The organism is Dictyoglomus thermophilum H-6-12, from assembly GCF_000020965.1.
GTDB classification, from domain to species: domain Bacteria; phylum Dictyoglomota; class Dictyoglomia; order Dictyoglomales; family Dictyoglomaceae; genus Dictyoglomus; species Dictyoglomus thermophilum.
In genome coordinates this window covers 1498730-1729415 of record NC_011297.1, presented here as the reverse complement: position 1 = coordinate 1729415, position 230686 = coordinate 1498730, and the positions used below count along the sequence as shown (strand labels likewise).

Sequence of the window (230686 nt, the reverse complement as noted above, 5' to 3'; positions counted from 1 at the left end):
AGCAAGGACTCTGGGAAAGGAATTTAAAGAAATTGAGGATAAAATTTTTAATATCATAATGAGGGAAGACAATCCTTCGGAAGAGATAATAGAAAATATACTTGATTATGTGAGAAAAGTTATTTCTTAGTTTTAAAGTGAGGGGGAAGATTTTTTTCTCTTCCCCCTTTAATTTTCTTCTAACATTCTTTTATTATGTTTTCAAAGATCTCTTGATATTCTTTTAATCTTTCCTCGGTGTTTGCCTCAAATCTTAATACAATTACGGGTTCAGTATTGCTTGCTCTTGCAAGAGCCCATCCATCATCAAACTCTAATCTTACACCGTCTATGGTTATGACTTTTTGAACTCTATTGGCAATTTCTGGATATTTTTCCTTTAGTTTATCAAAGAAGTTTTTTATAATCTCAAATTTCTTTTCTTCGCTACAATGTACCCTAATCTCAGGAGATGCATATACTTTTGGAAATTCTTTCAGGAAATCTGAAAATACAAAATTAGGATTTTGGAGTTTTTCTATAGCATAAAGTTCTACAAGCCTCATGGTAGCATAGATAGCATCATCATATCCAAAGAATCTATCATTGAAAAATATATGACCACTCATCTCTCCTGCAAAAAGGGCATTTTCTTCTCTTAATTTCTTTTTTATCAGGGAGTGTCCTACTGGTGAGAGTACGGGAATTCCTCCTAATTTTTCTATACCTTCAAAGAGGAATTTTGAGCATTTTACTTCTCCTATAATTTTAGCTCCAGGGTTTTCTTTTAATATTCCCTTGGCAAAGATATAGGCAAGTCTATCTCCATACACGATTTCTGCTTTTTCATCCACAACTCCAATTCTGTCTGCGTCTCCGTCATAGGCAACTCCAAAATCTGCTTTTTCTTTTATCACTGTCTCTCTTAGGGTTTTTAGAGTCTCAATCACTGTTGGGTCTGGATGGTGATTGGGAAAATTTCCATCGGGTTCTGAGAAAAGATCTATCACATTAACTCCAAGCTTTCTCAAAACATCGGGAACTACAAGTCCTCCACAACCGTTTCCAGAATCTATTACAAGCTTTATTGTACCTTGAGGGAGTCTTGTTATAGCAGAGTTTTGGAACTCTTTTATAAGAAATTCTTTGTAAGCTGAGATGATATCATAAGTTTCATAACTTCCTTCTTTTGTTGAAGTTTCATCTTTAATATTTACTGCAATCTCGTATAACTCTTGAATTAAGGGACCATATATGGTTTCTTTACCCACACAGATTTTCATGCCATTAAATTGTGGTGGGTTGTGGCTTCCAGTGATCATTATTCCTCCATCCACAGGAAGGGTAAAGAGAGAGAAGTAGAGTAGAGGAGTAGGACATAAACCTATGTCAATTACGTTTATCCCTGAGCTTCTTAATCCTTCAATTAGGCCTTCGGAAAGTTCTTTTGAAGAAATTCTAGCATCTCTTCCTACAGAGATTGTAAGGTTTTCTTTATTGATTCTTTTTCTTATAAATACTGCATAAGCCTTTCCAATTATTCTTGCCACATCTTTATTTAGATTCTTTGGAACTTCTCCTCGGATATCATACATTCTGAATATGGTTTTATCTAAGATTATCATATATTTTGCTCCCTCCTTTTCTTCAGTTTTGGTAAGAAAAATTATAACAGATTTTCTAATACTATTCTAACAAACATTTCTATACCTATGGCCATGGCATTCTCATCAAAATCAAAATAAGGAGAATGATGGGGATGATTTAAGCCCTTCTCTTCATTGCCTGATCCAAGCCAAAACATGGCTCCTGGTCTTTCCTCTAAAAAATAAGAGAAATCTTCTCCTCCCATAGATGGTTTTTCTTCTATTACATTGTCTTTCCCTACTATTTCTTCTGCTATCTTCTTTACAAATTCTGCTTCCTCTTCGTTATTTTTTCCTGGCGGATATCCAAATTGATATTCAAGCTCTACTTTGCCCCTAAAGGCTTCGGCAATGTTTTGGGATATTTTTTCTATCCTTTTTGCCACTGACTCTGCAAGATTTTTATCAAAACTTCTTACAGTTCCTTGTATCTCTGCTTCTTCAGGAATGATATTAAAAGCATTTCCGCTTTGTATCTTACATACACTTAATACAAAAGGTGTGTAAGGATCAATTTCTCTTGCTGGAATTTCCTGTAATGCCTGTACAATATAGGTGGATATAATTAGAGGATCAATGCATTTATCAGGTGCAGATCCATGTCCTCCCTTTCCCTTTACTTTAATAGTGAAGGCATCGGCTTGGGCACAGAAAAGTCCTTTTCTAACGCCAATCTTTCCAATAGGGATATGATTAGCAAGATGGAGGGCATATACTTTGTCCACATAAGGATTTTCTAATATGCCTTCTTTTATCATTGGTTCAGCACCACCTGGAGGTAATTCTTCCGCAGGTTGAAAGGCAAATTTAACGGTTCCTTTTAATTGTTCCTTATACTTTGCCAAAATTTTGGCAGTTCCAAGCAATATGGCAGTGTGGCCATCGTGTCCACAGGCATGCATTATTCCTTTATTTTTTGATTTATAGGGCACATTGTTTAGCTCTTCTAAAGGTAGGGCATCAATGTCCGCTCTAAGGAGTATAGTTTTTCCCTCTTCCTTTCCTCTTAATATACCTAATACACCTGTTTTAGCAATGTTTCTTCTTACCTCAAGCCCTAACTTTTCAAGATAATTTGATATTACTTCTGAGGTTCTATATTCCTGAAATCCCAGTTCTGGATACATATGAAGATCTCTTCTAATATTTATAACTTCAGGCATAATTTCTTTGATATCTTCTTTTATATTCATAGATTAATCCTCCCTTCTTTTATAACTTTTAAGAGTGCATCTACTATATTGGGATCATAAAGAGTGCCTTTATTTTCCTCAAGCTCTTTTATTGCTAAATCCATAGAGAGGGCAGGGCGATAGGGTCTGTGAGAGGTCATAGCTTCAAATACATCTGCCACTCCTATTATTCTTGCTTCTAAAACTATCTCTTCTCCTTTTAAGCCTTTAGGGTATCCAGAGCCATTTATTCTCTCATGATGTTGATATACGATGGGCGCAATATCTTTAACGATTTCAATTTTCTTTAAAAGGTTATAACCTATTTCGGGATGCATGTTGACAAATTTTCTTTCTAATGGAGTTAAAACAGAAGGTTTATTTAATATTTCTGAGGGAATAGCAATTTTACCAATGTCGTGAAGTAAAGAGCTAATAGCTAAAATTCTTATCTTATCTTGAGAGAATCCTAAGGTTTTTCCAATTAGCACCGATATTTTTGCCACTCTTTTTTGATGCCCTGCAGTATAAGAATCTTTCATTTCTACAATATCTGATGCAAGTTTTACAATTTGGTAAAAAGATCTTTTGTATTTTTCTTCGGTAGCTATTCTTTCCTCAAGTTCTCTTTTTAGCTCGTCATAGAGTTTTGCATTTTCTAAAGCTACTCCAAGAAGAGGAAGCATGGAAGATACTTTTTTGATGGTGTCTTCACTAAAACCGTATGGCTTATCAGAATCAAAACTTATTAAGCCTAAGAGTTGATTATTGTATATAATTGGAATCATAAGATGGGATTTTATCCATTGAGTTTCGGGGATAAATACCCAATATGGATATTCATCAGTATTTTCTATTAGTAGAGGTTTTCTGGTATCTATGACAGTTTTTAATGTATAAAGAAAGTTTTTATCTGGCTTAAAATTTTTCATAAAATTTTCTACGTGATATTTTTCGTATCCTCGGAAGGAGAGGTAGTTAAGGGTATCATTTTCTAATAGAGCAATGTTGGCAGAAGTATAAGGAATTATCTTCTCTAATTCTATCAAGATATGGTCTAATAAATCTTTTAGGCTTTTTTGCTCAATCAGAGAGATGGCTAATTCGTTAAATAAATTTAGAGAATTTTTATTCTCTAAAAATTGGTTTATATCTTCAGCTATTATATTAATGAGAAGTTGATCTTCTTTTGAAGTTTCGTGTGTTTCTGGTGATATACTTATCTTATTTTGAGCAAATGATATTTTTAGAGAGAGTTCTTTTAAGATAGATTGAATATGGGCTGTAAAATCTTCTATATTTATGAAGTTTTTCTCTTCTTCTTTTATTTTTCTAATTATCTCTAAATATTTAAAAATTTTTTCTTCCTTCATAAAAAATTTTATATTTTAAACTCTATTTATTAAATGATATCATTTTTATTTAGTTAATACAAAAAGCTTAGAAAGGATGACGGAATAATGAGGTGTGAAATATTATCTGTAGGTACAGAACTTCTTCTTGGAGATATCTTAAATACGAATTCTCAATATTTATCAAGGAGGCTTGCAGAGCTTGGTATTCCTGTTTATTTCCATACTACGGTAGGAGATAATCCTGAAAGATTAAAAAAAGCGTTAGAAATTGCCTTTTCAAGAAGCGATATGGTTATTGCTACAGGGGGGCTTGGCCCCACTCAGGATGATTTAACAAAAGAAGTTTCTGCCGAGTTTTTTAATAAGAAGCTTGTGCTTCACGAAGAATCTCTAAAGAGGATAAAAGAATTTTTTGAAAAAAGAGGACTTGCTTTGACGGAAGGGAATATTAAGCAGGCATATATAGTAGAGGGAAGCAGAGTAATCCCAAATGATTGGGGAACTGCGCCTGGAATTATATTGGAGGAAGGGAATAAGATTTTGATACTTCTTCCTGGTCCTCCTAAGGAAATGATTCCTATGTTTGAAACCTATGTTGTTCCTTATCTTTTGTCCTTTTCTTCTGGAATTATACATTCTCGTGTTCTTAGGGTATGTGGTATTGGAGAAAGTTTTATGGAGGAAAAGGTAAAAGACTTAATAAAGACTCAGACTAATCCTACCATTGCTCCTTATGCAAAAGAGGGAGAGGCAATTTTGAGAGTAACAGCACGTGCTGATACCAAAGAGGAAGCAGAAAAAATGATTGAAAGGGTAGTTGAAGAAATTAGAAAAAGACTTGGGGATTATATCTACGGTGAGGGTGAAACTTCTCTTGAAGAGGTGGTAGTTGATTTGCTCTCCAAAAAGAGCCTTACAATTTCTATTGCAGAGTCTTGCACTGGAGGTCTTATTTCAGCAAGGCTTGTAAATGTCCCAGGGGTTTCGAAATTTTTTAAGGGAAGTTTAGTGGCCTATGATAATGAGATTAAAATCAGAGAATTAAATGTTCCAAGAGAAATTATTGAGAAATATGGTGCTGTAAGTTCCCAATGTGCAATGAAGATGGCAGAGGGTGTGGCCCAAAAAATGGGGACAGATATTGGGCTTTCGGCTACAGGTATTGCAGGCCCTGAAGGTGGTACACCAGAAAAGCCGGTTGGCCTTGTTTATATAGGGCTTTACATAAGGGGAGAATTATCATATAAAGAATTAAGACTAAGTGGAGACAGAAATAGAATTAGATTATACACTACCATAAATGCCTTAGACTTTCTGAGAAGGGGGCTTTTAAACCTATGAGTAAAACTATGAGCAGTAACAGAAAGCTTGCCTTTAGAAAGATGTTTCCAAGGATATATAGGATTTTCTCTTTGATTAAAGATAATAAATATATTAGCTTAGAAGAGATAACAAGAATTATAAGTAGGGAATTTGGAAACACCAGTGTTAGGACTATAAAAAGGGATATAAGAACTTTGAGAGATGACTTTAGGATGCCTATTGCCTATAGTAAAGCTAAAGGGGGTTATTATCTTTATTCAAAGGCTGAATTCCCCTTTCCTAAGCTTACGGAAGGAGAGGTTTTATCTCTTTTAATTACCGCAACTATTTTACATCAGTTTAAAGGTACAGATCTGGAAAAGGATTTTGAAGGTTTAAAGGATAAGTTGGAACTATTTCTTAGAGATGCTAATGTTATTCCGGCAGAAGCAATAGAGAATGCCTTATCTATTCCCTTTGCTTTTATAAAGCCAAAGGTGGATGTAAGGGATAAATTTGTGAAAATATTAAAAGCAATAAGGGATAAAAAAAGCATTATAATAGAGTATCATTCTTTTTCTTCTGATCAGGTTGCAGAAAGGAGAGTTGATCCTTATCATCTCTATAACTTTGAAGGAGTCTGGTATTTTTGTGGGTATTGCCATTTGAGAAAGGAGATAAGAGATTTTGCTCTTGATAGGATAAAGAGTATAAGGGAGACAAGTTATGAGTTTAAAAAACCAAGAGATTTTGATGTTTATGAGTATATAAAGTCTGCTTTTAGGATAAACAAGGGAGATGTAGAGAAAATAAGGATAAAGTTTGATCCATATCAGGCTCGCTGGATAAAGGAAAGGATTTGGCATGAGACTCAAAGCATAGAAGAGCTTCCCGATGGAAGTATAATTTATGAAATTGTTGCTAACAGAGATGAGATTAAAAGATGGGTTATGGGATATGGAAAGCATGCCGAAGTTTTAGAGCCAGAATCCTTGAGGAATGAGATTAGAGAGGAAATAAAGAAGTTAGGAGAAATATATAAGGTTTTATAAAAAAGGAGGGGAAAATTCCCCTCCTTATGCAATACTTCTTTTGAATTCGTGCCTTGCGATAAAGAGCATTAACATTGCAAGGAAAAGTATATATAAAAATCCTTTTATGAGATCTCCTGTTTCCCATCCACTTATTACAAGGGTTCTTAATGGATTTACCACATAGGTTATAGGATTCCATCTTGCGATGGTAGCTAACCAATCGGGCATGACGTTTATTGGGAACATAGCACTGCTGGAAAACATTAGAGGCATTGTAAGAAAGTTTATTACAGCAGTCAAAACTTCCATAGTTTTAATTCTTGAAGCTATAGCTATGGAGAATCCTGCCATAGTGAAATTAAAACATGCTGCTAAGAGGATTATTATAATTATGCCTGGAATCCCTGTGGCAAATTCTACTCCAAAAAGGGATGCAATTATGATTATGATAAGAGCCTGAAATGCTCCTTGTATTGCTGTAGCAAGCATCTTCCCAAGGGGTATTGCTGTTCTTGAAATAGGGGCTGCAAGCATCTTGTTTAAATATCCCCATCTTCTATCCCATACTACTGAGATTCCCCCAAAAATGCCACCAAAAAGGGAGGTCATAACGATTATTCCAGGGGTCATAAAGGAAAGATAACTTGCTCCACCAAAGGCTTGTCTTCCAAAGGGATTGTCAGTAAGTTTTGACATCACATTTCCCATAAGGGCAAGCCAAACTAAAGGTTGGAATATGGATACTAAGATCCTTACTTTTTGATCCATCCAATGTTTTAGCTCTCTCCACATTACAGAATAAGTATCATACATTAGTGTCCTCATTATCTCGTCCTCCTTACTAATCTTCTTATTCTCATGGCATCTTCTTTTGATCCTTCTTCATCTCTAAATTCTCTACCTGTATAGGCAAGATAAACATCATAAAGAGATGGTTTTTTCATAGTTATGGATGAAATATTAATATTAGATTCGTAAGCAATAGAAAATATTACTGGTATAAGTTTTTCTGCATTAGAGGCAACAATAGTATACCTTCCATCTTGGGAGGTTATATTTTTAACTTGCTCAAGATTTTTGACTTTTTCAAGAAATTGAGAGATTTGTTCTGGACTATCATTAGAGATTCTTAGGGAGATGAGATCTCCCCCTATGGAATCTTTTAATCTTCTTGGAGTATCAAGAGCTTTTATCTCTCCCTTGTCTATTATGGCAATACGATCACACAATGAGTCTGCCTCTTCCATATAATGGGTTGTTAAAAATATAGTCATACCATTTTCTTTTCTTATTTTTTGTACATACTCCCATATATCTTGTCTTGTTTGGACATCAAGTCCAAGGGTAGGCTCATCAAGGAAGAGAATTTTTGGTCTGTGAATAAGCCCCATAGCTATATCAAGCCTTTTTCTCATTCCCCCTGAATATGTTTCTGCTTTGTCCTTTGCTCTTTCATAGAGCCTTAATAGTTTTAATAGTTCTTCAGATCTTTGTTTGATCACATCCTTAGGCAGGTGATAGAACCTTCCTTGAAGATACATATTTTCCCATCCTGTGAGGGTATCATCTACTGTAAGATCTTGGGATACATAACCTATAACTCTTCTAACTTCATTGGGTTGATGAACTATATCATATCCTAAGATCTTTGCTGTACCTCTTGTAGGCCCTAATAGAGTTGTTAACATCATTATAGTGGTACTTTTTCCTGCACCGTTGGGACCAAGAAATCCAAAAATTTCTCCCTCTTCTACCTCGAAGGATATCCCTTTTACTGCTTCTATGCTTCCAAAGGGTGTATAATAAGTTTTTGCCAGATCCTTTACTTCAATTACCTTCATCTTTTTCTACCTCCTTAATACTGGATATAAATTTTTCTAATTCTGAAAGTTCTTTGGTAAGTTCTGAGAACATTTCTAATAGAGAGTCAGATTTTACAAGCATTAAAGTATTTTTAGGGCCAAAACTCATAACAATTAATTTATCTCCTGGCTTTAAACCCAAATCCTCTCTTGCCTCCTGAGGAATAACAATCTGTCCTCTTTCACTTAAGGTAGCTATTCCATAGATTTTCCTTTTCATTTACTTAAATTACCTCCTTAATCATACTTTTCATATTAGTATTATTAATCAAAAATTTATGAAAGTAAAGATTTTTATGTGAAGTTTTATTTAAAAAATGTGGTTTAAGACAAAAATTTTTGTTATAATATTTCCATACCGACTGGTTGGTATGTAAGGAGGTTAGATAGTGGAACTTGATACAAAAAGTAGGTTATTGCTTAGTGGAGAAAAACTTTTTTCTCAGAAAGGATATGATGCCACAAGTATATCGGATATATGTGAGATGGCTGGGGTAAGCAAAGGTGCATTTTTTCATTATTTTCCTAATAAAGAGGTCTTTTTTCTTGAGATCTTAGATCGTTGGCTTTCTGATCTTTCTGTAAAGATTGACCAATATCTAATAGATACTGAAAATATTTCTTCAGGAATAATGAAGATGTCTGAGCTATTTGGGGATATATTTAAGGAGTCGAAGGAGAAATTTTTCTTGTTTTTAGAATTCTTAAGGCAAGGCATAAAGGATGAGGAGATACTTAAAAAACTTAGAGATTATTTTAGAAAATATAAAGAATATTTCACTCTTTTAATTGAAAAAGGTATAAAGGAAGGAAATTTTAAAGATATGGATCCTAATATAGTCTCTCGTATTCTGATTTCTTTCTCTATTGGAACTATTCTTCAGCAGATCTTTGATGAAGATGAGAATTGGGAGAAGGTTGGAAGAGAAGGTATTAAGTTAATTATTTCAGGTGTAGAAAAAGGAGGTTTTTAATATGAGAGTTTTAGTTACAGGTGCCTTTGGAAATATAGGACAGAGTGCTATTTATGAGTTAATTAATCAGGGGGATAAAGTAAGATGTTTTGATATAAAGACTAAGAAAAATGTAAAGATTTTTAAAAGATTGAAGAAGTTATATGGGGATAGTATTGAGGTGTTTTGGGGAAATATTACTAATATAGAAGATATTAAAAAAGCCCTTGAAGATCAAGATGTGGTTGTTCATCTTGCCTTTATTATTCCTAAACTTTCTGCAACAGGCCTTGAATCTGAAAATGTCCCAGATATAGCATACAAAGTTAATGTAATAGGTACAAAAAATTTGATAAAAGCCATGGAAGAATTACCTTCACCTAAGAAGCTTATCTTTACATCTTCAGTACATGTTTTTGGATTAACTCAGCATTTGGAGCCTCCAAGAAAAGTGAGTGATCCTGTAAATCCTCCAGAGCACTATTCTCGACATAAGGTAGAATGTGAGAATTTAATAAAAAACTCAAATTTAACTTGGTGTATATACAGACTTGCAGCATCGCTTCCTGTGAATTTAAAGCTTGATAAGGGAATGTTTGATGTACCATTAAGTAATAGAATGGAATATGTACATACTAAGGATGTAGGCTATGCCATTGCAAAGGGAGTAAGAAGCGAGGATATATGGGGTAGGATTCTTCTTATAGGTGGTGGCCCAAGATGTTGGTATTACTATAGGGATATATTAGAGAAGGTCCTTGAAGGAATTGGAGTTGGAATGCTTCCTGAAGAGGCTTTTTCAAATGTACCTTTTGCCACTGATTGGATGGATACTACAGAAAGCGAAGAATTGCTTCATTATCAAAGAAGAACTATTGAGGATTATGTGGAAGATGTAAAAAGGGCTTTAGGATATAAGATATTTTTTATAAAGCTCTTCAGGCCTACTGTTAGATATATTCTCTTGAAAAGATCTCCCTATTACAATCGAAAGTATGTACCTCTTAAAGTGTTGTGGGAAGGTTATAGATTGTAAAGGTTAAAAGAATATTAAATTAGATTAAAAATAGATTAAAAATAAAGGAAGGTGATTTATTAATGGTATAATAGCTTTGGTACTAAATCTAATAAAGGGAGACTGAGATATGAGTGGTTTTCCTTTAACTTACAAAGAAGTAGGCCTCCTTTTGGGTGGATTGAGCCTTTTCCTCTACGGTATCCTCCAGATGAGCTCAGGTCTTGAAAAGGCAGTTGGGTCAAAACTCCGTTCTATCTTTGAGAGATTAAACTCTTCTCCTTTTAGGGGACTTGTTATTGGTACTCTTGTAACGGCTATAGTACAAAGTAGTAGTGCAGTTACGGTTTTGACTGTAGCCTTTGTAAATGCAGGACTTTTAAGCTTGGAAGGTGCTCTTGGTATCATATTTGGAGCGAATATAGGAACAACCATAACTGCTCAATTGGTTGCTTTTAAACTAACTGATGTTGCTCCATACTTTTTATTTTTAGGTTTTATTTTACTTTTTGCAGGGAAGAGAAAGTATATAAAAAGTGTGGGAGAAGCTATAATTGGTTTTGGTATGATCTTTATGGGTATTTCTTTAATGGACTCTTCTTTACATGCTTTAAGGAGCTGGGAGCCTTTTCATAATGCAATAATCTCTATGGGCAAATATCCTATCTTAGGGATACTTACGGGAGCAGGTATTACTGCAATTATTCAAAGTAGTAGTGTTACTACAAGTATTGTTGTGGCTCTTGCGTCAAAGGGAGCTATTGATTTGGCATCTGCTGTGCCTGTAATATTAGGTGCAAATATTGGCACCTGTGTTACTGCGCTTCTTGCCTCTATTGGGACTAGTCTTTCTGCAAAGAGGGCTGCTCTTGCTCATTTGTTTTTTAACGTTATAGGAGTAATTCTGATCTTTCCATTTTTGAGGGGTTTTGAAAGAATTGTTTCTCTTACCTCTTCCGATGTGGCAAGGCAGGTTGCTAATGCTCATACCCTTTTTAATGTAACCTGGGCATTCATATGGATCTTCTTTACAAAGCAATATGCAAGTATTATAAGGAGAATCCTGCCTGGAGAAGAGAAAATTTATAGAAGAGAGGCTTCTTTTCTTAAGCCTCAACTTTTAAATACTCCTTCTGCAGCTCTTGAGGCTGCTAAGAATGAGCTGATTAGAATGTGTGATCTTGTGGATGAGATGTATAAACTCACTATGGACTCTTTATTTCAAAATAGTGCTCAGCATTACAAGGATATATTAACCATTGAGGATATAACTGATGGATTGAAGGCTTCTTTAATAAATTATCTCACTCAACTTTCCACCGATTCTTTGTCTGAGGGAGAAGCAAAAGAGCTCAATGCTATATTGAGGGCAGTTGATGATGTGGAGAGAATTGCTGATCATCTTACCAATGTTATGGAGAAAGTTGAGGCTAAGAATTCTGAGAGAATTGAGTTTACTGAGTATGCTTGGAAGGATTTAGATGAATTAAGAAAACTTATCCATGATAATATTAGAGATTCCTTTGAAATGATAAAAAATAGTACTGCTGATCATCTTGATGCAGTTCTCCAAAGGGAGGAAAGGATTGATTATAAAGTGAGGGCTTCAAAAGAGGGGCATATAGAGAGAATGAAAAAAGGTATTTGTAATCCTATAGCAGGCTTAATTTTTAGTGATCTTCTTATAGATCTTGAAAGAATAGGCGATCATTGTGTAAATATTGCTCAAGAGTTTTATGAAGTGAATACAAAAAGAGAAAAGGCTTTGTTAAGGTAGGGAGTTCTTTCTCCCTACCTTAATTTTTCTTCTAACTCTTCCTCATCTTTTGTAAAGATTTCGATATCATCTTCACTTAAGATTTCACCACTTTGAATTTCAATGATCTCTAAGGGTGTGTCTCCAGCATTCTTTAACTGATGGGGTTTTCCTTTTGGTACAAATATACTTTCTCCTTCATATACGTAATATTTGCGATTTTCAATTTCTGCTTCAGCAACACCCTTTAGTACTATCCAGTGTTCTGTTCTATTTCTATGAAGATGGCAAGTGAGAGAAGCACCCTCTTTTATGGTAAGCTTTCTTATTATGTAATCTCCATTTTTTTCTAGGAGTTTATACATACCCCATGGTCTATAAACTTCTGTGTGGTAAATTATCTCGTTTCTTCTTTCACTTTCAAGAATTTCAAGAAGTTTCTTCACTTCCTGCCCACTTCCCCTTTTACTTATGAGTATAGCATCGTCCGTTTCTACCACAATAGCATCTTCAATTCCTATGGTTCCAATGAGTCTTTTATTACTGAATATAAGAGAGTTTTTTGTATTTATTGCGTACACATCTCCCAATAAAACATTGCCGTTGGGGTCTTTTTCTTTAACTTCATAGAAAGAATCCCAAGAGCCAAGATCACTCCAAGTAAGTTCCATAGGAACCACAGCAACCTTATCAGATTTTTCAGCAATAGCATAATCTATAGATATGGATGGTATTTTGTGGAAGTTTTCTAAGACCTCTTTATAACTTCTTTTCGTAATTAGTGTGTATATTTCTTCTTGGTATTTTTCAAATTCTTCTAACATTACCGAAATTTTAAACCCAAAAATTCCTGCATTCCAAAAATAATTTCCTTCCTGAAGGAATTTTTCTGCAAGCTCTAAAGAGGGTTTTTCTATAAATTTTTCAACTTTATAGAAATCTCCCATATTTTCTCCTGCTTTAATATATCCGTATCCCGTCTCAGGTTTTGTAGGTTTTATTCCAAAGGTAGTAATAAAGTCTGACCTAATAGCAGAAAGTCCCTTATTGAGATATTCAATAAATTTTTCTTGAGGTTCTATAAGATGATCTGAGGGAAAAATGAAAACTTCCTCATCACTTGTTCCTTTAATCCTTTCTAAGATATATTTTAGGGAGAGGGCTACTGCAGGTGCTGTATTTTTTCCTACTGGCTCCAGAAGAATATTATTGCTCATACTCTTTGAAAATTTATCAGTAATACTTTTTACAAAATAGAAGTATTCTTTGTTGGTTATTGTTAAAATATCCTCTGGTTTAAAAAATCCTATAAGTCTTTCATAAGTCCCTTCTAATAAAGATTTGTCTGGCAATAATTTTATAAATTGTTTTGAAAATTTTTCTCTGGAAAGAGGCCAAAGTCTTGTTCCTTTTCCTCCAGCAAGTACTATTGCTTTCATTGTTTCACCCCCTTCTATGAGTTTTGTTTTGAAACGCTATATATATTATAACATAATATATATTAATCTTAATTGTTTGTTGCCTACTCAATTAGGGATATAATATGGAATTTTTATCCTGTATTTGCCTCTAAACTTATCTTCTTTTATCATTAAAGCACTGTCTAAGTCATGAAATTCGAAAACTCCAAGACCTGCTGAAAAGTGTATGCTTTGGTTTATTCCAAGGCTCGATTCTCCCATACATCCTATCATAAGTTTTATATTGGCAGTATTTGCCAGCTCTACCATAGATAGAGCATCAGAGATACCACATTTCATAAGTTTTATGTTTATATAATCTACAGCTTCCATTTTTATGGCTCTTAATGCATCATATCTATTTTTTATGCTCTCATCACCAGCTATGGGAAAGGCAGAATTGAATCTTACATATTTTAACCCTTCTAAGTCATGGGCTGAGACTGGTTGTTCTAATAAAGCAATATCTATGCCTCTTTTGTATAGTTCCTTAGTAAAGATTAAAGCTTGTTTGGGAGTATAAGCAGTGTTTGCATCTACAATATAAGTTGCGCCTTTTGTTCTTTTGGCTATTTCCTCCATAGCTTCTATATCTTCATATAGGTTCAACCCAACTTTTATCTTTATCACTCGGAAACCTTCTTTAAAGATTTCTTCTGCTTCTTTGACCCTTTCCTCTATACTTCCAACACTTACAGTTTTGTCTGTTTCTATCTCTTCCTTTCCTCCGCCTAATATTTGATACACTGGTAACTTTATCTCTTCACTTAAGGCATCAAGAATTGCATACTGTAAGGCTGTCTTTAAGCTTGGAAAGGCAAAAAATTTGTCTATTAATTCAAAAAGTCGCCTAAAATTTTTTGTATCTTTTCCTTTTAACAGTTCATTAATAGGGCTTTCTAAGGGTATAAGAGCTTCTATTCTTTCCCCTGTTACTCTAAAGGATGGAGTTGCTTCTCCAAACCCTACGTATCCCTCCTCAGTTTCTAATATTACTTCTAAATTATTAGTGGACAAAGATGTTCCAGGAGCTATACGAAAAGGCTTTATATATTCATAGGAATTTACTTTAAAGGAGATCTTTTTTATCTTACTCATCTATATATCTCCATTCTCTTCCATCTCTTCTGATTAATTCTTCTGCCTCTTTAGGCCCCCAAGATCCCTGAGGATATATGGGTATATTAGGATCTTCTTTCCAGAAATCTAATATTGGTTGGACAATTTCCCATGATTTTTCTATCTCATCTTCTCTTATGAAGAGGCTTTGATCTCCTTCAATGATATCTATAAATAATGTTTCATAAGCCTCTATATTAGGGCCTGTCCATTCCATTTTTGTAGATACTGGGCAAGATAACATGTTTCCTCCTAAGGGACGTAATTGAAAGTTTAATATAATTTTGTTTTCGGGAGCAATTTTAAACCCTATTGTATCTTCTTGAGGCATGCAGTCGAGAATTTTAGAAAATAATCCTGGTATTTTTTTGAAAACAATTATTACTGAGGTTTCTTTTCTTTTTAATTTTTTCCCTGTTCTGAGATAGAAAGGCACACCATCCCACCTTAGGTTTTCTATGAAGAATTTTACTGCTGCGTAAGTCTCTGTATTTGATTGGGATATCCCCTCATCTTTTAAATAGCCTTCGTATTGTCCTCTTACGGCATAGAGGGGTACCTCTTCTGCTTTTATTTCTCTTATACTTTTTAGAACTTTTACTTTTTCATCTCTTATCTCTTTTTCTTTAATACAACAAGGGGGCTCCATGGCTACGATTGATAATATTTGAATTAGGTGATTTTGAATCATATCTCTCAAGGCTCCTACTTTATCATAATATCCAAGCCTTCCTTCTACTCCTATATCTTCCAGAGCTGAAATTTGAATATGATCAATAAAATTCCTGTTCCATATACCTTCAAAAATAATATTTGAGAATCTAAGTCCAAAAATATTTTGTACAGTTTCTTTTCCTAAAAAGTGATCAATACGATAGATTTCTTCTTCTTTAAAATAATCTTTTATTAATCTGTTAAGTTTTTGAGCTGAGTAGAGATCATATCCAAAGGGTTTTTCTATAACAATTTTTCTCTTGTTGGGGAAGGCTTTTAAAAAGTCTCCCAAATTTTTTATTATAGTTTCAAAGGTAGTAGGAGGTGTGGCTAAGTAAAATATAAATTCCTCCTCTTTAAAATTGGATAGTATGTTTTTGAGATTGTTATATTCCTCCTCTTTTTCTAAATCAAATCTTACAAAATCAAATAAGGAAAAGAAATTTTCATCGTGAGTTTTTATAGAGTTCTCTAATATCTTAAGAAATTCTTCTTTCCCTATATTAGGTCTTCTTCCTGTAGAGATTATTTTTGTACAGTTTAGTAACCTGTATTTCTTAAATAAGCTATATAGTACTGGATATATCTTATTTTTAGCTAAGTCACCTAATCCTCCAAAAAGTATAATTATAAATTTGTTGTTCATAGATATTTCCTAATCTCTTCTCCTTTTTTTGGATCTACTTTATGGGGTAAAAGTATCCACTCTTCATCATGTATATAAGAAATTCCTGGATTGAAGGTATAAATTGGACTTAGAGTCTCTAATTCACAGAAATTCTCTGAAGTGTAGACTTGTATAGCACAATTATCATCGGGATATAAAGCTCCTTCTATGAAGTTGAATTTCTTGATAAAGGTGTAGTTTTCGGTAGTAACTCCTACAAAACCTTCATATCCTGTAGTTCCGACCTTTCCTGTTTCTCCAGAGGGATAAATTAAGAATAAGTCATCTTCAGGCACAAACTGAGAACTTTTTACGTCGGTAGTGGCTTCTCCTGCCCACCTTTGCCAATAGACTATCTTTTTGAGTTTCCAATCCCCTGTAGTTCCCCAAGGTAAAAAGATGATTCCTTTTTTAGGAGGAATACATGTTAATGCCCATATGGCACCTTGATAGAGTAGGTTTCCTTTATTTACAAGGACATGCCTTACTACAAATCTACCATTTCTTTGTAAAATTGTTAAAGTCTTCTCTATTTCTGTTACAGGATCGTAGGATGTAAAACTGATTTTGTCTTTTTCTTCAACTACCTTGCAGGGGCTGTTGTCAACAGAATAAGTAAACTTAGTTTCAGGAGATACCCAGAATCTGTGTCCACCATAAAGTTTCATTTCTCCTATAGCTAATTTTTCTTCTGCATCATGAAATAGTACATTTTCACCCTTTTCAAAGCCAAAGAAGATTATCCTTGGCCCTACATCTGCTGTAACTATCATTTTCATCCCATTTAAAGTAATCTCATAGCAAAGTTCTCTCTTACCAAAACTCACTTTTTTCCATTCCATTTTATTTTTCCTCCTTTTTACAAAAATCTATATTAAGCCTACTCGCTGTTGGTCCCTTTTGATTATGGTATTTACTTCCAGCCTTTTTATAGTATGGAGTTTCTGCAGGGGAGCTTAACTTGTAAAAAGATATTTGACATATTCTCATTCCAGGGTAGAGAGCTACGGGTACTCTATTGATATTTGAAAGTTCTAAAGTGATTTGTCCACAAAAACCAGGATCTACGTATCCAGCAGTAGCATGTACTATTATTCCAAGTCTTCCCAAACTTGATCTTCCATCGACCCTTGCTACAAGGTCATCGGGGAGTTTTACTGTTTCGATGGTAGTGCCTAGTACAAATTCTCCAGGTCTTAAAAAAAAAGGTTTTCCTTCTTCTATTTCTATAATCTCCATGAGTTCTTGGGGACTATCTTGAGTTGGGTCAATATATGCTCTTCCTTCAACCTTGAAATGGAGAAAACTATTTCCAAGTCTTAAATCTACCGAAGAGGGTTGAATTTGTTTTTGGGGATCATCTATGGGATGGATTACTAATTTTCCTTCTTCAAGGTATTTTTTTATATCTCTGTCACTTAATATCAATTTTTATCCTCCCTTCTAATTCTTTTCAATAAATTATATCACTTTATGTATTATTTTGATTTTTGGGGGTAATTTTACTAAAATAAAAATTTATGCTTGAAAATTTTACTATAAGTAAATATAATATATAAAAAACATCGGAGGAAGGGGACAATGGAAGAGGAAGTTTTATTTTTAGCTTACAGACCTATTCTTTTTAAATATTTAAGAATGCTTTATATCCCTGAAATTGATTTTGGGGATTTTAAGCAAGAGGGTGAGTTAGCTCTTTTGGAAATCTTGCGAAGGTATGATCCTCAAAAGGGTAATCTTTCAGGGTATGTTAAGAAATCTCTTTATTATGCTCTTTTAAGGATAAGGGAAAAACTAAGGGGAGTAGAGTTTAATTTGGAATTAGAAGAAGAGGATGTAGCTTATGGTATTTCTGAGGAAGAAAATACAAAGTTTATAGACTTTTCTAAGCTATCAAAAAGGGAGAAACAGATAATTATTTTAATTTTCTATTCAAGGTATAGTGAAAGGGAGATTGCGAAATACTTAGGAATATCAAGAAGTAGTGTTAAAGTCTATAAGAGGAGGGCGTTAAAGAAGTTAAAAAATTGATGTAAAATATCCTTAGAAATGTAATGGAGGTTTAAGAAAATGGATTTTTACAGAGGAGTACTAGTAATTTTATTTATGGGGTTGATCCTTGAGATAATTGTTTTTATTCATTACTTTTCTAAATGGTTTTTCCCCTTTGAATTTTATCTGAATGTATTTAATTTTGTTTTGACCGTTGGTGGAATTTTTGCTGTTATTAGACATATGATAAAAACCATAAGAAGAGGTTAAGAAGATAAGATGAAAACTTTTATAAGTGAAATAACGGAGAAACTTCAAGTTTTGAGGGAAAACATTAAAAAAGTCATTGTGGGAAAAGATGAGGTAATTGATTATGTAATTGTGGCTTTGTTAAGTAGAGGTAATGTTTTGCTGGAGGATGTACCTGGTGTTGGTAAGACGGTGCTTGCAAAATCTTTGGCAGAAAGTATAGAGCTTGATTTTAGGAGAATCCAATTTACTCCCGACACTATGCCTTCTGATGTTCTTGGGGTAAATGTATTTAATCCTAAGACCTTAGAATTTGAATTTAAGCCAGGACCTATTTTTACAAATATTCTCCTTGCCGATGAGATAAATAGAACATCTCCAAGAACTCAGGCTGGACTTCTTGAGGCCATGGATGAAGGAAAAGTAACTATAGATGGTACTACCTACGAACTTCCTAAGCCTTTTATGGTAATAGCAACACAAAACCCGAGGGAACATTTTGGAACTTATCCCCTTCCAGAATCACAATTGGATAGATTTTTTATCTCTCTGTCTATGGGTTACCTTCCTTTAGAAGAAGAGGTAAAGATGCTTGAAGAACAAAAAATAGTGCATCCTTTAGAGAGAATCGAGCCTGTGTGGAAGAAAGAAGATCTGATTAAAGCCCAAGATTTGGTAAAAGAGATTTATATTGATAGGGATATTTTGAGGTATATTGTGAATATTGTTAATGTGACCCGAGATGACTCACTATTTTCTCTCGGAGCAGGTCCGAGGGCATCCATCTCAATTATGAGAGGTGCTCAGGCTTATGCTTTACTTTCTGGGAGAGATTACGTTATCCCTGAAGATGTTATAAAAATGGTGATACCTGTGGTGGTTCATAGAGTTATTCCTAAAGAAGGAAGTAATATGGGAAGAGCTTTTAAAGAAGAGTTAATAAGGGGTGTTTTAAAAAGAGTGAAGATTCCAAAGGTAAGATTATAGTGAGCTATATTAATTTCACTCCCTTAGGATATTTATTAATCTTTTTTGATATTGTTCTTTATCTTATAGGCTTAAATGTCTCCTCTACGCCTATACTTTTGTTTTCAACTTTTGTTATGGGGCTTTACTTGATAAATTTACTTGAAATAATATTTCAGCCCTTGAATCTTAGAGTAAAGGTTCAAATGCCTCTTCTTGTAAGGGAAAATGAATACGATTTTATAGGTATTTACCTTGAAAATGATTCTAAGATTCCTAAGGGACAAATCCTTATAAATCTTCAGAATAAAACCCCTATTGGAGGATTGAGAGGAAAAGAGAAAAAGGAGATTGCTTTGTATTTTCATTTTAAGAAGAGGGGAGTATTTTCACTAAAAAATCTAAATTTGAGATTTACTGGCTCATTAGGTCTACTTTATCTGAGTAAAAACTATAGAGTGAATGGGGTAAGTTATGTATATCCTTTATTTTATCCTTTACCTCAGGAAATTTACCTTGTGGATGGGGAAGGAAATAAAACTTCTTTCTCCTTTCCCTCGGTAGTGGGAGAGGAATTTCATTCTCTAAGAGATTATCAACCGCAAGATCCCTTAAAGATTGTAGCTTGGAAAGCTTCTGCTAAAAAAGGAAAGCTTTTATCTAAAAATTTTGAAAAATTGAAAAAAGGATCTTTAAGAGTTCTGATCGACAATATGGTGGAAAAAAAAGATTCTATTTCTGAAGATGAGTTTGATCAGCTTTTGAGATTTGTTCATTCCCTTCTTATTCCTGCTTTTTCTCTGAATATTCCAATCTCTATAAAGAACTTAAAAGATGAGGAGTTTATTCCTAACTCTTTAGATGATTTGAGAAGGTATTTAGCTGAGATTCAACTTATAGAGAGAAAAGATTTTGTTATTGAAGATTATGACTATGACCTAATCTTTTCTTTAAATTATAACTTTTGGTATGAAAGAACTAAGCTTAATAAAGTTATTATTGTGGAATATCATAAAAGAGAAGGTAAAAGAATTAGAGGTTTTGTTTTTGATCCAGAATTTGATCCTCAAGAGTTTCTTTCCCTATTTCTTGTTTCAAATCAAGGTTGAAAATGGAAATTCTTTTGCAGTAAAATCTTTAAGGTTATGGAAAGGAAAAGAATTAAACTTATAAAAAGAGAAGTAGTCGAGGATTCTATACTTTTTAGAGGCATAACCCTTTATCTTATTTTGGTTTCTCTCTTTTCGGTTTGGTATTTTTTGAATCTTTCTTCAATTTATATTGCAGGAGTGTTTCTTTTAACCATAGTTGGATTTGTATTTAGCTATTACAGGAGGAAGGAAAGGAATATCTTTTTAAAGATTTTAATGACTTTTGGCATGATATATCTTCTAAGACAATTTTTTGTTGAATTAATTAAAAATCCTTTTGATCCCCGTATTCCTCTTGCTACTTTTTTGGTCAATCTCAATACTATTCATAGTTTTGACCTCCCTACGAGGCTTGATCTTGGTTTTTCTTTCTTCATAAGTATTATTCTTATGGTTATTTCGGGTATATTTGCTCGAGAGGCCATATATCTTGTATTTCTTATCTTCTTTCTTTTTGGTGTAATTATGTTTCTCATTTTGGTGAATGATTACAAGCTGATACCTAGTTATGTATTTTCCATAACCCTATTTGTATTACTTATGGGCTTTTTAGTTTTTCCATTCATTCCTAAAAATATAAGAGTGGGATTTAGACAGGATATAATGTCTCAATTAATAACTAGGCTTACCAATTTTCAGGGTGATCTGAGATCAGCTTATGCTGAGGCTAGCAATCTTTATAAGCTTCCCGAAGGAAGGAAGATACCACCCTTAAAATTTAATCCTGAAGAATATTATGGTTTTGCTCCTTTTCTTGACTTAAGACAGAGAGGAGAACTTTCCTCTTCACTTGTTTTCAGAGTTCTAACTCCGTGGGGTATATATCATAGAGGAATTGCTTTTGATACTTACAATGGTTTTGGATGGTATCAAAGTAGAGAGGAAGTAAAGACTTTAGATACCGTAAGCCAACCCTTTGTTTTAAAGGAAAACGCAAGGGGTGAAGAGTATCTGCAAAGAGCTACCTATTTTATTGAAAGAGATTTTCAGAGTAATATAATCTTTATTCCAAAAGATACAGAAAGGCTTTACTATCCTTCCCCAGTTATTTTTAAAGATGGAGAAGATGGATACAGATCTCCCTTTGAACTTCCTAAGGGTCTTATATATACAGGTTTTTATCAGGAAAGTTATTACTCTACGAGAGAATTATTAGAGGCAAAAGTCCCACCTAAGGATAGATTTTTAAACTATTTGAGATTGCCTAATATTCCCCAAAGGGTAGTGAATCTTGCTTTTGAGATAACAAAAAACTATGAAACTCCTTGGGAGAAATTAATGGCAATTAAAAATTATCTTGATAATAACTATGAATACTCTCTTGACATACCTCCTCTTCCTGAGAACGAGGATGCTGTGGATAATTTTCTGTTTGAAGTAAAGAAAGGATATTGTGAACAATTTGCCACTGCCTTTGCAGTTATGGCAAGGATTATAGGGGTTCCTAGTAGGCTTGTTACAGGATATGGACCTGGAGATTTAAATCCTTGGACTGGAATGTATGAGGTAAGGGTAAAAAATGCTCATGCCTGGGTTGAGGTTTATCTTGACCCTTTAGGCTGGATTACTGTTGATCCTACACCTACTGCTTTGGCAGAGATAGAAAGAGGAGAAAGAAAGGAACCAGTAAACTTTTTAGGATTGTTATTTAACTCTGTAGGGATAATTTTGGAAGGAATTTTTATTGAAGTTTACAAAATTTTGAATAAATATCAGTACATAGTTATTCCTATTTTTATTGTTCTTTTATTCTTATTGGTTAAAAATATCGTAAATTTCCTCAAGCTTACAGAAGAGGACAGGATATTTAAGAGAGTAATGAAGAGACTTAAAAAGAGCGGACTTATTAAGGAGGATGTTAGCCTTTATGGTATGCTTGAGCCTCTTGGAGATTTGGGAAGAGATTTTGCAGGTTTATATTATGCTTTGAAATTTGCTCCTCTAAGTGAGGAGGAAAGAAAAAGATATAAGGATAATTTTAAGGAATATGCTAAGAAGTTACTTTCTTATAATTCTCCCACATCCCGTAAGAAGATCAAAGATTAACTCTACCTTATCGTCAGGATCTTTTAGGTAGTTTTTATATTCTTCCCACTTTTTGGCTATTTCTTTATAGTCTTCTTCTTTTATTCTATACCTTAACATTCTTAAGTGATATAGGCAAAGATCCTTTACTTCTCCCTGAAAATTTTGAGTAATCTCTTCTTCCAGGATGCAAAGAGGGCAATCTTTGTTATTTTCAAAGTCTAAAATTTCTATAATTTGAGAATTAATGGTGATAGCTTCTTTTAGGTGATTTTTGCAGATATAAGTTTTTGAAGATAGATTTTTTATTTTCTTTTCTTTTTCCTCTTTTATTTTTTCGCATATGGGGCATTTTTTAATATTCATTTTCCTTTTTTACTCTCTAATATTCTTAGTTTTTTCAAAAATATCTCCGAATAATCTTTGTCCCAGGGAAAGGATTTGTAAAAATACTCAGGATATTTTCTTCTCTTTTCAGAAAGATACGGCTCTATTTTCCTATAAGTTTCTGGTGAAAGGATCTTGATTTTTTCCTTATGAGGATTACAAAAATCATATGCTATTTCTTTCCATAAGTTAAGACTTTCTTGATTTTTTAATACCTCAGAAAGTCCTTGAATATATAATTTTTCATATTCTTCTTCCTTTTCACAAAATATACAGCTTTTTATTTTTGGAACCTCTCCTTTTTTCAATGATGGTATAATATAGTTTTTTATTATATCTTCATAAACTATACTTACTCCCAATAAATCTCTGAAGGTTAGAAGTTGCAGATGATGATTTTCACAAAATCCACCTTTTTCTCTTATTTCTTTTCTTAAAGAGACATCATTAACATTTTCATACAAAAAATTTTCCATATAATTTCTTAAAGCCTTCTGGGTTAAATAGCAAAGAGGACAACCTTCCCAATAAAAGGCTTCTTCCCAGTCTTTATTAATCAAGCTTTTTCTATTCATTTTTTTAATATGTTTTTTATTCCATTAATGAATTCGGGAACTTTTTCTTTTGGAAATCGAGGCCAGGTTATCAAAATAAGAAATAGAAGATAGGCTATTATTAAATATCCATAGGTGGGCTCATATTTAAAGGAAGTATAGATCATTAATGCATATGGAACAGCTTGAATTCCATCTGCCACTGCTTTTTCTTTAAAATACCATATGAGAAAAATGGCAGTAATTACAAAAACTATAGTAAATTTCCAGGGTATGAAGTTTGACACTGTAAGGAAATAGAGGACACCAGCAGATACTGTCATATCTGCGTAAATATCATGTTTACCAATAAAATCCTCTGGCATTTTTGAAGTTCTTGCGAGGTATCCATCAAGGACATCAGTAATCCAAGCAAGGATAAGCCATAATATGGCGTTTTTTAGCCCTAATTTTTTTTGGATATTTCCAATTGAGGCTATAATGAAGCCTATCACGAGTCTAAAAATTGTAAGGACATTTGCTATACTTTTTAATATTGGCATAAATTATCACCTCACTTTTCTTTATTATACTCAAATTCGTATAATCCTGTTAGATTGTTTAGAAACATTTGGAGTTTTTGTAAGCAAGTAAATTCCTTGTTTCTTGACACATTGGCTTTTCTTTGTTATAATTTTTACAAAATTTTAAAGTATGATTTCTTAATTAAATGAATTAATTTTATTTTTTGAGGTAGATAAATATGGCTAAAAAGCGTAAGTGGTGGAAGAGAAAGTTTTTTACTATAATGATTATTCCCCACGATGCTTCAAGTGCAAAATCTCGTAGAGTTCATATAAGTTTAATTTTAATTGTAATTTTTGCAATTATAGGAATTGTAAGTACTTCCTTAACCCTTTATAGGATCGCTAGTAGTAAGTTTAATAGAGTAAAACATTTAGAGGTATTAGAAGAGGTCACGGAAAAACAAAAGGCTCAATTGAAGGAGATTGAAGTTTTAAGACAAAAGTTAAAAGAGTTGGAAGAAACAGAGAAAAAGCTTAAAAATATTTTGGGAATAAAAGGGATGATTCCTCCTCCCAAAAATGTAAAGATGGTGAGTCTTGGAGATACTTCGATTCCCGATACTGAAACCTATGATATTCAAAGAAAAATTGTAGAAGTAAAAACCCTTATTGAAGAAAAACAAAAGATATTGCTTGAAATAGAAAAAGAAATAGACAGACGCAAAACTCTTCTTGCTGTAACCCCTTCTCGATGGCCTACTTTTGGGTTCATATCTTCAGGTTTCGGTTGGAGATTTCACCCCATATTTAGAAGAAGAGCCTTTCATACAGGAATTGATATAGTTACTTTTTGGGGAGCTCCCGTTTATGCCACTGCGGATGGCATAGTCTCCTATGTAGGGTGGGAAAGTGGTTACGGAAAGGTTATAAAAATTAATCATGGTAGGGGTATTGTTACATACTATGCTCATTTATCCTCTTATGCTGTAAGTGTAGGACAGTTTGTAAAAAAAGGACAGTTTATTGGTAGGGTTGGCAGTACAGGAACAAGTATAGGTCCTCATCTTCACTATGAAGTAAGAAGAGGTGGAAATCCTGTTAATCCTGCCACATATTTGTCGGTAGATCTTATAAAGGTTGGTAAATTATATTAATAGGGAGGAGGAGATATGTTGGGTAGAAAAGAGAAACCTGAAGTAATGGAGACAGTTATTGGACCTCAGAGTGAAGTGGAGGGAAAAATTATTTCTAAGGCCTCATTAAGAATCGATGGGAGATTTAAGGGGGATATTGAAGCTAAGGATACAGTGATGGTGGGAAAAACAGGTTATGTGGAAGGTAATATAAAAGCTAATAAGGTAATAGTAATAGGCGAAATTGTAGGTAATGTTATTTGTAAGGGGTCTATAGAGATACTTTCTACGGGAAAACTTAAGGGTGATTTGAAACTTGGTGGAAAGATATCTGTTGAAGAGGGAGGAATACTTTTAGGAACCACAGAAATTCTTGAGGAAGAAAAAATAAATGACATCTTTAAAATAGATTTGTCCTCCTAAACTCTTTTAAATAAACTTTAATCTCTCCTATCTTGATATAATTTTACTCCTTTAATAGAATAAAAGAAAATTAACTTTCAATGGTGAAAGGGGAATTTCTTTATTAAAGAAATTCCCCTTTTTGCTAAGGAGTGTAAAAATGTTAAGACCTTTTGAGGAAAACTTGCCCCAAATAGAGGGTGAAGTTTATATCTCTGGAAGTGCCGTTGTTATAGGCAAGGTTACACTCAAGAAGGGGGTAAATATTTGGGATTTTGCAGTAATAAGGGGAGATTTAGATTCCATCTTTATTGATGAATATACTAATATTCAGGAAAATGTGGTTATCCATGTAGACGAAGGAAAACCAGTATATATAGGTAAATACGTTACTGTTGGACATTCCGCAGTACTTCATGGTTGTAAAATAGAGGATAATACTCTTGTTGGGATGGGGGCAATCATTCTTGATGATGCAGTTATTGGGAAGAACTCTATTATTGGAGCAGGTACTCTTATTCCTCAAGGTAAAGAGATTCCAGAAGGCTCTGTGGTCATTGGGGTTCCTGGGAAGATAGTAAGGAGTGTGACTGAAGAAGAGATTTTACATATTAAGAAAAATGCGGAGTTATATTATTATTTGAGTAAAAAGTATTGGAGGTGAGTTCTTATGCCCAAAAATTATCTATTGATCCCAGGACCAACTCCTGTGCCTCAGGATGTACTCTTAGAAATGGCAAGGGAAATGGTAAATCATCGTGGGTCGGAGTTTGCTAATGTACTTAAAACCTCTACTGAACTTCTGAAAAAGGTATTTAAGACTCAAAATGATGTGCTTATTCTTACCGCATCTGGAACAGGTGGAATGGAGGCTGCAGTAGTAAACTTCTTTTCTCAAGGAGATCCAGTTTTAGTAGGTGTTTGTGGAGTTTTTGGTGAAAGATTTGCAAAAATATGTAAAGCATACGGATTAAATGTGAAAACTATTGATTGTGAACCTGGTAAGGGGGTTGAACCAGAAATTCTTGAGAAGGCTCTAAAAGAAAATCCTGATGTTAAAGGTGTTTTTTTGACTCATAATGAAACCTCTACAGGCGTAACTAATGATTTGAAGACACTTGCTCCTATTGTTAAGCAGAATCCTGAAAGACTCCTTGTAGTTGATGCTGTAAGTTCTCTTGGGGCTATAGACCTTCCCACGGATGATTTAAAAGTTGACGTGGTAGTTACAGCTTCTCAAAAAGCTCTTGAAACTCCTCCTGGGCTTGCTATGGTTTCGGTAAGTGAGCTTGCATGGAAGTACAATGAGAAAGCCAACCTTCCTCGTTTTTATTTTGATCTAAAGCAGGCCAAAAAATTCTTAGAAGAGGGAGCCACACCTTTTACTCCTGCTGTATCGGTGGTTTTTGCTCTGAGAAAAGCTCTTGAGAATATTTTGAATAGAGGTTTGGAACAGAATTTCAAGAGACATCAAGTTTTAGGTAGAGCAGTACGTGAGGCAGTGAAAGCTCTTGGTGTTACAAAACTCCTTGCCGATGAAAGATGGGCATCGGATACAGTGACCCCTATTATTCCTCCTGAGAATGTTAACCCTGACGAATTAAGAAAATATATAAGGACTAAGTTTGGAGTGGTATTGGCTGGAGGACAAGGAGTACTTAAAGGTAAAATTTTCCGAGTTGGACATGTGGGATATGTAGAGCCAACAGATATATTGGTGGCGATTTCAGCCATTGAGATTGCTTTGGAAAATATGGGATACAAGGGATTGAAAGGTAAAGGTACACAGGTAGCAGAAGAGATTTTTGCTGAGTATTATAAGAATTAGAAGAGATTGGAGGGGGTATCAGGTGGAAAGATATAAACTTCTTGTTTCGGATCCTATAGCAGAGAGTGGATTAAACAAATTAAAGGAATTTTTTGAAGTAGATTATAGGCCAGGATTACCTAAGGAAGAGCTTTTAAATATAATAGGGGATTATTCTGCTCTGGTGGTAAGATCAGAGACAAAGGTGACTAAAGAAGTTATCGAAAAGGCTAAAAATCTAAAGGTTATTGGAAGAGCTGGTGTTGGTGTTGATAATATAGATGTAGAAGAGGCTACAAGAAAAGGAATACTCGTAATAAATGCTCCTGAAGGTAATACTATAGCAGCATGTGAGCATACTATTGGTTTGATGCTGGCTATCTCAAGAAAAATTCCCCAAGCTTTTTCTTTATTGAAACAAGGTAAGTGGGAGAGGAAGAGTTTTATTGGTAATGAGCTTTATGGGAAGACATTAGGGCTTGTGGGACTTGGAAGGATCGGCTCAGAGGTTGCTAAAAGAGCTAAATCCTTTAAGATGAGAGTTATTGCTTATGATCCGTTTATTTCTCCTGAAAAGGCAAAAGAATTAGATGTAGAATTATACAGTGATTTGCATTCTCTAATTAAAGAGGCAGATTATATCTCGTTGCATCTTCCTTTAACTCAGGAGACAAAGAATCTTATAGGCAAAAAAGAGTTAGAAATGATGAAGCCTACGGCGTATCTAATCAACTGTGCTCGTGGTGGATTGGTAGATGAAGATGCTCTATATGAAGTGCTAAAGGAGAAAAAAATTGCTGGAGCTGCTCTTGATGTTTTCAAGAACGAGCCTATAAATCCTGATAATCCTCTATTAACTTTGGATAATGTGGTGTTAACTCCTCATCTTGGAGCCTCAACCCAAGAAGCCCAAGAGAAGGTAGCTCTTATAGTTGCAGAGGATATAATTAGGTTCTTCAAGGGAGAGATGGTAAGTCATGCTGTAAACTTACCAATACAGATATCTCCTGATATATTACCTTTTGTTAAACTTGGAGAAAAACTTGGTAAACTTTTAGCTCAGATAACTAATGCTAATCCTGAGGAATTAGAGATAAAGATATGCGGAGATTTAGCTCAAAAAATTGAGACGTCTCTTGCTTCTGCAGTGGTTAAAGGATTTTTGGAGCCTATTTTAGGAGAAGATGTGAATTTAATTAATGCAATGGCTATGGCAAAGGATAGGAGACTAAAGATAGTAGAGGTAAGGACTGAAGAAATGGACACTTATAGATCTTCAATAAGGTTGAGATTAAAGACAGAAAAAGGAATTATAGATGTTTCAGGTACTGTAAGTAGAGGACAAGAGAGGGTTTTAGCAATACAAGATTATTATCTTGATCTTGCTCTTTCTCAATATTTGCTTATTGCCTTCCATATAGATAGGCCAGGTATAATAGGAAAAGTAGGCACTGTACTTGGTAAGAATAACATAAATATTGCTGCAATGCAGGTTGGAAGAAAAGAAATTGGTAAAGATGCGGTAATGGTGCTTGTTATTGATAATCCTGTTGATGAAAAGGTTCTTAAAGAGTTAAGAGAGATAGAAAATATTAAAGAAGTATATTATGTATGTCTGTAAGTAAAGAGCTTTCAAAGGGTTTGGTGCAGGTTTATACAGGGGAAGGAAAAGGTAAAACTACTGCCGCCCTTGGGCAAAGCATAAGGGCGGCAGGTCATGGACTTAAGGTGCTTTTTGTGCAATTTGTAAAGGGTAATAGCTTTACAGGTGAGTTTCTTTTTTTCAGAAATTCTCATAATGTGACTTTTTGGCAATTTGGCAGGGATTGTATCTACTCTTCAGGTATAAGGGAAAAAGTGGTGGAATGTAATAATTGTCGTGAGTGTTTTATAGGAAAAGAAGGACCAAGCGATATGGATATTAAAGTGATAAGAGGAGGATGGGAAAGAGTTAAGAGTGTAGTTAGGAATTACGACTTGATAGTGCTTGACGAGATAAGTCTTGCTATTTTTTATAAAATAATATCCACAGAGGAGGTTTTAGAATTTTTAAAAAATAAACCAGAAAAAGTAGAAATAATACTTACAGGTAGGTATATGCCTGAGGAAATTATAGAGTTAGCAGATCTTGTTACTGAGATGAAAGAAGTTAAGCATCCTTATAGTCGGGGAATATTAGCAAGGTGGGGAATTGATTATTAAAACCTTAAAGTTCCTGTTAATTTGTACTTTATTTTTAGGCTTTCATTAGAGTTATTACTATCTTCTGTATTCTCAGAGAAAAGGCTAAAGCTTAAACTGAGCCTGTTTAAATTTAACCCAATTCCTAAGGTATAATTAGATAAGTTTGTAATATCTCCCCTAGAGCCTATTCTTATTACCAATATGTTTCCTAATTTCTGTTCAATTCCAAATCTCAAAAGGCTCCAATCCTTATTGTTACTAAAATTTTCTACATCTACGAGATCTAAATAAATATTTGTAGTGTTATTGAAGAGGGAAAGATTCAAACCTATGTCATATCTTAAGGCTAAAGTAATTTTATAGACTTGATCAGAAATTTTTTCAATGGTAAAACCTTCTCCTACAATTCCTGTACGTAGGAAGTCGCCAATTTTTAATATTAACCCAATATTTCCTTTTACTAAATTTTCCTCTTCTGAATATACGGCACTGGTTCCCAAATATATATAGGAAGTGAGAGGAAAGGCAATGGCGCCTCTTATGTTCTTTAAGGAATACTCTTTGGTATCTTTGTCTATAATCAAATCTGCTGTTATAGCGTAAATTGTAGTGGAAGGATAAAAATAAGACAGTTTTAAATTAGGACTATTAGAAGTATTATCAAAAGTAAGAGCGAAATATGAGAATTTCTTTAAAGATAGTGTGGCAGGATTAAAAAAGTAAGTTTCTCCCTCACTATCAAGGGTAACGAAAGTAAAGCCTAAGGAGGAAGATTTTGCATCAAAATAAGAGTTTTGCTCAACCTCCGTAGCAAAGGTTAAGTTTATTAACAATATTATTGATGCAATAAAAACTACAAAGATTTTCTTCATAATCTAATATAGTATAATATAATACCTTTAACATGAAAATAGGTTTTTCATTTTTATCACTAAAGACCTTTTCTGTAAATAGAGCCATAAGTATTACTAAAAAACTTGGGGGTAATACTCTTGAACTTTTTGGAGATTTGATTCTTTTCTATAACGGTAGATTTTGTGAAAAGCCTGAATCTATAAAAGATTTTGCAATTAAAAACAATGTTTTCCTTACCATGCATCTTCCTTATATTGATATAAATTTGGCATCTTTTAATGATGAAATTTGGAGAAAAAGTGTAGAGTCTATATTAAAAGCCATTGAATATGGGGGTAAGGCAGGAGTTAAAAGGGCGGTACTTCATGCAGGAAGTGTTCCTTTAAAACATTTTGTGTTAACATTTCTTGCTCAAAGGAGATTAAAAAAGTCTTTAAATATTATTCTTGAGAAGGCTGAGGAGTACCATATGGAGATATGTATTGAGAATACATATTTTGATGATAATGATGTTTTTAGTAGCGTGGATCATTTTTATAAGTTTGTTAGAGGCTTTGATGGAAAGTTAAAAGTTTGTTTTGATTTTGGACATGCTAATATTTATCAAAAGGGTATCGATTATAGTTTGAATTTGTTGAAACCTTTCATAACCCATATTCATATTCATGATAATCACGGAGAAAAAGATGAACATCTCTCTATAGGAAAGGGTAATATTAGTTTTGGAAAGTATATGGACTTTTTAAGAACTTTTGATGGGACAATAATTTTGGAGATTAACTCATTAAAGGATAGTAAAGAAGATTTGAAGAAGAGCATTGAAATTATAAAGGGGGAAGCTTAAACTTCCCCCTTTATAAGCTGGAATTAAATGGTTCCACTAGATCCAAGAACGTTTCTTAACTTATGTTTTACTAATTTTTTAACCTCTTCTCTTGCTGGACCAAGGTATTTTCTTGGGTCAAATTCCTCGGGATGAAGGGCAAAGATTTCTCTTATAGTGGCTGTTACGGCTAATCTTAAATCAGTATCAATGTTTACTTTACATATTCCCATCTTGGTAGCCTCTCTTATCATCTCTTCTGGTACTCCTTTTGCTCCACCAAGTTTTGCTCCATATTGGTTTGCCTTTTCCACATATTCTGGAAGAACTGAGGAGGCTCCATGTAGTACTAATGGGAAACCAGGTAGTCTTTTTGCTATCTCTCTTAGTCTATCAAAATCAAGTTTTGGCTCTCCTTTAAACTTATATGCACCGTGGCTAGTACCAATAGCGATAGCAAGAGAGTCTACTCCTGTTCTTTCTACAAATTCCACAGCTTTATCTGGATCAGTATAGGTTGCTTCTCTTTCAGATACTACTACATGTTCTTCTACTCCTACAAGTCTTCCCAATTCTCCTTCCACTGCAACCCCACGGGGATGAGCATAATCTACAACTTCCTTGGTTATTCTTACATTTTCTTCAAAGGGAAGGTGAGATCCATCAATCATTACAGAGGTAAAGCCAGCATCTATAACTTCTTTACAAAGTTCTACACTGTCTCCATGATCTAAGTGGACTACAATAGGAATATCGGGAGCATCTTGAACGGCTGCCTCAATAAGTTTCATGAGATAAACAAGTTTTGCATAATTTCTTGCTCCTTTTGAAATTTGAAGAATAAGAGGTGATCTTTCTTCTTTAGCCGCCTCAATTACTCCTTGGAGTATTTCCATGTTGTTTACGTTGAATGCGCCTATAGCATATTTACCATAACATTTCTGAAATAGTTCTTTTGGGTTTACTAAAGGCATCTTTCTAACCTCCTTAAAAGGAATTTATTGTTTTTAGTATAACATAAGTTTTATTTGGAAATTTTTAAAATATTTTTAAATTGACTTTTTTACTATATTTTTGTAATATACCCTGTAGGGTATATTAAGAAGGAGGTGAAAGGGCATGAATAGTAATTTAAGAGTAATAGTATACTCTACACCAAGTTGTCCCTGGTGCAATGCTGCAAAAAGATATTTTAGGGAGAGGGGTATAAGGTTTTATGATGTGGATGTTTCTAAGGATAGAAAAGCAGCTGAAGAGATGGTAAGAAAATCAGGGCAAATGGGTGTTCCTGTTATAGATATAAATGGCCATATTGTGGTGGGCTTTGATAGGGCTAAGATCGATAGATTATTAGGTTTGAAATAATTTTATAGGAGGTGTTAACTATGAAAAGAGTTTTACCGTTAGAGGATAGGGTTCTTGTAAAAATTGTAAAGGAAGAAGAAAAAACACCCTCAGGTATAATTCTTCCCGATGTGGCAAAGGAGAAACCCCAGATTGCAGAAGTTATAGAAGTAGGAGATGATGAGACTATTAAGGTGAAAAAGGGTGATAAGATAATCTTTGCAAAGTATTCTGGTACAGAAATAAAAATAGATGGTGAAGATTATCTTATTTTGAGTAAGGCAGATATTTTAGCAAAAATAGAAGAGTAAGAGGCAATTTTGCCTCTTACTCTTCTACTCTTTTGTTATTCTTCTTGCACCACTACTTTTATCACATGAGATAATACTTCTTGGTTATTAAGATAAACTTTTACTATATAATCTCCTCCTTCTTCAAACTTTATTTTCTCCACCTTGTCTGCAACTGTTACTACAGATCCTATATTGGTTTCAAATTCTTGAGGCTCTGATGAATAGATAACCTTTCCGCTTGGAGAAAGTATTTCAAATTTTTGAGTAAAAGTTCCTTCTCCTGAGAGATATCCATTGGCAATTATAAAAGTATCCTCAAAGGGAAGCTCATAGGTGGTGTAGTATTCAAATACTCCAGCAAGAGAGGTTAAACCATTGTCATTTTCGTAGACTTCTATACAAGGTAAAGAAAAAATAGCGATAGGATTTGTATCGGTGCCTTCTGAATCTATATCCTCATCGCCTTGTAAGATAAAGATTGGTATCTCTTTTAAAACCTTTCCATCTGCTTTTGCCTGGATCCAATATATACCAGAATTTTCAAAGGCCACATCTTTTAAGTATCCTACCGAGTATATTACTTCATTTTCTCTTTCCAGATCAAAACTATCATCGGTAGAGGCTAAAACCTTGTCTTTTTCAGGAGTTAAGATGCTTATTTCAATGTCGTGTTTACCATAGCCCATCCATCTGGAGTATACAGGAAAAGTGTCAGTATCAGGGAGTTTTTCAAAATGTATAATGCTAAACAATCCATCAATAGAAGTTAGACCATAATCATCTTCGCCTACATTTTCTGCAATTGCTATTCCTATTAGCTTTAATTCTGAACTTTGGGCATAAGAAAAGGTTAGTATCATCAATAGGGAAATTAGGAAAGTTAAGATTTTTTTCAAGTTTTTCAACCCCTTTCTTTAAATTGAGAATACTTTATTATAGAATTAAAATAAAACATATACAATTATATTTTGGAGGATTTCGAGAAATGATAAATATTGAATTTAGGGGAGCTATAAGAACGGAGATAGAAGAACCAAAACCTGTTATAGAAGTTTTGAACTCTTATCCTGAAATATTAGAAAAACTTTTAAATCCTGGCGAGATTCCTGTAGCGGTAAAAGTGAATGGAGATATTGAGACTTTAAACTATATGGTGGAGGATGATGTAAGACTTGATATTATTGGTAGTAGATCAAATATTGGGAGAAGAATATTAGAGAGGAGTTATATCTTTCTTCTTAACTTTGCGGTTTCTTTGATAATGCCAGAACAAAAGGTTTTAGTAGAGCATTCCTATCATAGAAGCCTATATGGTAGGTTTAAAAATTATGTACCTAAAGGAGAAGATATTGATAGAATAAGGGAAAAAATGAGGGAACTCGTAGAGAAGAACCTACCTATTCAAAAGAAACTGGTAACAAAGGAAGAAGCCCTAAAGATATTTAAGGAAAAGAATGAAGAAGATAAAGTTAGACTGATGAAGTATATACCCTTTAAAGAAATTCCTCTTTACTATATTGATGACCATTATGAATATTCCTTTTTGCCTCTTGTTCCATCAACTTCTTTTTTAAAGACCTTTGATCTAAAACTTTATCAACCGGGCTTTATTTTAATTCTTCCCGATGAGAAAGACATTCAGAAAATTAGTGAATTTAGAGAGATAGTAAAGCTTTTTCAGGCCTTTTATGAATATAAAAATTGGCTTGAGATTCTTGGCCTTGTAGATGTCTCTTCTTTAAATGAGGCTATTGAGAGGGGAGAGATCTCTGAGGTAATAAAAGTGGCAGAGGCTCTTCACGAGAAGAAAATAGCCCAGATAGCCGATGAAATTTGTTCAAAACTTCCCGATTTAAAGTTGGTATTAATTGCTGGTCCTTCTTCTGCAGGTAAAACTACTTTTAGTAAAAGGCTTCAGATTCAGCTTAAAGTTAATGGTTTAAAACCTATTGTTATTGAAATGGATGATTATTTCTTGCCTCCTGAGTATATTTCAAGGGATGAATTTGGAAATTATGACTTTGACAATCCTAACGCAGTAGATATTGCCCTTTTAAATGAGCACTTGAATATTATAATGAATGGAGGAGAAGTGGAGCTTCCTAAATATAACTTCCAAAAGAAGAGAAGAGAAAAATCAGGAAGGGTTGTAAAGCTTGAGGATAGAAGTATTGTTGTTATGGAAGGAATTCATGCCTTAAATCCTGATATGACCAATCTTGTGCCCGGATATATGAAATATCATATTTTTGTTAGTGCTTTAACTCATTTGAATATAGACAATCAGAATAGAGTACCTACGACTGATTCCAGACTAATAAGAAGAATGGTAAGGGATAGCATTTTTAGAGGATATGGAGTAATAGACTCCATAAGGCAATGGCCTTCAGTAAGAAGGGCTGAGGATCTTTATATATTTCCAACCCAAGAGAGAGCAGATGTTATGTTTAATTCAGCCTTAGTTTATGAGTTTCCAATTCTCAAAACTTTTGCAGAACCAATGTTGAAAGCAATTCCTCCTTATTATCCAGAATATCCAGAGGCAAAAAGAATTCTTGATATTCTTTCTCATTTTCTTCCTTTGTCCCCTACGGAAGTTCCTATGACTTCTATACTAAGGGAGTTTATAGGAGGAAGCTCTTTTACTTACTAATATCTATATTCATCAAAAAGTTCTGTAGAAATATATCTTTCTCCAGTATCAGGTAGAATTACTACTATTCTTTTGCCTTTATTTTCCTCCCTTTTTGCTACTTTAAGGGCTGCAAAACAGGCTGCTCCTGAGGATATGCCACAGAGTATACCCTCTTCTTTTATAAGTCTTTTGGCAGTCTCAATAGCATCCTCGTCGCTAACAGTAATTATCTCATCAATGATATTTATATTTAATACTTTGGGGATAAATCCAGCTCCAATCCCTTGAATTTTATGAGGTGAAGGGGTACCTCCTGAGAGTACTGGAGACTTTTCAGGTTCTACTGCTATGATTTTTATGTCTTTATTTTTATTTTTTAAGACTTCGCCTATCCCTGTTATAGTGCCTCCAGTTCCTACTCCACATACTACTATGTCTACCTTTCCTTCGGTATCTCTCCATATCTCCTCTGCTGTAGTTTTTCTGTGAATCTCGGGATTTGCAGGATTTTCAAACTGCATAGGCACAAAATATTTTTCTGGATCTGAACTAATTATCTCTTCCATCTTTTTAATTGCTCCCCTCATTCCCTCCTCTTTAGGAGTTAAAATTAGTTCTGCACCAAAAGCTCTAAGTAGAGCTCTTCTTTCCATACTCATACTCTCTGGCATTACCAAGATTACCTTATATCCTTTTATAGCTCCTATCATTGCAAGCCCTATACCTGTATTTCCTGAGGTGGGCTCTATTATTATCTTGTCTTTATTTAATTTTCCTGATTTTTCTGCCTCCTCTATCATGGAAAGGGCAATTCTGTCCTTTACGCTTCCTCCTGGATTGAAGGATTCAAGCTTTGCCAATATTTCTGCGAAGCAATCTTTTGTGATTTTGTTCAGTTTTACAAGAGGAGTGTTTCCTATAAGCTCTATTACACTATTTGCGATTTTCATTTTTCACACCCCATTTCATACTTTTTAGGTAAAAATAATATTAAAAAGCCAATTCTTTGTCAATAATTTTTATACGAAATCCCTTGGGTAAGATTAACTTTGGCTCAATCTTAGTTTATTGTTATGATATAATCTTTTCAAAATTAAGTAGAGGAGGTTTACTTTTGAAAAGATCTGGCAAGAATAGATTTATAGCCTTTATTGATCCTGCTCTTTTTATAAATGGAATGATCTTTTTGAATATAAATACTGTGGTGCCTTATTTTCTTATCTCCCTTTCTGCATCAAATTTTCATATAAGTTTTGCTAACTTTCTTGTCACCTTGGGTAGTTTTTTACCTTCTTTGTTGGTAGCAAGATTTGTCCAAAGATTAAAATTAAAGGCTAAAATTTTTGCAAAGCTTCTTTTTGTGCAAAGAATTTCCTTCTTAATTTTCTCCTTAATTTTGCCCTTTTTGATCAAGAATTTTGATAACTCTTTTACTATATATGCTTTCTTATTCTTTTATGGGATCTTTAATATGTTCGTAGGGACTTATGGACCTTTTTATTTTAGTATTATAAATAAGATTATCCCTTACTCGGAAAGAGGAAAAATCATAGGAAGAGGCAGTGCCTTAGGAAATTTGGTAGCTATTTTAACTACTTATGTATTAAATTTATATCTAACCAGGTTTTCTTTTCCCTATAACTTTGTTCTCATCTTTTCTACAGGGATGATAATTTTACTTGTTGATGCTTTACTTTTCTATATTATCGATGAGCCTGAGGACGAAACCATTGAAGATTCTATCTCTTTAAAGACATTTCTTTTAAATGCCTTCTCTTCTCTCAAAAAAGATTCAAATTTTAAGAATCTTGTCTTTTCTCTTATTTTTCTTGGTCTTTCTTTGACTTCAATTTCTTATTTTATTGTGTATGCTACAAAAAGTTTCAAGGGTTATAATTTTGTCACCATTTTTAACCTAGTTGCTATAACAGTAAGCATTATAGGTAATTATATCCTGGGTGAGCTGACAAGAATATTGGGATATAAAGAAACTCTTTCCTTAGGAATGGTTTTAGGTATTTTAGGATTGTTCTTAACTTTGATATTTAAAAATATATATTTTCTACTTTCTGGTTTTGCTCTGCTAAACCTAACCTTTGTTTCTAATATTTTGACTTCTGGTTTTCTAATAACTTCCATCTCTCCTAAGGAGGAACTTCCAGTGTACCTTGCTGTGAGCAATACATTGACTATGTTTTTATCTTCCATAATGCATATTCTTAATGGCTTTATAATAAATTATATAGGGTTTGATGCTTTATTCTGGTTATCTTTAGGGTTTTTGGTAGTTTCTCTTTTCTCCATAGGTCGGGTTGTGATTACATCTACATCCTGATATATCTTTTCTAATACCTTAAAGCCTTGCGGTACAGGGGCTTCTATTTCTATTTTTGCAAGTCTTTTAAGAACTTCAAAGATATAATCCCTGGGGATAGGTCCTGTGGTTTTTACAGGAATTACATTATATTTCCCATTTTTAACTCTTACTGTAGTGGTAAGAACCCTCTTGGGATTTTTAATCTCTTCCTCTGCATATTTTCTTCCCTTATCACATTTATTTCCCTTTACCTTTATCTCATTATTAATAATTTCTACCTCTAAATTACAACCTAAAGGACATACGATACAGGTAAGTTCTTTTTTCATAGTATCACCCCTCCATGGAGAATTCTAAGTATTCTATTTCTTTAAGATCCTCTGTTTTTAGCTTTACTAATATCATTTCTGCTGGTTTTACCATAGGATATCTCCACTCTTTCAATTTCTTCTTCTCATCCTGTAATATGAGTTTTGCACTTTTTTGGGGTTCTTTTACTCTCATATAAAAGGTTATTTCCTCAGAATTTATAGGATAGGATACATATTGAGGGACAATTATCCTCAAATTTCCTGAGATTTCTACTTTAACTCTCTTTTCTATTTTTAATTTGCCCTCTATAAACCTTACAGCAGAGTCTCCTGCTAAAATCCCCTGCATAGTAACATAATCTACTAAGTCATTTACAAGAAGAGAATTTCCACAGGAGAAAAAGCCATCCTTTAATGTAGATAGGTTTTGGTCTACCAAAGGACCACCTGTTTTAGGATCAATAGGTATATTTAAACTCTCTAAAAGTTCATTCTCAGGTATTAATCCTACAGAAAGAAGTAGAGTGTCGCACTCAATAAATTTTTTGGCTTCTAATATGGGATTCCCCTGTTCATCTACCGGGGCTATGTATACTCCCTCAACTCTATCTTTGCCTTTTATTTCTACCACAGTATGCTTTAAATAGAGTGGTATATTATAGTCTTCTAAACATTGAACTAAATTTCTTGTAAGACCACCAGGATAGGGAAGTTTCTCCACAACTCCAATAACTTCTGCTCCTTCCCATAGAAGTCTTCTTGCCATAATAAGTCCTATGTCTCCTGATCCTAAGATAAGAATCTTTTCTCCAGGAAGGTATCCCTCTATGTTAACTAATCTTTGGGCAGTTCCAGCGGTATATATGCCTGAAGGTCTATCTCCTGGAATTTGTAAGTTTCCTCGAGTTCTCTCTCTGCATCCAGTAGAAAATATTATTGCCTTTGCTTTTACCCTCCAAAGTCCATCACTATTTACTGCTATAACCTCTTTATCTTCTTTTATCTGGAGTACCATAGTATTGAGAAAGTATTCTACATTCTCTAAGTTTTTAATTTCTTGAATTAGTTTTTGGGCATATTCAGGCCCTGTTAGTTCCTCCTTGTAATATACAAGTCCAAATCCAGGGTGAATACACTGATTAAGTACTCCACCAAGTTCATCATTCCTTTCAAGGATTAATACCTTTTTTCCACTTTTTCCTGAGGATATCCCTGCAGAAAGCCCTGCAGGTCCCCCTCCAATGATCGCTATATCAACTTCTTTTAACATATTTCCACCTCGCCTTATTTTCCATTTTCACCATATAGGACTTATTTCCTTTAAAGGTAATCTTGGTTAGGGGTAAATTTAACTCTTCTGAGAGGATCTTCATAATATGATATCCGCAGAAGGCTCCTTGACATCTTCCCATTCCAGCCCTGGTTCTTTTTCTTATGGCCTCGAGGGTGGTGGCTGGAAGATTAGAATGAATGGCAGAGATAATCTCCATTTCACTTACATGTTCACACCTACAGATTATATGTCCCCATCTTGGATCTTCTTTAATTAATCTTTCCTTCTCTTCATCGCTAAGATCTTTAAAAGATATTTTATTAATGGTCTTTTTTATATTCTTCTTAGGTGTAATTTTTTCCTTTTCCATAAGCCAATTTAACGCCATTTTTGCAAGGGAAGGAGCAGAGGTTATGCCTGGCGAATCTATTCCTGCTATATGAAGGATATTTTTAAATTCAGGAATTTCTTCTACAAAAAAGTCTTTATGAGTGCTTGAAGCTCTTATTCCAGCAAAGGTATTTATTACCAAGTGAAAAGGTATATTTTCACAATATTTTCTGGCTTTTTCCTTAACTTCATAAAGTCCTTCCAAAGTAGTACTTTTATCTTCTTTTTCTTGAATCTCTTCCGCATTAGGACCAATTAAGATATTACCTTCTACCGTTGGGGTTATGAGTACTCCTTTGCCTTTTTTCGTAGGTACGTGAAAAATCGTGCTTTTTACAAAATCTTTTGCTTTTTTGTCTAATACTAAATATTCTCCTTTTCTTGGGGTAATCTCAAAGGGATAATCGGGGTCAAGCATTTTTATTATTTTGTCTGAATTTATTCCAGCGCAGTTTATAATGTATTTTGTTAAATATATATTTTTATCGGTTATTACTTGGTAAACGCTTTCTTCTTTTTTAATATCTATTACTTCTTCATTTAGCTTTATACTTAGGCCGTTTTCTATGGCATTTTCTATGGCATTGATGGTTAATAGAAAAGGATTAGTGATTCCTGAGGTAGGTGCAAAGAGGGCATATTTTACATCTTTATTTATATTAGGTTCTCTACTTAAGATCTCTTCTCTTTTTAGTATATATAGTTCTGGAACACCATTTTTGATTCCTCTCTCTTTAAGTTCCATCAAAATTTTTAGCTCTTCTTCATTGAAGGCAAGGACAAAGGCTCCTATTCTTTTAAAAGGTACTCCTAATTCTTCACATAGGTTTTTATATAATTTGTTTCCCTCTACATTGGTTTTTGCTTTTAGAGTATCAGGAATTGGATCGTAGCCTGCATGTACTATAGCGCTATTTGCCTTTGTTGCTCCCATGGCAACATCGGACTCTTTTTCTAAAAGAAGGAGGGAAAGATTGTAAAAGGAAAGCTCTCTTGCAATTAGTGCTCCTACAATGCCTCCACCTATTATTATTACGTCATACATGGGACACTCCTCCTTTTCCATACAAATAAAAAACCGCCCCAACTCAAAAGAGTCAGGGCGGTTCTCCCTTTCTCCTCGCCCAAAATCTTCTGTTTAAATTATAGCATTTAACTTATTATTTGAAAAGCCTTATTACTCCAACTACTTTTCCAATTATTTTAAAAGGAGGATATATCTCTGAATATCTGGGATTTGCAGGTTTTAAACAGGGTATTCCATAGTTTTCGGAAAGAAATTTTACGGTAGATTCTCCATCCTTTAGAGCTACTACAATTTCTCCTTTTTGGGCTGTATCTTGTTTTTGTACGATAATAAGATCTCCATCTAATATATGAGCTCCTTCCATACTATCTCCTCTGACCTTTAATAAAAAGGATTTTTCAGGAATCTTTACAAAATTTTTAGGAACAGGAATGTATTCTTCTATATATTCAGGAGACTCTACTGGTATTCCTGCTCTTATGGTACCTATTAAGGGAAGATAGATTACCTCTTCGTTTATTAGGTTTTTTAAATAAAATCTACCATTTTTATCCTGAGATAGATATCCCTTTTCTACAAGGGCTTTCATGTGGAAGTATCCAGATCCTGAAGAATTTAGGCCAAGAGCTTTGGTAACCTCTCTTACAGTGGGAATTCTTCCCTCTTTTTTCCAAAAAGAGGTTATGAATTCTAAGACTTCTTTTTGTTTTTTGCTCAATAATCTATTTGACATTTTATTTTAATTATATCACTGCATTTTTAATAAAAGTAGCTAATTATTGACTACTTGACATAAAAGAGATTTTTAGTAAAATAACAATCAGTTAAAGCTTTTCTGGGTGGCAAGAAAGGAGGTGAAGAGGAGACCTTTAGGTGCCACTCAAGAAAGGCAGACTGGTAAGGGAAGATTTCGGAACTTACCAGTGAGTTATAAAAATTTATAAAAAATTAAAAAATCCTAAGGGGGTCAAGGAAAGATGAAGAAATTGGTTTGGTTGTTAGTTTTAGCTCTTTTAGTAGTTCCTGCATTTGCTGCTAATGTTAGCACATCAAGTTGGATAGGAGTAGGTTTCCATACAAGATTTTTACCATTCTCTGATGGCTATGGTCTTGCATGGGGAACTTGGGGCTCTGGTAATTTAACATTCTCTCTCTCTGGAAGCTCCAACCTTGGTAGCGTAAATGCTACATTCAAAGTGAATTTACCAAATGATTTGAGTGGTAGTGCAGCTCCAACTGGAACCATCACCTTCTCCAAAGTAGCAGGGCTTCTTGATATATCCTTCTGCAAGGGAACCCTTCCAGATATTAGCACAATATTAGTACCAGATATTTTACCAGATACAGGAATTAACGTAGTATTATCTCAAGCACCCGTTAAAGTTACTGTAGGTTATGCTCCAAAAAATAATTGGGGGAAGTCCAATTTCTGGACCGAGGCAGCTCTTGCCGTAAAAGGTGAAGTATCCGTAGCTCAACCAGTTTCTGTTTCTGCCTATGGTTTAATTCAAAAGAATACTGCGACAGGAACAATTACTGCTTGGGCAGTTGGTGGTTCTGTAACACCAGTAACCACTCCTGTATCCTTAACTGTTTATGGTGAGGCAGCAAGCAATCCTGAGCAACTTGTTGGTGCAACAGTAAAAGCTCTCGGTGGAAAAGTTACAGTAGATGGTAACTATAAACTTCAAGCTCAAACAGTAAAATTATCAGTTACTGCTGATGGCGTAGTGCCCAACGTAAAAGCATATGCAGAGTATGATACTTCTAACACTTACACCATATTTGCTTATGTTTCTGGATCTGCACCAGTCCCAGTAGGAAGCTTATCCTATGGTGCTGCAGTAGCTAATGGTCCAGATACTCTCTTTGGTGGATTTGCAAAATGGTCTGTCAGCCTTGGTGGTAATGTATCCCATGACTTGACTCTTGGTTATGGCTTTGACATGGATGACTATGGTAACAATGGATGGCAGAGAGGAGTACTAACTGGTGCAGATGATCTCTGGGGTGTAGATGTAAGAGGCAAATTCTTCGCAGAAAGCAAGTTAATGATTGGATTCTAAGCATAAAAACTATAAGCCCTCCCCATTTTGGGGAGGGCTTTTTATTTTGTACTTCATATTCTATGGAGAGAGACTGTTTTAGGAATCGAAAGAGAAGATAGTGATGTTGAGAAGGCCATTAGAGGCAGTTTTTGATATAGGAAATCATATTTTATCGAGAGTGCCTGAAGCTGTTCCAGAGACTTTTGCGAGAGAAAATCTTATTAAAATGGCAGAGTATAGAAACAGATTGATTCACTTTTATGAGAAATATTAATTATCACCCTTAAAGGCTTTTTTTATCTGTTCAAATATGTTTTTATCCTTCTCTATATTTATTCCTCTGAGTTTGGCTATCTCAAGGAGAAGCTCTTTTTCCTTTGGGGATAGGTTTTGGGGTACAGTTATCTTTACAACAATCTTTTGGTCTCCTCTTTGATTTTTATTTCTCAAGTAGGGTATTCCCTTCCCTTTTAGGGTAATTACTTCTCCTGTTTGGGTTCCAGGTTTTATATATATTTTTTCCTTACCTTCTAAGGTAGGTACCTCTACCTCCCCTCCTAATAAGGCTATAAGGTAGTCTATAGGAAGCTCCATCCATATGTCTTCGTTGTCCCTTTTGAATATTTTATGGGGAATTATATGAATATGTATGTAGATATCCCCATTAGGTCCACCATTTTCACCTGGTTCTCCTTCACCTGCGAGTCTTATTACGTATCCCTCATCAACCCCTGCAGGTATCTTAAATTCAACTCTTCTTTTTCTCCTTACTTTTCCTGTACCATGACATTCGTGGCACGGATTGATTATTATCTGTCCCGTACCATGACATTTGGGACATGTGGTTATCTGAACAAATTGGCCAAAGGGAGTTTGTCTCATATTTCTTATTTGTCCTGTTCCATTACACATATCACATTTTACAGGATTTGTTCCAGGCTCTGTCCCTTTTCCTTTGCAAGTAGGGCATGTTTCAAGCCTTGTTACATATATTTCTTTCTCGCTTCCAAAGGCTGCTTCTTCTAAGGTGATATTTATGTCGTATCTTAGATCTGCTCCTTTTCTTGGGGCTTTTTCCCTTTCTCTTCTTCTGCCGAAAAGATCTCCAAAGATGCTGTCTCCAAAAAAGTTTTCAAAAATGTCCTCAAAATTTCTTCCTAAATCTCCAAAGTCAAAGCCTCCGGGTTGCCATCCTCCTTGAAAGTCTCCATATCCTGAGAAATCTCCTACATGTCCAAATTGGTCATATTGGGCTCTTTTTTGAGGATCAGAGAGTACTTCGTAAGCTTCATTTATTTCTTTAAACTTTTCGTGGGCAGAAGGATCCTTGTTTAAGTCAGGATGATACTGTCTTACCAATCTTCTATATGCTTGTTTTATTTCATCCTGGGTGGCGTTTCTCGGCACACCCAGGATTTCATAATAATCTTTTTTGGTTGGCATACTAATTCACCTTGTAGTCTCCGTCTATGGTTTTACCTCCAGGATTTTCATTGGTTTGTCCTTGTCCTGGATTACCCGCAGCACTTGCTGATTGATACATAAATTGTCCTATCTCTCCCAGAGCTTGAGTAAGTTCTTCCATACCTTTCTTAACTTGTTCTACATTTATTCTTTCAGGTTTTATCAGCTCTTCTAAGTTCTTTATTTTATCTTCAACTCTTTGTACCAGATCTTTACTTACTTTGTCTCCATAATCTTTAAGAGTTTTTCTTGCTGTATATATTAGATGTTCTGCTTGGTTTTTGGTTTCAATCTCTTCTCTTCTTTTTCTATCTTCTTCTTCAAACCTTTTTGCTTCTTCGGTCATTCTCTTAATCTCTTCTTCTGAGAGTCTAATAGCATTGGATATAGTTATTCTTTGCTCTCTGCCAGTAGCCTTATCTCTTGCTGAAACATGTACAATTCCATTTACATCTATATCAAAGGTTACCTCTATTTGAGGAACACCACGAGGAGCTGGTGGAATTCCATCTAAGATAAATCTTCCAAGGCTGATATTATCCTTGGCAAGAGCTCTTTCTCCTTGTAATACATGAATCTCTACGCTGGTCTGGTAGTCTGCTGCAGTAGTGAATATCTGGCTCTTAGATACAGGAATAGGGGTATTTCTCTCAATAATCTTTGTGAATACGCCACCAAGGGTTTCAATTCCAAGGGAAAGAGGAGTTACGTCTACCAATACTATATCTCTAATCTCTCCTCCGATTACTCCTGCTTGAATAGCTGCACCAAGAGCTACTGCCTCATCGGGATTGACATTTCTTTGTGGTTCTTTCCCAAAATGTTTCTTAATCCATTCTTGTATACATGGCATTCTTGTAGCTCCACCTACAAGAATTATCTTGTCAATTTGAGATGGAGAAAGACCTGCATCCTTTAATGCCCTTTCGGTAGGCTCTTTAGTCTTTTCTACCAAATCATAGGTTAACTCTTCAAATTTTGCTCTGGTTAAAGTTACAGAGATATGTAAAGGAGTGTTTCCTTTCATTGCAATAAAGGGGAGATTTATTTCTGTTTGGAGTTTAGATGAGAGTTCTATCTTTGCCTTTTCAGCTGCTTCAAAGAGTCTTTGTAGAGCAGTTCTATCTTCTTTGAGATTGATTCCATGCTCTTCCATGAACATCTCTACGAGCCAATTGACAATTCTTTCATCAAAGTCATCGCCACCAAGTCTGTTGTTACCTGCAGTAGCTATTACTTCAAATACGCCCTCTCCAATTTCAAGGATAGAGACATCAAAGGTTCCTCCTCCTAAGTCAAAGACAAGGATCTTTTGATGTCCTTCTTTATCAAGACCATAAGCAAGGGCAGCTGCAGTAGGCTCATTTATTATTCTTACTACTTCAAGCCCTGCAATAGCTCCTGCATCTTTTGTGGCTTGTCTCTGGGCATCGGAGAAGTATGCTGGTACAGTTATTACTGCCTTCTCTATAGGTTCCCCTAAGTATGCCTCTGCATCCTTTTTGAGTTTTCTCAGAATCATTGCAGATATTTCTTGAGGTGTGTACTCTTTATCATCAATTTTTACCTTGTAGTTTGTTCCCATGTGTCTTTTTATGGATTTAATAGTTCTTTCTGCATTAACTATTGCCTGTCTTTTGGCAGGTTCTCCTACAAGGAGTTGCCCATCTTTTGTAAAGGCAACTACCGATGGTGTTAATCTGCTTCCCTCGGCGTTTGGTATTATGGTAGGTCTTCCACCCTCAAGATAAGCTATTAAAGAGTTTGTAGTTCCTAAATCAATTCCTACTATTTTCGCCATGGTTATCTACCTCCTTGTTTTGTATCTTTTTTGAGACTATAACCCTTGCAGGTCTTAATAATTTATTTTTAAATAGATATCCAGGAGAAATTTCCTTGAGGATAATATTATCTTCTCCATTAGAGACTTCTTCTACTCCTACAGCCTCATGTATATTAGGATCAAAAATTTTTCCTACTGTTTCAATTTTTATTACACCCTCTTTTTCAAGAAGGTTTTCAAATTGTTTATATATCATCTCTACACCTTCTATTATGGCATCTTTTTTTCGTGTATGTTTTATAGACTCTAAAGCAAGTTTAAAGTTATCCATTATCTCCACAATTTCCTTTAAGAGTTTTGCGTTAGCAATCTCTTGCCATTCTTCCTTTTCTTTTCTTAGTCTTTGACGAAAATTTTCAAATTCTGCCTGGAGTCTTGCATATTTTATCTCCCATTCATTGGGTACATACTCTTCGGGCTTTTCTTTTTCTTGTTCATTTTCTTCTATTAGATCTTTTTCTTCCATCTTTTATTTCACCTCTTTAATTGTGTTTTAGCAGTCTAATAGTGAGAGTGCTAAACCATATATAAGTTTATAATTTATATTTAAAATGTCAAGGTTGACCACATTACTATAGCTTATAGGTCAAGTTTTGATATTGACTTTTTTATTTATTTTTCTAAAATATATATAGAAAAAATTAATATATCTTAAGATTTTCTACTGAGAGGGGGTGAAAGAATGGACAAGAAGAGAATGTTAATTGAGAGTATTTCTTTGAAAAATTTTAGGAATTTCTCCGATTTTAGTACAAGCTTTAAAGATGGTATTAATGTAATCTATGGGCCTAATGGATCTGGTAAAACCTCTATCTTAGAGGCAATTGCCTACTTATCAAACCCAAGATCTTTCAGAAGTGCCAGAGATTATCAACTTATTAAAATTGGTGAAAAGTTTTTTGAAATAACGGGTAAAGTTTTAACTGGAAAGGAGCACCATGAAATTACTATTAACTATTATTATGATGAATTAAAGAAGGAAAAAACTGCATATCTTAATGGTTTTAAAGTAAAAAGATTTAGAGATATTCAAGAGATATTCATAGCAATACCTTTTAGTTTTAAGGACTATGCAATGATAGACGGTTATGCAACTCAGAGAAGAGATTTCTTTGATGATATTTTCTCTCTCTTAGATCTTGAGTATTATGAGATATTGAGAAATTATGAGAAGCTTCTTGACGAGAGAAATGAAATTTTAAAATCTGAAAACATAGATAGGGATTATGTGATATACTTAGCAAAAGAAATGCAACCATTGGCAGAAAAAATAGTGGAGAAGAGGGAAGCTATGATAAAAGAATTATCAAAGTATCTTGATCCTATGTTCAAAGTAGAATATGTCTCTGAATTTAAAGGTAAAAATATAGCAGATTATATTGAGGAGGACATAGCAAGAGGATCAACTACCGTTGGTCCTCATGTACATGATGACTATATATTCTACTATAAAGGCAATCCTGCTAAGTATTTTGCTTCTGAGGGACAAAAGAGATTATTATATCTTTCTTTAGTACTTGCCTTTAGAAAACTTATTGAGGAGACAAAATTATATGAGCCTGTATTCCTCTTTGATGATCCTATAAATGTATTGGATCCACACTTACTGGAGAAATTTATCTCTAATTTGTCTGGTCAAGTTATAATTGCAAGTTTGTCGCCACTCCTTGGTGCTTACAATATAGGCTTGACGGTGGAGGGATAGCTTGATAGAAGCGATATTTAAGGGCCTTTGTCCTAACTGTGGTGGAGATATAACTGCAGAAAGGCTTCTTGCGGGACTTCTCTGTGAGAAATGTCTTCCTGAGAAGGTTCCGCAAGAAGCCTTATGTAATCATATTAAAGAACAAGATTATGATTTATGCACTCTAAGGAAAAGATATAGTGAGTGGGAAAAAATCTTTCGAAATTTTGTTGGATTTGAACCTTGGGAACTTCAAAAATTTTGGGCTAAAAAGCTTCTCCTTGGAAGATCCTTTGCTCTTTTGGCTCCTACTGGTATAGGTAAAACATCGTGGGGACTTGCCACATCTTTATATTTTGCTGAAAAAGGTAAGAAGTCTTATATTATACTTCCTACAAGACTTCTTATTCTTCAAAGTTATGAAAAATTAAAAGGTAAGATAAGAGAGAAGGATCTTCTGGTATTTGGTCTTGATGAGAATAAGAAGGAAAAAGAAGAGAAGAGGGAAAGATTACAAGAGGGGGATTTTAAGATATTGATCACCTCCTCCATGTTCCTTTATAAGAATGTGGATGCTATTCCGAGAGATTTTGCTTTTATTTTTGTAGATGATGTGGATTCATTTTTGAAGACTGCTAAGAATATTGACAAGGCGCTTTATCTTTTAGGTTTTAGCGAGGAAGATATAAACTTTACTATGAGCTATATACGAATGAGGAGGAATGGTGGAGATCAAGAAAATATTAAAGAAGTACAGGAGAAGGTAAGGGAAATAGCTAAAAAGGCAAGAGGAGTTATGGTGGTCTCTTCTGCCACCAGTAATCCTAAATCAGAAAGGATAAGATTATTTAAAGAACTTCTTTCTTTTGATGTAGGCAGACCTATATTTTATTTGAGAAATGTGGAAGATGTTTATGAGGAAACCAATGATCTTAACAAAACTCTTGTGGAGAGAGTTAAAAGGTTTGGAAAGGGAGGGCTTGTTTTTCTATCATCGGATTTTGGAAAAGAGTATGTAGATGATATTAAAAATTTACTTATAAGTGAGGGAATCACTGCGGAAAGTTATGATAATTTAACCCCTGAGGTCCTTGAAAAATATCAAAAGGGTGAAATCTCCGTTCTTATAGGTATATCTTCTTATAGAAATCCTCTTGCACGGGGATTAGATTTACCAGAGGTTATTAGATATGCCATTTTTTATGGTGTTCCTAAGATTGTTGTAAATCTTGATATTGAGGGAAATGTAAGGCATCTTCTTGTAGCTCTTGCCTCTATAAGGCCTCTTATTGCAAGGGATAAGAATTTGGAAAAACATATAGCTAACGTTGATAGGTGGATGAAAAATCTAAAAAAATACTCTGCCGTGTTGAATCCTCCCAAGGACAAAGTAGACGAATTAAGAAACACTATAAAAGCTTTCATTCTCTCGCCAGAGATCTATGAGAAGATTAAAAGTGCCGATGATATTGCTATTAGAGAGGAGAATGGAAAGTGGATTCTTGTAGTCTCTGATATCACAGGATATCTACAGGCGTCGGGTAGGACATCAAGACTTTACGTGGGTGGAATCTCAAAGGGTTTGAGCTATATTCTTGTGGATGATAGAAAGGTCTTTAATAACTTGGTAAGAAAAAGTAGATGGTGGTTTAGTACTGATATTGTTTTCAAAGAGGCAAGTACTGTAGATATTGATGATATCTTTAGACAGATTGATGAGGATAGGGAGAGAATAAGGAGAAAAGAAGGAAGAAGAGATGATTTCCTTAAACCTGTTCTTGTTATTGTAGAGTCTCCTCATAAGGCTTGGACTATTGCAAATTTCTTTGGAAGACCTATTTCAAGGAATGTAAATGGTCAAGAACTTTTTGAGGTAATTACAGAGGATAAATATTTAGTTATAACTGCATCCTTTGGACATATCTTGGATTTGAATAAAGAGATAGGTTATTTTGGTGTTATTGAAAATGGAAAATTTGTACCCGTGTATGAACCTATAGAAGAGAAAGAAAGGATCATATCGGGTATAAGGGATGCTAGTAAGGAATTTGATATGATACTTGTGGCAACTGATCCTGATACTGAAGGAGAGAAGATCTCTTGGGATCTTAAAAATTTATGTGCTCCATTTACTAAAGAGATAAGGAGAATGGAGTTTCATGAGGTTACAAAAAAGGCAATACTTAACTCTTTGAAGGAATCAAGAGATGTGGACGAAAATCTTGTTAAAGCTCAGGTAGTAAGAAGGATATCTGATAGGTGGGTAGGTTTTGAATTATCACAGCTTATTCAAAGAATATTCTCTAAAAATTATCTTTCTGCTGGAAGAGTTCAAACCCCTGTTTTAGGATGGGTTATTGAAAGAGCAAAAGAGAATAAGAAAAGGATATATATTGTAGTAATAAGAAAAGATGGTCTCGATTTGAGATTTGATTTTGAGAATAAGGACGAGGCGCAAGATTTTTATAACAATCTTAAATATATTCAAATAATTAAGGATGCTGAGAAGATTGAAGAGAAAGGTCCTCTTCCTCCTTACACTACCGATGCTATATTGAAGGATGCTTCTGATAGATTTAAACTTTCGGTCTCAAGGACAATGGAAGTTTTACAGGAACTTTTTGAGAGAGGATTTATTACCTATCATCGTACTGATTCTACAAGGGTCTCAGATACAGGAATAAATTTAGCAAGGGAGTATATAAGTGAACAATTTGGAGAGGAGTATTTCAGAGGAAGAACATGGGGTGAAGGTGGAGCTCACGAGTGTATTAGACCTACAAGGGTCTTAGATGTGGAAGACATAAAGGCTATGATATATTCAGGAGAGTTGGAAGGTTTTACTCCTGATCATTTGAAGATTTATGACCTTATCTTTAAGAGATTTATTGCCTCTCAAATGAGAAATGTAGTTTTGAAAGGTTATGAAGTGGTTGTTAAAGCTCTTGATAAGGAACAAAGATTGGAATTATACGAAGAGATTCTTCAAGATGGTTTCGATAAGATCTTTCCTGTAAAACTTACAAGGCTTCCTGATGGGGAAATAGATGTGATTAATAATAAATTCTTTTACAGTATTCCTAAAGTACCTTTGTTTACTCAAGGTTCTCTTGTGGAAGAGATGAAGAAACGTGGTCTTGGAAGACCATCTACTTATGCTACTATTGTGAGTAGACTCCTTGAGAGAGGATATGTTATAGAGAAGAATGGATATCTTATACCTACTCCTTTAGGAGAAAAGGTTTATCAATATCTTAATTCTGATCAAGAAAGATTTCGTTTTGTGAGAGAGGATTTTACTAGAGAACTTGAAGAGCTAATGGATAAAGTTGAAACTGGAGAAAAGGATTATCAGGCGATACTTAGAAGTTTGAGAAATGAACTTAAGAAGGTTTAGGTTTTATACTGCTTTATACGCAGGGAAATTAGTATATTATTTGATGAAAATTCTAAATCTTGATGCTACAACCTTCCCTGGTAAAGTTGCCTTAAATATATACCCTGACTTTTTGAAGGAAATTTCTTCAAAAATAAAAACGAGAATTTTAGTTACAGGCACAAACGGTAAAACTACCACTAACAATCTAATAAATTATGTGATCAAAAGAAAAGGATATAGGGTAATAGGAAATTTGGAAGGAGCAAATTTAAAAAGCGGAATTGCAACTTCCTATGTTAAGAATTCTGGAATTTTTGATTTTGCAACTTTTGAGGTGGACGAAGGAATTTTTCCCTATGTTTATGAAGATTTGTCTCCTCATTATGTGGTAATTACCAATTTTTTTAGAGATCAGCTTGATCGTTATGGAGAGATTGATATTACTGTAAATAAGATACTAAATTGCTTAAAAGAAAATACTATACTTGTTTTAAATGCTGATGATCCTTTTGTGGCAAGATTTTCAAAACTCCCTAATAAAAAATTCTTCTTTGGAATTGGCACAAAAATAAGAGAAGGAGTAGAAGAAATAAAAGAGAGTATATATTGCCCTATTTGTGGTAGAAAGTTAAACTATGATTTTTTTAATTATTCCCAGTTAGGAAAATATAGTTGTAAATGTGGTTTTAAAAATCCTGATTATGATTTTTATATTTCCTCCGCAATCTTTAACAAGGAATGGAATACAGAGATCTTTGAGAAAGGTGAAAAATATAATCTTACCTTTAAATATCCTGGAGTATACAATCTTTATAATGTCCTTTCTGCCTATTCTCTTCTGAGAGTTCTTAATTTTGATCCTTTAGAGATTTCTAAATTTATTTCAGAATTTGAATTTAGATTAGGTAGGCTTGAGAAATTCATTTATAAAGGATTTGAAAGAATATTAGTGCTTGTTAAGAATCCTGCTGGATATAATCAGGTTTTGGACACTATTAAAGATGATAAAGAAAATAAGGTTCTTCTTCTCATATTAAATGATAATATAGCTGATGGAAGGGATGTGTCATGGATTTGGGATGTGGATTTTGAGAAGATAAAAGATTTGGGTGAAATACAAAAGATTGTAGTTTCTGGAACAAGAGGAGAGGATCTTCTTGTAAGATTGAAATATGCAGAAGTACCATTAGAAAAAGTCCATCTTGAAAGAGATTTAAAGAAAGCCATTGATTATTCTATTTCTTTTCCTTATAAAACCTATATTCTTCCTACTTATACTGCCCTTTTTAGAAGTAGAAAAATTTTAATGAGGAAGGTTAAAAATGGAGCTTAAGATATATCATATGTATCCTGACCTTCTGAATTTATATGGGGATAGGGGAAATATCATTGTTCTTGAGAGAAGATCAAGATGGAGAGGTATAAGGGTAGAAGTTGTAAACTTTACAAGAGAAGAGGAGAGAAGTTTAGAGGATGCAGATATAATATTCCTTGGGGGTGGATCTGATAGGGAACAAGAACTGCTTTATTCTCATCTTTCTAAGTTCAAGAATCTTTTAAAAGAGCTAGTTGAGGCTGGAGTTTTTGTGCTTGCTGTTTGTGGAGGATATCAGCTTTTAGGTAAATACTATATTGATGCTTATGGTAATAAGATTGAGGGACTGTCTATATTAGACTTTTATACAAAGGCAGAAAAGGGAAGATTGATAGGTAATATCTTGGTAGAGACTAACTTACCTATTGGATTGAAAACTATTGTGGGATTTGAAAATCATGGAGGAAGAACTTACCATGACTATACCCCTCTGGGAAAGGTTATAAGAGGATTTGGAAATAATGGTAAGGATAATAAAGAGGGTTTAATTTATAAAAATGTTATTGGTACCTATTTACATGGACCTCTTCTTTCTAAAAATCCTCATCTTGCAGACTACATTATTAATAAGGCCCTTGAAAGAAAGTATAAAAAAGAAATTAGCTTAGCTCCTTTAAAGGATTATGAAGAAATTCTCGCCCATGAAAGGGTAAAAGATAAGATTTTAAAAGAGGGAAAGCCTAAGATAGGGCTTTCCCTCTAATTGAGATTTACTTTTCTAACAAACTTGTAAAGGTATCGTGATGTTCTTCCTCATCCTTTAATATGTCTTCAAAGATCTTTGCGGTAGTAATATCTCCTTCTTCTCTTGCTTTTTGTATAATCTTCTTATAAAGCTCAATTGCATTTTGTTCGTCTTTTACATCTTGTTCTAACATCTCTTTTAGGTTTTCTCCTACGAATATAGGGGATGGTTTTGTGGTAGGAATACCACCAAGATAGAATAGTCTTTCAGCAATGATTTCTGCATGTTTCATTTCCTGAATTGCAATTTGCTTAAGCTCATCTTTTACTGCAAAGTGTTCAGTTCCTTTCCATTGAACATGTTGCCACATATATTGAATGGAAACCTGCATCTCTCTCGCAATAGCATCATTTAATAGATCCAAAAGTTCTTTTGAGGCCATGTTAAATCACCCCTTTCACTTTAATTTATTACTATTATAACTTTTTAAGCTCTAAATTACAAATTTATGGGGTATAATATCTAAGAAAATTTTCGACAAAAAAGGAAAAAACTTGTGGAAGCCTTGAAAGATGTTAATTTACAAATCACAAAAGGGCAAATATTTGGTATTTGGGGAAAAATGGAGCAGGTAAAACTACCCTAATAAGAATTCTAACCATCCTTTTACTGTCTACTAGAGGTAAAGCTTTTGTTCTTGGCTTGATGTAGAGAAGGAATTTAATAAGATAAGACCTAAAATAAACTTGTTTTAGGGGAAAATCCAGGCTATGGAATACTTTACTGCTCGTGAAAATCTCTTCTTTTTCTCTCAGCTTTATGGCATTAGTCTTAAAGAGGCAAGAAAAAAGATTGAGTTTTATATAAAGGAGTTTAGTCTTTCTGGCAGGGCCGAAAGTCTTCTTAATACTCTTTCTACAGGTGAGAAGCAAAGATTACAACTAATAGGAGGATTAATAAATGATCCCAAAGTACTTTTCCTCGAGGAGCCCATAGTAGGTCTAGATGTAGGATCTGCAAGACTTATAAGAAATTATATGAAAGAATGGATAAAGGATGGTAATCGAACCGTAATACTTACTACTCATTATCTTTCATAGGCAGAAGAACTTTGCAAATATATTGCAATTATTGATAAAGGGAGAATTCTTGCCCTGGATACTCCCATGGTATTAAAGTCTAAGGTTCAGGATGAAATAGTTTATGAGATTGAAGTTTCCTATACTTCTGAATTAGATTTTCATAATATAGATGGTGTTAAACTCTTAGAAAAAAGGGTTTTAGATGGAAAAGTTTATTTGAAGTTCTCTTTAATAGAGGAAAATTTAATAAGTAAAGTTCTCAATTATATCACTGAAAGGGGAAAAAAGATTCTATTTTTGAGAAGGAAAGAGCCCTCTTTAGAAGATGCTTTTACAAAGATCGTAGGGGAGGGGAATAGAGGATGAGGATTAATTTAATCTTAAATTGGAGGGCAATGCTTGCAAGAGCTCAAGTCAGAATAATAGGTATTAAGAGGGATCTTTTTTGGATTCCTTTTGGTGTTATTCTTCCTCTCCTTGGAGTGAGTACTTTCATATTTATTTATAAATCCCTTAATGTACCTGAGTTTGCGTATGGTTTTGTTATTCTTGGTGGAGCAATGATTGCCTATTGGCTTAATATTTTGTGGGCTATGGCCTCTCAACTTTGTTGGGAGAGGATGACAGGAAATCTTCCCCATATTTTTCATCGCACCTTGTTCTATAAGCAGTATTCTTGTAGGTATGGCTCTTGGAGGTATGGTGGCTACATCAGTGAGGGCTGTCTCTATTATTATTGGTGTATTAGTTTTAAAATACCAATAAATTTCAATAATATTTGGATCTCTCTTTGTCTTCTTAATAACATTGGTAGCCCTTTATGGTCTTGGCATGATGCTCTCAAGTGTTTTTCTACTTTCAGAGAGAGGCTTGGCATCTTGCAAGTCTTCTTCAAGAACCTATCTATCTTTTCTCTGGTTTTTTCCCGTAAGGGTTTTTCCATTTATTGTAGCCCTTTTTGTCTTCTTTACTTCTCACTACTTTGGGGCTTGATGCTTTGAGACAAACTTTGATTTTAGAGAATAAGCTTTTTGCTTTTTTAACCTTATAGTTAGAGGTAAGTATACTTATTTTATTATCTGTAGTTTATATAATTGCTTCCTTCTATCTTGTTAAGAGGTTAGAGACTATAGCAAGGAAATAGGGAAGATTAATTATAAGATGGCAGTAGTAAGAAGGTTTTGAGCTCTTGGGGTTTTGGGATGGAAGATATGGACTAATTAGACTGAGTGGTACTGGTTTTTGCTTTATAGTTTTGTTAGGCCTCTTTTTATATTGGGAATTTTGTTTTTAGTAGTTTATTTCGTAAAGGATAACGAGGCTATAGGTTATTTTTATTTTATACTTGCTGGGAATCTTCTCTTTTATATTTTGAGGGGCACAAGTTCTGGAATAGTTTGGAGAATCTTTGATGATAGGAATTTTTATGAGATGTTAATTCCTATATATGTTGCTCTAGGGAATTTTTTTGTTTAAGATAATGGCTAGATCCTTCGAAGTAGGATTTTCAGAGATTTTTAGTATTATTTTCTTCTGTATATCTTTTTATTTCTTCTTGCTGGAATTGGTTTTGGACTCTTCTTGGCATTTTTTTCTATTTATGGGAGAAGGAGCTAACTACTTGATTGAGGGGACAGTTTCTGCCCTTCAACTTATTTCAGGTGTATCTTTTTATCCTTATCTTTTTCCTGATTTTTTAAAATTTCTTGCTTTTATCTTTTCTCTACCTTATAGAGGGTGGAAGAAGATCAATGGGCTTAAAATCTCTCTTTTCAAGTGAAATTTCTTCGGGAGGACTTTTGATTATAGTATTTTTACTACTTTTTTGAGTTTAATTTTAGGTATAACCATCTTTAGCCTGGCAGAAAAATCTCAAAAATGAAGGGAACCTTTATGAGAAAAGCAAACTATTAGCAAGACATCCTTATTTATTTTTTTGTTTGTTAAGGTAATCTTCAATAGCTGCTTTAATTGCTTCTTCAGCTAATACTGAACAATGTAGCTTATTAGGGGGAAGGCCATCTAAAGCCTCTGTAACAGCTTTATTTGTAATTTTTAAAGCCTCTTCTATGGTTTTACCCTTTATCATTTCTGTTGCTATCGAACTTGTAGCAATGGCTGCGCCACACCCTAATGTTTTAAATTTTACATCAACTATTACTCCATTTTCTATTTTAAGATACATCTTCATTACATCTCCACACTTAGGGTTACCAACCTGGGCTACCCCATCTGCATTTTCAATCTCACCAACATTTCGTGGATTCATAAAATGCTCTAATACTTTTTCACTATACATCTTTATTACCCTCCTTTTTTACGCTTTCATAAAGTGGACTCATTTCCCTCAATTTTGAGACAATTTCAGGTAAAACTTCTAATAGATAGTCTATATCTTCTTCAGTATTATCCTCCCCTAAGGTGATTCTTAAGGATCCATGAGCCACCTCAGGCTCAAGCCCAATGGCTAATAGAACGTGAGAAGGCTCTAACGATCCTGATGTACATGCGGATCCGCTTGAGGCTGCAATCCCTTTTGTATCAAGTAGTAAAAGTAAACTTTCTCCCTCAACAAATTCAAATGAAAAATTAGCATTGTTAGGTAATCTTTGATATCTATCTCCATTGAGTCGAACATAATCAATTTTACTTAAGACTCCATCTATAAGTTTGTCTCTCAATTTTTGAAGTTTTGAAGCATACTCATTAAGATTTTTATTTGCAATTTCTATGGCTTTGCCAAGGCCAACAATTCCTGCTACATTCTCTGTTCCAGCTCTCTTGTTTCTCTCTTGAGCTCCTCCTTGTAAGAAGGGATGAATTCTTGTACCCTTTCTAATATAAAGTGCACCTACGCCCTTGGGGCCGTAGAACTTGTGCGCAGAAAGGGATAGAAGATCGATACCTAAATCTTTTACATTAATAGGAATTTGTCCGACTGCTTGAACAGCATCTGTATGGATAATTATTTCTCTTTCTTTTGCTATTTTAGCTATCTCCTTTATAGGTTGAATTGTCCCGATTTCGTTATTTGCAAGCATAACAGAAATTAAAATAGTATCTTCTCTTATAGCTTCCTTTATCTTGTTAGGGTCAACAATGCCATTTGGTTCTACAGGTACATAAGTTACTTCAAATCCTATCTTCTCAAGATACTTAAGAGGATTTAAAACTGCATGGTGCTCAATAGTAGTTGTTATGATGTGCCTGCCTTTATCTCTATTGGCAAGAGCAGTTCCCTTTAGCGCCCAATTGTCTGATTCTGTGCCTCCAGAGGTAAAGTAAATCTCTTCAATGTCCGCATTTAAAGCTTTTGCCACTCTTTCTCTTGCGAGTTCTATAGCTTTTTTTGCCTCTCTTCCCAGTTTATAAATTGTTGAAGGATTACCATATTGTTCCGTTAAATATGGAATCATCTCTTCAAGAACTTCTTTTTTTATAGGAGTTGTTGCTGCATGGTCAAAATAAATAATCTTTTCTTTCATATATATCACCTCAATTTATTTTTTAAATTCCTACTCTTTTAGTCGAATTTTTGTTTATGATAACACTTTAAACTCTCTTTTGTCAAGGAAGAATAAGAGGGTTGGTATAGAGTACAAAAACCAACCCTCTTTTTTATTCTATTTACTTTTATTTAGCCTTTTGCTATCTTTACAAGGAGAGGCATAAGCTCTGTTCCTTTGATTTTTCCTATACTACCTTTACTGCATGCACTCTCCCCAAAGTAATCCAGACCATCAGGAGTGATTCCATCGGTTATTATCATTAATGGAACAGGATCCTCAGAGTGAGATTTAAGCATACAAGGAGTAGCATGATCTGCAGTAACAGCCATTACTACTTTTGAAAAGTCAAGTTTTGGAAGGAGAGTTTCAAAGAAGATTGAGTCAATATCTTCTATACTTTTAATTTTTTTCTCATAATTGCCATCATGTCCAGGCACATCAGGCCCTTTTAAGTGGGCATATACTCCATCATAATGTTCTAAAGCATATAGGACTTTTTCTGCCCAAAGTTTATAATCGGTTGAGTCTTCAATAGGTACTTCCTTCATTCCAGTAAGAAGAGCTATACCTCTTTCTACAGGCATTTCTACAATGCTTCCAAAGTTAAGACCATATAGTTCTTGTAAAGTTGGAACTTTGGGTAGAGAATCACCAGCATCTCTTAATAGGATAATATTTGCAGGTTTTTTACCTTCTGCCTTTCTTTTCTTATTAATTTCAGAATTTTTAAGCACTTCAAAGGCTTTCATTACAAATTCATTAGTAAGTCTTGCAGCCTCTTTTGCTTCTTCAGAATCATCAAGAGGTACGCATTTTTGTACCTCTGAGGGTGGATTTGGTATGGCTATACTATAAGGTCCATGTCTCTTATATCCAGGATCTATATTTTCCACATTGGCAGAAAGTTTACCTTTTTTGCTTCTAATGACCAGGACTCCTCTGTGTCCTACAGTGGCCTTGAATATAAATTCTGCATCATCAAGTTTTACTTTTTGATTAACTTCTTCTGCTAAGGCCTTTGCTTCTTCAGTAGATAAGTTTCTTCCTGCTCTACGATCAAGGATTTTTAAGGTTTCCTCATCTACAGTTGCAAAGTTTGCTCTCCATGCAAGATCTCCATCCCTTACTTCAATATCTGCTCCATGAGCTTCTAAGGGGCCTCTACCAGTGTAGTATTTATCTACATCGTAGCCAAGAATACTTAGTACTGCTGCGTCAGATTCTGGAGCAATATTGGGACCTATAGGATACATAAGACCAAGTTTTGCCTTTTTAGCTAAACGATCCATATTAGGAGTGTTGGCTACTTCTAATTCTGTTTTTCCATTGAGTTTAGGGTCAGGAGTTCCACCTAAACCATCAAGAACTACATATAGAATTTTTTTCATCAGAATCCTCCTTTCTTTTTAGAAGCTTCAATTCATTATAAGTAAATTTTATCATGGAAACATATTAAAAATAGATTAAAAAGTGCTTGAAATTTGTTTTATATTTATGGTAAATTAAACTTAATGTTTTAGTATAGATATCAGGGGGAAAGGAAGGAATGGATTTCTTTCAGTGGGTAAAGTCGAAGGATTTATTTTTATCTTGGATTTCTAACGAATTAGATTATCCTGTATTTTTTACGGACGATAAACTTAGGTTGATTTTTTATAATAAAAGCTTTGAGAGTTTCTTTAATCTTAGAAATCAAAAGGTTACCAATAGGTTGTTATTTGAGATTCTACCCCAATTAAATGAGAAGGCTATTTACTACTCAAAAGCTTTAAAAGGTGAGAAGATTGTTCTTGATGAGGATTTTGAGGAGATAAAAATTACACCTGTAAGTTCAGAAGGCAGGGTTATAGGAACAGTAACGGAAATTCTTAATAAGACAGAAGATATTATTTTCCAAAATATTTTTAGTCTAATAAAGAGTTTCAATAAGAAGGATACTAAGGAGTTAGAAAAGGAGATATTCAAGTCTATTTTGAAGACTTTTAAGGCAAAATTTGGCTGTGTCGCTCTTATTGACAATGGTAATCTGAATATTAGACATTGTTCTGAACCTATAGAGGTGGAGTTAAGGAAAGAAGACGATAGGTATCCTTTTTATCACGTTATAAACAAAGAGAAGATTTTGTATTACCCAGACATGCGAAAAACCAATGTAAGAAGTGTTACTCTTAAAACTCTTTCCGCCATTGCTATTCCTTTAAAAAAGAGTAATTCTTTATTTGGAGTACTTCTCTTAGAGTTTAAGGAAAGAGATCCTCTTGATGATAAACTTATCTCCTATCTTGAGGGTTTTTCAAGCTATCTATCTGGGATAATTTTTGAGAATATTTTGTGGGAAAATTACAAAGAATTAGAAGATCGCTATAGACTGCTGGCTGAGCAATCCCTTATAGGAGTTTTCATTTCTCAAGAGGATAAGATGGTGTATGTAAATCCTCAGCTTGTAGAGATTCTTGGTTATCCTTTTCAATTAGATAGTATTATGGATTTCTTAAAGATTATCTCAGAAGAGGATAAAGGAAAATTCTTGCATAGGATTCGTGTTCTTAAGGAGAGAAAATTAGACTATATCATTGATGAGTTTAAGGGCATAAGAAAGATAGATGGTAAGGAAGTATATTTTGAGCTTTGTGCAGTAAACACATTGTACAAGGGAAAGCCTGCTATTCTTGGAACCATATTAGATATTACCTATAGAAAGCAATTGGAGGAAGAACTTAAGAAAATCTCTAACACTGATTCTCTTACTGGACTTTATAATAGAAGGGGCTTTATTACCCTTGCTGAACATACCATGAGTCTTGCTAAGAGATTGAGAAAGAATTTAATTCTTATTTTTATTGACCTTGATAATATGAAATGGATAAATGATAATTTAGGACATAATGTGGGAGATCTGGCTCTAAAAGAAACTGCAGATATATTGAAAAAGACTTTTAGAGAAAATGATTTGATTGCAAGGATCGGAGGTGACGAATTTGTAGTTCTTGGAGTTGTCGAAAAAGAAGAGGATAAAAATGAAGTTTTAAATAGATTAAGAGCTAAGGTAGAAGCTTCAAATGAGAGAAAGGATAGGAATTTTAAGTTGTCTTTGAGTATTGGCACAGTTTTCCATACTCCTGACTCTAATTATAGTATAGAAGAGCTTTTAGAGATAGCAGATAAGCTAATGTATGAGGAAAAAAAGAAGAAAAAACAGGCAGGGATAAATAATTTTTAGTTTTTTAATTTTTGTGACTTAGATCACTTTTTCCTCTTATTTTTACTGGTATAATCTGTTAGCAGAAATACATTAAGGGAGGGATAGGGAATATGAAGAGACTTTTTTCTTTAATTCTTCTCATTTTTATTTTAATGATGTTGAGTGTTAATTTTGCTCAGGAGAAGATACAGATTCAACCTGAGAAAGATTGGGAGAAAATTATTATAGTTCCTAATCCTGAGCCTATTTTAAAATTGGATCTTTGGTTAAATAAACCCCAAGGAAGTGTGTATAAGGTTGGAGAAGACTTGATAATTTATGCAAGAGCAAATGATGATGTTTACTTATATATATTTGATATTACTCCTGATGGTCAATTTAAATTGATATTCCCTAATTCTTATTCTAAAGATAACTTTATTAAAAAGGATAAAGTTTATACTTTTCCTGATAAGCCCACCTACAAATTTAAGGTAACTCCGCCTTTTGGCAAAGAGTACATAGTGGGAATAATAACTAAGAAGCCAATTGAGATATTTCCTGGCAAAAGATTTGAAAACTTGGCTCCTGGAAGTGTCATAGAGAAAAAAGTAGAAGTAGCTCTTGATAATATACAAAAAACTTTGAAGAGAGAAGAAGGTAAAACATGGGCACAGAGTGTGACCTTTTTCTATGTACAGGAGGCTCAAGTCAGATCGAGTATTAAAATTTCTTCCAATCCCCCTGGTGCAAGTGTTTATTTAGATAATGATTATCAGGGTACCACTCCAATTACTTTAATGCTTCTTCCTGGAAATTATAGGATTACCTTAAAGAAGGAAGGATACTTAGATTATTCTACCAATATAGTAGTGCAAGAAGGAAGAGATAGAGAGTATAATTTTACTCTACAACCTGCCTACGGAAATTTGAGGATAGAGACAGATCCAAGAGGAGCTTCTGTATATCTTGATGGAAGTTATAAGGGATTGACTCCTTTGATTTTGTATAACATTCCTGCAAAAACTTATCAATTAAGGATTGTATATCCAGGTTATCAAGAGAGGGTAGAAACAATAAGGGTAGAGCCCAATAAAACTACATACCTTTCTTACTCTTTAATACCTCTTTATGGTTCTTTAAGTATAAACTCAATTCCACAAGGTGCTGAAGTTTATTTGAATGGAGTCTATAGAGGAAAGACTCCTCTTGTAATTAATAATATTAATCCAGGAAGATATCAAATTCAATTAAGACTAAAGGGTTATAAAGATTATGTGGGTTTTGTTGATGTTTATTCAGGACAAATTTCAACTTACAATTTCACGTTGGTACCTCTTTTAGCTACTTTAAATGTTTTCTCAACACCTTCAGGTGCAGATGTTTACATAAATGGAGTATATAAAGGAAAAACTCCATTGTCCGTAAGTGATCTTTCCGCAGGGTCTTACAATGTAAGGGTTACTCTTTCGGGTTATGAAGATTATTATGAAACAGTTTACCTTGAATCTGGTGATGTAAAACAACTAAATGTTACTCTCAAGCCTATATCTTCTGAGATTAATATAGATTCTCAACCAAGAGGTGCAAGGGTTTATATTGATGGTAAATATCAAGGTACAACGCCAATTACTTTGTATTTAAGGGAAGGAAGGTATACATTGACTCTCTCTTTGGAAGGCTATAACGATCTTACTACTGAAATTGTGGTGAAACCAAGGGATAAAGCAAGTTATATGTTTACTCTTGTGCCTATAGTAGTGACAAAGACTTATTACCTTAACTTTACAAAAGGTGGTTATGATGGGAATTTAATAGTAGTAAGGGCTGAAAATGTTTTTATGGATAAAGAAGGTAAAGAATATGCTCTTGTAATAAGATCTTCTGGAGTTTTTGAAGTTAAGGTTCCTTCTCCTTTTAATTTCAAAGATGTAATCCTAAAAATAAACCTATTCTTTGAAAGAGATGAAAAGAAAAAGTCTGAAATATATCCTAGTCTTGTAATTCTTGTAAATGGTAAAAATATTACACTGCCTATCAGTTTTGAAGATAAAGATTACGTTATTGCAAAATGGAATATAGGAGATTTCTTTGATCCAAATAAAGAGAATGTTATCACTATAAGGGTCTTGTCTGAAGCTCAGAATAATGTTAGAGTAAAGGAAATAGTTGTGGAAGGAAGGTAAGAAAATGGGGAGGGAGAGAACAACTCTCCCTCCCCTTTGACGAAGATGAAGGTTTGTCCTTGTTGTGGCAATTTGTTAATTCCTAAAAAAGTTCTTGCCCACTATGGGAGATATATAGAAGTAGATCAGTGTGAAAACTGCGGTGGGATATGGTTTGATAAATATGAACTTTATTCTCTCAATCCTGACGAGGTTGAAAAATTCTCAATTGAAAAGGGTGTAAATTCCTCTTGTCAGCCCTCTTATTGTCCTAATGATAAAAATCTACTGAGACTATTAAAGGATCCTATTATACCTAAGGATGTGATTATTTATTATTGTGATCAGTGTTTTGGAATGTGGCTTCCTTTCGATTCATTGAAGAGATATAAGGAGTATCAAAAGACTAGAATACAAAAATTTAAGGAGGAAAATAGAGGCGAACTTCCTAAGGATCTTGAAAAAAAGATTGAAATTCTTTTGAAAAAGGGAGAGGAAGATTTAAAGGAACAGAATGATTTGGAGTTTGAATATAAAATGTCTCAGTTTGTATCTATAGTACTTTTAATTTTAAGAATCTTGTCTTATTTTATTAAAAAGTAAGAGGTGAATCTTATGCAGAATTTTCCTGATTTTCAATTTCCAAAAAATAATTTATCTGTAAAGACAATTCTTTCTATAATTGCTGTGATCTTTCTAATAGTTGTTTTATTTTCAAGCTTTTATTTTGTAGGACCTGCGGAGATAGGGGTAGTAAAGAGATTTGGAAAGATTGTGGGTACTTACGATCCTGGGATTCATTGGAAGATTCCTTTTGTAGACCAGGTTGTTAAAGTAGATGTTTCAGCTATAAGGAGGCTTGAAATTGGTTTTCGTACTATAACTTTAGGTCCACCTCCAAGATACCAAGATGTGGAGGAAGAATCTCTTCTTCTAACAAAGGATGGAAAAATTGTGGATTTAGATTTTGTGGTTCAGTACCAGATAGCTAATCCTATATTTTATTTGAGTAATGTTAAAGGAGAGGATAGGCTTCTTCGTGATCTTGCTCAAGCCTCTATGAGACAGGTTGTAGGTGGTTATGAATTTGATGAGATCTTGACAGTTTCTAAGGAAGAGATTCAAAATAATGTAAAAACACTTTTGCAGAATTTGTTAAATAATAACAATTTTGGTATAAAAATAGTAAACGTACAGCTTCAGGATGTGATTCCTCCAGAAGCTGTTCAGCCAGCCTTCCAAGATGTTATAAATGCAAAATCAGAAAAGGATAAACTTATTCTTGAGGCTCAAGCGTATTATAACCAGATTGTTCCAGAAGCAGAAGGTCAAGCGGCTAAGATCATTGCTGAAGCAGAAGCTTATATGAATGAACAAATAGAGAGGGCAAAAGGTGATGCTCAGAGGTTTAAAGTTTTGCTGGAAAAGTATAAAAGTTCTCCCTCTCTTATAAAGACAAAGCTTTATTTAGAAGCTATGGAAATGATACTTCCAAAGACAAAGATTATAATAATTGATGATCCTAAAGGTTCTATGAAAATATATAATCTTCCATCAGAACTTTTTACAAACACCACAACTTTTTCTGAGGGGGATAAAAAATGAAGTATATATCTTTAGGAATAGTTATTTTTATAATTGTTTTTGTGCTCCTTTTTTCTGTCTTCGTAGTTGATGTTACAAAACAAGCTGTAATTCTTGAATTTGGAAAGCCAGTTAGAGTTGTGAAAGATCCTGGCCTTTATTTTAAAAAGCCTTTTGTAGAGGAAGTAATATTTTTTGAAAAAAGAATATTAGAGTATGATTCAGAACCCACCATAGTGGTCACTAAGGATAAGAAGTCTATGATTCTTGACTCTTTTGCACTCTTTAGAATTAATGATCCAATACTGTTTCTTAAGACCGTAAGAAATGAGATAGGAGCTCAGGCAAGACTTGATGATATTATTTATAGTGAAATGAGAAGGGTAGTGGGACAATATGATTTTGATGATATAGTTTCTAAGAAGAGGGAAGAAGTTTTTGAAGAGATTACAACCTCATCAAGAGAAAAGGCTAGAGAGCTTGGTATTGAGATAAGTACTGTTAGGATGAAAAGAGTAAGTGTTCCTGCAGAGAATTTGAAAAAGATTTATGATTCTATGATTGCGGAAAGGCAAAGACAGGCTGCACTATATAGGGCAGAGGGACAAAGAGAAGCTCAGAGAATAAAATCAGAGGCAGAAAAGAAAAAAGTGATTATTCTTTCAGAGGCCTATAGAAGAGCTCAAGAAATGAAGGGAAGAGGAGAAGCAGAAGCGAGTAGAATACTTCAAACTGCGTTATCGTCAGATCCTGAGTTTTATCAATTCTTAAAAACTTTAGACCTTTACAAGAGTACTCTTCCTGGAAATGTTCTGATAATTACTCCTGATTCTGAGCTTTTCCGATATTTAAGGAAAAAATAAGTTTTATTTATGGATTGGAATTTCTTAGGCGGTTTTGGATATCTTGAATAGCCTTTTTAATAGAAAGGTCTGTCTGGTATAGTTCTTGGATCTTTTCATAGGCATGAAGCACCGTAGTATGATCTCTTCCTCCTAATTCTTCTCCAATTTTAGGGAGGGAAAGATCAGTTAAGGTTCTTGCAAGATACATTGCTATTTGTCTTGGGATAGCTATCTCTTGAGATCTTCCCTTTCCTTTTAATTGCTCAATGCTGATATTAAAGTACTCAGAAACAGCTTGAAGTATGTTTTGCATAGTTATATTCTTTATTTGTGGCTGAATGATATCTTTAAGCACTGTTTTGGCAAGTTCAAGATTTATGGGCATATTATTTAAAGAGGCAAAGGCTATGGTTCTTATTAAAGCTCCTTCTAATTCACGAATGTTTGATTGAATTTGTGAGGCTATAAACTCAATAACTTCATCGGGCACTTTAGCTTTCTCTGCTTCGGCTTTTTTCTTCAATATAGCTATCCTAGTTTCCAAATCAGGGGGTTGAATGTCGGCAATTAAACCCCATTCAAAACGTGATCTTAACCTATCCTCTAAGGTAGGAATCTCTTTTGGAACTCTATCGCTAGTAAGAACTATCTGTTTTCCAGCCTCATAAAGGGCATTGAAGGTATAGAAGAATTCTTCTTGTGTTCTCTCTTTTCCTGCTAAAAATTGAATATCATCTATCAAAAGCACATCTATATTTCTATATCTGTTTCTAAACTTAGTCATTCCGTCTTCTTTTATAGCATCAATAAGCTCTACGGTAAACTTTTCCATGGAAGCATAAACAACTCTTGCTTTTGGATATTTTTCTTGTATAGAGTGTCCAATGGCATGGATAAGGTGAGTTTTGCCTAAACCAACGCCTCCATATATGAGAAGAGGATTATAGGCCTTACCGGGATTTTGGCTTACAGCTAAGGCAGCTGCATGAGCAAACCTATTGCTATCTCCTACTACGAAGGTATCGAAAGTGTATTTAGGGTTTAGGTTATTATAAGAGGTAGAAAGGTACTCAACTTTTTTTTCCTCAGGGATATTATCTTCTTTTTCTTCAGCAAGTATTTCTACCTTAAAATCTTTTTGAGTTACCTTTCTTATTACTTCTTCAATAAGGGGAAGATAATATTCTTCCAACCAATCTTTTGAAAATTTATTTGGTGTTTGAAGTACTATTTTACCCCCCTCAAGGGTGAGGGGTTTGAGGGTTTTTATCCATGTTTCAAAACCAGGCCTACTAATTTCTAGCGAAAGATAAGAAAGAGCTTCTTCCCAAATGCTTTTTATGTCTTCCATTGTACAAATCTCCAAAAAAGTTTTTGATTTAAGACAAAAATAATTTTATCAGATAGGATATCTTATTACAATTAAAATTTTCGTTGCTGAATTTTTCAAGATCAGGTTATAATCTTGCTTAGAATCCATGACAAAAAGGAGAGAAAAAATGGAAGTGAAAAAGTTTTTAAAAAATGTTCCCCTTTTTGAAGATTTTTCTGATGATGAATTAGAAAAGCTTTTGCTTATATGTAAGGAAAAAAGTTATCCTAAGGATTCAATTATATTTCAGAAAGAGGATCCAGGGAATTTCTTTTTTCTTATATGTTCTGGTAGAGTCAAAGTGATTATTGAAACTGAGGAGGGAAAAGAAGGAATTCTTGCCATCTTATATCCTACTGAGTTTTTTGGAGAGATGTCTCTTCTTGATGGTGAGCCCAGATCTGCCACTGTGGTAGCTTTGGAAGAGACAAATGTAATTATTATCGAAAGGAATGAATTTTTGAGTCTTCTATATAAGCATCCAGAACTTGCTTTAAAAATTTTAAAAACCTTATCTTTAAGGCTCAGAAAAGCAAATAGACAAATAGAAACCCTTATGTTTTTAGATGCTTCGGGTAGAATAGCAAGATTGCTAATTGATATTGCTAGAGATAGAGGAAAAAAAGTAGATGAGGGAGTTTTAATTGATCTTGAGTTTACAAGGCAGGAATTGGGTAACTTAATTGGAGTTTCTCGAGAAACTACTATAAGAATATTAAAGAGTTTTGAAGAGGAAGGTATTCTCTCTATTGAGAGAAATCATATAATAATCAAGGATATAAAGGAGTTAGAAAGAAGGGTATAGCCTCTTTTATGGAGAAAGAAAGGTATGAAATTTTGGTTGAAGATGGTGGAGAAAGGATTGATAAATATCTTTCACAAAAAATTTCTTTATCCCGTTCCCAAATTCAAGATCTTATAGATAAGGGTCTAATCAAGGTTAACGAAAAGGAGGTAAAGAGCAGTTATAAAGTGAAAGTAGGGGACAAGATTGAAGTTATTGTTCCTCCTCCTGAGGAGACTGAGATTAAGCCTCAGGATATTCCTATAGAGATAGTATATGAAGATGATGATATAGTGATAATTAATAAACCAAAGGGTATGGTAGTCCATCCAGCTCATGGGCATTACAATGATACCCTTGTTAATGCTCTTCTTTACAGGATAAAAGATCTTTCAGGAATAGGTGGAGAAATAAGGCCAGGGATTGTGCACAGACTTGACAAAGATACTACAGGGCTTTTGATAATTGCTAAAAATGATGTTTCTCATCAGAGACTCTCGGAACAGCTAAAAAATAGGATTTTAAAAAGGACTTATTGGGCTATATGCGAAGGTGAAATTCCTTGGGAGGAAAAAAGAGTAGAGGCACCTTTGGGAAGGCATCCAATAGATCGAAAGAGGATGGCCATTGTGCCTTATGGAAAGTTAGCAATAACAAATTTTAAGGTTTTAGAGAGATTTAAAGGTTATACCTTGATTTCTGCAGATCTTGAAACAGGTAGAACTCATCAAATAAGAGTTCATATATCTCATTTGGGATTCCCCATATTGGGTGATGAAGTCTATGGTAGGATAGACAAAAGATTTGGAGTAAGAGGTCAACTTTTACATGCTAAAAAAATCTCTTTTATACACCCAACAAAAAATGTACCTATGGAGTTTGAAATTGATCTTCCTGAGGAGTTTAAAAGGGTATTAAGTTTTTTGAGAGAGAAGAGTTAGCGCATCTTCTGGTTTAGCAAACATGGTTTTTTCATTCTTATATACTACAAATCCTGGTTTTGATTCTTTTGGTTTTGTTACGTATTTTCTTTTTGTATAATCTACTGGAACATAGCTTGAGTATTTGCCCTTACTGAAGTAGGCTGCAAGAGAGCAGGCTTCGTAAAGAGTGCTTTCAGGAACCTCCTGATTATTAGTTTTTATTATTACATGGGCTCCCGGTATTCCTCTGGCATGAAGCCATAAATCCTCTGGCTTTGCTATTTGAAAAGTTATTATTTCGTTTTGTCTGTTGTTTTTTCCTACATAGATTTCAAATCCATCGGAACTTATAAATTTCAGTAGTTCTGGTTTTTTTTCTCTTTTGTATATTATCTCTTTTCTCTCTTTTATATATCCTCCTTTTTCTAATTCTTCTTCTATCTCTCTCAACTCCGGAAAACTTTTGGAATTTTCTATAGAAAATTCAAGAGAATTTAAATAGTATAATTCTTCTTCTAACTTTTGTTTTTGCTCTTTCAAAATATTTATTCCTCTTTTTAGTTTTTTATATTTTTTAAAGTATTTTTGAGCGTTTTCAAAGGCTGAAAGACTAAGATCAAGTTCTATTTCTACCATCTCTTCAGGATTATAAGGATTGGGAAGTATTATCTTTTCAGTTCCTTTTTTTATTTGATCCTTGTTAAGTAGGAGTATTTCTCCTTTTATTCTTAGTTTTTCTGCTTCTTCCCCCTCCTTTATCTGCTCTTCAAATTCTCTTATTTTTTCTGTTACTTTTTCGATGTTTTCCTTTACTATCTCTAAAAGTCTCCTTTGCTGTTGTTCAAATAACGTTTTGTCAAAGGCGTAAGAGTATACATAGTCTACAGCTTTATATACTTTGTCAAATTCTTTTCTTTCAAAATTTTCATATTCTTTTAAAGGAAATAAACTAAAGGCAACAGGTTCTCCCTCGTGGATATATACTATGGGCGTTAGATCTTTTTTTATGATTTTCTCTTTTATTTCTAAGATCCTTTTTTTGATTTTTTCTTTATCGTTTTCTAAAAGAATGTCATTAACTAATTGAGGGTTCATATAAGTTAACTCTTTTAAAAGTAAGTCTTTGAGGGAGACCTCTTTACTTAAGATCTCATCTAATTTGTTTTCATCGATATCAGGGAGTGAGATCTTCTGAGTTTTAGGAGGATATATGTAGGGAACTCCAGGTAAAATTTCTCTAAATCTACTTACTTCGCTGGTTACATGCTTTATAGAGTCAATTATAATGTTAGCCTCATTTAGAAGTATTAGGTTGCTGTATTTCCCCATTAGTTCCAATATAAGTTTTTTATCTTCTTCGGGAAATCTCTTTATTTTAAGCTCTACTATTCTTTCCTGGGGTACTAAAGAATACTGAATTATACGTCCCCCTTCTAAATGTTTTCTAAGAAGCATGAGGAAAGAAGGGGGACGCGCAGGATAAGGAAATTCCTTTTTAGTAATTTGGATTCTATAAAGCTGTGGATGTACTGATAAAACTAACTTATACCTTCCTTGATCGACGGAAAATAATTCTAAAAATATATCAGTATTTCCTATCTGATATATTTTTTCTATGATAGAATTTAAAACTATATCTTTTGTCTCTTCATAGAAGAGCTCTAAAGTTAGTAAATCAAAGCTTAGTTTTAACTTCATGCCTTATTTAGGTGCGTTGGCAAGTATTTTTTCAATTTCCTCAAGTACATCTTCGGTAAGCTTGATATCACCAGCCTTAAGAGTTTCTTTAAGTTGTTCGGGTTTTGAAGCTCCTACAATTGCGGAGGTTATTTCTGGTCTTCTTAGGATCCACGCTAAGGCAAGTTGAGACATGGTTATCCCAAGATCTTTGGCAAGGTTAGTAAGTTTTCTAACCTTTTCTATATTCTCTTCGGTAAGTTCATTTTTAAGCCAATCACTCCAAGAGGCTCTACTTCCTGCAGGAATTCCGCTGTTGTATTTTCCGGTTAATATTCCTTGGGCAAGGGGAGAAAATACAGTAATACCAATTCCATGTTTTGCACAGGTAGGAATTATTTCTGGTTCAATGTGTCTATCTAACATATTGTACCTAGGCTGTTCTACTTGAGGCGGATAGGCGTTATATTTTATTGCTGTTCCAACAGCACTTTCAATCTGAGCTGCACTCCATACACTAGTCCCCCAATAAAGAATTTTCCCTTGATGTACTAAATCATCCATGGCCCTTACTACTTCGTCTATAGGAGTTTCCGGATCATAACGATGGCAAAAATAGATATCAAGATAGTCTACTCCTAATCTTTTAAGAGATCCATCAATGGACTCCATTATATGTTTCCTTGAAAGCCCTCTATCGTTTATGTTGTCGCTCATAGGCCAGTAAACCTTACTAGATATTACTAGGTCTTGTCTCCTGATGCCAAGGTCTTTTATAACCTTTCCTACTACTCTTTCTGCTTCTCCTCTTGCATATACGTCTGCAAGGTCTATGAAATTTACACCATTTTCTATAGCAGTAGCAATACATTCCTTTGTTACATCATAGTTAACTTTTTCTCCAAAGGTGAGCCAGGCTCCAAGACCCAAAACGCTTAATTTAACTCCAGCTTTTCCAAGTTTTCTGTATTCCATTTTTCATACCTCCTTATATTTTTATTTCTTAACTTCAACAAATTCACCATTTTCAATCTCTTTTGAAATTATACTCCAAGAAGGTGAAAACTCAATGTGAATTCTAATAAGGTTAGGACATTTTACACCTAATACGTCTTTGTATAGATCATACTTTATAATCTGGTCCATGTTTCCAAATTCAGGATTTGCCTCTTCTTTGGGCCTTACTCTTACGTCAATTATTTCTCCGCATCTTTTACATTTTACTGTGACTATAAAGGAGTTTGATGTTGGTTCTGAAGAAGATGTAGAAAGTAACTTTTTTATCCATTTAAACATTTTTATCCTCCCCAAAAATCAGTTTTGTTTATAATATAATTCTATATATTGACAAAAAAAATTAAAAGTTGTTTAATAAAATATAATTTATTTTCAAATAGAAACTAATGGGAGGATGAATTAGCAATATGGTTTTTATTAGAACAGGTAGAGGAGGAAGAGCGAGTCAACAAAGAGAAGTAAACAAAACTATAATATTAAATGCCTTTCTTCGCTGTAGAAATATTTCTCGTACAGAAATTGCCAAGAGATTTAATTTAAGCAAGAGCACTGTAACAAGGCTTGTAAATACTCTTATAGATGAAGGTATGATTATAGAGATAGAACCCTCAAGTGAGAAAAAAATTGGTAGAAAAGCTATAGTTCTCGGCTTAAATCCTGAGTATAAAAACGCTCTTGCTATAAAAGTAGGAGTTACACATACTTATTTATCTAAGATTGATTTTGCTATGAATATAAAAGAGATAAAAAGCTTCCTTACCCCTAAGAATCCTCAAGACTTTCTCGATAAATTGGAAGAGTATACTAAGATGCTTTTTCCTGAGGGTCTTAATAAAACTCACGCAGTAGGTATTGGAATACCAGGAATAGTAGACAATACGTTTAAAAATGTAGTGGTGGCTCCCAATTTGAATTGGAAGAATCTTCCTTTAGGAGATATGATTGCGGATAGGATAAAGAAAGTCTTTTCTGTTGAAATTCCTGTTAAGATGGATAATGAGGCAAATATGGCTGTAGTAGCGGAAGGAATGCTTGGGACTAAAATAGAATATAATGATCTAAACATAGTTTATGTATACGTTGGAGAAGGAATAGGAACGGGATTGATTCTTGATGGAAAACTTTATAGGGGAAGATATAATACTGCTGGTGAATTTGGTCATATGACAGTTATGAAAGATGGCCTTAAGTGTAAGTGTGGAAATTTAGGATGTTGGGAAAGATATGCTTCTTTAGGAAGCGAGATTGCGCTAAAAGCAGGCTTTGATTCAGAGAAAGAGACTGTAGAAGTTTCTGATGAGAAAGTTCTTAAAAAATATATAAACGAGTTAGCAATTGGATTAATAAACATTATTAACGGTTTAAATCCAGACGTTATAATCCTTGGAGGACCGCTTATTAAAAAAGATACTAAAGAGGTATGGGAGTTTATAAGGCAGGAGATCAAAAAAATTGTGGAGGAAAAAAGTATAACCTCTGATGCGGGAAAGGTTAGGATTGAACTTACGTCCTTCTTAGATTATCCTGCAGAGCTTGTTGGAGCAGGTATATGGGCATTTTGGGATATATTTGAAGGTCCAGTACTCTCTACGGTGTAAGAATTACAATGAAGGGAGGATGTTAAATCCTCCCTTCTTAGCTTCTTTTGAAATATGCCTCTGTAATATATCTTTTCATCATTCTGTGGGTGTTGAAATAGGAAGCAATGTTAGATATGGAATTTCTCATGATTCTTATCCATTCATCCCTATGATGATAGTAGGTTGGAATAATTATATACTCTAATTTGTTGTATAGGTCATCGATCTCTTCCTGAATATGGTTTTCAATGCTCTTTTCTTCAAAAGGAGATGGACCTATGGACCAGCCTGTATATCCTTCTACATGCCCTTCGATCCACCATCCGTCGAGGACACTAAAGTTAATTACCCCATTATGGGCTGCTTTCATACCACTGGTACCTGAGGCCTCTAAAGGTCTTTGGGGAGTATTTAACCATACGTCTACTCCTGCTATAATTTTTTTTGCCATGTCCAGATTATAATCTTGTAAATAGACAATTTTTATGTCGTTCTCAAGAGCTTTTATGTACTCGTAAATTTCCTTTATAAGTTTTTTCCCTTCTATGTCCTTAGGATGGGCTTTTCCAGCATAGACAATTTGGATTGGTCCCTTTCTTTTTACTTTCTTTAATCTGTTTAGATCTGAAAATAGTAAATGTGGCCTTTTATAGGCTGTAGCTCTTCTTGCAAATCCAATAGTAAGTGTATTTTCATCGAATTGAATTCCAGTGGTTTCATAAATAAACTTTATCAGATCTCTTTTAGCTTCCATATGGGCATTCCATATTTCTTCCAGGGGTATAAACTGGGCTCTTGAGAGAAGTTCTGGCTCTGTAGCCCATCCGGGTATATACTTATCAAAGAGTTTTCTGAAGCTTGGAGAAGTCCAGGTAAAGGAGTGAACACCATTAGTAATTGCATGAATCCTGTGTCCGGGAAACATTTGAAGGGAAATCTCTTGGTGCCTTTTTGCTACTCCGTTGACATAGCCAGATAAGTTTAAAGCAAGCAGAGTCATGTTAAGAACATCGTTCCCTCCGAACTTTTTGATCAGATCTATAGAGATGTAGTTTCCAAGTATTTTGGCTACCATTTCATAAGGAAATTTATCGTGTCCTGCTTCTACAGGAGTATGGGTTGTAAATACACATTTTTCTCTTACATTTTCTGTGGCTTCTTCCAAAGTTTTTCCTGAGGATAGCTCATCTTTTAATAATTCAAGAGTTAGTAAAGAAGAATGACCTTCATTTAAATGATATTTTCTTACCCTTAAGTTTAGTTGTTTTATTACCTTTGCTCCACCAATGCCTAGAACAATTTCTTGTTTTAATCTATGAGCCAAATCCCCACCATAAAGAATATCGGTTATATTCCTATCCTCTTCAGAGTTTTCAGGTAGGTTAGTGTCTAGAAAAATAACAGGTACTGTGTGACCATGGAGAGATGTCCAGTAGTAGACCCAAGGTTGGATAAATACGTTTCTACCTTCTATTTCAACACTGGTTTTGAAAGGGAGTCGGGTAAGGAATTTTTCAGGCTCCCAGTTTACTGGATATTCAATCTGATTGCCTTCTTTATCTATTTCTTGTTTGAAATAACCCATTCTACTGAGTTGAGTTACTGCTATGAATGGTATATTTAGATCTGCTGCTGTTCTTACAGTGTCTCCTGCAAGGACTCCAAGTCCACCACTGTAGGTTGGAATATCGCTAATTAGGGCAATTTCCATAGAAAAGTAGGCTATAACTTCTTCCTTTTTTAATATTTCTAAGTAGTCTTTTCTCAAATTTTTCTACCTCCCTCGTTATTGAGCGTTTTTTAGAATGATATAACAAAAATTTAAAGTTTTCAAACAGGTAAAATTAGCATTAAGCAAGAAAATTACATAGTTTTAATTTAATTAACGTGTGTTAATTTACTTCAGAAAAATTTTTCTTTTAGTAAAATTAAGGCTCTATTCATAAAGAAATAAAATTAAAATTGATAAAATTTAAAATTAATGTTATAATTTTATCAAAATTGTTTTTATTAAAATTGAGGGGAGGAATCTTTTATGGAAGAGGAAATTAAGAAGATATTAAAACTTCTTGAGGAGGGTAAGATTACAGCTGAAGATGCGGAAAAATTAATTGAGACTATTGAAGAAAAGAGAGAGTCAAGAAGGAAAGGAATAGGATTTTTAGATATTGGGGGTATTGTGGCTGAAGCTATTACTTCTGCTCTTTCTGTGGTACCTAACTTGGTTTCAAGTGGGCTTAAAGGCAAAGTTAAAGCAGATGAAGTATTAGACTGGGATTTAGAGAGGCCTCTTTATATTGAGGTATCTGCAGGAGATGTGAGTATAAATATTTCGGAAGAGTCCAAGATATTTATAGATGGCGAAGGTGATTTTTCTATTGAGGACAATGTGATAAGAATTAATGCAGGAGATTTTAATCTAACTATACCTAAGTTAAAGGCTTTAAGAGTTAATCTTTTGGCAGGAGATTTAAAAGGAAAAGTAATTTGTGATGAGTTTGAGGTATATGTAAAAATGGGAGATGCAAGTTTGGATGTTGATGTGGAGAAAATTCAAGGAAATGTTAATATGGGAGATCTAAGTATAAAATTTTTAGATGATCCTTCCTTTGCAAAGTTAAATTGTAATATGGGGGATATTACGGTATTTCTTCCTGAAAACTTTGATGGAAAAGTTGTGGTTGATGTTTCCTTGGGAAGTTTGTCGGTTGAAAGAAAAGCAGATAATGTAAGAGGTAACACTTATATTTATGGCTCAGGTGAAAAGTCTTACATAGAGTTGAGATGTAATATGGGAGATGTAAGTGTTAGATAAGGTTCTTTTGAGAATCCTCCTTTGGTTACTTTTAAGCTTTACATTTAAAATATAGTTAAGCTATACTTAATAAATTCTCTTGAGGGAGGATTCTCATCTATGGAAATATTGAAGCTTGATGGAGAGTGGGAGTTTAAAGCAGTTAAAGATAAAAAGTGGCGTAAAGCGAAGGTTCCTGGATGTGTACATTTAGATTTGATGGAGAATGGTCTTATTCCTGATCCTTTTGTGGGAGAAAACGAATTAGAGGTACAGTGGGTAGAGAAAGAAGATTGGATATATAGAAAGAAATTTCAAGTTGGCAAAGAATTCTTAAAATACTCTTCTATTTACTTAGAATTTGAAGGTATAGATACTTTTTCAGAAATATATCTTAATGGTAAGAAGATTGGCGAAACCGATAATATGTTTATAGCTTGGGAATTTAATGTTAAAGATCTATTGGTAGAGGGAGAAAATGAATTAGAAGTAAGGCTTTTTTCACCAAGTAAAGTTCTTGAAGAAAGAGCTAAAAATTATCCTTATAAGCTTCATGGGGGAGATTATTCACCAAGAGTTTTTGGTAGAAAAGCTCAATATTCTTTTGGTTGGGATTGGGGTCCTAGGCTTGCTACTTCTGGCATATGGAAGTCGGTGAAACTAAAAGGGTGGAATAAGGCGAGACTTCTCGATGTGTGGGTTCCTGTCAGGAGTCTTGGGGAAAATGCACAAATAAATATTGAATTAGATATTGAGCTTCAGGAATCAATTCCTGTAGATGTGGCTTTTAGAATTTCTCACAAAAAGCCTGTGCTTGAACAAAGATTAAGATTTACTCTTCCTGAGGGAAGGGTCTTTTTAAAGATTCCACTTACTATTAAGAACCCGAAGCTTTGGTTTCCTCGAGGATACGGAGAGCAGAATTTATATACACTACAATTAGTACTTTTAGACGAGAAGGGAGAAGTTCTTGATAAGGTTGAAGAGCGATTTGGAATAAGAAAGGTAGAACTTTTTACTCAAGAGGATAATAAAGGTGAAAGTTTTGTGTTTAAAATAAACAATATACCTGTATTTGCAAAAGGGGCTAACTGGATTCCTGCAGATAGCTTCCTACCTCGGATAAAAGAAGAAGATTATAGACTTTTGCTTATACGTGCAAAAGAAGCTGGAGTAAATATGCTAAGGGTTTGGGGTGGAGGAATATATGAGAATGATATCTTTTATGAATTATGTGATGAACTTGGAATAATGGTTTGGCAAGATTTTATGTTTGCTTGTGCCGAGTATCCTGATGATGAGAATTTTTTGAATGATGTACAGAAAGAGGCAGAGTTTGTTATTAAAAGATTAAGAAATCATCCTTCTATAGTTCTTTGGTGTGGAAATAATGAGAACCATTGGGGATATTACGCTAAGTGGTGGGGAGAGAGAGAAAAGTTTTGGGGAGAAGAGATATACAGTAGAGTTCTTCCCGATGTTTGTGCTAGGCTTGATTTGACAAGACCTTATTGGCCTAGTAGTCCTTACGGAGGTAAGGATCCTAACTCTCAGGAAGTAGGGGATAGACATAATTGGGAAGTTTGGCATGGTTGGATCGATTTTAATGGTTATTTAAAGGATAATGGTAGATTCATAAGTGAATTTGGTATGCAAGCTCCTCCTGTGGCTGAGACTATCAGGAAGTTTATAACTTCTGAAAAAGAGTATTATCCACAAAGTAGGGAGATGGAGTTTCATAATAAGGCTCGAGAGGGCACTGAGAGGATAATAAGATATATTGCAGGACATTTCAAAATAACCGAAGATATGAATGAATATATTTATCTTTCTCAAATTATCCAAGGGCTTGCTTTAAAAACAGGAATAGAGCACTGGAGAAATAATAAGTTTCATACTTCTGGAAGTTTGATTTGGCAATGGAATGATTGTTGGCCTGTAGTAAGTTGGAGTATTATAGATTACTACAAAAAACTAAAGCCTTCTTATTATTTTGTGAAGAGGGCTTTTAGGGATATTAAAGTTAACATTGAGCCTCGAAATGGGAAACTTTTAGTTTTTGGAGTCAACGATACCCTTGAAAAATTTTACGGTAAGATAGAGTATGCCATAAGCACTTTTCGAGGAAAGAGAAGAGGAAAAAAAGAAGTGGATATTGAGATACCTGCAAATTCTTCTGTTATTTTAGGAGAATTTAACTTGGAAGATGTTGATAAATTCAAAGAATTTTTCTACGTTCAACTCTATAATGAGAAGGATGAGCTTATTGATCAAAATGAGTACTTCTTTGCTCCGTTTAGACACTTAGAACTTCCTAATGCAGTAGTGGTGTACAGTGTAAAGGAGATCGAAGAGAATTCTTATCTGCTAAATATTGAAAGTGATTTTCTGGCATTATGGGTATCTTTAAAACTTGAAAATGCAGAGTGGGAAGATAATTTTGTGAATATTTATCCTAAAACAAAGTATAGTATAAGGTTTAAAGCACCGTATACTCTAAAAGAGGTAGAATCTAAGCTAAAGTTAGAAGGCTATAACTTAAAAAAGGTTATAAAGTCTTAATTGGCATTCGGGACAAAAATTATAGTCTTTTTTATCTGTGTCAGCAAGACTATTTGAAAAATACATGACACAGGATGGGTTTTTGCAATGTTTGAGCCCAAAAGTGTGTCCTAGTTCATGCACGGCTTCTTTTAAGGCTCTTATTTTGAGGAGAGTATGGTCGGGAGGTAAACCATAAAATTTATTGTCTAACCGAGCAATACTTATTACGCATTCTTTTCCGTTAAGAATTGCCTCGCCAAAGATAAAGTTCAAGTTATCTGTATATAAGTCTACGTTTGTAATTCCAAGAATCTTAATGGCGTCATTTAATTTTAAGGAGAATAGCAAATTAATAAAGTAATAAGAATAGTATTGGTTTCTCTTAGGGTTATAGGCTTCCTTAGGTATGGGAACCTTTGTATATTCTTTTACTTTTAGCCTAAAAATTTCCTCTAGTTTTTCCCTCAGAAAATTTATTAGATCTTCTAATATATCTCCGATGGGAACGACATAAATATATTTTTCCATTTTTTATCTTGCGGGGGAGATTTTCTCCCCCGCTATTTTTAATTTTTATTCATATTTTACGCCATCTTCTTTAAGGAAATCAATTATCTCATCTACATAAGCAAAGGCAAGAGCAACTACAGTATCGGCACCGCCATAATAAATAGCGAGTCTTCCTGTTTCTGCATCACATAATGCTGCACATGGAAAGGCTACATTTGGAACATCTCCTACACACTCATAGTATTCTTGGGGAGAGAGGAGATAGGATCTTGCTCTATATTTAACTTTCCAAGGCTTTTCTAAGTCAAGGAGAGCTGCACTAAAGCTATAGACATATCCATTACAGGAGAGAAGTACTCCATGGTAGATCAAGAGCCAACCCTCACTGGTTTCTATAGGAGTTGGTCCTGCACCAATTTTAAGAGATTGCCAGCCTGTAAGTCCTGCAGACATAACAAATCTGTGGCATCCCCAATGAATCATATCAGGGCTTTCACTATAAAAGATATCTCCAAAAGGGGTATGACCTCTGTCGGATGGTCTGCTTAACATAGCATATTTACCATTGATCTTTCTTGGGAAAAGTACTCCATTTCTGTTATAGGGTAGGAAGGCATTTTCTAATTGATAAAACTCTTTAAAATCAAAAGTATAACCTACTCCAATGGTTGGACCATGATATCCATTGCACCAAGTTATGTAATAACGATCTTCAATAAAGGTAACTCTTGGATCATACTTGTATTCACTGATTAAGGGATCACGGGTCTGTTGAATAAAGTTTATGGGTTCTTCTTCTATAACCCAATTTATGCCGTCATCGCTAAATCCTGCGTGAAGATTCATGGATCTTGCTTTGTCATCAACTCTGAAAACGCCCGCAAATTTTCCATTGAAAGTTACAACTGCACTGTTGAAAATACTATTGGCTCTTTTTATTTGGTTTCTTTTGATAATTGGGTTTTTGGAGTATCTCCATACTATATCACTGCTTCCTTTTGGCCTGTCTTCCCATGGGAGGTTAGGAATTTTTTCACCAATAATTTCGTACTTCCCCATATTAAAAAAATCCTCCTTTTTTTCTTTTAATGTTACATTAGAATGCATTTTAAGTCAATAAAAATCAATGAAAATAGTAACAAAAATTTGCTTTGATGTCTTTTGGGTATAAAAATGCCTAAGGAATGCGTGAATATGAGTTGTAATTGTAGAAATTGTTTTAAGAGGGTTTCAATAAGAAAGAGGAAAATTATAAAAAACTTGGCTCCTCGGGCAGGATTCGAACCTGCAACCCGCCGGTTAACAGCCGGCCGCTCTACCGTTGAGCTACCGAGGAGCGATTAATTACTGTTGTACAAAATTATATAAAAAAGTTTTTGAAAAATCAAGGGTATAATATTCCCCCTTCTCAAAGTCTATTTAGTTTAGTAAGATAACAAAAGTTAAAAAATTAGGAATTTAGTAAAGGAGGAATAAGAGATATGGCTAAATTAGTTTTTCCTAAGGAATTTTTATGGGGAGCAGCTACAGCATCTTATCAAATAGAGGGAGCATGGAATGAAGATGGTAAAGGAGAAAGCATCTGGGATAGGTTTGCTCATACTCCTGGTACGATTTATGAAAATCAAAATGGAGATATAGCTTGTGATCATTACCATCGTTACGAAGAAGATGTGGAACTTATGGCTGAAATAGGACTTAAAGCTTACAGGTTTTCAATTTCTTGGCCCAGGATATTTCCAGAGGGAAGGGGAAAACTTAATCCAAAAGGAGTTTATTTTTATGAAAAGTTGATTGACAAGCTTTTAGAGAAAAATATTAAGCCGGCAATAACTTTATATCATTGGGATCTTCCTCAAGCTCTGGAGGATAAAGGGGGATGGTTAAATAGGGATACTGCTAAGTATTTTTCAGAATATGCTAATTTTATGTTTTATAAGTTTGGAGATGTAGTACCTATATGGATTACTTTAAATGAGCCTTTTGTTAGTGCTTTTCTTGGTTATGCATGGGGATGGCATGCTCCTGGAAAGAAAGATATGAAAGGTGCTTTTGTGGCTGGGCATAATATGCTTCTTGCTCATGGGCTTGCAGTTCAAGCTTATAGAGATGGTGGATATAAAGGAAATATTGGAATTACTATAAATGTTGCAACAGTTTATCCCGAGACTAACTCTGAAGAGGATTTGAAGGCAGCAGAGAAACAAGATGCCTTTGGAAATAGATGGTTTATTGACCCTATCTTTAAGAGAAAATATCCTGAGATAATATGGAGGATCTTAGAGGAAAATAATTGGAGTTTTGTTTTTCCAGCATCGGATTTTGATATCATCTCTTCTCCTATAGATTTTATGGGCATTAATTATTACACAAGAAATATTGTAGCTTATGACAAAAATAGTCATCTTGGAGTAAAGAGAGTGGAAGGTCCTAATGAGCATACGGATATGGGATGGGAAGTATATCCCGATGGTCTATATGATATTCTTATTCAGCTTTATAGAGATTACAAAATTCCAATTTATATAACTGAGAATGGAGCAGCATATAATGATACTGTAGAAGATGGAAGAATAAGAGATATTAATAGAATAAATTACTTAAAGGAGCATATCAAAAGAGCGTACTTTGCTATTAGAGATGGAGTAGATTTGAGAGGTTATTTTGTGTGGTCTCTTATGGATAATTTTGAATGGGCGCATGGATATAGTAAGAGATTTGGAATTATTTATGTTGATTACAATACTCAAAAAAGAATACTTAAAGATAGTGCTTACTTTTACAAGAAGATAATTGAAGAGAATGGAGTAGATGGGTAATTGAGGAGCCCTTTCTTAGAGAAGAGATAGTTGCTTCTCTGAGGAAGGGCTCTTTCCATTTATTAAAATATAATTTTTACATCTTTCAACCTGGATTCCTAACTTTTTCAAGTCCTTAATATCTCTTATTTTTTGTTCTTTTCTTGCTTTTATAATCTTCTTTGCACTTATAGGACCAATGCCTGGTATTCTTAAAAGTTGTTCATAGGTTGCTTTGTTTATTTCTATAGGGAAAAATTGAGGATGGGTCTTTGCCCAAAGAGTTTTAGGATCCTCGTTTAAAGGAAGATTTCCGTTTTCATCAAAAATAAGTTCGTTAATCGAAAAGTTATATCTCCTGATTAGAAAATCTGCTTCATATAGTCTTACTTCTCGCCAAGTAGAAGTAGGACGTAGGTCTTCAAGGGGAGTTTGAGGTATGGGTTGGAAAGCGCTGAAATAAGCTCTTGAAAGTTTATATTCCTGGTAAAGTTTATAAGTTAAGGAAAGAATTTCTACATCCTTTTCTTTAGAGGCTCCTACCACAAATTGTGTGGTTATGCCAGATTTAGGAACTATGTTCTTTTCGGATAATCTTTTTATTATCTCCAGTTTGTTTATAAGCGCTAATAAATCTTTCTCAGGAGCAATTTCTTTAAGATAGTTTTCCCTTGGTGCCTCAAGGTTTATAGATACTCTATCAGCATATCTTATAGCTGTTTCTATGTAATCTAAGGAGGATTCGGGCAAGATTTTCAGATGTATATATCCTTTGAAGTTGTGTTTTTCTCTTAGTATTTCTGCAACTTTTAGCATTTGTTCCATAGTGTGTTTGGGAGATTTGGTCACAGCAGAGCTCAGGAAGAGTCCATCAACAAGGTTTCTCCTTCTAAGCTCTAAAAAGAGTCTTACCATCTCGTCAGCTGTGAAGCTTATTCTTGGAAATGCCCTATCTCTTCTATTGGCACAGTAATAACAGTTATGGATGCAGTCATTTGAGAGGAGTATTTTAAGAAGTCTTACTGTTCTTCCATCGGGAAGGGTTGTTGGGTATATCCAGCCATTTATTGTGGATTTTCTTTGGATAGCTTCTTTGGAACACAAGAAGGACCCACATAGATCAAATTTGGCCGCCTCTGTCAATATTTCTATTTTTTCAGTAATATTCATAATGATTCTATGGGGTCCTTCCTAAATTAAAAAACTACTGATTAAGAAATTAGGCCTTTTTTAGTTCTTTAAGAAGCATCTTAAGTCTTTCTTTCTTTCTTTTCTCTCTTGCCTTTCTTCTTCTTCTCTTAAGAATTACTCTCCACTGTTTTCCCATTTTTTCACCTCTGTTAGTTTAGATTTTACTTTTACTTAAATATTATATTTTAAAATTTACTTCTTAAAAAGATTTAAGATCTCAATTTTTAACTTTTTGTTGCTTTTGTTTTCAATTATTAATATGGGTTCTTCTCCTGGCCTTGCCATAAAGAGTTTTTCCCTTGCTATCTTTTCAATTACATAAGGATCATTCATATTATATGCAATTTCTCTTAATTCTCTTACTTCTTTCTCTAATTTAGCTTTCCTTTCTGAAAGCTCTCTCAGTTTTATTGTATACTCAAAATAATCTTTAAGTCCATTGTAGATAGAAGGACTAAGGTACAGTAAAAAGATAAAAAAGAGAATCTTATAAGGGTTTATTTTGGATTTAATTTTCTTTTTAGTATACTCTTGCCACGCCACGATATATTACTCCTCTTTCGGGATCTATGGTTATTATCTCGTTATCTTTTAGCTTTTCTGATAGACCTTTAGCACCTACTATTATACTTATACCTTTACTTCTCCACGCAATTAAGGTGGAAGGTATTTTTTCATCCTCTATTATTATTCCTTGGAGCTTATCTAATATTATTTCTAATTCCTCTTCAAAGGTTGGAACTAAGAGAATTACATCTTCAGTTACTTTGCTTATTGCTTCTTTTGCATTCTTTGCAATAATTACTTTTGCGGTTTTAGCTTCTCCCCCAAGTCCATGTCCTTGTCCTATAACATCGCTTATTACATGTACTTTTATGAGGTTAGTCATGCCTGAGATTCCCATAGGTATTCCTGCAGTTATTACTATAGTATCTCCTCTTTTTACATAGTTCTTTTGGATTAGAATTTTTGTAGATTTTTCAAACATCTCGTCAGTGTTGTAGAAGACTTCTGTAAGGAGTGGGGTGACTCCCCAAGATAAGTTAAGCCTTCTTTGTACTTCAGGGAAATGGGTGATGGCAAATATGGGAGACTTTGGTCTGTATTTGGAGATATGTCTTGCAGTAAAACCACTATGGGTTGCTGTAACTATGGCTGAGGCTTCTATTTCTTTTGCAATTTGGCATGTAGAGTAAGTTATAGCTTCGGTAATGTTCTTATGACAATTAGATTCCTGGAGAAAACTATCGTATGGAAATTCTTCTTCTACCCTTCGAGCAATTTTATCCATCATTTTTACACTTTCTATAGGATACTTTCCTGTGGCGGTTTCATTCGACAGCATTAGGGCATCAGTACCGTCTAATATTGCATTGGCTACATCACTGACCTCTGCTCTTGTAGGTGTAGGATTGCTTACCATGGAAATTAGCATTTGGGTTGCTGTTATTACAGGTTTTCCAGCAAGCCTTGTCTCTCTTATTATTCTCTTTTGTATTAGAGGGACTTCTTCGTTAGACATCTCTATGGCAAGGTCTCCTCTTGCTACCATTATTCCATCAGCCACTTCAAGGATTTCTTTAAAATTATTTACAGCCTCTCTTTTCTCTATTTTGGCTATAACTGGAATTCTTGCATCGTGAAGCTCAAGGAACTCTTTTAGTTCTAAAATGTCAGATGCTCTTTGTACAAAAGAAAGAGCTATGAAATCTATTTTTCTCTCTATACCAAATAGTACATCTCTTTTATCTTTTTCAGTAAGAGGAGATACTCTAAGGGTAGAGTCTGGAAAATTTACTCCTTTTCTACTGGAAAGATATCCCCCATGAACTATGTGGCATATTAATTTATCTTCTTTTTTATCCATAACTTTAAGTTCAATGAGTCCATCATCAATAAGAATTCTATCTCCAATGTTTACATCTTCAAGAAGATAAGGATAATTTACGAAGATGAGTTTTTCGTTTCCTAAGGTTTCTTTTGGGGTTAGTGCAATTTCTTCGTTATCTTTTAATAATACCTTGTCGTTTTCTATTTCGCCCACTCTTATTTTGGGTCCTTGAAGGTCTTGAAGAATGGGTATAGGAGTTTCTAATTCTTCTGAGAGTTTTCTTATTAATCTTATTCTTTCGCCATGGACGTTGTGGTCACCATGGGAGAAGTTTAGTCTTGCCACATTCATTCCTGCCTTTATTAACTCCCTAAGAACCTCTTCTCTTTCACTGGCAGGGCCTATGGTACATACTATTTTTGTTCTTCTTAGCAATTTTATTCCCTCCTTTTTGTATATATTTTAGCATTTTCATTTAATGCACCCTCAAGTCCTATTTCAAATCCATCCTCATTTATTACTATGTATTCACCCTCCAGACATTTTTTATAAACGCCATAATCATAAGAAATCAGGGCATGCTTTACTTGCATGCCCTGATATATTTCTATCTCTTCTCCGTTGACAAAAACTTTTATTTTTTCTTTCAATCTATTTAATTATTATACTCCTTCCCTCAACTTTAGGACTTATAGGAGAGTGTTTTTTAAGGTATTCTACAAAGACGTCTCTTAACATATCGCCATAGATTACATTTTTGCCTCGAGTGAATGCTGTAAATTTATCTCCTCCTGCTGCAAGGAAATCGTTAGTTACTACTCTGTAAACCTTGTTAGGATCTAAAGGCTCATCCTTGACAAAGACTTCGATCACCCTTGATCCAACTGGCCTTCTCATATCATATTTTACTTTAATTCCTGCAACTTGTAAAATTCCTTTTTCTAAGGTGGCACTTTGTTCTAGTAGGTCCAGTATATCTTTACCAGTGAGATCCATCTCTACCAGAACGTTGTCAAAGGGTAACATGCTGTATACTTGTTCCATAGTTATTTTTCCTTTTGGAATATCCATTCTTATTCCTCCGCTGTTTTGAAAGGCTATTTGAGCTTTGCTTGCTTCAAGCATAGCATCGCATATTACATTTCCTACATTAGATTCCTCATTGTAATTTCTTACAAGATCAACCAGAGTCTCTCCTACTACTTTGGAGAATTCTTCTTTTAGCTGGCTGGCGTAAGTTTCAATTAAGCTTGCTACTTCTGGATCTTGCTTATTTTCAGGACCTGCAAATACGGTTTTTAGAATATTTTCTTTTGTGAAGTCAAGAACAATACCTGTTTCTGGTTGTATTTTAAGATCTACCACTCCAAGGTATATTCCATTGTAACCTGCTTGTACTATGATGGTTCCTCTTACGATTACAGGTTTTGTGACTACAGTATGGCTGTGGCCTCCAACAATCACATCTATTCCTTGAACATTTTCAGCTAATTTTTTGTCTGCATCATATCCTAAGTGTGAAAGAACAATTATAAGTTGAGCTCCTTGATCTTTTACTTCTTTTATTAAATTGGGTAAAACTTTTTCTGGTTCTACAAAGGTGAGATCTTTTACATAATCTGGTTTTACAATATATGCAGTTTCTTGGGTAGTTAATCCTATGATTGCAATCTTAATACCTTTTCTTTCAAGGATTATATAGGGTTTCACATTGGGTAAATAATTTTTATCTTTGAGAATATTAGCTGCTAAATAAGGAAAGTTTGAGCTTTTAATCCAGGCTTGGAGTTGTTCTTGTCCCCAATCAAATTCATGGTTTCCTATGGTCATAGCGTCAAATTTTAAGTAGTTCATCATCTTTATTACTGGTTCACCTTTAAAGATATTTGATATGGGTGTTCCTTGGAACATGTCTCCTGCGGAAAGAAGAATTGTACCATCAGGATTTTTAGATCTCTCCTCATTTATAAGATAGGCGAGATAGGCTCCGCCGCTTACAGGAATATTTTCACTTATACTCTTAACTATATAGGGTTGTAATCTACCATGAAAGTCATTGATGTGAAGGATTTTGATTTCAATGGGTTTTATTTCTTGGGCAAATATCAAAGAAGAAAAAAGAATAATTAGAATTGTTAAAAGTAGGAGTTTTTTGAAATCCCTCATTGGAGTACCCCCTTCTTTGTAAGTTTTTTATCAGGATTAATTTTAACACATAACTTCTTGAATTTTTCTTAAACTTTTCTAACTTTAGGTTAAGAAAAACTTAAGAAGTATAAATATGGCAAGTAAAATTCCACTCTTTACAACATAGTTATAAAGTTTCTTCCAATCGGGTTTGAAATATTCTTTAGTTAATACAAGACATAAATGAAGGGGAGACACCATTATACCTAAGAAAGCGCTGGCAAAGGCAAGAACAAGATATTTGGAGGGATTTTGATAAGGAAGCATTTTTAGGAGTATGGGAATTGTTATTCCGATAGTAGCAGAAGTTACTCCTGTAAAGATTCCTATGATTAGGGGAAGTAGGAAAAAGATTATATATGTGGGTATGAAGGAGTAATTGAGAGAATAAGCAATGTCTGATACTGCACCAGTTATTTCAAGCATTCTTTTAAATATCATTACTCCAATAATCAAAATTAAATTTTGTAGGTTTATGGAATGAATAAGTGTCTCTTTCATTTTGTTGAAATCAAATTTTAGTATAAAGAATAAAACAATGTTTATGCCTATAAGGGTATATAGGAGATCAAAGTGGAAGAAAATTACAAGAAACAGTAAGGAAATTATAGGGAGAAAGGAGAGTATAAAAGTAGAAAGAGGATTAGTGATTTCAATTTCTTCAATAGAGGTTTCTGTTTCATTTGTCTCCTGGGGATTTTCTAAATTTTCTTGAGAATCTTCATTTTGTCCGATATTTTGACTTTCTTGGCTAAGATTAGCTTTCTCGAGATTGGCTTTATAAAAGGCAAAAAACAAGCCAATGGCAAGGGTTGCAAGGCCATAAGGTAAAGCTTCCCTAACAAAAAAGTTCAATGGTTTTTCTGTTAATATAGACACTAATATTATTCCTGGATATATGGGTAAGAAAGGCTCCCAAATATGCCTTAACCAGTAATTTATATAACTCTTCCTCTCTGGATCTATATTGTCCTCTTTTGAGATTTCATCAAGAAGGGGGGCGGAGAATAAAGCTCCTCCTACAGATGGAAGGAGTCCCATAATTATAGGCATGGAGATTAATCTAACTCTTGTATCTTTGATGAGTTTTTTGAGCGAGAGAACCATTTTTTGTAGTAAATTTTTTTCTCTTAAAATGTTTTCAAAGAGGGCAATAAAATATAAGATAAGAACAAGCTTAATAGTTTCCCAGCTTGATAAACCTTCCCAGAAGCCTTTCATTATCATACGGAAAGGAATGCCAAAGCTAATTCCCATGATAAGGCTTCCACCAAGCAGAGCCCATGAAAGGGGAAAATTTTTGGAGAGCAAGACTACAATGATTCCAAGAATTATACTGACCTTAAGCAGAGCTATCATTTTATCACCCCTATCCATAAATTTAAGGTGATCAGTGAAAACAGAGTAGAATACGTAATTGTCTGAGATGCAAATACGTAGTCCAGATTAAATTGGATAGCGAGAACAAGGGCTGTAAGCATAGAAGGCATGGCGGACTCAAGAACAGTAACTTTTAGAGGAATACCACTAAGATTTAGGAATTTTGCAATAAATAAAGAAAAGAGAGGAAATAAAATTAATTTTAGGAGTATTCCAAGGGATACTCCTATGATAGACCTATTATCCTTGTAAGGCTTTGATAGAGATAGACCAAGAAGAAACATCATAAGTGGGGTTGTGGCTCTTCCAAGAATCGAAAAACTGTCTAATATAAAGTCAGGAATATTAATCTTCTGAAAAAGGAAGCCTGCTAATAAGGCCCACAGTGGAGGGTTTTGTAATATTTTCCAAAGCCCCATACTTCCTTTTGTACCATCTTCAGAGCTAACAAGTAAATTAATTACTAAGATTCCAACGGTGTATATGAATATAATCATTCCTAATTGATCAAAAAGGATAGCAAGGGTTAATCCTTGATTTCCAAATAGTCTTTCCATTATTGGATAGCCCATAAAGGTAACATTTCCTCCCACACTTACAAGAAACAGGCTTGCAATAGTTCTCTTATTCAGTTTAAGTATAAAACCAAGGAGAATAGAGATAGCACCTATTAAAAAGCTTGTTATCCACTCAGTGATTACAACCTTAAATGAGCTTATCTGTGGAGGGCTTGTGTAAATAGAGTAAAAGACTAAAGCAGGAAGAGAAAAATTATATACAAATTTTGATATAACTTCTTTATCTTCTTCTTTAAAAAGATATTTTTTCCCTAAGTATCCTAAAAGGCTAATTGTTATTAATGTTATTAGTACTTTGAGCATCTTTTCTTGGATCCTTAACTCCATATATAAAGAATACAAGGTTTATTATACTTATTAAAAGGCATGTGATAAATAGGAACTTAAAACCTTTTATATCTGCGATCTTACCTGCAAGAATTGGAGCTATAAAAGAGAAGGGAGAAAGAATTAAACTTAAGGCTCCAATATAAAGTTCTTTGTGTTGAGGGGGTGAAATCTCAAGAACCATAGCAGAATCACCAACCCAAAAAGCACTGTTTATAAAACCAATTAAGATGAATGCAAGATAAATATTAAATATATTTTTTGCCAAGAGGAGGGTAATAATGCTTAAGAGAATAAAAATCTTTCCTAGGGTTAGAGGAAGTTTGTGTCCATATTTATCTCCAAGGGGACCTAAAATAAAGGATGATATTGCCTGAGATATAAGAAGTATTGCAGTAAAATCTGCGCCAACTTTATCAGGTATGGAGAAATTTTTAGATGCAAATACTACCACAAAACTTATAAAAGAGGCAGAGAATGCATTTAAAATTCTTGCGATGACATAGTTTTTAAAGTTTTCATACTTAAATACGATTTTTATACTTTTAATGTACTCTATTAATGGTACATCTGAATTTTCTGTGTCATCAGGATATTCCCGAGTTAGAGCAAGAAATATAAAAGAGATAAGAAGAGCAATGCTTGCACACAAAAAAGAATATCCAAAGTTGTAGGGGAAAGAATATTTTGCAAGTATAATCCTTGCTATACCGGCCCCTCCAACTCCCATTATTGCTCCAAGCCCATTTCCCATAGCGAAGAATAATCCTCTTTTGGAGGGCTCTATTACCTTTCCTATCATACTCATCCAAGGAGGGCCAAGAAATCCCATAGAGAAGGTAGCAATTCCTAACATAAAAAGAGATAAATAAAGGGCAAGGTGAGGATTATGGGGAGCGATAAAAAAAGCTATAAGAGCCATGAAAAGATAAGGTAGTCTTTCTCCCATGGTTACTTTGAGTACTAAGTGTAGTTTTATTTTGTATTTTTCAGAATATTTTGCGCCTATTATGGCAGGTATAGCCCATCCCAAATTGGCTATAGCGGGGATCAGCCCTATCTCGAGGTTTCCTGCACCTAAGTTTTTTGCAAAAAGGGGAAGTAAGGTCTGTATAGACCCAAAGGTCATTCCTAAATTAAAGAATGCGTTATCTATACTGTTTACTATAAAATTCCATCGATAATCTCTCTCTTTAAGACTCATAACTTGTATAATACCAAATTTTAAGGTATAAGGTAAGTAATATTAGTATAATAGGTGCTAATAAAACTTATATTAGGGAGGAAAAATTAATGGGTGATCTTAAGGGAAGGGATTTACTTTCTATTCTTGATCTTTCTAGAGAAGAGATAGAACAAATATTCCATTTGGCTAAGAATTTAAAATTAGAATATTATGCTGGTAAGCGAATACATGATTATTTGAAAGGTAAAACAGTGGCTTTATTCTTTGAAAAGCCTTCTACTAGAACAAGAATTTCTTTTGAGGTTGGCGTGCATCAATTAGGAGGTTATCCTTTGTATTTGAATGCTCAAGAGATGCAACTAAAAAGAGGAGAAACTATAGCAGATACAGCAAGAGTGTTGGAAAGATATGTGGATGGTATAATGGCGAGGGTTTATTCTCATGATACTCTCGTGGAACTTGCTCAGTATTCACGTATTCCTGTGATAAATGGCCTTTCTGATTTGGAACATCCATGTCAGGTTATAGCAGATTATTTTACTATTATTGAGAAGAAGGGCTTTAAAAAGTTAAAAGTAGTATATCTTGGGGATGGTAATAATGTGGCTAACTCACTAATTCTTGCAGGAGTAATGCTTGGAATGAATGTGGTTTGTTCTTCTCCTAAGGAGTTTATGCCTCCTAAGAAGGTATTAGAAGAAGCTTTAGTTCTTGCTAAAAGGTATGGAGGAAGTATTGAGATTATAGAGGATCCTAAAGAGGCAGTAAAAGATGCTGATGTACTTTATACCGATGTATGGGTAAGCATGGGGCAGGAAGATGAGAAGGAAATAAGAAGAAGGGTTTTGCCTCCATATCAGCTTAATAAAGAATTACTTTCTTTAGCTAAAGAAGATGCTATTGTTATGCATTGTCTTCCTGCTCATAGAGGTGAAGAAATTACGGACGAGGTGATGGATGGACCTAACTCGGTAGTTTTTGATGAGGCTGAAAATAGGCTTCATGTGCAAAAGGCAATAATGGCTTTATTAATATAGGATTTTATAGTAAAATGGTTTAGGGGATATGAGAAGAATATTGATAAAGTTTGGATTACTTTTTGGCTTTTTTATATTGCTTCTTATCCTGTCTAATCTTAATTTTTTCAAGGTATGGGAGAAGCAAACAGTAGATCTCAGGTTTCATCTAAGGGGAGAAATTAATCCTTATAAGGATATAGTAATTATTGGTATAGATGACGACTCCATTTTAGAGCTCGGTAATTGGCCTTGGAGAAGAGATATCCATGCTAAGCTTATTGATGTATTGAGAAAAGAGAAGCCTAAGATTATTGTTTTTGATGTTCTTTTTGATACAGCTACTCCTTTTGATGCGATTTTGGCAGAAAAGATAAAATCTGCAGGTAATGTGGTTCTTTCAGGATATCTTCAGACTTATTTTGATAAAAGATTAAAAATTAATGTAGTTTCCTTACGAGAACCTGTTGAGATTTTGAAAAACTCTGCTCTTGGAAGTGGTTATAGTAACTTGTATATTGATGAAGATAACAAGGTAAGAAGAGTTAGAATCTATGAAAATTCTGGATCTGTAAAATATTATTCTCTTGCCCTTGTGGCTTACAAATTCATAAGTAAAAAGGATTTTTCCTCCCTTACTCTAACCCTTCCTTCGGATTTTTATATTAATTTTAGAGGAGGAGAAGGAACTTACAGGGTCTATTCTTATGTCAATGTATTGAGAGGTAATTTTCCAAAGAATACTTTTAGAGACAAGATAGTTTTGGTTGGAGCTGTAAGTCCTGCCTTGAAAGATCTTTTTTTACATCCCTTTTCTGGATTTTCTTCAAAACTTGGAATAAATTACTCTTACATGCCAGGTGTAGAAATTCATGCTAACATAATTGATAATTTATTTATGCGGGACTTTTTTACTAATATATTTCCACCGTTTGTTTTGATAATAAATTTTCTTTCAATATTTCTACCTGGAGTTTTATTTGGAAGGAGAATCATATTAAATTTATTCCTAACTTTCTTATTTATCTTTTTGTATTTTATGTTCTCATATCAAGCTTTTATAAATAGGGTTTTACTTCCTTTAGTTTCACCCTCTGTAGGATTTGTTTTTTCATTTTTAGGAAATTTAATTTACTTGAACTTTATACCCAAAGAAAGGTTGGAGGGTACGGTTATAAAGAGAAGATACAAAGTACTTAAAAGGCTTGGATCAGGGGGAATGGCTTCTGTTTATCTTGCTCTTGATAAGAAGACTAATAAAGAAGTTGCTATTAAAATACTTCATCCTCAATATGCTTCTGATAAAGAAGTACTGGAAAGATTTTATCGAGAAATAGAAACTTGCAAGAATCTTGATCATCCTTATATTGTGAAAGTTTTAGACCATGGTAAGGAAGATGATTATGTATTTATGGTTATGGAGTTTGTAAATGGAAAGGATCTTAAGAAGATTATAGAGGAGAAAAAGAGAATTCCTATTAATATGGCTGTTGAGATTGTTAAAAAGGTAGCCGAAGCTCTTTCTTATGCTAATTCTAAAAACATAGTACATAGAGACATAAAGCCTCAAAATATTATGATTACTACTGATGGTAAAGTAAAGCTTATGGACTTTGGAATAGCAAGGGTTGGAGGCCTTGCCACATTAACTCAGACAGGAATGTTTATGGGTACACCTCAATATGCTTCTCCAGAGCAATTGGAAGGTAAAAAAGTAGATATAAGATCAGATATTTTCTCTCTTGGTATTGTCTTCTATGAGATGTTAACGGGTATTCTTCCATATTCAGATGAGGATACAATCTCTCTTATGCTGAAGAGATATCAAGAAGATCTTCCCGATGTTAGAGCTATAAATCCTGAGGTTCCAGAGGGGATAGCAAAGATTATTGAAAAAATGACAGCTAGATTTCCTGAGTTTAGATATCAAACACCAGAAGAACTCTTAGAAGATTTGAAGAGAGGATATCCTCTCTATCCTTATGATAAGAAGAGCATAACATCTTCAGATACGATAATTAAGAGGGATAATAAAGATTAAGTACTTAAATTAAAGACATTTGAATACCAAAACTACATCTCCAAGTTGGACAATATCTCCATCGTGTAGAAGTTCTTTTGTTACTCTTATGCCATTTACCATGGTGCCATTGGCGCTTCCCAAATCTTCTATAAAATATTTGTCTTCGCTACGAGTTATCTTTGCGTGAAATCTTGAAACAGTGGGATTTGGAATAACAATGTCATTTTCTGGCTCTCTTCCTATGGTGGTTTCGTCTTTTATAATTTTAAAATCCTTTCCTCTGTTTTCTCCGTGTTTTATTATTAGATATGCCCAATTTATAGGAAGCAAAGATGCGTCAAGTTTCATTGTGTTAGAAGTGCTTATTAATTCTTCTCCTTTTTCTAATTTACGTAATTGAGGTTTTTTCTCTTTCTTTAGTCTTAAAGCTATATCTATAGCTACTAAAATTATTAAGAGGGCTAACATTATATAAAAAACAAGACTCATAAAAATCCTCCTTCCCTTAAGTTATGAAAAGATTTTTTAAAGTATACTACACAGGAACTTTTTTAGACAATATTTGTTAAAATTTTTTTAATTTGTGTATAAATATGCAATTTTATGGTATAATTTTTCAAAACTTCAAAGGAGGTAAAGTAAGGTGAAAAAAGAGAAAGTAGTTTTAGCCTATTCTGGTGGTTTAGATACTTCTGTGGCTATAAAATGGCTTATGCAAAAATATTCACTCGATGTAATAACTTTAACAGTAGATATAGGCCAGGGAATAAACCTTGATGAAATAAAAAATAAAGCAGAGAATTTAGGAGTTGAAAAGGCTTATGTTCTGGATTTGAAAGAAGAATTTGTAAAAGATTACATTATTCCTGCCATAAAATCTAATGCTATGTACGAGAGAGTTTACCCTCTTGCTACAGCCTTGTCTAGACCTTTGATTGCTAAATATCTTGTTAAAATAGCAAAGGAAAATGGAGCAAAGTACGTAGCTCATGGATGTACTGGAAAGGGTAACGATCAAGTAAGAATTGATTTAGGAGTTAAAGCTCTTGCTCCTGATTTGGAGATTATTGCTCCTGTAAGGGAATGGAACTTTTCAAGAGAAGAAGAGATCGAATATGCATTAGAAAATAATATTCCTATTCCAGTTTCACGTAAGAGTCCTTATAGTATTGATGAGAATTTGTGGGGCAGGAGTATCGAAGGTGGGATTTTAGAAGATCCTTGGCAAGAGCCTCCTGAGGACATATATTTGTGGACAAGGTTTGAAAATAGAGAGCCCTCCTATATTGAGATAACTTTTGAAAGGGGAGTTCCCGTGGAATTAAATGGTGTTAGAAAGGATGTTGTAGAGATTATAGAGGAGTTAAACAAAATTGCAGGAAGTTATGGAATTGGAAGAATCGATCACATAGAAAATAGGCTCGTCGGAATTAAGTCTAGAGAAATTTATGAAGCTCCAGCAGCGATAGTGATTATAAGAGCACACGAAGCCTTAGAAGATATGGTTTTACCACGAGAACTTGCCCATTATAAAAAGATGCTTGAAGATAAATATGCTGAACTTGTCTACTATGGACTTTGGTTTGATCCTTTTAGAGAGGCTCTTCAAGCATTTATGGATAAGACCCAAGATAGAGTAACGGGAAAAGTAAAAATAAAGCTTCTTCCTTGGAGTTTCTCCATAGTTGGAAGAGAGTCTCCTTATTCCCTTTATGATCATGGACTTGCTACCTATGATAAAGGGAGTACTTTCTCTACGGAATCTGCTGTTGGCTTTATTAAGCTCTTTGGTCTTCAAAATTATCTTTACGCTCTAAAAGGAGGCAATAATGATTAGGGTAGGAATAGTGGGTGCTTCGGGTTATGTTGGCCTGGAGCTCACAAGGATTCTTTTGAAACATCCCGAGGTAGAAAAACTTTATCTTTTTTCAGATCATTTTGAGGATTCTTGGATCTTTGAGTCTGAAAAAATTTTTGTGTCAGATAGGAGTTCTTACACAGAACTTTATAAGAACTTAGATGTAGTGTTTTTTGCCCTTGGAAGTGGGGAGACTTTAAAATTTTTAAATGATAATCAAATCCCTGAAAGATTCATAGATATGAGTGCTGACTTTAGATTCAAAAATCCTGGAGAATACGAAAGGGTTTATGGAATAAAACATAGCATGCCTGAGCTTTTGGAAAAAGTTGTTTACGGACTTCCAGAGGTATTTAGGGAGAAGATTAGAGATGCAAAGTATATAGCTAATCCTGGATGTTATCCTACAGCATCACTCTTAGGACTTTTCCCATTGATAAAAAATAATTTAACTTATGGAAACGCTATAATCGATGCTAAGTCTGGAATTTCAGGGGCAGGAAGGAAACCCACTGACAAAAGCATATATGGTAATATAGCAGAAAACTATCAGGCTTATTCTATTCTTAATCATCGACATCAGCCAGAGATTGAGAATATAGTCAAAGAGATGGGGTATTTAAGAGTTTTGTTTATTCCTCAACTTATTCCAGTATTTAGAGGTATTTTTGCTTCCATCTATGTTCCTCTTAGGGAGGATATAACATCTGATGAATTGTATCTGTTATTTAAAGAGGTATACAAAGATGAATATTTTATAAAGATACTACCTCCTTCTTGTTCACCAGAGATTAAGAAAGTTAGAGGTACAAATTGGGCAGTAATAAGTGCTCAGGTAGATAAGAATACGAGAAATGCAGTAATTTTTGTAGCTATAGATAATCTTATAAAGGGAGCAGCAGGCCAGGCTGTTCAGAATATGAATATCATGTTTGGTTATGACGAAAATTTAGGTCTTGACTTTTTACCACTATATCCATAGAAGAGAGAGGTTGGAGAGAAAAATGGCTTGGAAGGTAGAAAAACTATATCTCACGGATATAAAGGGAGTAAAAGCTGCTGCTGTTTCTTGTGGTTTAAAAGAGAATAACAAATTAGATCTTGCTCTCATAGTATTTGATAAACCTGCTAATGCAGCTTCTATGTTTACGAGAAATACAGTTAAAGCTGCACCTGTGATAGTTTCAAAAAGACATTTGGAAAAATATGGTCTTATTCAGGCTATAGTTATAAATAGTGGACAAGCCAATGCATGTACGGGAGAAAGAGGAATTAAGGATGCAGAATTTATGGCTGAAGAGGTAGCAAAAAGAATAGGAATCGAAAAAGAATTGGTTTTTGTGGCATCTACAGGAAAAATTGGGGCTTGTCTTGAAAGGGATAAAGTAGCTTATGGTATAGACCTTGCTTTCAAAAATCTCTCAAAGAATTCTGGTAAAGATATAGCAGAAGCTATCATGACTACGGACACATTTCCAAAACTTTCAGGAGTTAAGAATGGCAATGTAATAATAAGTGGAATTGCAAAGGGAGCAGGAATGATTCACCCTAATATGGCTACAATGTTAGTCTTTATTGGAACTAATGCCAAACTTGGTAATGAGGCTTTAAAGAGAGTCTTAAAGAGAAGTGTGGATAAGTCTTTTCATCAAATAAGTATTGATGGATGTAGTAGCACTAACGATACAGTTCTAATATTCTCTACCGAAGAAGAAGATATTTCGGAGAAAAGGTTTCAAAAAGGCTTAGATATGGTTACCCAAAATTTTGCTAAAATGATTGCTAAAGATGGAGAAGGAGCTAAAAAGCTTATTGAGGTTTCAGTGGAAAAAGCAGAGAGTTTGAAAAAGGCAAGGATTATGGCAAGGGCTGTAGTTATGTCTAATCTTGTTAAGGCTGCAATTGCTGGAGGTGATGATAATTGGGGTAGAGTCCTTGCTAGCATTGGACAAACGGAATATGTTTTTGATCTTGATAAAATAGAGCTTTATATAGGCGAACACTTAGTCTTTGCAAAAAATGAACCTTTAGGGTATAATTCACAGGAAGTGAAAAATTATTTAAAGGGTAGTGAAGTGAGAATAAGAATAATACTCAATGAAGGTAGATACAATGCAATTTCCTGGGGATGTGATCTTACAGAGGAGTATGTCAAAATAAATGCATACTATAGAACATGAGGTGAAAAGATGAAGGAAGATAGATTTTTCCCTGTATATAAAAGGTTTAAACCTGTTTTTGTGCGTGGCGAAGGTATTTGGTTGTTTGATAATCAAGGCAAAAGATATTTAGATCTTACCAGCGGAATTGGAGTAAATGCTTTAGGTCATTCTCATCCGGAAATAGTGAGAAGGGTGAAGGATCAGATAGAGAAGTTGAGTCATGTGTCAAACCTGTTTTATAACTTGCCGCAATTTGAGCTTCTTGAAAAGCTTGCCTCCCTTACAAAAAGGGAGGCATTTTTTTTATGTAATAGTGGAGCTGAAGCTGTAGAAGCAGCAATTAAATTGTCTAGAAAGTATTTTGGGGGTAAAAAATGGAAAATCATTAGTATGAACAATTCTTTTCATGGTAGGACTTATGGAGCTCTTTCTGCAACAGGGCAAAAAAAATATCATGAGGGTTTTGAACCCCTTGTTCCAGGTTTCACTTATGTTCCCTATAACGATATCTCGGCTCTTGAGAATGCCGTTGATGAAGAAACCTGTGCTGTGATTTTAGAGCCTATACAAGGAGAAGGGGGAGTTAACCCTGCTAATAAGGAATATCTAAAGCAGGTAAGGGAATTTACTAAAGAAAAGGGTATACTCTTAATTTTTGATGAGATTCAAACGGGTATAGGAAGAACAGGATATTTTCTCGCTGAAGAGTATTACGAGGTTAAAGCAGATATAGTACTTTTAGCAAAGGCTCTTGGGGGAGGATTACCTCTTGGAGCAGTATGTACTTCAAGGGATATTGCTCAAGTTATGGGGCCTGGATCTCATGGTACTACAATGGGAGGAAATCTCATAGCTTGTGCTGCAGGTACAGCAGTTCTTGACATTGTAGGTAATGAAAGATTTTTAAGAGAAGTGCGAGAAAAAGGACTTTTTATGGAAGAAAAACTAAAAGATCTTTTGAATCTTCACTCGGTTAAGGAGATAAGAGGTAGAGGTCTTATGTGGGGTATAGAGCTAAATGGTATAAAGGCAAGAGAAATTCAGGAGGAATTGATAGAAATAGGTATCCTTGTTCTTTCTGCAGGAGAGAATGTTTTAAGACTTCTTCCTCCTCTAATAATAACCAAAGAAGAGCTTGAAATGGGTATAGAAAATATAAAAGATGTTTTACAGAAGAGGTGTTAATAATGAGAGGAAAAGAAGCTATTCTTGTTTTAGAGACAGGACATAGTTTTGTGGGGGAAAGTTTTGGATATGAAGGAGAAGTGGTGGGTGAGATTGTTTTTAATACAGGAATGGTAGGATATCCTCAGACCTTGACGGATCCCTCTTATGCTAATCAAATAATTGTTTTTTCTTATCCCCTTATAGGAAATTACGGTGTAGATACAGAAAGACTTGAAAGTTCAAAGATTCATTGTAGTGGAGTTGTAGCAAGGGAGTTTAATGATTACAAGTTTCACTGGAATAGCGAGAAAAGTCTTAGAGAATTTTTGGTTGAGAACAAGATAGTTGGAATTCACAAAGTAGATACCAGAGCTATAGTAAGAGAAATAAGAAAGTTTGGTACTATGAAAGCCATTATTTCTACAAAAGAAAAGGACGCCTTTGTACTAGCCAAAAAACTTTTGAAATATGATTTTAGCTATCTTGATCTTGTAAGGAGAGTTACTACTACTGTTCCTTATGAGATAAATCCAGAAGGGGATAAAAAGCTTGCTCTTCTTGATTTTGGAGTGAAAATGGGTATAGTGAGAGAACTATTGAGATATAATTTTAGAATTAAGATTTTCCCAGCATGGACTTCCTTTGAAGATATTAAAAATTATAATCCTGATGGAATAGTACTATCCAATGGGCCTGGCGATCCTGCTAATGTACCGTATGTTCAAGAAACCATAAGAAGAATCATGTCCCTTGAAAAGCCAATTCTTGGAATTTGTTTAGGTATTCAGCTTATAGCCTTGAGTTTTGGTGCTAAGACCTATAAGTTAAAGTTTGGTCATAGAGGAGCTAATCACCCTGTATATCATGTGGATACAAGAAGAACTTATATAACTTCCCAAAATCATAGTTATGCCATAGATGAAAAAACTTTACCCCCTGGCTTTGAGGTAAATTACTATAATTTGAACGATCATACTGTGGAAGGTATAAAACATAATTCTCTACCTTTAGTGGCGGTTCAATTCCATCCAGAGGCTTCTCCAGGTCCATGGGATACTAAGTTTATATTTGATGAATACTATAGACTTTTTTGATGAGTGAGGTGAACTACATTGGAGAAATATAAGAAAGTTTTAGTAATAGGTTCAGGACCTATAGTAATAGGACAAGCAGCAGAATTTGACTATTCTGGTACTCAAGCATGTAAGGCTTTAAAGGAAGAAGGGGTAGAAGTAGTACTTATTAACTCTAATCCTGCTACCATAATGACCGATTGGGAGATGGCAGATAGGATTTATATAGAACCTATAACCGCAGAAGTAGTAGAAAGAATTATAGAAAAAGAAAAACCTGATGGTATAATTGCCACCCTTGGCGGACAAACAGGTTTGAATCTTGCTATGGAGCTTGCATCAGCAGGTATTCTTGAGAAATATGGAGTTCCACTTCTAGGAGCCTCCCTTGAATCCATTAGTATGGCTGAAGATAGAGAACTTTTTAGAAAAAGGATGGAAGAGATTGGAGAACCTGTACTTCCTAGCGTAGTGGTAAGATCTATGGAGGAAGGAAGAAAGGCTCTTGAAATTATTGGGTTACCTCTTGTTATTAGGCCTGCCTATACTCTTGGAGGAACGGGAGGAGGAATTGTTGAAACTTTTGAAGAATTTGAGAAGGCTCTTTTGAGGAGTTTAAGATTGAGTCCTGTGAGTCAAGCTCTGCTAGAGAAAAGTGTTGTAGGATGGAAAGAGATCGAATTCGAAGTAATGAGGGACAGAAAAGGTAACGTAATTACTGTTTGTAGTATGGAAAATGTAGATCCTATGGGTATACATACAGGGGATAGTATCGTGGTAGCGCCGACCCAAACTCTTACTGATATAGAGTATCAGATGCTGAGGACAGCGTCTTTAAAGATAATCACCGCATTAAAGATCGAAGGTGGATGTAATATTCAATATGCTTTAAATCCCAATAAGAGAGAATACTATGTAATTGAAGTAAACCCAAGAGTAAGTAGATCTTCTGCTTTGGCCTCTAAAGCTACAGGATTTCCTATTGCAAGGCTTACTGCTAAGATTGCTCTTGGTAAAACTCTTGACGAGATAAAGAATCCTGTGACTGGAGAAACTTATGCAGCCTTTGAACCTACTCTTGATTATGTGGTAATAAAAATACCCAGATGGGCTTTTGAAAAATTTAAAGTTAGGGACAGAAGACTGGGTACTCAAATGCAGGCAACAGGAGAAGTTATGGCCCTTGGTAGGACTTTTGAAGAGGCACTCCTAAAGGCTCTAAGATCTTTAGAAGTTGATGCAGGCCTTTTTGATAGAAGATATTCCTATTTTAGTGATGAGGAAATAAGAAAATATCTAAAAATGGCAGATGATAGAAGATTGTTTTTGCTTGCAGAGGGATTTATGAGGGGACTTACAGTAGATCAGGCCTATGAATTAACTAAGATAGACAAATTTTTCCTTACAAAAATATATAACCTTATAGAAATAGCTCAAAAATATAGAGGTAAGAGCTTAAATGAGCTTTCTCCTGAAGAAGTTAGAGAACTTAAAAAGATAGGTTTTGGCGATTATGACCTTTCATGTTTTTTGAATGCTACAAAGGATGAAATCTTTGCTTATAGAAGGCTTCATAAGATCTTTCCAGTATATAAGATCGTAGATACCTGTGCAGCAGAATTTGCTGCAAGTACTCCTTACTATTATTCAACTTATGAAGATGAAAATGAGGCTCAAAAGAATCCTCAGAGATCTGTTGTGGTTCTTGGTAGTGGGCCTATAAGGATAGGACAGGGGATAGAGTTTGATTATTGTACTGTACATGCTGTGAAGGCTATTAAAGAGGAAGGACTTGTCTCTATAATGATAAATAACAACCCAGAGACATTAAGTACAGACTTTGATATGTCCGATAGACTTTATTTTGAACCTTTAACCAGTGAGGATGTTACAAATATTATGGAACAGGAAGAACCTTTGGGTTTTCTATCTCAGTTTGGAGGTCAGACTTCTATTAACTTATCTAAAAATCTTGAAAAGAGAGGTTTTTATCTATTAGGAACATCTCAAAAGAGTATAGATTTGGCAGAGGATAGGGAAAAATTTGATAGATTTCTAAAGAGGAATAAAATTCCAAGACCTAAAGGATTTTATATAAGGAGTCTTGAAGAAGCCAAAGAAGTAATAGAGGAGATAGGTTTTCCAGTACTTTTAAGGCCCTCTTATGTACTTGGTGGAAGGGCAATGATTATTGTGCATAATATGAAAGATTTGGAAGACTATTTTGAGAGAAAGGATATAATCTTACCCTTATGGATGGATCAATTTATAGTAGGTAAAGAGGCTGAGGTAGATCTTCTTTGTGACGGGAAAGAGGTATTTATTCCTGGAGTTATGGAGCATATTGAAAAGGCTGGAATTCACTCCGGAGATAGTACTACTGTTTTTCCCCATTATACTCTTTCTCAAGAAGTAATAGATAAAATTGTGGATTATTCCACAAAAATAGCACTTGGACTTGAGGTTAAAGGTCTTTTGAATATTCAATATGTGATATCTTCTAAAGATGAAGAGGTATATGTACTTGAAGCAAACCCAAGGGCTTCTAGGACTATACCTTATCTTAGTAAAGCTTTAAAATTACCTTTGGTAAAATATGCTACCAAGGTGGCTCTTGGATATAGTCTTAGGGATCTTGGTCTAAAACCAGGACTTCATCCTAGACCTAATTATTATGCTATAAAGGCTCCTGTATTTTCTTTTACGAAGATTAAAGGCGCAGAGGTAGAGCTTGGCCCTGAGATGAGATCAACAGGTGAAGTTATGGGTATAGATTATGAATGGTCTAAAGCTCTTTATAAAGCTTTATATGCTAGTGGAGTTAAGGTTCCTATAAACGGAGGTAAGATACTTGTTACTACAATTGTCTCCTCCCCTTGGAAGGAGTTAAAGAATTTAGGTTATAAGCTTTACTCTCTTGAAGATCACGAAGATTTTATAAAAATAGATATAAAGGGAGATGAATTATCTACTCTTGCCAATTACGATTTTGATCTAGTGGTGGCAGTAGACAACAAGGACAAAGCATGGAGAAGGGCATGCTTTGACATTGGCCTCTCTTGTATTGTATCCGAAGATATGTGGAATGCGGTGGTGAAAATGATTATGGAATTTGGAGATAAAGATATAGATTATAGAGCGATTCAAGATTTCTATAAGGAGGAAGTATGGCTCTCTGGGGAAGTCGCTGGAGAAAGTCGTTAGAGGAAGTTGTAGAAGATTTTACATATTCTCTTTATTTTGATAAGAGGCTGTGGAAAGTAGATCTTTTAGGCACTCTTGCTCATGTAGTTATGCTTAATAAAATTGGTATTATATCCCAGGAAGAATTAGCAGTTCTGAAAGATGAGATTAAAAACCTATATTTGGAAATATCAAATAATCCTGATCTAATAAGGGATAGTGAAGATATACACACCTTTGTGGAGGAGAGTCTTACTAAAAGAATTGGAGATATAGGCAAGAAAATTCATACAGGAAGAAGTAGAAATGACCAAGTAATACTTGATTTAAGACTCTATTTGAGAGAAGAAACTTGTGATATAGCAGAATTGTTAATAAACTTGAGGAAGGTTCTTCTTGAGCTTTCTGAGAAATTTATAAGTACCCCTATGCCGGGATATACTCATCTCCAACAGGCTCAACCTGTAACACTGTCTCACTATTTTTTGGCATATGATGCCATGTTTAGTAGGGATTTGCAGAGGCTTGAGGATATATACAAAAGAGTTGATGTATTGCCTCTTGGTTCTGGCGCTCTTGCGGGAAGTACTATTCCTCTTGACAGAGAATATACCGCAGAACTTCTTAATTTCTCAAAAATATCTGACAACAGTATGGATGCTGTTTCTGATAGGGATTTTGTGCTTGAGTTTTTGTTCTTTTCAGCTCTTACTTATAATCATCTTTCTCGTCTTGCTGAAGAAATAATACTGTGGGCTACAAAAGAGTTTTCTTTTGTAAAGCTTCCTGAGGAATATTCTACAGGAAGTAGTATGATGCCTCAAAAAAGAAATCCTGATGTAGCTGAACTCACAAGAGGTAAATGTGGTAAGCTTATTGGAAATCTTGTGAATATGTTTACTATAATGAAAGGATTACCCTTGAGTTATAATAGAGACTTGCAAGAAGACAAACCTTCTTTGTTTTCTTCCATCGATGAATTAAAAATAGCATTAAGGGTTTGGATTGGATTTTTACCTAAGATTGAGTTTGATACTGAGAGAATGTATAAACTTTCTTCTGAAGATTTCCTTTTTGCAACAGATATAGCGGAATATCTTGTTCTGAAAGGAGTACCTTTTAGGGAAGCTCATAAAATTGTTGGTGAGGTAGTTAGATTCTGTGAGGAAAATAATAAAAAATTTAGAGAACTTTCTCTTGAGGAGTGGAGGGGCTTTTCAGAGCTCTTCGATCGAGATATATTTGATTTGTTGAATCCTGAGAGTAGTTTGAATTTGAAAAAAACTTATGGAAGTCCTAATCCAGTTATAAATAAAGATGTGATTAAAAAGAGAGAGGAAGAACTAAGAAATATTATTGATAGATGGCATAAGTTAAAGAGTAGTTTACCTGATTTAATGAGGTTATTAGACAAAGTTTAAAGATATTCTTTTATAGGTTGAAGTTGTTCGTAATTATAAAGAATACTCATGGCTTTATTTTCAGCTTCAATATTTGCTTCTATTATTCCTGCTATGGGATTAAGACCTCCTACTATTACGAGGGCAGATGTTTCTTGAGTGACTGGGATTCCAAATATTTCTTGATTGGGTTTTCCTAAGTAAATTTTACCTTTTATTCCTATATCTTTTAACATCTCAATTATATTCTGGGCATCTTCTCGTGCAGAGTTTGGTATTTCTCGAAAGGTAGCAAGAACTTTACCTTCACCTCTTTTTACTACGGAAGAGAGGGAAGTCATTCTGCTTTTTATAAATATTTCTAACGGATCAAGGGTTGAGCCATTGTATGTGATTGCTTCTAAAAATCTAATAGGTTCGTTTTCTTTTACTTCTAAAACTCCTGCAAATTTTGCACTTACTGGTATACCATTTTTGATAAGGATTCCATGAATTGTTACGCTACAAACGGTACCTATGATCACAGATTTTTCTGGAACAAAAACTCCTGGAGATATTTCCTCTTCTTCTTCGTCAAAGATAATTATTTTCTCGCTTATTCCATAACCCTTTTTAAGTATATCTTTCATAATGTTTAAAGCCTTTTTGAGATCTTTTTTAGGAATGACAGATAGATTTAAAATTACAGTTCCTTTACCAGTAGATTTGTCAAGGGTAACTTGATAAGCAAGATTTTCTATCTTACTTATGATGAACCCTAATTTGTCGGCTACTAAGGCTTTTTTTATCTCTTCTCTTCCTTTTTCAGTTATGAGTCTTCCTTTTTTTCCTACGACCTTGGTTAGTCCTCGTTCATCCATTATTTTTAAGTGGTATCTTACAGCTCTATCACTTAGTTCTATACCTTTTTCCAAAAGTTTTTCCGATATGGTATTAGCGCCGATAGGTTCGGTGTAATTACTTAATATTTCAAGTATAGCAATGACTTTTCTTTCGATATCTTTATTCATGGTTGGATTTAGTGTATATAGGGTGATGGTGGAAAGAATAAATCAAGATCATCATCCTGCTTTAGCCACCCTTCTTGTTGTAAAAATTTTTTGGTGGCTAAAGCAAGAAATTGAGCAAGAATCATTAGTTCATCACTATCTATATCTTCATCAAACTCGTCTTTTAATCTGTCAGAGAGCTCCACTTTCTCTACATAATTTTCAAGGGCAGTATAATAAAAAGCGATTAATTTTTCTTCCCAATCAAAATTAGACTTGGATCCTTTTTTCAATATGAGTTCCTCCTAATGCTATTTTTTATATTATTGTTCTTTCTTTAAATTAATTTGTACTGCAGGATCCTCAAGGACCCACCTTAATACAGAAATTATCCTTTGAGCAGTCTCTCTTCTTATGTACTCTGGCCCAAAGCTATCTAATAACTTTGAGTGTTTGTAATCACTTAATTCTTGTATTAGTTGTCTTATTTCTTCTGGTTTTCTCATTTTTGTCTATTACCTCCTTGTTTATTATATTTTTTGTATTATGCCTTGGATAGTTTAGCATAGAATATGGGCTATGACAAGAATGTGTTAGAATTAGATATATGAAGAATTAAAGGGGGATTTAAAAATATGGAGATAGTTTGGTCAGGAAGTAATTTAATAAGTCTTTCCCTAATAGAGGAGATAAATCTTATAAAAGAATACACAAATCTTATAATCTTTGATTATAAAAAACTTCTTAACTTTTTAAATGAGAATGGTAAAGACAAATTGAGAAACATTCTTACAGAAAATGGTATAAAACCATTACTAATTTCGCATGATTTCAAGTTTGATTTAGGAAATAAAAATGAGGAAATTTTAAATATCTATAACCTCTCTAAAGAATTAGATGTACCTTTTCTTCTTGTGAATCCTTGTGAAAAACCATTCAATCTAAGTTTTAATGTAGCTTTAGAAGTATTTTCTAAAGATTTTTCAAAATTCTTGTCTCAAATTGATTTGTCCTTAATATTGAGAATAAATGCCTTTTCCGTGGTGAATACATTAAGTAAAGCTTATAAGGTCTTGAGCATGGTAAAGGATAAAAAATTAAATCTGGGTTTTGATACTTTTCATTTTTACATAAGTGGTGAGGATCTTGATGTCTTTAGGGATAAGGATCTCTGTAGAATAAAGTTTGTCTTTTTAAAAGATGCTGAAAATGTTCCCAAGTACTATTTAAGAGAAAATCAACAACTTTTTCCAGGTGAAGGTGTTATTCCTCTGGAACAGATCTTGATCTATTTGAGAGAGGGAGGATTTGATGGTTACATTGTTCCTGAGGTAATAAGGCCAGAATATGCTAAGATGGATCCAAAGGAATATGTCTTTAGACTAATGGATACTACAAAAAGAGTTTTAGCTTCTTTATAAAAAGTTTTTTGTTTTCTGCAGTTTTAGATGATTATTTTTTTTGCCAAGTTTATGTAAAAAATTTTCATCAAAATAATACGTTGACATTTTTAAAGAACGTATTATTATAATAAAATATAGTTTATCACTTTATTTTTTATCTTTATGAAAAAAATTTTCTTAGAAATGGTTTAAGAGAGAGATTTTTATAATGTGTAAAAAATTTACAAGAGGGGGGATAAAATGGAAAAAAATGTCCTTGAAAAAATAAAAGAGCAGAAAGATAATTTCAGAGACTCTGAAGAAAAAGTAGCAAATTATATTTTAGCTCATTGGCAAGATGTCCTTCATCTTCCAATAACTGAGCTTGCAGAGAGGATAGGAGTAAGTGAGGCTACCATAGTAAGGATGTGTAAGAAACTTGGGCTTAGGGGATTTCAGGAATTAAAGATTGCTCTTGCTACAGAGAAGATTCAGCCTATAAAGACAATACATCAGGCAGTACAAGAAGGAGATGATTTGGAAACAATTCTTAAAAAGGTTTTCTCTGCCAACATCAGGGCTATGGAGTCTACATTGAATGTTATTTCAGTAAAGGAGATTGAAAGGGCAATCGAGGCTATTTTGAATGCAAGACAGCTTCAAATATATGGGGTTGGTGGATCAGGACCTGTAGCTCTTGATGCTCAACATAAATTTATGAAAACTGGAATTCCTACAGTAGCTTATGTGGATAGCCATATGATGGCAATGTCTGCAAGTATTTTAGAACCTCAGGATGTGGTTATAGGGATATCTGCTTCTGGAAGTAGTAAGGATATTATTGATGCTTTGGAGCTTGCTAAAAACAGAGGAGCAACTACTATTGGAATAACTCATTATGCGAGAACCCCTCTTGATAGAGTCCTTGATATAAAACTTTCAGTCTCCTCCGAAGAAACTTTTTATAGAACAGAGAGTACTTCTGCAAGGATAGCTCAGCTTTCCATCATAGACACTTTATATATAGGGGTTGCTCTAAGGAGATTGGACAAGATAATAGAAAATTTAAAACTTACAAGAGAAGCAATTGTTCCTAAAAGATTTTAAAAGAAAGGAGAGATGTTTTTGTTTAAAGTGCTTATCACTCCTAGAAGTTTTGAAAAGATAAAAGATAAATTTGAAGAAGTCTTTAAAGAAGAAGGAATAGAGGTAATGCTTAATCCTTTTGGGAGAGTTTTAACGGAAGAAGAGATGAGGGAATTAATAAGAGATGTGGATGGACTTATTGTGGGGATTGATCCTGTCACCTCTAAGGTTTTAAAGAATGCTAACAAATTAAAAGTTATATCAAAGTATGGTGTAGGAGTAGACAATATTGATATTTTAGAGGCTAAAAAGAGAAATATAGTTGTTACAAATACTCCAGGGGCAAATAGTAATGCAGTGGCTGAGCTTACTGTGGGGTTAATTATAAATGTTTTGCGAAAGATAAACCTATCTGATAAGAAAACCCGAGAGGGAAGATGGGATAGATTTATAGGGAATGAGTTGAGTGAAAAGACTTTAGGAGTTATAGGGACAGGAAGCATTGGAAGAAGAGTAATTGAACTATTAAAGGGTTTTAATTTAAGGGTTTTGTGTTTTGATAAATATCCTGATTACGAATGGGCATCTAAGGAGAAAGTCTTTTATGTGACCTTAGATGAACTGCTTAGAAGTTCTGATGTGGTTAGTATTCATGTGCCTTTAACTGAAGAAACTTATCATATGATTTCTGAAAAGGAGCTCCGTATGATGAAAAAAAATGCTGTACTAATAAACACTTCTCGTGGGGGTATCGTGGATGAAGATGCATTGTATAGATTTTTGAAAGAAGGAAGAATATCAGGAGCTGGATTAGATGTTTTTGAGAAAGAACCTCCACAAAATTCTCCTCTTCTTCAGCTAGATAATGTAGTGGTGACTTCTCATATAGGAGCCCATACAGAAGAGGCAGTTGCAAATATGGCAAAATTGGCTGTTGAAAATCTCCTTTTAGCTTTAAAGGGTAGAGAACCTTTAAGTAGAGTATGTTAAAAGGTTGGGAGGTGAGAGGATAAAAAAAGCTTTATATCTGATTTTTGCAGTCTTTTTTGTGTTTTTAGCTTTAATTAAATTATTTTTGAAAGGGGAGGTTTAGGAGAATGAAAAATTTTAAAAGATTTCTAATGTTGGGCTTATTGGTTTTGCTTCTTCTTGCAGTACCACTTTCTGCCCAAACTCGCCAATTTGTATTGAAGTTTAATCATGTGCTTTCTCCTCTTGATCCTTACCATGAAGGATTTTTGAAATGGGCAAAAGCTGTTGAGGAAAGGACAAAAGGTGGTTTGAAGATTGAGGTTTATCATAGCGCACAATTGGGAGTTGAGGAAGATATATTAGAACAGATTAGACAGGGTGCTAATGTGGGACAAAATACTGATGCTGCAAGAATGGCTATGTATGTGCCAGAGATTGGTGTCATGAATTGTCCATACTTTGTGGATAGTCCAGAGGAAGTGGCAAAATTAAAGAAGATGCCAACGGTTCATAACTGGTTAAAGACTCTTGAAGAAAAGTATGGTTTTAAGGTGCTTTCTTTTACGTGGATACAAGGATTTAGGCATTTTATGACCAACAAGCCAATTAAAAAGCCAGAGGATCTTAAAGGTCTTAGAATAAGAACTCCTGGAACACCAGTTTGGCAGGAGTCCATAAGAGCTCTTGGAGCAACTCCAGTAGCTATTGCTTTTGGTGATATTTATCCTGCTCTTCAACAAAAAGCTATTGATGGTGTAGAGTTAGTATACAACAACATACCAGGAATGAGGCTTTATGAAGTATTAAAATATGTGAACGAGACAAGACATATTCTTCTTATCAATTTTGAGGTTGTAAGTGCAAAATGGTTTAGAAGCCTACCACCTACTTACCAAAAGATCTTAGAAGAGGAATGTGATAAAGCAGGACTTGAAACTACAAAAGTTGTATTCCAAAAGGAAGAAGAAGTGAAGAAGATGATACAAGAAAAAGGTATGATAATTGTTCCTACGAAAGATATTGATCTTGAAGCCTTTAAAAAAGCTGGTGAAAAAGCTTATGAAGTACTAAAAGTAAAAGAAGTAAAAGATAGAATTTGGAAAGAGATGAGAAAGAAGTAAGAAAAAGTTTATGGGGAGCTCTTTAATGGGCTCCCCTTGAATTCTTTATTTATTAGGGGAGGAGTTTGCTAGAGATGAGGAAAATATATGAGATTTTAGGAAAAATCGAGCTATATGTAGCAGAGGTTCTTTTAATTCTAATTGTAGTATTAGTTTTTTCAGCGGGTGTCTCAAGAACTTTAAAAAATCCTATATATTGGGCTAATCCTTTAGCTAGCTTCTTTTTTGCTTGGGCTACTATGTTTGCTATGGATGCTGCCTATAGAAGGGATAAACTTATGAATGTGGATTTTTTGGTGAAAAGATTTCCTCAGAAAATTCAAAGTTATATTAAGATTTTTAATTATCTTGTTATTTTGGCTTTCTTGATTTTTCTTATTGTATTTGGTGTTAAATTAGCTTTTATCCAGAGATATAGAACTTTTGAGGGTATGTATGGCTTCAGTTATATGTGGGCTACACTAAGTATTCCTGTAGGGTCCCTTCTTTTATCAATAACAACATTAGTAAAAATTATCGACGAAATAACTAACTTAAGAAGATGGAGGAAAGAGCTATGCTCTTAGTAGTTTTATTCTTTTTTTTATTTATGCTTCTTGGAATGCCTGTGGTCTTTGCTATAGCAATTTCGGGATTTTTGTTTTTCCTACAGCATCCTGAGATTCCAATTACAACTCCTATTCAGCTTCCTTTGACCCAAAATATTAACTTTGCACTTCTTGCTATTCCTTTGTTTATTACTGCTGGAAATATGATGAACTATACTGGCATTACAAAAAGATTGATAGATCTTTCTGTAGTGCTCGTGGGACATTTGAGAGGGGGACTTGCTCAAGTTACTTGTATTCTTTCCGCTTTGATGGGAGGAGTTTCAGGTTCTGCTATTGCGGATGCAGCAATGGAGGCTAGAATGCTTGGACCTGAAATGATAAAAAGAGGTCTTCCTAAGGGGTATGCAGCAGGAGCATTAGTATATTCTTCTCTTGAGGTACCAACGATCCCACCGAGTATAGGTCTGGTTCTCTTTGGTACTATTGCTCAAGTTTCCATAGGTAGATTATTTGCAGGAGGAATTGTTCCAGGACTTTTGATAATGACATTTTTGATGATCACTGTTGCAATTACTGCTCGTATAAGAAATTTTGCTCCTTTGAGGGAGAAAAGGGCTTCTATCGGAGAAATAGGAAGTTCCTTCATAAAAAGTATATGGGCTATTATCTTTCCAGTAATACTTATTGTGGGGTTAAGGGGAGGACTTTTTACACCATCTGAGGTTGGAGCTTTATGTGTAGTATATGCATTGTTTGTAGGTATTTTTGCATATAGGGAGTTAAATTTTAAGAATTTTATTGAAGCTCTTAGGGGATCTGCGATAGATATAGGTGCTACTATGTCATTGATTGCTTTTTCAAATATATTTTCTTACGGTATTGTTTGGGAAAAAATCCCAGAAATAATTTCTTCTTGGATTTTGGGAATTACAAATAATCCTTATGTTTTTTACTTAATCTTAATTGTTCTTCTGCTTATTGCTGGATTCTTCATTGATGCTACTGTTCTTATATTAATGCTGACTGCTATATTTTTCCCAATTGCTATGAGACTTGGTATTGATCCTGTACATTTTGGGCTTATTTTTGTTATTGCTTGTGCTGTTGGTAACTTTACTCCTCCGGTGGGGGCTGCCATGTATGCGGTGTGTACTATTTTGGATGTTAGCTTAGAGGAGTATATAAGAGAGTCTTGGCCCTTCCTTTTAGCTGTAGTCCTTGCGATTATCACATTGGTTTTCTTCCCCGATCTTGTATTGTTCATACCAAACTTAATCTTTGGAAAATAGGAGGGAAAGGAAAATGAACTTTAAGGGTAAAGTAGTTCTTATTACTGGTGCGGGTTCTGGTATTGGGAGAAAAACTGCTATCATGTTTGCAGAAAGAGGAGCTAAAGTTGCTGTAAATGATATTTCAGAGGAAAAAGGCAAAGAGACTGTTGAGATTATAAAGAGTAATGGTGGTGAGGCTGTATTTATTTTGGGAGATGTTTCTTCTCCTAAAGATGCAGAGAGGATAATAAAAGAAGTGATAAACAATTTTGGTAGAATAGATATTCTTGTCAATAATGCAGGAATAGTAGTGTATGGTAAAGTTGAGGATACCTCTGAAGAAGATTTTGATAAGACTATGCTTATTAATGTGAAAGGCCCATTTTTCCTTTCAAAGTATGCTGTACTTGAGATGAAAAAGCAAGGTGGAGGAGTAATAGTAAACGTATCTTCAGAGGTGGCTTTAAGGGCAATTCCAGAAAGATGTGTATATAGTATGTCTAAGGCAGCACTTATTTCTTTGACAAAGTCTATGGCTGTTGATTATGCAAGAGAAAATATAAGAGTCAATGCTGTATGTCCAGGAACAACGTTTACTAAAGGACTTGCTGATAGATTAAAGAACTTGCCTAATGCTGATGAAGTACTAAAGCAGATGTCTGAGAGGCGTCCTATAGGAAGATTAGGAAAGGAAGAGGAAATAGCTTTTGCTATACTTTTCGCAGCTTGCGATGAGGCAGGATATATGACTGGAAGTATTATTTCTATTGATGGGGGTTTTACTGCTTAGGGGAGGAACAAGGGAGTTCCTTCCCTTTCCTCATTTATAATCTCTTTCAACTCCTCTTTTGTTATTGAAAAATTTTTGCAATCTTATATTATTAGTATTATAATTACTATTGAAAAATATACCTAAAAAGTATGAATTGGAGGGATTGAGAATGAAACCAAGGAAGATAAAAGAAAAGATTTATTATGTGGGAGCTCCTGACTGGAATAGAACCCTATTTGATGCTCTTATTCCTTTACCTGATGGAACCAGCTATAATGCTTATCTCATCTTAGGAAGTGAGAAGACTGCATTGATAGACACCGTAGATCCTAGTAAGAAAGATGTACTTTTTTCTTATCTTGCTGATATAGTACACATTGATTATGTGATATCCCATCATGCGGAGCAGGATCATTCAGGAAGTATTCCTTATGTATTAGAAAAATATCCTTCTGCTAAGGTAGTTACTAATCCAAAGGGTAAGGAGCTACTTAAATCTCATTTGCATATACCTGATGAAAGGTTTATTACAGTAAATGATGGTGAAGAGCTATCTCTTGGAGATAAAACTCTTAAATTTATATACACTCCTTGGGTACATTGGCCTGAGACTATGGTGACCTATCTTGTGGAGGATAAAATACTTTTTACTTGTGATCTTTTTGGCTCTCACTATGCGACTTCAAGTTTATATGTAGAAGATGAAAAAATTGTTTATGAGGCTGCAAAGAGGTATTATGCAGAAATAATGATGCCATTTCGTAGCATAATTCAGAAGAATCTTGAGAAAATCAAAGATTTAGATATTGAGCTAATAGCTCCAAGTCATGGACCTATTTATAATAATCCTAATTTCATTATCAATGCTTATAAGGATTGGATAAGTGATGAACCTAAAAATATAGTAGTTCTTCCTTATATTTCTATGCATGATAGTACAAAGATAATGGTAGACTATTTAGTAGACAGGTTAATTGAAAAAGGAGTAAATGTAGAAGTGTTTGATTTAGCTGTTGCAGATATTGGAAAGATAGCCATGGCTCTTGTAGATGCTGCAACTATTGTAATAGGTACTCCTACGGTACTTGCTGGTCCGCATCCTAAAGCTCTTTATGTTACCTACCTTGCAAATGTTCTTAAACCCAAAGCAAGATTTGTATCGGTTATTGGATCCTATGGATGGGGTGGAAGAACTCTTGAAATTTTAAAGAGCAATCTTACCAATCTTAGTGTAGAAATAATTAATCCTGTTCTTGTAAAGGGTCTCCCAGAAAAAGAAGATTTTAGGTTATTAGATGAGCTTGCAGAGAGTGTTTATTCGAAACACAAAGATTTAGGAATAGTTTCATAAAGATAGTTTAATAAAGGGGGAGAATAAAGTTTACTCCCCCTTTTACTTTTTTATCTCTTCATTCATGCTTCCCGTTCTATATCCTTCAAGGTCAAGAGTTATATATTTATATCCAATATCTTTGAACTTTTTAATAATTTTATCCCTTATATTCTCTTTCAAAATTAGATTAAAATCTTTCTTTTCTATTTCTATTCTTGTCATATTTTTATAGTCTCTAACTCTGACCTGTTTGAATCCTAATTTACTTAAAAAGTCTTCTCCTTCTTCTATTCTTTTTAGTCTTTCAATTTCAATTCTTTCTCCATAGGGAATTCTTGTGGCAAGGCAGGCAAGGGATGGTTTTTCTGAGGTAGGAAGATTAAGCTTTTTTGATAATTCTCTAATTTCTTCTTTTGTAAAGCCTACTTCCATTAAAGGACTTAGGATTCCAAGCTCTTTTAGGGCTTTTCTTCCAGGTCTATAATCTTTTAGATCATCAGCGTTGCTACCATCAAGTATGCATTTTATATTCTTTTCTTTTGCAATTTCTAAGATTTTTTGAAAATTATATTTTTTGCATATATAACATCTATCAGGTGGATTTTCTATGAATTCTCGCTTTCTTAAGAGCTCATCGTTGTTTATAATTATATGCTGTACTTTAAGCTTTTTTGCAAATTCTTTAGCCTCCTCAATCTCTTTTTTAGGGAAAATAGGACTAACAAGAGTGACTGCTAAAACATTTTCTCCGAGGGTATCTTTAGCAATCTTTAAAAGAAAAGTGCTGTCTACCCCTCCTGAGTAAGCTACTATAACTTTTTGGCACTCTTTTAGAAAATTTTTAAGCTTTTCTAATTTTTCATACATATAATTCACCTCAATTGTTTTTTAATATTATACCTAAAAAGTATGAATTGTAAAAACCTGTTTAAAGTTTTATGTTATAATTTATCAAAAATTCTGTTTAGGGGTACTAATATGACTAAGATTGTGCGTTTTGGGGTTTCTGTAGAGGAGGATCTTTTAGAGAATTTTGATAAGATAATAGAAAATAAAGGGTATAACAGTAGATCAGAGGCCATAAGGGATCTAATGAGAGATTATATTATTAAAGAGAAATGGAATATAAAAAGTGAGAAAGTGGCAGGGAGTATAAGTCTTATCTATGAGCACGATGTTTATGGCCTTTCAGAAAAGTTAACTGATATACAACACCATTATCACGATGTGATTATTTCCACCTTACATGTTCATCTTGATGAGAAGAACTGTATGGAAGTAATATTGGTAAGAGGTAAAGTTGAGAAAATTAAAAAACTCTATAATGAAATTTCATCCCTTAAGTGGGTAAGACATACAAATATATCCATCACTGATATTATTTAGTCTTTAAGTTTTTGCTTTACGATTTAGGTTTTGTTGATGTATAATTTTTTCTAGTTTTAAAGTAGCACTTTTTTAAAAATTTATAATACTTGGGGGTGTTAGAAATGCATATACCTGATGGATACTTAGGACCAGAAACTTACGGAAGCATGCTTGTTGTGATGGTTCCTATCTGGACTAAGGCTTATAACTCTGTAAAGAAATTTTTAAAAGAGAAAGATTTACCTCTTCTTGCTATTTTGGCAGCATTTTCTTTTGTGATTATGATGTTTAATATTCCTATTCCTGGAGGAACTACAGGTCATGCCGTAGGGAGTGTTCTTATTGCCATACTTCTTGGCCCTTGGGCAGCTGTACTTGTGACTTCTATTGTTCTTATAATTCAAGCATTGATTTTTGGGGATGGAGGACTTACTGCGATTGGAGCGAATTGTTTTAACATGGCCTTTGCAATGCCTTTAGTGGGATATTATGTTTATAAACTATTGAAAGGAAAGGCAAGTTTGGGTTCTAAAAGAGAGATTATCTCGGCAGGAGTTGGTGCATATTTGGGAATAAATGTAGCTGCTTTACTTACAGCAGTTGAACTTGGTATTCAACCTTATATAGCAAAAGATGCAAATGGCCTTCCTCTCTATTGTCCTTATCCCTTGAAAGTTACTGTTCCTGCAATGATGATAGAACATCTTTTAATTTTTGGTTTTGTAGAGGCTATTGTTACAATGGCTGCTCTTTATTATTTAAGAAAGATAGGTGCTGTGAAGGAGGGATAAGAAATGAGTAATTGGAGAAAATTAATTATAGGTATTTTTATTCTTGTTCTTTTGTCGCCTATAGGAATTCTCTTGCCAACCTTTTTAAACGCTGGGGCTGCTTGGGGAGAATGGGGGCCTGAAGAGTTAAAAGAGATGATAGGCTATATACCTAAGGGTTTAGAGAAGCTTTCTTCTCTCGCAAAACCTTTACTTCCTGATTATAATATAAAGGGTTGGGAAGACAAAGATCTCTTGTATCAGAGTATTGGATATATAATTAGTGGAGTTATAGGTGTTTTAATTGTTATGTTTATAACTTATTTGATAGGAAGGTGGGGCATAAAAAAGAAAAACAAGAATGAATAATTTTATAGATAAGACTTTATATGAGTTAAACAGATTAGTAAGAGACTTCTTATTTTTTGAGGTGGTGGAAAGTCCTGGGTTTTGGAGGGAGTTAAAGGATGAAATAAAAATAATAATTTTAGGATTATTTTTAATCTCCATAAGTTTTATTCATAACTTATATATTCTCATTTTGATATATTTTTTCTTGTTATCTTTTGTTTATCTTCTCAATATAAGATTAAGAGAGTTTTTTAAGCGGTCTTTTGGTTTTGTGCTATTTTTTACCATACTTATTGTACTACCTTATCTTTTTTTTAATCCTGAAAATCTTAGTATGGGTTACTCTCATAGAGGACTCTATGTTGCTTTGAGATTAATATTTAGAGTCTTAATATCCATTTCATTGGTAAATATTATCTTTTTTACTATACCTTGGGTAAGGATTATAAAAGGCTTACGAATCTTAGGAGTCCCCTCTTTAATTATAAGCATTATTTATATGACCTATAGGTACATATTCTTTTTTGCTAACTTAGCTGAGGATATTTTTTTGGCTAAAAAAAGTAGAACTATTGAATTTAGTTATAAAAGGGAATATTCTTTTATTGGTTCTGCCATTGGATTTTTGTTTGTAAAGGCAAAAATGCTTTCGGAAGAAATATGGCAAGGTATGGTTTCTCGAGGTTTTAGTAAAAATTTTTGTCCCGTTAAAAGGGAGAAATATAAAGCAAAAGATTTTTTACCAGTGATAATAGAGGTGTTATTAATTGGAGCTCTAATATGGATAGATCGAAGATTTTATTTAAATTGGTAGATGTTAGTTTTTATTACGTTCCAGAAAGGGTAGCTTTAAATTCAGTTTCTATTGAGGTAAAAGAAGGAGAAAGTATAGGGATATTAGGACCTAATGGGTCAGGAAAGTCTACTCTTTTAAAAATCCTTGATGGGCTTTTATTTCCCCAAAGAGGTAAAATTTTTTTTGAGGGAAAAGAACTTACCGAAAAAAATTTTGAAGATCCCTCTTTTAATCGTTATTTTAGAAGGAAAGTAGTTTTGCTTTTCCAAAATGTAGATGCCATGCTATTTTCACCTACTGTGAGAGATGAACTCGCTTTTGGGCTTTTTCAAATTGGTTATTCCGATTCAGAAATAGAAAATAAAATTATGGAGTGTAGTAGAAAATTTAGGATTGAAAAGCTTTTAAATAGATCTCCCTTTCAATTAAGTGAAGGAGAAAAAAAGAAAGTTGCTCTTGCCTCACTTCTTATAATAGATCCTGATGTCATTCTTTTGGATGAACCTACAAATGAGCTTGATCCAAGGAGTGTCAGAGAGTTACTTTCCTATATTAAGGAATTAAGAACTGCTGGTAAGACTATAGTTACTGCAACTCATGATTTGCAGATGGTAAATGGATTTTTTGATAGGATTTTTGTTATGAATGAAGAGAAAAAAATTGTAAAAGTAGGAGATTACGAAACTATTTTTTCCGATAGGGAGTTTTTAAAAGAGGTAAATTTGATATAATTTTTTGTTATGAGAGTAAGGAATCTATTTGATATAAGTTTTGTTGAAGATAGGGAATTAAGAAAAAGTTTAAGTTTGGTAATCCTTGGAGTATGTTTTGGGATTATCTTCTTTAATGTCACCCAGGGAGCACCTATAGCAGGATTTGCTAAAGAGCTTGGTTTTGGTGATCTCCTGTATGGTGTTATGTTGGCGATGCCTGTTCTTGGAGGTGCTATACAACTTTTTGCCTCCTATGTGCTTGAGAAAACAAGAAAAAGAAAGTTTCTATTCTTCCTGGGTGGTTTTCTTCAGAGGTTACCATGGCTTTTAGTAGTTATTTTGCCCTTTTTTATTCACGATAAGAATGTGCTCTTTTCAAGTATAGTTTTTTTATTAAGTATTACTGCTATTGGTGGTGCCTTTATAAATGTTAGCTTTATGTCATGGATGGGAGATTTAGTACCTATAGAAATTAGAGGAAGATTCTTTAGCCATAGGAGTATGCTTGCAACTTTTGTTTCACTAATCAGTGGTCTTTTAATTGGAGTCTTCCTTGATAAATTTTCTAATCTTTATGGTTTCGCTATAGTATTTACTTTTGCGGTGATTTTGGGAATTTTTGATATCTTATGTTTCATATGGGTATATGATCCTCCTATGAGAAAAACTGATTTTTCTAATGTTAATTTTAGTAAGCTTTTTAAAGAATCTGTAACTCATCCTAAGTTCTCTCGCTTTTTGTTATTTGCTATTTTCTGGAATTTTGCTTTAAATATTTCTGCTCCTTATTTTAACCTTTATATGATAAAGCATCTTAAAATGAGCTATTTTGATATAGCTCTTTTTGTACAAATTATTAGTAATGTTACTACAATTCTTTCGGTAAGAATTTTAGGCAGATTAATAGATAGGTTTGGGAATAAACCTATTCTTGAAATAAGTACCTTTATTGTGAGTTTTTTACCCTACATATGGTGTTTTACTACTCCAAATAACTGGCTGTTTTTTGTAATACTTGTTCAGATTTTTGCAGGAATCTTTTGGCCTGGCATTGATCTTTCCTTTAATAATTTGGCTTTAGGGCTTTCTCCCGATGAGAATCGTTCTTTTTATATTGCAGTATTAAATCTATTTGTGGGTATCACTAATGCTGTCTCTTTTATACTGGGAGGTTATATCATAGAATACGTAGCACCTCCTATAGTTAATTTTATAAATAATCTTCTCCATATTCATCTTGTAGAATACCACCTCATATTTATCCTTTCTGGTATATTGAGACTTGTCTTTTCAAGAACTTTTATTCCTAAAATTTCTGAGGAAAGGTCAAAACCTGTTGAAGAATTGACGAATCATATTGTTAAGAGAATTAAAAAGATAAAACCATAAAATTTTTTAATTTTATTGATTTTTTAAAATTATTGTTTTAATATTAAATTATCTTAAAAACCCAGGGGGAAATCATGAGAAAAATATTTTTGTTTAGTATCCTTTTTGCCTTTCTTTTCTTTGGATTGGCCGAGGGGAATCAAGAAGGATTTAACGTACCAAGTATATCTCCAAGTGTTAAGAACATAAAAATCAGATTGGATGTTCCTCTTGTATTGAGTCCTTCTAATGTTAATATAATCACTATTAAAAAAACTCCTATAACTTTTAAACCTTTTGACTACAACTTCTTTAAGATCACTAAGAGTCAGGTAATAACTTTGGAAAATGGAAACAAAATTACAGGAGAGGAGTTTTTAAGAGAGATAAACGAAATTGAAAAGAAGTTAAATTCTTACGGGTATTCTTTAAGGGATAAAGAAGAAGAGATTGTTATACAAAAGATTTTAATCAAAAGAGATGATTTAGAGATGCAAAGAAAGCTTCTAAGAAGTATTACTCCTTTTGCTGTTCTTCAACCTGTCCAAAATGAAGAACCTATGAAGGAATTTAAGGACTACAATTTTTCTAAAAAGTGGGATCTAGACTTAGGGGATAATAATTTTAATATTAATATCTCTACAAACCTTGAGATGAAAGGGAAAGAAAGTCAAATATTGACAAATGCTTATGCTTTGGCAGAAGCTGGAATCCTTGGGCGTAAAGCTCAATTAATAAAGATTGAGACTAATCTAGTTTCGGGAAATAATAATGGTGATGATGCAAAATTAAATGTATATATCTTGGAAAAAAAGGAATATTCTAAGAATTTTAAAACTAAATATGATCTAAAGGAAAATTTAAGATATGGTGTAGACTGGGGATTTCCAATAAGTGCTCCTGTAGGGCCTTTTAATATAACAGGAACTTTTGGCATAAGAGGAGGAATAGGATTAGAGTTAAGCTCCAATTTAGATAGTTTAAGTTGTTCTATTAGCGTAAAACCCTCTATAGATACAAAAGCTTTTGCAGAAATTGGTATTGATTATAAAGTGGCATCGGCTGGCGTAGGAGGAGAGCTGACTATATTAAAGGATGAGCTTTTATTGAAAGGATCGTTAGCCTTGGTTTTGCAGGACCCGTTGTATAACTCTTTCTTCAATGTGTCCGCTTTGGGAGAGAACAATTTAGATGCTTTATCAGGAGATTTATACTTTTTTGTTAAAGTAAATTATCTTGTAGGCTCTAAGAAATTCAAAGCCCAGATATATGAGTGGGATGGATTTTCTTATAATACTTCTCTTTTTAATTATTCTTTAAATGAACCTGCTTATAAGGATAAAGTCATGTGGTTAGTCGTAAAAGATATAAGGGGTATAACTCCCTATACTGCAAGAAATGAGAAAATAGACATATCTTCAAAGAGATTTTACGTGGAGGCAGTAATAGGAGGGGAGACCTTCTCTACTATGATACCTGACACCGATGGCAATGGTATTGCAGATCATGATTGGGTTTTGAAAATTCCTTTAAGTAGTAGAAGTATAGAAGTGCCAATAAAGATTAGAGTGATTCAAGAGTATTATGCGAGAAGTTTAAAATTCAAGAATGATTTGGACATTTTAAAAGGGGAAGGAAAAGATTTAGATTTTATCCTTGATTTAAATACTGAAACTTTGAAGGGAGCAGTTAATGAAAAAATAGGGAAAGATTATATATGTACAGGAGATACTAACTATTTTGGGGAGAGGTACCATACTATTACTGTAAAAGTTACTCCCAACTTAGAATTTATGCCTGCTTCTGATAAAGCAAAATAAAATTTGACAAAAAAAATAATAAGCGTATAATTAAAGAATAAATTTTTTTAGGAGGTACGTTAAATTGGTTAAGACACTGTATGTAGGCAACCTTTCATGGCAGACCACCGAAGAGGATATCAAAGGACTTTTCGGAGGAGAAGGAGAGATCCAAAGTGTTAGATTGATTACCGATCGTAATACTGGAAGATCCAAGGGATTTGCTTTTGTAGAGACTACCGAAGAAGTAGCACAGAAGCTTATTGATTCTTACAATGGTTATGAATTTAATGGAAGAAAGATCGTTGTAAGCGAAGCAAGGCCTAAGGAAGAGCGTAGGTCTTATTCTGGTAGAAATCATACCAGAAGATTTTAAATTATCTAAAAGATTGATAATTTGAAAAGTGAGAAGCCTCTGCTAAAAAATAGCAGGGGCTTTTTATTTGCTGTATAATTAAAGACATGAAAACAAGAAAGATTTATTACGAAGATCCAGAAATTTTTAGGTGGAAAAGTAGAATTGGAAAGATAAAGCAAGAAGGAGATTTCCTTCTAAGCTTAGACGAGACTATCTTCTACCCTGAAGGTGGAGGACAGCCCTCAGATAAGGGAGAGATAATAGGGGATGGCTGGAAAATCTTAGTTGATTATGTTTTTGAGGAAGATGGAATAATATGGCACAAGGGCAAAAAATCTGGGGAGAGATTTCCCAAAGTAGGAGAAGTAGTTGATATCTTTATAGACAAGGATCTACGCAGGGAGTATATGGAACAGCATACTGCCCAACATCTTCTTTCAGCTATTTTAGAGAAGGAATATTCCCTTGAAACTACAGGCTTTCAAATTTTTGAAGATCATACAAAGATTGAAATTCCTTATAAAGGTTTAAATCCAGAAAGTTTTATTAAAGAAGTAGAAGAAAAGGTTAATGATTTCATTGGTAAGAATATACCAGTCTCTATATACTGGAAAGATGAAAAAACGAGGATAGTTGAAATTCCAGGGCTTGATGTAAATCCTTGTGGAGGACTACATGTAAAGAACTTAGGAGAATTAAGGGTTTTAAAGATAGTAGATTTTTACAGAAAGAATAATATATATTGGCGAGTGGAATTTGTAGCAGGAAGAAGAGTGATTAAGAGACTTGAGGAGAGGGAAAAGGAATATAAGAAAATTAAAGAACTATTGGGAAATCCTGATATTGTTGAAGGAGTAGAGATACTTTTGGTAAAAATAGAAAATTTAGAGAGACAAGTTAAGAAGTTTAAAGAAGAATTGAATTCCTATAGAGCTGATTTACTCTTGAAAGATGCAATAGAGGTTGGGGGTTATAAATTGATTTTGAAGATTTTAGATCTTGAGATGGAGGACTTAAAACATATAGCTCAAAGACTTTTGGCAAAAGAGGGTATTTTAGGTGTTCTTTTTAATTCTCAAGGACAAGGTTTTGTGTTTGGTTCAAAAGTGGAGAATGATATTTGGGATAAGGTTCGTAATATTCTTTTGAGCAATGGATGGAGAGGGAGTAAAGAAGGGAATTTTTTACAGGGTAAGATAGAAAATCCAAGTAAACTCATAGAGGAAATCTTATTAAGAATTTCCCACGATTAAGGTTTTATTTCTTTCTTTTTTAGCTTTATAAAGGGCATTGTCTGCTAATATTAACAGTTCCCTGGCATTCTTAGAGTGGGTAGGAAGATTTGATATCCCCATACTCAAAGTCCCTATTTTTTCATCAATTTTAATAGGAATTATGTGCCTTTCTATATTCCATCTGACTCTTAATTTTTCCCCTACTTTATAAGCCGATTCTAGGTCGGTTTCAGGCAGGATACATACAAATTCTTCCCCTCCAAATCTTCCTATGGTATCGATATTTCTTGTATTACGTAGTAAAAAAAGAGCCAATTCCTTCAAAAAACTGTCTCCTATAATGTGTCCGTAAGTATCATTTATATTCTTGAAGTGATCGATATCTATGAATATCAAGCTTAAAGGTCGGTTATACCTTAAGGCTCTGTTTACCTCGTTTTCTAAGATTTCGTCGATTTTTCTCTTATTATATACCCCTGTGAGTGGATCAACGTAAGACAGCTTTTCAGTATGTTCGTAGAGAAAGGAGTTTTCAAGGGATACAGTAAGATGATATAGGATTGAAAGAGTAGTATCTTGTAGATCATTAGAAGTAGGAGTTGACGTTGCTATAAACCCATATAATTTTTCATTTCTCCTTAGTGGAATGAGGATATAATCTTCAGGAACATTGTAGGCAAAAAGTTTTATGTCTTTTGAGGTATAGAAATTATTATTGGGATTGAAGTTTAACATGTCTAAAATTTCTTTTGCTTCTTCTCTATTGATTATTTGTAAATTTTGATAAAACTCCTCTTTTTCTATAGGGTTTACGATATAAACATCATAAATTTTTATGGGAAAGTTTCCATTACAAAGTTTGGCTATTACTTTTGCTACGTCTACAGGTTTTTTAGCCATATTAAATTCTGAAATACATTGAAGAAGTATGCTTAAGTTAGTTCCTTTTTGTTGGAGAATTTTTTCATAAGAACTTATTATGTTTTTCATAGATTTTTCAAAGTCAATAATCTTTCTGGTAAGGGTTCCAATCTCATCCTTTCTATTTATCTCGTGACTTTCTATATTCATTGAGACATTTTCTAAAGTTAAGTTTTCAGCTAATTTTTCAAGGGGTTTTACATAGGTGTACTTCATGGAGTAGTAAAAAAGTATGGTAAAGAATACTTGGAGAGCAAGAAGAGGTAGAGAAAAGGAGATAGCAGAAGTTACGATTTTATTTCTTAATTCTTTTGCATTATAAATAAATATTAATTCTGTAGAGTTAGAGGAATTTTTTGTTAAAGGATAAACATAAAAATAGTTGTCTTTGTAATAAAGATCCTTTTCTGTGAGAAGATTTTCAGGAAGGGCTTCATAATCTATTGTGGGGATTATACTATATGTGTTATTACTTTGGATAATTATGCCTCCAACTTTAAGATCTTTAAGTATTTGATTTCCCTTTATTTTACTTTCTATTTTTGATATAAAATTTTGAGGGTTTTCAAAGTCTATTATTAATTTGCTTTTTTCAGAGATGGAATTCAGGCATAGGTTGACGTAATTTTGGATTTCGGCTTTAAAATTTCTAAGATATTCGTTCTTTATGACATTTACAAAAATAATTTCTAAGAAGGTGAAAAATATCAATGATATGCATATATAGTAGAGAAATATCTTGTTCTTAATTTTCATTATTGGTCTTACCCTCACCCAAAGAGGTATTTTTTGATTTTTATATCACAAAAATTTAAGTAGTTCAATAAATTACTTTAATGGTTTTTATTTCAAAAGGTCTTATATGTAGTTTAAGATTAGAATTTTCAATACTTATCTCTTTTTCCGTATCCTCTAATAAATTTGTTTCATAGATCTTTCTAACTGAGATATTGAATTTTATATTAACATCTTCTTCTTTTCCTAAGTATTCTACAAATCTTAAAATTATTCCCTCTTCATCTTCTGCTTTTTTCAGTGCTCCAAGTATTACGTTCCTTTTATCCCAACCCAAAAGGGATTTTTCTCCTTTATATTCATTAAGATTCATAATATAAAGAGGTCTATTAAGTTCCTCTGCCTCTTTTATGGTGGATTCATTTAAGGGGCCTAAATGGGGTAAAATAGAGTATGTAAAAGTGTGTATACCTACATCTGCAGTATAATCAGGGGTTAGAGGTGATCTCAATAAGGTTATTCCTATAGTGTTTTCATCAATGCTATGACCATATTTTCCATTATTAAGTATGCTTACTCCAAAATCTCCTTGGGAGAGGTCAATAAATCTATGGGCTGGAATTTCAAACTGAGCTTTTTCCCATGAGGTATTTTTATGTACTGGTTTCCAGTAAATACCATAAGGTATTTCGTACTGCACAATAGGAGCAAGTATATTCATAGGGAAATATGCTCTTAGCACGGTCCTTCTTTCGTACCACTCAATTTCACTTACAATATCCAATCTCTTTGAGTAAGAATAGAGGGTATAGTGCTGAACTATTTTTGAATCTTTGTATCTTTTTACTACTTTTATCCTTGCTCTTAAAGGACCCTTTTCTAATACCTCAATTTTCTCCACGTCTTTTATTTCTCTTCCAAATTTTTCGTAATTCAAAGGTATATCCCAAGCTTCCCAGTATCTTGGTCTATCTGGAAATACGAAGAGTTGATTTCCTCTCTCTTTAAAAATTTTTCTGTTTAAGTCTTTGTATAGAATGTCTATAGTTCCATCCTCGTTTATTTCTACTTTTAAAAAGGTATTTTCAAGGGAATTTTTCTCAACAACAAGATCGGTTTCTATTTTCTTTGCTTCCTCTTTAGAGATTTTGAGAGTTATAAAGCTAAAAGGCTCAATTAATATGTCTTTTGAATAGAAAAGCATTTTATTATCGTAGGTTTTCTGGGAAGGTAAAATTTCGTCTTTATATATGAGGGATAGATTTTGACCAGTATCAAGTTCAAATTTTAATTCTTGAGGGAAAGAGGTTGGATTGTATACCAAAAGGTAATCCTTTTTAGCCGATGAGGGGAAAATTAATCTTAAAATCTAAAATTTCTTTCATTTCTTTTTCAGTATCTTCATAGACCTCTTTTATAGAGGATCCAGGAAGGATGTCATGAAATTCATTTCTTAGAAGTTTTTTCCAATTTTTATCTATTTCTTCCTTAGGATAAGATATATTCTCTAAGATATTAAGTATGGTACTTAGACTTTCTATGGTTATTAAATGATTTTCTGCCATCCTGTGTAGTCTTTTTATTCTCCCTTGGGTTGTAAAAGTTCCTCTATGAAGTTCTAAATATAGATCTCCATAATACAATGGAAGTTTTTCTTCGTTTATTTTTTCTAAGAAGTCAATTGGATTTTCTTTTTTAATTTCAGGAATTAAAGGAAAATCTTTAAGAAGATTAAGTCTTTCAATCATCTCATAGGTGGGACCACCGCCTCCATCACCATAACCATAGGAGTAAATAAGTGAACTTATTATGTCTTTTTGTTGGAAATCATTAAAAGTCTTCCAAATCTCTTTAATCTCTGTGGTTCCATTATAACCACAGTTTTTTCCAAAAATATGAGCTATAACCTTTGTTCCGTCTATGCCCTTCCACAAGAAGAGATCATAAGGAAAAGTATTAGTTTCATTCCAAGTTAGTTTTGTGGTTGCAAAGTATTTAATTCCTGACTTTTTTAGAATTTGGGGAAGATTAGGATTGAATCCGAAGGTGTCGGGAAGCCATGCAAGTTTACATCTTATTCCAAATTCCTTTTCGAAGAACTTTTGGGCATATAAAAATTGCCTTACAAAGGATTCTCCACAAGGAAGTTGACAGTCGTTTTCTACCCATGTTCCTCCCTCAATTATCCATCTTCCTTCTTTTACCCTTTCTTTTATCTTTTCAAAAAGATAAATATTATTTTCTTTTATGTCTTGGTAAATCTGGGCACTGCTTTGAAGAAAGATAAAATCTGAATAGTTCTCCATAAGGTTGAGAATAGTAGAAAAGGTTCTTTGAGCTTTTCTTATAGTCTCCTCTCTTGGCCATAACCACGCATAATCTATATGAGCATGTCCTATGGCATATAACTCTCCTAAGTTGGGATATTTCTCTTTTAAATGAGAGAGCATTCTTAATGCTAATTGGGAGTAGTGAATAATGGACTCTCTTAAATCGTTGGGTATGGGTTTCTCAATGTTTTCAAATTCAGGCTGGCTCCAAAGTCCATTTATAAGGTCTAAGGTAAATTTTGTGTTTTGAATTCTTTGTATAAATTCCCGATGGGAACTTATTAAATCAATTTTGCCAAGGGTTTCCTCTAAGATATTTTGGACTCTCTTCTGGAGTTCTTTATTTGTCTCTTCTAAGAGGAGGCCAAATTCCCTTATGAGATAGAAGGCGAGCCATGCTCTATATAATTCCTCATCTTTTTGGTAAATGTATGCTTCTTTGAAAATTGGATTTTTCTGATTTTGTCCGAAAAGGCCTTTAGGAACTGCCTCTATAAGAAAAAGATAGTCTTCTTGATAGGGGATTTTGTGATCCTTATGATAGGGATTTATACCAGCATAAGGCTTTTTATTTAAGAATAAAAAAGCCTCTCCACCTACATCTATATGTATATAAAGGGGATAGTTTTTGAAGTTTTCTAATAATTTGAATCTTTTTACGAAATATACGGGGAGAGAAACCTTTTTCCATCTCTCCCCAAGTTTTATTTTTTCTAAGTTTGATAGGTTTTCAGCTTCTTCTTTTTTATCTGTAAAGCCCCATTCATCTAAGATATATTTCTTTATAATAGAGTAGCTATAAATTTCGTCTAACCAAAAGTTCCATTGTTCTAATAAATATTTCTCACTCATAAATCTAATTTTATGGTAATTTCAGAAGGATAGCCTTGTTTTACCAATTCCTCTCTTACTTCCATCACAGCTTTAACCATATTTTCCAATTTTGCCTTTGCCTCTTCCCATGTTCTTGTTTTTAATCCACAATCAGGATCAATAAATACTTGTTCTGGATTGAAATGTTTTAATGCTTCTTTTATTCTTGCTTTTATCTCATCTACACTTTCTATTCTATGGGAGTGTACATCGATGACTCCAACGGCAATATACTTTTCTCTTGGAAAACCCTCATTCTCTATAAGAGGATATAGTTTATCAGCGTTATTGGTGAATTCAAGATCAAATTGATGGACAGGGAAGTTCACTACTTCTTTCCATATTGGTCTAAAGTCACCATAGCAAATGTGGGTTATAAGAAAACTTCTTAAACCTCTTGTGGTAATTTTGAAAGCCTCTTTTGCTATTTCGATCTCTTCTGGATGAGTTGGAACTGCAGGTTCATCTATTTGTACGAATAGGGCTCCTGCTTTTTCTAAATCTAATGCTTCTTGATTTATTACCTCTGCAAGATCAAGTACTAAATCTCTCTTGTTATCATAATACTCGTTAAAGGACCAGTCTGCTATAGTATAAGGTCCTGTTAACATTCCTTTTACAGGCTTTTTCGTCAAACTTTGGGCATATTTAAACATATCCACAGTAATAGGTTTTGTTCTTCTTATCTTTCCTATTACAATAGGCTTCTTGTAATACCTATTTCCGTAGGATCTTACAAGGCCACTTATGGTAAATCCTTCTAAGTTTTCGGCAAAATAGGTTGCCATGTCTCCTCTTTCCATTTCTCCATGTACTAATATATCTATTCCTATTTCTTCTTGTAATCTTATAACTTCTTCTGTAGCTTTTAACTCTAACTCGTGAAGAGTAGAATAAGGAATTAAGCCTCTTGCATATTGATTTCTTGCCTTTACTAAATAGTCTGGTTTGGGGAAACTTCCTACGCTAGTTGTGGGTAATATGGGAAGTTTTATTTCTTTCATTTTCTCTCACCTCTTACTAAGTTTACTCCTTTTACGAGATTTACTAGTTTATCGTAAGCCCTTTCTCGAGGTAGATATTCAAGGCCACAACTGGGATTAACAAAAAGTTTGTCTTCAGGTATGCATTCTAATGCCTTTTTAATAAGACTTGCAATTTGTTCTGGGGTTTCAAGTTTTGTATTTCTTGCATCTACTATTCCATAACCTAAGGCAAGATTTTTAGGGAATTCTTGTATTATCTCAAAATTTTCCTTTCTAGAGACAAAATCAATCCCAAAAGTATCTACAGGAAGATCCTTAAGTCTGTTTTTAATAGGAATTACTGTATGGAAATAAGTATATATAGCCAAATTTCCCGAGAAGTATTTTCTTATTTCTTTATAAACTTCTATAAGTAGATCTATATCCTCAGGATAATACTGTATGGAGGGTTCATTAAATTGAAGATATTTAACTTTGTTTTCTTCTAGAAGTTTTGTTTCTTCTATAAGGGCATTAGTATAGGCTTTTACAAGTTTTTCAAGATTTTTATAATATTCGTCTCTGCTAAGTCTTCCTAAGGTATATGGTCCTGTGAGTACTGCTTTTACCGGGATACTGCCTGCCCATTTTTGGGCTTTTTTCCAATCTTCTACAATGATAGGTTCTTTCCATTTTATTTCTCCAACGATTACAGGCTGTCGGTAATAAGTGTTGTTATCGAAGTACCTTATAAGTCCTCCAATTTGAGTTCCTTCAAGTTTTCTAGCAATGTAACTTTGTCCATCTTCCCACCTTATTTGTCCATCGGTTATTAGTTCCACACCAGCAGAGATTTGTTCTTCTATAACTTCTTGAGTTACCTCATCAAATATTTTTTCTAATTCTTCTTTTGTAATTTTGCCCTGATCATAAGCATGAATAGCTTTTCTTAATTTTGGTTCTCGAGGTGGATTAGGTATTTTAGGATAATGATCTACAACTGTTATAATCATCTCTTACCCTCCTTTTATTCATATATATCTTTTAAAACTGCCCCTTTGCTAGCAGATGTAACCAATGCTGCATATCTCCTTAAGTAACTAAATTCGATCTCTCTCTTAATGGGTTTCCAATCTTTCTTTCTTTTTTCCAGTTCCTCATTGCTTAATTTTACATTTAAAGTTCTATTAGGAATATCTATTTCTATGATATCACCATCTTTTAGAAGAGCTATAGGACCTCCTTCGGCAGCTTCGGGAGATATATGGCCGATAGCAGCACCTCTACTCCCTCCTGAGAATCTTCCATCAGTTATTAGTGCTACATCTTCATCAAGGCCCATTCCAGCAAGGGCAGAGGTAGGGCCAAGCATTTCTCTCATTCCTGGTCCACCTTTAGGGCCTTCGTATCTTATTACCACCACATCTCCTTTTTTAATTTTTCCTGAATATATTTCTTTTATAGCTTCCTCTTCACTATTAAATACTCTTGCAGGTCCTTCATGTTTTAACATCTTAGGAGAAACTGCAGATTTTTTAACTACAGCACCTTCAGGAGCAAGATTACCATATAGTATGGCAAGACCTCCATCCTTAGCATAGGGATCTTCTAAAGGTCTTATTACGTTTCTATCTCTTATTACTGCACTTTCTGCTATTTCTCCTATGGTTTTACCTGAAACTGTTAAAGCATTTGGGTCTATCAAGTTTCCTTTAAGAAGCTCTTTTAATACTGCAGGTATACCTCCTGCCTCGTGAAGGTCTTGAATGTGTTGAGAGGAGGCTGGACTCAATTTACATATATTGGGAGTCCTTTCATTGATCTTTTGAAAGGTATCTAAGGGTAAATCTACTTTTGCCTCTTTTGCAATTGCAAGCAGGTGGAGAACAGTATTTGTTGAGCCTCCAAGGGCCATATCAACGGCAATGGCATTCTCAAAAGCTGTCCTTGTTAAAATATCACGAGCTCTTATATTATCTTTTACCAATTGAACTATTCTTTTTCCTGCTTCTTTTGAAAGTCTTTTTCTCATACCATCATAAGCAGCAGGTAATGTTCCATTATAAGGTAAAGCTATTCCTAAAGCTTCTGAGAGACAGTTCATGGTGTTTGCAGTAAACATTCCTGAACATGAACCACACCCAGGGCAAGCATATTGTTCTAATTCATAAAGATCCTCCTCTTTTAAGTTTCCTGCTTTTACCTGTCCTATACCCTCAAAAACGCTTATTAGATCTACATCTTTTCCTCTCCATCTTCCTGCAAGCATAGGGCCACCACTAAGGATAAGGGACGGTAAGTTAAGTCTTGCTGCAGCCATTAACATTCCAGGTACAATCTTATCACAATTAGTTATAAGTATTATTCCATCCAGTTGATATGCCTCTACCATTGCCTCAATAGAATCTGCGATCAGCTCTCTACTTGCAAGGGAATACTTCATTCCTTTATGTCCCATGGCAATGCCATCACATATTCCTATAACTCTAAATTCTAATGGGGTACCTCCTGCCTCTAAGATGCCGTATTTTACTGCTTGAGCAATTATATCCAGATGAATATGGCCAGGTATCATTTCATTTCCAGAATTTACCACACCTATAAGAGGTTTTTCTAATTCATCTTTTGTATATCCCATAGCATAAAACAAAGATCTATGAGGAGCTTTTTCTATTCCTTTTTTTACAGCGTCACTTCTATGCATAGGACAAGCCTCCTTTTCCCCAAAAAAGAAAGATTTACAAAATCTTAACAACAATAAGATTATTATGTCAAGAGATTTTTATAAACAAAGTTCTAAAATCTTATATACGTCTTCTTTAGTTAACCTTTTTACATTTCCTATGGGACCAAACTCAGTAGCTTTTTCTGCCATTTCCTCTAAACGTTCATTATTTATTCCTATTCTCGAGAGTTTAGTAGGAATGCCTAAACTTTCATAGAACTCTATAAGTTTCTCAATACCTTTTAATCCTACTTCAAAATCGTCATCTCCTTGAATGTTCCATACATTTCTTGCGAAATTAGCAAATTTATGAGGAATCACATCTATAACATACTTCATCCAATGAGGAAATACTATAGCAAGCCCAAGCCCATGAGGAATATCATAGATGGCAGATATGGCGTGTTCAATTGCATGAGAAGCCCAATCTTGCTCTTTTCCCACACCTATTATTCCATTAAGAGCATTGGTTCCACACCAAAGTATTACCGCTCTGCTTTCTAGGTCTTCTGGATTTTCTACGAGCTTAGGGGCTGTCTCTATTACTGTTTTCATTATAGCCTCTGCAAACCTATCTTGAAGTATTGCATCTTCTGTTTTATCGAAATATTGTTCGAAAACATGAGATAGAATATCTACAATTCCATAAAGAGTGTGGTTTAAAGGAACGGATACTGTATTTTTGGGGTCAAGAATAGAAAATTTAGGGTATAAATAAGGACTTGAGATCGCTAATTTTTCTTGGGTTTCCATATTAGATATGACAGCATTCCCATTCATTTCTGAGCCTGTAGCAGCTAAGGTCAATACAACTCCAATAGGCAAGGTAGGTTTTATGGGTATTCTTTTTGTAAATAGGTCCCACACATCTCCATCATAAGTTAATCCTGCTGCAATTGCCTTTGCTGTGTCAATGACACTTCCACCGCCTACAGCAAGTAGTATATCAATTTGGTTCTCTCTTACTATTTTTATTCCTTCTCTTACAAGATCTACTCTGGGATTAGGTTTAACTCCGGAAAGTTCATATATTTCAAGATTTTCCTCTTTTAGTAAGTTTATCACTTTATCGTATAAGCCTATTCTCTTAATACTTCCTTGTCCTGTAATAAGAAGTACTTTCTTTCCATAATTTCTAACCTCTTTTCCCACCTCATTAGTTGTGTCATTACCAAAGATGATTTTGGTTGGATTATGAAATACAAAATTTCTCATTAGGAAATCCTCCTTTTTAGGTATGTTTTTTTAAAAATTATATCATTCAATCTCTCCTTTTTCTAATAGTTCCAAGAATGCTTGAGCAATTTCTGGATCAAACTGCTTACCCATGTTTTTCTTTATCTCACTAATAATTTCCTTCTTAGAAAGGCCTTTTCTGTAAGGTCTATCGGTTTTCATTGCAGAGTAGGCGTCTGCTACTGCTAAAATTCTTGCAATAAGTGGGATTTCTTTCCCTTCAAGGCTTTGGGGATATCCTTTTCCATCGTATCTTTCATGGTGGTAGAGTATTGCCTGGAGTAGTTTTTCCATCTTGGGGAGTTGATTTAATATAAGGTATCCTAATCTGGGATGCTCTTTGATGATTTTCCATTCTTCTTCGGTCAATGGTCCTGGTTTTTTAAGTATTTCAGAAGGTATTCCTATCTTTCCAATATCGTGAAGTTTTCCTGCAAGTTCTAGTATCTCAAGATCATCTTTAGAGAGTCCTAATTTCTCTCCGATTTTTCTTGCATACTTTGCCACATCGTTACAGTGGACATAAGTGTAATTATCTTTACTATCAATAGCGTTTATTAGGCCAAGAAATACATCAAAATTAGGAGCCTCTTTAGAGATTGGAGTCTTATAGGAATAAGATATAGTAGCAAAGGAGTCTCCTCCAGAAGTTTTGGCTTTGTACATGGTGGTGTCTGCAAGAGTTAATAGTTTTTCAGGTTCGTAGGTGTCATCAGGATAGGAGGCTACCCCTATACTTACTTTTATTGGTATTTTGTTATTATCAGGTGTTACAACGGTTAAATTTCTGATGTTTTTTAATAGCCTTTCTGCAAATTTAGTAGCGCCTTGTAAATTGGTTTCTGGTAGGATTATACAAAACTCATCTCCACCGTAGCGTCCTACTATGTCAGTCTTTCTACAGGAATTTCTTAAGGTCTTTGCCAGTTCTTTTAATACCTGATCTCCAAAAAGATGTCCATAGGTATCATTAAATAGTTTAAAATCATCCACATCTATAACCATAGCAGAAAGAGGTCTATTATATCTTTTGGCTCTTTCTACATCTTTGTTAAAAGCTTCTTCTAAGGCTCTTCTATTTAGAATTCCTGTAAGAGGATCAATGGTAGCTAATTTCTTTGTCTCTTCAAAAAGAAGGGCATTTTCAATTGCTATGGATATGTAATTTGCTATGGTTTTTAGCAAATTTAAGGTTTTTTCGGTATATATATCCTTTTCATGCTTAAGGAAAATAGCTCCTTTTACTCCTCTTCCTGTGATTAAGGGAACACATAGTATGTTTTTCTTTTGTCCCTTTCTTAATATAGGCTTATTATTCTTTATAGAGTCCATTATTATTTTCTTATCCGAATCTGAAAGTTTTCCGTTTCCTTTTTTGACTTTTTTCACTTTTATATCTAAGAGGTTTTTCTCCTCATCCAATAATATCAAGTAAAAGACATTGTAATCAAAAAGGTTTGCTATTTTGCTTGAAACAAGATCCCATATTAGTTCTAATTCAATAGAAGAGGTTATGGTATTTCCAATTTCGTTTAAAATTGATAGCTCTTTAATATGTTCTATTAATTGATTTTCATACTCTTTTCTCTCTTCGAATAATCTTGCCCCTTGGATTCCTGAACTTATTTGAGCTCTGAGTATTTCATAGAAGAATCTATGAAGATTACTAAATTCAAAAAGAGCATAACCAAAGAATGTGTCTTGGAAGTAAAGAGGCTCAACAATATATGTAAATCTTCTTTTGGGTAGAACATTTTTGGGTATTAGTCCATTGGAGAAATCTATATCTTTATACTCGCTATCTTCTGAGAGACCAAAAAGTAGATTCTTTTTATTTTGAGAATCTTCTTGTTCTATAATGTAGAAACTTTTTATTCCAAGATTTGGTAGATTTTCTTTAAGGGAATTTATAATAGAGCTTTTGTCAAAAGAAGAAATTAAGTTTATGCCAAATCCTGTTAACTCTTGAAAGTCTTCTTCTAAGCGAGCCTTTTGATATCCTTGAGATCTTTCCGCATAGTCACTTATCATAACCCTTGCCTGGTGCCAAAGATTTTCCGCAAAGATTAGATCTTCTTTCTCTATATAGTATATGAGAAATCTTCTTAGAATAGAGATGTAATCTTGAAAGTATCCTAGTTGAGGGTTAATTAGTTCTTTTATCTTGAGAAGTTTTTGTAGGTAGTTAAGGAAGGGCTCTGGATCTTTTTCTTTTAAACTTTTGAGAAAATTTTCATAAAGGTTTAGTATTTCATCTTTTTCCAAATCATATGGAACCTCATTTGCAACCTTTATAAATTCTTCTTTTAGCTTTTCTAATTTTTCTAAACCAAAATTTAGATTTATCTTTTTAACTTCTACTTTTGCTCTGTCTAAAGCCGAGTACTTACATCCACAAGAATCTCTTATAATCAATTTTGTGGGAAGAGGTTCTATATTTTGTACTTCTCTTCCCTCTATTATTTCCATTAGAGTTTTTATGGCTTTTTCTCCCATCTCAAATAGGGGCTGTCTCACAGTAGTGAGAGGTGGAGTTATAAAGCTTGCTTCTTCCACATCATCAAATCCAGTGATTTTGATGTCTTCTGGTATAAGAAAATTTCTTTTCTTTAATTCTTCAATGGCGGAAAGAGCCATATCGTCATTGGATGAAACAATTATCTCAGGTCTTATTTTTCTCTCGTCAAAAAAGGTTCTTATAGCTTCTTTTCCAGCTTCATGTAGAAAATTTCCATAATATATGTGGTCTTCGGGTACTTTTATGTCGTATTTAGACATAACTTCCATGAATACTTTATATCTTATTCTGGCTTCAATGTTGTCCATAGGACCAGTTATAAAGGCAAACTTTGTATAACCATGGTCTTCAATAAGGTGAGTTAGAAGTTCTCTAAATCCTTTTATATTGTCTACGGAAAAGCTTGGAACTTTTTCTAAAGGTAGACCAATGCTTACTATAGGTATCTCTTCAGAAAATAGTTTGCAAAATCTTACTATTTCTTCGTTTGGGGTATGAGAGCTTAAGGCAGAGGTAAAGATTATTAATCCGTTTATATCTTTTTTAGATATTAAATAATAAATTTTGTTAGCGTTTTTTTCATAATCAAAGGGAGAATTTAGAGGTTTTCCTACAACACAGTAAAGATTTATGTTATTTTTCTCTGCATATGCAAAAATGCCTTTTAAAATATTCCATTGATATACATTTAAATTATCTACGAATATTCCAATGTTTCTTCTCATTGTTGCCTCCCCCCTATTTTTATAATTTTAACACTAAAAGCTTGCGACAGAGTACTGCTTACCTCCTAATTTTTTGGCATTATACATTGCTATGTCAGCAAGGCTTAAAAGCTTTTCTGGATCTTTAGTGGTCTCAGGATATGAGGCTATGCCAATGCTTACACTTATATATACTTTCTCACCATTAGGGAGAGTTATATTCATTTTCTCAAGATTTTTTATTATCTTATCTGCAACTTTTATACTTTTTTCAAGATTTGTTTCTGGTAAGATTATTACAAACTCATCTCCTCCAAATCTGCCTACAATGTCCACTTTTCTACAATATTTTCTGAGGTTTTCTGCAATTTTCTTTAATACCCCATCTCCATACTGATGTCCAAAGGTATCATTTATAATTTTAAAATTGTCAAGATCGAGTACCATAACCGATAAGGGGCTTGAATATCTCTTAGATCTTTCTATCTCTTTTTGAAATTCTGCTTCTATATACCTTCTATTGGGAAGCTTAGTCAGAGGATCAGTAATGGCTAACTGATTTAATTCTTCAAAAAGTTTTGCACCTTGTATAGCTGCGCTGATTTGGGATCTTAGAATCTCATATATTACTCCTCTTTTAGGACCGTATTCAAATACTATATATCCAAAAAAACTCTCTTGAAAATATAATGGTTTTATTATTAAAGTTGTTCTTTCCTTTGGGTAAAGTTTTTGGGGTATTATCTCATTAGAGTTAAAACTTATTTCTTCCTGTACGATTCGATCTTTTAATCGAGCAAAGATAAGTTTCCTTTTTTCTAAGTTTTCATCGGTAGATATCAAATAGAAAGTGTTGATATTTAATTCTGGAAGCCTTATAGAAATTCTTTCAAGGATATCCTCCATTCTAAAACTTGAAAGGAGATCAGAACCAACATATCCTAAAAGTTCTGTTTCTTCATTGATTTTGAATTTCTCATATCTTAATAATTTTTCAGAATAGGCTTTTATTATTTTTTCTGCTGTTAGGATTAGATTTTCTGCGGTTTTCTTTAAATCCTCTTCTAAATATATTTGAACGAAAAGATAAAGTGAAGATGTGATTTCTTTTAGTTCTTCTATGGTTTCGGGCTCTTCCTTCTCTAAGTATTCACAAATTTTATTTAAGAAGACTTGATTATTTTCAAATAAAGAAGTAAAGAAAAAGTCATAAATTTCAGAAGGTAACTGATAATTCTTTTTGTCTTTCAAATCCTTTTCTAAGAGTTCCAGAAAGTCTTTCTTTAGTTTTCTTATCTCTGAAATATTTTTTACTTTCTCTTTTTCGGGAAAATATATATTGACGGTGCCCTCTTTGTGTCCACAAGATTCCCTTATTATTAATTTTGTGGGAAGAATAACATCTTCTCTTGTTTTCTCTCCTAAGGTCAATGAGAGACATGTTTCTAATGCTGTTTCTCCAAGTTTATAAAGGGGTTGATCTACAGTGGTAAGAGAGGGGGTTATGGAATAGGATTCTTCAATATTGTCAAAGCCTGTTATTGCAATCTCTTCCGGGATCTTTATATTCCTTCTTTTAAGTTCTTCTATTCCTCCAATGGCCATTATATCATTAGAAAAAACTATTACATCTGGTAGTTTTAGTTTTCTTTCATCTAAAAAGGCTTTAACTGCATTGATACCAGAAATTTTTGAGAAGTCTCCATAGTAGATATAATCAGAGCTTACTTCCATATGGTTTTCTCCCATTACTCTTAAAAAGATCTCATATCTTTCTTTTGCCTCATCATTATTTAATGGCCCTGTGACAAAGGCAAAGTTTTTATATTTGTGGTCTTTTACAAGATGATTAAGTAAGCTGATAAATCCTTTTGAATTATCGGTGATTATAGATGGAAAGTTTTTAACCTTAATTCCAATACTTACTGTGGGTATATCAACAAAGTTTTTGTAAAATTGAATAATTTTCTCTTTTGGTATATTATACCCCAAGACTAATCCAAGTATTATTAAGCCATCAACATTTTTAGAAGTAATTAGCTTATATATCTTGTTTCTTTGTATGTTTTCAATATCAGAGTTTAAATTTCCCCCTACAAAAACAAGGACATCAGTATTATAATTTCTGGCTGTATTAAGTATTCCAGATAATACCTTTAATTGATACCCCTCATATAGATAGTTTATTATGACTCCGATCTTCTTTCTCAAAATATATCCATCCTTTAAAAGTTAACTTTCTTAACAATATTATACATCATTTGATAAATTTTTTAAAACACCTAAAAATTGATATAGGGTAAGAATAGTAAATCTATCTCTAATGTATAGAGCATATTGTATTGCTTTTTTAATGTCCTCCTCTTTAATGTTCCAGTCTTGAGGATTTGTGGAAAATCCTAATTCATTATATGCCCTTATTATTTCCTCTTTCTTATTGAGAAGCTTTTCTGCAATAAGGTATATTTTATTTTTATTTAACTTGATTTTTTCTAAGAAGGCTCTTCTAAAAGATGGATTATTGAATTCTTTCATTCTTTCTAAATTCTCTTTTATTATTCTCTCACTAATTTGCGGAAAGTTTACTTTGATCTCCTCTTTCCATGGTTCTATATCTACTTCGTAGTCTAAGTATTGGTTAGTATTATCAAGATCAATTTCAAAAAGTTTTTCATACAGTTTTATCACATATAGGGTTGATATTCCTACTTTTATCCCATGAAATATGTCATATCCTAAAAACTCTAAATAATGGGCAATGTGGTGTTCTGCGCCTGAGGCTGGTCTTGAATTACCTACAATTGCCATTAACTCACCTGATTTTATGAGGGCTTCAAGAAGGAGTTTTTCAAAGTCAGGTTTATTTATGCTTTTTAAAGTATTCTCGCAGGCTTCATACATTTCGTTATATACTTTTTCGTTTATTGGTTCATCTGTAAGGATATTTGCAAGTTTCCAGTCGGAAAGAGCGGTATATTTCCCTATGAGATCTCCAAATCCAGCCTTTTTAAGTATCTCAGGGGCATCTTTTATTACATCTATACGAGCAAAAATTTTTTCTGGTGTTTTGGCTATAACTGTAGTTTTTATATTATCAATTGTTAAAGCGGCTACTGAAGAGGCGTATCCATCCATAGAGGGGGCTGTAGGTACCGATAGAAATCTAAGATTCATTTTATAAGAGATAAATCTAGCAATATCTGTTAAGCTTCCCGAACCTATAGATACCATCATGTGGTTACTATTTACGTGAAGCATTACTTTACATATGTGCTTTTCATCGGCATGAGCATCTCCAGGTAGGATTAGCAAATCATAATCAATATTCAATTTCTTTAATTGGCTTTCAATCTCTCTTCCAGCTACTTTGTAAGTATTTTCATCGACAAGAAGAAAAGGCTTTTCTTTTTGGTTTTTGATATACTCTATGAGATTTGAATAACTACTGTCCCAAACTAACATTTTTTGTCCTCCTGTAAAAATGATATAATTCTTTTCATATGACAGAAAGTATTTTAATAAACATACTTGTGATAATTATAGGTTATATTGCAAAAAAAATAAAACTATTTCCTGAGAGCACAGGTACTGTTCTTAGTAGATTTGTGATATATATAACCCTTCCTGCAACGATATTAAAAGTATTTATTTCTTCAGCTTTGAAGGCTGATCTTTTTATACTTCCGTTAGTGTCCTTCCTTTTTGGCCTAATTATATTTTTACTTGGTTTGTATTTTTTAAGAGGGTTGGATTTGGATGATAGATTAAAATGGACTCTACTAATTGGTATATGTGGCTACAATGTGGGGCTTTTTTCTTATCCCTTTATTAAGGGGCTTTATGGCGATGAGGGACTTCTCTATATGGCAATGTTTGATATAGGTAATTCTTTTATTGTTTTTGGACTCTCTTATGCTCTTTCTCTGATGTCGGAGAATGGGTGGTCTTTAAATAAAATTCCTTATCTTCTTAAGAGGGTTTTTTCTTTCTTTCCTTTGCAAATTTATATAATTTCTCTTGTTTTAAGCTCTCTAAAGATCAACTTTCCAGAAGTTTTTACTACTTTTGTATCTCAACTTTCTTTGCCTAATTCTACTCTTGCTCTTTTTACTCTTGGCTACTTTTTGGACTTTAATTTAAATAAATCGGAGATAAAAGCTTTATTATATGGTGTTTTATTGAGATTTATTCCGGGTTTAGCTTTGGCTTTACTCTTAAGATTGATGGGAAGTTCTCTAATGATTAAAATTATCTCTATAGGAGTACTACTTCCAGCACCTCTTGTGGTTGTGATTTATTCTAATGAGAGGAATTTGAATTCAAAGTTTGCTTCCTTTTATGTTTCTCTTACTATTCTTTTAGGTATAATTTTTCTTATACTTTTTAAGTAAAGATTTTTTAAGAAGGGGGTTAGATTCTTATGAAAATAGCTATTGTAGGGGCAGGAAGTATTAGATTTTCTTTACAAATCATTGGTGATATTGCTAAGACACCTGAATTAAGCGGATCTTTGATATCTATGATAGATGTACATGAGGAAAGATTAAATGCTTCTTATATTCTTGCTAAGAAATATGTGGAAGAAATTGGGGCTGATCTGAGGTTTGAAAAGACTAAGAGACTTGAGGAGGGCATCGAAGGAGCAGATTTTATTATAAATACTGCTCTTCCTTTTCCTGAGGGTCATGAAGATGGATTTATAAAGTATGATATAGTTACGCAGATTGGAGAAAAGCACGGTTATTACAGGGGGATTGACAGTCAGGAATTGAATATGGTCTCAACTTACACTTATGTATTGATTTCTTATTATGATCTGAAGCTTGCTATTGATATAGCAAAGGCTATGAAAAAATATGCTCCATCTTCATGGCTTCTCCAGACTGCTAATCCTGTTTTTGAAATTACCCAACTTTTAAATAGGTTAACGGATATTAATGTGGTGGGAATATGTCATGGCTTTCATGGAGTATACGAAGTATTTAACTCTTTGAGATTAGATCCAAAAGAGGTAGATTGGCAAGTTGCTGGAGTTAACCATGGAATTTTCCTTAATAGATTTTTATATAGAGGTAAGAATGCTTACCCTCTTCTTGATGAATGGATTGAAAAGGAGTCTCAAAATTGGGAGCCTAAGAATCCATGGGATCTTCAGATGAGTCCTGCGGTTATGGATATGTACAAATTTTATGGAATGCTCCCCATAGGGGATGCCTGTAGGAATGGAACATGGAAGTACAACTACAATCTTGAGACTAAAAAGAAATGGTATGGGAAGTTTGGAGGTATTGATAATGAGATAGAAAGGCCTAAATTTCATGAAGAGCTAAGAAAGGGTAGGAAGAGAATGATTGAAATTGCTAAAGAGGTTGAGAAGGATAAAAGTATAAAGTTAATGGAAATATGGCCTGAGTTATTTAATAAAGATAAATTAAGTGGTGAACAGCATATACATTTTATAAAAAGTATTACTGGAAAAGGCAAATCAAGATTAATATTGAATATTCCTAATAGAGGTACCCTATCAGGTATTCCTGACGATGTAGTGGTAGAAGTGCCTGTATGGGTAGATGAAACTGGGATAAAGCCTGAAAAGATAGAGCCTGATCTTACTCATAGGATAAAAATCTTCTACTTAATGCCAAGAATTTTAAGAATGGAATGGGCTTTAGAAGGGTTTATCTCTAAAGATATAAAAGTACTTGAGGAGATATTAGTAAGAGATCCTAGGACTAAGTCTTATGAACAGGTGCTTGCTGTTTTAGACGAGATTTTGACACAGCCTTTTAATAAAGAGCTTAGAGAATACTTGAATTACTGATTTTATTTTGAGGTATTTTTTAGTAAAATTATTACTAAAAATTGAATGATGTTTGGGAGGTATGCATATGGGTAAATATGCTATTGGCTTAGATTATGGTACTAACTCTGTCAGAGCTTTAGTAGTGGATATAAGAAATGGGGAAGAGTTGGGTACATACGTATACAATTATGAACATGGGGAAGATGGAGTGGTTCTTGATCCTAAGAATCCAAATGTAGCAAGGCAACATCCAGCCGACTACATAAAAGGGCTTGAAGTAACCATAGAGGGAGCGTTAAAGGAAGCAGAAAGGAACAGTAAGGAGTTTAGCAGAAAGGATGTTATAGGTATAGGAATAGATACTACAGGAAGCACTCCTTTACCAGTAGACAGAGATGGAATACCTCTTGCCTTTCATGAGGAGTTTAAAGACAACATTAATGCTTTGGCATGGCTTTGGAAAGATCACTCCAGTTATGAGGAGGCAGAAGAGATAACAAGACTTGCCAATGAAAAGGGATATCCATACTTGAGAAAGTATGGCGGTGTATATTCTTCTGAATGGTTTTTCTCTAAGATACTACATTGTCTGAGAGTAGATCCTAAGGTTTTTGATGCTGCATATACATGGGTAGAGATATGCGATTATATCCCAGCAGTTTTAACAGGGAAAACTAAACCCCATGAAATAAAAAGAAGTATATGTGCAGCAGGACATAAGGCTATGTTTAATTTAGAGTGGGGAGGGCTACCAAGCAAAGAATTTCTCTCTCAACTTCATCCCAAACTTGCAGAGTTAAGGGATAGGCTTTACAATAAAGCTTATACCTCTGATGTTCCTTTTGGATATATATCAGAATATTATGCGGAGAAGTTTGGGTTGAATAAAGATGTAGTAGTAGCCGTTGGAGCCTTCGATGCCCATATGGGAGGAGTTGGCGCAGGAATTAAGCCTGGCATTCTTGTAAAGGTTATAGGTACCTCTACTTGTGATATGATGGTGGTTCCTAATACTGAAAAACTTCCTGATATTCCTGGACTTTGTGGAATAGTAGATGGTTCAATCCTTCCGGGCTATTATGGACTGGAGGCGGGACAGTCTGCTGTGGGAGATATATTCAATTGGTTTGTAAAGTATTTAACTCCAAGAGAGTATTTTGGTGAGGAAGGGAGAAATAAAGATCTTCATCAATTATTAACAGAAAGAGCAGAGAAGTTAAAGACAGGAGAAAGCGGACTTCTTGCCCTTGATTGGAATAATGGAAATAGAACAGTACTTGTAGATGCCAAACTTACAGGACTTTTAATAGGGCAAACTCTCCAGACAAAACCAGAAGAGATATATAGAGCTCTAATAGAAGCAACAGCCTTTGGTGCAAGAGTAATTATGGAGAGATTTGAGGAGTATGGTGTAAAGGTTAATGAAGTAATAGCTTGTGGTGGTATACCTGAAAAGAACCCATTTGTCATGCAGGTTTATGCCGATGTCTTAGGAAGAACCATAAAAATATCTTATTCTTCTCAAACTCCAGCCCTTGGTGCAGCAATATTTGGTGCTGTGGCTGCAGGATATGAGAAGAGTGGATATAAAAATGTTGAGGAGGCTCAAAAGGCCATATGTAGAGTAAAGGATAAAGTATATTATCCAAGAGAAGAGGATAGAAATATTTACAATAGACTTTATAAGCTATATAAAGAGCTTCACGATATCTTTGGAACGAAAGAGGCATCTTACAATCTATATCATGTGATGAAAGAGTTAATCGAAATAAGAGATAAAGTAAAAGGAGTAAAGTAGTTTTTGTGATATAATTTTTCTTAAATGGAGGAGTTGAGTGATTATTATAGTTACTATTCTTATATAAAAGAGAAAATTAATTTGGGGGGTTACGTGGGATATATGTGTTCCTACGTACCCCCTGAGATTATTTCTGCTTCAGATTTTAATCCCCTTCCTTTGATTTTTCCCCAATCATATCCCGAAAGAACCGATGAATTATATCCAAAATATTTTTGTCCATATATTAGGAATGTAAATGAGTATATTTTAAGAAATGAATTAAGATTGGAAAAGGTTGTCCTCACCGATGGTTGTGATTCTTCAAAGAGAATATACGAATGTTGGAGAAATTTAGATATTTCTGAAAAAATTTACTTTTTAAAAATCCCATTTAATAGAGATGAGGAAGCTGTGAGATATTTTTCAGAGGAACTTAAAGCATTTTATCAAGATCTTAGCGAAGATATAAAGTTTGAAAAACTTGTAGAAGTAATTGATTTTTATAATTCTTTGAGAAGGGAGATTAAAAGAAATAGGTTAGGAGATCCCCTCTTTATTCTTTCTCTCCTTACAGGGAATTCTTTTACTTCTTCTAGACCTATAAGGAATAGTAATGGGTTAAGAGTTTATTTGCTTTCTTCAATGTTTCCCCTTGATTTTGTCAATTATTTGAGTGAATTAGGTATTGAAGTTATATATCTTGATGCTTGTTTTGGGGGAAATTCTTTAGAAGAGATTAAAAATTATCATGAAGATCCATTTTATGCCCTTTCTAAGTACTATCTTAGAAGGGTTACCTGTGTGAGAAATTTAGATCAGGAAAAGAGAATCAATTTGATCAAAGATTTAAAAGGAAATATTGATGGTGTTATTATTTATCTTTTGAAGTTTTGTGATCCCCTCATTTATCAAGTAGGAAGATTAAGAGAGGCTTTAAAAGGTTTAGATCTTCCAGTTCTTTTAATCGAAGACGATTATACCCTGGGAAATAAGGGACAAATAAGAACAAGAGTTGAAGCTTTCATGGAGATGATCTATGAACGTAGAAAAAATAATTTATGAGAAATCAAATATTATAAAGAGTGCTGTGAATTTTCCCCTTTTCTATTTGGGGGCAAGAATGTTCATTAGAGCAAAATATAGGGAAGATAAGGTAACCAAAATTTCTTATTTATATGCATTAGATCTTGTAAAGCATGTTTACAGTAAGAAAAGTAAAAAAATTATGATGAATATTTTTGCCCCTTCAGAGATATTTTATGCCCTTGATATGTATCCTCTTCTTCCGGAGGTGGCAGCAGGTTTTTTGGCTGCTTTTGGTTTAATAAGAAGGGCTCTTTCTGAGAGTGAGGCAATTTTAGGGAATTCTGATGTATGTAGTGTACATAGGGGAGTTGTAGGATTATCAAAACTAAAAATTTTTCCCACGCCTGATTTTTTAGTAAGCTATACAAAACCGTGTTTTTCTCCTGTATTTTCTTTTGCTCTTACAAAAGATCTAAATGGAGGAGAGATTTACATAATAGATTCTTATGAAGATATAGATTACTTGGCCTCCCAAATTGAAATGTTGTACTATAACCTTACTAAGAGGCTTGGAGTGAAAGACGGAATAAATAGGCTTAAAAAGGCTATTACTTTATCTAATGAGGCTTATAAATATTTTGAAGAGATAAAAGATCTTAGGAGAGAGTATGTAGTAATGGATGGTAAAAACTTTTTAGATTATGCAGGAATGATTTTTTCTGTTTTTGGCTCTAAATATGGAGTTGAGTTTTTTAAAAGTCTTAGAGATGAAATAAAAGAAAGAATAAAAAGGGGAGATATAATAGAGCCAAAGGTAAGATTATATTGGATGCACCTTGGTCCTTATTTTAAAACAGATTTCTTTCAATGGTTGAATAGCAAGGGTGCATATATTGTTTTTGAAGAATCTACCTCTATCTCCTGGGAGAAACTTGATGTGAGCAATCCCTTTGAATCTCTTGCCAAAAAGTTGGTAAATTTTAAAGCATTCTCAACTTTAGAAGATAGAGTAAATACGGCTTTGGAGAATGTGGAAAAATATAAAGCTGATGGGGTAATAATTTTTAATCAGTGGGGATGTAGACAAGGATCTGTTCCAGCCTATATAATTAGGCAAAAGCTTGTATCAGAGGGTATTCCTTCGATAGTTATTGATGGAGATCTGGTGGATGAGCTTAATTTTCCAAAGGAACAGATTAAAACAAGAGTAGAAGCCTTTTTAGAGGTGATATCATGAAATATTTTTTAGGTGTGGATATAGGTTCTGCTACTACAAAAGTGGTTCTGCTTTCCTATGATGGATCAGGGGATAAGATTTTAGGATACTCTATAAAGGAGACAGGTCCTGATGGGAATAAAACTGCTTTAGATTTAATTTATGACTTGTTAAAAACCCATAACCTTTCTTTAGATAATATTAATAATATTGTTGCAACTGGTTATGGAAGAGTAAAAGTAGATTTTACTCAAAAAACTAAAACTGAGATATCCTGTCATGCTAAAGGAATAAGTTTTTTGTTTCCTAATGTAAGGACGGTAATAGATATAGGAGGACAGGATAGTAAAGTAATAAAAATAGGTAAAAATGGTGCTGTGGTTGATTTTGTGATGAATGATAAATGTGCAGCAGGAACTGGACGTTTTTTGGAAATAATGTCTAAAGTACTTCAAATCTCTCTTGATGGATTTGGAGAAGTACACCTTAGGACTTTAGAGCATGTTGAGATAACTAATATATGTACTGTTTTTGCAGAATCTGAAATAATAACTTTGATCTCTGAAGGAGTTCCTAAGGAAAAGATTATAAAAGGGATAAACTATTCAGTGGCCAAAAGAGCATTTTCACTTGCTAAGAGAGTAGGCATAGAGATGGAAGTAGTTATGAGTGGAGGAGTAGCTAAAAATATTGGAGTAGTTAGGGCATTAGAAGATTTGATGGGAGTAAATATAAAAGTTCCTGAGGAGCCTCAGATAATTGGAGCCTTAGGGGCTGCTCTTTTTGCTAAAGAACTTTCGTAGTCTTTTATTTAATTGGCGCAGGGCCTGTAGATTTTCTAATTACAAGGTAAGTATGGATATAAGATACAGCTTTTTCTCCTTTTTCTATTGCTCTCAATATTAATTCTGCCGCCTTTGTTCCTACTTCTTGTTGAGGAAAGACTACGGTAGTTAAGGGAGGATTGACATAGGAGGCCATCATAATATCATCAAGTCCCACAATGGACATATCTTCTGGTATTCTTATTCCTTGGTTTTGAGCCTCCCTTAAAGCACCAATAGCCATCATATCATTAGATGCAAAAACAGCAGTAGGTCTTGGATCAAGTTTTAGAATTTTTTTCATGGCTTCTTCGCCGCTTCTCATTTTAAAGTCTCCTTCAAAGATCCTGTCTTCGGGTAAGTCAATGTTGTATCTTTTAAGAGCCATTTTAAAGGCTCTGAGTCTTGCTTGGGCTGTTTCTAAATCAAGAGGACCTGTAATTATGGCTATATCTGTATGTCCTAAGTTAACAAGATGGGTAACGGCTTCGGATATGCCTGATTGAAAATCTACTAATAGCCCACTAACATCAAGACCTTCTATATTTCTATCAAAGACTAATACAGGAATTTCGTACAATTTTAGAAGTTCTATCACTGAATCATCCAATCTGTTAGTCATTATTATTACTCCATCTACATTTCTATCTATAAACCTTTTTATAGAGGTGCATCCAAGCTCAGGGTCGTAATCAGTATTGCATAAGAATAGGCTATATCCATGTTTTAATAAGACACTCTCAACCCCTATTACCACAGCTGGATAGAAGGGGTTTGTAACATCGCTTATTACAAGTCCTATAGTATAAGTTTTTTTAATCTCTCTCTCAGGACTATAACCAAGTTCCTGAGCAATTTTCAAGATTCTTGTTTTGGTTTCAGGATTAAGGGAACCTTTATTATTTAGTGCGAAAGAGACTGCCGATACGGATACACCAGCAGCCTTTGCAATATCTTTTAATGTAACCTTTTTCTTTGTACTTTCTCTTTTCATTACTCTCACCTTTTTAAAACAGAACTATTAAAATTTTACTTAAAATATACAATTATTTTAATTAGTAGTCAACAGGTTAAACTTGACTTTTAAAAGTTGACTTTAAAAATTATTAGTGTTATATTATTTAGTGAAATTTCTAGTAAAATTTTTAAGGGGGGCGATAAAGTAATTTTGTAAACCTTCTTGAATCTCATTTGAGTTTTTCCAAATTTTCTCAAAGGGGAGGGTTATTTATGAAAAGGTTTTTGATTTTAATTTCTGTTGCTTTGTTTCTATTATTAATTGTTGGGGGATATGCTCAAAAACAAGTGGTTTTAAATGTGTGGTCATCACCTGATAATGCTGATGCTTTGCAAGATATTGCTCAAAGATTTATGCAAAAATATCCTAACATAAAAGTACAGGTAACACCTATATCTTGGGAAGTACTTTATCCAAGGATGTTAGCTGATGTGGCAAGTGGAACTGGGGCTTTTGATGTAGCAACTTGGGACGTTATGACAGCAGGAGCAGTAGCAAAAGGATTTGTAGATTTGAATGAGTTTAGAAAACAAAATCCCGATCTTGTAGATCCTAATTGGGACATGAAGGATTTTGATCCTACCATATGGCATATAGCTGGTATGTGGGCAGGAAAGAATATAGGTATACCTTTTTATTGCAATACTATGCTTTTCTATTATCGTAAAGATCTCTTCAATGATTCTAAGTTAAAAGCAGAATTTAAGAAGATGTTTGGAAAAGACCTCAAAGTTCCAAAGACTTGGGAAGAGACTGTTGAGGTTGCAAAATTTTTCACAAAGAAATTTAATCCTAATTCTCCTACAGAGTATGGTATAGCTCTTATGTTCCCAAGAACCCATACATTATTCTATATGTACTTGTTGTACTTTGCTCCTTATAGGAGAAGTCAGGAAGGTTTGAAGAAATGGGGTCCTGTAGATCTTGATTATGGAGATTACTTCACCTCCGATAAAAAACCAGCCTTTAACTCTCCTGAAGGGGTAAAAGCCCTTGAGACTATGAAGGCTTTAATGCCTTATAGCCCTGATCCTCTTGGATCTGATTATGGTGAAACATTAGAATACTTTGCAAGAGGAACTGTAGCTATGGTTCCACAATGGACTGGAGTGTGGGCAACTTTCAAGACATCTTCTGCTCTACAACCCATCGATAAAAAAGTAGGCGTCGCAGTAATGCCTGGTGGACATTCTGTGAGTGGAAATTGGGCTCTTGGATTAAACATTGCAAGCAAAAATAAGAGAGAAGCCTTCATGTTTATTCAATTTGCAACTAATAAAGAAAATGACAAGATTAAATTTATAAAATACGGAGTAGCACCTTCAAGACTTTCTACTGTAAGAGATCCCGAGGTTAGAAAAGCGGATCCCAGAGTATCTGTGTTCTTACAGACCATAAAGACTCAATCACATCGTCCAAGGATTCCTGAAGAGCCTAAACTTGAGGATGTTACTGTAGGAGTATTCTCTGAAATTTTGATGGGTAAAAGACCTAATACTGTAGAAGAACTCAATAAACTGGCCGAACAGTGGATGAATATCCTATCTGGTAAGTAATAAGCTTTTGGGGGGAGCTTAATGCTCCCCCTATTAATTAAAAATTAAGGATAGGGGGAAATTTAATGGATAAAGGAACAAGACGGACAGCGATACTTATGGTTATGCCTCTTGTGTTTGTGTTTTTATTACTTACTATTTTCCCCTTTATCTACATGATAGTTATTTCTTTTATGCATTACAATTTAGCAGAATGGAAAGCTCCCTATTTTGTTGGATTAGAGAATTATATTAAAGCCTTTAAGGATGAAGGTGTCCATTCTACTTTGGAATTTACTTTTTTACTTGTATTATTGGCTCTACCTATCGAAATTATTTTAGGAGGATTTATCGCTTTATTTATACAAAACTTGGTTGGTGAAAAGATTGTGAGAAGTTCTTTGCTTTTACCTATGATGATTCCTGCAGTAGTTGTAGGAGTTATATGGAAGATGCTTTTTAATTATGAATACGGTCCAGTCAATTATCTATTAAGTCTTTTTAGAGTGAATAAAATTGCTTGGTTTGGAGATCCATTTTTCGCAAGGATTGCCGTAGTCATAATGGATATATGGCAATGGACTCCTTTTATTTTCTTAGTTCTGTATGCAGGATTACAAACAGTTCCTACGGATCTAATTGAAGCTGCAAAAGTTGATGGTGGAAATAGATGGGTTATTTTTAGGTATATTGAGTTTCCATTTCTTAGGCCTCTTTTCTGGATATTAATAATCTTAAGGCTAATAGATATCTTGAGAATGTTTGATATTGTTTATATGACAAGTTTTGGTGGACCAGGTTATGCTACCCATACTCTCAGTTTCTATATATATAAAGTAGGGGTATCTTTTGGATGGGATGTAGGATATGCCTCAGCTTTAAGTATTTTACTCCTTATTTTAGTAACAATTCTAACAAATATACTTATAAGGACAATGAGGCTTTGGGAATATTTGGAGTTATAGGGGGTTAAAACTATGAAATATCTATTATATTCTGTTAAATGGTTAATTCTTTTAGTTATTCTTGTTTTTTTCCTTTTTCCAGTATATTGGCTTATTATAACTGCTTTTAAGCCTGCAAGTGATTGGTTTACATGGCCTCCCATGATCTTTCCAAGGACCTTAACATTGGAGAATTTTACTGGTGGAGGAAGTTTTTATGGAAGTACAACAACTTCTATTGAGAATATAACACCTTACCTTAGAAACAGTACTGTAATATCTTTGATAACCTCTATTCTTGCTGTTATCATTTCTGCTCTGGCTGCCTATTCTATATCACGATTCAAGACCGGAGGTAGAAAGTTTGCTAATTGGATAATTTCTATTAGGATGTTACCTCCTATTGCCTCCGCTCTACCCTTATACATTCTCTTTAAAAATTTAAGGTTGCTTGATACTTGGACTGCTCTTGTTATGGTATATCTTATATTTACTATTCCTTTTAGTACTTGGGTTTTGATTTCTTTCTTTAATGGAATACCTAAAGAACTAGATGAAGCAGCATATATAGATGGAGCTTCATCGTTAAGTACATTCTTTCATGTAGTTTTGCCTCTTAGTGCTCCAGGACTTGCTGCAATGATGACTCTGAGTTTTGTTACTTGCTGGGGAGAATTTCTTCTTGCTTTAATTCTAACAAGTACTGCAAATTCTCAAACTTTGCCTGTATATCTTGGAAGATATATTACAGGTTGGAGAATAGCTTGGGGACCATTGGCAGCTGCAGGCATCGTTACTATGCTTCCAGCAGTAATCTTCTCTTTTACTATGCAAAGATATCTTTTGAGAGGACTTACTTTTGGAGCTGTGAAATATTAATTACTGGTTTTGGTTTTAAAAAATACTTGACAATCTAAATACCTTTGATTTAAAATTAAACTAAAAATTTTAGTAAATTTTGTTTTATGTGTTTCTGGAAACCTTTCCAGTAAAGTTAAGTTAAGGGGGTGACAAAATAAAAGAAAAAGGTTTTTAAAAAAACTTAGATTTGTTTTTAAATGATGCTTAGAAATTAAAGGGGGTTTAAAGGATGAGAATCAAAAAATTAAGTTTAATCATGTTAGTAAGTTTACTGATTCTAATAGTAATAAGTTTGGGACAGGCTAAGAAAATAACTCTGACCTTTATGACACCGCTTGGAGGAGCAGATGGAGCTTATATGGATAAAATTATTGCTAACTTTAATAAAGAACATCCTGATATAGAAGTTGTACACCTTGTTTTAGTAAATTCTTTGGAATACAAAACAAAGTTATCCACAGGAATTGCTACAAAGCAAGCTCCGCAAGTTTTGTTTATAAGAAAACCTGATATGCCTCTTTTTATTGAGCAAGATCAATTTAAAACTTTTACAGAAAAAGAATTGAAACAATATGGGATAGATATTAAGGATGTTTATCCAGAACTGCTCAAAGGAATTGTAAATGGGGATAAGATATATGGAATTCCCTTAGATTGTTGGATATTCTATATGGCATATAATAGGGGAAATTTTGCAAAAGCAGGATTAGATCCTGACAAACCACCAAGGACTAGAGCTGAATTTGAAAAAGCAATGGAAGCACTTAAAAAGGTCACTCCTAAAGGTGTTACTCCGTACTATGAAAATCCTACCTGGAGCTGGTTGTGGGTACATTTAATGTGGCAATTTGGAGGAGATTTATTAACTCCAGACTTTAAGAAACCGGCATTTCAGGAGGCGGGAGCAAAGGCATTACGGCTTCTTATGAGTTTTCAAGATAAAGGATATCTTCCTAAATCTTCTGTAGATCCAGGGCCTGCTTTTGAGAGTGGGCAATCAAGTGTATTAATTACAGGAGTATGGACATCTACGGCTTGGAAAGGTGTTTTGAAAGAGAATTTTGGAGCAGCACCAGCGCCACTATTTGGAACTCATAGGGCAGTATTTGGTGGATCTCATGTGTTAGCTTTACCGAAAGTAATGGTGGAAGACCCACAAGTATTAAAGGCTGCTATGACATGGGTGAAGTATCTTTGGGATCATGCTATTGAATGGTATGCGGCTGGACAAACACCTGCAAGAAAATCTATAGCAACAAGTAAAGAATTAAAAGATAAACTCCCATATATATACACAATAGCTCAACAATTACCTTATGTGAAGACTTTCCAAATGTTCCCATATATTTCTGAAATAGTAGATACAATAGCAACTTATTTAGAAGATGTATTAATAACAAGAAAATTAACTCCAGAAAAAGCAATGGAGATGGCAGCAGAAGAAGTTATGCCAATAATAGAAGATTACTGGGCAGGAAAAAAGTAAGCTATTTATAGGGAGGAGGAAAAAAACTCCTCCCTCTCTTTATGGAGGGAAAGATTTATGAAACATTTGTTTTTAATATTTTTAATTGCTTTACTGAGTACTGCATTTTCAGCTACAGAAGAAGTGCCTTTACAAATTTGGGCTTCTGTTCATGATCCTGCAATAATTAAAGCAGAGGATTCATATTATGTTTTTGGGTCGCATCTTGCAGTAGCAAAATCTAAAGATCTTATGGTATGGCAGATAGTAAATTCTAGTCTCAGTGATGATAATAAGATAATCCCTAATATTTCTAAGGAACTTTCTGAAGCTTTTGAGTGGGCCGAAACTCCTGCGCCTGATGTGTGGGCACCTTGTGTAATACGGCTTTTAGATGGCAAATACTATATGTATTATTGTGTTAGTACTTTTGGATCTTTTAGATCTGCCATTGGAGTAGCAGTTTCCGATAATATAGAAGGGCCCTATAGGAATTTAAAAATCATACTAAAGTCAGGTATACGTTTTGAAGAAGGTTTAGCTCCAGATGGTACTCAATACAATCCTCAAAAACATCCCAATTGTATTGATCCTCATGTGTTCTATGATAAAGATGGAAATTTATGGATGAGCTATGGATCATATTTTGGAGGAATCTATATTATCAAGTTAGATCCTAAAACAGGTTTTCCTCTTCCTAATCAGGGATATGGGAAAAAGATTGCCGGCGGAAATCATGCTCCTATGGAAGGATCCTTTATTCTATATAATCCTGAAACAGGTTATTATTATCTCTTTTTAAGCTTTGGGGGATTAGACTCTAAGGGTGGTTATAACATAAGAGTTGCAAGATCAAAAAATCCAGATGGACCTTATTTGGACTCTCAAGGTAAGGATATGGCAGAAGCGGTAGGAAGAGATAAAGTAAAACTAGCAGACTATGGGGTAAAATTAATTGGAAATTTTAATTTAAATAGGAACAATCCTCGGAGTATCTTGACTTTTGGATATGTCTCTCCTGGACATAACTCGGCTTATTATGAACAAGAGACAGGTAAATATTTTATAGTTTTTCATACAAGATTTCCCGGAAGAGGTGAATTCTTTACTTTAAGAGTTCATCAGATGTTTTTCAATTCAGAAGGTTGGCCTGTAATAGCTCCTTTCCCTTATGGAGGAGAAACTATTTCAAAATTAGATGTTAATAATGTTGTAGGAGAATATCTCTTTATTGATCATGGAAAAGATATTACTGGAGATATAAAAACCCCAATTAATATTTTCTTGAATGCAGATGGCTCAATTTCTGGAGAACTTGCTGGTAAGTGGGAATTAAAAGATAAATATATCACTTTGGAAATAAAAATGGATAATAGTTTTGAAACTTATAAAGGTGTGATCTTATCCCAGTGGGATCCCATGTCTCTTAAAAAGACAGTAACTTTTTCTTGTGTGTCTAAGAATGGAGTTTCAGTGTGGGGTATTAAAAAATAAAAAAAATAAAAAATTAAAAATAAAGGGGGTTTTAAAATGAAGGTTAAATTTTTATTAGGTTTGCTGATTTCTTTGATTTTTGTTTTAATTGTTGGTTTTGGACAGGAAGATGGTTTAATTGCTTATTTCCCTTTTGATGGAAACTTGAAAGATGTTACGGGACATTTTCCTGAAGGGAGAATAGTAGGTGCTAAAATAAACATTTCAGCTAAAGATATAGAGTATACAGATGGAATCAAGGGGAAGGCGCTACTTCTAAATGGAAGAAGAGGAATACTATTACCCGATGATTTGATCAAAGATTATGATTACAGTGTATCTTTCTGGGTGAATATAGAGACTTTCACTATGCATACTACAACATTTTTTGGAGTATATGTTGATGATCAAGGGGCTTTTCACTGGATTAGTTTTGTACCTTTTGGATGGCCTCAGGGAACTTTGCTTTGGGCAAGAGACGATGTAAAAGATATTTGGTATGATGGTTTATTTTCAGAGAATTTGCAAACAGGGAAATGGTACCATATAGTCATTGTCGTTGATAAAGGAAAGGCAAAAGTATATGTTAATGGTAAACAAATGATATCAAAAGTTCAAATTAATGGACAGCCTAACCCTGAAGGACTTGTCCCTGATGTATTTAGTTTAAAACCTGGTGGAACTTTTGCGGTTGGTGTGAATTATTGGGATCCTCCCTTAAGAGGAATTTTCGATGAACTTAAAATATACGACAAACCTTTAACTGAGAAAGAAGTATTAGATCTATACAATTCTTACTCTAAGTAGGTTAAAGCCCCCTCATTATTGAGGGGGCTTTAATAGACAGAGCTGATAGGAGGGAACATTAATGAGTAAGAAAATATCAAAGAAGCGATTACGTGATACGTTAGAAGCTTATTTATTTCTTCTACCTCATTTTATTTTTTTTGTAATTTTTATTGTACTGCCATTGCTATATGGAATAGTCATAAGCTTTCACGATTGGAAGATTATCGGAAAAGCTCGCTTTGTTGGATTAGAAAATTTTAAAAGGGTTTGGGAAGATCCAAGATTTTGGGACTCTTTAAAAAATACTATTATGTTTGCAATTATCAGTGTTCCATTGATAGTTGCTCTTGGAATAATTCTTGCTATTTTACTTAACAAGAGATTTTATGGTAAATTGTGGGCATTAACTGCTTTTGTTTCTCCTACTTTTTTTGGTTCAATAGGGATTTTGTTTTCATGGCGATGGATATTAGGTTCACAACCTCAAGCTTTGGCAAATTATTATCTTCAAAAAATAGGTATAATCCATACTGCAACCTCATGGTTTAAAACTCCTCAAATGGCGTGGACTTGGATTATTATTATCACTGCATGGTGGATTGTTGGTTTTAGTGTTCTTCTTTATTTAGGGGCTCTTCAAAGAATTCCACCTGAGCAGTACGAAGCAGCAAAACTTGATGGAGCTAATTCTTGGCAGCAATTCATACATATTACGTTGCCTTGGATAAGAAATGTAATGTTTTTTGATGTAGCTCGTCATGTACTACTAGCTTTTGGACTGTTTGATCAAGTATATATACTTACAGGAGGCGGTCCTGCAGGATCTACACGAACTATAGTTTACTATTTGTATCTCGTTGGATTTGAGAGACAACAGTTAGGAAGAGCAGCAGCAATTTCCTGGTATATTTTTATAGTTATTGTGGCTTTTAGCGCAGTTCAATTGGCGTTGTTAACTCGGTCGATCAAGTCTGCGGAGGTGTAATAAATTATGAAAGCATGGTGGAGAATAAAGAAGGAAATTAAGACTATTATTTTTTCTCTTGTGATTTGTGTTATTGGTATTATTTGGTTTATTCCTATTTTTTGGATGTTATCAACCTCTTTTAAACCTACGCCCGTTGCAGTAGCGGAGGTTAAACCGCAGTGGATTCCAAAACCTTTTACTATTGAAAATTACTTAACTGTTTGGAGTCCTGCTGGTGGGATAAGTGTTGCTAATGCTTTTAAGAATAGTGTAATTGTGGCAATTATAGCTACCATAGCTGGATTAGTAGTTGCTACCCCTGCTGCTTATGCTCTTTCAAGAATTGAATTTCCAGGCCAAAAGCTGATATTTTGGGCTTATGTAGCTATTCTTGCTTTTCCTGGTATCCTCTTTTTGGTTCCAAATTATTTTATAATTCATAGTTTAAATCTTATGAACACTTTTTCTGCACTCATTTTGCCTGGATTAGGAGGTACTTTTGGAGTATTTATGCTTCGTCAATATATGTTAGGAATTCCTAAGGAACTTGAAGAGGTAGCTTTTATTGATGGCTGTAGTAGATTAAGATTTCTTATAACTATTGCTGTTCCACTTATTAGACCAGCATTAGTTACTCTTGCATTGATGACTTTTTTAGGTTCTTGGAATAGTTTTTTGTGGCCATTACTAGTGCTTACAACTTCTGATAAATTTACATTACCTATAGCTCTTGTGAGATTTAGTGCTGGTTGGGGAGATCCTTATAGGGGTATAGGTCCTACTATGGCTGCTGCTTTTATTTCTGTAGCGCCTGTTTTATTAATTTTTGTACTGTTTCATAGGTATTTGTTGAGAGGAATTTCTTTGGGAGGAGTTGTTAAGTAGAGGATACAGTTTTTTCTCTTGGGAGGATGTTAATGATGAGAATGTTTAATATTTTCCTTATGTTGATATTCCTTTTATTAGTTGTCACTTATGGAGATAAAACTGAGTACATCATTGAAGTAAATGCTGACAAGCAAGGTGTTCAAATAAGTCCAATTCTTTATGGCTTGTTTTTTGAGGATATTAATTATGCGGCTGACGGAGGAATATATGCAAACTTAATTCAAAATGGTTCTTTTGAATTTTATAATAAGTTTACAGATAATAAATTTTATGCTTGGGAGAAACTATTTTCTAAAGACTCTCAAGGAACGGTATCCATAGAATCATCTGATCCTTTAAATAAAAATAATCTTAACTATTTGCATATTCATGTGGATAATCCTGGAGTTGATGGATTGGGAGTTGAAAATAAAGGTTTTGATGGTATGTTTTTTATACAAGACGATGAATACTATTTTTCAATGTTTTCTAGAGCTAAAAATTTCAAAGGAACTGTCAGAATACTCTTAGTGAATGAAAATGAAGAGGTTTTAGACTCTAGAGATTTACAGATAAGCTCTGAAAATTGGGAAAAATATGAAGTCACTTTAGTTCCCTCTAAAACTACTGAAAAAGGAATGCTTGTAATTAAAGTTATGGGGCCTGGAGATTTGTATATAGATATGGTTAGTTTGTTTCCAAGAAATGCATGGAAGGGTATATTGAGAAATGATTTAGTAAAATTCTTAAAAGATTTTAAGCCGGGATTCTTAAGGTTCCCTGGAGGTTGTATTGTGGAAGGTGATAGCATTGGGAACATGTATAGATGGAAGAATACTATAGGAAAGCCTGAAGAAAGGAAACTTACTTATAATCTTTGGTATAGTCAGCGTTATCCTTACTATCATCAATCTTTTGGTCTTGGTTTTTTTGAATATTTTCTTCTTTCGGAGTATTTAGGCGCGGAACCTGTACCAGTTCTTAATGCTGGAATGACTTGTCAGGCAAGAGGGGCAACATATATTCCTTTGAGTAAGTTAAATGAATTTGTTCAGGATGCCTTGGATCTTGTTGAATTTGCTAATGGATCTCCTCAAACAGTCTGGGGAAGTAAAAGAAGAGAAATGGGACATCCAGAACCTTTTAATCTAAAAATGATTAGCATAGGGAATGAACAATGGGGAGCTCCATATTTTGAAAGGTATCCATATTTTCACTTAGCTTTAAAGAATAAGTTCTCAGATCTTAAACTTATAGGTTGCGTTGGACCTGCGCCAGATGACGAAAATTATTTAAATGCAATGGATTGGCTAAGGAGGCTTTCTCCATCCGAAAGACCTGATATTATTGATGAACATATTTATAAATCTCCGGCCTGGTTTTATCAGAACATACATCGTTATGATAACTATGATAGAAATATGCCAAAGGTATTTATTGGAGAGCTTGCTGCTCATGACTACTCAAGATTAAATTCTCTTAGATCAGCTCTTGCAGAAGCCTCTTATTTAACAGCCATAGAGGAAAATTCTGACATCGTTAAAATGGTATCTTACGCGCCATTATTTGGTAAATTTGGTTATACTCAATGGCAACCTAACTTTATTTGGTTTACTAATTCTTTGGCTTATGGTTCTGTGAATTACTATGTCTGGAGGCTGTTTAGTCAAAATTTGGGAGATTACACTGTTTATTCCCATCTCTTTAAGAGGGATGGAGAAATTTTTGATTTTTCTGGCTATATTGGTTTAGGGTCATTGGGTAATACTTTTTTCAAAGATTTCAGTTTATTAGACTCTAAAGGAGGAATAATTTACAAAGATTTATTTACAAACTTGAATAACTGGAAAATTTTAAGTGGTAAGTTTAGTGTCAACAAAGGTATTTTAAATTCTTCTAACGTGGAGGAGCCTTCTCTTATTTATTTAAAAACTAAATCTTTGAAGGGAAAATACTCGATCAATTTTAAGGTAATGTTTAAAAACTTCAATGATAAATTTATCATTTATAACTTCTTAAAAGACAGTAAAAACTATGTTGCTTGGTATATTGATAGTAATTATGCCTATGCAAAGTTAACTTATGATGGAGTGGATTATCAGCTTACTCCTTTTTATAGGACAAATCTAAGATCTAATGAGTGGTACAATGTGAAGATGGTAGTCGAGGGTAATCGGATGAAGCTATATATTAAAAATAGTGATTTTTTATCTAAGGATGAACCTGATTTTGTGATAGAAGTAAACCCAAAACTTGGTCCTATTTATTTGACTACAAGTATTGATAAAGAAACCTCTGATTTGATAATAAAAGTTGTAAACCCATCTTCGGAAGAGGTTAATTGTCTTATAAAGCTTGAGGGGCTAAAATACATTCATCCAAAGGCTCTTGTTTCATGGATAAATGGAAGTCCAAGAGATGAAAATAATATAGCAAATCCTCAAAAACTTATTCCGAACTCTAAATTGATAAATGTCTCTAAAGAATTTAATTACCGGTTTATCCCTTATTCCGTAACTATTATTAGAATAAGAACAAAACCTACGGACTTTCCAAAACCTACTGTCTTTTCCATTAGGAGTAGTAAAAACTATTTAAAAGTAGGTGATACACTAAGATTGATAGTTGAGGCTGGTTTGATGAGCGACGGGACTAATATCGATATGAGTTCTGCTTTGGTTTATTTCGAGGTAGATCAGAAAGATACAGCAGAGTTTATCTATGATCCTGTTACAGGTTTATATGATATCTTACTTTTGAAAAAGGCTCCGAAAGATAATAGATTAAAGATATGGGGAAAGGTAAGTATTAATGGATTTGAAATTGTTTCTAATATTCTTGAATTAATTGTTGAGTAATTAGAATCGATTTCTTCTTGAATTCAAAATAAATTTATAGTATAAATTTTAGTAAAAAATAGAATAGGGAGAGGCCAATGAAACGTGTAACTATAAGAGATGTAGCTAAACTTGCAGGAGTGGGTATAGCTACCGTATCTCGGGTTCTTAATAATAAAGGAGAAGTAAGTCCTACAACTAGAAGGAGGGTTTTGAAAGCAGCAAAGAGTTTAGGCTATATCCCTAATTCTCTTGCAAGAAGTCTTATTTCTGGAAAAACTAAAAAAGTAGGGATAGTTATAACTACATTATTGAATCCCTTTTATGCTACTGTAGTTACAGGAATAGAAAGCGTTTTAGCTTCTAGAGGATATACTTTAGCTCTGTATAATTCTAATGAGGATCCTAAAAAGGAGAGAGAGGCTATTTTAACTTTGATAGAACAGAGAGTTGATGGGTTAATTTTAGCCCCAGTTGAGTATGAATCTGAAAATGTCAAATATCTGATTGAACACCAAATACCCTTTGTTTTGGTGGCAAGACGAGTTAAAGAGAGTAATGTAAATTTTGTTGTTGCCGATGATTTTAAAGTTGGAAAGATTGCCACGGAACATTTACTTGAAAAGGGACATAGAAAAATATTGTTTCTTAATTCATGGAAAAGTTCAAGTGCTAAGCTAAGGTTAGAGGGGTATAAAGAGGCATTGAAAGAGGCAGGTCTTTCAGTAAATGCAAAGTTTATCTATTCTTTAGCTCCTAATGTGGAAGTCAAGCCTATTTTGGAATCTGTATTATCAAATAGAAATAGGCCTACTGCAATTTTTTGTTTTTGTGATTCAATTGCTCTAGAAGTGGTCAAAGTCTTAAAAAGTATAGGGTTAAGAATTCCCGAGGATATGGCTGTTGTAGGATGCGATAATTTGGATTATACCGAACTTTTAGACCCACCGTTAACTACTATTGATATTTCTAGATTTGAGATGGGAGTTAAAGCTGCTAAAATTTTGTTGGAATTGTTGGATTCTGAGAATAAAAATTTTATACAACATACTTTTGAGCCTAAATTGATAATTAGAGAGTCAACTTAATTTGATTAAAAAGGGAGGTAAAATTAGTTATGCAAAAAGCTAAAGTTACTGTGGATAAGGACTTTATTATTTCTCGAATTGATAGGAGGATTTATGGATCTTTTATCGAACATTTAGGTAGGGCAGTCTACACTGGTATTTATGAACCTACCCATCCTCAGGCAGATGAGCAAGGCTTTAGAAAAGACGTCATTGAACTTGTAAAAGCTCTTAAGGTCCCAATTATAAGATATCCTGGAGGTAATTTTGTCTCAGGCTATAACTGGGAAGACGGGGTAGGGCCAAAAGAGTTGAGACCAAAAAAATTGGAGCTTGCTTGGAGAAGTATAGAACCTAATGAGGTTGGGGTAAATGAGTTTGTGGATTGGTGTAAGAAGGTGGATTCTCAGGTGATGATGGCTATAAACCTTGGAACAAGGGGGATAGATGAGGCAAGAAATCTGGTAGAGTATTGTAATTTTCCTGGAGGAACATATTACAGTGATTTGAGGAGAAAACATGGTTATGAAAAACCCCATAAGATAAAGGTTTGGAATCTTGGAAATGAGATGGATGGAGAATGGCAAATAGGGCATAAATTGCCCCATGAATATGGTAGGCTTGCAAGGGAAGTTGCTAAAGTTATGAGGATGGTTGATCCTGATATAGAGTTAGTGGTTTGTGGAAGTTCAGGACCTGGTATGCCAACCTTTCCTGAATGGGAGAGAATTGTTTTAGAGCATACTTACGATGTGGTGGATTATGTTTCTTTACATTATTACGCTAATATGCCTGGACCTGACTACGTAGATCTACCTGATAATCCTGACCTAAAAAGTTTTATTGCTAAAAATCTTGTAATGGAAGATTTTATAAAAACAGTAATTTCTACTATTGATTATGTGAAAGCTGTAAAGCGTATGAAAAAGGATGTGCATATATCCTTTGATGAGTGGAATGTTTGGTATCATTCTTTTAAAAAGGACAAAAATGTGGAGCCATGGCAAGTGGCACCTCCATTATTAGAGGAAGATTACAATTTTGCTGATGCGCTCTTGGTGGGTAATATGATGATTACCCTTTTGAAACATGCAGATAGAATAAAAATTGCTTGTCTTGCTCAACTTGTTAATGTTCTTGCCCCAATAACCACTGTTAAAGGCGGTATAGCCTACAGACAAACTATATACTATCCCTTCATGCATGCCTCAAATTATGGAAATGGATTAGTGCTTCTTCCTAAGGTAGAGTCTCCTAAATATGATTCTAAGCTTTATACTGATGTTCCTTTGATCGAGACTGTAGTTATTTATAACGATGAAAAAGAGGAGATATCAATTTTCGCTGTTAACAGGGACGTGGATAATAGTCTTTACGTGGAGTATGTTTTAGGCGGATTTGATGGTTTCAAAGTTGAGGAACATATAGTTTATGATTCTGAAGATCCTTTTGCAGGGAATACCCCTGAAGAGCCTGATAAAGTAGTACCAAGAAGGGAAAATAATTCTGCAAAGATAGATGGTAATAAACTAGAGGTTTTGCTTCCTAAATTCTCATGGAACGTGATTAGATTAAAGAAGGAGTGAGGTAATATGCTTTTGAAAGAGTTGCGAGAAGAAGTTTATAGAATGAATATGGAACTTCCTAAAAATAATTTGGTGGTTATGACCAGTGGAAATGTTAGCGGTAGAGATCCAAAGACTAATTATGTGGTTATAAAACCCAGTGGAGTAAAATATGAAAATCTTTCGCCAGAAAATATGGTAATTGTAGATCTCGAGGGTAATATTGTTGAAGGGGAGCTTCAACCTTCTGTGGATACCCTATCTCATTTAGTAGTTTATAGGAATAGAAAGGATATAGGTGGTATTGTTCACACTCATTCTCCTTATGCTACTGCCTTTGCCCTTCTTGGAAAGCCGATTCCTGTATATCTTACTTCTCATGCTGATTATTTTGGGGAAGAAATACCTGTAGGGAGGTATGCATCTCCTCTACCTCTTGAGGATGTAGGAAATGCTCTTCTTGAAGTTATAAATAAGGATGATAGGCCATCTTGGGTTAAAAAACACTCTTCTTTTGTACCTGTGGTACTTTTGAAGAACCATGGAGTATTTACCTTTGGAAGAACGCCTACCGAAGCTCTAAAATATGCAGTTATGGTGGAAGAAATAGCAAAGACTTGTTATTTTGCTCTTTCTTTAGGGAAACCTGAGCCTCTTCCTGATAGCGAGATTGAAAAGTGGTATACGAGATTTCATGAGATATACGGACAAAAATGAAAAATGGGAGGTGTATTAAAATGAAAAATGTTCCTGAAGTTAAATTAGGCATAATTGCGGTGAGTAGAGACTGTTTCCCTATTGATCTTTCAAGAAATAGAAGGAATAAGGTTGTGGAAGAGTGTGTCAAGAAGAATATTCCTATTATTAATTTGGAAACTATCATTGAGAACGAAAACGACGTATTAAAGGCTTTAAAAGAAATAAAAGAAAAAGAAGTTAATGCTTTGGTAATATATCTTGGTAATTTTGGCCCTGAAGGTCCAACTTCACTCCTTGCCCAGAAGTTTGATGGACCTGTGATGGCTGTTGCTGCAGCAGAGGAAACGGGTAAAGATCTTTATGGTGGGAGAGGCGATGCTTATTGTGGATTTTTAAGCTTGAGTTATAATTTGGGTTTAAGGAATAGGCATGTATATATACCTCATTATCCAGTAGGAATTCCGTCAGAGATAGCAGATATGATAAAAGATTTTATACCTATTGCAAGGGCAGTTCTTGCTCTAAAGAATTTGAAGATATTCTCCTTTGGACCAAGGCCACAAGATTTTGTTACTATGCACACTCCTATTAAACCCTTGTATGACCTTGGTATTTCCATAATGGAAAATAGCGAATTAGATCTTTACGATATATACAGGCAGGCAGAAAATGATCCTAGAATTCCACAGGTTATGGAGGATATGGCAAAAGAGCTTGGAACAGGAAATACCTATCCGGAACTTTTAAGAAAACTTGCTCAATATGAGATAGCTTTAACTGATTTTATGGAGAAGAATTTGGGGGCTTCTCAGTTTGGTATATTTGCCAATAAATGTTGGCCTGCCTTTGAAAAATATTTTGGTTTTGTCCCTTGCTATGTTAACTCAAGACTTGCGAGTAGAGGGATTCCAGTAGCATGTGAAGTAGATGTTTATGGGGCCCTCAGTGAATATATTATTTACAATGTAAGTGAAGTACCAGCTACCCTTCTTGATGTTAATAATACTGTTCCTTATGACTTGATAGAGGAAAATAAAGATAAAATAAAGGAAAAGGGTTATAAACCAACAGACCTTTTTATGGGATTTCATTGTGGAAATACACCTTCTTGTTGTCTTATTAATGGTGCTATTAAATATCAGTTGATTATGCATAGGCTCTTAGAACCAGGAAAAGAGCCGGATATTACAAGAGGAACATTAGAAGGGAGATTGAGACCTGGAGAAACACTAATTTTTAGAATTCATGCAACTCCTGATGCAAAATTGATATCTTATCTTGCGGAGGGTGAAATCTTAGATATAGATCCTAAATCCTTTGGAGGAATTGGCGTCTTTGCGATAAAGGAGATGGGTCGATTCTATAGGTATGTTTTATTAGAAAAGAGATTTCCGCATCATACAGCAGTTGGCTTTAAACATGTAGGAAAATACATATATGAGGTATTAAAATTGCTAGGAATAAAAGAAATATATTATAACTTACCTGAAGGCCAAAGGTATCCTGAAGAAAATCCTTTTATTTCTTAAGTAAGTTAATTACTTAAATAAGATTTAGAAAGGGGAGGATTTTAGAGTCCTCCCCTTTTATTTTTAAGGAAAAGTTTTTATCTGTTATAATATTAATGTTCAGTTTTTCTCGTAATGCTTGATTCTGAGGAGGATAGACTTATGAATGTAAGAGAGATATATGAATTATTTGTAGATTTGGGCATGAAAAATGATCCCAGAGGTTGGGATAAGGTTCAAGAGATTTTAGAGAGAACAAAAAAAGATTATGAAAAATTAAGTGATAAAGAGAAAGAAAGATTCGATTTAGAAAAGCTAAGAAATCCCTATGCTGATACTAGAATATTGAATGGTGATCCTAACAAAGAAGTTAAGAGAGTTCTTGTGGGAATAGATATTGATACCTCTGAGATTTTGCTTGCAAAAGAATTAGGAAGAAACGGAAAAGAAATAGATCTTGTTATATCTCACCATCCTGCAGGCTATGCTTATGCTAATTTTTATGAGGTAATGCATCTTCAAGAGGATTTACTGGCTAAGATAGGGGTTCCAATAAATTATGCAGAGGGTGTCTTATATCCTAGGATTTCAGAAGTTGAAAGAAAAGTGATGCCTGCTAATCACAATAAGAGCGTTGATGCAGCAAGACTTCTTGAAGTACCTTTTATGTGCTGTCATACACCAGCAGACAACTGTGTTGCTACTTATTTACAGAAACTTTTTGATGTTAAAACCCCATATAATTTACAAGAGGTTATAGAACTTTTAGAAGATATACCAGAGTATAGAGAAGCAAGTAAGAGAAATAATCCCCCTAAAATACTTGTTGGTAATCCTAAGAATAGAGCAGGGAAGATCTTTGTAGATATGACTGGAGGAACAGAGGGCCCTGTAGAGGTAATATCAAAACTTGCGGAGGTAGGGGTTGGTACCATAGTTGGAATGCATATGAGTGAAGAACATCGTAAAGAGGCGGAGAAACACCATATAAACGTAGTTATAGCTGGGCATATGGCTTCTGATTCTCTTGGTATGAATATTCTTTTGGACAACCTTGAGTTAAGAGGAATTGAAATATTGAACTGTTCTGGATTTATAAGGGTCTCAAGGGTGGGGGAGTAGGACTATGGGAAATAAAATAACTGTAAATATCGTCTCCGAGGCTCAAGCATGGGAAGTAAAGGGGCAGGGGGTTTATACTGCAACTCTGGTATTAACAGAGGCTCTTAAGAAGAGAGATGATGTGGAAGTTTTTCTTAATGCAAATGGTTTATTTGATATTGCACATCTTCATACTCCAGGACCTTATGCTATAAGTAAAGGGCTTCTCACTGGAAGGAGATTGGTAATTAGTGCCCATGTAGTTCCAGAATCAGTTTTGGGTAGTTTTATTCTTTCAAACTTGTGGCTTCCTCTTTTTACTTCATACTTGGTGAGATATTATAACTTAGCTGACATGGTAATTGCCGTTTCTCCTAAAGTAAAAGAGGAATTAGAGGAGATTGGAGTGAAAGCTCCTATAGTTTTTGTCCCTAATCCTGTAAACTTAGAAAGATTTTATAAGAGTCAAGAACTGCGTATGGAAGGAAGGAGAAGACTTGGGCTTTCCGAGGAAGATTTTGTGGCTATTTGTTCTGGACAGATTCAACCCCGAAAAGGTGTTGATACCTTTTTAGAAGTGGCTAATAGTTTACCCTTCATTAAATTTGTGTGGGTAGGTGGACAGCCCTTTTCAGTGCTTACAGCAGGTTATATAGAGATGAATGAAAAGATAAAAAAGGCTCCTCCTAATGTTATTTTTACAGGCCTTATACCTTATGAAGAAATGCCAATTTACCTAAATGCTGCAGATATATTTTTCTTCCCATCTTATCAGGAGAATTTTCCAATGGCTGTTCTAGAAGCAGCATCTTGCGGACTTCCTCTTCTTCTTAGAGATAATCCAGAATATAGAGAGCCATATAGGGATTGGTATATACCAGCTAAGAATGATGAGGAATTTAAGAACTATATCTTAAATCTTTATCAGGATTTATCTTTTAGAGAAGAGTATCAAAAAAGAGCTTTAAGACTTGCAAAGGAGTATAATGCGGAAAACGTGGCAAATATGATGGTGGAAGTTTATAAGGAAATACTTAATAAACCCCCACGTATGAGGAGGGATTTTCTTACTTTAGAACCTCTTAGGGAGGAATGGAGAAGGCTTTTTCAGAATGCGAGATATAAAAATCTCCATTCCTCCTCACGAAGGAGAAGGTATTTAGATCTCAAGAATATTCAAGATAAAATTGAGTAATACTTTCTTTTCTTCTATTGCTAGTTGGTTTATGGAATTGATATATTCTTCAAAATAGGTTTTTATTTTATTATTAGGTATGATCTCATAAATTTTTTTACCTGCATATCCTATTATTAAGATCGGAAGTAAAACAAGAATTAATTCTAAGTTAGATTGTAACAATCCTATTAGCAAACCAATCATGGATCTTAGATCTTTAGAAAATTTAATATCTTTTAATATTGTTAACATAATGGAAAGTATTATAGCAATCGCAAAAGGATATCTTTTTAGTTCTTGAAAATTTGTCATAAACTTTTCAGATTCTTCATATTCTTTGGGTTTAAAAAATATTTTTCCTCTTCCTTTTTTATTTTTTACAGAATTTTCAAGGTATATTGCATCTATATAGCCTTCTTTGTAAAGAATCTGCATTATGTCATAGGCTGTTGCTGGGCTTACCGAAAGTTCTTTTGCAATTTCTGCATAATGTATAGGCCTTTTATTTTTTTCATATAAGGTCTTTAAAGTTTCCAAAAATTGTCTTCTTCTTTCGGTAAGACTCATATTTACTCAACTCCTGCCTTCTCTTTTTCTTCCTTAGGAAGTGGCTTATTAAATTCCTCAACCCATATTGGATTTAGAGCCTTTCTTACGCCTTTTGCATATTCATCAAGTATTGGGGCAAATTTAGTAATTACATCGTCAGCTCCAGGGTGGGTTGGGTGAGCACCAGTTTTTTGTACAATCTCTCTTAAGATCCAAGGAGAATCTATAATCATACAAGGAAGAAGTAAGTTTTCATGAAAAGGTTGTCTTTTCCTTATTTCTCTGAAAAATTGCGAATTAAGGACTTCTACAAGGGGTTTTTCTTTGATATTATCTACTGCAAAGTGTGCAAATATGCAGGGTTCTACTTCTCCTTTATGGTTGATATGTAAATATCTTGTCCCACCTGCTATGCAACCACCTACATATGGAGCATCATTCCAGAAGTCCATTGGATATATAGGTAGATGTCCTCTTATTCTTCTTATAAATTTTCCGTATTCTGCTCTTTGCTCGGGAGTAGGCATTAATGATGGATCATCATCTTTCCCAACGGGCATGTAGAGGAATGTCCAACCAAAGAATGCACCTTTGTCAGCAAGCCATTGATAGAATTCTGGCTTTGTTACAGCGTCAAAATTGTTTCTTGTAAGAGTTATAGAATATCCAAAAGGAATTCCGGCTTTTTTCAGAAGATCCATTGCATTCACTACTTTTTCATACACTCCTACTCCTCGTCTATAATCTGTTTCTTCTTTTCCTCCCTCTATTGATAATACAGGTACCACATTTTTGCTCTTCCAAAATCTTTCTATTTTCCTTTCATCTAAGAGAGTCGCGTTTGTAAATATTTGAAATACTGATCTTGGGTGTCTGTTCACTATATCTAAAAGATCTGGATATACAAAAGGTTCGCCTCCAAGAATGGTATAAAAGTATGTACCAATCTCTTCTCCTTCTTTTATTATTCTTTCAACTATTTCTGGAGGAAGGTCATCATTTTTAGTATAATTACCTGCATAACATCCTAAACATTGTAAATTACATCTCATAGTAGGGCTTATCAATATGGTATATGGAGTTGGTATGTCTCTTTTTGAATTTTGGTTGTTAAAATATATCCAGAAAAATCCTACATTTAATATTACATTTGCGAATATTCTCGATGCATAATTAGGATCATAGTCAGTAAAAACTCTGTGTATTAATCGCTGAACAGCAGGATCTTTTTGAAGATACTCCTCTACAATCCTTATAATTTTGTCTGTTCCTTCATCAGGACTGAATCTTTTTACCAAATTTATAAGTTTTGGGATTCTTCTTTTGTAATCCTTGGCTACATACTTAAATATTGATTCGAATAACATATCCCCTAAATACATTTTAAGCCTTAAATTTTTGTTACTCATAGTCCACCTCCCCTAAATATCCAAAATAACCAAAATTTATTGTAGTAAATTATACTCTCTTCTACTTACTATTGTCAAATTAGAAAAACTTAGTTTCATAAATAAACTTTTGCCTTGATTGACACAATTAAAATTTTAGTTATAATATTATTGAAACGATTGCATGATTGTTTTTCTTAAGGGAAGGAGGTGTTTTTTCTAAAAGTTAAAGCTAAGTTTCAATTATTGATTCAATTTCTGTAGAAGAGGGGGTTGTTGTATGAGGAAGTTTGTATTTGTTTCCCTATTTTTATTGATTTTCTTAATGTTGTCTCAAGTAGGTTTTTCTCAACTTGCTCCCAATGTTCCAAGAAATGAAACACTGATTGCAAATATCTTAACTGGTAGAATTGTAGCGCCTGATAATTTTAACTCTTGGACATCTTCTTGGATAACTCCTGATAGGGGTATTCAACAATTAATGCTTGAGCCTCTTTGGATTGTAGATCCTGCAACAGGTAAAGTGATTAATGCTTTGGCAGCTTCTGCTCCTCAGTATAGCAATGATTTCAAGACTTTAACTATTAAACTAAGATCTGGATGCTATTGGAGCGATGGAGTAGAAATTACCGCCGATGACCTTATATATCACATTGAACTTGCAAAAAGCAATCCAGCTATGGCATATCATGCATCTTTCCAAGAAGTAGATAAAATTACTAAAGTTGATAAATATACAGTAAGAATAACTCTGAAGGAGCCTAATGCAAGATTCCATACTTATTTCCTTGATAGATGGGGTGCTTGTAGACCACTTCCTAAACATATCTTCGAGAAGGTAAAAGATCCAGCCTCCTTTACTTTCAATCCTCCAGTAAGCTCTGGTCCATACGTAGTAGACAGCTATGATCCAGGTGGTTATTGGATTCTCTGGAAGAGGAGAGACGATTGGCAAAGAACACCAACAGGAAAATTATTTGGAATGCCTCAACCTAAATATGTATTGTTCTTCTATGCAGGTCCAACAGAGAAGCAAGTGCTTGCAGTCAATAATAATCAACTTGACATGGCAGATCTTACTATGGAAGGTCTTAGATCTGTGCTTCAAACCAATAAATATGCAAGGGCTTACATGAAAGATTTCCCATATATTGTAAATGTAGATCCATGTATTACTGGAATTTACTTCAATACAGCTAAAGAACCATATAATAATAAAGAAGTAAGATGGGCGTTAACTTTATCTATTGATATTGTAGATTTCCTTGCTACAGCCTTTGATGGTGCTGCAACTATGGGAGCTCTTCTTGTTCCACCAACACCAGCTTATATAAAATGGTATTATGAACCATTAGAGAGTTGGTTGAAGAATTTCACAATAACAGTAGATGGACAGAAGTTTAAAGTATTTGATCCTGACGCTCCTATGAGACTTGCAGAATATGCAAGAAAGAGAGGATATAAGGTACCTACTGATCCAAAAGTTATAAGAGAGATCTTTGGAATTGGATGGTTCAAATATGCACCTGATATTGCAGAAAAGCTACTTATAAAAAATGGCTTCAAGAGAGATAAAGATGGTAAGTGGTTATTGCCAGATGGTAAACCATGGAAGATGACTATTCTTGCTCATACTAACCCATCTCATCCAGACTTTAGGAATGGTTTTGCAGCTGCTCAACAGTGGAAGAAATTTGGTATTGATGTAGAAGTGGTAACTACAGAGCAAAGACCAACATTGCTACAGTATGGTAATTTCGATGCATGTTCTGATTGGCCAGCCACTGAACCATGGGGTGGACATCCTGATATGTACAGAACTTTCAATGCATGGAGATCAGAGTATGTGAGACCTATAGGTGATAGAACTTTTGGTCATCCAAGCAGATGGAGCAATCCTCGTATGGATAAAGTAATAGAAGAATTGGCAAAGACTGATTGGAACAGTCTCAAAGTAAGGATGTTAGGAATGGAAGGATTAAAGATTGCATTTGAGGAGATGGCAGGAATTCCAACTTGTTCTTATCCTGGCATTGCATGTTACAACGAATACTATTGGACCAATTATCCAACTCAAGAAAATCCATACTGTATACCATACCATCATTGGCCCAACTTTAAGTACATGCTACCTTTCTTAAAGCCAACAGGAAGGAAGTAAAAATAAAAAAAGCCCCCCGAAAGGGGGGCTAAAAAATTAAAGAAATTGAAGTAAGGAGTAATTGGGAAATGGAAAAGGAAAAAATTGAAGAAAAGATAGAATCTTTGCTTTCAAGTATGAGTTTAGACGAAAAAGTAGCCCAATTAAAAGCAAGAAGTATATCTATTTCCAAAGTTATTGGAAAATTACTTTTAGAAGATTTTTTCTCGGAACTAAGGCCTGAACTTAAAGAAAAAATTATGGGCTTTATTTTTAATTTTTATAGTAACAGAGAATTAGCTGAAGGAATGACAAAAACATTATGGAAAAAAATGTGGAAAGAAGTAGTTTTAGAGGGAGTAGAAAAAAAGTATCCGATAGGTGAGCTTAGTTGTGCTTTGAGATCTATGTCTCCTAGGGAAAGTGCTCAATTTGCGAATGAAATTCAGAAGTATGTACTGGAAAATAGTAGAGTTAAAATTCCCATATTGATACATGATGAAGCTTTGCATGGATGTATGGCAAAAGGATCTACCATTTTCCCTCAAGCCATAGGAATGGCAAGTACTTGGAATCCAGAGCTTATATATCAGGTTGCTACTGCTATTGGTAAAGAAACGAGATCAAGAGGAATACATCAGGTTTTATCACCTACTATAAATATTGCAAGAGATCCTAGATGTGGTAGAACGGAAGAAACTTATGGGGAAGATCCATACCTTGCTTCTAGGATGGCCGTGGCATATATAAAAGGGGTTCAAGAACAGGGGGTTATTGCTACTCCAAAGCATTTTGTGGCAAATTTTGTGGGGGACGGTGGAAGGGATAGCTATCCTATACATTTCTCTGAGAGGCTTTTGAGAGAAATATATTTTCCAGCTTTCAGGGCAAGTATAGAGGAGGCAGGAGCTTTATCTCTTATGGCTGCTTATAATTCCCTTGATGGCATTCCATGTTCTTCAAATAAATGGCTATTAACAAGGATTTTGAGGAAGGAATGGGGATTCAAGGGATATGTAGTTTCAGATTACTTTTCAGTGCTTCATTTGATGACAAAACATAAAGTAGCTGAGTCAAAAGCTGAAGCAGCAAAGCTTTCCTTAGAAGCAGGACTGGATATGGAACTTCCTGATAGTGACTGTTTTGAAGAGATTCCAGGTCTTATTAGAGAGAGTAAGTTATCTCAAGATACCCTCGATGAAGCAGTAAGGAGAGTTTTAAGAGTAAAGTTTTGGATTGGGCTTTTTGATAATCCATTTGTAGATCCCGATTATGCAGAGAGAATAAATGATTGTAGTGAACATAGAGAATTAGCCTTAAGAGTTGCACGAGAGTCTATAGTGCTTCTGAAAAATGAAGGAATTTTACCATTAAATAAAGATATAAGATCCATAGCGGTTATTGGGCCAAATGCGGCTGTACCGAGGTTAGGAGGATATAGTGGTTATGGAGTAAAGGTAGTTACTCCTCTTGAAGGTATAAAGAATAAGCTTGGAGATAAAGTCAAAGTTTATTTTGCTGAAGGTTGCGGATTAAATGATACTTCTAAATCTGGATTTGATGAGGCTATTAAGATAGCTCAAAAAAGTGATGTGGCGATTTTATTTATGGGGAATTCTGTTCCTGAGACAGAAGGAGAACAAAGAGATAGACATAATCTTAATTTGCCAGGAGTACAAGAAGATCTTATAAAGGAGATTTGTAATACAAATACTCCAGTAATTGTAGTGCTCATAAATGGTAGTGCTATAACTATGATGAACTGGATTGATAAAGTACAAGCGGTAATAGAGGCATGGTACCCAGGAGAAGAAGGCGGTAATGCTATAGCTGATGTGCTTTTTGGGGATTATAATCCGGGAGGAAAATTGCCAATATCTTTTCCTAAGTATTCAAGCCAGTTGCCTCTTTATTACAATCATAAACCTTCAGGTAGGGTTGATGATTATGTAGATTTAAGGGGAAATCAATATCTCTTTCCTTTTGGATATGGGCTTTCTTATACGGATTTTAAGTATAGCAATTTGCGTATAACCCCTGAGGAGATTCCAAGAGATGGCGAAGTTGTAATAACCTTTGATATTGAGAATATAGGCAAATACAAAGGAGATGAGGTGGTTCAGCTTTATCTGCATGATGAGTTTGCAAGTGTAGCGAGACCAATAAAAGAGCTTAAGAGATTTGAAAGGGTAACGCTTGATGTAGGAGAAAGAAAGACAGTTTCTTTTAAACTTAATAGAAGAGATCTTGAGTTTTTAAGTATGGATATGGAGCTTGTAGTAGAGCCTGGAAGGTTTGAGGTTTTAATTGGGAGCTCTTCAGAGGATATAAGATTAAAGGGCTTTTTTATAGTAAAATAATTTAGTAAAATAATTTCAAAAATTTTATGGAGGTGAAAAATTGCTTAAAAAGTATTTAATACCAAGATTTTTACAGTACTTGCTTGTAATTTTTGTGGGGGTAACTATTGTATTCTTTGTGCCAAGGTTTACTCCTGTAGATCCTGTTCAACAGATGATTAGTACAATAATGAAGATGGGTACTTACCTTGATCCTAAAGCTGTAGAGCAGATGACAGAATCCCTAAAAGAACTTTATGGTTTAAAAGGAAGTTTATTTGAACAGTATGTTAATTTTTGGGTAAGGCTTTTTAAGGGCGATTTTGGTCCATCACTATTTAGATTTCCAATTCCAGTAATAAAACTTATTGGAGATTCCCTACCTTGGACTGTTGGTCTTTTGACTGTAAGTACATTTTTATCTTGGATTATTGGTAATATTTTAGGGGGAATTGTAGGATTTTATTATGATAAAAAATGGGCGAGAATACTTGAAGGAATAGCTATGTTTATTCGCCCTATTCCTTATTATGTTTTTGCACTTATAATTCTTGTGGTTTTTGCATATATCCTAAAATGGTTCCCCTTAGGTGGTGGAATGCCTATTGGAGTAAGGCCCAGTTTTAGCTTACACTTTATTTTAGAGCTTTTTAGGTATGCCTTCTTACCTTTAATATCTATGATGATCTTAGGAATTGCAGTGACTTTGCAAACCATGAGACTTATTGTATCTAATATTGTAAAGGAAGACTTTGTTACATATGCAAAGGCTGGTGGTATTAAAAAGAGAATAATTGCCTTTAAATATGTAATAAGAAATGCTATGCTTCCTCAGGTTACCAATTTGGCCCTTTCTATGGGGCAAATTTTTAGTGGGGCGTTAATTACTGAGATTGTTTTTTCTTACCCTGGTATGGGTACACTCTTATATAATGCCATTGCTACTGGAGATTTTAATTTAATAATGGGAATTGCTACTATATCAATTATAGGTATTTCTTCTTTCATTCTTATTATTGATCTTTTGTATCCGTTATTTGATCCAAGGGTAAGATATAGATAAAAACTATAAGGAAAAAGAGGTAATAGCTATGGGAGTATTAAGGGATTTACTGCGAGATGGAAAGTTTAGATTAGGTTTTATAATCATATGTATTATTCTCTTCTTAGCCATACTGTCTTTCTTTTCTCCTTATGATCCTACAAGATGGAATCTTGTCCCAAGAGATATGCCTCCTTCCCTTCAGCATATTTTAGGGACTAATTCTCAAGGGCAAGATGTTTTCTGGCAGTTGACTTTTGCTGTAAGGAATTCTTTGACAATAGCGATAATAGCAGCTTTCTTTTCAAGAATCATAGCTATAATTGTGGGGCTGGTGGCTGGCTATAGGGGTGGCAGTATAGATAGAGTTCTTATGGGCATAAACGATAGCTTCCTCGTTTTGCCATTGCTTCCTATTTTGATATTGATTTCATCCTTAATAAAAGGAAGATTAAGTTTTATAGGATTAGGCTTGATTTTGAGTTTCTTTGGTTGGAGTTGGGATGCAAGAGTTATAAGGTCTCAAATATTAAGTTTAAGAGAAAGAGATTTTACTTATACTGCACTTCTTTCTGGCTCTAAGACTTTAAGTCTTGTTTTTAAAGAATATTTTCCCTTTGTCATACCTATTGTCTTTTCAACTCTCATAAATAATATGTCTTGGGCTATTGGTATGGAAATGACCCTTGCTATTCTTGGTTTGACTAACTTGGAAATACCAACCTTAGGTACTATGCTTCAATGGGCATTAAGCTATCAAGCTTTACTTTTAGGACTTTGGTGGTGGCTATTTACTCCTGTTGTGACCTCGGTGTTTCTTTTTGTAAGTTTATATTTACTTTCAGTTGGTATAAGTGAATATCTTGATCCACGTACAAGAATTCAAAGAATAAGAGTTATAAAGGAGTGATGAAATGGAAATTCTAAGAGCAGAAAATTTAAAGGCTTATTATTTATTGGATATAGGTGGAGAATTAAAATCTGTAAGAGCAGTAGATGGGGTAGATATAAATATAAAAGAAAATGAAATATATGGAATTGCGGGAGAATCTGGATGTGGTAAGAGTACCTTGATAAAAACCTTGTATGGAATGGTAGAACCGCCCTTAAATGTTATAGATGGAAAGGTATATTACAAAATAAATGGTGAATTAAAAGATGTCTTTTCTCTTAACGGAGAATTAGATAAGATAAGGTGGAAATATATTTCATATATTCCTCAAGGATCTATGAGTGTGCTGAACCCTGTTACTAAAATAATTGATTCTTTCTGGGATTTTATAGGTTCTCATGAAGATATTTCAGATAGAACTAAATGGAGAAAACATATAGAAGATTATCTAACTCTTTTAGGTTTGCCTACTAAAATATTAAATGCTTATCCTCATCAACTTTCTGGAGGTATGAGGCAGAGAGTGACTATAGCTCTTGCTACGGTTTTAACTCCTAGAATAATCGTTGCTGATGAACCTTCTACAGCTCTTGATGTGGTTGCCCAAAGAGCGGTAATTCAGTTATTAAAAGACATACAGAAGAATCTTAAAAATACCATAATACTTGTTACCCACGATATGGGAGTTCATGCAAGTATATCCGATAGGATAGCTATTATGTATGCAGGAAAGATTGTGGAAGAAGCACCGACAGAAATCATTTTTGAGAAACCAGAGCATCCATATACAAAGTACCTTATAGGAGCTCTACCTAAGATAGGGGATAAATCATATAAGGTTAGTGCACCAGGTGCTCCACCTTCATTATTGAATCCTCCACAAGGATGTAGATTTCATCCAAGATGTAATTATGCAACGGAAGATTGTAGGAATTTTGTTCCCAAGCTTGTTAACATAGATTCAAATCACAGAGTTGCTTGCTTTTTATATTCAAAGGAGAGGGAATAGCCATGAAACAAGAATTACTTTTAAAAGTTGAAAATTTAAATAAGGTGTTTACTATTGGAAGTGTATTTTCCAGGATAAGGATTAGAGCTGTAAATAATGTAAACTTTGAGATAGGAAACTCCGAAATATTTACATTAGCAGGTGAGAGTGGAAGTGGGAAAACAACAGTAGCGAAGATAATACTTGGCTTTTTAGAGCCTACTAGTGGTAGGATATTATACAAGGGAAAAGATATGTTTGAATTGCAGAAGGAAAAGTCTAATAATGTATTAAGAAAAGAAGTACAGGCAGTATTCCAAAACCCCTTTGAGACCTTTAACCCGTTGAGGAGAGTTAGTAATTACTTGATAGAGACTGTAAGAAATTTTGGTATAAGCGAAAAGCCTGAAGAAGTTATAGAGTCTGCATTAAATCTTGTGGGATTAACATGGAATGAAGTAAAAGACAAATACCCTAGTGAGTTTTCAGGAGGACAATTACAGAGAATTTCTATAGCAAGATCCCTTTTGACAAATCCGACTCTACTTGTTGCTGACGAGCCTGTTTCTATGGTTGATGCGTCTCTAAGAATGTCAATAGTAAACTTATTTAAAGATCTTAAAGAAAAAAGGGGGGTAAGTGTTCTTTATATTACTCATGATCTTGCTACTGCTTACTATGTAAGTGATAAAATAGCTATAATGTTTAGGGGAGAGATAGTAGAAATAGGACCTGTAGAAAAGGTGTTGATGGATCCAAAACATCCATACACAATGCTTCTTAAGGAATCTATACCAGAGCCAGATCCTAAGAAGAAATGGACTAAGGATATAAAGATTCTTACTCTGGAAGAGGAAGAATATCAGATGAAGGGTTGTAAATTTATAAGTAGATGTCAATATAGAATGGAAAAATGTAAGAATCCAGTGCCTGATGTAGAGGTAGATGGTAGATTAGTTAAGTGTTATTTATATACTTAATCATTTTCTAAGTCCATGCCCATTCACCTTATTGATATAATTTACTATATGAACTTTATGGAGGTGAATGGGCATGGATGTTTTATATGAAAGAGAAATTAATGGTGTAAAGTTAAAGGTGGTTAAGGGTGATATTACTCAAGAAGAGGTTGAGGCTATAGTAAATGCGGCAAACTCTTATTTGAAACATGGGGGAGGAGTAGCAGGGGCTATTGTAAGAGCTGGTGGAGAGGTAATACAAAAAGAAAGCGATGAATATGTAGAAAAGTATGGTCCATTGCCTGTTGGTTCCGCTACTATCACTTCCGCAGGAAAACTTAAGGCTAAATATGTAATTCATACTGTGGGTCCAAGATGGGGAGAGGGAGACGAGGAGAAAAAGTTAGAAAAGGCTATTGAGAGTGTTCTCACTTTAGCAAAAGAAAAAAATATTAAGAGCTTGAGTATACCAGCAGTAAGTTGTGGGATTTTTGGTTTTCCGCCTCAGTTAGGGACTAAAATAATTGTTAATAAAGTAGTAGAATTTTTAAAAGATAATCCTGGAGTTTTTGAGGAAATACATTTTATTGGAATAGGTGACGAGATACCTACATTATTTGTAGATGCCTTAAAATCCATATAATGCAGGAGGTTTTGGCAATGAAAGCACCTTTATATTTTGTATCAATGAGGGCTACAAATGAAAATGAATCTTTGGTGCGTAAAATTAAAAGGCTAACAAAGAAGTTAATAGAAGGTAGATTAGAAAAAGGAGATATTGTAGCAATCAAGCTTACTTTTGGTGAACCAGGAAACCATGCTTTTATAAGGCCTATTTTTGTAAGGCAAGCTGTAGAGGCCGTCAGGGAATTAGGAGGAAAACCCTTTCTTACCGATGCCAATACTTTGTACAAAGGTGGACGTGCAAATGCTGTTGATCATTTAGAGTCTGCTATATATAACGGTTTTGGTTACTCCTCGGTTGGGGCGCCCTTAATAATAGCAGATGGTATTAACGGGGATTATTACAAAGAAGTTGAGGTTAACTTGAAACATTTTAAGAAGGTAAAGGTTGCAGGTGCCATATATGATGCTGATTTCCTTTTAGTATTAACCCATGTGAAAGGTCATATGTCCACAGGATTAGGGGGAGCTATAAAAAATGTGGGTATGGGATGCGCTCCGAGATCGGGGAAGCAGATGCAACATGCTCAATTTAAGCCAAATCCTAATCCTAATTTATGTATAGGTTGTAGAAGATGTGTCACTCATTGTCCCACAGGAGCATTAGAAATGGTAAATAAGAAGTCAGTTTTGACAAGACCTGATCTTTGTATAGGATGTGGAGAGTGTGCTGTGGTGTGTCCTACCTCTGCCATAAAAATCTTATGGAATGAATCTGCCATTGGGCTTCAGGAGAAGATGGCTGAGTTTACTTATGGTATTTTAAAGCAGAAAGAGCCTAAATATGCCTTTATTAATTTTGTTATGGATGTTTCGCCTGATTGTGATTGCGCAGGTTGGCACGATGCAAATTTAGTACCTGATGTGGGAATTTTAGGGGGTTGGGATATTGTAGCCATAGATCAAGCTTCTTCTGATCTTATAAATAACCAAATTGGATTAAGCAATACTGCCTTAAAATCTGGATTTAATCCTGGAGAGGATAAGTTGAGGGCTGTACATCCTAATATAGATTGGAGTTGGCAATTAAAGTATGCTGAAGAAATAGGACTTGGAAAAAGAGAATACGAACTTATTAAATTTTAAGGGAGAGTTTTAAGCTCTCCCTTTCGTTTTTATCTACAAGAACTACAGCTTCCTCCTGAACAAGAAGAGCAAGAGGATCCTGAAGAAAGTCCTTGGGTTGCAAAAAGTGATAGTAATTTCATAACGTTTTCACTACCACATTTAGGGCATGTTATTTTTTCCTCTCCCATTATTAATCTTTCAAATTTTTCTCCACAATCTTTACATCTATATTCATATATAGGCATATGATCTCACCTCTGAAAGATTTTGAACAACCTTCTTAACGGACTTTCTGTAGTTCTTTGTCTTTCTGTGAGAATTCCTTCAGGTATCTCTAAATTATACTTCCTAAGAGTTTTTATTATATCAATTCTGAGGTTTTCTTTTTCTTCTGGTTTTGCATCTTCTTTGAATTTTTCAAAAAGCAATTCAAGGGCTGTTTCTGGCTGAATTCTAAATTCTGTTGCAACTCCATTTTCAAAGTGAATAAGCTCTGGGAAGAATGGAGAAGAATTTAATTCTTTTAACTTTTGCATTAATTTATCTCGGTTTGGATAACTATTTTTAATATTCTGTAAGATTTCATTGAATGCAAACAAATAAGTTTGGTGTTGTTCCTCATGTTTTTTGAGGTAATCCAATCCAACCTCAAGATCATTAAGTTTTGCCAAAAAATCAAGTATTAGATTTTTTCTAATTATATCTCCATGTTGAGGTAGAATAAGTTCAGGAAGAGGAGTTAATCTACCTATTTTATCTACTGCGAGCCTAAGGGCCTCTTTTGAGGGCATATATATCTCGTGGAATAACTTTATACCTTCCCAAGAGTTTTCTGTAGCATATATACCATTTGGCTCTTTACTTGATAATCCTCCAAGTAGATCTCCCGAGAATAGGGCTTTTCTTTCGGGTATATATAGCATCCATGCTCCTCTAAAATGGCAGAAAGGTGTGTGAATAAATTCTAAAGTATCGTCGGTTTTTAGAATTACTCTTCTATTAGGAAAATACTCTATAGGTTGGAATCTTTCTCGGTTTAAACCATAAAATCTTATAAGTCGCCATGTATCTTCAGAAGTGATGAGTATAGAATTTTTGCTCATGTCCATAAGGGGAGCTATTGATGATGAAAGATCAGGATCTTGATGGTTCAAAAAGATAATATCTAAGTTTTCTACCCCACCTATAAGTTCATTTAGAGATAACACTAAATCTTTAAAATACTGCTGAGGAGTAGGATCTACTAGTATATTTACTTTCTCCTCTTTGTTTTTTAAAGTAATTAGATAACTGTTTGATGTAAAAGGATAGTCAGGAGTTTGAAGAACTGTTATATATTCGTCTATTTTCGTCACTTTCAAGGGCATATTTGTCTCACCTCTATCTTTTTTTGATTATTATTTTACTACTTTTTTAATAAAATGTATAGAAATAGATTTTTAGTTTTGTTTACTAATATATTAAAGTGTTACTATATTTCTTTTTAAAACATTTGCATGAACGATTTTAAATAATGTATAATGTAAAACAAACACTATGATTATTGAACCAAGGGGGTAGCAATAATGTTCAAAAATAAAATTAAAGATGTTAGTTTTAATTATATTTTTTCCTTTTTATTTTTGAAAATGTAAAAAGGGAGGAATGTGAATTTTATGGCTGAAATTAAACCTTATAGCATGTGTTGGTTAGAATATACTGATCTTAACAAGTATCGAGATAAGTATAGAAGGATCTTTGGTAATATTGTTGTTCTGGGGGATAATAGCTTGAATTTGCCTTTGAAGGAATTAAGAGATTTTCTAACCTATTCTTTAGGTATTAAACCTAAAATTTTTAGGAACACATTTGCAAACACTTCTAATTTTGTATTAATTGGAAAATTATCGGATGTTAGGAAAGTTTTAAAAGGTCTTGATGAATTTGAATTTTCTTTAGGAGAGGAAGGGTTTTTAATTAAGAAAGTTGAGTTTGGAGAAAATAGTATTTTGATACTTACTGCTAAGGAGTACGTTGGCCTTATTTACGGAGTATTTAAATTAATTGAGAAGTTAAAGCTGGGTGAAGATATAGATAAAATAAATTTTTTGAGTAATCCTTCTTTGAAATTTAGAATTTTGAATCATTGGGACAACCTTGATGGAAGTGTGGAAAGGGGATATGCGGGAAACTCTATATTTTTTAAGGATAATAAAATAATTATTAATGATAGAACTAAAGACTATGCAAGATTGCTGTCATCAATTGGAATTAATGGGATAGTTATTAACAATGTTAATGTGAAGAAAAAAGAGGTAGAATTGTTGACAATACCTTATTTAAAAAAATTAAAAGAACTTGCTAAGATTTTTTCGGCTTATGGTATTAAGATTTATCTTTCTATTAATTTTGCTTCTCCTATATACCTTGGTGGTTTAAATACTGCTGATCCTCTTGATAAGAGAGTCTCGTTATGGTGGAAGACTAAAGTCGATGAAATATACGAGTATATTCCAGATTTTGGTGGTTTTTTAGTAAAGGCTGACTCGGAATTTAATCCAGGGCCTCACATGTACGGCAGGACTCATGCTGATGGAGCAAATATGTTAGGAGAGGCTTTAGAACCCTATGGTGGGTTTGTTATATGGAGAGCCTTTGTTTATAATTGTCTGCAAGATTGGAGAGATGTGAAAACTGATAGAGCAAAAGCTGCTTATGATAATTTTAAGCCTCTTGATGGTAAATTTATGGATAATGTCATAGTGCAAATAAAATATGGACCTATGGATTTTCAAGTTAGAGAGCCTGTAAATCCCCTTTTTGGAGGACTTGAACAAACTAATCAAATATTAGAATTGCAAATAACTCAAGAATATACAGGGCAACAAATACATTTATGCTATTTAGGTGTCTTGTGGAAAGAGATTCTTGAATTTGATACTTATGCAAAGGGGAAGGGATCAGAAGTAAAAGAAATATTAAAGGGAAGTGTTTTTAAAATAAAAAATAATGGTATGGCAGGAGTGTCAAATGTAGGGGATAATATTAATTGGACAGGACATGACCTTGCTCAAGCTAATTTGTACACTTTTGGAGAGTTGGCTTGGAATCCTGATGAGAAGATAGAAAAAATTGTAGAGAGATGGATAAAGTTAACTTTTGGAGATGATGAAAAAGTGGTTGAGAACATATCATATATGTTATTAAATTCCCATAAGGCTTATGAAAAGTATACTACTCCTTTAGGACTTGGATGGATGGTAAATCCAGGGCATCACTATGGGCCTAATCCTGAGGGATATGAATACTCAAAATGGGGCACTTATCACAGAGCAAATTACGAAGCAATAGGTGTTGACAGATCTTCAAGAGGTACAGGGTATACTCTTCAGTATCACTCTCCCTGGAGGGAAATTTATGATAGCATAGATACTTGTCCTGAAGAGCTTTTATTATTTTTCCATAGAGTACCTTATAATTATAGGTTAAAGTCAGGAAAAACTTTGCTTCAGACTTATTATGATTTGCATTTTGAAGGGGTAGAAGAGGCAGAAGAGATTAGAAGAAGATGGATTGAGCTTAAGGGTAAGATTGATGATAAGACATATGAAAGGGTTTTACAAAGATTGAATATGCAGGTAGAACATGCAAAAGAATGGAGAGATGTTATAAATACATATTTCTTTAGAAGGACAGGAATACCTGACGAAAAAGGTAGAAAAATATATCCTTAAGGGAGGTATATAAGGGTGAGAGAAAAGGATTGGCAAATTTTATTGGATTGTGCAAATCTAAAAGAACCTAAGGAGATTCCTATTGCTCTCATTGTAGATAGTCCCTGGATTCCTGGTTACTTAGGTATTCCCCATATGCAGTTTTACTTTATTCCTGATATATGGCTTGAGGCTTACAGAGAGATTAAGAAAAGATTTCCTGAGGTTATTTTTATCCCTGACTTTTGGGTAGAGTTTGGAATGGCACAAGAGCCTTCTGGGTTTGGGGCTAAGATTATTTTTAAACCTGATGCCACTCCTAACATAGAGCCAATATTGAAATCTGCCGATGATCTGCCTGATTTTGTTAATAATTTAAAAAAGCCAAATCCTAAGACAGATGGTTTTATGCCTATTGTTCTTGAATACTATAGATATATTGAGCCTAAAGTGAAAGAAATGGGAGAGAAGATAAAGATTGTTGCTGCCAGAGGGCCTTTTGCAATTGCCTCCCATTTGATGGGTGTTACAGAATTTTTAGTTTCAGTGAAATTATATCCTGAGGAGGCCAAAAAACTTCTTGAGGTAGTTACCAGTTTGGTAATTGATTTTCTTACTGCTCAAATAGAGGTTCTTCATGATGTAGAGGGAATACTCGTACTTGATGATATTGTAGGATTTTTCTCAGAAGAGGATTATCTTGAATTTGCGCATCCGTACCTTAAAAAAATATTCTCAAGCTTTGATTATCCTATAAAAATTTACCATAATGATACGAATAATAACGTTTACTATAAATATTTACCAGATCTTGGTATTAATATATTTAACTTTACTCACTTACAGAACATAAAAGATGTTTATAATTTAACCCAAGGCAAGATTTGTCTAATGGGTAACATTCCTCCTTTAGATGTATTGGTCAATGGAAGCAAAGAGGATGTAAAAAGGAGTGTAGAGAGAGTGTTGAGAGATTATGGAATGAAGAGAGGGATAATTCTTTCTGCTGGAGGTGGAGTATCTCCTGGAACTCCAGGAGAAAATATAAGGGCTATGATTGATGCATTAAAAGATTTTAATCTTTAATTTTTTGACATAAATTATTAAAAGGAATATAATTGTTCTTTGTATAATTTATGTTAGAAAGGTGTACAAGCTTCCTACTTTTTAGAGTAGGAAGCTTTTTGTTTGAGGAGAGGCAATTATGAATTTTAATGAGTGGATAGTAAAAAAGATTTTAAGTAAAAAGGGATATAGTAAAAAATATGCCGGATACTTAGAAGGTTGGGTAAGCATAATAGGTAATTTCATTTTGTTTTTGTTTAAATATTTCTCTGGACTTTATTTGGGTAGTATTTCATTAATTGCAGATGCTTTTCATTCTCTATCTGATGTACTAACTTCGATTGTTGTTATTCTTGGCTTTAAGTTAGGGAGCAAACCTGCAGATAAGGAGCATCCATATGGACATGGTAGAATAGAGCAAATAGCTACTCTTATAATTGCATTCTTACTGCTGATCGTTGCTTATGATCTTGTTTTATCCTCCTTTAATAGGTTGCTAAAACCTCAAAAAGTTGAGTTTGACTTATTAATTTTCATTCTTTTAATAATCTCCTTTTTATTCAAAGAATGGATGGCAAGATTTTCTATCTACTTAGGTAAAAAATTTGATGCTACCACATTAATTGCCGATGCATGGCACCATAGAAGTGATGCTATTGCGACCCTTCTTGTAGCAATAGGACTTGTGGGAAGTAAATTAGGATTTTATAGGCTTGATGGTATTTTGGGAGTTTTTGTCTCTCTCCTTATTGCATGGGTAGGTGTAGATCTTATAAAAAGTGCAACTAATTTTTTGATTGGAGAGGCTCCAAGTGATGAACTTGTGAAAAAGATTGACGATATTGTAATAAATACTCCTGGAGTTTTAAATTATCATGACCTATCAGTACATGATTATCAAAATGAAAAATATATTACTCTACACATAGAGGTAGATAATAACCTAACAGTAAAGGAAGCTCATGACTTAGCTTTAAGGGTACAGGATGAGATCAAAGCAAAGATTGAAAATTCACAGGTTACAGTGCATGTGGATCCAAGAGGGGAGAGGGAGGATTGAAGATCCTCCCTTATTTGTATAGGGATACAAATCTTCTAATAGATCTATCATAGGTTTTTTCTACTTCAGGAGGAAAATAACATGCAGGAAGTTCTCCATGGCTGCGATGATAGGCGAGACATTCACAACAAATGCCTTTTCTGGGACATGGTTCATAAGTACAATTACAATTTTTCAAGTTCTTTTCAATTCTACACTCAGCCATTTTATCACCTCCTATCTCTGGTTATTATATCAAAGGTTTTTTGATCATGATTAAAGAATTTTCTTTTCAGTGGCATATAACAGATTTTTGTAATTTAAGGTGTCGACATTGTTACCAAGAAAATTTTGATAGGAGCAGGGAGCTTCCTTTTGAGAAGTTAGTTCATATTATTGAAGATATAGCTACTTTTTTGAAAAAAGAAGGTTTTGATAGGCTTTCTGTAAATCTTACAGGTGGAGAACCACTCATTTATCCTCATCTTAATCAAATTTTAAAAACTCTAAATAAGGTAGATATTGTACACGAAATAAACATCATAACTAACGGGATACTATCACCTAACAAGGTAATAGAAGAAAGTTATGAAAAGCTAAAGTATATTAAGGTTTCTCTTGAAGGAGCAAAGGAAGAAACCAATGATTTGATAAGAGGTAGAGGGAATTTTCAAAGAGTTGTTGGTAATTTAAAAAATCTCAGATATGATTTTCTTTTTATGTTTACCATTGCAAAATACAATTATAGAGAATTGGATGATATGTATAGGTTGGCACAGACTTTGGGGGCAAAGGGTTTTATTTTAGAGAGATTTATACCTATTGGGGAAGGCTTAAAGATAAAGGACATGGTTTTAGGGTCTGACGAATGGTATGAGGTAGTTGATAGAGTTGCTACATGGGCAGATCTTGCCCCAGAAGATTTACTGCCTTATAGGGCCTTTTACATTGATTTTGAAGAAAACAGAATCCTTGGAGCTCTTTGTAATTTAGGAGAATCTTGTGCCATAATGCCCAATGGAGATGTCTATCCTTGTAGAAGGTTTCCTATAGTACTGGGAAATTTAACTAATGAAAGTTTTTCTGATGTATATGAGAGGATTTTGAAATTTAGGGCTGAATTTACTAAAGATAATTTAAAGGGAAAGTGTCATTTATGTAATGTAGAGGATTGTATTGGATGTAGAGCTCTTTCTTTTTCCCTTTTTTCGGATATTTTTGAAGAGGATTATCAATGTTGGATTAAAGACTAAAAACTGTATAGTTTCTCCTTTAATATTTTTAAGTTCATGACATCCTCTTTATTGTACTCTAGTAGTAATCTTAGTGCATTGATGTCATTGTGCCTGATATATTTATACCAGAGTATTACTGCCATTCTTCCATCTACCTCTTTTAATTTTCTCTCAATTCCCAATCTTTCTTCTACCTTTTTTAGACCTCCATATAATCCTCTTTTCCAGCATCTATACATAAGATCCTCATGAAAGGCATAATCTTCTAAATTTATTCCCAGTTTAGCATTGATAAAGGGCAGATCAAATCGAGACCCATTATAGGTGTATATAGTGTGAACCTTCTCCATAATATAAGATAAGTTATATGGAGTGATGTCATCTCCAATAAGTTGAATAAAGATAGAATCTTCTGAATTTTCAAGGTATATTCCAATTACAGTAATGTCTGAGTATATAGGACTTAATCCTGTAGTTTCTATATCTAAGTAGGCCTCATAAACCTTCATTGTAGTTCAAACTATTTAGGGGGTGCACAAGATTCTCTTATAATTAACTTTGTAGGTAATCTTACCTCTTTTCTTTTTTTTCTTCCTCTCTTTAATCTTTCGAAAAGTAATTTTACTGCAGTTTCGCCCAATTCATAGGCTGGCTGATAGACTGCAGTTAGAGGAGGAGAGAAATACGGGAACCAGTCCATGTCATCAAAGGATATTAAAGAAAGATCCTGAGGTATTTTTAATCCAAGTTCTGTTATCTTTTTAAGAGCACCTAAGGCCATAAGGTTATTGCTGGTAAATATAGCGGTGGGTGGATTGTTTATGTTAAGTAGAGCTTCTACTCCCTTATAACCACCTTCTTTTTTGAAGTCTCCTTCGTATATAAGGTTATCATCCTTCTTAATCCCCTTATCTTCTAAGGCTTTTAAATATCCTTCGAGTCTTTCACAACCTGTAGTTGTATCTAATGGACCTGTTATTATTCCTATTCTTTTATGTCCTAAGCTTATGAGATAACTTATTGCTTCATATGTCCCTTCTATGTTATCCGCAAGAACAACATCTTCTTCTAATCCCTCAATTTTTCTGTCCACAAGGACTACAGGAATATTCTTTTCTCTAAAGAGGTCAAGATTTTCTCTTGTCTCACTACTTTTGCTAGGAGTAATTATAAGTCCATCTACTCTTCTACTAAATAAAACCTCTATGTAGTTTTTCTCTTTTTCCACATCTTCGTCAGAGTTACATAAAATAAGGTTATAATTATATTTTGCTAAAAGGTCTTCAACTCCCCGCACTACCTCAGGATAGAAAAGGTTTGTAATATTAGAAATAATCAAACCAATAGTGTTAGTTACTCTCTTTCTTAAACTGCTAGCAAGAATGTTAGGTCTATACCCTAAAGTTTTTATTGCTTGATAAACTTTTTCTCTTGTTTCAGGTTCCACATATCTGGTCTTGTTTATGACATGTGATACTGTACTTATAGAAACGCCAGCGAGCCTGGCTACATCTTTCATTGTTGGTGATTTATTTTCCCTTTTTCTCATTCTTCCAACGCTCCTCCTTTTTATTTTTAAGTCATAAATTTAAATTTTACATAAATACTATAATGAATTTTTTTTATTCTATGAATTTTTTAAGAATATTTCAAGAATTTTCTTGCTTTTTCTAAGGGTTGACTTTTTTAAAAATATAATGTATATTTTAAACAAAACGATTAGCAAACGTTTTTATTAAACGAAATATTTTTTAAGGGGTAAAAAAATTACTCTCTCAATAAGGGGAGGACAATGAAGTGAAGGAATATCTGATAAGAAGAATTCTCTATATGTTATTGACTCTTTTCTTTGTATCCATAATTGTCTTTGTAGTTATTCAACTTCCTCCTGGTGATTTTTTAACTTCATATATTGCTCAGCTTGCCACGAGTGGTGAATCGGTGAATTTGGAGACTATAGAAGCTCTTAAAAAACAGTATGGCCTTGATAAACCTATATGGGAGCAGTATCTTCTTTGGATTTGGAATGTTTTGCATGGAGATTTTGGAAGATCTTTACTATATAATAGACCAGTTAGTGAGCTTATAGGTGAAAGACTTGCTATTACCTTTGTTATATCTCTTTTTACCCTTATTTTTATCTGGGTAGTAGGTTTTCTGATAGGTACCTATTCTGCCACTCATCAATATTCTTTTGGCGATTATCTTTTTACCTTTTTAGGTTATATTGGACTTTCGGTACCTGCTTTTATGGTTGCTTTGATTCTTCTCTGGGTTGCTTATGCTTACTTTGGCCAAAATCTGACAGGGCTTTTTTCGCCAGAATATTTAGAGGCTAAATGGAGTTTTGCTAAGTTTGTAGATATGTTAAAACATATATGGGTGCCTGTGGTGATTATCGGATTAGCAAATACTGCTGGAATGATAAGAACTTTGAGGGCAAATCTTCTGGATGAGATAAATAAACCCTATGTTTTGACAGCCAGGGCAAAAGGTTTGAAGGAATGGAAAGTAATATTTAAGTATCCTTTAAGGGTTGCTATGATTCCTTTTATAAGTACTGTTGGTTGGTCTCTTCCATTCCTTGTTTCAGGAGCTGAAATTACAGCTATAGTTTTAAATCTCCCTACTTCTGGCCCTTTGCTTCTTGAAGCTTTGAGGAATCAAGATATGTATTTGGCTGGGGCTTTTTTACTTATGTTAAGTTTTCTAACAATGTTAGGCACTTTAATATCCGACTTACTTCTTGCTTGGGTAGATCCTCGTGTAAGGTATGAATAAGGGGGATGTGCAAAAATGGCGGAGATTGAAAGGAAAGAGGAATTTATAGAAGAAATACCTGAAAAAGAAGAGAAGATTTATGTTGCCTCTCAATGGAAGTTGATGTGGTGGAGATTTAGAAGAAATAAGCTCGCCATCATCGGCTTAGTAGTTTTAATAATTTTTTATATTATTGCAGCTTTTTGTGAGTTTTTTGCACCTTATGATCCCTATAAGTATGATGTAAGGTATGTTCTTGCTCCTCCTCAAAGGATCCATTTTGTAGATGAGCAGGGAATTCACCTGAGACCTTTTGTATACGCATATAAAATGGAGGTAGATCCCAATACATTAAGAAGAATTTATACTGAGGATAAATCTAGAAAGTATAATATAAAATTTTTTGTAAGGGGGCATGAATATAAGCTTTTGGGCTTATTTAGAACAAATATACATCTTTTTGGAGTGGAAGAGGGTGGACACATATTTCTTTTTGGAACTGATAGTTTAGGAAGAGATGTATTTTCTAGAGTTATATATGGAACCCGCATATCTACTACGGTAGGGCTTGTAGGGATATTTTTAAGCTTTCTTTTTGGCATCATTATAGGAGGAATCTCAGGGTATTATGGGGGTCCTTTTGATATCATTATTCAACGAATAATAGAAATATTGCGCAGTATTCCTACCCTACCTCTCTGGATGGCTCTTTCAGCTGCTGTTCCTGCTAACTGGTCTCCTGTAAAAGTGTATTTTGCTATATCTATAATTCTTTCTTTTATTGGCTGGACTGGATTGGCAAGGGAGGTAAGGAGTAAGTTTCTATCCCTCCGTGAGGAAGATTTTGTAACTGCTGCAAAACTTGCTGGAGCAAGTGAGAGAAGGATAATCTTTAGACATTTACTTCCTTCTTTTCTAAGTCACATTATAGCCTCTTTAACCTTATCCATACCCAGCATGATAATAGGTGAGACCTCCCTAAGCTTCTTAGGGTTAGGTATAAGACCTCCTGCCATAAGTTGGGGTGTTTTAATACAGGATGCTCAAAATTTTAGGACTGTAGCTTTAGCTCCTTGGCTATTGCTACCTGTACTCTTTGTGATTTTGGTGGTGCTCTCTTTTAACTTTGTGGGTGATGGTTTGAGAGATGCTGCAGATCCTTATGCAAGGTAGGGAGGAATTGAGATGGATAAACTCTTAGAGGTTAAGGATTTAAAAACTTATTTCGTATTAGATGAGGGTACGGTAAGAGCTGTGGATGGGATAAGTTTTGAGATTAAGCCTGGAAGAACCCTTGGAGTAGTGGGAGAATCAGGATGTGGGAAAAGTGTAACTGCGCTTTCCATTTTAAAACTTACAGGTCCAAGAAGTAAGATTCAAGGAGAGATTTTGTTATACAAAGATGGACAAGTCATAGATATAGCAAAATTAGATCCTAAGGGAGACGAAATAAGAAGTATTAGAGGGAAAGAGATAGCTATGATATTTCAGGAGCCAGGTGCTTCTTTTTCTCCTGTACACACTGTAGGAGAACAAATAATGGAAGCTATAATGCTTCATCAAAAATTAGATAAAAAATCCGCAAGAGAAGCAGTAATTGATTTAATGAGGATTGCAGGAATACCAAGGCCTGAGCTGAGAATTGACGAGTATCCTCATCAGTTTAGTGGGGGAATGCTTCAGAGGGCTATGATTGCAATGGCGCTCTCTTGTAGACCAAGGCTCCTTATAGCAGATGAGCCGACCACAAATTTGGATGTTACTATACAAGCTCAAATCCTTGAACTTCTTAAAGAGTTACAAAAACAATTTGGCATGGCTGTTATGATGATAACTCATAACTTAGGAGTAATAGCTGAGATGGCTGAAGAGGTTATTGTAATGTATTTAGGAAAAATTGTAGAAAGCGCCCCAGTGGAAGAGATATTTTACAGTCCTATGCATCCTTATACTAAAGCATTGTTAGAATCTATTCCTAAAATTGGCAAGAAAGTTAAGGGGAAAAGGTTAAAAGCCATAAAAGGGATAGTTCCAGATCCTTATAATCTTCCTACAGGTTGTACTTTTCATCCCAGATGTCCTGAATTTATTAAAGGTCTATGTGATGTAAGGATTCCAGAGCTTGTAGAGGTGAAACCAGGACATAAAGTAAGTTGTTTGCTTTATGGAGAGGTGAAGAATCATGGATAACTTGTTATTAGAGGTAAGAAATCTGAAAAAGTACTTTCCAGTGACCAAAGGTTTTTTGAGGAAAAAAGTAGCAACAATAAGAGCTGTGGATGACATAAGTTTTTTTATTAGAGAAGGAGAAACGCTTGGCCTTGTAGGAGAGTCTGGCTGTGGTAAGACTACTACAGGAAAAGTAATTTTGAGGGCTTATGACCCTACCGATGGGGATGTAATACTACATATAGATGGAAAAGAGGTAAATGTGGCAAAGCTTTCTCCAAAAGAGTTGAAAGATGTAAGAAAATATATGCAAATGATATTTCAAGATCCTTTTAAATCTTTAAACCCTCGAATGACAGTGAGGGACATTATAGGAGAACCTCTGATTGTAAATAATATAGCAAAAGGCAAAGATCTTGATGATAGAGTGGCAGATCTCATGAAAAAAGTAGGCCTAAGACCAGAATATATGAAGAGGTATCCTCATGCTTTTTCGGGAGGACAAAGACAGAGGATAAGTATTGCAAGAGCACTTGCTTTAAACCCTAAGCTTGTAGTTTGTGACGAGCCTGTTTCTGCTCTTGACGTTTCTATTCAAGCTCAAGTTTTAAACTTGCTTATGGATCTTCAGCAGGAATTTAAGTTAACTTATCTTTTTATTTCCCATGATCTTTCGGTGGTAGAGCATATATGTGATAGAGTAGCAGTAATGTATGTAGGAAAGATTGTAGAATTAGCAAAAACGGAAGAAATTTTTGAAAGTCCTAAGCATCCATATACCGAAGCATTACTTTCTGCGGTTCCTAAACCAGATCCTAAACTTAAGACTCGCAGAATTTTACTAAAGGGTGAGGTTCCTGATGCTTCCAATCCTCCTTTGGGTTGTTATTTCCATCCAAGATGCAACTACGCAAAGGATATCTGTAGGGAGGTGAGACCTGAGTTAATTGATGTTGGCAATGAACATTATGTGGCATGCCATTTTGCTAAAGAATTAACTTTAAGTGGTGTGCCTATAAGTTAAGGGGGAGGTAAAAATTATGAAATGTTTTAAATTCCTAAGCATTCTTTTAATCTTCATATTAATTTTTGGGAACACTATTGTAGGACAGAAAAAATATAATGAGTCTCCTATGACTGCCGCTCTTGTAAAGGAAGGAAAACTTCCACCGGTAGAGCAGAGATTACCTAAGAATCCTATTGTGGTTAAACCTTTAGAAGAAGTAGGAGTTTATGGTGGAACCCTTAGGAGAGCTTGGATGGGGCCTGGAGATAGATGGGGAATAGCTAAGATTTGCTATGATGCAAATAACTTGATGAGATGGGCATCAGATAGTAAGACCATTCTTCCATGGTTGGTAGAGAAATATACAATTTCTAAAGACGGTAGAGTTTTCACTTTTAAGTTAAGAGAGGGTTTGAAGTGGTCCGATGGTCAGCCTATGACTACCGACGATGTAATATTCTGGTACGAGGATGTAATTGGAAATGAAGAGTTAACTCCTACTTTTCCTTCTGCTTTTGTCCAAGATGGTGTTAGGGCTAAATTTGTAAAAGTAGATAATTACACTTTTAGAATTGAGTTTAAGAATCCAAATCCAATGTTTATTTATACTTTCCCTACCCAGGGATGGTTTATTGACAACTCAAAAGGTTCTTTTGCTTTCTATGCTCCAAAACATTACTTAATGCAGTTCCATCCGAAATATACTCCAAAGGATAAGCTGGAGGCTCTCGCAAAGCAGAAAGGTTTTAATAAATGGTATGAATTATTCCAGTTTATGATCGATTATATTCAGAATCCTGATTTGCCTACCATGTCTCCTTGGAAGATTGTAAGTAAGAGTCCCAATGAACCAGCGTTTGTAATGGAGAGAAATCCATACTATCCTGTAGTAGACACTGAGGGAAATCAATTGCCCTATATTGATAGAGTAGTTCATTATCTTGTAAGTGATGCAGAGATGATTAATATGAAGGCTGTGGCAGGAGAGATAGATTTTCAGGCTCGCCACATGAGATTGCCTAACTATACGTTATTTATGCAGAATAAAGAAAAAGGTAATTATAGGATTCTTGTATGGAGAACAGGCACAGGTGCAGACCCAGCCATATATTTGAACCAAAACGTAAAGGATCCAGTAAAAAGAAAGTTATTCCAGGATGTGAGGTTTAGACAAGCACTTTCTCTTGCCATAAATAGAGAAGAAATAAACAAGATTTTATTCTTTGGACTTGGAGTGCCAATGCAGGCAGCTATTCCACCAGGCTCCGCCTATTATGATAAGGCATGGGCTCAAGCATATGCTCAATATGATCCTGGAAGAGCCAAAATATTACTTGATGCTATGGGACTTAAAGTTGGTAAGGATGGATTTAGAATTGGTCCTGACGGAAAACCAATTGAGCTTGTGGTAAGTTTTACCACATATCCTGGTAGTGCTAATATGAGTACTATGGAGCTTATCAAGAGTTATTGGGAAGCGATCGGTATTAAGACCATTATAAAGCAAGTGGATAGGAGTTTGTATACTACTCAATGTAACTCGGGAGATATAGAAATAGGAGTCTGGGTTTTGGATAGAATGAGCAATGTAGCCATATCTCCAGGAAGACTTCTTGGTACATGGACCGATGGGCCATGGGCACCACTTTACGCAAGATGGTATTGGACTAAGGGACAAGAAGGAGAGGAGCCTACAGGTGATATAAGAAAGATCTATGATCTATGGGATGAATTCAATAGAACCGTTGACGCAAGAAGGAGAGACACAATTATAAGACAGATTATAGCTTTACATAGAAAGAACATATGGATAATTGGAACCGTAGGAGGTATTCCTCAACTGGTAATAGTGAACAACAAGCTAAGAAATGTACCAGATGGGATACTTTGGGATGACCCATTTAGATCTGAGTTGAATTCTTTCCCTGAGCAATTTTTCTTTAAACAGTAAAAGAGGGGGGGTATAAAACCCCCTCTTATTAAAAATTTAGAGAGGAGGAGGTGCCAAAATGTGTAAAAAGCTTTTTAGCATCCTTTTAGTGTTAGGATTTGTTTTTATAATTGCTGGTTGTACTCCTAAAGAGACTGCTGTACAAACTACTGTACCTCAGGAAGCTGTAAAGGAAGTAGCAAAGGAAGTTCCTAATGTGCCTAATGCTATTCTTATCACTACTTTTGAATCTGGAAAGACTGAAGGGTGGACTCCTAATGGAGAGGGAGTGTCTGTAGCTGTAGTGGATAAAGATGCTCATACAGGGAAATATAGCTTATATGTCACAGGAAGAACCGCAGGTTGGAACGGGGCTCAAATTCAATTAAAAGATATTTTGAAACCAGGTAAGGTTTATAGTATATCTGTATGGGTAAAACATAATTCAGATTTACCACAGCATGTTGGTATTACAATGAGAAGAAAATATGACAGTGATAGTAGTACTCAATATGATTGGATAAAGCATGACAATGAGGTGCCAGGTGGTAAATGGGTAGAGCTTGCAGGGACTTATCAGATACCTGCTGGGGTTAATATACTTGACTTAGCTTTATATGTAGAGATCCCCAGTAATCCCAATCTTGATTTTTATATTGATGATGTGGTAATAGTGGAAGGAAAACAAGGCTTTAGAATAACTCCTGAGATTTTTGATTTGTTTGCAAAATATTTTAGAACTTATTTAAACTAACTTAAATTAATATTAAAGTTGTGATATAATTTAAGGTAAGGGGAAGGTTCAAAAATGGGAGCCTTCCCCTTATTTATAAATTGTTAAAGAAAGGGGAACAAGTATGGGACTTAGTGGAGATTTGAAGAGTGTCTCCTTGTGGGAGGTTATGGAGATATTATCCTTTAGCAGAAAGACTGGTAGATTACAACTTACAAAAGATAAAAAAAAGACTGATGTGTATTTTGAGGATGGAAAAATAAAGCATATTAAGGCAGACAACTGCGAAGATGAGGAGGCTGTTTTACATCTTGCTCTCTGGAAAGATGGGACTTTTGCCTTTTATCCTGATGAAAAAGCTCCTAAGTCTAATTTAAATCTTGATCCTCTTCACATTTTAGTAGATGTTTCAAAAGACATTGATTTGATGGAGTATTTGGGAGATTTGATATTTCTCTTTGTAAATGCTGCTAATTTATTGGAGGAAGAGAGAAAAGTAGGCGAACTATTTGATGGAATCAGATCAACGAAGGATATAATTTTGAATTCTCCTTATGGAGAGTATAGAACTCTTAGGGTAATTGAGAAATTGAGAAAGAATAAGAATCTTCTAAGAATTGATGATAACATCAACTTATTCTGGACCTACACTTTCTGGAGATACTTCGTATTTACCTTGGAGAAGGAGAATGAACGGGATTTTAGAAAAAAATGGTCTGAGCAATTGAATAAATTAACTACTTATAAACTTGTTTTTGAAATACTTACTAAGGATAAAAAAGTGGAGTGGTATAATGTTTACCCCTTAATTAAGGATGCTCCTCCTGATGATTATTTTAATGTGATAAAAGAAGTATTCCATTTTATAGAGAATTATAGGAAGCTCGAGATCAATAATGTTATTGATACAGGAAAGATTATATTCTTATCTCAAGAACTGGAACCTTTTATGTCTAAAATTTATGTACCTATAAAATATAGTGACATAATTGAAGAGAATATTGTGCTATGGGCTCTTGATGGAAGAAGAACCCTTAAAGATGTGGAAAACGTCTTACCTTTTGGAGAGTTGAGAAAGCTTCAGTTGATAAAATCTGTCCTTGATAAGAAATTAACATTACCTTTAGGAGATAATATAAAGCTTGATCTTTTAAATTACTTCTTCATGTCTTGGCAGGAGATGATTTTAGAGTTTGAGAAATCAGGTAAGAGAGATGAGTTTGTAAAAGAATGGGATAGATTTATTTCAGAAAGTCTATCTGATGTTAAACATTTATTCTCTTATCTTCCTTCAGAGTCAAGGCAAAATTTCCCATATTTTTATAGAAATATTGCAAGCTCACAAGAAGAAGAGTTGAGAGCATTTTTGAAAGAGGCAATTAAAATAATTTTAGATTTTGCTTCTCAAGTTTTATCTAAAGAGAAAATTGATAGCATTATTGATAAAGTTATAGATCATGCCAAAAGATATGCCTCAAATAACTTGGTAGAGACGGCCCAGAGACTGATTTCTGAGGTATATGTAATTTAACCAGCTCTTCAATATTTTTGCTATCAGTGATAAAATTACTCTATTGTGAAGAGTATAAGGATAGATTTTTTTGTAAAAATTTTAGTGCTTCTGAGTGTTGGGGGAATTGGTCTTTCCTTTTTTCAAGCTTTTCGTGGTTTTTCTTTGATATTTTTTATAAACAAGTTTGTTGCTTCAAAGTCCCAAATAGGAGTTTTACTTTCTTTGGGAAGTTTAGTAGGTATCTTTATACCACCTTTTGTAGGTTTTTTATCGGACAAGTTAAAAAGAATAATAAAAGGTAGAAAATATCTAATTGTTTTTTCTCTTCTTTTTCTTTCTCTATCTATATATTTTTTAGAAAAGACAAAAAATGTTACAGAGTTATTTCTCTACTTAACTTTAACTTATGTATTTTTTTACTCTGCTATCTCACTGTATCAAACTTTGGTTCCTGACCTTTTTAGCAGAGATTTTTTTGCAAGGGCTACAGGTGTTCTAAATTTTGCCTCTCAATTTTTCCAAGGGGTATATATTTTTATAGTTGTTATTTCTCACGCTTCTAACTTGACTTTTGCTTTGTTAAAGTGGAGTATTTTTTTGTCTGCAATAATTTTCTTTTTTATACCTGAGAAGGAGAGTAAAGTAAGTCTCCAAAATTTTACTGTAAACATAGAGTTCTTAAAGGGAAGATTTTGGTTCACACTTTTCCTTTTACAATTTTTTGTTTGGTATGGTATCTCCTCTGTAAGCTCTTTTATATTACTTTTCTTTCAAGATGCTCTTTCAGCTTCCTTAAGTGAGTATATAGTTGTGTTAGTTATTTTTGGGGTTTTAACGGCTTTGTCTACCTTTTTTTCAGGTTTTATTGCTGACAAGTTTCCTAAAGAGAAGCTTTCAGCGATTTTTCTTGCTCTATTTGGTATAAGTAGTTTTTTATTTTCGCAAGCTCAAAGGATAAATATGGCTTTTATAGCTTCGGTGATTTATGGAATAAGCCTTGGTTCTCTTACAGTAATTCCTTACAGTTTGATACTTAGCTATATTCCAAAGGATAAAGAAGGAAGTATAGTAGGAATAAATACGTTAGTAGTTTCTGCTTCTCAGGTTATTGCTTACTTAACCTCAGGTGTGTTGATCGATATTTTAGGTTATAGGGCTAATTTTCTTCAGGGGCTACTTTCTACTATATTTGGTCTATTGGTTCTTAGAAAGATCACAAATACACCAAAACTATCTTAACTTGCTTTTTATGGTAGCTGAGTATTTCTCTAACATCTCTTCAGGATATGGATTTTTGTTTTTAAACTCGTAACTTAGGGTTTTGTCATTTTTAAAAGGCTGAAGAAAATACAGAGTATTTTCTCCAATTATTTTTCTTATTTCAATAAGATCTTCTTCTTCCACAATTTCAGGTACCACAGTGGTCCTTATTTCAAATTTTATTTTGTTCTCTCTCAGTATCTTTAAGGATTCAAAGATATTTTTGAGATATTTTTTTGTCTCGTTCTCTGTTAGACCTATGGCCTTGTGATATTTAGAGGGGGAGGTTTTGAAATCCATTGCTACATAATCTACAAGGTTACTTTTTATAATTTCTATAAGCATTTTTGGATTTGAACCATTGGTGTCAAGTTTTATTAGAAGTCTTTTCTTCTTAATTTTAAAAAGAAAGGAGGGGAGATCCTCCTGAAGAGTAGGCTCCCCTCCTGTGATCACAACTCCTTTAATTAATTTTCTTCTTCTATCAATCTCTTCTAATATGAATTCCTCAGAGTATTGTCCCTTCTTTCTTTGAGATATTAGCTCAGGATTATGGCAGAAGGGACATTTAAAATTACATCCCTGTGTAAATATTACAAAGCTTGGTATTCCAGGGTAATCTATTAGACTAAATCCCAGGTAGCCTGAGATTTTCAATTTTTCTCCTCTCCTTTAATGCTAAAATAAAGGTCTTTCTTAACCTAAATTCTTCTTGCTTTCCTTTGTTCCAACTTTTTACAGGTCGGTAATATCCTACAACTCTTGAGTATATCTCTGTTCCTTTTCCACAAGTTGGACATTTTTCATGAGCCCCTCTTATATAGCCATGCTCTGGGCATATACTGAAGGTAGGTGTAAGGGTAAAGTAAGGAAGTCTATAATTTGAAGTGATTAATTTTACTGCTTCTTTAACCATTTCTATGTCTTCTAATGCCTCTCCTAAAAAGATATGAAGTACTGTACCACCTGTGTAGAGACTTTGGATCTCATCTTGGTGTTCTAAGACTTCAAAAGGATCTGCAGAGTAATCTACGGGAAGCTGAGTAGAATTGGTATAAAAAGGTTCATTGCTTCCTGAAGTATAAATGTCAGGGTATTTATTCTTGTCTATCCTTGCAAGTCTGTAAGAAGTGCCCTCTCCAGGTGTGGCTTCTAAGTTGTATAAATTGTTTGTCTCTTTCTGAAATTCTATTAATTTTTCTCTCATGAATTTCAATACCTTTATGGTAAATTCTCTTCCTGCAGAAGTCTCTATTCCTTCTCCTAAGAAGTTTACACAAGCCTCATGCATTCCGATAAGTCCGATAGTAGCAAAGTGGTTACCCCAGTATTGTCCTGTTAGCTCATAAACTCCAGATAAGTAATATTTGGAGTAAGGATATAGGTTTTTATGAGTTAGATCTTCAATAACTTGTCTCTTAATTTCTAAGCTTTCTTTTGCAAGTTCCATAAGATAAGATAATCTTTCAAAAAATTCCTCCTCAGTTTTCGAGAGATATCCCAGTCTTGGCATGTTGATAGTTACTACACCAATACTTCCTGTTAAGGGATTAGCTCCAAATAGTCCTCCGCCTCTATGTTTTAGTTCATCCACATTCTTTGTGTTGGTATTTAAAGTAAAGCTTAGAGCTCTCTGTCTTACCATAGAGTTGTCAAGTCTCAATCTACAACACATGGATCTTACATCAGAAGGATCCATATCTGAATTTACAAAGTTAGAAAAGTATGGAGTTCCATACTTAGCAGTCATTTCCCAGATTTTTGTAAGGTTTGATTTATCCCATGGAAAATCTTTGGTTATGCTATAAGTAGGAATTGGGAAGGTAAATATTCTTCCATTAGCATCTCCCTCTATCATTACTTCTGCAAAAGCCTCGTTTAAAAGATCCATCTCCCTTTGAAATTCTCCGTAAGTAGCCTCTTTTCTTTCTCCTCCTATTATTACTTTTTTGTCTTTTAAATCTTGAGGTACTACAAGGTCAAAGCTTAGGTTAGTAAAGGGTGTTTGGAAGCCAGTTCTTGTAGGTATGTTTAAGTTAAATATGAACTCTTGCATGGCTTGTTTTACTTCCTTATAAGTAAGACCATCGTAGGCTATGAAGGGAGCAAGGAATGTATCAAAATTAGAAAAGGCTATGGCTCCTGCTGCTTCTCCTTGTAAAGTAAACATAAAGTTTACTATTTGACCCAAGGCTGTTCTAAAATGTTTTGCAGGTTTACTTGCTACCTTACCTTCTACCCCTCCAAAGCCCTTTAGGAGTAAATCTTCAAGATCCCATCCAACGCAATAAACCGAAAGAGATCCCAAGTCATGAATGTGAAAATCTCCATTTTGGTGTGCTCGAGATATTTCTTGGGGGTATATTTCCTCAAGCCAATATCTTGCAATTAGAGAAGAATATAAGTAGTAGTTTAATCCTTGGAGAGAATAACCCATATTTGAGTTTTCATTTACTCTCCAATCTTCTCTTGTTAAATACTCTTTTATTAAGTTATTCAGATTACCAATCATAAGCTAAGCCCCCTTTTACTGTTTATTCTTTTTTCATTTGAGATAAAAGTTTTGCAAATTCTTCAAGAGAACTAAATTCTTGATATACAGATGCAAATCTTACATAAGCAACAGCATCAAGATCTTTTAGTTTTTCTAACACCATTTTCCCAATCTCCTTAGAGGTTATCTCGCTTATTCCCTGTTTTCTTATGTTTGCAATAATTTCATCAATAATTGCTTCTAATTTTTCATTATCTATATTTCTTTTCACCACTGCCCTTTGAAGTCCAGCTAAGAGTTTATTCCTATCAAAAGGCTCTCTTCTCCCGTCTTTTTTAATAACCATTATGGGTTTTTCTTCAATCCTTTCGTAAGTAGTAAATCTATTCTTACAGTTAGGGCACTCTCTTCTTCTTCTTATTACCCTTTGATCTTCGATTTCTCGTGTGTCTATAACAAAAGTATCCTCATATCCACAGAATGGACATCTCAAAATTTTACCCTCCCCACTAAATATTGTGGTTATATTTATAACATAACCCAACATATAGTGCAAGATTGGAAAAGGTTAAAAATTGATGATTTTTTACCTAAATTCTCTTATTTATTTGAGATTTTAATTCTTTTTGACTATGAGTAAAAAATGGTTAAAAATTAAGGGGAGAGGCTTACCTCTCCCCTTTAGAAGGTAACCTTGATCTATTTATGATTTTCGGCAAGAATTAATTCAAGCTCACCTCTATGATTTTCTGGATCAAAGTAGCACTCAATGATTCTATCATGAGGTAATCTTTCAATTCTTTCATTCATGATTTGAAGGACTTTAGTATTGATTTCAATGGCTTTGATTACAGGCATTCTTTCTGGGTTTATGTCTATTCCAAAGTATCCTTGATATCCTACCATCTTTAGAGTATATAGGAGAGCTTCGGTGGAATCCCAATCAACCACTCCTATGTTCAAATCCTGGTCATAGTTTCCTAAGGGTTGGCTATTCCAATGAGTATGGAATAGTCTTCCTTCTCTTGCTACTCTGGCATAGGCATATGGTAGGTCTTCAAATCCCATTCTTACATGGCCTACTTCTGGATTAAGTCCTACGAGGGCATGTCCTTCCTGTAATAACTTCAAGTTTTCAGGATTTTTTAACCTGGCCTCAATATCTCTTGCAGCAAGGATTCCATCAGCAGTAGTTCTGTATATGTTATTAGGAGCAGGTTCGTAGGGTTTTGGCTCTATTGCCACCTGTACTCCAGGCACTTCATCCATAGCCTGAGCTACTAATTCTTCAAAAGTGTCCCACATATGGTAGTAGAGATGTCCATAAGAGTAAGTATATCCATCGATTCCAGGCCAAATAATGCAAATATCAGCGTTAGCCTCTTTTACTAGTTTTAATCCATTTACTAATCTTTCATAGGCTACTTTTCTGTATTTTTCGTAGGGATTAGAGAGAGAGCCAAACTCAAAAATTTTATCGTAGAATAAGCTTAATGGTACAGCGACGAGTCTTATTCCTGCTTCTTTTTCTAGTTGTTTGTATAGATGGAGATTTTCTTCGTTTACCTCTGCAGGATAGTGGGCCTCAATTCCTTTTACTCCAAATTTGGCCATTTCAGCAGCCATCTCGATTCTTTCTGGTATACTCTTTTGTTCTACGTAAGGCTCATGGAATCTTCCACCACCAGGAGTAAAGTACCAAATTCCTACCGAGAATTTAAGATCTAATTTAAAAGTTTGCATGTGTTTTAAGAGTTCCTCTTTGGATCTTCTAATTTTTTGTGCGCGGTGATCTACAAAAGGCATACTTTTAACCCTCCCTGTTTTTTATTTTTATAACATTTTACAATAACTTTAACTTATAAGCAATCGTTTTAATATAAATAACAATATGATTATCCAGAAGAGAAGAATAATTATACCAAATATCCAGTTCTTTCTTAAGAATAAATCTTGTTTTTCCACATATTCTTCATATTCTTTTAGCTTATCTTTTGGGATTAATTTAAAACAAAGATATATACCTAAGGGTAATATTATATAATCATCAAGATATCCAAGGATGGGAATAAAATCAGGAATGAGGTCGATAGGACTTAAAGCATAGCCAATAAGGATTATAACAGGAATTTTTTTGAGATAGGGAATTTGAGGATCTTTATAGAAAAGGTGGCGGAGAGGGTGGGATTCGAACCCACGAGGCAGTTAGCCTACTCGCTTTCGAGGCGAGCGCCTTCGTCCACTCGGCCACCTCTCCAAAGATTATTTTAACATAAATAATTTTATTAATGACATGTTATAATTTTCAATAAATATTTAGAAGAGGACACTGCAGAGATATGAAAATAAAGAGTTTTAGAGTTAAAGTAACGCTAATATTAATTCTCATAATATTGATAATTATTTCTACAATTTTTGGACTCTCGTCTTATTTGCTTAATTTGAATTTGAAAGAAAGGGTAAAGAGGGAGATAAATTCTTACAAAAGGGTAATTTCATATATTATAGAACTGGAAAAATGGACTTTAGAAAAACAAATAAAAGATTACTCTTTATGGAAGGAACTTGGAGAAAGGGCAGTTATTAAGAAAGATAAGACTTGGATTAAATCTAATTTAAATCCTTGGGTGAAGGATACCTTAGGATATGATGTGATACTATTTACTGAGGATAGAAAAATTATAACTTCTTCTTTTAGTTTTCCCATAGAGAAAATAGAATTGACCAAGGAAATAAAAGTCTCTATTATCAAACTAAGTAAGGATTTCTACATATATGGTGTAGGGCCTGTTTATGATGAAAACATAAAGAAGTTTTATGGGGCCTATCTTCTTTTTGCTAAGAAGATTGATAGTGAATATATAAGAGAATTAGAAAAAATTATAGATGCAAAAATCACTTTTATTTTTAGTAATCAGGCAAATAGGTCTATTTTAGAAGATTATTATAGATATCCTCATATTCATTTAGCGATCCCCCTAAATAATGAAATTTACATTGTTATAGATAAACAGGATCCTTCTTTGTATGAGTTTAATAAGCTACTCCTTACTATTTTGGGAATATCCTTAGGAGTTATCTTGCTCTTTTCTATAGTTTTTATGCAGATCTTGTTAAACCATATTTTTAAGCCTTTTGAGAGGCTTGTAGATATTTCTCATAATATAGCCAATGGTAAATATGATGTAGAGCTCATGGAAGATAGAGAAGATGAATTTGGAGATTTTATTAAGGTCTTTAAGCATATGATTTCTAAGATAAAAGAGAGAGAAGAAAAATTGATATTTGAGTTGAAAGAAACAGAAAAATTGACCTATTTAGATCCTTTAACAAGGCTTTATAATAGAAGATTTCTTGAGGAAAAATATGGGTATATAAAAAGAAACTATGATACGTTTGTTTTAGTATTTGTAGATCTTGATAATTTTAAAGAGATAAATGATAGATGGGGGCATGAACTAGGAGATAAAGTTCTTATAGAGGTGGCAGAATTTTTTAGAAGAAACTTTAGAGAGTATGACTTTGTAGTAAGATATGGGGGAGACGAGTTTTGTATTATTTTAGTTAATGTTGATAAAGAGAAGGCTGAAAGAATATTAGAAAGGATAAAGAATAAATTTGAAATTGAGATTTTAAACTTTTTTGGATTTAACTTAAGTTTTACCTATGGAGTAGCTGAATATCCTAAGGATGGAGAAAGTTTAGATACTCTTGTTAAAATTGCTGATGAAAGGATGTATAAGCATAAAAAATAATATCCTTATTTTGTAAGAGGTGTAGCTTTTTTAATTCTTGGACCTTGTGGGGTATCTTCAATTATATATCCTCTATTTTTAATTTCCTCACGTATCCTGTCAGCTTTTTCCCAATCCTTATTTTTTCTTGCTAATTCTCTCTCTTCTACAAGCTTCCAGATCTCTTCAGGAATCTCTATTTTAATCTCTGGAGGATTGTCAAGAGAAAGACCTAAAACTTTGTCAAATTGTAGTAAAGTTGCTCTTTTTACCTCAGGAGCTAATTTATCGTCTTTGACTAATTCCCAAGTTATAGCCAGGGCTTTAGGCATGTCAAGGTCATCATTTATTGCTTTATGAAATTCTTCCTCATACTTTTCATCATATTTAGCCTCTTCTTTGGGATATTTTTTCATATTTTCATACAATCTGAATAGAGCTCTTTGAGCTGCCTCCAAAGCTGACCAAGTAAATTTTAATGGACTTCTATAATGGGCTGTGAGACAAAAGTATCTATAAGATAAAGGATGATATCCCTTTTCTTCTAAATCTGACAAGGTTATAAAATTGCCTTCCGATTTTCCCATTCTTTTTTCGCCCATAATTAGAAATTCTCCATGGAGCCAATATTTTGCCATAGGCTTATCATAGGCTGCTTCTGACTGGGCAATTTCATTGGTATGATGTATGGGGATATGATCTATACCACCACAATGTATGTCAAAGGGTTGTCCCAAATATTTGGTAGACATCGCAGAACACTCAATATGCCATCCTGGAAATCCTACTCCCCAGGGAGAATCCCATTCCATCTGCCTTTTTACATCCTTTGGAGAGAACTTCCATAGAGCAAAATCAGTAGGGTTTTTCTTTTCAGGATTGTACTCTACTCTTGCTCCAGGGAGGAGGTTTTCTAAATCTTGACCTGCCAATTTTCCGTAGTCAGGGACCTTTGATGTATCGAAATAAATTCCATCAGAAGTTCTATAAGTATATCCTTTTCTTTCAAGGATAAGTATTAGGTCTATAAAATCTTGAATGTGATCGGTGGCTTTACACCATATATCAGGTTCAAGGATATTTAATTTTTTAAGATCTCTCTTAAAGGCTTCTGTATAAAACTCTGCAATCTCCCATGCACTCCTTCTTTCCTTTTTTGCCTCTCTTTCTATTTTGTCCTCTCCCTCATCGGCATCAGAGGTGAGATGTCCTACATCAGTAATATTCATCACATGTTTTACTATATAACCATTGTATATTAATACTCTTTTTAAAATGTCTTCAAATATGTATGTTCTAAGATTGCCTATGTGGGCATAGTTATATACTGTGGGACCACAGGTGTACATCCCCACATAGGGTGGATTTAATGGTTCAAACTTTTCTTTTCTTTTTGTTAGTGTATTATATAAGTAAAGATCCATAGTGAATAAAATTATAACATAAGATGAGAAAAAAATTCAAAGGAGGAATTATTAAAAAATGAAAGTATACATAAATTATCCCTTAAAAGATGAATATTTGGAGATGATAAAACAAGCAAGAGAAGATGTGGAGATTGTAGATAATATAGAGGAAGCAGAGGTATTTTTTGGTGGTCATATCTCAAGAGAGGATATTAAAAGAGCAAAGGAACTTAGATGGATTCAATCTTCGTCTGCAGGTATAGATAACATTCTTTTTGAAGATCTAATTAACTCAGATATTATTATAACTACTGCCAGTGGTGTTCATCCTAAGCCTATTGCTGAGCATGTTTTTGCTCTTATTCTCTCTTGGACAAGGAGAATAAATGTAGCTCTAAAAGGTAAATTTGAAAGAAGGTGGAATAGGGAAGAAATAAAGTGGTGTGATGAACTTACTGGAAAAACTATGGGAATAATAGGTTATGGGAAAATAGGGCAGGAGATAGGAAGGATTGCAAAGGGTTTTGGTATGAAGGTAATAGGAGTGAAAAGAGATATAGCTAAAAGGGATGATGTTGAATTTTTGCCTGATGAGCTCTTATCTTATGAAAACTTGCATGATGCATTAAAAAGATCGGATATTGTTGTGCTGGTTTTACCTTTAACTCCTGAAACCCGAGACTTAATAGGAGAAAAAGAATTTAAAATGATGAAAAAGAATGCAATTCTTGTTAATGTGGGTAGAGGTAAGACAGTAAGAGAAGAAGACTTAGTTAAAGCTTTAAAAGAGGGACAAATTCAATGTGCTCTTCTTGATGTGTTTTATGATGAACCTTTGCCTAAGGAAAGTCCTCTATGGGATCTTGAAAATGTAATTATAACTCCTCACATAGCTGGCATGACTCCCTATTATGATGAAAGGCTTCTGGAAATATTTATACATAACTTAAAGCACTATCCTAACATTGATAAAATGCTGAATGTGGTAAATAAAAATTTGGGATATTAAATTCTTGGGAGGGTTGACCCCTCCCTTGAAATTAGATTTTATTCTTTTTTGGAAAGTTGATCTTTCAATTCTGAGTATCCGAAGATGATTAATATTATTCCTAAGAATACAAGAAATATTGGTACTACTGCCATGAGGGCCTTAACAAAGTAAGACCACCAAATTATTAGTCCCCATACTCCTAAAACTATAGATACAATTCCAAAGAGGATTATTAAGATTTTACTCAACATTTTTGCACCTCCCAAAAGATTTGAAAACTATTATATTTATAGTACTTTATTTAGCAAGAAGGGGTAAGATTTCAAAAAAATCTTTTAAGGTTCCAATAAAATCTGGCTTGTACTCAATATTGTTAAGAAAAATATTTTCATGATTATATAAAAAGGTGAGGATTCCTAATTTAGAGGCAGACAAATCTTCCTTTATATCATTTCCTACCATAATAGCTCTTTCTGGAGGTACATTGATTTTCTCTAAAATTTCCTTGTAATATTCCACGTTTGGCTTACAGGAATGCATTTTCTCCATAGAGGTTATCAGATCGTAAGGATAATTTTGAAGTTCTCCCCATCTAAGCCTTTCTTCTATAGCTATGATGGGAAATACTGCATTGGTAGCAATTACAACTTTTAATCCTAATTCAAAACTTCTTTCAATAACCTCTTTAGCGTAGAAGTTTGTTCTCGCTTGCGAAAGGTCTTTCAAAAGAGGGAACTTTTGAGAGTAGAAGTTATTAAAGAATTCTTCCATATTTTTTCTATCTTTGCCTGTAAGTTTTGTAAACTCATCCCAGAATACCTCATAATTGGTTTTAGGCCCTTTATTTAGAAGCATTTTTTCAATGGCAATATTTAAATTTTTGAAAAGTTCTTTTTCATCACCTATTTTTTTGAAGTCTTCCCTTAAAAGAGAAAAATAGTTTTTCATAAATAGATCAAGGTCATTTATAAGGAGCGTACCATCCAGATCAAAGAGAACTGCTTTTATCATTTTTCTCCTCCGTTGTGAATATAATAAGTTTTTGCCCCCTTTTCCACATCCATCTTCCTACTCCATAGACTATCACCAAAATGAAAATTGAGAAATACCATTTTTCAGTGAAAATTAAGAAATCGTACAAAGCATGCCAAAAAACGGGATAATAAAGGGCCTGTAGTAGATGTTTTTCGGGATTTATTCCGAATTTTGCAAGGCCAAAAGAGTAGCCCATAAATAGAGCAAGAACAAAGTGGGCAGGAACTGCAAGAAAAGCTCTTGTAATTCCCACAAGATATCCACCGGATGTTACGTATAAGATGTTCTCCAGGGTAGCAAACCCCATTCCTACCATCACTGAGTACACTATTCCATCAAAAGGCTCATCAAATTCTTCTTTTGGATATAGAAACTTGTATATTACATAATACTTTAGTCCTTCTTCTATTAAGGCAACTCCTAAGAGAGAATATAAAAAAAGAGAAACAAGATTGCTTTTAGTTTTAAAAGGAAGAAGGGGTTCTACAATTAGTTCAAATATACCGGCAGGAAAGGATATAAGAACTCCAAGAGCAAAGGACCAAAAGATTAGTCTTGATGGCTCTTTATTCCATCTGTCTTTGTTATATACATACCAGGCTATTGCTACTCCTGGAGCAAGACCTAATATAAAAAGTATCATATTTTGAGAGAACTAAAATATATTATTGATGTAGTATAGCATTTTTTTGTTATAATTACTTAAAAAGTTTTTAAAAATGTGTGAGAAGATGAGATTTAAGGATTTTAAAAATTTGTTAATATTACTATTATTGATATCTCTTCTTGTTAGTTTTAACGCTAATGCTCAAAACCCATTAAAAGTTTTAATCGATAAAGACTACCCTCCCTTTACGTATATTGATGAAAAAGGGAATTTAGTTGGAATTTCAGTAGAGTTTTGGAATTTATGGAGTAAAAAGACTGGAATAAAAGTGGAACTTTTTCCTATGGAATGGGAAAAGGCACAAGAGAGTCTTGTTAAAGGTAATTTTGATGCTATTGATACTATATTTAAGACCTCAGAAAGGGAGAAATATTTAGTTTTTTCAAAGCCCATTTTTGAAATAACATCCAGCATATATTATAGGGTTGGTATGCCTAAGATTTATTCTCCAAAAGATTTAACTCCTTATGTGGTAGGCGTAAAAAAGGGCGATGCTGTAATAGAATTAACCCTAAAGGAAAATCCACATGTTATTTTTAAATATTTTGATAATTATTTGGACATTATTAAATCTGCGAAAAAGGGTGATATAAGTGTTTTTATTATGGATGATATACCAGCAAATTATTATCTTGTTAAATATGATCTTGTTTATGAATTTGTCAAAGGTCCCCTAATTACTACCAATTACCTCCATGTGGCAACCCTTAAGAATAAAGGTGAATTAATAGATCTTATAAATAGAACCTTAGATAAGATTACCAAAGAAGAATTAGCTGAATTAACAGAGAGATATGTAGTATCTAAAAAAGCTGAAAAAACTTGGTTTGAAAAGAATGTTCATTATATTCTTATCTTTATTTTGGTTTTAGGTTTTTTTGCATTTCTTTATTTTACTTTACTTTCTCGGGAAATTAGAAGGGTGAGGCAAGCTCTTGAAGAATGGATAGAGAAGTTTTGGGGCTTTTTTAAGGATATATCTGAGATCTCAAATTTGAATCTAAGAGATGAGGAGTTTTTAAGAAAAGTTCTTGACATTATTATTGGAATTATTTCTAAGGCAAATTATGGTAGTATCTTTTTAAAAGAAGGAAATGACTTAAAACTAATAGCCACTCTTGGACATGATAAAAATTTGGAGGGAATTATTTTAAGCGAGGGAAATTATTTGGGACCTGATAAACCAATTATCGTTAAAGATCTTTTAAATATCGAAAGAAAAGATGAAAAAGTAAAAGAGATATTATTAAAACATAGTAAACCTACTAAGGAATCTCTAATAGTGCCTTTAAAATTAGATGGTAATATATGGGGGTATTTTTGTCTTGATATCTCTAAAGAAAGTAAGGAGAGTTTTGATGAGTTAGATATTAGTCTGGTAGAACAATTTACAAATATCATTTCTGTCTTCTATGGCTTTAGGAATTATTTGAAAGAGAGAGAAATTTATTTGACCAATTTGATCACCGTTTTAATAAAAACTTTGGAGTATTATGATAGATATACTCAAGGACACTCTGAAAGGGTAGCAAGATATGCTGTTAAGATTGCAGAAAGAATCGGCCTTGATAAGGAAAGAATTAAAAAGATTTATTGGGCTTCTTTGGTTCATGATATTGGAAAGATATATATTCCTCAAACTCTTCTCAACAAAAATGGAAAGTTTACCGAGGATGAGTATGAGTTTGTAAAAATACATCCTGTTAAGAGCGAAGAAATTCTTTCTCAAGTTGAGGAATTGAAAGAGTTAGCAAGAATAGTTAGACATCATCATGAAAGATGGGATGGTAAGGGGTATCCTGATGGACTTTCTGCGGAAGAAATTCCTCTTGAGTCAAGGATAATTGCTGTTGCAGATGCCTTTGAAGCAATGACAGCAGAAAGACCTTATAAAAGGGCTTTGACTTTAGAAGAGGCTATTGAAGAAATAGAAAGAAATAAGGGTACTCAGTTTGATCCAAGGTTGGCAGAGGTAATGATTGAGATCATCAAAGAAGAGATTCAAAAGAAATCTTGACAGAATATTTCGTTATTTTTTACACTATTTAAAAGGTATAAAAGAACTATATTATGGGGGGCTAAAAAATGGAAGATCGTCAAAAGATTTTGGAATCCTTTCCTCGGGATCCAGATTATATTATTGAAATTCTCCATGAATTACAAAACAGAAACCCTTATAACTATCTTACTCCAGAGGATATAAAGGCCTGTGCAGAGTATTTAGGACTTCCAGTAAGCTATGTGGAGGGTGTCGCATCTTTTTACTCTATGTTTAGCTTGAAGCCAAGGGGTAGGTATGTGATAAGGCTTTGTGATTCTCCTCCATGCCATTTAGTAGGCTCAGAATCTTTGCTTGAGTATTTGGAGAAGAAATTGAATATAAAAGTGGGAGAAACTACAGAAGATAAACTATTTACTTTGGAGCTTACCAGTTGTCTTGGAGTGTGCGCTGTTGCTCCTGCTATGATGATTAATGACGAAGTCTATGGTAATCTTACTTTTGAAAAGATAGATAAAATTTTAGAAGAAAAGAGGGGGAATTTATGAGTATAGCGAGGAGTCATGTACTTATTTCCATAGATGCCAATACTCTTCTTGCAGGAGCAAAAGAGGTTGAAGAGGCCTTGATAAGAGAATTAAAGGAAAGGGGTTTAGATAAAGAGATAGCAGTTATTGAGACTGGACCTTTAGGAATTATTGGAAAAGGTGTAGTTATGGTAGTTTATCCGGAGGGAATTTATTATGGCAACGTAAAGGTGGAGGATATACCAGAGCTTGTCGAAGAACATTTCATAAAAGGAAGGCCTTTAAAAAGGCTTATGATAGAAGGTGCTACTTTGCCAAGTGTGGTAACAAAGGAGGAAGTTGGTCTTACAAGAAAACAAGTAAGGATAGTACTTAGAAATAGTGGAGTAATAAATCCAGAGAGTATAGAAGAATACATCGCGCAAGGTGGCTTTGAGGGACTCTCAAAGGCTCTTTCCGAGATGACACCTGAAAATGTTATAAAAGAAATAAAAGCCTCGGGACTTAGAGGAAGGGGAGGAGCAGGATTTCCTGCAGGTTTGAAATGGGAGTTTACTTACAAAGTGCCTTCGGATGAAAAATATGTAGTATGCAATGCTGATGAGGGTGAGCCTGGAACTTTTAAGGATAGATTGATTCTTGAGGGTGATCCTTTCAGGATTGTAGAAGCGATGGCCATAGCAGGCTATGCTATTGGGGCTAAGAAGGGTTACATATATATAAGGGGAGAGTATAAGCTTTCTATCGATAGAATGCAAAAAGCCATAAATGTTGCAAAAGAATATGGGCTTTTAGGAGATAACATATTAGGTACTAATTTTTCCTTTGATTTAGAGGTAAGAAAGGGTGCAGGAGCATATATCTGTGGAGAAGAGACTGCCTTAATTGAATCTTTAGAAGGTAAAAGGGGTATTCCTCGTATAAAGCCCCCCTATCCTGTATCTCAAGGTTTGAGAAATAAACCTACTTTGGTCAATAATGTGGAGACATTGGCTAATGTGCCTGATATTATAAAAAATGGGGCTCAATGGTTTAGACAATTTGGCACAGAAAGTTGTCCTGGCACAAAGGTTTATACTATTCTTGGAGATGTGGTTAATGCAGGGTTAATTGAGGTAGAAATGGGTACTCCATTAAGGGATATTATCTTTCAATATGGTGGTGGAATTAAAGATGGCAAGAAATTTAAGTGTGCATTAGTAGGAGGTGCTGCAGGGGCATTTTTAGGTAATGAGATGCTTGATGTGAAGATGGATTTTGATAACCTCAAGGAATACAAGGCAGTACTTGGATCTGGAGCTATTTTAGTCATGAGTGATGGCGTTTGTATAGTAGATATGCTTAAAAGTATCCTCAGATTCTTTAAACATGAGTCCTGTGGTAGGTGTACTCCTTGTAGGGTAGGTACAAAAAGACTTGTAGAGATAATTGAAAAGTTTGCTTCTCTGGAAGGTACGGAAGAAGATTTAGATGAAATGCTTAATATAAGTTTGGTTATGAAAGATACTTCTTTTTGTCCTTTGGGACAGTCAGTATACTTGCCTGTAAGTTCTGCAATAAAGTATTTTAGGGATGAATTCATCTCTCATTTTAAAGACAAATATTGTGTTAGTGGGAGATGTAAACCAAAGCTAAGCTTGGTAGGGGAAGCATGAGCTTCCCCTTGATTTTTAATTAGTCCAAATTTACACCAAGAACTCCTTTGATAATTAGCCCGATAGCAAAGCTTATAAAGGAAACTGAGAATATTATGATTAGCATTTCAATAAACCTTCTTTTAAATTCCAAGTCTTTGGCTACTGAGACGTAGTAATTGAAAATTAATACTAATAATAGAGAGGAGATTAGTGCTAATACAAGAGATAATATGTAATTGGAGGTTAGTAAATAAGGTAAGATTAATATTATTACTGTAGTTATATAAGTTAAACCTGTTATGATGGCTGCTTTTATAGGATTTCTTTCATCACTTTCGGCTTTTGTAGAAAGATATTCTGAGCCAGCCATAGAAAGAGCAGCTGCAATACCAGTGACAAGTCCTGAGAGGGATATAAGTTTATTATTTTGGAAGGCAAAGGTTAATCCTGCTAAGGTTCCTGTTAACTCTACCAGTGCATCAGAAAGTCCTAAAACCATGGATCCTACATAATTCAATCTTTCCTCATCAAGAATTCCTAATAGTTTTTGTTCATGATTTTTTTCTTCTTCTATAATTTTGCTTATATCAGGTATAGAGGACAGAATATGACCATATCCTTCTATAGCCTTATCTTCTCCCCTTTCCATGAGCTTTGTGGTAAAGGTAAATCCTAATATTTTAGTTAGTAATAGAATAAGAAAAATCTTTAATTTTTTGGGCTTTGGCTCTTTATTAGTATATGTCTTAAGTTTTTCAAAGTGTTTTAGTTCATCCTCAGCTATTTCTAAAAAGATTCTTTTATTATTTTCTTCCTTTTCCCATTCTGATAGTTTCTTGTATATGAAATGTTCTGTAATTTCGTTTTCTTGCATTTTTTCAAGAATTATGATTAATTCTTTATTCATATTACCTCCTCCTTTCTAGCTTTCATATTATACCTGATAATTGACTTATATTTTATATTAATAATATAATTTTTTAGTGTTAAAAAATTAGTCTGATTTGGAGGTAGGAAAAATTGAAACCTGTAAATATTAAAAGTATGAGAATAACAAATGTTTCTCTTGTTTTGGACACCATAAGGAGAATGGGGCCTATATCTCGCTATGATATTTCTAAAATTACAAAATTAAGTCCTTCTGCGGTTTCTAGTATTGTGGAAAATTTAATAAATGTGGGTATTGTTAAGGAGACTCCTGCTAAAGTAACTAAAGTGGGGAGGAGACCTATAGAACTTACCTTAAATGAAACAGGATATTATCCTATAGGTATAGAAATTGAAAAAGATAAGATAACGGGAATACTTATGGCCCTTTCGGGAAAGATATTGAAGAGTAAAGTAATAAATTTAAATACTACTAATGTGGAAGAGGTCTTGGATACTGTAATAGAAGTGTACAGATTTCTTATAGAGGATGTAAATAAAGAAGAGATAATAGGAATTGGGGTTGCAGTTCCAGGAACTATAAATCGAAAGGAAGGAGTATGTATTTTTTCTCCAAATCTTGGTTGGAGAAACGTGAATATTAAAGATTATTTAGGAAGATATATCAAGGATTATCCATTATTTATTGAACATATAATAAAGGCAGTAACTTATGGAGAAATGTGGTATGGGGCTGGTATTGGGAAGGATAATATCATATGTGTGAGGGTTGGTAGTGGGGTTAGTGCAGGTTTTGTACTTGATGGAAGACTCTATAGAGGTCCTAATGATAGGGCTGGAGAGTTTGGGCACACAGTTATAGAAAGGAATGGAAAAAAATGTAAATGTGGTAGTTATGGATGTTTAGAAACCTATGTTTCTACTCAGGTACTTTATGAAAGAGTTTATGATGGTATTCAAAGAAACGCATATACAAAGGTAAATATTGAAAATAAGTCAAAGGATGAAATATTAGATGAAATCATAGAAGCAGGAAGAAATGGAGATAGATTTGTCCTAAATATTTTTGAAGAGATGGGAACTTATTTAGGACTTGGAATAGCGAATCTTATAAATCTTTTCAATCCAGAGATAATAATAATTGCGGGAGGATTATCTAAAGCAGGAGATCTTCTTTTAGATCCTGTAAAAAGGGTTATTAATCTTCACGCTTTTCCTCCTATACCAGAGATAATGGTAACTAAACTTGGCGCTTTAACAGGTCCCATCGGGGCTGCTTCTGAGGTGATAGAAGAAACTTTGCTAAAGAAGATTTTTGAAAAGGTAGAAGAGTAGTTAATGATTTGTGGGCTTCTTTATAAAAAGCGAGCTTAGGAAAAATATCGTAGCAACCATAACAATAGTAGCACCTGTGGGAATATTAAAGTAGTATGAAAAAATCAATCCAGAAAAGATAGAGATTAGGTTTAAGGAAATCGTAGCAAAAACCGATTTTTTAATATCTTTAATAAAGGGAATAACTGTAGCAGCAGGAATTATTATAAGGGCTGAAGATAATATAATTCCCACTAATTTACTTGTAAGTACAATAGCAATACCAGTAAGCGTAAGAATCCACCTTTCAAGTTTGTAAACATTTAAGCCTGATGCTTCCGCAGTTTCTTTGTCAAAGATGATAAATATTATTTTCCAATAGTTTTTGATAAAGAATACTAAGATCCCAATTGTGAAAAGTAATGTTAATATAAGGTCTTCTTCCTTCACAGAGAGAATGCTTCCAAAAAGAAAGCTAAAAAGATCGGTAGTGTAGCCTTTGTGAAAGGAGAGTAGAAGAGCACCTAAAGCCATGGAAGATGAATAAAAAATTCCTACAGGAATCTCTTGCTGTAATTTAGATCTTTTTACAATGTACGGTATGCTCCATATTAGTAAAATAGTAAAAACAATAGCGGTTAAAGTCATATTTATTCCTAAGAGATATCCGATAGACAGCCCTCCAAAGACAGCATGGCTTATTCCTGCGCTCATAAATGTCATTCTACGATAGATTAAGTAGAGCCCTATAATGCTTGAAATTATACTTATTAAAAATCCTGCAATGAGAGCTCTTTGAGTGAAACTGTAAGCAAATATCTCCATTATTCCTCCTTGTGAGTGAGAAGTAGGAAGTTTTCTCCATATAATTCCTTCAAAGCACCGTGAATTTGTATTTCCTCAGGACAGCCGTGAAGGTATAGTTTTCTATTTATACACGCCAGTCTGTCTACCTCTTTTGAGATTATACCTATATCATGAGATACTAAAATAATTGACTTATTTTGTTTTTTTAAATCTCTAAGTAAAGTATAAAATTTGTTCTGGGTCTTAACATCTATACCTACAGTAGGTTCATCAAGAATTAATAATTTAGGTTCTTGAGCAAGAGCTCTTGCAATAAGAACTCTTTGCTGTTGTCCCCCAGAAAGTTCCCCATATATTTTATCTTCTATGCTTTTAATTTCCATATCTTCCATAACTTTATCCATAATCTCAAAATCATAATAGGTTAGCTTTTGCCAATTGTTTACTACTCTTCTTCCTAAGGCAACAATATCCTTAACCTTTAATGGTAAATATTTTTCCAAATCGGGTTTTTGAGGAACATAACCTATCCATTTTCTTTCTTCTTTTAAAGATTGAACATCTTTATTGAAAACCTTCACAATTCCTTTTAATGGTTTTATTATTCCTACGATTATTTTCAATAAGGTAGATTTTCCTGCCCCGTTTGGTCCTATTATTGCTAAAAATTCTCCTTCTAATACCTCCATATTTACATTTTCTAAAATTAAGTCTTGGTCATAACGGTGGTATAAATTTTTTATCTCAACGATTTTGTTCATAAAATATCTCCTTTAATATTTTCACATTTTCCTTTATCAGTTCAAAATAATCTTTATTATATCCTATAGGGTCCATATCTACTATTTTTACCTTTGTCTCCTTTTGAATAGTCCCTAAGGTTGGAGTATTTATAAATGGTTCCTTGATTATGTACTTTATGTTTTTACTCTTTATAAGCCTGATAATTTCTGAGATTTTCTTGAGGGATGGTTCTTTTCCCTCTCCTTCTTCTATGTAAGACAAAACCTTTATATTATACCTTTTGAAGAAATAATAAAAGGAAGGGTGATAGGCTATTATTTCTTTATTTTTAAAAATAGAAAGTTCCTTTATTATGTATTTATTTAGTTCGTCTATTTGTTTATTAAACTTGTTTAAATTCTTTAGATAATAATTTTTGTTTGAAGGATCAATGCTTGAAACCTTTTTATAGATTATATTTGCTATATCTTTTGCTAAGATTGGATCAAGCCAAAAATGGGGATTTTCTTCTTTGATTTTTAAATAATCGGACAACACCAAAGTATCCTTTTGGGCAGAATCTGCCAATTTTTTAGCCCATAGATCTACATCTTTCCCATTAATGACTACAATCTTTGCTTTTTCTAATTCTTTCATAATTTGAGGTGTAGGTTCAAAAAGATGAGGATTAGTATTTGAAGGCAATAAAACCGATATCTTCCATAAGTCTCCCACAATATATTTGGTGATACTACCAATAGGAGGAATGGATACAGCAATATTCCTCTCTTGCGAAAGAGAGGTTGAAGGTATAATAAATATTATAAGTAATAGGGTTAATATAAGTTTTATTTTAGGTTTGTTCATTTTTCACCTCTTTTGTACTTTACCATGTTATGTCAAATTATATCACAATAAAAATTTTGTGTTAAAATTTATAAAAATTATAAAAAATAAACAGAATGAGGTTAGATACTATGAGAGAGGGAAGAAAACCAGAATATATAGGCTTGTATAATAAAAATCTTGTTCTTGAGATTCTTATAAAAACTGGTCCTAAGTCGAGGGCAGAACTTGCAAGAATTTCTAAACTAACAAAGACAGCCATATCTGAGATAGTAGATGAACTCATTGAGAAAAATATTCTTGTGGAGATTGGAAAAGTTGAGACTTCAAGGGGGAGAAGACCCACAAAACTAACTATTAATCCTGATTTAAAGATTTTAGCAATTGATTTAAGCGGTTTAGAAGGAAGATCAGGAATTGTTGATGCCTCAGGAAAGGTTGAAGAAGATTTTTATTATCCTATAAAGAGGAAGGAAGACCTTTTTGAGCTTATAGATCCTCTTCTCAAGAAGTATAAAAATATAATAGCCATATCTATTTCAGTTCCTGGTATTATAAATAAGTATAATGGAGAGGTAATACTTTCGGTGGGACTCAATTGGAGAAATTTTCTTTTAAAGGAATTTTTGAAAGAGAGGTATCCTAATCTTCCTATTTACATTGAGAAGGATACTAATTCGGGACTTTTATCGGAACTCTGGTTTGGCGAAGGTAAGAAATTTAATATTCTTTTCTACTTATTGTTTGAGAAAGGAATAGGACTTGGAATTTATTATAATGGTAATATCATAGAAGGCTTTAATAATATTGAGGGAGAGATAGGTCATACCATAGTAAATGGAGATATAGCAGAGATATGTTGGTGTGGAAATAAAGGCTGTCTGGAAACTATTGCGTCTTTCCCAAAGATTCAAGAAAAATTTTCAGATTTTAAACTTTTAGAAGAAAGCCTTAAAAGCTATAATCAAGGGGATAAAGATCCTTTCTTAGAAGAAATCTTCAGATATCTCGGTATATCCTTGGCAAATGCTGTGCACATTATTGCTCCTGAAGCAATATGCGTTGCTGGAAATAGGGGAATGACAAGGAATATTTTGAACCTGTTTACCGAGATTCTTAAAAAAGAAGTTGATAAGTATATTTTTGAATATCTAAAGGATAAAATATACTTTTATGCATCACCTCTTGGAAATGATGGCCTGCTTATTGGGGCAGGCATCTTAGGCTTTACAAATTATTTTAGAGAATTGGTAAAATAAAAATCATTCTATTTTTTATTTTTGTATAGTATAATAATTAAAAAAAATGGGGGATCATTGATATGGAATGCAAAATTTTGATAGGGGGAGAAGCAGGCCAAGGAATTCAAACAATATCAAATATACTCTCAAAGTATTTTTTTAGGATAGGGTATTATGTTTTTACTATTGAGAGTTATCAATCTCGTATTAGAGGAGGGCATAATTATAGTCTTTTAAGGATTTCTGATAAACCTATATATGCTATTGATAATGAAAAGGTAGATATTCTTATTGCTTTGAATTTGGAGACCATAAGATTACACCTTAATGAAGTAAAAGAAGGGGGTCATATTTTTTGTGATGAATCTATAAAAACTGAGGAATTTTTAGGAGATGATAGAATCATTAAAATTCCAGTTAAACAAATAACTCAAGAATTGAAATCAAAGCTCGTTGAAAATACTATTTTTGTTGGGGCTCTTCTTGCTTTGAGTAGTGGGGACATTGATGAAATGAGAAAAATTATTGCTGAAACTTTTAAACAGGAATATTTTGACATAAATATGAGGGCTCTGGAAGAAGGATATAAATATGCTCGTGATCTAAATAGAAGTTGTGGAAGTTTTCTTAAAAGAGGTAGAGATAACAGATTGTTGCTAAACGGGGCTGAAGCTGTAGGTTTTGGAGCAATGGTTTCAGGTTGTAAATTTTTGGCTTCTTACCCTATGACTCCTGGTACTGCAGTAATGAATTTTATTGCTGAACATGAATTAGATTTTGATGTGGTGGTAGAGCAAGCAGAGGATGAAATTGCTGCAATTAATATGGCAATTGGAGCGTTCTTCGCGGGCGCAAGATCAATGGTTACAACTTCTGGTGGTGGTTTTGCATTGATGGTAGAGGGATTGAGTTTAGCAGGTATGACTGAAACTCCTGTGGTTATTCATATAGGTCAACGTCCTGGTCCTGCAACGGGTCTTCCTACAAGGACTGAACAAGGAGATCTAAACTTTGTAGTGCATGCAGGACACGGAGAGTTTGTGAGATATGTTACAGCTCCAAGAGATCAAAAAGACGCTTTCTATAAAACTATAAAAGCCTTTGAGTTAGCTGAAAAATATCAAATTCCTTCTATAATTCTTACAGATCAATATTTGATTGATTCTAAGGCAGTAATAGAAGAGCTTAATCCTCCTTCTGAGATAAAGTTCTACAGAGTTAAAGCTGATACTAACTATTTGAGGCATAAAATCACTGAGGATGGAGTTTCACCTTTTGCTATACCTGGTGAGTCAGAAGCTCTTGTTATTACTGACAGCGATGAACATGATGAGGAGGGGCATATAACTGAAGATCTTAGTATTAGAAAGAGAATGGTTGAGAAAAGAATGAAAAAGCTTAATCTTTTGTTAAAGGAAATAGAAGAGCCCTCATATTTTGGGGTGGAAAATCCGGAGATTATATTTATTGGCTGGGGATCTACTTATGGGGTAATAAAAGAGGGAATAGAAAGGTTAATTAGGGAAGGTTATCCTATAGGGCACTTACATTTTTCTGATGTATATCCAATAGTTAATGAACACTTAGAAAAGTATAAAGGGATCAAATTGTACACCATAGAACAGAATTATCAAGGCCAATTTGCTGCTTTATTGAGAAAAGAGACAGGAGTAGATGTAAAAAGGGGTTTGGTTAAATATAATGGTTTTCCTTTTTATGTGGAAGAAATTATAAAGGGGGTAAAGGAGTTAATGGGATGAGAGTAGAGGATTTTGAGAATAATCAAGTTCCTGCGTGGTGTCCTGGTTGTGGAAATTGGTCTATTTTAAATTGTATAAAAAGAGCCCTTGCAGAATTAGACCTTAAACCTCATGAGGTTCTTATGGTGTCAGGTATAGGTCAGGCAGCGAAAGCGCCACATTACTTCAAATGTAATCTTTTTAATGGACTCCATGGAAGAGATATTCCTGCAGGTGTAGGAGCAAAAATTGCCAATAAAAATCTTGTAGTTATTTGTGAGTCTGGAGATGGAAATACCTATGGAGAAGGTGGAAATCATTTGATACACAATATTAGGAGAAACCTAAATATAAAAGTTTTTGTACATAACAATCAGATTTATGGTCTTACTAAGGGACAAGCATCACCTACTAGCGATCGAGGAATGAAAACAAAGGTACAACCTTTAGGAGTTCCTTATGGCCCTTTAAATCCTATAGCTTTAGCAATTTCTCAAGGAGCATCTTTTGTAGCAAGGTCCTTTTCAGGAGAGCCTGATCATTTAGTAGAGATGATGAAGCAAGCTATTTTACATAAGGGTTTTGCTTTATTAGATATTCTTCAACCTTGTGTTACCTTTAACAAGGTAAATACTTATCAATGGTATAGGGAGAGAATTTATAAGCTTGACTCTGATTATGATCCTACTGATATTATAAAGGCTTTTGAGAAATCTTTAGAATGGGGTGATAAAATCCCTATAGGTGTTATTTATAAAAATGAAAAGCCAATTTTTGAAGAGATTTTGCCACAATTGCAAGGTGAACCTCTGTACAAAAAGGTTAGGTCTCCCTTTGAGATTTTTGAAAGAATAGTGAAAGAATTTCAGTAAGTTAGTGGTACTATTATTTTGATTTTTCTTGTTCTTTCTTCTAAATTTAGTAAACATACTTTACAAATATTTTAAAATATTTTATACTCTTTTCAAAATCCTTTTGAGGAGGTTTACTCTTATGAAGGTAGTTGTTATTGGAGGAGGAAGTACTTATACCCCAGAATTAATTGAGGGTTTTTTTGATATATGGAATAAAGTTGAAGCTTTAGAAATAGTACTTGTGGATATAGATGAGCATAGATTAAATATTGTATATGAATTTTTGAAGAGGATGATAAATAGGGTTAAAGCCAAAATAGAACTCAAAAAGAGCATTGATCTTGATAGTGTACTTCAGGGAACAGACTTTGTGATAAATCAGATCAGGGTAGGGGGAAATAAAGCAAGGCTTCTTGATGAAACAATTCCCTTGGAATTTAATCTTTTAGGGCAAGAGACTACAGGCCCAGGTGGTTTTGCTAATGCCTTAAGAACCATACCTGTGGTTTATGATATTGCTAAGAAGGTTGAAAAATATGCTCCAGATGCGCATTTTATTAATTTTACTAATCCTTCAGGAATTATTACAGAAATGCTTCTGAATTATACAAAAATAAAGGCCATAGGTTTATGTAATGTACCTATCAATTTTCAAAGATTTTTTGCAGATCTTGCAGGGGTTAACATGGATGATGTTTTTATGGATTATTTTGGTTTAAACCATTTAAGTTTTGTTAGAAGGGTTTTTATAAAGGGTGAAGATAAGACTGAAGAGCTTTTTGAGAAGGCAAAGGAAAAAGTCTCAGATAAAGAGAAAAAGATAATAGACTATTTAAACATGTTTCCTAATTATTATCTCAGATATTACTACTTTAGGGAAGAGATGGTTGAGGAGTTAAAACATAAACCTAAAAGAGCAGAAGAGGTTATGAAAGTAGAAGAAGATCTTTTAAGGCTTTATCAAGATCCTAATTTAGATACTAAACCGGTAGAGCTCTCTAAGAGAGGAGGAGCTTTATATTCAAAGGCTGCTGTAAATTTGATTTCTCATCTTTATGGTTTAGAGGAAGGTTTTCAGATAATTAATGTGAAAAATGATGGTAGTATTTATGATCTTCCTTATGATGGTGTGGTAGAGATACCTGTTTATATACAAAAAGATAGATTTCATAGGTATTCTATTGGTAATTTGCCAATGGAAGTTAGAGGTTTAATACAAGGAGTAAAAGCTTATGAAAGACTTACTATTGAGGCAGCCATGGAGGGATCATATAGAAAAGCACTTTTAGCTATTTCTCAACATCCTCTTGTTTCCTCTTTATCTCTTGCTGAAAAGCTTTTGAATAGGTTAATTGAAGTAAATAGAGAACTTTTTCCAGAGCTAAAGTAAGTGATAATCTAATTAAGGAGGAAATAATATGAGGTATTTCCTTGGTGTAGATGCAGGAGGAACAAAAACTGAGGCGGTTATTTTGAATGAAAAGGGAGAGATCGTGGGGATTGGTAGATCTGGGCCGGGAAATTACGAAGGAATAGGTATTGAAGAGGCAAAGAAAAATTGGATTGATGCGATTGAAAAGGCAAAAGGTCCCCTTAAAAATATAGAATTTGATTTTGCTTGTTTTGGTCTTGCTGGAGCAGATTTTCCTGAAGATTTTGTTATGCTTGAAAAAGAGGTTGGAGATCTTAGTATAGCTAAGGAATTTGTAGTAGAGAATGATGCTCCTATTGCCCTTAGGGCTGGAAATAAGGAGTTTTGGGGTGTGATTATTGTTATGGGTACAGGCAACAATGGGTATGGAAGATCAAAGGACGGTAGATGGTATAGATATTTTGGAGAAGGATATATATTTGGGGACTGGGGTGGTGCTTCATCTATAGTGCAAGAGATGCTTTTTAGTGCTTTTAGGTCTTATGATGGTAGAGGAGAAAAAACAGTATTGGAAGAGATGGTTCTTAGTTTTTTTGGGGAAAAGGATTATATAAATCTTGCTAAAAGACTTTATTATAACTCTTCAGAGTATCATAGAGCCTTAGGTCTTGCTCCTTTGCTTTTTGAAGCTGTAAAGATGGGTGATAAGGTAGCTATAAGAATTGTAGAGAGAATTGTTGATGAGACTGTTATTTCAGCTTACAATCTTATGAAAAAATTAGATCTTTTAAACGAAGAAACTCCTGTAGTTATTGCAGGGAGTATTTATAAGGGTGCAGCATGGCTTCCAGAGTATATTCAGGCTAAATTGAGAGTTTATGCAGAAAGATGCAGGGTTGTTCCTTTAAAAATTCCACCTGCGGTTGGAGCAGCATTGATTGCTTATGAAAAAGGTGGCTATATTTTGACAGAAGATATGTGGAGTTATTTATGGGATTTTGACTATAACAGTGCTATAAGGTCCTAAGATTATTTTATTTTTTTCAGTTTTAGCGTTTCTAATATATAGTATGTCTTTTTCTTTTATCTCGTTGTTAAAGTTAAAGGTATTTTCAATCCTATTTAGATTGTGGACTACCATTATTTTTTCATCCTCTAATTCTAACTTATAGGCAAGTATAGATCTATCTTGAGTCTTTATTCTCTCTATTTTTCCATTAGATAAAGCTCTGCATTTGACTCTTATTTCTAAGAGTTTTTTATAGTGATTGTATATGCTATTTGGATCTTTTTCTTCGGTATCGAGGGCTATACCATTTCCTGGTAAGTTATATCGTGGAATAATCCAATAGGTTTGGTATTTAGATTTCATATCGTCAGTCCACTTAAACGGTTCTCTTATATATTCGTCAGGTTTTGATCCTTCCATTCCTATTTCTTCTCCGTAGTATATGAAAGGTATTCCCGGCAAAGTTAAGTAAATAGATCCTGCCAAAATACTTTTATCTATGCTTCCACCAAAGAATGTCCTAACTCTTACTTGATCGTGGTTTCTTAAAAATATGGCATCAGCAAAGTCTGTATTGTTTTCCCCAAAAAGTTCTCTTTCAAATTCGAGAAATTCTATAATTCCTAAGTCTTTTTGATTTGCTACTGAGTTCATTATTTTGTCAGAAAGAGGAAAATTAAAGTTTGAGGGTAATCCTTTATAGTATTCTGCTATCTTATACTCGTTATCCCAAACTTCACCAACAAGGTATACATCGGGTTTTATACTCTTTAAATATGAGTAAAATTCTTTCCACCACTGAATGTTTTTAGAGTCATCATCATAAATATGCTTTGCTGCGTCGAGTCTAAATCCGTCAACACCTTTTTCTATCCAAAATTTTGCAATTTTTTTGACCTCTTCTCTTACTTTTGGATTATCAAAGTTTAGATCGGGCATTTCTGACCAGAATAATGCATAGTAGTATCCTGTAGGTTTTTTATACCATAAATTAGAATTTTTTTCAGGTTTTTCAGTACTCCATATATAATAATCGCGATACGGAGAATTGTAAGAAGAGGCAGAAGAAACAAACCATGGATGCCTTGAAGAGGTGTGGTTTACTACCAAATCAAGAATTATTTTAATATTTTTTTCATGGGCTTTTCTTATTAGGTTTTCAAAGTCCTCCATGGTACCATAACCTGGATGGATATCATAATAGTCTGTGACATCATATCCATGATAACTCACTGAGGGGAAGATAGGCATTAGCCATAGAGCAGTAATATTTAGATTTTTAAAGTAATCTAATTTGTCTATAAGTCCATTTAAATCTCCTACTCTATCCCCGTCGCTATCTGCAAAAGATCTTACAAAGACTTCATAAAAAATCGCGTTTTTATACCATGGCTCATTATATCCATGAATATAAGTTAGAAAAGTAACTAAGATGAATATGAAAATAAGAGTTCTTTTGATAAAAAACTTTATCTTCATTTTTCACCTCCGTTAACATGTGTTAATAAATTTAAATTTTAGAAGCCCGGGTGGATAAAATCCAATTATCCCGGGCTTTTTTCCTACCCTACGCTTCTTGGTTAGAGTTTAACATAGATTTAATTTTTTTGTCAAACCTATTGGTATCGGTTACATTTTTGTTATTTGCATCATTATAATTCATGATGTTTAAAAATTCGATTTTTTAGCGTGATTTTAGAAGACTTTGACACAAAATTTTTATTAATAGTAAAATATACTTGCTGTAAAAATTTTGTGAAGGGAGGTTGATATATTCATTACCAATATCATTTGGATTCTTGACACAAAATGTAATTTAAGCTGTCCTCATTGCTATGTTCATAAAAGAAATTGGGAAGTAAAAATATCAAAAGAAAGAGCTCTAAGATTAATAGAGGAAGCAAAGGAATTGTCTATTAAGGGGATAGATTTTACTGGAGGAGAGCCTCTTTTAGTAAAGGAAGTGTTTGAGTATATAGAGAAGGCTCGTTCTTTGGGTCTTGAAGTCTCATTAAATTCTAATGCATTACTCCTTAATAAAGAAATAGCAAGGTTTTTAAAAGATAATGAGGTGTATCTCTACGTTTCTATAGATGGTTCTAATAAGGATGTATTTGAGAAAATGAGAGGTAAGGACAATTTTGATAGACTGCTTAATAGTATAGAGTTAATAAATAAATTTGAAATTCCTTTTTCTGTGATTTTTTCCATTTCTTCTTTAAATTATTTTGATGCAAGTAATATGGTAAGGTTTGCTAAGAATATTGGTGCAAGAGAGCTATGTATGATACCAGTGATTCCATCAGGTGAGGCAAAAAATACTAGAATTTATATAGGTTCTGATCTTTTGATAAGAACAATTAGAGAGGTTTCAGAAGAAGCTGAAAGAGAAAAGTATTCTGTGGTTCTGTGGTGTGTTCCTTTCATGAAGAGTATGAATTTTAATTATGTTGTTATAGATGAGTGTCATGTCCTTGATTACATAGATCTTGCTCCAACTGGCGATATTATGCTTTGTGATGTAATCGATATGCCTCTTTCTGAGATAAGAACAAAATCTCTTTTAGAGGCGTTAAAGGAGGTAGAACAGAATAAGCTTTATAATTTACTTAAAGAGAGAGATAAACTGTGCTTAGGATGTAATGTAGCAACGTTTTGCAAGGGTGGTTGCTACGCAAGAGCTTATATCCTAGAGAATGATATTAGCAAGCCCGATCCTTATTGTCCTAAGGTTTTATCTCCTTCAAGATAAAAGAAATGGAGATTCTCCTTCCTAAAGATATTTTTAAGATTCTGGTTGTCCATTCTATCCATGAGTATCCTTTTGAGGCTTGTGGGATTCTTGGGGGTGAGATGGGAGATAAAAATATCAATATTAAGAGTTATTTCATAACTAAGAATGTCGCTCCTAATCCTTATAGAGAATACTTGATCGACCCTTTAGAAGAGATTAAGATTTTTAGATATATGAATAAAGTAGGACAGAATTTTGTTGGAGTTTATCATTCTCATCCTGATGGAGATGAGTATCTATCAGATAAGGATAAAGAGGATATGCTCTCTAATATTTGTTATTTGATTTTCTCTGTGAGATTTAATAATCCTGTTATAAAACTTAAGGCTTATCTTAAAAAGAACGAGGATATATTAGACTTGCCCATTAGAATCTTTTAGTCTTAGTATAAACTCTTTCATGTTTAAAGGTTCTAAATTAGCTTTTGTTATTTGTCGGCAGAATCCACATATTTCTGATGTGGTAGGTTGTTCACAAATTTTGCAACTGTTTAGTTTTATTTCCCTTTTTTCAGGTATAAAGTAATTTTTGCCCTTTTCTAAAAAACCAAAATAAAATTGTTCTTTGGTTCCTGGAGAATCTTTTTCAAGGGTATTTAACATTCCCTTATACCTGAGAGATTGGGCATCGATAGACATAGGGCATTCATCAAGTATGTACTCAATCTTTTTCATAATACAATAGGCAGAAGTTTCGTATTCGGAAATCCTATATAAAGGTTTGACTTTTCTTGCAAATCCAGCTTCATCTTCAAAAAGTATTGGAGATTGAGCCTTAAGATAGTCTATTTGCCAGTGAAGAATATTTCCAAGGAGTATTGCAGATTCATCGTCAAGGTTGTGGCCTGTAGCAATTACCTTGTATTGTAGTTCTTTTGCTGTTAAATTCATGATATATCTCTTTATTACACCACAGGTGGAGCATGGAGGTTTTCTATTTTTATGAGCTATCTCCTTTATTCCTACGCCATAAATATCTTTAATTGAAACAACATGAAGTTTTAAGTTTCTACTTTCTGCAAATTTCTGTGCAACCTCTTTTGATTTCTCAGAGTATTCTGAAATTCCAAGATCAATATATAAACCATCGGAATTATATCCGAGGGAATTTAAGATATCCCATAAAGCAAGGCTATCTTTTCCTCCTGAGACTGCAACTAAAATTTTATCAGTTTTTTCAAACATTTTGTATTTCTTTATTGCTTTTTCTACTTGTCCATATATGTATTCTATAAAGTGTTCTTTACAGAAAGCAGTATTGTGCCTTCTTATGTAAATAGTTGCTTCATTATGACATTTTGTGCAACGCATTTATCTTCCTCCAGAAATTACTGGTATGATTTCTACCTCTTCGTTATTTTTTACTATTTTGTCCGGAGTTAAGATTTCCTCTCCTCTTACCACAAGGACTGTTTCTGGGTTTATATTCAAGATTTTTAATATTTCGCTTACTTTAAGATCTCCTTCCATCTCTTTGACTTCATTATTTCTACGTAATATTACTCTCATTTTATAGATGTTTTTCCCTCCTTTTTAGGATTTTTCCTTTAATATAAAGGCAAAAGAGTCAAAATCCCTCATTGGAGGTATATTTATGCCAATATTCATCAATTCATCTCCATAATATTCTTTGTCTGTGCCTTCTATTATATATTTTTTATTAGGATCTAAGCCGTCAAGTTTAAGTTTTTTGAAAGGAGGATTGGGCTCCGCTAATATATTTACATAAATTACAAAGGCCTCTCTTTTATCGGGTGTGACAAACATCCAAGAGGCTGAATTTTCTTCGAAAGGATTTATTAGGCGATATAAATCTCCTTCAAAAACAATATACCACACTCTTTTATACATTTCTATCTGCTCTTTCACTAATTCCTTTTCTTCAGGAGTTAATTTTGTTAGGTCCATCTCATAACCAAAGACACCTGACATAGCCACATACCCTCTTGTTTTTAGTGGGGTGATTCTTCCTACCTGATGGTTTGGTACTGCAGAAACATGAGCTCCCATGGTGGAAGCAGGATATACTATGCTTGTTCCCCATTGTATTTTTAGCCTCTCAATAGCATCGGTATTGTCACTGGTCCAAATCTGAGGCATATAATAGAGGATTCCAGGATCAAATCTTCCTCCCCCTCCCGAGCATCCTTCAAAAAGAATATATGGAAATTCTGTGGTTAATTCCTCTATCATTTCATAAAGGGCCAATACATATCTGTGAAATACCTCTTTTTGTCTTTCAGGGGGAAGAGCTAAAGAGCCCACCTCAGTTAATGGTCTATTCATGTCCCACTTAATATACTCGATAGGTGCACTTTTTATAATTTCTTTCATCATTCTCAATATTTCATCTCTTACTTCTTTTCTTGTTATATCAAGCACATACTGATTCCTGCACTGGGAAAGAGTTCTTCCTTTAATCTGTATACACCAATCAGGATGTTTACAATATAGCTCGCTGTCTGGTGAGACCATCTCAGGTTCAAACCATAAGCCAAATTTAAGTCCCATTTCTTTTAATTTATTTCCTAATCCTTCAAGGCCACTGGGTAATTTTCTTCTATCTACGTACCAATCTCCAAGAGAGCTGGTATCATCGTCTCTTCTTCCAAACCATCCGTCATCAAGTACGAAAAGCTCAATCCCAAGTTCTTTAGCCTCTTTGGCTAAGGAAAGAAGTTTTTCTTCGTTTATATTAAAATAGACCGCCTCCCATGTATTTACAAGGATAGGTCTTCTCTTGTCTCTATATACTCCTCTCACGAGTCTTTTCCTATATAATCTGTGATAGGTTCTAGACATTTCTCCTATACCCTGAGATGAGTAGACCATTACCACCTCTGGAGTTTGAAAGGTTTCTCCTTTGTCAAGGATCCATGTAAATTCAAAGGGGTTTATACCCATGGTTACTCTAGTAGTGTTAAATTGATCTACCTCTACGTTTGCTGCAAAGTTTCCACTATATACTAAGCTAAATCCATACACGTCTCCGTTCTTTTCGGTTGCATCTTTAGAAAGTAGCGCTATAAAGGGATTATGTTGATGAGAACTTTCTCCACGAGAACTTTCAATAATCTTTATTCCATGCATTAGGGGTACTCTTTCTACATATCTTTCTCTTGCCCAAGATCCCCAGAGATGAAGAAGATCAAAATTACAATGGTCAAAATCAACACATGTACTTAAGGCTCTCAAAATTTTTAGTTTCTGGTTACCTTCATTTATAAACTTAACACTCCTTGTGATCACATTGTAGTCGTTATAAGCAGTATAGAATAAGATTACTTTGAGGTTTATGAGCTCATCAATGAGTTCTAACTCCAGGGTTTCTGCTTCATCTTCTGTCTCTACATAGGTTGCTGGCAATCCCTCAAGTTTAGGTTTGCCTTTGTATATTCTATAATTATTAAAAACAAGCTGAGTTATTCGAGAACCGTCTTCTTGTTCGATTTGAAAGGCTGGGTGTCTGAAGTCAGAATTCCCATAGGATGGATATTCTAATAGCATCCTGTCAAAGGTAAAAGATTTGTCATTTGGATCTGGATTAGGTCCAAAAGGAGAGGTGATAAAAGCTTCTGAAAAATGGGAGTGATTTAATTTTTTGCCCCAGTAAAGATGTACAGGATATTTATTTTTAAAGATTTTTATTATATAGCTAGAGTCTCCTGCCATTAAATGAAAAATATTATTATCTCTATCGTATATGATAGGCATTCTATCACCTCAAAAAGTATTTTTTATTAATATTATCAAAAAATTATCAAAAATTTAAGGTTCTATAAACCTTCCCATAAAGAGAATTGTATTTGTAGGTTTGTGTATGATGAAGAAAAGGAATGGGTGATCCGCTTTAAAGATTTTTGGACCGAGGGAAATACTTTTCCCTGACATTATAACTGCTGTTGCTGCAGCTGCTTCTGTTCCTTCTTCATTAACCTCTATAAAGGATTGATGGATTACTTTACTTATATAAAGATCTCTGCTTCCAGTCATTCCTGAAAAATCAGCTAGCATATCATCAAAGGCATCAGACATTCCCAATTTTATTAAAGGCTCATTTAATATATATCTTTTTTCTATTTTAAACTTAGGAAAGTATACTTCGATTTTTTCCTTTGCCATATTAGTACTGATTTTATCTAACAAAGTATAATTCAAATTCTTTTCAAGCTTTGATAGAGTTCTTTCTTTAGGTAGAATTACTATCATTGAAAGTTCATCTCCTGAGTATGGAAGCTCGATGGCTTGTAAATCTTTGTCTTCATAGTAATTAAAATCATTAACTTGGTGCATCATAGGGACTTTTGAAGTCCTTTTCTCATCAACAAAGAATGGTATTTCTTTTGTTTCTTTTTTGTTAAAGGTATACTTCCACTTACCCTTAAAGTAAATGGCATTAACTAATACAAGTCTTGTTAAAGAGGTGAGATCTCCTTTTTGTATTAATTCCTTTATTTTTTGGTTGGTACGATCTTCTACCCATTTGTTTATTTCATTTCTTGCTTTTTCCCTATTAAGATCGTTTACGAAATCTACTAAATTGAACCCAGCAGAATAATATTTTTTAACAAGCTCAATGAAATCTTCTCTAAAAGGATAATTTATCTGTCCCCAAAGAGAGTTAGCAATGGCAAGTTGAAAATCATTTTTAGGAGCGTTGAATATAGAGTTCAGCTTTGAGAAGGCAGAGTGTAGTTCATTATCAGGTAAATTAAAATACAAAACCTCTGCCATTTGTTTCTTTGTGTTGCCATTTGCACCAGCATAGGTCATGGCAAGGGCTGAAGAAATGCTATAAGGGGAGATAAAAATGTTTCCATCTTCTTTTGCAGTTAGTATCTGGTAAAGGTCTAAGCCAAAGATGTTATTCCCTTTAGCTATTGTAAGTAGGTTATTATCTATACCTTCTGCAAAACTAAAGGAAATAATGATTAAAAGGAACGCTAAAATATAAATTCTAATTAGAAGTTTCATAGTACCCTCCTCTAAGAAGTTTTAATATTTTATTATAACATTAATTTTAGATTTTGTTTTAAATTTTAAATATTTTAGTTATTGTCAAGTTTTAGCAAGTGTTATATAATATCCCTATCTTGAGAAGGGAAGGGGTGATTGTAAAGGTTTAGGAAGATTAAAAAATGTTTAAAATTCTCTTTATTTATGAACCTTACTAATTAACTTATAGGGGGTGGGTTTATGAAAAAGTTTTTAATGATTTTCTTTATTGTTGTTATCTTCCTCTTAATGGCTACTACTGCTCAAACTCCTAAAAAACTTGTGTTTGCATGGATTCCTAAGGCTTTAAATAATCCAGTATTTGAGCTTGGTAGAGATGGAGCATTCAAGAGAGCTGAGGAGTTATCTAAGAAAGGTCCTTACAAGGTAGAAGTTCTATATGTGGCATCAGTAGCATCCGATGCTACTGAGCAGGCAAGAGTTGTGGAAGATGTGGTGGCAAGAAAGGTTGATGGTATAGCTATCTCTTGTAATGATCCTACAGCCTTGATAGATGTCATTAACAAAGCTGTGGAAGCAGGAATTCCTGTAATGACCTTTGATGCTGATTCTCCTAAGAGTAAGAGATTTACTTACCTTGGTGTTAATAACTATGAGGGTGGTAAATGGGCTGCGAAACTTCTTGTGAGAGCTATGGGTACTAGTGGAGATGTAGCACTTTTGACTGGAGTACCTGGAGCTCTTAATTTAGAAGAGAGAATGAGAGGATTTAAAGATGAGATTAAGAAATATCCAAAGATAAAAATTGTAACTACTGTAGCTTGTTATGACGACATTAATAGAGGAGTACAAGTAGTAGAAGAAACAATGCAAAAGTATCCAAAGCTTAGAGGTTGGTTCTTTGTAGGTCTTTGGCCTCTCCTTGCTGAGAGGGGATCTATGCCTCTTTGGGAAAAAGCTGCAAAAGCTAAAAAAGTATTTACTGTTGCCTTTGATACGTTACCTGTAGAGCTTCAGCTTCTCAAAGAAGGATATCTCTGTGGCTTAGTAGGACAAAAATATTGGGGTTGGGGTTATGATGCTATAGATATTCTTTACAGGAAAGTAGTTAATAATGAAAAATTCCCAGATTGGATTGATTCTGGAATGGATATTGTAACACAGAAGAATGTAGATGCAATGATTAGAGCATGGCTATTAAAAGATTTCAAGACTCCACTTCCACCTGCTTTCTAAACTGTAGTTAGCTTAAAGAATAGAGGGTACGGCGTAAAAATAAGCCGTACCCTCCTTTTAAATAAGGGGGTGAATAAGTTTGGAGCCAATTTTAAGAGTAGAGGGAATATCTAAGGTATTTCCAGGAGTTCAAGCTCTTG

General features: G+C 34.0%; 212 protein-coding genes and 2 tRNA genes (2 of these 214 cut by a window edge). 127 read left to right on the top strand and 87 right to left on the bottom strand.

All coding sequences use genetic code 11. From position 1 onward, the window contains the following. On the top strand, nt 1-130 hold the final stretch of the coding sequence (locus tag DICTH_RS08575; RefSeq protein WP_012548086.1) for a hypothetical protein. The gene continues 320 nt to the left of window position 1, outside the view; 130 of the gene's 450 nt are visible here — the last part of the coding sequence; its start codon lies beyond the left edge, outside the window; its stop codon occupies nt 128-130. Nucleotides 131-179: 49 nt separating this feature from the next. Here the strand turns inward: DICTH_RS08575 and DICTH_RS08570 are convergent, their stop codons facing one another. The 3 genes from DICTH_RS08570 to DICTH_RS08560 are packed head-to-tail and all read right to left on the bottom strand — an operon-like array spanning nt 180 to nt 4170. Beyond that, nucleotides 180-1604 carry a phosphomannomutase/phosphoglucomutase gene (locus tag DICTH_RS08570; protein WP_012547248.1) on the bottom strand — a complete coding sequence of 475 codons (1425 nt, stop codon included), beginning with the start codon at nt 1602-1604 and terminating at the stop codon, nt 180-182. Between the two features lie 41 nt (nt 1605-1645). Continuing rightward, a complete protein-coding gene (locus DICTH_RS08565) occupies nt 1646-2818 on the bottom strand; it encodes a M20 family metallopeptidase (protein ID WP_012548352.1) in 1173 nt (390 codons plus the stop codon). Beyond that, on the bottom strand, nt 2815-4170 hold the full coding sequence (locus DICTH_RS08560; RefSeq protein WP_012547519.1) for an HD domain-containing phosphohydrolase: 1356 nt from the start codon (nt 4168-4170) through the stop codon (nt 2815-2817). The genes DICTH_RS08565 and DICTH_RS08560 overlap by 4 nt, the downstream gene beginning before the upstream one ends. Before the next feature lie 87 nt (nt 4171-4257). Between DICTH_RS08560 and DICTH_RS08555 the strand changes: the two genes are divergently transcribed. Together DICTH_RS08555 and DICTH_RS08550 are read left to right on the top strand one after the other, a co-directional pair. Beyond that, nucleotides 4258-5493 (top strand): competence/damage-inducible protein A, encoded by a 1236-nt coding sequence (locus DICTH_RS08555; protein WP_012547237.1) that lies wholly within the window; start codon nt 4258-4260, stop codon nt 5491-5493. Then, nucleotides 5490-6506, top strand: coding sequence for a helix-turn-helix transcriptional regulator (locus DICTH_RS08550; protein ID WP_012548260.1), 1017 nt, complete (start codon nt 5490-5492; stop codon nt 6504-6506). Before DICTH_RS08555 ends, DICTH_RS08550 begins: the two co-directional genes overlap by 4 nt. Nucleotides 6507-6530: 24 nt before the next feature. Here DICTH_RS08550 and DICTH_RS08545 read toward each other — a convergent pair whose 3' ends face one another. The 3 genes from DICTH_RS08545 to DICTH_RS08535 are packed head-to-tail and all read right to left on the bottom strand — an operon-like array spanning nt 6531 to nt 8570. Next, nucleotides 6531-7313 carry an ABC transporter permease gene (locus DICTH_RS08545; RefSeq protein ID WP_012547756.1) on the bottom strand — a complete coding sequence of 261 codons (783 nt, stop codon included), beginning with the start codon at nt 7311-7313 and terminating at the stop codon, nt 6531-6533. Next, a complete protein-coding gene (locus DICTH_RS08540; RefSeq protein ID WP_012547872.1) occupies nt 7313-8329 on the bottom strand; it encodes an ATP-binding cassette domain-containing protein in 1017 nt (338 codons plus the stop codon). The genes DICTH_RS08545 and DICTH_RS08540 overlap by 1 nt, the downstream gene beginning before the upstream one ends. Beyond that, entirely contained in the window at nt 8316-8570 is a 255-nt protein-coding gene (locus tag DICTH_RS08535) for an AbrB/MazE/SpoVT family DNA-binding domain-containing protein (RefSeq protein WP_012547584.1), read from the bottom strand. The genes DICTH_RS08540 and DICTH_RS08535 overlap by 14 nt, the downstream gene beginning before the upstream one ends. A 169-nt stretch (nt 8571-8739) precedes the next feature. Here DICTH_RS08535 and DICTH_RS08530 point away from each other — a divergent pair, with 169 nt between their 5' ends. The 3 genes from DICTH_RS08530 to DICTH_RS08520 all read left to right on the top strand — a co-directional run bounded on the left by DICTH_RS08530 (nt 8740) and on the right by DICTH_RS08520 (nt 12095). Then, nucleotides 8740-9324, top strand: coding sequence for a TetR/AcrR family transcriptional regulator (locus DICTH_RS08530; RefSeq protein WP_012548666.1), 585 nt, complete (start codon nt 8740-8742; stop codon nt 9322-9324). A gap of 1 nt (nt 9325) precedes the next feature. After that, nucleotides 9326-10339, top strand: coding sequence for an NAD-dependent epimerase/dehydratase family protein (locus DICTH_RS08525; RefSeq protein WP_012548095.1), 1014 nt, complete (start codon nt 9326-9328; stop codon nt 10337-10339). 109 nt (nt 10340-10448) lie between these two features. Then, nucleotides 10449-12095: a Na/Pi cotransporter family protein gene (locus DICTH_RS08520; RefSeq protein WP_012548478.1), complete on the top strand. Its 1647-nt coding sequence runs from the start codon at nt 10449-10451 to the stop codon at nt 12093-12095. Between the two features lie 14 nt (nt 12096-12109). On the opposite strand, the gene DICTH_RS08515 is transcribed toward DICTH_RS08520, so the two are convergent. The 5 genes from DICTH_RS08515 to dcd form a co-directional block, all read right to left on the bottom strand. Next, the gene (locus DICTH_RS08515) at nt 12110-13513 is read right to left on the bottom strand and encodes a mannose-1-phosphate guanylyltransferase/mannose-6-phosphate isomerase (RefSeq protein WP_012548628.1); all 1404 of its coding nucleotides are present in this window, start codon (nt 13511-13513) and stop codon (nt 12110-12112) included. An 87-nt stretch (nt 13514-13600) separates the two neighbouring features. Next, nucleotides 13601-14632: an L-Ala-D/L-Glu epimerase gene (locus tag DICTH_RS08510; protein WP_012547738.1), complete on the bottom strand. Its 1032-nt coding sequence runs from the start codon at nt 14630-14632 to the stop codon at nt 13601-13603. After that, nucleotides 14625-16013 (bottom strand): glucose-6-phosphate dehydrogenase, encoded by a 1389-nt coding sequence (zwf, locus tag DICTH_RS08505; protein ID WP_012547834.1) that lies wholly within the window; start codon nt 16011-16013, stop codon nt 14625-14627. Before zwf ends, DICTH_RS08510 begins: the two co-directional genes overlap by 8 nt. After that, on the bottom strand, nt 16010-16876 hold the full coding sequence (locus DICTH_RS08500; protein WP_012547262.1) for a hypothetical protein: 867 nt from the start codon (nt 16874-16876) through the stop codon (nt 16010-16012). The genes zwf and DICTH_RS08500 overlap by 4 nt, the downstream gene beginning before the upstream one ends. Nucleotide 16877: 1 nt before the next feature. Next, complete coding sequence (gene dcd / locus DICTH_RS08495) at nt 16878-17462, bottom strand: dCTP deaminase (protein WP_012548134.1); 585 nt, start codon at nt 17460-17462, stop codon at nt 16878-16880. A 153-nt stretch (nt 17463-17615) separates the two neighbouring features. Between dcd and DICTH_RS08490 the strand changes: the two genes are divergently transcribed. Genes DICTH_RS08490 through DICTH_RS08470 form a run of 5 tightly spaced genes read left to right on the top strand, consistent with a single transcriptional unit; the run spans nt 17616 to nt 22438 of the window. Beyond that, on the top strand, nt 17616-18065 hold the full coding sequence (locus DICTH_RS08490; protein WP_012548516.1) for a sigma-70 family RNA polymerase sigma factor: 450 nt from the start codon (nt 17616-17618) through the stop codon (nt 18063-18065). Nucleotides 18066-18104: 39 nt separating this feature from the next. After that, the gene (locus DICTH_RS08485; protein ID WP_012547523.1) at nt 18105-18296 is read left to right on the top strand and encodes a hypothetical protein; all 192 of its coding nucleotides are present in this window, start codon (nt 18105-18107) and stop codon (nt 18294-18296) included. Between the two features lie 9 nt (nt 18297-18305). Further along, nucleotides 18306-19262, top strand: coding sequence for an AAA family ATPase (locus tag DICTH_RS08480; protein WP_012548624.1), 957 nt, complete (start codon nt 18306-18308; stop codon nt 19260-19262). After that, entirely contained in the window at nt 19262-20350 is a 1089-nt protein-coding gene (locus tag DICTH_RS08475; RefSeq protein WP_012546948.1) for a DUF58 domain-containing protein, read from the top strand. Before DICTH_RS08480 ends, DICTH_RS08475 begins: the two co-directional genes overlap by 1 nt. 36 nt (nt 20351-20386) lie before the next feature. Next, nucleotides 20387-22438, top strand: a complete 2052-nt coding sequence (locus DICTH_RS08470) for a transglutaminase family protein (protein ID WP_012547003.1) — start codon at nt 20387-20389, stop codon at nt 22436-22438. On the opposite strand, the gene DICTH_RS08465 is transcribed toward DICTH_RS08470, so the two are convergent. Genes DICTH_RS08465 through DICTH_RS08455 form a run of 3 tightly spaced genes read right to left on the bottom strand, consistent with a single transcriptional unit; the run spans nt 22391 to nt 23900 of the window. Continuing rightward, nucleotides 22391-22783, bottom strand: coding sequence for a hypothetical protein (locus DICTH_RS08465; RefSeq protein ID WP_012548079.1), 393 nt, complete (start codon nt 22781-22783; stop codon nt 22391-22393). The two genes, DICTH_RS08470 and DICTH_RS08465, sit on opposite strands and share 48 nt — an antisense overlap. Then, nucleotides 22780-23379: a DUF6062 family protein gene (locus tag DICTH_RS08460; protein WP_012547796.1), complete on the bottom strand. Its 600-nt coding sequence runs from the start codon at nt 23377-23379 to the stop codon at nt 22780-22782. Before DICTH_RS08460 ends, DICTH_RS08465 begins: the two co-directional genes overlap by 4 nt. Further along, entirely contained in the window at nt 23376-23900 is a 525-nt protein-coding gene (locus DICTH_RS08455; protein WP_012548413.1) for a CDP-alcohol phosphatidyltransferase family protein, read from the bottom strand. The genes DICTH_RS08460 and DICTH_RS08455 overlap by 4 nt, the downstream gene beginning before the upstream one ends. A 200-nt stretch (nt 23901-24100) precedes the next feature. On the opposite strand from DICTH_RS08455, the gene DICTH_RS10360 reads away from it, so the two are divergent. The 6 genes from DICTH_RS10360 (at nt 24101) to DICTH_RS08425 (ending at nt 29408) form a co-directional block, all read left to right on the top strand. Beyond that, complete coding sequence (locus DICTH_RS10360; RefSeq protein ID WP_012547470.1) at nt 24101-25018, top strand: peptidoglycan DD-metalloendopeptidase family protein; 918 nt, start codon at nt 24101-24103, stop codon at nt 25016-25018. Between the two features lie 15 nt (nt 25019-25033). After that, on the top strand, nt 25034-25420 hold the full coding sequence (locus DICTH_RS08445) for a bactofilin family protein (protein WP_012548271.1): 387 nt from the start codon (nt 25034-25036) through the stop codon (nt 25418-25420). A gap of 139 nt (nt 25421-25559) precedes the next feature. Continuing rightward, nucleotides 25560-26063 (top strand): gamma carbonic anhydrase family protein, encoded by a 504-nt coding sequence (locus DICTH_RS08440; RefSeq protein ID WP_012547209.1) that lies wholly within the window; start codon nt 25560-25562, stop codon nt 26061-26063. A gap of 6 nt (nt 26064-26069) precedes the next feature. After that, nucleotides 26070-27227 (top strand): pyridoxal-phosphate-dependent aminotransferase family protein, encoded by a 1158-nt coding sequence (locus DICTH_RS08435; RefSeq protein ID WP_012547873.1) that lies wholly within the window; start codon nt 26070-26072, stop codon nt 27225-27227. A gap of 22 nt (nt 27228-27249) precedes the next feature. Next, on the top strand, nt 27250-28827 hold the full coding sequence (gene serA / locus DICTH_RS08430) for a phosphoglycerate dehydrogenase (RefSeq protein WP_012548694.1): 1578 nt from the start codon (nt 27250-27252) through the stop codon (nt 28825-28827). Then, entirely contained in the window at nt 28818-29408 is a 591-nt protein-coding gene (locus DICTH_RS08425; protein WP_012548515.1) for a cob(I)yrinic acid a,c-diamide adenosyltransferase, read from the top strand. The genes serA and DICTH_RS08425 overlap by 10 nt, the downstream gene beginning before the upstream one ends. Here the strand turns inward: DICTH_RS08425 and DICTH_RS08420 are convergent. Continuing rightward, a complete protein-coding gene (locus tag DICTH_RS08420) occupies nt 29405-30262 on the bottom strand; it encodes a hypothetical protein (RefSeq protein WP_012547680.1) in 858 nt (285 codons plus the stop codon). The two genes, DICTH_RS08425 and DICTH_RS08420, sit on opposite strands and share 4 nt — an antisense overlap. Before the next feature lie 32 nt (nt 30263-30294). Between DICTH_RS08420 and DICTH_RS08415 the strand changes: the two genes are divergently transcribed. Continuing rightward, nucleotides 30295-31089 carry a sugar phosphate isomerase/epimerase family protein gene (locus tag DICTH_RS08415; RefSeq protein ID WP_012548180.1) on the top strand — a complete coding sequence of 265 codons (795 nt, stop codon included), beginning with the start codon at nt 30295-30297 and terminating at the stop codon, nt 31087-31089. Nucleotides 31090-31112: 23 nt separating this feature from the next. On the opposite strand, the gene fba is transcribed toward DICTH_RS08415, so the two are convergent. Continuing rightward, on the bottom strand, nt 31113-32042 hold the full coding sequence (gene fba, locus DICTH_RS08410; protein ID WP_012547474.1) for a class II fructose-1,6-bisphosphate aldolase: 930 nt from the start codon (nt 32040-32042) through the stop codon (nt 31113-31115). Nucleotides 32043-32187: 145 nt separating this feature from the next. Between fba and DICTH_RS08405 the strand changes: the two genes are divergently transcribed. Together DICTH_RS08405 and DICTH_RS08400 are read left to right on the top strand one after the other, a co-directional pair. Further along, a complete protein-coding gene (locus DICTH_RS08405) occupies nt 32188-32433 on the top strand; it encodes a glutaredoxin family protein (RefSeq protein ID WP_012548547.1) in 246 nt (81 codons plus the stop codon). Nucleotides 32434-32453: 20 nt separating this feature from the next. Next, nucleotides 32454-32723 carry a co-chaperone GroES gene (locus DICTH_RS08400; protein WP_012547996.1) on the top strand — a complete coding sequence of 90 codons (270 nt, stop codon included), beginning with the start codon at nt 32454-32456 and terminating at the stop codon, nt 32721-32723. Between the two features lie 35 nt (nt 32724-32758). Here the strand turns inward: DICTH_RS08400 and DICTH_RS08395 are convergent, their stop codons facing one another. Further along, nucleotides 32759-33601, bottom strand: coding sequence for a DUF6941 family protein (locus DICTH_RS08395; protein WP_012548772.1), 843 nt, complete (start codon nt 33599-33601; stop codon nt 32759-32761). Between the two features lie 89 nt (nt 33602-33690). Here DICTH_RS08395 and DICTH_RS08390 point away from each other — a divergent pair, with 89 nt between their 5' ends. Beyond that, nucleotides 33691-35358, top strand: a complete 1668-nt coding sequence (locus tag DICTH_RS08390) for a nucleoside kinase (RefSeq protein ID WP_012546935.1) — start codon at nt 33691-33693, stop codon at nt 35356-35358. Here the strand turns inward: DICTH_RS08390 and cysK are convergent. Further along, nucleotides 35355-36290, bottom strand: a complete 936-nt coding sequence (gene cysK / locus DICTH_RS08385) for a cysteine synthase A (RefSeq protein WP_012548208.1) — start codon at nt 36288-36290, stop codon at nt 35355-35357. The genes DICTH_RS08390 and cysK overlap by 4 nt on opposite strands. A 164-nt stretch (nt 36291-36454) precedes the next feature. Here cysK and DICTH_RS08380 point away from each other — a divergent pair, with 164 nt between their 5' ends. Then, complete coding sequence (locus DICTH_RS08380) at nt 36455-37675, top strand: MFS transporter (protein ID WP_041723332.1); 1221 nt, start codon at nt 36455-36457, stop codon at nt 37673-37675. Here DICTH_RS08380 and DICTH_RS09860 read toward each other — a convergent pair. The 4 genes from DICTH_RS09860 to lexA all read right to left on the bottom strand — a co-directional run bounded on the left by DICTH_RS09860 (nt 37579) and on the right by lexA (nt 41391). Beyond that, the gene (locus tag DICTH_RS09860; protein ID WP_012548634.1) at nt 37579-37986 is read right to left on the bottom strand and encodes a DUF1667 domain-containing protein; all 408 of its coding nucleotides are present in this window, start codon (nt 37984-37986) and stop codon (nt 37579-37581) included. The two genes, DICTH_RS08380 and DICTH_RS09860, sit on opposite strands and share 97 nt — an antisense overlap. Nucleotides 37987-37990: 4 nt before the next feature. Beyond that, entirely contained in the window at nt 37991-39238 is a 1248-nt protein-coding gene (locus tag DICTH_RS08370; RefSeq protein WP_012546916.1) for an NAD(P)/FAD-dependent oxidoreductase, read from the bottom strand. Then, the gene (locus tag DICTH_RS08365) at nt 39222-40676 is read right to left on the bottom strand and encodes an NAD(P)/FAD-dependent oxidoreductase (RefSeq protein ID WP_012548211.1); all 1455 of its coding nucleotides are present in this window, start codon (nt 40674-40676) and stop codon (nt 39222-39224) included. Before DICTH_RS08365 ends, DICTH_RS08370 begins: the two co-directional genes overlap by 17 nt. Before the next feature lie 115 nt (nt 40677-40791). After that, nucleotides 40792-41391, bottom strand: coding sequence for a transcriptional repressor LexA (gene lexA, locus DICTH_RS08360; RefSeq protein WP_012546898.1), 600 nt, complete (start codon nt 41389-41391; stop codon nt 40792-40794). Between the two features lie 244 nt (nt 41392-41635). Here lexA and DICTH_RS08355 point away from each other — a divergent pair, with 244 nt between their 5' ends. Both DICTH_RS08355 and DICTH_RS09990 read left to right on the top strand, forming a co-directional pair. Beyond that, a complete protein-coding gene (locus DICTH_RS08355) occupies nt 41636-42724 on the top strand; it encodes a hypothetical protein (RefSeq protein WP_012547602.1) in 1089 nt (362 codons plus the stop codon). Between the two features lie 103 nt (nt 42725-42827). Beyond that, on the top strand, nt 42828-42980 hold the full coding sequence (locus DICTH_RS09990; RefSeq protein ID WP_012547802.1) for a HepT-like ribonuclease domain-containing protein: 153 nt from the start codon (nt 42828-42830) through the stop codon (nt 42978-42980). On the opposite strand, the gene dnaJ is transcribed toward DICTH_RS09990, so the two are convergent. The 3 genes from dnaJ to DICTH_RS08340 are packed head-to-tail and all read right to left on the bottom strand — an operon-like array spanning nt 42977 to nt 46479. Continuing rightward, complete coding sequence (dnaJ, locus tag DICTH_RS08350) at nt 42977-44149, bottom strand: molecular chaperone DnaJ (RefSeq protein ID WP_012548192.1); 1173 nt, start codon at nt 44147-44149, stop codon at nt 42977-42979. The two genes, DICTH_RS09990 and dnaJ, sit on opposite strands and share 4 nt — an antisense overlap. A 1-nt stretch (nt 44150) precedes the next feature. Then, complete coding sequence (gene dnaK, locus DICTH_RS08345) at nt 44151-45971, bottom strand: molecular chaperone DnaK (RefSeq protein WP_012548685.1); 1821 nt, start codon at nt 45969-45971, stop codon at nt 44151-44153. Then, nucleotides 45949-46479, bottom strand: a complete 531-nt coding sequence (locus DICTH_RS08340) for a nucleotide exchange factor GrpE (RefSeq protein ID WP_012548548.1) — start codon at nt 46477-46479, stop codon at nt 45949-45951. Before DICTH_RS08340 ends, dnaK begins: the two co-directional genes overlap by 23 nt. Before the next feature lie 216 nt (nt 46480-46695). Between DICTH_RS08340 and recF the strand changes: the two genes are divergently transcribed. From recF to DICTH_RS08320, 4 genes are read left to right on the top strand one after another with little or no spacing between them, the layout of a single operon-like run. Beyond that, a complete protein-coding gene (gene recF, locus DICTH_RS08335) occupies nt 46696-47718 on the top strand; it encodes a DNA replication/repair protein RecF (protein WP_012547414.1) in 1023 nt (340 codons plus the stop codon). 1 nt (nt 47719) lies between these two features. After that, the gene (rgy, locus tag DICTH_RS08330; RefSeq protein WP_012547331.1) at nt 47720-51094 is read left to right on the top strand and encodes a reverse gyrase; all 3375 of its coding nucleotides are present in this window, start codon (nt 47720-47722) and stop codon (nt 51092-51094) included. After that, nucleotides 51075-52409: a Mur ligase family protein gene (locus tag DICTH_RS08325; RefSeq protein ID WP_012548567.1), complete on the top strand. Its 1335-nt coding sequence runs from the start codon at nt 51075-51077 to the stop codon at nt 52407-52409. Before rgy ends, DICTH_RS08325 begins: the two co-directional genes overlap by 20 nt. Continuing rightward, complete coding sequence (locus tag DICTH_RS08320) at nt 52399-53154, top strand: type 1 glutamine amidotransferase (protein ID WP_012548571.1); 756 nt, start codon at nt 52399-52401, stop codon at nt 53152-53154. The genes DICTH_RS08325 and DICTH_RS08320 overlap by 11 nt, the downstream gene beginning before the upstream one ends. A 7-nt stretch (nt 53155-53161) precedes the next feature. Here DICTH_RS08320 and DICTH_RS08315 read toward each other — a convergent pair whose 3' ends face one another. Then, the gene (locus tag DICTH_RS08315) at nt 53162-53578 is read right to left on the bottom strand and encodes a ferritin-like domain-containing protein (protein ID WP_012547491.1); all 417 of its coding nucleotides are present in this window, start codon (nt 53576-53578) and stop codon (nt 53162-53164) included. Nucleotides 53579-53748: 170 nt separating this feature from the next. Between DICTH_RS08315 and DICTH_RS10420 the strand changes: the two genes are divergently transcribed. The 6 genes from DICTH_RS10420 (at nt 53749) to DICTH_RS10140 (ending at nt 55998) form a co-directional block, all read left to right on the top strand. Continuing rightward, nucleotides 53749-53847, top strand: coding sequence for an ATP-binding cassette domain-containing protein (locus DICTH_RS10420; RefSeq protein ID WP_201763761.1), 99 nt, complete (start codon nt 53749-53751; stop codon nt 53845-53847). A 59-nt stretch (nt 53848-53906) separates the two neighbouring features. Then, nucleotides 53907-54236, top strand: a complete 330-nt coding sequence (locus DICTH_RS10155) for an ATP-binding cassette domain-containing protein (protein ID WP_012548351.1) — start codon at nt 53907-53909, stop codon at nt 54234-54236. Between the two features lie 66 nt (nt 54237-54302). Next, entirely contained in the window at nt 54303-54584 is a 282-nt protein-coding gene (locus DICTH_RS10150) for a hypothetical protein (RefSeq protein WP_012547260.1), read from the top strand. Continuing rightward, entirely contained in the window at nt 54581-55219 is a 639-nt protein-coding gene (locus DICTH_RS08305) for a hypothetical protein (protein ID WP_012546951.1), read from the top strand. Before DICTH_RS10150 ends, DICTH_RS08305 begins: the two co-directional genes overlap by 4 nt. 241 nt (nt 55220-55460) lie before the next feature. Then, the gene (locus DICTH_RS10145; protein ID WP_012548033.1) at nt 55461-55694 is read left to right on the top strand and encodes a hypothetical protein; all 234 of its coding nucleotides are present in this window, start codon (nt 55461-55463) and stop codon (nt 55692-55694) included. Continuing rightward, nucleotides 55687-55998, top strand: a complete 312-nt coding sequence (locus DICTH_RS10140; RefSeq protein WP_041723324.1) for a hypothetical protein — start codon at nt 55687-55689, stop codon at nt 55996-55998. The genes DICTH_RS10145 and DICTH_RS10140 overlap by 8 nt, the downstream gene beginning before the upstream one ends. Before the next feature lie 144 nt (nt 55999-56142). On the opposite strand, the gene nifU is transcribed toward DICTH_RS10140, so the two are convergent. The 3 genes from nifU to DICTH_RS08280 form a co-directional block, all read right to left on the bottom strand. Then, nucleotides 56143-56517 carry a Fe-S cluster assembly scaffold protein NifU gene (gene nifU, locus DICTH_RS08290; RefSeq protein WP_012548297.1) on the bottom strand — a complete coding sequence of 125 codons (375 nt, stop codon included), beginning with the start codon at nt 56515-56517 and terminating at the stop codon, nt 56143-56145. Continuing rightward, nucleotides 56510-57703, bottom strand: coding sequence for a cysteine desulfurase NifS (gene nifS, locus DICTH_RS08285; RefSeq protein WP_012548295.1), 1194 nt, complete (start codon nt 57701-57703; stop codon nt 56510-56512). Before nifS ends, nifU begins: the two co-directional genes overlap by 8 nt. A gap of 152 nt (nt 57704-57855) precedes the next feature. Continuing rightward, entirely contained in the window at nt 57856-59115 is a 1260-nt protein-coding gene (locus tag DICTH_RS08280; protein WP_012547576.1) for an alkaline phosphatase family protein, read from the bottom strand. A gap of 158 nt (nt 59116-59273) precedes the next feature. On the opposite strand from DICTH_RS08280, the gene DICTH_RS08275 reads away from it, so the two are divergent. From DICTH_RS08275 to hflC, 5 genes are all read left to right on the top strand, one after another. Beyond that, a complete protein-coding gene (locus DICTH_RS08275; RefSeq protein ID WP_012548424.1) occupies nt 59274-60947 on the top strand; it encodes a diguanylate cyclase in 1674 nt (557 codons plus the stop codon). Between the two features lie 92 nt (nt 60948-61039). Then, nucleotides 61040-63094 (top strand): PEGA domain-containing protein, encoded by a 2055-nt coding sequence (locus DICTH_RS08270; RefSeq protein WP_012547266.1) that lies wholly within the window; start codon nt 61040-61042, stop codon nt 63092-63094. Between the two features lie 45 nt (nt 63095-63139). Then, complete coding sequence (locus DICTH_RS08265) at nt 63140-63676, top strand: TFIIB-type zinc ribbon-containing protein (protein ID WP_012547116.1); 537 nt, start codon at nt 63140-63142, stop codon at nt 63674-63676. Between the two features lie 12 nt (nt 63677-63688). Further along, nucleotides 63689-64678 (top strand): FtsH protease activity modulator HflK, encoded by a 990-nt coding sequence (gene hflK / locus DICTH_RS08260; protein ID WP_012547942.1) that lies wholly within the window; start codon nt 63689-63691, stop codon nt 64676-64678. Then, nucleotides 64675-65520, top strand: coding sequence for a protease modulator HflC (gene hflC, locus DICTH_RS08255; protein WP_012548568.1), 846 nt, complete (start codon nt 64675-64677; stop codon nt 65518-65520). Before hflK ends, hflC begins: the two co-directional genes overlap by 4 nt. A 7-nt stretch (nt 65521-65527) precedes the next feature. Here the strand turns inward: hflC and dnaA are convergent, their stop codons facing one another. Then, nucleotides 65528-66853 (bottom strand): chromosomal replication initiator protein DnaA, encoded by a 1326-nt coding sequence (gene dnaA / locus DICTH_RS08250; protein ID WP_012547485.1) that lies wholly within the window; start codon nt 66851-66853, stop codon nt 65528-65530. Between the two features lie 148 nt (nt 66854-67001). On the opposite strand from dnaA, the gene DICTH_RS08245 reads away from it, so the two are divergent. Together DICTH_RS08245 and DICTH_RS08240 are read left to right on the top strand one after the other, a co-directional pair. Then, complete coding sequence (locus DICTH_RS08245) at nt 67002-67679, top strand: Crp/Fnr family transcriptional regulator (RefSeq protein WP_012547596.1); 678 nt, start codon at nt 67002-67004, stop codon at nt 67677-67679. Nucleotides 67680-67687: 8 nt separating this feature from the next. Further along, nucleotides 67688-68599, top strand: a complete 912-nt coding sequence (locus DICTH_RS08240) for an RluA family pseudouridine synthase (RefSeq protein ID WP_012547183.1) — start codon at nt 67688-67690, stop codon at nt 68597-68599. On the opposite strand, the gene DICTH_RS08235 is transcribed toward DICTH_RS08240, so the two are convergent. The 3 genes from DICTH_RS08235 to DICTH_RS08225 are packed head-to-tail and all read right to left on the bottom strand — an operon-like array spanning nt 68573 to nt 71554. Beyond that, nucleotides 68573-70279 (bottom strand): Rqc2 family fibronectin-binding protein, encoded by a 1707-nt coding sequence (locus DICTH_RS08235; protein ID WP_012548434.1) that lies wholly within the window; start codon nt 70277-70279, stop codon nt 68573-68575. The two genes, DICTH_RS08240 and DICTH_RS08235, sit on opposite strands and share 27 nt — an antisense overlap. Before the next feature lie 3 nt (nt 70280-70282). Next, a complete protein-coding gene (locus DICTH_RS08230; RefSeq protein WP_012547461.1) occupies nt 70283-71233 on the bottom strand; it encodes an aldo/keto reductase family protein in 951 nt (316 codons plus the stop codon). A gap of 21 nt (nt 71234-71254) precedes the next feature. Continuing rightward, complete coding sequence (locus tag DICTH_RS08225) at nt 71255-71554, bottom strand: hypothetical protein (RefSeq protein ID WP_012547937.1); 300 nt, start codon at nt 71552-71554, stop codon at nt 71255-71257. A 128-nt stretch (nt 71555-71682) separates the two neighbouring features. Here DICTH_RS08225 and DICTH_RS08220 point away from each other — a divergent pair, with 128 nt between their 5' ends. Further along, nucleotides 71683-72873 carry an ROK family transcriptional regulator gene (locus DICTH_RS08220; protein ID WP_012548774.1) on the top strand — a complete coding sequence of 397 codons (1191 nt, stop codon included), beginning with the start codon at nt 71683-71685 and terminating at the stop codon, nt 72871-72873. A gap of 37 nt (nt 72874-72910) precedes the next feature. On the opposite strand, the gene glgP is transcribed toward DICTH_RS08220, so the two are convergent. Continuing rightward, nucleotides 72911-74623 carry an alpha-glucan family phosphorylase gene (glgP, locus tag DICTH_RS08215; RefSeq protein WP_012548196.1) on the bottom strand — a complete coding sequence of 571 codons (1713 nt, stop codon included), beginning with the start codon at nt 74621-74623 and terminating at the stop codon, nt 72911-72913. Between the two features lie 267 nt (nt 74624-74890). On the opposite strand from glgP, the gene DICTH_RS08210 reads away from it, so the two are divergent. Further along, nucleotides 74891-75670, top strand: coding sequence for an SHOCT-like domain-containing protein (locus DICTH_RS08210; RefSeq protein ID WP_012547130.1), 780 nt, complete (start codon nt 74891-74893; stop codon nt 75668-75670). A 99-nt stretch (nt 75671-75769) separates the two neighbouring features. Beyond that, nucleotides 75770-78211: a beta-mannosidase gene (locus DICTH_RS08205; RefSeq protein ID WP_012548308.1), complete on the top strand. Its 2442-nt coding sequence runs from the start codon at nt 75770-75772 to the stop codon at nt 78209-78211. Here DICTH_RS08205 and DICTH_RS08200 read toward each other — a convergent pair. From DICTH_RS08200 to DICTH_RS08190, 3 genes are all read right to left on the bottom strand, one after another. Further along, nucleotides 78188-78721 carry an archaemetzincin family Zn-dependent metalloprotease gene (locus DICTH_RS08200; RefSeq protein WP_012547438.1) on the bottom strand — a complete coding sequence of 178 codons (534 nt, stop codon included), beginning with the start codon at nt 78719-78721 and terminating at the stop codon, nt 78188-78190. The genes DICTH_RS08205 and DICTH_RS08200 overlap by 24 nt on opposite strands. Nucleotides 78722-78766: 45 nt before the next feature. Then, the gene (locus DICTH_RS08195) at nt 78767-79762 is read right to left on the bottom strand and encodes a glycoside hydrolase family 130 protein (RefSeq protein WP_012547681.1); all 996 of its coding nucleotides are present in this window, start codon (nt 79760-79762) and stop codon (nt 78767-78769) included. Nucleotides 79763-79964: 202 nt separating this feature from the next. After that, nucleotides 79965-80039, bottom strand: a tRNA-Asn gene (locus DICTH_RS08190). Nucleotides 80040-80184: 145 nt separating this feature from the next. Here DICTH_RS08190 and DICTH_RS08185 point away from each other — a divergent pair. After that, nucleotides 80185-81522, top strand: coding sequence for a GH1 family beta-glucosidase (locus DICTH_RS08185; protein WP_012548605.1), 1338 nt, complete (start codon nt 80185-80187; stop codon nt 81520-81522). A 15-nt stretch (nt 81523-81537) separates the two neighbouring features. Here the strand turns inward: DICTH_RS08185 and DICTH_RS08180 are convergent, their stop codons facing one another. The 8 genes from DICTH_RS08180 to DICTH_RS08145 form a co-directional block, all read right to left on the bottom strand. Next, entirely contained in the window at nt 81538-82671 is a 1134-nt protein-coding gene (locus DICTH_RS08180; RefSeq protein ID WP_012547211.1) for a putative DNA modification/repair radical SAM protein, read from the bottom strand. A gap of 213 nt (nt 82672-82884) precedes the next feature. Further along, the gene (locus tag DICTH_RS08175) at nt 82885-83235 is read right to left on the bottom strand and encodes an FtsB family cell division protein (protein WP_012548409.1); all 351 of its coding nucleotides are present in this window, start codon (nt 83233-83235) and stop codon (nt 82885-82887) included. After that, nucleotides 83213-84958 carry a pyruvate kinase gene (gene pyk, locus DICTH_RS08170; RefSeq protein ID WP_012547033.1) on the bottom strand — a complete coding sequence of 582 codons (1746 nt, stop codon included), beginning with the start codon at nt 84956-84958 and terminating at the stop codon, nt 83213-83215. The genes DICTH_RS08175 and pyk overlap by 23 nt, the downstream gene beginning before the upstream one ends. A 2-nt stretch (nt 84959-84960) precedes the next feature. Then, nucleotides 84961-85173, bottom strand: coding sequence for a hypothetical protein (locus tag DICTH_RS08165; protein WP_012548566.1), 213 nt, complete (start codon nt 85171-85173; stop codon nt 84961-84963). Between the two features lies 1 nt (nt 85174). Further along, nucleotides 85175-86689, bottom strand: a complete 1515-nt coding sequence (locus DICTH_RS08160) for a bifunctional metallophosphatase/5'-nucleotidase (protein WP_012548262.1) — start codon at nt 86687-86689, stop codon at nt 85175-85177. An 84-nt stretch (nt 86690-86773) separates the two neighbouring features. Continuing rightward, nucleotides 86774-88069, bottom strand: coding sequence for a DUF401 family protein (locus tag DICTH_RS08155; RefSeq protein WP_012547036.1), 1296 nt, complete (start codon nt 88067-88069; stop codon nt 86774-86776). Continuing rightward, nucleotides 88066-88971, bottom strand: a complete 906-nt coding sequence (locus tag DICTH_RS08150) for an AEC family transporter (RefSeq protein WP_012548039.1) — start codon at nt 88969-88971, stop codon at nt 88066-88068. Before DICTH_RS08150 ends, DICTH_RS08155 begins: the two co-directional genes overlap by 4 nt. Beyond that, a complete protein-coding gene (locus tag DICTH_RS08145) occupies nt 88937-90199 on the bottom strand; it encodes an MFS transporter (RefSeq protein ID WP_012546955.1) in 1263 nt (420 codons plus the stop codon). The genes DICTH_RS08150 and DICTH_RS08145 overlap by 35 nt, the downstream gene beginning before the upstream one ends. An 89-nt stretch (nt 90200-90288) precedes the next feature. On the opposite strand from DICTH_RS08145, the gene argF reads away from it, so the two are divergent. After that, entirely contained in the window at nt 90289-91218 is a 930-nt protein-coding gene (argF, locus tag DICTH_RS08140) for an ornithine carbamoyltransferase (protein WP_012548657.1), read from the top strand. Between the two features lie 28 nt (nt 91219-91246). Continuing rightward, a complete protein-coding gene (locus DICTH_RS09715) occupies nt 91247-93238 on the top strand; it encodes a CHASE2 domain-containing serine/threonine-protein kinase (protein ID WP_012546914.1) in 1992 nt (663 codons plus the stop codon). Between the two features lie 9 nt (nt 93239-93247). Here the strand turns inward: DICTH_RS09715 and DICTH_RS08130 are convergent, their stop codons facing one another. Next, complete coding sequence (locus DICTH_RS08130) at nt 93248-93709, bottom strand: FHA domain-containing protein (RefSeq protein ID WP_012548386.1); 462 nt, start codon at nt 93707-93709, stop codon at nt 93248-93250. Nucleotides 93710-93863: 154 nt separating this feature from the next. Here DICTH_RS08130 and DICTH_RS08125 point away from each other — a divergent pair, with 154 nt between their 5' ends. Genes DICTH_RS08125 through argH form a run of 7 tightly spaced genes read left to right on the top strand, consistent with a single transcriptional unit; the run spans nt 93864 to nt 104084 of the window. Further along, a complete protein-coding gene (locus DICTH_RS08125; protein WP_012548326.1) occupies nt 93864-95057 on the top strand; it encodes an argininosuccinate synthase in 1194 nt (397 codons plus the stop codon). Beyond that, on the top strand, nt 95050-96060 hold the full coding sequence (gene argC, locus DICTH_RS08120) for an N-acetyl-gamma-glutamyl-phosphate reductase (RefSeq protein ID WP_012547520.1): 1011 nt from the start codon (nt 95050-95052) through the stop codon (nt 96058-96060). Before DICTH_RS08125 ends, argC begins: the two co-directional genes overlap by 8 nt. A 22-nt stretch (nt 96061-96082) precedes the next feature. Next, on the top strand, nt 96083-97258 hold the full coding sequence (gene argJ, locus DICTH_RS08115; protein ID WP_012548599.1) for a bifunctional glutamate N-acetyltransferase/amino-acid acetyltransferase ArgJ: 1176 nt from the start codon (nt 96083-96085) through the stop codon (nt 97256-97258). 9 nt (nt 97259-97267) lie between these two features. Further along, a complete protein-coding gene (locus DICTH_RS08110) occupies nt 97268-98425 on the top strand; it encodes an aspartate aminotransferase family protein (protein WP_012546933.1) in 1158 nt (385 codons plus the stop codon). A 2-nt stretch (nt 98426-98427) separates the two neighbouring features. After that, nucleotides 98428-99501 (top strand): glutamine-hydrolyzing carbamoyl-phosphate synthase small subunit, encoded by a 1074-nt coding sequence (carA, locus tag DICTH_RS08105; RefSeq protein ID WP_012546963.1) that lies wholly within the window; start codon nt 98428-98430, stop codon nt 99499-99501. An 18-nt stretch (nt 99502-99519) separates the two neighbouring features. Continuing rightward, a complete protein-coding gene (gene carB, locus DICTH_RS08100) occupies nt 99520-102684 on the top strand; it encodes a carbamoyl-phosphate synthase large subunit (RefSeq protein ID WP_012548124.1) in 3165 nt (1054 codons plus the stop codon). Further along, nucleotides 102648-104084: an argininosuccinate lyase gene (argH, locus tag DICTH_RS08095; protein ID WP_012547422.1), complete on the top strand. Its 1437-nt coding sequence runs from the start codon at nt 102648-102650 to the stop codon at nt 104082-104084. Before carB ends, argH begins: the two co-directional genes overlap by 37 nt. On the opposite strand, the gene DICTH_RS08090 is transcribed toward argH, so the two are convergent. Genes DICTH_RS08090 through DICTH_RS08080 form a run of 3 tightly spaced genes read right to left on the bottom strand, consistent with a single transcriptional unit; the run spans nt 104081 to nt 105558 of the window. Next, complete coding sequence (locus DICTH_RS08090; protein ID WP_012547276.1) at nt 104081-105073, bottom strand: DUF128 domain-containing protein; 993 nt, start codon at nt 105071-105073, stop codon at nt 104081-104083. The two genes, argH and DICTH_RS08090, sit on opposite strands and share 4 nt — an antisense overlap. Nucleotides 105074-105081: 8 nt before the next feature. After that, nucleotides 105082-105345, bottom strand: coding sequence for a hypothetical protein (locus DICTH_RS08085; RefSeq protein WP_012547639.1), 264 nt, complete (start codon nt 105343-105345; stop codon nt 105082-105084). A 30-nt stretch (nt 105346-105375) separates the two neighbouring features. Further along, nucleotides 105376-105558, bottom strand: coding sequence for a hypothetical protein (locus DICTH_RS08080; protein ID WP_012548709.1), 183 nt, complete (start codon nt 105556-105558; stop codon nt 105376-105378). Between the two features lie 129 nt (nt 105559-105687). On the opposite strand from DICTH_RS08080, the gene DICTH_RS08075 reads away from it, so the two are divergent. The 8 genes from DICTH_RS08075 to DICTH_RS08040 all read left to right on the top strand — a co-directional run bounded on the left by DICTH_RS08075 (nt 105688) and on the right by DICTH_RS08040 (nt 113558). Next, nucleotides 105688-106473 carry a sugar phosphate isomerase/epimerase family protein gene (locus tag DICTH_RS08075; RefSeq protein ID WP_012547928.1) on the top strand — a complete coding sequence of 262 codons (786 nt, stop codon included), beginning with the start codon at nt 105688-105690 and terminating at the stop codon, nt 106471-106473. Nucleotides 106474-106695: 222 nt separating this feature from the next. Further along, nucleotides 106696-107541: a MurR/RpiR family transcriptional regulator gene (locus DICTH_RS08070; RefSeq protein ID WP_012547087.1), complete on the top strand. Its 846-nt coding sequence runs from the start codon at nt 106696-106698 to the stop codon at nt 107539-107541. 12 nt (nt 107542-107553) lie between these two features. Then, entirely contained in the window at nt 107554-108510 is a 957-nt protein-coding gene (locus DICTH_RS08065; RefSeq protein ID WP_041723317.1) for a phosphoglycerate dehydrogenase, read from the top strand. 107 nt (nt 108511-108617) lie between these two features. Beyond that, nucleotides 108618-109613, top strand: coding sequence for a C4-dicarboxylate TRAP transporter substrate-binding protein (locus DICTH_RS08060; RefSeq protein WP_012548181.1), 996 nt, complete (start codon nt 108618-108620; stop codon nt 109611-109613). A 74-nt stretch (nt 109614-109687) separates the two neighbouring features. Further along, the gene (locus DICTH_RS08055; RefSeq protein WP_012547356.1) at nt 109688-110179 is read left to right on the top strand and encodes a TRAP transporter small permease; all 492 of its coding nucleotides are present in this window, start codon (nt 109688-109690) and stop codon (nt 110177-110179) included. Continuing rightward, complete coding sequence (locus DICTH_RS08050) at nt 110170-111453, top strand: TRAP transporter large permease (RefSeq protein WP_012548433.1); 1284 nt, start codon at nt 110170-110172, stop codon at nt 111451-111453. Before DICTH_RS08055 ends, DICTH_RS08050 begins: the two co-directional genes overlap by 10 nt. Nucleotides 111454-111466: 13 nt before the next feature. Beyond that, nucleotides 111467-112225, top strand: coding sequence for an SDR family NAD(P)-dependent oxidoreductase (locus DICTH_RS08045; RefSeq protein ID WP_012548552.1), 759 nt, complete (start codon nt 111467-111469; stop codon nt 112223-112225). Between the two features lie 151 nt (nt 112226-112376). Continuing rightward, nucleotides 112377-113558 (top strand): FprA family A-type flavoprotein, encoded by a 1182-nt coding sequence (locus tag DICTH_RS08040; protein ID WP_012547698.1) that lies wholly within the window; start codon nt 112377-112379, stop codon nt 113556-113558. 42 nt (nt 113559-113600) lie between these two features. On the opposite strand, the gene larE is transcribed toward DICTH_RS08040, so the two are convergent. Then, a complete protein-coding gene (gene larE / locus DICTH_RS08035) occupies nt 113601-114407 on the bottom strand; it encodes an ATP-dependent sacrificial sulfur transferase LarE (RefSeq protein ID WP_012548794.1) in 807 nt (268 codons plus the stop codon). Nucleotides 114408-114518: 111 nt separating this feature from the next. Between larE and nikR the strand changes: the two genes are divergently transcribed. From nikR to DICTH_RS07990, 9 genes are all read left to right on the top strand, one after another. After that, the gene (gene nikR, locus DICTH_RS08030; RefSeq protein WP_012547888.1) at nt 114519-114926 is read left to right on the top strand and encodes a nickel-responsive transcriptional regulator NikR; all 408 of its coding nucleotides are present in this window, start codon (nt 114519-114521) and stop codon (nt 114924-114926) included. A 104-nt stretch (nt 114927-115030) separates the two neighbouring features. Next, entirely contained in the window at nt 115031-115699 is a 669-nt protein-coding gene (cbiM, locus tag DICTH_RS08025) for a cobalt transporter CbiM (RefSeq protein ID WP_012547722.1), read from the top strand. A gap of 3 nt (nt 115700-115702) precedes the next feature. Then, nucleotides 115703-116047: a PDGLE domain-containing protein gene (locus DICTH_RS10240; RefSeq protein ID WP_012547963.1), complete on the top strand. Its 345-nt coding sequence runs from the start codon at nt 115703-115705 to the stop codon at nt 116045-116047. After that, entirely contained in the window at nt 116040-116843 is an 804-nt protein-coding gene (gene cbiQ / locus DICTH_RS08015; RefSeq protein WP_012547664.1) for a cobalt ECF transporter T component CbiQ, read from the top strand. The genes DICTH_RS10240 and cbiQ overlap by 8 nt, the downstream gene beginning before the upstream one ends. After that, nucleotides 116810-117556 (top strand): energy-coupling factor ABC transporter ATP-binding protein, encoded by a 747-nt coding sequence (locus DICTH_RS08010; protein ID WP_012548722.1) that lies wholly within the window; start codon nt 116810-116812, stop codon nt 117554-117556. The genes cbiQ and DICTH_RS08010 overlap by 34 nt, the downstream gene beginning before the upstream one ends. Before the next feature lie 9 nt (nt 117557-117565). Next, complete coding sequence (locus DICTH_RS08005; protein ID WP_012547661.1) at nt 117566-118927, top strand: MFS transporter; 1362 nt, start codon at nt 117566-117568, stop codon at nt 118925-118927. A gap of 74 nt (nt 118928-119001) precedes the next feature. Continuing rightward, a complete protein-coding gene (locus DICTH_RS08000) occupies nt 119002-120726 on the top strand; it encodes a hypothetical protein (protein ID WP_012548621.1) in 1725 nt (574 codons plus the stop codon). A gap of 64 nt (nt 120727-120790) precedes the next feature. After that, complete coding sequence (locus DICTH_RS07995; RefSeq protein WP_012548214.1) at nt 120791-121081, top strand: RNA recognition motif domain-containing protein; 291 nt, start codon at nt 120791-120793, stop codon at nt 121079-121081. Nucleotides 121082-121167: 86 nt separating this feature from the next. Then, complete coding sequence (locus tag DICTH_RS07990; protein ID WP_012547972.1) at nt 121168-122316, top strand: alanyl-tRNA editing protein; 1149 nt, start codon at nt 121168-121170, stop codon at nt 122314-122316. On the opposite strand, the gene DICTH_RS10135 is transcribed toward DICTH_RS07990, so the two are convergent. The 10 genes from DICTH_RS10135 to DICTH_RS07945 all read right to left on the bottom strand — a co-directional run bounded on the left by DICTH_RS10135 (nt 122296) and on the right by DICTH_RS07945 (nt 138767). Beyond that, nucleotides 122296-123975, bottom strand: a complete 1680-nt coding sequence (locus DICTH_RS10135; protein WP_012548376.1) for a GGDEF domain-containing protein — start codon at nt 123973-123975, stop codon at nt 122296-122298. The genes DICTH_RS07990 and DICTH_RS10135 overlap by 21 nt on opposite strands. Before the next feature lie 64 nt (nt 123976-124039). Beyond that, on the bottom strand, nt 124040-125278 hold the full coding sequence (locus DICTH_RS10130) for a glycoside hydrolase family 38 C-terminal domain-containing protein (protein WP_049751890.1): 1239 nt from the start codon (nt 125276-125278) through the stop codon (nt 124040-124042). A 13-nt stretch (nt 125279-125291) separates the two neighbouring features. Further along, the gene (locus DICTH_RS10125; protein WP_049751889.1) at nt 125292-127136 is read right to left on the bottom strand and encodes a glycoside hydrolase family 38 N-terminal domain-containing protein; all 1845 of its coding nucleotides are present in this window, start codon (nt 127134-127136) and stop codon (nt 125292-125294) included. After that, nucleotides 127133-128161: a methionine synthase gene (locus tag DICTH_RS07975; protein ID WP_012548609.1), complete on the bottom strand. Its 1029-nt coding sequence runs from the start codon at nt 128159-128161 to the stop codon at nt 127133-127135. Before DICTH_RS07975 ends, DICTH_RS10125 begins: the two co-directional genes overlap by 4 nt. Then, nucleotides 128158-129135 (bottom strand): methylcobamide--CoM methyltransferase, encoded by a 978-nt coding sequence (locus DICTH_RS07970; RefSeq protein WP_012547304.1) that lies wholly within the window; start codon nt 129133-129135, stop codon nt 128158-128160. The genes DICTH_RS07975 and DICTH_RS07970 overlap by 4 nt, the downstream gene beginning before the upstream one ends. A gap of 14 nt (nt 129136-129149) precedes the next feature. Further along, a complete protein-coding gene (ilvD, locus tag DICTH_RS07965) occupies nt 129150-130826 on the bottom strand; it encodes a dihydroxy-acid dehydratase (protein ID WP_012547994.1) in 1677 nt (558 codons plus the stop codon). A 78-nt stretch (nt 130827-130904) separates the two neighbouring features. Further along, nucleotides 130905-132062: an iron-containing alcohol dehydrogenase gene (locus DICTH_RS07960; RefSeq protein ID WP_012547395.1), complete on the bottom strand. Its 1158-nt coding sequence runs from the start codon at nt 132060-132062 to the stop codon at nt 130905-130907. A gap of 42 nt (nt 132063-132104) precedes the next feature. Next, nucleotides 132105-135326, bottom strand: a complete 3222-nt coding sequence (locus tag DICTH_RS07955; RefSeq protein WP_012548247.1) for a diguanylate cyclase — start codon at nt 135324-135326, stop codon at nt 132105-132107. Between the two features lie 33 nt (nt 135327-135359). After that, complete coding sequence (locus DICTH_RS07950) at nt 135360-137516, bottom strand: diguanylate cyclase (RefSeq protein WP_012548585.1); 2157 nt, start codon at nt 137514-137516, stop codon at nt 135360-135362. 39 nt (nt 137517-137555) lie between these two features. Continuing rightward, nucleotides 137556-138767, bottom strand: a complete 1212-nt coding sequence (locus DICTH_RS07945; RefSeq protein WP_012547524.1) for a sn-glycerol-1-phosphate dehydrogenase — start codon at nt 138765-138767, stop codon at nt 137556-137558. Nucleotides 138768-138805: 38 nt separating this feature from the next. Here DICTH_RS07945 and DICTH_RS07940 point away from each other — a divergent pair, with 38 nt between their 5' ends. The 6 genes from DICTH_RS07940 (at nt 138806) to DICTH_RS07915 (ending at nt 145933) form a co-directional block, all read left to right on the top strand. Next, a complete protein-coding gene (locus DICTH_RS07940; protein ID WP_012547090.1) occupies nt 138806-139696 on the top strand; it encodes an AEC family transporter in 891 nt (296 codons plus the stop codon). A 29-nt stretch (nt 139697-139725) separates the two neighbouring features. Then, nucleotides 139726-141126 (top strand): alpha-glucosidase AglA, encoded by a 1401-nt coding sequence (aglA, locus tag DICTH_RS07935; protein WP_012547893.1) that lies wholly within the window; start codon nt 139726-139728, stop codon nt 141124-141126. Between the two features lie 67 nt (nt 141127-141193). After that, nucleotides 141194-142906: a ribulokinase gene (locus DICTH_RS07930; RefSeq protein ID WP_012548334.1), complete on the top strand. Its 1713-nt coding sequence runs from the start codon at nt 141194-141196 to the stop codon at nt 142904-142906. Nucleotides 142907-143008: 102 nt separating this feature from the next. After that, nucleotides 143009-143950: a 2-hydroxyacyl-CoA dehydratase subunit D gene (locus DICTH_RS07925; RefSeq protein ID WP_236608261.1), complete on the top strand. Its 942-nt coding sequence runs from the start codon at nt 143009-143011 to the stop codon at nt 143948-143950. Next, on the top strand, nt 143925-145151 hold the full coding sequence (locus tag DICTH_RS07920; RefSeq protein WP_012547236.1) for a 2-hydroxyacyl-CoA dehydratase subunit D: 1227 nt from the start codon (nt 143925-143927) through the stop codon (nt 145149-145151). The genes DICTH_RS07925 and DICTH_RS07920 overlap by 26 nt, the downstream gene beginning before the upstream one ends. Beyond that, a complete protein-coding gene (locus DICTH_RS07915) occupies nt 145148-145933 on the top strand; it encodes an acyl-CoA dehydratase activase (RefSeq protein ID WP_012548312.1) in 786 nt (261 codons plus the stop codon). Before DICTH_RS07920 ends, DICTH_RS07915 begins: the two co-directional genes overlap by 4 nt. 4 nt (nt 145934-145937) lie before the next feature. Here the strand turns inward: DICTH_RS07915 and DICTH_RS07910 are convergent, their stop codons facing one another. Continuing rightward, nucleotides 145938-146948 carry a LacI family DNA-binding transcriptional regulator gene (locus DICTH_RS07910; protein ID WP_012546992.1) on the bottom strand — a complete coding sequence of 337 codons (1011 nt, stop codon included), beginning with the start codon at nt 146946-146948 and terminating at the stop codon, nt 145938-145940. A gap of 236 nt (nt 146949-147184) precedes the next feature. Between DICTH_RS07910 and DICTH_RS07905 the strand changes: the two genes are divergently transcribed. From DICTH_RS07905 to DICTH_RS07835, 15 genes are all read left to right on the top strand, one after another. Further along, nucleotides 147185-148528 carry an ABC transporter substrate-binding protein gene (locus tag DICTH_RS07905; RefSeq protein WP_012548029.1) on the top strand — a complete coding sequence of 448 codons (1344 nt, stop codon included), beginning with the start codon at nt 147185-147187 and terminating at the stop codon, nt 148526-148528. A gap of 65 nt (nt 148529-148593) precedes the next feature. Further along, nucleotides 148594-149472, top strand: a complete 879-nt coding sequence (locus DICTH_RS07900; protein ID WP_012547652.1) for a carbohydrate ABC transporter permease — start codon at nt 148594-148596, stop codon at nt 149470-149472. A 12-nt stretch (nt 149473-149484) separates the two neighbouring features. After that, nucleotides 149485-150330: a carbohydrate ABC transporter permease gene (locus tag DICTH_RS07895; protein ID WP_012548388.1), complete on the top strand. Its 846-nt coding sequence runs from the start codon at nt 149485-149487 to the stop codon at nt 150328-150330. Between the two features lie 211 nt (nt 150331-150541). Further along, a complete protein-coding gene (locus DICTH_RS07890; RefSeq protein WP_012547365.1) occupies nt 150542-151798 on the top strand; it encodes an extracellular solute-binding protein in 1257 nt (418 codons plus the stop codon). A 57-nt stretch (nt 151799-151855) separates the two neighbouring features. Next, on the top strand, nt 151856-153271 hold the full coding sequence (locus DICTH_RS07885; RefSeq protein ID WP_012548435.1) for a glycoside hydrolase family 43 protein: 1416 nt from the start codon (nt 151856-151858) through the stop codon (nt 153269-153271). Between the two features lie 36 nt (nt 153272-153307). Beyond that, nucleotides 153308-154057, top strand: coding sequence for a LamG domain-containing protein (locus DICTH_RS07880; protein WP_012547051.1), 750 nt, complete (start codon nt 153308-153310; stop codon nt 154055-154057). A 61-nt stretch (nt 154058-154118) separates the two neighbouring features. After that, entirely contained in the window at nt 154119-155024 is a 906-nt protein-coding gene (locus DICTH_RS07875; protein WP_012548257.1) for a carbohydrate ABC transporter permease, read from the top strand. A gap of 6 nt (nt 155025-155030) precedes the next feature. Continuing rightward, nucleotides 155031-155891, top strand: coding sequence for a carbohydrate ABC transporter permease (locus DICTH_RS07870; protein ID WP_012547167.1), 861 nt, complete (start codon nt 155031-155033; stop codon nt 155889-155891). Between the two features lie 32 nt (nt 155892-155923). Then, nucleotides 155924-158731, top strand: a complete 2808-nt coding sequence (locus tag DICTH_RS09695; RefSeq protein ID WP_012548501.1) for an alpha-L-arabinofuranosidase C-terminal domain-containing protein — start codon at nt 155924-155926, stop codon at nt 158729-158731. Between the two features lie 77 nt (nt 158732-158808). Next, nucleotides 158809-159798: a LacI family DNA-binding transcriptional regulator gene (locus DICTH_RS07860; RefSeq protein WP_012547368.1), complete on the top strand. Its 990-nt coding sequence runs from the start codon at nt 158809-158811 to the stop codon at nt 159796-159798. Between the two features lie 29 nt (nt 159799-159827). After that, on the top strand, nt 159828-161363 hold the full coding sequence (gene arfA / locus DICTH_RS10355) for an arabinosylfuranosidase ArfA (RefSeq protein WP_012548731.1): 1536 nt from the start codon (nt 159828-159830) through the stop codon (nt 161361-161363). A gap of 6 nt (nt 161364-161369) precedes the next feature. Then, entirely contained in the window at nt 161370-162059 is a 690-nt protein-coding gene (locus tag DICTH_RS07850) for an L-ribulose-5-phosphate 4-epimerase (RefSeq protein WP_012547154.1), read from the top strand. Nucleotides 162060-162079: 20 nt separating this feature from the next. Beyond that, nucleotides 162080-163570: an L-fucose/L-arabinose isomerase family protein gene (locus DICTH_RS07845; RefSeq protein ID WP_012548011.1), complete on the top strand. Its 1491-nt coding sequence runs from the start codon at nt 162080-162082 to the stop codon at nt 163568-163570. 141 nt (nt 163571-163711) lie between these two features. Then, nucleotides 163712-164671 (top strand): Nif3-like dinuclear metal center hexameric protein, encoded by a 960-nt coding sequence (locus DICTH_RS07840; RefSeq protein ID WP_012547074.1) that lies wholly within the window; start codon nt 163712-163714, stop codon nt 164669-164671. A 4-nt stretch (nt 164672-164675) separates the two neighbouring features. Beyond that, a complete protein-coding gene (locus DICTH_RS07835) occupies nt 164676-165845 on the top strand; it encodes a glycosyltransferase (RefSeq protein WP_012547656.1) in 1170 nt (389 codons plus the stop codon). Here the strand turns inward: DICTH_RS07835 and DICTH_RS07830 are convergent. Next, nucleotides 165810-166394: a helix-turn-helix domain-containing protein gene (locus DICTH_RS07830; protein WP_012548631.1), complete on the bottom strand. Its 585-nt coding sequence runs from the start codon at nt 166392-166394 to the stop codon at nt 165810-165812. The two genes, DICTH_RS07835 and DICTH_RS07830, sit on opposite strands and share 36 nt — an antisense overlap. 2 nt (nt 166395-166396) lie before the next feature. Beyond that, nucleotides 166397-167785, bottom strand: coding sequence for a radical SAM protein (locus DICTH_RS07825; RefSeq protein WP_012548471.1), 1389 nt, complete (start codon nt 167783-167785; stop codon nt 166397-166399). A gap of 259 nt (nt 167786-168044) precedes the next feature. Here DICTH_RS07825 and DICTH_RS07820 point away from each other — a divergent pair, with 259 nt between their 5' ends. The 8 genes from DICTH_RS07820 to DICTH_RS07785 all read left to right on the top strand — a co-directional run bounded on the left by DICTH_RS07820 (nt 168045) and on the right by DICTH_RS07785 (nt 177894). Continuing rightward, on the top strand, nt 168045-169925 hold the full coding sequence (locus DICTH_RS07820; protein WP_012546945.1) for an ABC transporter substrate-binding protein: 1881 nt from the start codon (nt 168045-168047) through the stop codon (nt 169923-169925). Between the two features lie 68 nt (nt 169926-169993). Continuing rightward, a complete protein-coding gene (locus DICTH_RS07815) occupies nt 169994-172264 on the top strand; it encodes a glycoside hydrolase family 3 N-terminal domain-containing protein (protein ID WP_012548714.1) in 2271 nt (756 codons plus the stop codon). 40 nt (nt 172265-172304) lie between these two features. Continuing rightward, on the top strand, nt 172305-173306 hold the full coding sequence (locus DICTH_RS07810; RefSeq protein WP_012546909.1) for an ABC transporter permease: 1002 nt from the start codon (nt 172305-172307) through the stop codon (nt 173304-173306). Nucleotides 173307-173334: 28 nt separating this feature from the next. Beyond that, entirely contained in the window at nt 173335-174195 is an 861-nt protein-coding gene (locus DICTH_RS07805; RefSeq protein ID WP_012548108.1) for an ABC transporter permease, read from the top strand. Nucleotides 174196-174199: 4 nt separating this feature from the next. Next, nucleotides 174200-175186: an ABC transporter ATP-binding protein gene (locus tag DICTH_RS07800; protein WP_012547778.1), complete on the top strand. Its 987-nt coding sequence runs from the start codon at nt 174200-174202 to the stop codon at nt 175184-175186. Nucleotides 175187-175188: 2 nt separating this feature from the next. Continuing rightward, complete coding sequence (locus tag DICTH_RS07795; protein WP_012547887.1) at nt 175189-176145, top strand: ABC transporter ATP-binding protein; 957 nt, start codon at nt 175189-175191, stop codon at nt 176143-176145. A gap of 73 nt (nt 176146-176218) precedes the next feature. Further along, nucleotides 176219-176767, top strand: coding sequence for a macro domain-containing protein (locus DICTH_RS07790; RefSeq protein ID WP_012548667.1), 549 nt, complete (start codon nt 176219-176221; stop codon nt 176765-176767). 17 nt (nt 176768-176784) lie between these two features. Next, complete coding sequence (locus DICTH_RS07785; RefSeq protein WP_012547803.1) at nt 176785-177894, top strand: DUF362 domain-containing protein; 1110 nt, start codon at nt 176785-176787, stop codon at nt 177892-177894. Between the two features lie 29 nt (nt 177895-177923). Here the strand turns inward: DICTH_RS07785 and DICTH_RS09855 are convergent, their stop codons facing one another. Together DICTH_RS09855 and DICTH_RS07775 are read right to left on the bottom strand one after the other, a co-directional pair. Next, a complete protein-coding gene (locus DICTH_RS09855; RefSeq protein WP_012547539.1) occupies nt 177924-178121 on the bottom strand; it encodes an FmdB family zinc ribbon protein in 198 nt (65 codons plus the stop codon). A gap of 6 nt (nt 178122-178127) precedes the next feature. Continuing rightward, nucleotides 178128-179243 (bottom strand): oxygen-binding di-iron domain-containing protein, encoded by a 1116-nt coding sequence (locus DICTH_RS07775; protein WP_012547039.1) that lies wholly within the window; start codon nt 179241-179243, stop codon nt 178128-178130. A 288-nt stretch (nt 179244-179531) separates the two neighbouring features. Between DICTH_RS07775 and DICTH_RS07770 the strand changes: the two genes are divergently transcribed. From DICTH_RS07770 to DICTH_RS07760, 3 genes are all read left to right on the top strand, one after another. Continuing rightward, nucleotides 179532-181589: an alpha-glucuronidase family glycosyl hydrolase gene (locus tag DICTH_RS07770; protein ID WP_012547542.1), complete on the top strand. Its 2058-nt coding sequence runs from the start codon at nt 179532-179534 to the stop codon at nt 181587-181589. A gap of 15 nt (nt 181590-181604) precedes the next feature. Beyond that, nucleotides 181605-182654, top strand: a complete 1050-nt coding sequence (locus DICTH_RS07765) for a uroporphyrinogen decarboxylase family protein (protein ID WP_012548586.1) — start codon at nt 181605-181607, stop codon at nt 182652-182654. Nucleotides 182655-182772: 118 nt separating this feature from the next. Further along, complete coding sequence (locus DICTH_RS07760; protein WP_012547852.1) at nt 182773-183693, top strand: cation diffusion facilitator family transporter; 921 nt, start codon at nt 182773-182775, stop codon at nt 183691-183693. Nucleotides 183694-183703: 10 nt separating this feature from the next. On the opposite strand, the gene DICTH_RS07755 is transcribed toward DICTH_RS07760, so the two are convergent. After that, entirely contained in the window at nt 183704-183898 is a 195-nt protein-coding gene (locus tag DICTH_RS07755; RefSeq protein ID WP_041723311.1) for a DUF6485 family protein, read from the bottom strand. Nucleotides 183899-183944: 46 nt separating this feature from the next. Between DICTH_RS07755 and DICTH_RS07750 the strand changes: the two genes are divergently transcribed. Next, nucleotides 183945-184925 (top strand): radical SAM/SPASM domain-containing protein, encoded by a 981-nt coding sequence (locus DICTH_RS07750; protein ID WP_012548106.1) that lies wholly within the window; start codon nt 183945-183947, stop codon nt 184923-184925. On the opposite strand, the gene DICTH_RS07745 is transcribed toward DICTH_RS07750, so the two are convergent. Further along, nucleotides 184922-185416, bottom strand: coding sequence for a ribonuclease H-like domain-containing protein (locus tag DICTH_RS07745; protein ID WP_012548719.1), 495 nt, complete (start codon nt 185414-185416; stop codon nt 184922-184924). The two genes, DICTH_RS07750 and DICTH_RS07745, sit on opposite strands and share 4 nt — an antisense overlap. Nucleotides 185417-185427: 11 nt before the next feature. Continuing rightward, nucleotides 185428-186456 (bottom strand): LacI family DNA-binding transcriptional regulator, encoded by a 1029-nt coding sequence (locus tag DICTH_RS07740; RefSeq protein ID WP_012547044.1) that lies wholly within the window; start codon nt 186454-186456, stop codon nt 185428-185430. A 248-nt stretch (nt 186457-186704) separates the two neighbouring features. Here DICTH_RS07740 and DICTH_RS07735 point away from each other — a divergent pair, with 248 nt between their 5' ends. The 8 genes from DICTH_RS07735 (at nt 186705) to DICTH_RS07700 (ending at nt 196257) form a co-directional block, all read left to right on the top strand. Then, nucleotides 186705-187688 (top strand): ABC transporter permease, encoded by a 984-nt coding sequence (locus DICTH_RS07735; protein ID WP_012548553.1) that lies wholly within the window; start codon nt 186705-186707, stop codon nt 187686-187688. Between the two features lie 15 nt (nt 187689-187703). Further along, the gene (locus tag DICTH_RS07730) at nt 187704-188840 is read left to right on the top strand and encodes an ABC transporter permease (RefSeq protein WP_012547258.1); all 1137 of its coding nucleotides are present in this window, start codon (nt 187704-187706) and stop codon (nt 188838-188840) included. Nucleotides 188841-188852: 12 nt separating this feature from the next. Further along, entirely contained in the window at nt 188853-189857 is a 1005-nt protein-coding gene (locus DICTH_RS07725; RefSeq protein WP_012548454.1) for an ABC transporter ATP-binding protein, read from the top strand. Then, nucleotides 189850-190860, top strand: a complete 1011-nt coding sequence (locus DICTH_RS07720) for an ABC transporter ATP-binding protein (RefSeq protein WP_012547824.1) — start codon at nt 189850-189852, stop codon at nt 190858-190860. The genes DICTH_RS07725 and DICTH_RS07720 overlap by 8 nt, the downstream gene beginning before the upstream one ends. Nucleotides 190861-190876: 16 nt before the next feature. After that, nucleotides 190877-192793, top strand: a complete 1917-nt coding sequence (locus DICTH_RS07715) for an ABC transporter substrate-binding protein (RefSeq protein WP_012548676.1) — start codon at nt 190877-190879, stop codon at nt 192791-192793. A gap of 58 nt (nt 192794-192851) precedes the next feature. Further along, nucleotides 192852-193526 carry a carbohydrate binding domain-containing protein gene (locus DICTH_RS07710; RefSeq protein WP_012547053.1) on the top strand — a complete coding sequence of 225 codons (675 nt, stop codon included), beginning with the start codon at nt 192852-192854 and terminating at the stop codon, nt 193524-193526. A 103-nt stretch (nt 193527-193629) separates the two neighbouring features. Beyond that, nucleotides 193630-195036 (top strand): DUF4388 domain-containing protein, encoded by a 1407-nt coding sequence (locus DICTH_RS07705; protein ID WP_012547058.1) that lies wholly within the window; start codon nt 193630-193632, stop codon nt 195034-195036. 45 nt (nt 195037-195081) lie between these two features. Continuing rightward, nucleotides 195082-196257, top strand: coding sequence for an MFS transporter (locus tag DICTH_RS07700; RefSeq protein WP_012548749.1), 1176 nt, complete (start codon nt 195082-195084; stop codon nt 196255-196257). On the opposite strand, the gene DICTH_RS07695 is transcribed toward DICTH_RS07700, so the two are convergent. The 6 genes from DICTH_RS07695 to DICTH_RS07670 all read right to left on the bottom strand — a co-directional run bounded on the left by DICTH_RS07695 (nt 196249) and on the right by DICTH_RS07670 (nt 201029). Then, entirely contained in the window at nt 196249-196935 is a 687-nt protein-coding gene (locus DICTH_RS07695) for an anaerobic ribonucleoside-triphosphate reductase activating protein (RefSeq protein WP_012547640.1), read from the bottom strand. The genes DICTH_RS07700 and DICTH_RS07695 overlap by 9 nt on opposite strands. After that, nucleotides 196907-198790: a ribonucleoside triphosphate reductase gene (locus DICTH_RS07690; protein ID WP_012547425.1), complete on the bottom strand. Its 1884-nt coding sequence runs from the start codon at nt 198788-198790 to the stop codon at nt 196907-196909. Before DICTH_RS07690 ends, DICTH_RS07695 begins: the two co-directional genes overlap by 29 nt. A gap of 22 nt (nt 198791-198812) precedes the next feature. Then, the gene (gene nrdR, locus DICTH_RS07685) at nt 198813-199265 is read right to left on the bottom strand and encodes a transcriptional regulator NrdR (RefSeq protein ID WP_012547744.1); all 453 of its coding nucleotides are present in this window, start codon (nt 199263-199265) and stop codon (nt 198813-198815) included. Nucleotides 199266-199471: 206 nt separating this feature from the next. Further along, on the bottom strand, nt 199472-200578 hold the full coding sequence (locus DICTH_RS07680; RefSeq protein ID WP_012548598.1) for a sugar phosphate isomerase/epimerase family protein: 1107 nt from the start codon (nt 200576-200578) through the stop codon (nt 199472-199474). A 48-nt stretch (nt 200579-200626) separates the two neighbouring features. Continuing rightward, entirely contained in the window at nt 200627-200884 is a 258-nt protein-coding gene (locus tag DICTH_RS10285) for a YkvA family protein (RefSeq protein WP_262370084.1), read from the bottom strand. 58 nt (nt 200885-200942) lie between these two features. Further along, nucleotides 200943-201029, bottom strand: a tRNA-Ser gene (locus tag DICTH_RS07670). Between the two features lie 82 nt (nt 201030-201111). On the opposite strand from DICTH_RS07670, the gene DICTH_RS07665 reads away from it, so the two are divergent. After that, complete coding sequence (locus DICTH_RS07665; protein WP_012548259.1) at nt 201112-202527, top strand: sensor domain-containing diguanylate cyclase; 1416 nt, start codon at nt 201112-201114, stop codon at nt 202525-202527. 5 nt (nt 202528-202532) lie between these two features. Here DICTH_RS07665 and cysS read toward each other — a convergent pair whose 3' ends face one another. Continuing rightward, complete coding sequence (gene cysS / locus DICTH_RS07660; protein WP_012546982.1) at nt 202533-203930, bottom strand: cysteine--tRNA ligase; 1398 nt, start codon at nt 203928-203930, stop codon at nt 202533-202535. Between the two features lie 58 nt (nt 203931-203988). Between cysS and DICTH_RS07655 the strand changes: the two genes are divergently transcribed. Further along, nucleotides 203989-204921, top strand: a complete 933-nt coding sequence (locus DICTH_RS07655; protein ID WP_012547274.1) for a D-2-hydroxyacid dehydrogenase — start codon at nt 203989-203991, stop codon at nt 204919-204921. A 38-nt stretch (nt 204922-204959) separates the two neighbouring features. Here the strand turns inward: DICTH_RS07655 and DICTH_RS07650 are convergent, their stop codons facing one another. The 3 genes from DICTH_RS07650 to DICTH_RS07640 are packed head-to-tail and all read right to left on the bottom strand — an operon-like array spanning nt 204960 to nt 206581. Further along, a complete protein-coding gene (locus DICTH_RS07650; RefSeq protein ID WP_012548104.1) occupies nt 204960-205154 on the bottom strand; it encodes a hypothetical protein in 195 nt (64 codons plus the stop codon). 46 nt (nt 205155-205200) lie between these two features. Next, entirely contained in the window at nt 205201-205914 is a 714-nt protein-coding gene (locus DICTH_RS07645) for an HAD family hydrolase (protein ID WP_012548689.1), read from the bottom strand. After that, the gene (locus DICTH_RS07640; RefSeq protein ID WP_012547810.1) at nt 205892-206581 is read right to left on the bottom strand and encodes a PrsW family intramembrane metalloprotease; all 690 of its coding nucleotides are present in this window, start codon (nt 206579-206581) and stop codon (nt 205892-205894) included. The genes DICTH_RS07645 and DICTH_RS07640 overlap by 23 nt, the downstream gene beginning before the upstream one ends. A 112-nt stretch (nt 206582-206693) precedes the next feature. On the opposite strand from DICTH_RS07640, the gene DICTH_RS07635 reads away from it, so the two are divergent. The 3 genes from DICTH_RS07635 (at nt 206694) to nuoF (ending at nt 210786) form a co-directional block, all read left to right on the top strand. Next, nucleotides 206694-208622: an HD domain-containing phosphohydrolase gene (locus DICTH_RS07635; protein ID WP_236608260.1), complete on the top strand. Its 1929-nt coding sequence runs from the start codon at nt 206694-206696 to the stop codon at nt 208620-208622. 68 nt (nt 208623-208690) lie between these two features. Further along, the gene (nuoE, locus tag DICTH_RS07630) at nt 208691-209152 is read left to right on the top strand and encodes an NADH-quinone oxidoreductase subunit NuoE (protein ID WP_012548267.1); all 462 of its coding nucleotides are present in this window, start codon (nt 208691-208693) and stop codon (nt 209150-209152) included. Beyond that, complete coding sequence (gene nuoF / locus DICTH_RS07625; protein WP_012546989.1) at nt 209149-210786, top strand: NADH-quinone oxidoreductase subunit NuoF; 1638 nt, start codon at nt 209149-209151, stop codon at nt 210784-210786. The genes nuoE and nuoF overlap by 4 nt, the downstream gene beginning before the upstream one ends. 19 nt (nt 210787-210805) lie before the next feature. Here nuoF and DICTH_RS07620 read toward each other — a convergent pair whose 3' ends face one another. Further along, nucleotides 210806-211675: a VIT1/CCC1 transporter family protein gene (locus tag DICTH_RS07620; protein ID WP_012548058.1), complete on the bottom strand. Its 870-nt coding sequence runs from the start codon at nt 211673-211675 to the stop codon at nt 210806-210808. Between the two features lie 113 nt (nt 211676-211788). Between DICTH_RS07620 and DICTH_RS07615 the strand changes: the two genes are divergently transcribed. After that, nucleotides 211789-212991, top strand: a complete 1203-nt coding sequence (locus DICTH_RS07615; RefSeq protein ID WP_012546918.1) for an ROK family transcriptional regulator — start codon at nt 211789-211791, stop codon at nt 212989-212991. Here DICTH_RS07615 and DICTH_RS07610 read toward each other — a convergent pair whose 3' ends face one another. Genes DICTH_RS07610 through DICTH_RS07600 form a run of 3 tightly spaced genes read right to left on the bottom strand, consistent with a single transcriptional unit; the run spans nt 212992 to nt 215367 of the window. Then, a complete protein-coding gene (locus DICTH_RS07610) occupies nt 212992-213795 on the bottom strand; it encodes a metal ABC transporter permease (protein ID WP_012548200.1) in 804 nt (267 codons plus the stop codon). Then, nucleotides 213795-214538, bottom strand: coding sequence for a metal ABC transporter ATP-binding protein (locus DICTH_RS07605; RefSeq protein ID WP_012547232.1), 744 nt, complete (start codon nt 214536-214538; stop codon nt 213795-213797). Before DICTH_RS07605 ends, DICTH_RS07610 begins: the two co-directional genes overlap by 1 nt. Continuing rightward, entirely contained in the window at nt 214522-215367 is an 846-nt protein-coding gene (locus tag DICTH_RS07600; protein ID WP_012548459.1) for a metal ABC transporter substrate-binding protein, read from the bottom strand. The genes DICTH_RS07605 and DICTH_RS07600 overlap by 17 nt, the downstream gene beginning before the upstream one ends. Before the next feature lie 110 nt (nt 215368-215477). Here DICTH_RS07600 and DICTH_RS07595 point away from each other — a divergent pair, with 110 nt between their 5' ends. From DICTH_RS07595 to DICTH_RS07575, 5 genes are all read left to right on the top strand, one after another. Next, nucleotides 215478-216605 carry an ROK family transcriptional regulator gene (locus DICTH_RS07595; protein WP_012548218.1) on the top strand — a complete coding sequence of 376 codons (1128 nt, stop codon included), beginning with the start codon at nt 215478-215480 and terminating at the stop codon, nt 216603-216605. 62 nt (nt 216606-216667) lie between these two features. Continuing rightward, nucleotides 216668-218347: a 2-oxoacid:acceptor oxidoreductase subunit alpha gene (locus DICTH_RS07590; protein WP_012546964.1), complete on the top strand. Its 1680-nt coding sequence runs from the start codon at nt 216668-216670 to the stop codon at nt 218345-218347. Then, nucleotides 218344-219198 (top strand): 2-oxoacid:ferredoxin oxidoreductase subunit beta, encoded by an 855-nt coding sequence (locus tag DICTH_RS07585; RefSeq protein WP_012548043.1) that lies wholly within the window; start codon nt 218344-218346, stop codon nt 219196-219198. Before DICTH_RS07590 ends, DICTH_RS07585 begins: the two co-directional genes overlap by 4 nt. A 121-nt stretch (nt 219199-219319) precedes the next feature. Then, nucleotides 219320-220570 carry a 6-phospho-beta-glucosidase gene (locus tag DICTH_RS07580; protein WP_012548025.1) on the top strand — a complete coding sequence of 417 codons (1251 nt, stop codon included), beginning with the start codon at nt 219320-219322 and terminating at the stop codon, nt 220568-220570. Between the two features lie 28 nt (nt 220571-220598). After that, a complete protein-coding gene (locus DICTH_RS07575) occupies nt 220599-221579 on the top strand; it encodes an N-acetylglucosamine kinase (protein WP_012548360.1) in 981 nt (326 codons plus the stop codon). Here the strand turns inward: DICTH_RS07575 and DICTH_RS07570 are convergent. After that, on the bottom strand, nt 221541-223040 hold the full coding sequence (locus DICTH_RS07570) for an alpha-amylase family glycosyl hydrolase (protein ID WP_012547671.1): 1500 nt from the start codon (nt 223038-223040) through the stop codon (nt 221541-221543). The genes DICTH_RS07575 and DICTH_RS07570 overlap by 39 nt on opposite strands. 292 nt (nt 223041-223332) lie before the next feature. On the opposite strand from DICTH_RS07570, the gene DICTH_RS07565 reads away from it, so the two are divergent. Continuing rightward, nucleotides 223333-224313: a radical SAM/SPASM domain-containing protein gene (locus DICTH_RS07565; protein ID WP_081428035.1), complete on the top strand. Its 981-nt coding sequence runs from the start codon at nt 223333-223335 to the stop codon at nt 224311-224313. Between the two features lie 5 nt (nt 224314-224318). Further along, a complete protein-coding gene (locus DICTH_RS07560; RefSeq protein ID WP_012548595.1) occupies nt 224319-224735 on the top strand; it encodes a M67 family metallopeptidase in 417 nt (138 codons plus the stop codon). On the opposite strand, the gene DICTH_RS07555 is transcribed toward DICTH_RS07560, so the two are convergent. Genes DICTH_RS07555 through DICTH_RS07540 form a run of 4 tightly spaced genes read right to left on the bottom strand, consistent with a single transcriptional unit; the run spans nt 224709 to nt 229328 of the window. After that, nucleotides 224709-225665 carry an ATP-binding protein gene (locus DICTH_RS07555; protein WP_012547008.1) on the bottom strand — a complete coding sequence of 319 codons (957 nt, stop codon included), beginning with the start codon at nt 225663-225665 and terminating at the stop codon, nt 224709-224711. The genes DICTH_RS07560 and DICTH_RS07555 overlap by 27 nt on opposite strands. Then, nucleotides 225666-225863, bottom strand: a complete 198-nt coding sequence (locus DICTH_RS07550) for a MoaD/ThiS family protein (RefSeq protein ID WP_012547650.1) — start codon at nt 225861-225863, stop codon at nt 225666-225668. Nucleotides 225864-225887: 24 nt separating this feature from the next. Continuing rightward, a complete protein-coding gene (locus tag DICTH_RS07545; protein WP_012548723.1) occupies nt 225888-228068 on the bottom strand; it encodes an alpha-galactosidase in 2181 nt (726 codons plus the stop codon). 54 nt (nt 228069-228122) lie between these two features. Then, nucleotides 228123-229328 carry a serpin family protein gene (locus DICTH_RS07540; RefSeq protein WP_012548383.1) on the bottom strand — a complete coding sequence of 402 codons (1206 nt, stop codon included), beginning with the start codon at nt 229326-229328 and terminating at the stop codon, nt 228123-228125. A 222-nt stretch (nt 229329-229550) separates the two neighbouring features. Between DICTH_RS07540 and DICTH_RS07535 the strand changes: the two genes are divergently transcribed. Beyond that, nucleotides 229551-230546, top strand: a complete 996-nt coding sequence (locus tag DICTH_RS07535) for a sugar-binding protein (protein WP_012547550.1) — start codon at nt 229551-229553, stop codon at nt 230544-230546. Nucleotides 230547-230625: 79 nt separating this feature from the next. Beyond that, nucleotides 230626-230686, top strand: partial view of a sugar ABC transporter ATP-binding protein gene (locus tag DICTH_RS07530; protein ID WP_012547171.1) — the beginning only. Its footprint extends 1448 nt past the window's final position; 61 of the gene's 1509 nt are visible here — the first part of the coding sequence; it begins with the start codon at nt 230626-230628; its stop codon lies off the right edge, out of view.

Bases quoted from the DNA above. Each gene is read 5' to 3' on its own strand.
- DICTH_RS08570 (WP_012547248.1), bottom strand. From the start codon at position 1,604: ATGATAATCTTAGATAAAACCATATTCAGAATGTATGATATCCGAGGA.
- DICTH_RS08565 (WP_012548352.1), bottom strand. From the start codon at position 2,818: ATGAATATAAAAGAAGATATCAAAGAAATTATGCCTGAAGTTATAAAT.
- DICTH_RS08560 (WP_012547519.1), bottom strand. From the start codon at position 4,170: ATGAAGGAAGAAAAAATTTTTAAATATTTAGAGATAATTAGAAAAATA.
- DICTH_RS08555 (WP_012547237.1), top strand. From the start codon at position 4,258: ATGAGGTGTGAAATATTATCTGTAGGTACAGAACTTCTTCTTGGAGAT.
- DICTH_RS08550 (WP_012548260.1), top strand. From the start codon at position 5,490: ATGAGTAAAACTATGAGCAGTAACAGAAAGCTTGCCTTTAGAAAGATG.
- DICTH_RS08545 (WP_012547756.1), bottom strand. From the start codon at position 7,313: ATGAGGACACTAATGTATGATACTTATTCTGTAATGTGGAGAGAGCTA.
- DICTH_RS08540 (WP_012547872.1), bottom strand. From the start codon at position 8,329: ATGAAGGTAATTGAAGTAAAGGATCTGGCAAAAACTTATTATACACCC.
- DICTH_RS08535 (WP_012547584.1), bottom strand. From the start codon at position 8,570: ATGAAAAGGAAAATCTATGGAATAGCTACCTTAAGTGAAAGAGGACAG.
- DICTH_RS08525 (WP_012548095.1), top strand. From the start codon at position 9,326: ATGAGAGTTTTAGTTACAGGTGCCTTTGGAAATATAGGACAGAGTGCT.
- DICTH_RS08520 (WP_012548478.1), top strand. From the start codon at position 10,449: ATGAGTGGTTTTCCTTTAACTTACAAAGAAGTAGGCCTCCTTTTGGGT.
- DICTH_RS08515 (WP_012548628.1), bottom strand. From the start codon at position 13,513: ATGAAAGCAATAGTACTTGCTGGAGGAAAAGGAACAAGACTTTGGCCT.
- DICTH_RS08510 (WP_012547738.1), bottom strand. From the start codon at position 14,632: ATGAGTAAGATAAAAAAGATCTCCTTTAAAGTAAATTCCTATGAATAT.
- zwf (WP_012547834.1), bottom strand. From the start codon at position 16,013: ATGAACAACAAATTTATAATTATACTTTTTGGAGGATTAGGTGACTTA.
- DICTH_RS08500 (WP_012547262.1), bottom strand. From the start codon at position 16,876: ATGGAATGGAAAAAAGTGAGTTTTGGTAAGAGAGAACTTTGCTATGAG.
- DICTH_RS08490 (WP_012548516.1), top strand. From the start codon at position 17,616: ATGGAAGAGGAAGTTTTATTTTTAGCTTACAGACCTATTCTTTTTAAA.
- DICTH_RS08485 (WP_012547523.1), top strand. From the start codon at position 18,105: ATGGATTTTTACAGAGGAGTACTAGTAATTTTATTTATGGGGTTGATC.
- DICTH_RS08480 (WP_012548624.1), top strand. From the start codon at position 18,306: ATGAAAACTTTTATAAGTGAAATAACGGAGAAACTTCAAGTTTTGAGG.
- DICTH_RS08470 (WP_012547003.1), top strand. From the start codon at position 20,387: ATGGAAAGGAAAAGAATTAAACTTATAAAAAGAGAAGTAGTCGAGGAT.
- DICTH_RS08465 (WP_012548079.1), bottom strand. From the start codon at position 22,783: ATGAATATTAAAAAATGCCCCATATGCGAAAAAATAAAAGAGGAAAAA.
- DICTH_RS08460 (WP_012547796.1), bottom strand. From the start codon at position 23,379: ATGAATAGAAAAAGCTTGATTAATAAAGACTGGGAAGAAGCCTTTTAT.
- DICTH_RS08455 (WP_012548413.1), bottom strand. From the start codon at position 23,900: ATGCCAATATTAAAAAGTATAGCAAATGTCCTTACAATTTTTAGACTC.
- DICTH_RS10360 (WP_012547470.1), top strand. From the start codon at position 24,101: ATGGCTAAAAAGCGTAAGTGGTGGAAGAGAAAGTTTTTTACTATAATG.
- DICTH_RS08445 (WP_012548271.1), top strand. From the start codon at position 25,034: ATGTTGGGTAGAAAAGAGAAACCTGAAGTAATGGAGACAGTTATTGGA.
- DICTH_RS08440 (WP_012547209.1), top strand. From the start codon at position 25,560: ATGTTAAGACCTTTTGAGGAAAACTTGCCCCAAATAGAGGGTGAAGTT.
- DICTH_RS08435 (WP_012547873.1), top strand. From the start codon at position 26,070: ATGCCCAAAAATTATCTATTGATCCCAGGACCAACTCCTGTGCCTCAG.
- DICTH_RS08425 (WP_012548515.1), top strand. From the start codon at position 28,818: ATGTCTGTAAGTAAAGAGCTTTCAAAGGGTTTGGTGCAGGTTTATACA.
- DICTH_RS08420 (WP_012547680.1), bottom strand. From the start codon at position 30,262: ATGAAGAAAATCTTTGTAGTTTTTATTGCATCAATAATATTGTTAATA.
- DICTH_RS08415 (WP_012548180.1), top strand. From the start codon at position 30,295: ATGAAAATAGGTTTTTCATTTTTATCACTAAAGACCTTTTCTGTAAAT.
- fba (WP_012547474.1), bottom strand. From the start codon at position 32,042: ATGCCTTTAGTAAACCCAAAAGAACTATTTCAGAAATGTTATGGTAAA.
- DICTH_RS08405 (WP_012548547.1), top strand. From the start codon at position 32,188: ATGAATAGTAATTTAAGAGTAATAGTATACTCTACACCAAGTTGTCCC.
- DICTH_RS08400 (WP_012547996.1), top strand. From the start codon at position 32,454: ATGAAAAGAGTTTTACCGTTAGAGGATAGGGTTCTTGTAAAAATTGTA.
- DICTH_RS08390 (WP_012546935.1), top strand. From the start codon at position 33,691: ATGATAAATATTGAATTTAGGGGAGCTATAAGAACGGAGATAGAAGAA.
- cysK (WP_012548208.1), bottom strand. From the start codon at position 36,290: ATGAAAATCGCAAATAGTGTAATAGAGCTTATAGGAAACACTCCTCTT.
- DICTH_RS09860 (WP_012548634.1), bottom strand. From the start codon at position 37,986: ATGAAAAAAGAACTTACCTGTATCGTATGTCCTTTAGGTTGTAATTTA.
- DICTH_RS08370 (WP_012546916.1), bottom strand. From the start codon at position 39,238: ATGTTAAAAGAAGTTGATATAGCGATCATTGGAGGGGGACCTGCAGGG.
- DICTH_RS08365 (WP_012548211.1), bottom strand. From the start codon at position 40,676: ATGTATGACGTAATAATAATAGGTGGAGGCATTGTAGGAGCACTAATT.
- lexA (WP_012546898.1), bottom strand. From the start codon at position 41,391: ATGTCAAATAGATTATTGAGCAAAAAACAAAAAGAAGTCTTAGAATTC.
- DICTH_RS08355 (WP_012547602.1), top strand. From the start codon at position 41,636: ATGAAGAAATTGGTTTGGTTGTTAGTTTTAGCTCTTTTAGTAGTTCCT.
- DICTH_RS09990 (WP_012547802.1), top strand. From the start codon at position 42,828: ATGTTGAGAAGGCCATTAGAGGCAGTTTTTGATATAGGAAATCATATT.
- dnaJ (WP_012548192.1), bottom strand. From the start codon at position 44,149: ATGCCAACCAAAAAAGATTATTATGAAATCCTGGGTGTGCCGAGAAAC.
- dnaK (WP_012548685.1), bottom strand. From the start codon at position 45,971: ATGGCGAAAATAGTAGGAATTGATTTAGGAACTACAAACTCTTTAATA.
- DICTH_RS08340 (WP_012548548.1), bottom strand. From the start codon at position 46,479: ATGGAAGAAAAAGATCTAATAGAAGAAAATGAACAAGAAAAAGAAAAG.
- recF (WP_012547414.1), top strand. From the start codon at position 46,696: ATGGACAAGAAGAGAATGTTAATTGAGAGTATTTCTTTGAAAAATTTT.
- DICTH_RS08325 (WP_012548567.1), top strand. From the start codon at position 51,075: ATGAACTTAAGAAGGTTTAGGTTTTATACTGCTTTATACGCAGGGAAA.
- DICTH_RS08320 (WP_012548571.1), top strand. From the start codon at position 52,399: ATGGAGCTTAAGATATATCATATGTATCCTGACCTTCTGAATTTATAT.
- DICTH_RS08315 (WP_012547491.1), bottom strand. From the start codon at position 53,578: ATGGCCTCAAAAGAACTTTTGGATCTATTAAATGATGCTATTGCGAGA.
- DICTH_RS10155 (WP_012548351.1), top strand. From the start codon at position 53,907: ATGGAATACTTTACTGCTCGTGAAAATCTCTTCTTTTTCTCTCAGCTT.
- DICTH_RS10150 (WP_012547260.1), top strand. From the start codon at position 54,303: ATGGTATTAAAGTCTAAGGTTCAGGATGAAATAGTTTATGAGATTGAA.
- DICTH_RS08305 (WP_012546951.1), top strand. From the start codon at position 54,581: ATGAGGATTAATTTAATCTTAAATTGGAGGGCAATGCTTGCAAGAGCT.
- nifU (WP_012548297.1), bottom strand. From the start codon at position 56,517: ATGTATAGTGAAAAAGTATTAGAGCATTTTATGAATCCACGAAATGTT.
- nifS (WP_012548295.1), bottom strand. From the start codon at position 57,703: ATGAAAGAAAAGATTATTTATTTTGACCATGCAGCAACAACTCCTATA.
- DICTH_RS08280 (WP_012547576.1), bottom strand. From the start codon at position 59,115: ATGAAAAAAATTCTATATGTAGTTCTTGATGGTTTAGGTGGAACTCCT.
- DICTH_RS08275 (WP_012548424.1), top strand. From the start codon at position 59,274: ATGGATTTCTTTCAGTGGGTAAAGTCGAAGGATTTATTTTTATCTTGG.
- DICTH_RS08270 (WP_012547266.1), top strand. From the start codon at position 61,040: ATGAAGAGACTTTTTTCTTTAATTCTTCTCATTTTTATTTTAATGATG.
- DICTH_RS08265 (WP_012547116.1), top strand. From the start codon at position 63,140: ATGAAGGTTTGTCCTTGTTGTGGCAATTTGTTAATTCCTAAAAAAGTT.
- hflK (WP_012547942.1), top strand. From the start codon at position 63,689: ATGCAGAATTTTCCTGATTTTCAATTTCCAAAAAATAATTTATCTGTA.
- hflC (WP_012548568.1), top strand. From the start codon at position 64,675: ATGAAGTATATATCTTTAGGAATAGTTATTTTTATAATTGTTTTTGTG.
- dnaA (WP_012547485.1), bottom strand. From the start codon at position 66,853: ATGGAAGACATAAAAAGCATTTGGGAAGAAGCTCTTTCTTATCTTTCG.
- DICTH_RS08245 (WP_012547596.1), top strand. From the start codon at position 67,002: ATGGAAGTGAAAAAGTTTTTAAAAAATGTTCCCCTTTTTGAAGATTTT.
- DICTH_RS08240 (WP_012547183.1), top strand. From the start codon at position 67,688: ATGGAGAAAGAAAGGTATGAAATTTTGGTTGAAGATGGTGGAGAAAGG.
- DICTH_RS08235 (WP_012548434.1), bottom strand. From the start codon at position 70,279: ATGAAGTTAAAACTAAGCTTTGATTTACTAACTTTAGAGCTCTTCTAT.
- DICTH_RS08230 (WP_012547461.1), bottom strand. From the start codon at position 71,233: ATGGAATACAGAAAACTTGGAAAAGCTGGAGTTAAATTAAGCGTTTTG.
- DICTH_RS08225 (WP_012547937.1), bottom strand. From the start codon at position 71,554: ATGTTTAAATGGATAAAAAAGTTACTTTCTACATCTTCTTCAGAACCA.
- DICTH_RS08220 (WP_012548774.1), top strand. From the start codon at position 71,683: ATGGTTTTTATTAGAACAGGTAGAGGAGGAAGAGCGAGTCAACAAAGA.
- DICTH_RS08210 (WP_012547130.1), top strand. From the start codon at position 74,891: ATGGAAGAGGAAATTAAGAAGATATTAAAACTTCTTGAGGAGGGTAAG.
- DICTH_RS08205 (WP_012548308.1), top strand. From the start codon at position 75,770: ATGGAAATATTGAAGCTTGATGGAGAGTGGGAGTTTAAAGCAGTTAAA.
- DICTH_RS08200 (WP_012547438.1), bottom strand. From the start codon at position 78,721: ATGGAAAAATATATTTATGTCGTTCCCATCGGAGATATATTAGAAGAT.
- DICTH_RS08195 (WP_012547681.1), bottom strand. From the start codon at position 79,762: ATGGGGAAGTACGAAATTATTGGTGAAAAAATTCCTAACCTCCCATGG.
- DICTH_RS08185 (WP_012548605.1), top strand. From the start codon at position 80,185: ATGGCTAAATTAGTTTTTCCTAAGGAATTTTTATGGGGAGCAGCTACA.
- DICTH_RS08180 (WP_012547211.1), bottom strand. From the start codon at position 82,671: ATGAATATTACTGAAAAAATAGAAATATTGACAGAGGCGGCCAAATTT.
- DICTH_RS08160 (WP_012548262.1), bottom strand. From the start codon at position 86,689: ATGAGGGATTTCAAAAAACTCCTACTTTTAACAATTCTAATTATTCTT.
- DICTH_RS08155 (WP_012547036.1), bottom strand. From the start codon at position 88,069: ATGATAGCTCTGCTTAAGGTCAGTATAATTCTTGGAATCATTGTAGTC.
- DICTH_RS08150 (WP_012548039.1), bottom strand. From the start codon at position 88,971: ATGCTCAAAGTACTAATAACATTAATAACAATTAGCCTTTTAGGATAC.
- DICTH_RS08145 (WP_012546955.1), bottom strand. From the start codon at position 90,199: ATGAGTCTTAAAGAGAGAGATTATCGATGGAATTTTATAGTAAACAGT.
- argF (WP_012548657.1), top strand. From the start codon at position 90,289: ATGGGTGATCTTAAGGGAAGGGATTTACTTTCTATTCTTGATCTTTCT.
- DICTH_RS09715 (WP_012546914.1), top strand. From the start codon at position 91,247: ATGAGAAGAATATTGATAAAGTTTGGATTACTTTTTGGCTTTTTTATA.
- DICTH_RS08130 (WP_012548386.1), bottom strand. From the start codon at position 93,709: ATGAGTCTTGTTTTTTATATAATGTTAGCCCTCTTAATAATTTTAGTA.
- argC (WP_012547520.1), top strand. From the start codon at position 95,050: ATGATTAGGGTAGGAATAGTGGGTGCTTCGGGTTATGTTGGCCTGGAG.
- argJ (WP_012548599.1), top strand. From the start codon at position 96,083: ATGGCTTGGAAGGTAGAAAAACTATATCTCACGGATATAAAGGGAGTA.
- DICTH_RS08110 (WP_012546933.1), top strand. From the start codon at position 97,268: ATGAAGGAAGATAGATTTTTCCCTGTATATAAAAGGTTTAAACCTGTT.
- carA (WP_012546963.1), top strand. From the start codon at position 98,428: ATGAGAGGAAAAGAAGCTATTCTTGTTTTAGAGACAGGACATAGTTTT.
- argH (WP_012547422.1), top strand. From the start codon at position 102,648: ATGGCTCTCTGGGGAAGTCGCTGGAGAAAGTCGTTAGAGGAAGTTGTA.
- DICTH_RS08090 (WP_012547276.1), bottom strand. From the start codon at position 105,073: ATGAATAAAGATATCGAAAGAAAAGTCATTGCTATACTTGAAATATTA.
- DICTH_RS08080 (WP_012548709.1), bottom strand. From the start codon at position 105,558: ATGAGAAAACCAGAAGAAATAAGACAACTAATACAAGAATTAAGTGAT.
- DICTH_RS08075 (WP_012547928.1), top strand. From the start codon at position 105,688: ATGGAGATAGTTTGGTCAGGAAGTAATTTAATAAGTCTTTCCCTAATA.
- DICTH_RS08070 (WP_012547087.1), top strand. From the start codon at position 106,696: ATGGAAAAAAATGTCCTTGAAAAAATAAAAGAGCAGAAAGATAATTTC.
- DICTH_RS08065 (WP_041723317.1), top strand. From the start codon at position 107,554: ATGTTTTTGTTTAAAGTGCTTATCACTCCTAGAAGTTTTGAAAAGATA.
- DICTH_RS08060 (WP_012548181.1), top strand. From the start codon at position 108,618: ATGAAAAATTTTAAAAGATTTCTAATGTTGGGCTTATTGGTTTTGCTT.
- DICTH_RS08055 (WP_012547356.1), top strand. From the start codon at position 109,688: ATGAGGAAAATATATGAGATTTTAGGAAAAATCGAGCTATATGTAGCA.
- DICTH_RS08050 (WP_012548433.1), top strand. From the start codon at position 110,170: ATGCTCTTAGTAGTTTTATTCTTTTTTTTATTTATGCTTCTTGGAATG.
- DICTH_RS08045 (WP_012548552.1), top strand. From the start codon at position 111,467: ATGAACTTTAAGGGTAAAGTAGTTCTTATTACTGGTGCGGGTTCTGGT.
- DICTH_RS08040 (WP_012547698.1), top strand. From the start codon at position 112,377: ATGAAACCAAGGAAGATAAAAGAAAAGATTTATTATGTGGGAGCTCCT.
- larE (WP_012548794.1), bottom strand. From the start codon at position 114,407: ATGTATGAAAAATTAGAAAAGCTTAAAAATTTTCTAAAAGAGTGCCAA.
- nikR (WP_012547888.1), top strand. From the start codon at position 114,519: ATGACTAAGATTGTGCGTTTTGGGGTTTCTGTAGAGGAGGATCTTTTA.
- cbiM (WP_012547722.1), top strand. From the start codon at position 115,031: ATGCATATACCTGATGGATACTTAGGACCAGAAACTTACGGAAGCATG.
- DICTH_RS10240 (WP_012547963.1), top strand. From the start codon at position 115,703: ATGAGTAATTGGAGAAAATTAATTATAGGTATTTTTATTCTTGTTCTT.
- cbiQ (WP_012547664.1), top strand. From the start codon at position 116,040: ATGAATAATTTTATAGATAAGACTTTATATGAGTTAAACAGATTAGTA.
- DICTH_RS08010 (WP_012548722.1), top strand. From the start codon at position 116,810: ATGGATAGATCGAAGATTTTATTTAAATTGGTAGATGTTAGTTTTTAT.
- DICTH_RS08005 (WP_012547661.1), top strand. From the start codon at position 117,566: ATGAGAGTAAGGAATCTATTTGATATAAGTTTTGTTGAAGATAGGGAA.
- DICTH_RS08000 (WP_012548621.1), top strand. From the start codon at position 119,002: ATGAGAAAAATATTTTTGTTTAGTATCCTTTTTGCCTTTCTTTTCTTT.
- DICTH_RS07990 (WP_012547972.1), top strand. From the start codon at position 121,168: ATGAAAACAAGAAAGATTTATTACGAAGATCCAGAAATTTTTAGGTGG.
- DICTH_RS10135 (WP_012548376.1), bottom strand. From the start codon at position 123,975: ATGAAAATTAAGAACAAGATATTTCTCTACTATATATGCATATCATTG.
- DICTH_RS10125 (WP_049751889.1), bottom strand. From the start codon at position 127,136: ATGAGTGAGAAATATTTATTAGAACAATGGAACTTTTGGTTAGACGAA.
- DICTH_RS07975 (WP_012548609.1), bottom strand. From the start codon at position 128,161: ATGAAAGAAATAAAACTTCCCATATTACCCACAACTAGCGTAGGAAGT.
- DICTH_RS07970 (WP_012547304.1), bottom strand. From the start codon at position 129,135: ATGATTATAACAGTTGTAGATCATTATCCTAAAATACCTAATCCACCT.
- ilvD (WP_012547994.1), bottom strand. From the start codon at position 130,826: ATGCATAGAAGTGACGCTGTAAAAAAAGGAATAGAAAAAGCTCCTCAT.
- DICTH_RS07960 (WP_012547395.1), bottom strand. From the start codon at position 132,062: ATGAGAAATTTTGTATTTCATAATCCAACCAAAATCATCTTTGGTAAT.
- DICTH_RS07955 (WP_012548247.1), bottom strand. From the start codon at position 135,326: ATGAGAAGAAACATTGGAATATTCGTAGATAATTTAAATGTATATCAA.
- DICTH_RS07945 (WP_012547524.1), bottom strand. From the start codon at position 138,767: ATGTTAGTTTGGGACAGTAGTTATTCAAATCTCATAGAGTATATCAAA.
- DICTH_RS07940 (WP_012547090.1), top strand. From the start codon at position 138,806: ATGACAGAAAGTATTTTAATAAACATACTTGTGATAATTATAGGTTAT.
- aglA (WP_012547893.1), top strand. From the start codon at position 139,726: ATGAAAATAGCTATTGTAGGGGCAGGAAGTATTAGATTTTCTTTACAA.
- DICTH_RS07930 (WP_012548334.1), top strand. From the start codon at position 141,194: ATGGGTAAATATGCTATTGGCTTAGATTATGGTACTAACTCTGTCAGA.
- DICTH_RS07925 (WP_236608261.1), top strand. From the start codon at position 143,009: ATGTGTTCCTACGTACCCCCTGAGATTATTTCTGCTTCAGATTTTAAT.
- DICTH_RS07920 (WP_012547236.1), top strand. From the start codon at position 143,925: ATGAACGTAGAAAAAATAATTTATGAGAAATCAAATATTATAAAGAGT.
- DICTH_RS07915 (WP_012548312.1), top strand. From the start codon at position 145,148: ATGAAATATTTTTTAGGTGTGGATATAGGTTCTGCTACTACAAAAGTG.
- DICTH_RS07910 (WP_012546992.1), bottom strand. From the start codon at position 146,948: ATGAAAAGAGAAAGTACAAAGAAAAAGGTTACATTAAAAGATATTGCA.
- DICTH_RS07905 (WP_012548029.1), top strand. From the start codon at position 147,185: ATGAAAAGGTTTTTGATTTTAATTTCTGTTGCTTTGTTTCTATTATTA.
- DICTH_RS07900 (WP_012547652.1), top strand. From the start codon at position 148,594: ATGGATAAAGGAACAAGACGGACAGCGATACTTATGGTTATGCCTCTT.
- DICTH_RS07895 (WP_012548388.1), top strand. From the start codon at position 149,485: ATGAAATATCTATTATATTCTGTTAAATGGTTAATTCTTTTAGTTATT.
- DICTH_RS07890 (WP_012547365.1), top strand. From the start codon at position 150,542: ATGAGAATCAAAAAATTAAGTTTAATCATGTTAGTAAGTTTACTGATT.
- DICTH_RS07885 (WP_012548435.1), top strand. From the start codon at position 151,856: ATGAAACATTTGTTTTTAATATTTTTAATTGCTTTACTGAGTACTGCA.
- DICTH_RS07880 (WP_012547051.1), top strand. From the start codon at position 153,308: ATGAAGGTTAAATTTTTATTAGGTTTGCTGATTTCTTTGATTTTTGTT.
- DICTH_RS07875 (WP_012548257.1), top strand. From the start codon at position 154,119: ATGAGTAAGAAAATATCAAAGAAGCGATTACGTGATACGTTAGAAGCT.
- DICTH_RS07870 (WP_012547167.1), top strand. From the start codon at position 155,031: ATGAAAGCATGGTGGAGAATAAAGAAGGAAATTAAGACTATTATTTTT.
- DICTH_RS09695 (WP_012548501.1), top strand. From the start codon at position 155,924: ATGATGAGAATGTTTAATATTTTCCTTATGTTGATATTCCTTTTATTA.
- DICTH_RS07860 (WP_012547368.1), top strand. From the start codon at position 158,809: ATGAAACGTGTAACTATAAGAGATGTAGCTAAACTTGCAGGAGTGGGT.
- arfA (WP_012548731.1), top strand. From the start codon at position 159,828: ATGCAAAAAGCTAAAGTTACTGTGGATAAGGACTTTATTATTTCTCGA.
- DICTH_RS07850 (WP_012547154.1), top strand. From the start codon at position 161,370: ATGCTTTTGAAAGAGTTGCGAGAAGAAGTTTATAGAATGAATATGGAA.
- DICTH_RS07845 (WP_012548011.1), top strand. From the start codon at position 162,080: ATGAAAAATGTTCCTGAAGTTAAATTAGGCATAATTGCGGTGAGTAGA.
- DICTH_RS07840 (WP_012547074.1), top strand. From the start codon at position 163,712: ATGAATGTAAGAGAGATATATGAATTATTTGTAGATTTGGGCATGAAA.
- DICTH_RS07835 (WP_012547656.1), top strand. From the start codon at position 164,676: ATGGGAAATAAAATAACTGTAAATATCGTCTCCGAGGCTCAAGCATGG.
- DICTH_RS07830 (WP_012548631.1), bottom strand. From the start codon at position 166,394: ATGAGTCTTACCGAAAGAAGAAGACAATTTTTGGAAACTTTAAAGACC.
- DICTH_RS07825 (WP_012548471.1), bottom strand. From the start codon at position 167,785: ATGAGTAACAAAAATTTAAGGCTTAAAATGTATTTAGGGGATATGTTA.
- DICTH_RS07820 (WP_012546945.1), top strand. From the start codon at position 168,045: ATGAGGAAGTTTGTATTTGTTTCCCTATTTTTATTGATTTTCTTAATG.
- DICTH_RS07815 (WP_012548714.1), top strand. From the start codon at position 169,994: ATGGAAAAGGAAAAAATTGAAGAAAAGATAGAATCTTTGCTTTCAAGT.
- DICTH_RS07805 (WP_012548108.1), top strand. From the start codon at position 173,335: ATGGGAGTATTAAGGGATTTACTGCGAGATGGAAAGTTTAGATTAGGT.
- DICTH_RS07800 (WP_012547778.1), top strand. From the start codon at position 174,200: ATGGAAATTCTAAGAGCAGAAAATTTAAAGGCTTATTATTTATTGGAT.
- DICTH_RS07795 (WP_012547887.1), top strand. From the start codon at position 175,189: ATGAAACAAGAATTACTTTTAAAAGTTGAAAATTTAAATAAGGTGTTT.
- DICTH_RS07790 (WP_012548667.1), top strand. From the start codon at position 176,219: ATGGATGTTTTATATGAAAGAGAAATTAATGGTGTAAAGTTAAAGGTG.
- DICTH_RS07785 (WP_012547803.1), top strand. From the start codon at position 176,785: ATGAAAGCACCTTTATATTTTGTATCAATGAGGGCTACAAATGAAAAT.
- DICTH_RS09855 (WP_012547539.1), bottom strand. From the start codon at position 178,121: ATGCCTATATATGAATATAGATGTAAAGATTGTGGAGAAAAATTTGAA.
- DICTH_RS07775 (WP_012547039.1), bottom strand. From the start codon at position 179,243: ATGCCCTTGAAAGTGACGAAAATAGACGAATATATAACAGTTCTTCAA.
- DICTH_RS07770 (WP_012547542.1), top strand. From the start codon at position 179,532: ATGGCTGAAATTAAACCTTATAGCATGTGTTGGTTAGAATATACTGAT.
- DICTH_RS07760 (WP_012547852.1), top strand. From the start codon at position 182,773: ATGAATTTTAATGAGTGGATAGTAAAAAAGATTTTAAGTAAAAAGGGA.
- DICTH_RS07755 (WP_041723311.1), bottom strand. From the start codon at position 183,898: ATGGCTGAGTGTAGAATTGAAAAGAACTTGAAAAATTGTAATTGTACT.
- DICTH_RS07750 (WP_012548106.1), top strand. From the start codon at position 183,945: ATGATTAAAGAATTTTCTTTTCAGTGGCATATAACAGATTTTTGTAAT.
- DICTH_RS07745 (WP_012548719.1), bottom strand. From the start codon at position 185,416: ATGAAGGTTTATGAGGCCTACTTAGATATAGAAACTACAGGATTAAGT.
- DICTH_RS07740 (WP_012547044.1), bottom strand. From the start codon at position 186,456: ATGAGAAAAAGGGAAAATAAATCACCAACAATGAAAGATGTAGCCAGG.
- DICTH_RS07730 (WP_012547258.1), top strand. From the start codon at position 187,704: ATGGCGGAGATTGAAAGGAAAGAGGAATTTATAGAAGAAATACCTGAA.
- DICTH_RS07725 (WP_012548454.1), top strand. From the start codon at position 188,853: ATGGATAAACTCTTAGAGGTTAAGGATTTAAAAACTTATTTCGTATTA.
- DICTH_RS07720 (WP_012547824.1), top strand. From the start codon at position 189,850: ATGGATAACTTGTTATTAGAGGTAAGAAATCTGAAAAAGTACTTTCCA.
- DICTH_RS07715 (WP_012548676.1), top strand. From the start codon at position 190,877: ATGAAATGTTTTAAATTCCTAAGCATTCTTTTAATCTTCATATTAATT.
- DICTH_RS07710 (WP_012547053.1), top strand. From the start codon at position 192,852: ATGTGTAAAAAGCTTTTTAGCATCCTTTTAGTGTTAGGATTTGTTTTT.
- DICTH_RS07705 (WP_012547058.1), top strand. From the start codon at position 193,630: ATGGGACTTAGTGGAGATTTGAAGAGTGTCTCCTTGTGGGAGGTTATG.
- DICTH_RS07690 (WP_012547425.1), bottom strand. From the start codon at position 198,790: ATGATTGGTAATCTGAATAACTTAATAAAAGAGTATTTAACAAGAGAA.
- DICTH_RS07680 (WP_012548598.1), bottom strand. From the start codon at position 200,578: ATGCCTTTTGTAGATCACCGCGCACAAAAAATTAGAAGATCCAAAGAG.
- DICTH_RS07665 (WP_012548259.1), top strand. From the start codon at position 201,112: ATGAAAATAAAGAGTTTTAGAGTTAAAGTAACGCTAATATTAATTCTC.
- cysS (WP_012546982.1), bottom strand. From the start codon at position 203,930: ATGGATCTTTACTTATATAATACACTAACAAAAAGAAAAGAAAAGTTT.
- DICTH_RS07655 (WP_012547274.1), top strand. From the start codon at position 203,989: ATGAAAGTATACATAAATTATCCCTTAAAAGATGAATATTTGGAGATG.
- DICTH_RS07650 (WP_012548104.1), bottom strand. From the start codon at position 205,154: ATGTTGAGTAAAATCTTAATAATCCTCTTTGGAATTGTATCTATAGTT.
- DICTH_RS07645 (WP_012548689.1), bottom strand. From the start codon at position 205,914: ATGATAAAAGCAGTTCTCTTTGATCTGGATGGTACGCTCCTTATAAAT.
- DICTH_RS07640 (WP_012547810.1), bottom strand. From the start codon at position 206,581: ATGATACTTTTTATATTAGGTCTTGCTCCAGGAGTAGCAATAGCCTGG.
- nuoE (WP_012548267.1), top strand. From the start codon at position 208,691: ATGGAAGATCGTCAAAAGATTTTGGAATCCTTTCCTCGGGATCCAGAT.
- nuoF (WP_012546989.1), top strand. From the start codon at position 209,149: ATGAGTATAGCGAGGAGTCATGTACTTATTTCCATAGATGCCAATACT.
- DICTH_RS07620 (WP_012548058.1), bottom strand. From the start codon at position 211,675: ATGAATAAAGAATTAATCATAATTCTTGAAAAAATGCAAGAAAACGAA.
- DICTH_RS07610 (WP_012548200.1), bottom strand. From the start codon at position 213,795: ATGGAGATATTTGCTTACAGTTTCACTCAAAGAGCTCTCATTGCAGGA.
- DICTH_RS07605 (WP_012547232.1), bottom strand. From the start codon at position 214,538: ATGAACAAAATCGTTGAGATAAAAAATTTATACCACCGTTATGACCAA.
- DICTH_RS07600 (WP_012548459.1), bottom strand. From the start codon at position 215,367: ATGAACAAACCTAAAATAAAACTTATATTAACCCTATTACTTATAATA.
- DICTH_RS07595 (WP_012548218.1), top strand. From the start codon at position 215,478: ATGAGAGAGGGAAGAAAACCAGAATATATAGGCTTGTATAATAAAAAT.
- DICTH_RS07590 (WP_012546964.1), top strand. From the start codon at position 216,668: ATGGAATGCAAAATTTTGATAGGGGGAGAAGCAGGCCAAGGAATTCAA.
- DICTH_RS07585 (WP_012548043.1), top strand. From the start codon at position 218,344: ATGAGAGTAGAGGATTTTGAGAATAATCAAGTTCCTGCGTGGTGTCCT.
- DICTH_RS07580 (WP_012548025.1), top strand. From the start codon at position 219,320: ATGAAGGTAGTTGTTATTGGAGGAGGAAGTACTTATACCCCAGAATTA.
- DICTH_RS07575 (WP_012548360.1), top strand. From the start codon at position 220,599: ATGAGGTATTTCCTTGGTGTAGATGCAGGAGGAACAAAAACTGAGGCG.
- DICTH_RS07570 (WP_012547671.1), bottom strand. From the start codon at position 223,040: ATGAAGATAAAGTTTTTTATCAAAAGAACTCTTATTTTCATATTCATC.
- DICTH_RS07560 (WP_012548595.1), top strand. From the start codon at position 224,319: ATGGAGATTCTCCTTCCTAAAGATATTTTTAAGATTCTGGTTGTCCAT.
- DICTH_RS07555 (WP_012547008.1), bottom strand. From the start codon at position 225,665: ATGCGTTGCACAAAATGTCATAATGAAGCAACTATTTACATAAGAAGG.
- DICTH_RS07550 (WP_012547650.1), bottom strand. From the start codon at position 225,863: ATGAGAGTAATATTACGTAGAAATAATGAAGTCAAAGAGATGGAAGGA.
- DICTH_RS07545 (WP_012548723.1), bottom strand. From the start codon at position 228,068: ATGCCTATCATATACGATAGAGATAATAATATTTTTCATTTAATGGCA.
- DICTH_RS07540 (WP_012548383.1), bottom strand. From the start codon at position 229,328: ATGAAACTTCTAATTAGAATTTATATTTTAGCGTTCCTTTTAATCATT.
- DICTH_RS07535 (WP_012547550.1), top strand. From the start codon at position 229,551: ATGAAAAAGTTTTTAATGATTTTCTTTATTGTTGTTATCTTCCTCTTA.